Below are 196,201 nucleotides of genomic sequence, written 5' to 3'. Positions count from 1 at the left end.
GCCTCGTTGACGAGGGTGTGGAGCTGGGGGTAGGCCTCGAAGTGCGGGGGCTTGAAGTAGTCGGTCCACAGCACCCAGAGGTGGTGCTTGACCAGTTCGGAGCGCTGCTCCTTGATGAGCACCGCGCGGGTGCGGAAGTCGGGGTCGTCGCTGTCCAGGGCCTTGGCGATGACGGCCTTGACGGACTCAGCCTCGATGCGGGCCTGGGCGGGGTCGTAGACGCCGCAGGGCAGGTCGCAGTGGGCCGAGACCTCGATGGTGGGAGCGAAAAGTCGCGCGAACATGCGGGTCCTCTCAAAGAGTGTTCATGTGTCCTACGGATTGCGACACTACTCCGCATGGAAGACACCGCGGCCAGGGCACCCCGACACAGCTGGGGGATGGCGAAGGTCGTAGGGGTCTCGATGGAGCCGACGCTGCGGGCGGGGGACCGGTTGTGGGTCTCCTACGGACGTACGCCGGTGCCCGGGTCTGTGGTCGTCGCCCGGCTCGCCGACGGGGCGGTCGTGGTGAAGCGGGCCGTGGAGCGGCGTACGACCGCATCCGGGCGTCCCGCGTGGTGGCTGCTCTCCGACAATCCGGCCGCTCCCGGGGTGATCGACTCCCGTCACCGCGGGCCGGTCGCGGACGCCGACATGATCGGTGTCGTCGTCGCCCGACTCTGGCCGCGCCCGCGCATCCTGGGGCGAATCTCTGGATGAGGGCTCCAGATGAGGGCTTCGTCACCTTGTAGGAAACATCAACCGCTTCCTCCGGTAGCCTGTGGGAAACTTTTCGCCATCCGGGCATCACATCCCTGTAGATGGCGCCTTGCGCGGCTCCACCCCTCGGCTCGCGTTCGACCGCCCGACGTCCGAGTCCGTAGTTTTCTGGAGGCCCCCAATGACCGAGTCCACCCTGTCCACCGAGACCACCGCCTATGACGGCGACCCGGTGTTCGAGCTTCACCGCGGCGGCAAGATGGCGATCGCTGCGACCGCATCGGTCTCCGACAAGGCGTCGCTGTCGATGGCCTACACCCCCGGTGTCGCCCGGGTCTGCACCGCGATCGCCGAGAACCCGGAGCTGGCCCACACCTACACCTGGGTGCCCAACACCGTCGCGGTCGTCACCGACGGCACCGCGGTGCTCGGTCTCGGTGACATCGGCCCGGCCGCCGCGATGCCGGTGATGGAGGGCAAGGCGGTGCTGTTCAAGGAGTTCGGCGGCGTCGACTCGATCCCGATCTGCCTGGACACCACCGACGTGGACGAGATCGTCGAGACGGTCATCCGGATGGCGCCGAGCTTCGGCGGGATCAACCTCGAGGACATCTCCGCGCCGCGCTGCTTCGAGATCGAGGACCGCCTCAAGGAGGCGCTCGACATCCCGGTCTTCCACGACGACCAGCACGGCACCGCCGTGGTCACGCTCGCCGCGCTGATGAACGCGCTGAAGCTGACCGGCCGCAACCCGGAGTCGACCCGCGTGGTCATCTCGGGTGCCGGTGCCGCCGGCGTCGCGGTCGCCAAGATCCTGCTCGAGTTCGGCATCAAGGACCTCGCCCTGCTCGACCGCAAGGGCGTCATCTCCTCCACCCGCTCGGACCTGACCGCGTCGAAGAAGGCGATCGCCGAGGTGACCGCGGACGTCACCGGCCGCTCGGGCTCGCTGGCCGACGCGCTGGCCGGCGCCGATGTCTACGTCGGCGTCTCCGGCGGCACCGTCCCCGAGGAGCTCGTCGCGACCATGGCCCCGCAGGGGATCGTCTTCGCGATGGCCAACCCGAACCCGGAGATCCACCCGGACGTGGCGCACAAGTACGCCAGCATCGTCGCCACCGGGCGCTCGGACTTCCCCAACCAGATCAACAACGTCCTCGCCTTCCCCGGCATCTTCCGGGGTGCGATCGACGTGCACGCCTCCTCGATCACCGAGGGCATGAAGCTCGCCGCCGCGCAGGCGCTGGCCGCATTGGTCACTGACGAGCTCTCCGCGGACAAGATCATCCCCGAGCCGTTCGACCCCCGCGTCGGCCCCGCGGTCTCCGCTGCGGTCGCCGAGGCCGCTCGGATCGACGGCGTCGCTCGCGCCTGAGCGTTCCTTCGGAAAGGGATGCAGGCGAAGGCACACATCCCCGGCGGAGCTCCTCTGGGGATGTGTCCCGCGATCTGCACACCTTGATCGAGGAACCGTCCAGGTCGGTAGGGTCGGGCGCATGTTCGCTGCGTACGCCGAGAAGTTCTCATCCGACGATCCGATCTCCGGCCTCGTGCTGGGGGAGCGGCCCGACCCTGTCGCTCCGGACGGGTGGACGACGGTCACCGTCAAGGCGGCCTCGCTCAACCACCACGACCTGTGGTCGCTGCAGGGGGTCGGGCTCAAGGCCGAGGCCCTGCCGATGATCCTGGGCTGCGACGCGGCCGGGCTCGACGAGGACGGCAACGAGGTCGTGGTGCACTCGGTGATCTCCTCGCCCGACTGGACCGGCGACGAGACCCTCGACCCGAAGCGGTCGCTGCTCTCCGAGCGTCACCAGGGCACCTTCGCCGAGAAGGTGATCGTGCCGCGGCGCAACGTCGTGCCGAAGCCCGCCGGGATGTCGTTCGAGGAGGCCGCATGTCTACCGACGGCATGGCTGACGGCCTACCGGATGCTGTTCACCCAGGGCGGGCTCAAGGCCGGCGACTCGGTGCTGGTGCAGGGCGCGGGCGGCGGAGTGGCGACCGCGGCGATCACGCTCGCGCGGGCGGCCGGCCTCAAGGTCTACGCGACCTCGCGCGACGAGGCGAAGCAGAAGCGTGCCCTCGAGCTCGGCGCCCACGAGGCCCTGCCGTCCGGGGAGAGGCTGCCGGTCAAGGTCGACGCCGTGATCGAGACCGTCGGGCGGGCGACCTGGAAGCACTCGGTGCGCTCGCTGCGTCCGGGCGGGGCGATCATCATCAGCGGCACCACGTCGGGGGCGAACCTCGACGACGCGATGCTGACCAACATCTTCTTCCTGCAGCTGAAGGTGATCGGCTCGACGATGGGCACCCGCAACGAGCTGGCCAGCCTGGTCTCGCTGCTCGAGGCCACCGGCGCCCGCCCGCTCATCGACCGCACCATGCCGCTGACCGAGGCCAAGGCCGGCTTCGAGGCGATGCACGCCGGTGATCTCTTCGGGAAGGTCGTCTTCACCCTGTGATGCCTGCGGTGTGACGTACTGCCGTGTGACGTACGGAATATCGTTCGACTCTCCCCGGTTCAACAAGGGACCATTGAGTGTCACTGCCGGGGGGCTCGAAAAGTTTCTCGTGGCGTGATGTCGAAATCGGCCCCGCCCGTTCGATCTATGTATAGAGCGGGCGGCACCGGGCCCCTGCGTACGACCCGAGGAACTCGTCATGACTGCTGCCGTCACAACATCGCACCGTCCCGTGGACGGTGAGAAGCGGCGTACGCCTGCCGTCATCACTCTGCTCGTGCTGGCCACCTTCGTGGTGATCCTCAACGAGACGATCATGCTCAACGCGATCCCGAACCTGATGGACAGCTTCGGGGTCACCGAGCATGCCGCTCAGTGGGTCTCGACCGCGTTCATGCTGACCATGGCGTCGGTGATCCCGGTGACCGGCTGGTTCCTGCAGCGGGTGACGACCAGGACGGCGTACGCGACGGCCATGGCCGTCTTCATCGCCGGCACCCTGATCTCGGCGATCGCACCGGTTTTCGGGATCCTGCTCGCCGGCCGGGTAATCCAGGCCGCCGGCACCGCGGTCATGATGCCGCTGCTGATGACCACGCTGATGACGGTGGTCGACGAGCACGACCGGGGCCGGGTGATGGGCAACGTCACCATGGCGATCTCGGTCGCGCCGGCACTGGGCCCGACGATCTCCGGGCTGATCCTCGGCTTCGGCTCGTGGCGCCTGCTCTTCCTGCTGGTCCTGCCGATCGCCATCGGGGTCGCGTGGTCCGGGCTGCGCCGGCTGGAGAATGTGGGCGAGACCTCCGAGTCGACCGTGGACTGGGCGTCCGTGGTGATCGCCGCACTCGGGTTCGGATCTCTCGTCTACGGGCTGAGCCGCTTCGCCGAGGGTGAAGTCGGGCGTCCGGTGGTGATCGCCGCCGTCGGCGCGGTGCTGATCGTCGGGTTCGTGTTCCGCCAGCTCCACCTGCAGCGGGTCGGCACGCCGTTGCTGGACCTGCGCGCGTTCCAGCACTCCACCTTCACCAAGGCATTGGTGCTGATGGCGATCGCGTTCCTGGCGATGATGGGCTCGATGATCCTGCTGCCGCTCTACCTGCAGACGGTGCGCGGCCTGTCTCCGCTGATGACCGGTCTGCTGGTCATGCCCGGTGGCCTGGCCATGGGTCTGCTCGGGCCGACCGTGGGACGGATCTTCGACACGTACGGTGGCCGGGTGCTCGTGATCCCGGGCTCCGTCGGCATCGTGGTCGCTCTCGCCGGGCTCTCGCAGATCTCGCTGACCACGCCCTACCTGCTCGTGCTGGTGCTCCACCTGGTCCTGATGGTCAGCCTGGCGGCTGCTTTCACCCCGGTCTTCACTCTGGGCCTGGGGTCGCTGCCGTCGCACCTCTACTCCCACGGCTCCTCGATCCTGGGCACGCTCCAGCAGGTCGCGGCCGCGTTCGGCACCGCCCTGGCGGTCACCGTGATGTCCGTACGCAGCGACCAGGTCATCGACGAGGTCGGTGCCGTCGCGGCCCAGGTGAGCGGCCTGCAGGCCGCGTTCATGGTCAGCGCCGCGCTGGCTCTGATCGTGGTCGTGATGGCCGTTCTGCTGCCGGCTCGCGCCGAGGGGTACGGCGAGTCTGACGAGGAGTCTGCTGAGTCTGCTGAGGACTCTGCCGCGGATCCGGACGGCGATATCGATGCCGAGCTCGCCGAGCTGTGCGAGCACGGGCGCGAGCCTGCTGTGTGTGGCTGCTGAGTCGTCGTATTCCTGTGTAGGAATACCCGGTTAACCGGGTATTCCTACGACTCCGAGCGCCACTGATAGACACCGATCAGCAGCATCCTCAGCTGCGTGCGCACGGTGGCGACGATCTGCTCCTCCTGCTCGGGGCGGGTGGTGGAGAGGATCTGCTCGGCGGTAGCGACCAGGACGGTCACGAACAGCGACGAGAGCACGTGCAGGTCCTTGGCCGTCCAGGTGTCGGTGCCGGTCATCAGCGCCAGATCGGTGGCGAGCTCGCGCTCGCAGAGCTCGATCTCGCGTCGAATGGCGTCGCGCACCGAACGCGGCCCAGCGACACGCTCGCGGGCGATGAACCCGAAGTGGTCGCGGCGGCGGTGAACGTGGTCGACGAGGGCGTCGATCGAGCCGTCGACGATGTCCTGATCGGCCCGGGCGTTGCGGCGTACGTCTCGGAAGAGGTCGCGCAGCGAGTCGAAGGACTCCTCGACCAGCGCCAGCCCGAGCGACTCGATCGAGTCGAAGTGGCGGTAGAACGCGGTCGGCACGATGCCGACCTGCTTGGCGACCTGGCGTAGCGAGAGAGCCGTCAGCGAGCTGTCGGTGCACAGCTCCAGCGTCGCGTCCAGGATCGCTCGCCGGGTCCGGAGCTTGCGCTCCGCACGGCTCTCCGGCTCCGCACCCGTATCGATCACCGGACCATCCTAGGCGCAGCGGCCGGTGGACCGTCAGGTGCACACCTGTACACCGTGATCTGGACCACGTCCGCGGCGTCTTGACGCGTGCTGCGATCACCCGCCATGGTTGTCGGTGTACAGATGTTCACTGAAAGGCGAAACACATGGCACTCGACCTCGGCGGCCGGATCCTCCGCTCCCGCACGGTTGCGGCGCTCGCCTCACCGCACGGCATCGACCGCTACCTGACCCAGATAAACCCGATGCTGGCCGCGCACGAGGTGCGCGCCCGCATCACCGACATCCACCCGGAGGTGAGCGCGCCTGGCGCGCCCCGGGTGGCGACCGTGACGCTCCAGCCCACCTCGACCTGGCGCGGCCACCGCGCCGGCCAGCACGTCAGTGTCGGCATCGAGACGGGGGAGGGGCGACGCACCACCCGCGTTTTCACCGTCTCCAACACCGAGGGGAAGCCGGGTGAGCCGCTCACCATCACGGTGCGTGCCCACGACGACGAGCACGCGACCCCCTACAGCATCTCCAAGTACCTGACCGAGCGAGCCACTGTCGGCACCCTGGTCCACCTGTCCCAGGCCGAGGGTGACTTCGTCCTCCCCGACCGGGTGCCCGAGCACATCCTTCTCATCTCCGGGGGCTCCGGCATCACCCCGGTGATGTCGATGCTTCGCTCCCTGCAGCGGCGTACGCACCGGGGCAAGGTCACCTTCCTGCACTGGGCGCCCGGCGCCGACCGCCAGATCTTCGCCGACGAGCTCGAGGAGATCCGTCACCAGGGCCACGGCGTCGACCTGCACATCCTCCACACCGCCGACGGGGCGCCCTACCTCTCCCCGGCGCTGCTGGAGAAGCTCGTCCCGGGCTACCGCGAGGTGCCGGCCTGGGCCTGCGGGCCGGCGTCGCTCATCGAGGCGGCTCAGGCGGCGTACGAAGGGACCGAGTCGCTTCGGGTCGAATACTTCAAGCCGCCCAAGAACGCCGGCGTGGCCGGCGGCGAGATGGAGTTCGCGCGCACCGGCAAGACCGTCGCCAACGACGGCGCCACGATCCTCGACCAGGCCGAGGCCGCGGGGCTGACCCCCGAGTCCGGCTGCCGGATGGGGATCTGCTTCTCCTGCACGACCAACAAGAGCTCCGGACGGGTCCGCAACGTCTTGACCGGCGAGACCTCCGAGCTCCCCGACGAACAGATCCGGATCTGCGTGAGCACGCCCGAGGGCGACTGCTCCGTGGACCTCTGACGATTCCTTCAAGGAGACACCCCCATGACCACTGTTGAGAAGACCGGCAACCGCCGGCTGAGCCCCGCGGAGCTGGAGGCGTTCGGCGCCGAGATGGACGCCATTCGCCAGCGGATCTTCGCCGACCTGGGCGAGAAGGACTCGGCGTACATCTACGACATCGTCAAGAAGCAGCGCGCCTTCGAGCTCGCCGGCCGCGCGCTCTTCTACCTGCCCGTGATCGGCTGGGTCCCGGCCGTCGCCTGCCTGTCGATCTCCAAGATCCTCGACAACATGGAGATCGGGCACAACGTCATGCACGGCCAGTACGACTGGATGGGCGACCCCGACCTCAACTCGCGCATGTTCGACTGGGACACGATGGCGCCGGCCGACAACTGGAAGTACGGCCACAACTACATGCACCACACGTTCACGAACATCCTGGGCAAGGACCGCGACGTGGGCTACGGCATCCTCCGGATGGACGAGGACCAGAAGTGGCACCCGTACTACCTCGGCAACCCGCTCTACGCGTTCCTGCTGATGACGTTCTTCGAGTGGGGCGTGGCGCTGCACGACCTCGAGGTCGACGAGCTCGTCGCCGGTCGCCGTACCTGGGCCGAGAACAAGGAGATCGGCGCCCGGATCTGGCGCAAGGTGAAGAAGCAGACGCTCAAGGACTACGTCCTCTTCCCGCTGCTCACCGGTCCGCTCGCGCCGCTGACCTTCGCGGGGAACTTCACCGCCAACATCATCCGCAACGTGTGGACGTTCAACATCATCTTCTGTGGCCACTTCCCGGCCGGCGTCGCCTCCTTCTCGCAGGAGGAGTGCGAGGACGAGACCCAGGGTCACTGGTACTACCGCCAGCTCCTCGGCTCCGCGAACATCACCGGCGGGCGCACCTTCCACATCATGTCGGGGAACCTGTCCCACCAGATCGAGCACCACCTCTTCCCTGACCTCCCGGCGCGTCGCTACCCGGAGATCGCCGAGGAGGTCCGTGAGATCTGCGAGCGCTACGGCCTCGCCTACAACACCGGCCCGTTGCACCAGCAGCTGTGGGGCGTCTTCAAGAAGATCTGCAAGTACGCCCTCCCCGACCGCAAGAAGCCGGCTTCTGCCGCGGTCGAGAGCGTTCCCGCCCTGGAGGGGGTCGCGGCATGACGCCTGACCAGCCACAATGGGTTGTCATGGAGCCCGAGCTGAGCAAGAACGAGATCCGCAAGGATGTCGCGCAGAGCGCCGTCGAGGTCACCGCCACCACCGTCGGCCAGGTCACCATGATCATCACCGGTGCCGTACGCGACGTGGCCGGTGCCATCGGTGGCCTCGCCACCGAGCTCTTCGAGCTCCGTGCTGCCGCCAAGCGTGCTGAGAAAGACCTCGCCGAATAGGTAGTTCTGCCGGCCGAATCCGCAGTTGTGGGCGACGAAACCATCGTTTCGTCGCCCACAACTGATTTCTCGTCCGCCACAGCTGCGGACTCGGCGGAGGTCAGTCCTCGGGGTCGTCGAGGCGGGCCAGCCAGGTGGCGAGGCGCTCGATGGGGGTCTCGTGCTCGGGGTGTACGTCGACGAAGGCCTGGAGCTGCTCGGCCAGCCAGGCGAGGGTGACCTCCTCGTCGCCCCGACGGGTGACGAGCTCCTCGATGCCGCGGTCGGTGAAGTACATGGCGTCAGTCTTTCATTCTGCGTTCAGTGGTGCGTCGGAGGCCGGGCCTCCGGAGAGGCCGCGTACGACCATGCCGAGGGTGGCGTTGATGAGCCGATCACGCTCGGAGTCGGGGCAGGTGCGGTAGGGCCCGTCGATGAGCAGGACCGCGAGGCCGTGGACGGCGGACCAGGCAGCCGTCTCGGCGTCGGGGCGCAGCTCCGGAGCCAGCCAGCCGGCCTCGACCAGATCGTCGAGGGCCGTGGTGAGGAAGGCGTAGGGCGGCGCTTCGGCGAGGATCGCGGACATCTCCCCGGGCGGGTGTGGGTCTCCGTCGTGCGGGCGGAGGAAGGCGGTGCGGAACAGGCCGGGCTGAGCGAGCGCGAAGCGGATGTAGCCGCGCCCGGCCGCCGCGAGGCGCTGCACAGCGGCCTCGGCGGGATGCGGAGCCGGCTTCTCGGCGGCCAGGAGGTCGAGGATCGTGGCGGCCAGGCGGTCCATGGCCTCGTGCTTGGCGGCGACGAGCAGGTCGGCCTGGTTGGCGAAGTGGCGGTAGGTCGCGGTCGGGGTCACGCCGACAGCGCGGGCCGCGGCTCGGATGGTCACCGCGTCCGGGCCGCCTTCCTCGGCAAGCGTCGCGGCCGCATCGACCAGTGCGTTCCGGAGGTCGCCGTGGTGGTAGGGCCGGGCGCCCTCGTCCGAGCTCTCTGAGGGTTTCACGGAATTCATGTTGACACCTGCCCACATCAAAGGGAAAGTTAACACCTGCAAAGTTTACGCCTGCCCACATTCATTCTGGAGGAATCGTGTTCCACCGACTCGGCACCCTCGTGGTGCGAAATCCGCGCCGGGTCCTGGTGATCGGCCTGGTCGCCCTCCTCGGCGCGATCTATCTGGCCACCTCGGCCTTCGGCAAGCTCGACGACGCAGGCTTCGACGACCCCGCCTCGGAGAGCAGCCGCGCGGCCACCGCGCTGGAAGAGGGCTTCGGCAACGAGGCCGGCTTCCTCCTGACCGTCAGCGCCGCCGACAGCGCGGTGACCGAGGGCACCGCCGCGAAGGACGCTCAGGCGCTCGTCGACCGCCTCCGAGCCGACGACGACCTGACCGACGTCGTCTCCTACCTCGACGCCCCTGGTCCCGGCATGATCTCGGACGACGGCACCCACGGCCTGATCTCCGTCGGCGCGAAGAACCCGGACACGGTCGACGCCGCCGCGGTGATCGACCGCTACACCGACGAGACCGCGGCCGACGGTGCCACGACGGTCCACGTCGGCGGCCAGCTCGCGACCTTCGAGGAGGTCGGCAGCCAGATCGGCGCCGACCTCGCCCTAGCCGAGGCGATCGCGATCCCGCTGATGATCGCGCTGCTGGTCCTCGCCTTCGGCAACGTCGTCGCCGCCGTCGTCACGATCGGAGTCGGCGGGTTCGCCATCGCCGGCACCTTCGCCGAGCTCTCGGTGCTAGGCAACTTCACCGATGTCTCCATCTACGCCCTCAACCTGACGACCGGCCTCGGGCTCGGCCTCGCCGTGGACTACGGACTGCTGATGGTGGCGAGAGTCCGCGAGGAGCGTGCCGCCGGAGCGGAGCACGCCGACGCCGTCGTGCGCGCCGTGGAGACCGCCGGGCGGACGATCGTCTTCAGCGCCACCACCGTCGCGGTCTCACTGGCCTCGCTGCTCGTCTTCCCGCTCTACTTCCTGCGCTCCTCGGCGTACGCCGGCATCGGGGTCATGGTGATCACCGCGGTGGTCGCGGTGGTGCTGCTCCCCGCCACGATCACGCTCCTGGGCGACCGGATCGACGCCCTCCGCGTCCCGGGCGTCCGCGGTCTCCGCGGTGGCGCCGCCCCGTTCTGGACCCGGCTGGCTGGCTTCGTCACCAGGCGGCCGTGGGTCGCGCTCCCCGTCGTGGCCGTCCTGCTCGCGATGGCCGCGCCGCTGGCCGCCATCGAGTTCGGCACCCCCGACGACCGAGTCCTCCCAGCATCGGCGGGGAGCCGCCAGGCCGGCGACCTGCTGCGCGAGGAGTTCGATGGCGACGGCACCAGCCCCATCCGCGTCGTGACCACCTCGACCGTCGAGGACGAGAGCCTGGCGACGTACGCCGCCGACCTCTCCCGGGTCGACGACGTCGATCGCGTCGACACCCGCGTCGGGACGTACGTCGACGGCACCCTCGCCTCGAAGACACCGGCCCTCCCGCCCGGTGACGGGGCGGACGAGCTCGCCGTCGTCAACCAGCTCGACCGTCAGTCCGAGGAGGCGCGTGACCTGGTCCGTGACGTACGCGCCGTCCCGTCACCAGCCGGGACCGAGGCGTTCGTCGGTGGCGGCGCCGCGGAGCTGCTGGACTCCCTCGACGCGATCGGCGCCAAGCTCCCGTACGCCGTCGGCGGGCTCGCGATCGCGATGGTGGTGATCCTGTTCCTGTTCACCGGCAGTCTGGTGCAGCCGCTCCGGGCGCTGGTGCTCAACGTCATCGGTCTCGGCGCGACGGTCGGGACGACCGTGCTGATCTTCCAGGAGGGATTCGGTGCCGATCTGCTCGGCTTCACCGCGATGCCGCTGAACGTCTCGATGGTCGTCCTGCTGCTGGTGATCGCGTTCGGGCTGTCGATGGACTACGAGGTCTTCGTGCTCGGCCGGATCACCGAGATGCGCCGACGCGGTCTCGGCAATGTCGAGGCGGTCGTGCAGGGGCTGGCCCACACCGGCCGCATCGTCACCACCGCCGCCGCCCTGATCGCGACCAGCTTCTTCGCGTTCATGGTCAGCGACATCAGCTTCATGAAGTTCTTCGGCCTCGGGGTTGGCCTGGCGATCCTCATCGACGCGGTCCTGATCCGCGGCATCCTCCTCCCGGCAGCCATGCGGGTGCTCGGGGAGGCGGCCTGGTGGGCACCGCGACCGCTGCGGCGCCTGCACCGCAAGGTCGGGCTCAGCGAGGAGCCGGTCCCGGTCCCCGTCTGAGACGACCGGAGCGAGGTCGAGCGGCGAGCTTGCTCGTCCGCGCGCGCCGAGCGAGGGAGTTACCGCGCGAAGCGCGGACCAAAACCACGCCGAGTCGGCGCGTCAGAACGCGCCGACTCGGCATTGGGTTCGATCCGGGGATCAGGAGAAGGCGCGGTCGATGAGCTCCTTCTGCTCGACCGTGTGCCGCTTGATGGTGCCGACGGCGGTGGTGGAGGAGGCCGGGCGGGTGATCGGCTCGACCTCGCGGCCCAGCTCGGGGACCACGTTGAGGTAGTAGCTCGGCCACGGGCCCTGGTTGAAGGGCTCGTCCTGGACCCACTTGACCTTCGCGTTCGGGTACTTTGCGAGCTCGGTGGCCAGCTCCTCGGTCGGCCACGGGTAGAGCTGCTCGACGCGGACGATCGCGACGTCGTCGCGGTCCCGCTTCTTACGCTCGACCGTGAGGTCCCAGGTCAGGCGGCCCGAGACCAGCAGGACAGTGCTGACCTTCGAGGCGTCGGCCTCGGTGTCGGGGATGACCGGCTGGAACGAACCCGAGGTGAAGTCGGCCGGCTGGGAGGCGGCCTCCTTGCGGCGCAGCATCGACTTCGGGGTGAAGACGATCAGCGGCCGGTGCTCGGCGCCGAGGGTGTGCGTACGGAGCAGGTGGAAGTAGGAAGCCGGCGAGGACGGCTGCGCCACGACCATGGCCTCGTCGGCGCACAGCGTGAGGAACCGCTCGATGCGCGCCGAGGAGTGGTCGGCACCCTGGCCCTCGTAGCCGTGCGGCAGCAGCAGCACGACACCGGAGTCCTGGCCCCACTTGGTCTTGCCTGCGGAGATGTACTCGTCGATCACCGACTGGGCGCCGTTGACGAAGTCACCGAACTGGGCCTCCCACAGGACCAGCGAGTCCGGCCGCGCGACCGAGTAGCCGTACTCGAAGCCGAGGGCTGCGTACTCGGAGAGCAGCGAGTCGTAGACGTAGAACTTCGCCTGGTCCTCGGTGAGGTTGTTGAGCGGCGTCCACTCGTCGGCGTTCTTGCGGTCGATCATGGTCGCGAAGCGCTGCACGAAGGTGCCGCGACGCGAGTCCTGGCCGGCCAGGCGCACCGGGCGCCCGTCCATCAGGAGCGACCCGAACGCCAGCGTCTCGCCGGTGCCCCAGTCGATGCCGCCGTCGGTGATCTGGGTCGCGCGACGCTGCAGCTGCGGCATCACCTTCGGGTGGACCGTGAAGCCCTCCGGCGGGGTGACGTACGCATCCGCGATCCGCTTCAGCACATCGTTGGTGATCGCGGTGACGGTCTCGCCGGCAGGCTTCTCGGGGTAGTCCGGGACGGTCTCCCAGGCCTGCGGCATCTTGTCGGCCTCGCGCACCTCGGTGAAGACCTGCTCCAGGCGAGCCTGGTAGGCGGCCAGCACCTGCTCCGCCTCCTCGATCGTGATGTCACCACGACCGATCAGCGACTCGGTGTAGAGCTTGCGGACCGAGCGCTTCTGCTCGATCAGGTCGTACATCATCGGCTGGGTGAACGACGGGTCGTCGCCCTCGTTGTGACCGCGGCGGCGGTAGCAGATGAGGTCGATGACGACGTCCTTGTTGAACGCCTGGCGGTACTCGAAGGCGAGCCGCGCGACGCGCACGCAGGCCTCCGGGTCGTCGCCGTTCACGTGGAAGATCGGCGCCTGCACCATCCGCGCGACGTCGGTGGCGTAGAGCGAGGAGCGGGAGGAGCCCGGCGAGGTGGTGAAGCCGACCTGGTTGTTGATGACCAGGTGGACGGTGCCACCGGTGCGGTAGCCACGCAGCTGGGACAGGTTCAGCGTCTCCGCGACCACACCCTGGCCGGCGAACGCGGCGTCACCGTGGACCAGCAGCGGCAGGACCGGGAAGACCGCGCCCTGGTCGAGCACGTCCTGCTTGGCGCGGGCGATGCCCTCCAGGACCGGGTCGACGGTCTCGAGGTGGGACGGGTTGGCGGCGACGGAGACCTTGATCGTGTCGCCCAGGTCGGAGAGGAACTCGCCCTCGGCACCCAGGTGGTACTTCACGTCGCCGGAGCCCTGGACCGTGCGCGGGTCGATGTTGCCCTCGAACTCGCGGAAGATCTGGTTGTAGGACTTGCCGACGATGTTGGCGAGCACGTTGAGGCGGCCGCGGTGGGCCATACCGATCGTGACCTCGTCCAGACCGGCCTCGGCGGCGGCCTCGCAGACCTCGTCGATGACCGGGATCGCGGTCTCGCCACCCTCGAGGGAGAACCGCTTCTGGCCGACGAACTTGGTCTGCAGGAAGGTCTCGAAGGCCTCGGCCTCGTTGAGCTTCGACAGGATCCGGAGCTGCTCCTGGCGGGGGGTCTTGTCGTAGGGCCGCTCGACGCGGTCCTGGATCCACCGGCGCTGCTCGGGGTCCTGGATGTGCATGTACTCGATGCCGGTGGTGCGGACGTAGGAGTCACGCAGGACACCGAGGATCTCGCGCAGCTTCATGAACGGCTTGCGGCCGCCGGCGAAGGAGCCGACCGGGAACTCGCGGTCGAGGTCCCACAGCGTCAGCCCGTGCGACTCGATCTGCAGGTCGGGGTGCGAACGCTGCTTGTACTCCAGCGGGTCGGTGTCGGCCATCATGTGACCACGCACGCGGTGGGCGTGGATGATCTCGCCGACCTTGACCTGCTTGGAGATCTGGTCGTCGTGGGTGGTGTCGATGTCCTGGTTCCAGCGGATCGGCTCGTACGGGATCCGCAGCGACGCGAAGATCTCATCGTAGAAGTCGTTCTCACCGAGCAGGAGCCGGTGGACGGTGGCCAGGAACTCGCCGGACTGGGCGCCCTGGATGACCCGGTGGTCGTACGTCGAGGTCATCGTCATGATCCGCGAGACCGCGTTCTGGGCGAGCTTCGAGGGGGAGGCGCCCTGGAACTCGGGCGGGTAGTCCATCGAGCCGACACCGATGATCGCGGCCTGGCCCTGCATCAGCCGCGGCACCGAGTTGTTGGTGCCGATGCCGCCGACGTTGGTCAGGCTGACTGTGGTGCCGGAGTAGTCGGCCATGGACAGCTTGTTGTCCTTGGCCTTGCGGACGATGTCCTCGTACGCGGTCCAGAAGCCGGCGAAGTCCATCAGCTCGCAGCCCTTGATGGACGGCGCCACGAGCTGGCGGGTGCCGTCCTTCTTCTGCTGGTCGATGGCCAGACCGAGGTTGATGTGCGGCGGGGTCACCTGGGTCGGCTTGCCGTCGACCTCGGCGTAGGTGTTGTTCATCGCCGGCATCGCCTTGATCGCCTTGATGATGGCGTAGCCGATGAGGTGGGTGAAGGAGACCTTGCCACCGCGAGCGCGCTTGAGGTGGTTGTTGATGACCGTGCGGTTGTCCCACAGCAGCTTGACCGGCATGTTGCGCACGGAGGTCGCGGTCGGCACCGCGAGCGACACGTCCATGTTCTTGGCGGTGGCGGCGGGGATGCCGCGCAGCGTGGTGTAGGTCGGCTCGTCGGTGACGGCGACGGCGGTCGGCTTCGGGGCGTCCTTGGGGGTGGGCGTCGCGGTGCCCTTGGCCGGCTCGGCGGCCTGCGCGGCGGGGCGCGGCTTCGCCTTGGGGGCCGGAGCCGCCTTGGCGGCAGGCGCCTCTGCGGAGGCAGGGGTGGTCGGCGCGGGCGCGGTGGCCGGCGCGGGGGAGACCGGAGCCTTGGCTGCGGGCGCGGCGGCGGGCGTCGCCGGGGCGGCGGCGCCGTTCGGCGACGCGCCAGGCTGTCCGTTGGTCTCGAAGAACTTCACCCACACGGGGTCAACACTGCTGGGATCCTTCGTGTACTGGTCGTACATCTCCTCGACCAGCCACTCGTTGGCGCCGAATTCCGCGGGGATGTCGGCAGTGTTGGGGGACGGGGTGCCTGAGGACACGGCTTGATTCGCCTCTTCCGAATTTTCGCACTGTAAGAAATGGGTTGCCCACTGGCAAGGCTATCCCCCCGAACATGCAAATGCCCGATGCAGGTTCTCCCTGTGGACAGGATGTAATCCGTCCCACATCTTGCGTTACCCACCGGGTGTACGCGCAACCCGGGCCGGTATGCGTACAGTGGCCCGGTCCCGGAGCAGGTCTATGAGGCGGATTCCCCACATGACGAGCAGCAGTACGAGGCGCCTTTCGCGCGTCGCAACGGCACTCACGGCGGCGGCCCTGAGCAGCACCTTGGCACTCACCGGATGCGGTGGTGAGCCCGACAAGAAGGCCGCCTCGCCGTCCCCGTCGCCGACCCCGGCGGCCACGGTGAAGTCGGCCGCGAAGCTCGTCCACGTGCAGGGCAAGTTCCCCAAGAGCCGGCACCAGGCGGTCTCCGCCAGCGTGGCCAAGGTCGTCGACCGGTGGCTGCAGGCGGCGTACGTCGGGGGTGACTACCCGCGCGCGACCTCCACCTTCACCGCGAAGTCCTTTCCGGGCTTCTCCAAGGTCACGATCGCCCAGGCGGGCAAGCAGATGACCCAGATGAGCAACGCCACGATCGCTCCTCACATCGACGGGGTCGAGGTGGTCGCCAGCGACGTCCACGTCGATCTGCTGGCCAACAACAACTATCCGGTCGGCGCGGTCGCACGGGTGCGGCTGGTCTACGACACCACGGGGGACCGGGCGTCACGCCAGACCGTCCGCGGCACCCTGGACATGGTGCCGACCAAGACCTCCTGGGCCGTCTTCGGCTTCAACATCACCCGCGAGGAGAAGCCGGCGCTGGACCCGTCCTCGGCGCCGTCCGCCTCGCCGAGCACCTCGGGAGACAAGTCATGAGCCGCATGACGACGCTCGTACGCCGCCGCCTCCTGACCACGCTCGCGCTGGGCGTGGTGCTCGCGCTGACCGCGGTCCTGGTGCCTGACGCCGAGGTCGCCCAGCCGCGCGCGGAGCTGATCGCGACCAAGTGGGCCAAGGGTCTCGACGTCGCCAAGTTCACCCGCAAGGGCGGCACGATCTGGGTCCTCGCCGTCGGCTCGGACGCCCGCCCCGGCCAGAAGGTCACCCGCACCCGCGGCGACGCGCTGCACCTGATCGGCTTCAACCCGTCCTCGGGCTATGCGACCGACATCAGCATCCCGCGCGACTCCTACGTCAACATCCCTGGCCACGGGCGCGACAAGATCAACTCGGCGCTGCTCTACGGCGGCCCGAAGCTGATGGGCCGCGCCGTCGGCAACCTGGTCGGCGTGCAGCCTCAGTACGTCTTCGTCACCTCCTTCTCGGGCATGAGCGACATGGTGATCGGGATCGGTGGCGTCGACGTCGACAACCCGCGTGCCTTCAGCGATCCGTACGTCGCGCGCTACGGCTTCAAGAAGGGCCGGATCCACATCAGCGGCCCGCACTCGGTCGACTTCGCGCGGGCCCGCAAGACGCTGCCAGGCGGTGACTTCGACCGCTCGGCCAACCAGTCCCGGGTGATCCGCGGCATCCACCGCAAGATCGTCGCCCGGCAGTACGACATCGGCTTCAAGGCCAAGGGCGTCTCGCTGGTGATGAAGAAGATGCACACCACCGGCCTCTCCGGCCGCGACCTCTACCAGCTCGCCAATGCCGTCGCCGCGATCAACCCGGGCAAGATCCGCACCTGCGTCGTTCCCGGCGGGATCGGCAACGCCGGCGCCGCCAGCGTTGTCTTCCCCAACGTCGGGGCGGCCCGGGCGATGGGCAACGACGCGCGCAACGACGGCCGGCTCAACCGCGGCTGCCGCGGCTGAGCCTCACCGGTGCGCGGCGACGAAGTCGCGCACCAACGGGGCGATGCGCTCGGGATGATCGGCGACCACCCAGTGTGAGCCGGCGACCTCGCGGACCGTCAGGTCCGCGACGTACGGCTGCGGGGCCTCGGTCGCCAGCGCCCGGCTGACGTAGACGTCGCCGGTCGGGGCGATGACCTGGACCGGGACGGTGACCGGCCGGGGCTGAGGGTGTCCCATCCGGGCGATCGCGTTGGCACGGTAGAGCTCGAGGCCGTTGATCCGGTCGGCCTGGGTGCGGTCCACGGCCGAGCCGCCGACGATCCGGTCGAGGAACCCGGAGCGCCACGCGAGCTCGGGGAGCAGCGGCGCCTGGAAGAACCCGATGTAGGTCGACTCGGCACCCTGCTTGAGGCGCTCGAGGACGCCGCGGGCGGTCCGCGCCGGCGTACGCAGCCAGGCTCCGGTCTGGTCGAGGCTCGGCCCCGAGATCGAGGTGAACGACGCGATCCGTTCGGACGGCACGTTGCCGGCGACCGCCTCCCATGTCTGGGTCGAGCCCCAGTCGTGGGCGAGCAGGTGCACCGGCGCCGACGGGCTGACCGCGTCGATGACGGACTGCAGATCCGCGTTGAGCTGCTCGATCAGATAGCCCTCGCGCTTGGCCGGTGCCTGCGAGCTGCCGTGGCCGCGTACGTCGTAGGTCACGATCCGCAGCTCGCTGCCGAGGATCCTCACCAGCGGGAGCCAGACGCTGGCGTTGTCGGGGTAGCCGTGGACGCAGACCAGCGTCGGGCGGGTGTCGCCGGGAGACCCGAAGTCGGTGACGGCCAGCCGGAGCCCGTCGGTGGTCGTTACGTAAAGGCTGCTCACGTGGGCGAGGCTAGTCGGCCGAGGTTCACGCCGACGTGACACGATTCGCCCCATGGACATCAGCTATCCGGTCACGATCGCCGCGGCTCGCACCTGGTTCAAGCTCGGCGACATCAAGATCAACATGACCGGCGCGGAGCACATCCCCGAGTCGGGCGGTGCCCTGCTGGCGGTCAACCACCTCTCCTTCGTCGACTACATCATGGCCGGGTTCCCCGGGGCGGAGCGCGGCCGGCTGACCCGGTTCATCGCGAAGAAGGAGGTCTTCGACCACCCCGTCGGCGGCCCGGTGATGCGCTCGTTCCACCACATCCCGATCGACCGCAGCTACGGCGCGGCCGGGATGAAGAAGGCTGTCGACTACCTCCAGGACGGTGAGGTCGTCGGGATCTTCCCCGAGGCGACCATCTCGCGCTCGTTCCTGATCAAGGACCTCAAGACCGGCACCGTACGCATCGCCGCCGACGCCGGAGTCCCGCTGATCCCCGTCGTGCTGTGGGGCACCCAGCGGATCATGACCAAGGGGCAGAAGGTCGACCTGTCGCGTCACAAGACGATCGGGATCGAGATCGGCCCGCCGCTGCCGGTGACCGGGGAGGACCCGGCCGCCGAGACCGCTGCGCTCAAGGCGCAGATGGAGGCCATGCTCGACCGGCTGATCAAGGCGCACCCCGCCGAGGAGCAGCCCCCGGGCTCGTGGTGGCTGCCGAAGGCGTACGGCGGCTCGGCCCCCACGCTCGAGGAGGCCGAGACGATGTACGCCGAGGAGCGCAGGCTGCGCGCTCAGCGGAAGGCCGCGAAGCGGAAGTCCTGAGGACTCTCCTGAGGTTGTCGAAGGGCTCGACCTAGGTCGGAGCGCCGGCGCGCTCGGCGCCGGCCATGTGCTCGACCGCGGTCATCGCAACATCGAAGAGCCCGTCGACGACGTCGTCGTAGCCGTGGGTGCTGCCCACGAATGGATTCAGTCGGGGATCCTGGCCGGTGGCTCCGATGATTGCGGCGATGGCTTCGCCTGCCTCTTCGGTCACCTTCGCGACTCTCCCCCAGAGAACGGCTTCGGCGTCGCGATCGCCCTGGGACTCATCGAGCCACCGGGACAGATACGCGAGCAGAGCCGGCGTAGCGTCGGTCATGCGGTCGGAGTCTAGGGCGCTCCCGGTAATCCGGTCGAGCCTTAGATATCGGGGCTACTCAGCGGGCTGGTAGACCCCGAGCCGATTTCCGGACGGGTCGGTGAAGATGAACCGGCGCCCGCCGGGGTAGTCGTAGGGCGCTTCGGTGATCGTGCCGCCGGCCTTCTCGACGGCCGCCACCGCGGCCTCCAGGTCGGCCGTGCGGATCAACGGGAGCGGGGCGACGGGGGTCTCGGAGGCGTACATCCCGCCGTTCTCGTCCTTGCCGTCGGGACCGACGATCCCGGCGTACATCCCGCCGTAGTCGTTGAAGGACCAGCCGAAGGCGGACTCGTAGAAGGTGCGGGAGCTCGGGAGGTCGGTGACCGCGAGCTCGAGGTAGTCGATGTGGAGTGCATTCATGCCCATCGACGCTACTCGCGACCACCGACACTTCTGGTCAGCCGAAGTCGATCTCGAATCCCTTGCCGCGGAAGGAGCCGAGCTTGGTGGCGTCGCGGAGGTAGGCGAGCGGGCCGTCGGGGTCGAAGGCCCAGGTGCCGCGCGCGGGCAGCAGCTTGGCGCGGCCCTTCATGGTGAGCCAGGCCGTGTCGGGGTGCTCCTCGATGCCCGGCTGCTCCACGTTGCCCTGCATCGGCACGGGCGGGGCGAGCTGGGTGACATCGTTGAACTTCGCCGTCGCGATGGGTCCGTCGTCGGAGCTCGCCTCCCAGGTGTGGGTCGCCAGCGGCCCCTTGGTGGACGAACCTCCGCTGAACTTGGCCAGCCCCTTCGGGATCGCCCACAACGTGCGCCCGCCGGCCACGGAGTCGGGGGAGTCCACCCAGATGTCGACGACGCTCACCGCCTTCTTCCCGTTGGACGCGGTGATCACCCGGGCGGAGAGGAGCTCGTGGTAGGTCAGCGGGCTCGGCTCGGTGTAGTCGACCAGGGCGACGGCGTAGATGCCCTTCGGGCGCAGCTCGTCGACGTCGTGGGCGAGCCGGTAGACCGAGAGCCACATCGATCCGTGCATGTGCCAAGGGGCTGGGGGATAGCTGGTCACGTGGGTCTCCCGAATTTCTGTTGTGGTCCGTGTCGAAGCGGTCATGCTCGGTTCGACGCGTAGGCGTGTGGCGATCGTCGCCACGTTTTACCCAAGGAGACCAGAGATGACCGACCAGGTGAAGGGCCCCGCCGCCTACTTCCCGTCCATCGAGAAGAAGTACGGCCGCCCGATCGCGGAGTGGCAGCAGATCATCCGCGACAGCGGGATCACCAAGCATATGGAGCTCGTCGGCATGCTGAAGACCGAGTACGCCCTCGGCCACGGTCACGCCAACGCCCTCGTCGCCCACACCCTCGCCGAGGGGCGATGAGCGAGGGTGCTTCAGAGATCTAGTGCGAGATAGGCCGAGGGCACTGCGTCCGTCAGCCAGACGTTGTTGTCGGTGCACCAGAAGGTGAGCCCGTCGGCATGCATCGTGGCCGCGTCGATGGGCATGCCGACTGCCTCGTCCGCTGCCGGTTATCGGTCGAAAATGAGAGAAACCGCTGGTCACCCAGCGGTCTCATCTGTGCCCCCGGCAGGAATCGAACCTGCGGCCTACGGTACCGGAAACCGGCGCTCTATCCCCTGAGCTACGGAGGCGATGCACTGCTCGAGCAGTGCGAATGGAACCCTACAGGCTGGGACGGATAACGGTGAAACCGACTGGCGCTTATACGCTGGACCTCGTGACTCCTGAGCAGCTTTCCACCGCGGTCGTCGATGTCCTCACCGCGCTCGTCGATGAGGGTGCGATCACCCTTCCCGACGGCGTTCCGAGCACTGTCACGGTGGAGCGACCCCGGCAGAAGGGGCACGGCGACTACGCCACCAACGTGGCGCTGCAGCTGGCCAAGAAGGCGGGGATGAACCCGCGTGCGCTGGGGGAGCAGGTCGCGGAGAAGCTGAAGGCGACCGACGGGATCGCGGACGTCGAGATCGCCGGTCCGGGCTTCCTGAACATCTCCGTCGAGGCCGGTGCCCAGGGCAAGCTGGCGGGCGAGATCGTCGCCGCCGGGGCTGCGTACGGCAACAACGACTCCTTCAAGGGCCACAACATCAACCTGGAGTTCGTCTCAGCCAACCCGACCGGCCCGCTGCACCTCGGTGGTGTCCGCTGGGCCGCGGTCGGGGACGCGCTCGGTCGTGTCCTGGAGGCGTCCGGCGCCGAGGTCACCCGGGAGTACTACTTCAACGACCACGGCGGCCAGATCGACCGCTTCGCGCGCTCGCTCCTGGCCTGGGCCCAGGGCCAGCCGGTGCCGGAGGACGGCTACGGCGGGGCGTACATCGAGGAGATCGCCAAGCAGGTCCTCGCCAAGGAGCCGAACGCGCTCGAGAGCGACGACCCGCAGGAGGTCTTCCGGTCGATCGGCGTGGAGCTGATGTTCGCCGAGATCAAGCAGAGCCTGCACGACTTCAACGTCGACTTCGACGTCTACTTCCACGAGGACAACCTCCACAAGTCAGGAGCCGTGGAGCGCGCCATCGAGAAGCTCCGCGAGCTCGGCAACGTCTACGAGAAGGACGGCGCGATCTGGCTGGCGACCGAGAAGTTCGGTGACGACAAGGACCGTGTCGTCATCAAGGCCGACGGCAACGGGGCCTACTTCTCCGGCGACCTCGCCTACTACCTCGACAAGCGCGAGCGCGGCTTCGACCGGTGCTTCATCATGCTGGGCGCCGACCACCACGGCTACGTCGGCCGGATGATGGCGATGTGCGCCGCCTTCGGCGACACGCCCCACGAGAACCTCGAGATCCTGATCGGCCAGATGGTCAACCTCCTCAAGGACGGCCAGCCGATGCGGATGTCGAAGCGTGCCGGCACCGTGGTCACCATCGACGACATCGTCGAGGCGATCGGGGTGGACGCGGCCCGCTACGCGCTGGCGCGCTACTCCAGCGACTCCAACATCGACATCGACCTCGACCTGTGGGCCAAGGCCGACAGCGCCAACCCGGTCTACTACGTGCAGTACGTCCACGCGCGCACCTGCCGGATGATGGCCAACGCGGCCGACCTGGGCATGCAGATCGATCTCGACACCTTCGAGCCGGAGCTGCTCACCCACGAGCGCGAGGGCGAGCTGCTGCGTGCGCTGGCCGAGCTGCCCCGCGTGGTCGCGACCGCCGCCGAGCTGCGCGAGCCGCACCGCGTCGCCCGCTACCTCGAGGACACCGCCGGGATCTTCCACCGCTGGTACGACGATGACGACTGCCGCATGCTGCCCAAGGGCGACGAGCCGGTCGCGCCCATCAACCTGGCCCGGCTGGCACTCGTCTCCGCCGCCCGCACCGTCTTCGCCAACGGCCTCGGTCTGCTCGGCGTCTCAGCCCCGGAGCGGATGTGATGACCTCCCACGCATCGCCGGGCTCGTTCACCGGCACCTCTCCGGTATGGCTGAAGACCCCCGACGACGTCAACGCCCTCGTGCCCGCGCTGTGGTCGGCGACGGCCGAGAAGACCGACGGTGTCCTCACCGTCGGAGGCGTCGCGGTGCCCGACCTGGTCGCGAACATCAACACCCCTGCGTACGTCCTGGACGAGGCCGACTTCCGCGAGCGCGCCCGCGCGTTCCGTGACGCCTTCACGGGCTACGACGTCTACTACGCCGGCAAGGCGTTCCTGTGCACCGAGGTGGCGCGCTGGGTGGCGCAGGAGGGGCTCTGCCTCGACGTCTGCTCCAACGGTGAGCTCTCGGTCGCGCTGCGCGCCGAGGTGGACCCGGCGAAGATCGGCTACCACGGCAACAACAAGACCCCGATGGAGCTGCGCCGGGCGATCGTCGCGGGCGTCGGACGGATCATCGTCGACTCCTTCCACGAGGTCGAGCGGGTCGCCGCGATCGCCGCCGAGACCGGCCTCACCGCCCGGGTGATGGTGCGGGTGACCGCCGGCGTCGAGGCCCACACCCACGAATACATCGCCACCGCCCACGAGGACCAGAAGTTCGGCTTCTCGATCTCCTCCGGCGACGCCTTCGAGGCCGTACGCCGGCTGCTGGAGGCCCCGAACGTCGAGATGCGCGGGCTCCACTCCCACATCGGTTCCCAGATCTTCGACTCCTCCGGCTTCGAGGTCGCCATCCGGCGGGTGCTGGCGCTGCAGGCGCGGATCCGGGACGAGCTCGGCACCGAGCTTCCCGAGATGGACCTCGGTGGTGGCTTCGGCATCGCCTACACCACCCAGGACGACCCCTCGACGCCCAAGGCCCTGGCCGAGGAGCTCACCGCGATCGTCGAGCACGAGTGCCGTGGCTTCGGACTCGCGGTGCCGCACCTCTCGATCGAACCGGGCCGCGCCATCGTGGGCCCCTCGATGTGCACCGTATACACGGTCGGCACGGTCAAGGAGGTCGCCCTAGACGGCGGCGTCACCCGCACCTACGTGAGCGTCGACGGCGGGATGAGCGACAACATCCGCACGGCTCTCTACGACGCCGACTACTCCGCCACCCTCGCCGGCCGGTCCTCGTCCGCCGGGCCAGTGCTCGGCCGTGTCGTCGGCAAGCACTGCGAGGCCGGCGACATCGTGGTCAAGCACGAGTTCCTGCCCGGCGACATCGCTCCCGGTGACCTGATCGCGGTCCCGGGCACCGGTGCCTACGGTCGCTCGATGGCATCCAACTACAACCACGCCCTGCGTCCGCCGGTCGTCGCGGTCCGCGACGGTGAGTCCCGGGTGATCGTCCGGCGCGAGACCGAGGACGACCTCTTCGCCACCGACATGGGCTGACTGGGCGCGTTCCTCCGTCAAGGTATGCAGACGAAGGCACACATCCCCAGCGGAGCTCCGCTGGGGATGTGGTCTTTTCTCTGCATACCCTTCGACAGGCTCAGGACACCGCCTTGACGGAGGGTCATGACCGCAGTGCCCGGAGGACCGCCCGCCCACGCGGTGAGAGACGGTAGCCGACGGGGAGGGACTCGGTGAGGCCGAGCTCCTTGAGCCGGCGGATATCGGCCTTGAACGGCTTCTTCTCTCGCCCGATCGAGGCCGCGATGGTCTCGGCCAGCTCACCGGGCCGAGCCTCGATGAGCTCCAAGTGCTCCCGTGTCCACGGGCCACGGCGGCTGCGCCGGTCCATGTCGGCCAGCTTCGCGACCAGTGCAGCGGTCTCGGTCTTTCCCGGGCGCTTGGTACGCAGCGCGACCCGCTCGTCCTCGCCGGCATAGCGCATCTCGATCCGGTAGACCTCGCCGTCCTTGCGGGAGAGGAAGGCGAGCAGGTTCTCGAGGGTCATGCCCGCCCGGCGGGCATCCTCGTCGGTCAGCGTGTCGCAGGACACCGGCGAGACGGAGATGAACTCGACCACGCCAATCCGGGTGCGCTGGCGGCCTCCGGCGACATGCATCGGACGTTTCCAGCGGCGGAAGGCGAGGTCGACCTCGCCGGTGCGGATGCGTTCGAGGTCGGCGTTGGGGAACAGCACGCACCCATCAAACCGCGTGGCGTACGAAATTCGGTTTCGCCTTCCCGAAATCCCTGGGTCCGTGAGCCTACGATGGGGCGCATGCCGAGGGGGGTCTACTCAGAGAGACCGCTCGCGACGCCGTCCCAGGCGCCGCGAGCGTCTGTCGCCCGGCTGACGAAGGAGCGGCGGGACAGCGTGTCCCGAGCGGCGCAGACGTTCGGCTGGCACGTGGTGACCGGCAAGGCCGCCGCGCAGCGGCCGGTGCGGTGGGAGGTGCTGGGGCCGGACGTACGCGCCGAGCGCTGCGACCTCGTCGTCGACGGCACCTGCGACGGGATCCTGGTCGAGTACTGGCACGGCAAGGCGTCCTCCGGGAAGGGGCCTTGGCGTCCGGCGCGCTGGGTGGTGGTGCGCGTCCCCGCCCACCTGCCGAAGACGGCCGCGATGATCGGGCTCTCGCCGGGCTCGGGCAACACCGGCACCGGCCGGGTGCCCACGCCGATCTTCTTCCCGCCGGAGTTCCGCGCCAAGACCAACGTGACCACCCCCGACGGTGCCGTCATCGCCGCCGACGAGGAGCATGCACGCTCGCTGTCCCGGTTCGCCAGCCATGTCGTCGACGAGCGGCTGTGGGTGGTGGCCCGCGACGACGCCATCACCGTCACCACCGACGTGGAGCCGGACGCGGAGGAGCTGCTCCGTCGCGTACGTCTGGCGCGTGATGTCGCCGCGGTGCTGCGGCCGATCCCGGAGCTCGCCTGAGGCTCATCCAAGGCTTGGGGAAAGCCCTTGACCTCAAGTGAGCTTGAGCATGTTGACTCAAGACATGCGAGCGATCAGACAGCACGAGTTCGGCGGCCCGGAGGTCCTGCGACTCGAGGGGGTACCCGACCCGACACCAGGCCCGGGCCAGGTACGCATCAGGGTGGAGGCCGCGGGGATCCACCGTCTCGACACCTCGATCAGAGCTGCCGACCTGCCGCCGACGATGCCGCGACCGGAGCTCCCGATGACTCCCGGCCGCGAGGTCGCCGGCGTGATCGACGAGCTCGGTGAGGGCGTCGACGAGGCATGGCGGGGCGCGAAGGTCGTCGCGCATCTCGGTCCGGGAAGCAGCGGCGGCTACGCCGAGCTCGCGGTCGCCGACGAGACGCAGCTCTACCGACGTCCCGACGGGCTGGAGTCGGCCGAGGCCGTGGCCGCGATCGGCACCGGCCGCACCTCCGCCGCGGTCCTCGAGGCCGCACAGATCACTTCCGACGACGTCGTCGTGGTCACCTCGGCCGCCGGCGGCATGGGCGCGATCCTGCTCCAGGGCATCCGCAACGCGGGCGCCCGCGCGGTCGGGCTCGCGGGCTCCGACGCCAAGCTCGAGATCGCCCGCGGCTTCGGCGCGCAGACCGCGATCGACTACCGCACGGACGGCTGGCTGGAGCGGCTTCGCGCCGAGGAGCCCCGGATCACGGTTCTTCTCGACGGGCTCGGGGGTGACGTACCCAGGCAGGTCTACGCACACCTCGAGCCGGAGGGGAGGATGGTTCGCTTCTCCGGCGACCAGGACGGCTACGAGGGCGCCGCGAAGATCATCGACATCCTCGGCCCCTGGGTCCAGGGCCGGATCAAGGAGTTCGAGCAGGCCTCGCTCGAGGCCGCCGCGGACGGCTCGCGCACGCCGTACGTCGGCTCCGCCTTCCCGCTCGCCGAGGCGGCAGCCGCCCATCGTGCACTCGAGGCCCGGGAGACCACCGGCAAGGTCGTGCTGCTGACCTGAGCCGAAACCTGGCGGAGGTGTCCGCGCCTAGAGCGGAAGTCGGACCCTGGAGCCTGTCCCGGATACCCTTGGGCGCGTGAGCAGCAACAAGACGACCGCGCACGCCGTCGACCCGTTGGGCGTCGCCGTCCTCGGCTGCGGTGTGGTGGGGTCCCAGGTGGTCCGGCTCCTGCTCGAGGGCGATGCGGATCTCGCCGCCAGAGTGGGTGCGCCGCTGGAGATCAGGGGCGTGGCCGTACGCCGCCTCGACGCCCCCCGCGACGTCGAGGTGCCCGCTGAGCTGCTCACCACGGACGCCCAGGGCCTGGTCGCCCGCGACGACGTCGACCTCGTCGTCGAGGTGATCGGCGGCATCGAGCCGGCCCGCGGTCTCATCCTCAAGGCGCTGGAGAGCGGCGCCAGCGTCGTCACCGCCAACAAGGCGCTGCTCGCCGAGGACGGCCCGACGCTCTACGAGGCCGCCGAGAAGGCCGGCACCGACCTCTACTACGAGGCCGCGGTCGCCGGCGCGATCCCGATCCTGCGTCCCCTGCGCGACTCGCTCGTCGGCGACCACGTCACCAAGGTGATGGGCATCGTCAACGGCACCACCAACTACATCCTCGACAAGATGGACACCTACGGCGCCGGCTTCGAGGAGGCTCTCGCCGAGGCCCAGGAGCTGGGCTACGCCGAGGCCGACCCGACCGCCGACGTCGAGGGCTTCGACGCCGCCGCCAAGGCAGCCATCCTGGCGAGCCTTGCCTTCCATACCCGGGTGACCGCCAGCGACGTCTACCGCGAGGGCATCACCGAGGTGACCGCCGGCGACGTCGCCTCGGCCAAGGCCATGGGCAGCGTCGTCAAGCTGCTCGCGATCGCCGAGCTCGAGGACGACGACGTCTCGGTCCGGGTCCACCCCGTGATGATCCCGCGCACCCACGCGCTGGCGACCGTACGCGGCGCCTACAACGCCGTCTTCGTCGAGTCCGCGTCGGCCGGCGACCTGATGTTCTACGGCCAGGGCGCGGGCGGAGATCCCACCGCGAGCGCCGTCCTGGGCGACCTGGTCACGATCGCCCGCAACAAGGTCCTCGGCGCTCGTGCCTTCGGCGAGTCCGCCTACGCCGACCGCGCGGTGCGCCCGATGGGCGAGACCGTCACCCGCTACCACGTCAGCCTCGACGTGGCCGACAAGGCCGGCGTGCTCGCCGCCGTCGCGACCGCCTTCTCCGAGCACGGCGTCTCGATCAAGGCCGTACGCCAAGAAGGCAGGGGAGAGGACGCCCAGCTCGTCGTCGTCTCCCACGAGGCCCCCGATGCCGCGCTCGCGGCGACCGTGCAGCACCTGCGCGAGATGGAGTTCGTCCGCGACGTCGCCTCGGTGATGCGCGTAGAAGGAGCAGTTTGATGACAACCAGCCAATGGCGCGGTGTGATCGAGGAGTATCGAACCCTCCTCGACATCCCCCAGGACACCCCGGCGGTGACCCTCGGCGAGGGTGGCACCCCGCTGGTCCACTCCGAGTGGCTCTCCGGCGCGACCAAGGGTGAGGTGTGGCTGAAGGTCGAGGGCCAGAACCCGACCGGCTCGTTCAAGGACCGCGGCATGACCGCGGCCATCTCCGTCGCCGTCCACGAGGGCGCCAAGGCCGTGGTCTGCGCCTCGACCGGCAACACGTCGGCCTCGATGGCCGCGTACGCAGCCAAGGCCGGGATCACCCCGGTCGTGCTCGTCCCCAACGGCAAGATCAGCGCCGCCAAGATGGCCCAGGCGCTGGTCCACGGCGCCGAGGTGGTCAAGGTACGCGGCAACTTCGACGACTGCCTCAAGCTCTCCCGCGCCCTCGCCGACAGCTACCCGGTCGCGCTGGTCAACTCGGTCAACCCGGTCCGCCTCGAGGGTCAGAAGACGGCGTCGTTCGAGGTCGTCGACCGCCTGGGCGACGCCCCTGACTACCACCTCATGCCGATCGGCAACGCCGGCAACCTCTCCGCCTACTGGCTCGGCTACGAGCAGTACGCAGCGGCCGGCCACGCCACCAAGACCCCGGTCATGCGCGCCTTCCAGGCCGAGGGTGCGGCGCCGCTCGTGCTCGGGCACCCCGTCGAGCACCCCGAGACCAAGGCGACCGCGATCCGCATCGGCAACCCGGCCTCGTGGCAGCTCGCGGAGGCCGCGGCCGCCAAGTCCGGTGGCCGCTTCCGCGCCCTCTCCGACGAGCAGATCCTCTCCGCCCAGTCGCTGCTCGCCCGCAACGACGGCGTCTTCGTCGAGCCCGCCTCGGCGGCCGGTGTCGCCGGGCTCCTCGCCGACCTCGAGGCGGGGGAGACGTACGCCGGAGCCACCACGGTCATCACCGTCACCGGCCATGGGCTCAAGGACACCGCCACCGCGCTGGAGTTCTTCGGTGAGCTGCCCGAGATCATCATCGACGCCGACCTCGAGGCCGCGGCGGCCGCAGCCGGGCTCGTGTAGCACCGATGACGTTCGTAGAAGGCCCGGTCACCGTCACCGTCCCGGCCACCTCCGCCAACCTCGGCCCCGGCTACGACTCGCTGGGGCTGGCGCTCGACCTGCGTGACGAGCTCACCGGCGAGGTCGTGCCGGGCGGGACGTTGGAGGTCACCGTCGAGGGCGCTGGCGAGGGCACGGTCCCGCTCGACGAGTCCCACCTCGTCGTACGCTCCATGCGGGCCGCCTTCGAGATCATCGGCAAGCAGCCGGCCGGTCTGCGGCTGCACTGCCGCAACCGGATCCCGCACGCGCGTGGACTGGGGTCGTCCTCGGCCGCGATCATCGGCGGCCTCGTGCTCGCTCGTGCCCTGGTCGCCGGGGGAGAGCTGATCCTCGATGACGACACCCTGTTCCAGAAGGCCGCCGAGATCGAGGGCCACCCCGACAACGTGGCCCCGGCCTTCCACGGCGGCTTCACGATCGCGGGTGACGACGATGGCTTCTTTGCAGTCCGCACCGCCGTCGACCCGAGGGTCAGTGTCGTGGTCTTCGTTCCCGCGACCGGCGGCGAGACCAAGGCCGCCCGGGGACTGCTGCCCGACACGGTCCCGCACTCCGACGCGGCGGCCGATGCGGGGCGTACGGCCCTCCTGGTCGCGGCGCTGAGCGATGCGCCCGAGCACCTGCACCGCGCCACCCGCGACTTCCTGCACCAGGAGTACCGCCGACCTGCGATGCCGGAGTCGCTCGCCCTGGTCGACGAGCTGCGCGCCGACGGTGTCGCGGCGATCGTCTCCGGCGCCGGGCCCACGGTCCTGGCGTTCAGCAGCGGGGTCGAGTCCGCCGAGACCAGCAAGCTCACCGCTCGCTGTCCCGAGGGCTGGGCCTGCCATGCGCTGAGCGTCGACATGGACGGCGTACGCATCCTCTGACCCGCCTTCCGGGCCCCTGCTGTGAGGGGTGCCATGCGTGTTAGCCTGGGCATACATCCGTTGGGCCGTTCAGGCCCGCGGAAGTGCTATCCCCCTTTCGTGCCGTGCCACTTCGTTTGGCGCGCATCGGTGCGTCAGGGGTTCTGACAAACGAGCCGTCGGCGTCGTACGCCGATCGGCGATACGTGGGAAAGGACTCACGTGACTGAAACCATGGAATCCACTGCGCCGGAGCCGAACGCAGCCCCGAAGAAGCGCGGTGGCCTTGGCGGAATGCTCCTCGCCGACCTCAAGGCGATGGCGAACGGCATGGGTATCACCGGGGCGAACTCGATGAAGAAGGCCCAGCTGATCGACGCGATCAAGGCTGCGCAGAGCAGCCGGGCGCAGTCGGCGCCGGCGGAGCGGGCCGAGAAGCCTGCCGCCGCTGAGAAGCCTGCTGCCGAGAAGCCTGCCGCTGAGAAGCCTGCGGAGAAGACCGCAGAGAAGCCGGCCGAGAAGGCCGAGAAGCCCGCGGAGAAGTCCGCCGAGGCTGCTGACGCCGGTAACGAGGGCACCCAGCGCCCGCGTCGCCAGCGCAACCAGAACCAGAACAAGAGCGGCGGCCAGGGCGGTCAGGGCCAGGGCGGTCAGTCCGGCCAGGGCGGTCAGTCCGGCCAGGGCGGTCAGTCCGGCCAGTCCGGTCAGCCCGCCGGTGGTGGCCAGAGCAAGGGTCCGGCCAAGGCCGGCCAGCCTGCCGCCGAGAAGAAGAACGAGGACGCCCAGAAGGAGCGGCCGGCCGACTCGGCCGACGACGCGGGCGATGACGACGGCGAGGGTGGCAGCCGCCGCAACCGCCGCCGCCGTGGCCGCGACCGCGACCGCAACCGCCCGGGCCGCGGCGAGCCGGACACGACCGTCCTCGAGGACGACGTGCTCGTGCCCGCGGCAGGCATCCTGGACGTACTCGACAACTACGCCTTCGTCCGCACCTCCGGCTACCTGCCCGGACCGGACGACGTCTACCTCTCCCTGTCGCTGGTCAAGCGCCTCGGCCTGCGCCGTGGCGACGCGATCGTCGGCCAGGTGCGCCAGCCCCGCGAGGGCGAGCGCAAGGAGAAGTACAACCCGATGGTGCGCATCGACTCGGTCAACGGTGCCGACCCCGAGGTCGCCCGGCACCGCGTCGAGTTCGACAAGCTCGCCCCGGTCCACCCCGACCAGCGGCTCCGCCTCGAGGGCGGCTCCGACCCGGTCACCGGGCGGGTCATCGACCTGATCTCGCCGATCGGCAAGGGCCAGCGCGGCCTGATCGCCTCGCCGTCGAAGGCGGGCAAGACGACCGTCCTCCAGGCGATCGCCGGAGCGATCACCGCTAACAACCCCGAGTGCCACCTGATGGTGGTCCTCGTCGACGAGCGCCCGGAGGAGGTCACCGACTTCGAGCGCAGCGTCAAGGGCGAGGTCATCGCCTCCACCTTCGACCGTCAGCCTGCCGACCACACCGTGGTCGCCGAGCTGGCCATCGAGCGGGCCAAGCGCCTGGTCGAGCTCGGCCACGACGTGGTCGTCCTGCTCGACGGGCTGACCCGTCTGGGCAAGGCGTACAACCTCTCCGTCCCCGCATCGGGCCGGATCCTCGGTGGCGGCGTCGACTCCGCGGCGCTCTACCCGACCAAGCGGTTCTTCGGTGCGGCCCGCAACGTCGAGGACGGCGGCTCGCTGACCATCCTGGCGACGGCCGCGGTCGAGACCGGTTCGAAGACCGACGAGATCATCTTCGATGCGTTCAAGGACACCGCCAACTCCGAGCTGCGCTTGAGTGAGGAGTACGCCGAGGCTGGGATCTTCCCCGCCGTCGACGTCAACGCCTCTGGCACCCGCCGCGACGACCTGCTCTTCGCCGGTGGCGAGGGCGACGCGGTGCGCAAGCTGCGCGCCTCGCTGGCCACGCTCGACGGTGCCAAGGCCGCCTCGGTCCTGGTGGACAAGGTCACCGGCTCCGCCACCAACATGGTGCTGCTCAACGAGGTCGCCAAGAGCTGAGACGACCGTAGCGAGGTCGAGCGGCGAGCTTGCTCGTCCGCTCGCGCCGAGCGAGGGAGTGACCGCGCGAAGCGCGGAGTGCGATGTGCGTCCTGGGGCCGCCGGGAATTATTGGCGGCCCCAGGCGTTCACATACACTGAATCCTCGGTGCCGGTTCACGTCCCGCAACCTGCGGTGGCGACCCGGAACCCAATGTCTTGAGAGGAACCTCATGAAGACCGACATCCACCCGACTTACGTCGAGACCCAGGTCACCTGCACCTGCGGCAACTCCTTCACCACCCGCAGCACGGTGGCCGAGGGCGCCATCCGCGCCGACGTGTGCTCCAACTGCCACCCGTTCTACACGGGCAAGCAGAAGATCCTCGACACCGGCGGTCGCGTGGCTCGCTTCGAGGCTCGCTTCGGCAAGCGCAACAAGTAGCTCTCAACGCGCCGGCCCCCACGTGTCCGTGGGGGCCGGCGCGGCGCATTTCATCGAACTTATCGGGCAATTCCTGCACTTCCGGGGTGTTGCAACGCCCGAGAAGTGCAGGAATACCCGGTTAACCGGGTATTCCTTCCAAGCGAGAAGCGAGGCGGAGATGTCACAGTTTGAAGCGGTCGAAGGGCTTATCGAGGAGCACGAGGGCCTCGAGAAGCGGCTCGCCGAGCCCGAGACCCACGCCGACGCGCGCCTGGCGAAGAAGCTCAACCAGCGGTACGCCGAGCTGAGCTCGATCATCGACGCCTACCACTCCTGGCAGCAGCTCGGTGACGACATCGATGCCGCCCGCGAGCTGGCGGGGGAGGACCCCTCGTTCGCCGAGGAGGCCGACGCGCTGGTGCCCCAGCGCGAGGAGGCCGAAGAGCGGCTGCGTCGCCTGCTCGTGCCCCGCGACCCGACCGACGACAAGGACGCCATCCTCGAGGTGAAGTCGGGGGAGGGCGGCGAGGAGTCGGCGCTGTTCGCCGGCGACCTGCTGCGGATGTACACCCGCTATGCCGAGCGTCAGGGCTGGAAGCTCGAGTTCCTCGACGCCAACGAGTCCGACCTCGGCGGCTACAAGTCGGTCACCGTAGCGGTGAAGGCGAAGGGGACCTCCGAGCCCGGCCGGGCGCCCTATGCGCTGCTCAAGTTCGAGGGCGGCGTACACCGTGTCCAGCGGGTGCCGGTCACCGAGTCGCAGGGCCGGGTGCACACGTCGGCCGCCGGTGTCCTGGTGGTTCCCGAGGCCGAGCCGATCGATGTCGAGATCAACGACAACGACCTCCGCATCGACGTCTACCGTTCCTCGGGACCCGGCGGCCAGTCGGTCAACACCACCGACTCGGCGGTCCGGATCACCCACATCCCCACCGGCATCGTCGTCTCGATGCAGAACGAGAAGTCGCAGCTGCAGAACAAGGAGCAGGCCATGCGCGTGCTCCGCTCGCGCCTGCTCCAGGCGGCCCAGGACGCCGCCGACGCGGAAGCCTCCGACGCCCGACGCTCCCAGGTGCGCACCGTCGACCGCTCCGAGCGCATCCGCACCTACAACTTCCCGGAGAACCGCATCTCCGACCACCGCACCGGCTACAAGTCCTACAACCTCGACCAGGTCCTGGACGGCGACCTGGAGCCGGTGATCGGCAGCGCGGTCGACGCCGACCTGGCCGCCCGCCTGGCCAGCCTGGACTCCTGACCCCGCTCGCCGAGACGTCGATTTCTGGCGCCGAGGCGTCAGTTCTTGGGACCGAGAGGTCCGTAGTCCGGCGTGAAAGTTCGCTGTGGCGGTCAGAAACTGAGCATTCGCCGTCAGAGATCGACTCCTCGGCGTCAGAAACTGACTCTTCGCGGAAACTCGAAGGTCGCAGCCACTCGGTGACTGCGACCTTCGAGTTTGTCGGTGCGGGTCAGGCGTTGGCCTTCTTCTTGAAGCCCACGACGAACCCGGCCGCCTCGGCCGACTCCACGGAGTCGAAGTAGACGGCTGCCTTCGTGCGGCCGTAGTAGGGGCTCGCCGTCGTGTGGTACTTCTTCCCGCTGCTGCCCTTGATCTCGTACGCAGCATCCGAGCTGCTTCCGTCAGCAGCCGGCAGCACCGCGCCGGGGTAGGGAGCATCCTTGGTCGCGGCGGACGCGTCGGCGACCGGGGCGGCCTCCGGCTCGGACGCCACGGGAGCCTCCTCTTCCGGAGCCTCGGCCACGGCTGCGGCGGGCTCGGTTGCTTCGGGCTCAGCGGTGACGGTCTCGGTCGCGTCAGCGGCGGCAGCGGCCGCGGTGACGCTCTCGGCCTCCGCGACGACCGCAGCGGTGTCTGCTTCGGTCACGTCCTCCGTGGCGGTCTCGACGACCTCGGCCTCGACAGCAGTCTCGGCGGGCTCTTCGGCCACGAGCTCCTCAGCGACCGCAGCCTCAGTAGCAGGAGTCTCGTCAGCGGTCTCGGCCACGGACGCCTCGGCGGAGACTGCGGCAGCGGCGACGGGCGCAGTGGTGTCCTCGGCGGCCGGGTGGTCCTCGTCCGCTCGATGGGCGGCCTTGGCGTCCTTGCGGATCGGACGTCCGAAGAAGAACCAGATCAGGAGGACGAGGACGAGGATGAGTGCAAGCAGCAAAGGCCACTTCATGGGGTGTTGTTTCCTTCCGGGGGAGATCTCGGGTGTGATGGTGGGGCAGCACAGCGCCCGACGAGGTGTGCGGCCAGTCCCGCGTCCCCCGATATGACCGGAAGAACCGTTGAGGCGCCCGAACGTTACCCTCAGCCGGGTAAAGCATGACTAACACATTCAGGAGCAGTTGCCCATGACCGCCCCGCGCACACTTCTGGCAAGTGCCCGAAAGCAGCTCGCAGAGGCCGGAGTCGAGAGCCCGGACGCCGATGCGGCCATCTTGTTGGCCCATGTCCTCGACACCGACCGCAACCGCCTCTTCCTCGTCGACGATGTGGCGGAGCACCAGGAGAAGGCCTACGCGGACCTGCTCACCCGCCGCGCGGAACGCGAGCCGTTGCAGCACCTGACCGGGGTGGCGTACTTCCGGCACGTCGAGCTCGCCGTCGGTCCCGGCGTCTTCGTGCCGCGGCCCGAGACCGAGCTGCTCGCCGGCTGGGCGATCGACCGGGCCGCGAGCATCGACCAGCCCGTCGTCGTCGATCTCTGCACGGGCTCGGGAGCGATCGCGAAGAGCATCGCCGACGAGGTCCCGGGCGCCGAGGTGCACGCGGTCGAGCTCTCCGAGGATGCCTATCCCTGGGCCGTACGCAACCTGACCGGCACCGGCGTGGACCTCCGGCAGGGCGACATGGCCGACGAGTTCGCCGACCTGGACGGCAGCGTCGACGTGCTCGTCTGCAATCCGCCGTACATCCCGCTCGAAGCCTGGGAGTCGGTCGCCGCCGAGGCGCGCGACCACGACCCCGACCTCGCGCTCTTCTCCGGGCAGGACGGGCTGGACGCGATCCGCGTCCTGGAACGTCGGGCCGCCGAGCTGCTCAAGCCCGGGGGAGTGGTCGGCTTCGAGCATGCCGACGAGCAGGGCCCGGACGGCCAGAACGGTGGCGCTCCGGCGGTCTTCGCCGCCACCGGAAGATGGCAGGACGTACGCGATCACCTCGATCTGGCAGGCCGTCCGCGCTTCACGACCGCACAACTGGCAACATGAGCACTGTGACTGAGCGCTACCCGATCGCGACCGAGGACGAGCAGACCGAGGCGATCGATGCTGCTGTGGCTGCCCTTCAGGCCGGCGAGCTCGTGGTCGTACCGACCGACACGGTCTACGGCATCGCCGCCGACGCGTTCGACAAGGGCGCCGTCGCCGGTCTGCTCGCCGCCAAGGGCCGAGGCCGCTCGATGCCGCCGCCGGTGCTGATCTCCAACGTCGCCACCCTGGACGCCCTCGCGACGCGGATCCCCGACTGGGCTCGCAGCCTCGTCGAGGAGCTGTGGCCCGGCGCGCTGACGGTCGTGTTCCACCAGCAGCCGTCGCTTCAGTGGGACCTAGGCGAGGCCCGCCAGACCGTGGCCGTACGCATCCCCGACTCCGACATCCTGCGCCGCATCATCGACCGGGTCGGTCCGCTCGCGACCAGCTCGGCCAACCGCACCACGAAGCCCGCCGCCACCAACGCCGACCAGGCCGACGAGATGCTCGGCAAGATGGTCAAAGCCATCATCGACGGCGGCGAGTCGCCGGTCGGCGAGGCGTCCACGATCATCTCCGCCACAGGTGACGAGCCGAAGGTTCTGCGGGAGGGCGCGATCAGCATCGACCGGATCAACGAGATCCTCGCCGATCACGACGTCGCCATCCGTCGGCCGGGCGATCCGGACCCCGCCAACATGCCCGAGACCGACGGGCCCGAGACCGACCTGCCCGCCACGGACGCCGACACAGAAGCCTGATGCGCGCCTACGTCCTCCTCTTCCTGGTCGCCGCCGTGGTGACCTACCTGCTCACTGTCGTCGCCCGCGAGTTCGCGATGCGCACGGGGGCCGTCGCGAAGGTCCGCGACCGCGACGTACACGCCGTTCCGATCCCTTACATGGGCGGCGTCGCGATGCTGGGCGGCCTGGTGGCTGCCTACCTGGTCGCCCGTGAGCTGCCGTTCCTGGCCGATGCTCCGGACTTCGTGCTCCAGGACACCGGCGTGGTGATCCTCGCCGGCGCGCTGATCTGCATCGTCGGCGTCGTCGACGACATCTTCGAGCTCGACGCCCTCACCAAGCTGGGCGGTCAGGTGCTGGCGACCGCGATCCTGGTGGGCTTCAACCTGCAGTACAGCCTGATCACCTTCCCCGACGGCACCCAGTTCTCGATCGACCCGGCCCAGGGCGCCCTGCTCACCGGGCTCGTCGTGATCACCGTGGTCAACGCCGTCAACTTCATCGACGGACTCGACGGTCTGGCCGCGGGTGTCGTCGGTATCGGCGCGCTGGCGCTGTTCCTGTTCTGCTACCAGTTCACTCGGATCAACGACATCGGCCGCGCCTCGACCGCGGCTCTCCTGACCGTCGCCCTCGCCGGAGCCTGCGTCGGCTTCCTCATCCACAACTGGCATCCCGCCAGGCTGTTCATGGGGGACAGCGGCTCGATGCTGATCGGCCTGATCCTCGCCGCCAGCGCGGTCACCCTCTCGGGCTCCTACAACGCCGGCGGCCTGAACGTGAACGCCTTCGACGCCTCCACCGCGCTCCTGGTCACCTTCCTGCCCCTGCTGCTCCCCCTGACGATCCTGGTGGTCCCTCTCGTCGACCTCGTGCTGGCCGTCGTACGCCGCACCCGCGCCGGACGGTCCCCCTTCGCAGCGGACAAGAAGCACCTCCACCACCGCCTCCTGGAGATCGGCCACTCCCAGCGTCGTGCCGTGCTGATCATGTGGCTCTGGGCCGGTCTGATGTCCTTCGGATCGGTCTTCGTGACCCTCTACCGCGGCCCGGTCGTCATCACCGGCGTCATCGTCGCCACCGCCCTCATCGTGCTCCTCACCTTCGTCCTCCCCAAGATCCGCGGCGAGCGCACCGACAAGCTCCTCGAGGTCCCCGAGGACCTCACACCACTGGAGAACCAGACTCACTAGTGGTGCCTTGATCGATCAATTAGGGCGCCCAAAGACGCTTGTGATAGTTTTCACGAGCGTTCGGGATACGCTCCTGAACGCGTGAAATGCCCCCAGAGAGAACGGCCGCCGACGATGACGACCGCAACCAGCAAATCCAAGGTGCTGCGAGGTTCTGCCGCAGTGTCCGCAGTTGCTGTGCTCGCGGCCCTCGCGGTGGCCTTTGTTCTTGCCGGGACTGATGGTCTGACTGGTGCTGCGATCGGATCGATCGCCACCGTTGTCGTGCTGGCGGTCGGCTCTTGGGCGATGTTCTGGATCGCGGCGAAGTCGCCCGCGATGTCGTTGCCCGCCGCGGTCGGTGTTTTCACGCTGTCAGGCATGGTTCTCTTCGTTGTCCTGCTGATCGTTTCGCAGACCGGGGGAGACGCTGTCGTACGTCCGGCAGCCTTCTCGGTCATGGCGCTCACAGTCGCATGGACGACCACGTTCGCGTTCCTGGTGCGACGCGAGCGAATCCCGCTCTTCGACCTGCCCGGGGCAGACTCGTGACCCGCCAGTAGCGCCTGATATCGTCCGGGCCGTCGGGGGCGGCCGCCGGGATGATGCCCGAGCCTTTGAGGCTCGCCACCCAGAATCGTAAGTTCGAACAAACAGGAGACAGCGTGAAGTCGCTTGCCGCCACCGTTATGGCGTCGGAGTCGGGGCCTCATATCCCGGGGCCCGCGGACTTCTTCCTTCCGCCGATCGTCGGGTCCGGCGACTGGGCCCTGACCAAGGTGAGCCTCCTGGTCCTGCTGTCCGTCGTGATTGCTTTCGGCTTCTTCTACGCCGCCTCCCGCAAGGCCGCCGTGGTTCCGAGCCGTCTGCAGTTCGCCGGTGAGTACGTCTACGGGATGGTCCGAAACTCCATCGCCCGCGACATCATCGGGTCGAAGGACTACATGAGGTTCGTGCCGTACCTCTTCACGGTCTTCGTCTTCATCATCATCAACAACTTCTACGGGATCATCCCGTTCGTCCAGTTCCCCACGATGTCGCACATCGGCTACACGGTGGCCCTGGCGGCCATCACCTGGCTGATCTACAACATCGTCGGCATCGCGAAGCACGGTTTCGTCGGCTACCTCAAGCTCCAGACGGTGCCCAGCGGTGTGAGCGGCCCGATCCTGCTCATGATGGTCCCGCTGGAGTTCCTCTCCAACATCATCGTGCGCCCGTTCACGCTGGCCATCCGTCTCTTCGCGACCATGTTCGCCGGCCACCTGCTGGTGGCGCTGTTCTCCATCGGTGGGGCCTGGTTGATGCTGCACTACGTTCCGGTGTGGCAGGGCGTCACCGCCGGCCTCTTCGCCTTCCTGCTCGGCATTCTCGTGTCCTTCCTGGACATGCTGATCATGTTCCTGCAGGCCTACGTCTTCACCCTGCTCTCGGCGATGTACATCGCCGGTGCAGTCGCGGACGAGCACTGATCCACAGCTCGTTCCACCAGCCAAACCCAACGATGTACAACAACTGACGCAAGGCGCGTCACAACCGAAAGGAAGTCCACAATGGACGGCTCCGCAGACATGATCGGCCTCGGCCTCTCCGCTATCGGCCCGGGTGTCGGTGTCGGTCTGATCTTCGCCGCGTATGTTGCCGGCGTCGCTCGCCAGCCGGAGGCCCAGAGCCGCCTGCAGGCCATCGCGATCCTCGGCTTCGCGCTTTGTGAGCAGTTCTTCATCATCTCCCTCGCCCTCGCCTTCGTGCTCTGACGTAGGGAACTACTGAAGGTTCCGACATGATCCTTACCCAGGTAACCGCTGCGGAGACCGAGATCAACCCGTTGGTCCCGCACGTCCCGGAGATCATCCTCGGTTTCATCGTCATCGCCATCCTCTTCGTGGGAGTTGCGAAGTTCATCGTTCCGAACTTCGAGAAGGCGTACGCCGATCGAACCGCGGCGATCGAAGGCGGCATCGAGAACGCCAACGCCAAGCAGGCCGAGGCGGATGCCAAGCTCGCTCAGCTGGAGGCCCAGCTGGCCGACGCTCGCCACGAGGCTGCCCGCATCCGCGAGCAGGCTCGCGAGGAGGGCGCCGCGATCAAGGCCGAGATGCGCCTCGAGGCGCAGGCCGAGGCGGAGCGCATCATCACCGCCGGCAAGGCGCAGATCGAGGCCGAGCGCCAGGCGGCTGCTACGTCGCTGAAGACCGAGGTCGGCTCGCTGGCCACCGGTCTCGCCGGTCGCATCGTCGGCGAGTCCCTCGACGACGACGAGCGTTCCAGCCGTGTGGTCGAGCGGTTCCTCGCTGACCTCGAGGCAGGGGTTCACTGATGGACTTCCGTGGAGCGTCGGCCGACGCCGTTGCCGCCCTGACCGAGGAGCTGAAGACCGCTGTCTCCGCCTCTCCTGAGGCGGCGGCGAAGGCGGCCGACACCCTCTTCGAGGTCTCCCAGACCCTCCGTGCCGAGGCAGCTCTGCGCCGCTTCGTCACCGACGCTTCGGTGCCGCAGGAGGCCAAGACCGGCCTCGTCGCCGAGCTGTTCGGCGGGAAGGTCGACGCGACGGGCCTCGGCGTGTTCGAGTCGGCGGTCAAGCACCGCTGGACGCACGCCGGTGACCTGAGCGATGCGGTCGAGCGACTGAGCGAGATCGCCGCGGTCCGCAGCGCCGGCGGCGAGGCCAAGCGCCTCGCCGACGAGCTGTTCGCGGTCCAGCAGGCCGTGCAGGAGACGCCGGAGCTGCGCGACGCGCTCTCCGACCCGGCTCGCACGACCGAGGACAAGGCCGGACTGGTCGACACGCTGCTCGGGGGCAAGGCGCTTCCGGCGACCGTGACCCTGACGAAGCAGGCGCTGGCGGGCACCTACCGCACCGCATCGGCCGCTCTCGGTGAATACCAGAAGGTCGCGGCATCCGTCGCAGATGAGGGCACCGCGGTCATCCGCGTCGCGGCCCCGCTCTCGGAGGCCGAGACCACCCGTCTGGCGACAGCACTGGCGAGGAAGTACGGCCGTGAGGTCCACCTCAACGTGGTCGTCGATCCGGCTGTCGTCGGTGGCATCAAGGTATCGATCGGTGACGACGTCATCGACGGCACCGTCTCGAGTCGCCTCGAAGGGGCGCAGCGAGCCCTGGCCGGCTGATCCGGCACCGCGGCCGACCTCAACTGGCCGTACGACCCCTGTGTGACACAGACTGACTTGTAAGAACTGAGAGAGAAGGCACAGATGACGGAGCTCTCCATCCGTCCCGACGAGATCCGGGACGCACTGGCAAAGTACGTCGCGGACTACAAGCCGGAGGCGGCGAAGACCGAGGAGGTCGGCACCGTCGCTTCGACCGCGGACGGCATCGCCCGCGTGTCGGGTCTGCCCTCGGCCATGACCAACGAGCTCCTCGAGTTCGAGGACGGCACCCTTGGTCTCGCCCTGAACCTGGACACCCGCGAGATCGGTGTCGTCGTCCTGGGCGACTTCGACAAGATCGAGGAGGGCCAGTCGGTCCGACGTACGGGCGAGGTTCTCTCGGTCCCCGTCGGTGACGGCTACCTCGGCCGCGTCGTGGACCCGCTCGGCAACGCGATCGACGGCCTCGGCGACATCGAGACGGTCGGCCGCCGCGCCCTGGAGCTCCAGGCTCCCGGCGTGATGGCCCGCAAGTCGGTGCACGAGCCGCTCGCCACCGGCATCAAGGCGATCGACGCGATGACCCCGATCGGCCGTGGCCAGCGTCAGCTGATCATCGGTGACCGCTCGACCGGTAAGACCACGGTCGCGATCGACACGATCATCAACCAGAAGCAGAACTGGGAGTCGGGCGACCCCGACAAGCAGGTCCGCTGCATCTACGTCGCCATCGGCCAGAAGGGCTCGACCATCGCCTCCGTGCGTGGCGCCCTCGAGGAGTCCGGCGCGCTGGAGTACACGACGATCGTCGCGGCTCCGGCCTCCGACTCCGCCGGCTTCAAGTACCTCGCCCCCTACACCGGCTCGGCCATCGGCCAGCACTGGATGTACGAGGGCAAGCACGTCCTGATCGTCTTCGACGACCTGACCAAGCAGGCCGAGGCCTACCGTGCCGTGTCGCTGCTGCTGCGCCGCCCGCCGGGCCGTGAGGCCTACCCGGGTGACGTCTTCTACCTGCACTCCCGGCTGCTGGAGCGCTGCGCGAAGCTCTCCGACGAGATGGGCAAGGGCTCGATGACCGGTCTGCCGATCATCGAGACCAAGGCCAACGACGTCTCGGCGTTCATCCCGACCAACGTCATCTCCATCACCGACGGTCAGATCTTCCTGCAGTCCGACCTGTTCGCGGCCAACCAGCGCCCGGCCATCGACGTCGGCGTCTCGGTCTCCCGCGTCGGTAGCGCCGCGATGACCAAGGCCCTCAAGGGCGTCACCGGCTCGCTCAAGGTCGAGCTCGCGCAGTACCGCGCGATGGAGGCCTTCGCGATGTTCGCCTCCGACCTGGACGCGGCCTCGAAGCAGCAGCTGGCCCGCGGTCAGCGGCTGATGGCGCTGCTCAAGCAGCCGGCCTACTCGCCCTACCCGATCGACGAGATGACCGTCTCGCTGTGGCTGGGCACCTCCGGCAGCCTGGACATCGTCCCTGTCGAGGACGTGCTCAAGTTCGAGCGGGAGTTCCTCGACTTCCTGCGTCGCTCCCACGACGGCATCCTCGCCGGCATCCGTGAGTCGCTGAAGTTCGAGGACTCCACCGAGTCCGAGCTGAAGAAGGCTTACGACTCGTTCCTCAACCAGTTCGAGACCTCGGAGGGCCACTCGATCAAGCCGGGTTCCGCCAAGGAGCAGGCACTGGCTGACGAGGACGTCGAGCAGGAGCAGATCGTCAAGCAGAAGCGGGGCTGACCCATGGCCGTGTCAGTGCGTGAACTCCGCGCGCGGATCAAGTCGACGGAGTCGATGAAGAAGATCACGCGTGCCATGGAGCTCATCGCTGCGTCCCGGATCATCAAGGCGCAGCAGCGGGCCAATGCGGCCGCGCCGTACGCCCGTGAGCTCACCCGCGCCGTCTCGGCGGTGGCGACCTACTCCAACGTGGACCACCCGCTGACCACCGAGCCGGAGGCGCCCACCCGCGCCGCCGTGCTGGTGGTCACCAGCGACCGTGGTCTGGCCGGCTCCTACTCCTCGAGCGTGCTCAAGGAGGCCGAGGGTCTGGTCGAGAAGCTCAAAGCCGAGGGCAAGGAGGTCGACCTCTACGTCACCGGACGCAAGGCGGAGGCCTTCTACAAGTTCCGCGGTCGTTCCGTGGCGCAGGCCTGGACCGGCTTCTCCGACCGTCCGGAGTTCGAGGCGGCCAAGGAGATCGGCGAGAAGCTGATCGAGGTCTTCGTCGAGGGCACCGAGGCCGAGAAGGCTGCCGCTCCCGGCGTCGACGAGGTCCACGTGGTCTACACGCGGTTCATCACCATGATGACGCAGAAGCCCACCGCCGTACGTCTCCTGCCTCTGGAGGTCGTGGAGGGCACCGAGGCTCCGGCCGAGGGCGACGTCCTGCCGCTCTACGAGTTCGAGCCGTCGGCCGAGGCCGTGCTCGACTCGCTGCTCCCGCAGTACGTCGTGAGCCGGATCTGGTTCGCGCTGCTGCAGGCCGCCGCCTCCGAGCTGGCCCAGCGTCAGAAGGCGATGAAGTCGGCTACCGACAACGCCGACGAGCTCATCAAGAAGTTCACCCGGGTTGCCAACCAGGCTCGCCAGGCCGGCATCACCCAGGAGATCAGCGAGATCGTCGGTGGCGTGAACGCGCTCGCCGACGCCCAGGCTGCGAACGACTGAGAACCCACAGAAAGACTGACTAGAAAATGACCGCACAGGTTGACGAGAAGACCACGACGGGCCGCATCGCCCGCGTGATCGGCCCGGTCGTCGACGTGGAGTTCCCCGTCGACGCCATGCCGGACATCTACAACAAGCTCGAGGTCGAGGTCACCATCAGCGGTGAGACGACGACCCTGCCGCTCGAGGTTGCCCAGCACATCGGTGACGGCATGGTCCGCGCGATCTCGCTGAAGCCGACCGACGGCGTCGTACGCGGCTCCTCGGTGCGTGACACCGGTGGCCCGATCACGGTTCCCGTGGGTGACGTCACCCTCGGCCACGTGTTCAACGCGACCGGTGACATCCTCGACGTCGACCCGGCCACGGTCGAGGTCAACGAGCGCTGGGGCATCCACCGCAAGGCTCCGGCCTTCGACCAGCTGGAGTCCAAGACCCAGATGTTCGAGACGGGCATCAAGGTCATCGACCTCCTCACCCCCTACGTGACCGGTGGAAAGATCGGCCTCTTCGGTGGTGCGGGCGTCGGCAAGACCGTCCTCATCCAGGAGATGATCGCCCGAGTCGCCAAGAACCACGGTGGTGTCTCCGTGTTCGCCGGTGTCGGCGAGCGCACCCGTGAGGGCAACGACCTCATCCACGAGATGCAGGAGGCCGGCGTCTACGACAAGGTCGCCCTGACCTTCGGCCAGATGGACGAGCCGCCGGGCACGCGTCTTCGCGTGGCCCTCTCGGCGCTGACGATGGCGGAGTACTTCCGCGACGTCCAGGGCCAGGACGTGCTGCTGTTCATCGACAACATCTTCCGCTTCACGCAGGCGGGCTCCGAGGTCTCGACCCTGCTGGGCCGGATGCCTTCGGCCGTGGGCTACCAGCCCAACCTCGCCGACGAGATGGGTCAGCTCCAGGAGCGGATCACCTCGACGCGTGGTCACTCGATCACCTCGATGCAGGCGATCTACGTGCCGGCCGACGACTACACCGACCCGGCTCCGGCGACCACGTTCGCCCACCTGGACGCGACCACCGAGCTCTCCCGCGAGATCGCGTCGCTGGGTATCTACCCGGCTGTGGACCCGCTGACCTCGACGTCGCGAATCCTGGACCCGCAGTACATCGGTCAGGACCACTACGACTGCGCCGTCCGCGTCAAGCAGATCCTCCAGCGCAACAAGGAGCTGCAGGACATCATCGCGATCCTGGGTGTCGACGAGCTCTCCGAGGAAGACAAGATCATCGTCTCCCGCGCTCGCCGGATCCAGCGGTTCCTGTCGCAGAACACCTACGTCGCCAAGCAGTTCACCGGCATCGAGGGTTCGACGGTTCCGGTCAAGGACACCATCGAGGCGTTCAACAAGATCGCCGAGGGTGAGTACGACCACGTCGCCGAGCAGGCGTTCTTCATGTGCGGTGGCCTCGACGACGTCGAGGCGAAGTGGGCCGAGATCCAGAAGAGCCTCTGATGACGGACGCACTTCAGGTGGAGCTCGTCGCTGCAGACCGGGTGGTCTGGAGCGGCGGGGCCACCATGGTCATCGCCCGAACGGTCGACGGTGATGTCGGCGTCCTGCGCGGTCACGCGCCGGTGCTGTCGGCTCTCACCGAGGCGGTCGTGGAGATCACTCCGGAGGAGGGCACCGAGGTCATCGCGACCGTCGACGGTGGCTTCCTCTCGGTGGCCAACGACCGCGTCTCGATCCTGTCCGAGCACGTGCTGCTGGCCCACGAGATCGACCTCAGCCAGGCTGAGGTCGAGCTCGAGGAGGCCCGTCGCCTGCTCGGCACGAACAATGACGCCGAGAAGCGCATCCGTCGTGCCGAGGCACGCATCCGCGCTGTCGAGAAAGCCTCATAGGGAAAGAAGGGCGATACCCGGATGGCATGGTGGGAGCTGCTCTTGGTCGTTGTGGCCGCATCGCTTCTGCTTGTCCTCGCCTATGGCATCGGGATCGCCGTACGCCGCCGTCTGCTCGCTCGCAACGGCGGTGTCTTCGAACTGAGCCACCGCGTCCGGGACACCAGTCCCGGGCGCGGTTGGGTCATCGGCATCGGCCGCTACTCCGGCGATGCGCAGCTGGAGTGGTTCCGGATCTTCTCGCTCTCGCCCAAGCCCAAGAGGGTCTGGCGCCGGGTTGAGATCGTCTATGTCTCCAGCCGCTCTCCCGAGGGGATCGAGGAGCTCGTCCTCTACCCCGAGAGCCTGATCGTGACCTGCGACGTCAAGGGCGAGCACATCGACCTGGCCATGGATCAGCAGACCCTCATCGGCTTCCAGGCCTGGCTGGAGTCTCGCCCGATGCGGTCCACCTGGACCGTCTTCTGAGCGCCCCCTTCGACCCTGTCTCCGACCGTCTCCGGCACAACACCGGGGTCGGTCGGTTTGCATTCGGGGGCTTCCCCGATTGTCCGGAAGGCATTCGCGGCGGATCGTAGAGGTATGTCCTCAACTGCTCCCACTCCTGATCCCACTCAGCCGACCCCGCCCACTCCACCTGCTTCTGTCGCCGGCGACGAGCTCCGCTGCACCGATGCCGATCGCGACCGCGTGATCGACGTCCTCAAGTCCGCCTACGCCGACGGCCGGCTCGACCAGGCCGAGTTCGACCTCCGGTTCGACCTGACCATGAAGTCGAAGACGTACGCCGCCCTGGAGCCGATCACTCGCGACCTGGTCGCGCAGCCGACCCCGTCTCCGGCGCCGGCGAAGCCCGCCCGCGACCTGCTGCCCCCGCCGACCACCGAGGAGCGGCTCCTGGGCGCCCTCGCCCAGGCCACGACCCTGGTGCCGATCGTCGTCGGCCCGGCGATCCTCTACTACACCGTCGGCAAGCGTTCCGAGTTCGTGAAGCACCACGCCGCCGGTGCCCTCAACCTGCAGCTCACCCTGCTCGCCGTCACGATCGTGACCTTCGGGCTCGGTGGCGCGCTCTACGGGATCGCCTGGGTGCTCGCGGCCGCCTTCGCGGTCGTCGCGCTCGCCGGTGCCCCGCTGCGCCAGCCGTGGGTGCTGCCGATCTTCGGCCGCGGCGGGCCGTACGAGAAGAAGCGGGACTGATCCCCGCACCTGGACGCGGCCCGGGCCCCACTAGCCTTTACTCGTGACGCCTCTCCGCCGTGCCCAGGCTGGATCGGTGGTGGCGTTCGCCACCAACGGTCTGCTGTCCGCGACCTTCATCTCCCGCATCCCCGCGCTCCGCGAGAGCCTCGGTCTGAACAACTCGGCCGTCGGTCTGATGCTGCTGGCGATGGGCATCGGCTCCGTCGCCGCGCTGCCGCTCGCCGGGGGACTGGTGATGCGTTGGGGCGCCGCCCGGGTCGTACGCCGCTGCGCGGTGCTCTGTGTCGCCTCCCTGACCCTGGTGGCGATCTCCGGCAGCTGGCTGGAACAGGCGTGGCTGGTGGCGCTGTTCCTGGTGACGTACGGCGTCGGCTACGGAATCTGGGACGTCGCCATGAACGTCGAAGGCGCCGCGGTCGAGCGGCTCGGCGGCAAGACGCTGATGCCGCAGCTGCACGCGATGTGGAGCGTCGGCACCGTGCTCGGTGGACTGCTGGGCATCGCCCTGGTGGGCACGCTGCCGACCGTGTGGCACATCGCCGGGGTCGCGGCCATCGCACTGGCGGTCTGCTGGTGGGGGACCCTGGGGTTCCTCCCGGCCGAGGCGCCCCCGGAGGGGCACTCGCCGCGGCGCGAGCTGATCGCCGCCTGGCGCTCACCCCAGACGCTGCTGCTGGGGCTGATGGTGCTCGCCTTCGCCGCCGCCGAGGGGAGCGCCAACGACTGGGTCGCGCTGGCGATGATCGACGGCTACGACGTGAGCCACCGGGTCGGGGTGGCGTGCTACGCGGCGTTCGTCCTCTGTATGAGCCTGGCCCGCTTCGCCGGCGCGAAGGTGATCGACAGGGTCGGCCGGCAGCCGGTCCTGATCACCTCGGCGGCGCTGGCGGGCATCGGGATCGTACTGACCGTGTTCGCCGGCTCGTTCGGGCTCGCGCTGGTCGGGATCGTCTTGTGGGGCTTCGGCGCGGCCCTCGGCTTCCCCCTGGGGATCAGCATCGCCGCCGACGACGAGACCCGGGCTGCGGCTCGCGTCTCGGTCGTCTCCACGCTGGCCTATGCGGCCTTCCTCGGCTTCCCGCCGATCCTGGGCGCGGTGGGCGACCAGTTCGGCACCCTGAAGGCACTCCTGGTCGTCGCCGTCCTCATGCTCCCGGCTGCGGCGTTGGCTGCGACGGTGGCGCGGCGGCGGGGCGTGTAACACGCTGTTCGTAGGTCTGTCCGGTCGTTCAGATAGGGCGAGTAGTCCTACGAACGACGTGTTACACCGGAGCGACGCCCTCGGTCGGGTCAGTCGAAGAGGGCGCGGATGTCGTCGGCGCCGATGGTGGAGCCCATGGCGCCTTCGCCGTCGACGACCTTCGCGAAGAGCTCGGCCTTGCGCTCCTTGAGCTCCATGACCTTCTCCTCGATCGTGTCGGTCGAGACCAGGCGGTAGACCATGACGTGCTGGGTCTGGCCGATGCGGTGGGCGCGGTCGACGGCCTGGGCCTCGGCGGCGGGGTTCCACCAGGGGTCGAGTACGAAGACGTAGTCGGCCTCGGTCAGGGTCAGGCCGACGCCGCCGGCCTTGAGGGAGATCAGGAAGACCGGGGCGTCGCCGTCGCGGAAGCTCTCGATGACCGCGCCGCGGTCGCGGGTGGCGCCGTCGAGGTAGGCGGCGTCGATGCCCGCCTCCTTGAGCCGGGTGCGCGCCCGGCCGAGGAACGAGGTGAACTGGCTGAAGACCAGCGCCTTGTGCCCCTCGGCGGCGAGCTCCTCGATGTGGTCGACGAGGGTGTCGAGCTTGGCGGAGCCGACGTCGTCGTCATCGGGGTCGACGAGGCCGGGGTCGAGGGAGAGCTGCCGCAGCCTGGTCAGCGCGCTGAGGATCGCGACCCGGTTGTCGTTGAAGTCGTCGAGCAGGTGCAGGATCCGCTGCCGCTCCTTGGCCAGGTGGGCGTCGTAGATCTTGCGGTGCGCCGGGTTGAGGTCGACGCCGAGCACCTGCTCCTGCTTGGGCGGCAGGTCGTCGGCGACGAGCTCCTTCGTACGCCGCAGCAGGAACGGGCGCAGCCGAGTCCGGAACCGGCGCAGCGCCGCATCGTCACCCGACTTCTCCACGGGAGAGACCACCGTGTCGCGGAACAGCCGCGGGCTGGGGTAGAGCCCCGGCGCCGTGATCGAGAGCAGCGCCCACAGCTCCATCAGCCGGTTCTCGAACGGCGTGCCCGTCACCGCGAGACGCCAGCGGGCGTCGATGCGGCGGGCAGCTGCGTACGTCTTGGACTGGTGGTTCTTGACCTGCTGGGCCTCGTCGAGGACGAGACCGGCCCAGGGGCGCCCGGCGAAGGCGTCCTGCTCGAGCCGGAGGATGGCGTAGGTGGTGACCACGACGTCGGCACCCTCGCGGGCCTCGGCGACGGAGTCGATGCGCTTGCTCACCGTGCTCACTCGCAGGCCGGGGGTGTGGCGGCGGGCCTCCTGGACCCAGGCGGGTACGACGCTGGTGGGCGCCACCACGAGGTAGGGGGTGCGCGTGTCCGGCTGCGTGTGCACGGCATGGGAGATCGTCGCCAGCACCTGGAGCGTCTTGCCCAGACCCATGTCGTCGGCGAGGATCCCGCCGAGGCCCTGCTCGTGCAGGAACGCCAGCCAGTGGAAGCCGTCGAGCTGGTAGTGGCGCAGCTCGGTCGCGAGCCCGGTCGGCTCCGGCCGAGGGATCTCGCGCAGGTCCCGCAGCGCCTGGGCGCGCTGGACCCACTCGGCGGCCTGTTGGTCGACCACGCCGAGCTCGGCGAGCTCGGCCCAGACGCCGAGGTCGTGCTTGCCGACCGCGATCCCGTCGCCGGTGCGCTCGTGGAGCTGTCCGGCGGCCTCGACGACGTTGCGCAGCCGGTCTAGCTCGGGGCGGTCGGTGGTGATGTAGGTGCCGCTGGGGAGGATCAGGTGGTCGTCGCCGCGGGTCAGCGCCCCGAGTACGTCGGGAAGCGGGACGGCCTCGGCGCCGATCCGGATCACGACCTGCAGGTCGAGCCAGTCCTGCCCGGCCACGGCGGCACCGTCGGGCGAGGTGATCTCGAACGAGATCTCGGGGTCCTCGTCGGTCTCGCGGAAGTCGGGCCGCTCGACCTCGGTGACCTCGACGCCCTCGACCTCACGCAGCGCCGGCAGGTCGTGGATGGCGAGCGCGAGCGCGTCGCCGTCGCGTACCTCCTGCTTGCGGAGCAGCTCGGTGGAGACCTTCGCGCGCAGCGCGGCCTCCTCGGCCGGGTTGCGGACCAGGCCGAGGTCCTCGCGGGAGTCCACCGGGTAGTGACGTACGCCGTAGGCCCAGGTCCAGCCGAGCGTGGCATGCGTCGAGCTGCGCCAGGTGACCGTCAGGGTCAGGCGCGGTGCGGGAGGCTCCGGGATGTCGAGGGAGTCGTCGTCGGAGCGCAGCGGCACCAGCCGGGCCAGCGGGCCCAGCAGGGCGCTCAGGGTGCCGATCTCGGCCTCGGGGACGGTCAGCGGGTCCCGGGCGGTCACCAGTCGCTGCGCGTGGGTCGACAGCGGTCCGGACAGGTCAGCGAGATGGAGCACCCCGGCATCGAGCACGCCCACCGAGCGGGTCGGGCGACCGATCGGGAGCACCGTCGGGCCGGCGTAGACCCGGTCACCGTGGGCCAGGCCGAAGCGGAGGACCGCCTCGCCGTCCTCGCGGCGCAGCTCGCCGGCGAGCGAGAGCGGCTCCTCGAAGATCACCACGCCGCGTACGTTCTCACCGGGCAGGACGGTCACACCGCCGCGGATCGCGTCGCGGAGCAGGCTGACCGCGTGCTCGCCGAAGTCGGCGAGGCTGAGCGAGGAGCCACGGGCGTAGAGCAGCCGGTCGGACCGCAGCTGGCGGGCCAGCTCCTGCAGGGGGAGCAGCTGGCTGCGGGGGAAGTCCTTGCCGGGCACCGCGTTGGGGATGTTGGCCCAGTCGGCACCGGTCTTCGCCCAGCGCTCGCGGTTGCCCATGCGCATCGGGCGCAGCTCGACGGTGGGGGAGCCCGCCACGGCCGACCGCGGGCTGTGCACGTCGATCTCGAGGGCCAGCGCGGGCAGGTCGTCCTCGGGCTTGTTGTCCTCGGCGAGCTGGCCCAGGAGCGTACGCAGCTCCGTCTCCCACGACGGGCCCATCGGCGTCGCGGCAGCGCGCGTGCCGGCGAGGACCAGGCCGAGCGCGGCACCGTGCTTGCAGTTGTTGTGCACGGGGCAGCTGCATGAGCTGGTCGCCTTGACGACGCCGTTCCTGGAATCCAGGTTGAGGGTCACGCGGTAGGGAGCCGGGCTGGTGCCTCTGACCTCGGCTGCCGCTCGCAGCGCACTGCTGCCGATCTCGGTGACCCGGGGCTCACCGACCCGGCCCTGGGCCGCGTAGGCCTCGCCACGCTCGATGGTCTGGGGGTCGAAGGTCTCGCGGATCAGGTCGTTCGTGAGAGCTTCGAGCAAGGGCACCCGATCTATTCTTCCAGCATGAGGCGGGTTCTGCGACTTCGTGGACGCTCGTGGTGAGCAGCGTCTCGTTCGGTGCGGTGGCAGTGGTCTAGACCAGCGGGGCACGACCACGGGGTTGCGGTGCATTCATCGGCATGCATAGGCGCACGCCCGGCATCCTGTCCTGACAACCGGATCCGCACCGATCGCGACAACTTTGTCGCGCAAAAGTAAAGCCACCTCGATCCGAGCGGGGGGATCCGGACCGAGGTGGCGATGAATACTTTCGGCCAAGTTGCCGGTGAATGCAAGTCGAACCACCATGGCGGGAATGTGACGTGTCGTATATCTGCCATGATGACCGTCGTTCGTTCCCCCGCCACGGAAAGGCATCTCGGATGCTCGATGCGCTCGGTCTCGACAATCTCGAGGAGACGGTCTACCGCCAGCTGGTCGCCGCGCCGTCGGCCAACCTCGAAGAGCTGGCCGAAGCGGCCGACCTGGACACCTACGCGGTCTCGGCGGTGCTGTCCGCGCTGGAGGGGAAGGGCCTGGTCGCCCGCGCCTCGGCCGGTCAGGACCGCTATGTCGCCTCCCCGCCGGCGGTGGCGCTTGGGGCCCTGCTCGTCCAGCGCCAGGACGAGCTGCGCCGTGCGCAGGTCGAGATGACCGAGCTCGCCGGGCTCTATCGCGGCTCGGTCGCTCGCCGGGACGTGGCCGACGTCGTCGACGTCGTGCACGGCACCGAGGCGATCGCCCAGCGCTTCGCCCAGCTGCAGTACTCGGCGAAGAAGTGCATCCAGGCGCTGCAGAAGCCGCAGGCCGCGGTCGTCACCCGGGAGGACGCCGACGAGGCCGAGCGCGCCGCGATCGAACGCGGCGTCCGGCACGACATCGTCCTCGAGCGCTCCGTCTTCGACACCCCCGGCATCTACGAGACCATCGACTCCGGCCTCGAGATCGGGATCGAGCTGCGGGTGGTGCCGACGGTGCCGCTGCGCGCTTTCATCGTCGACCGGGAGATCGCCCTGATCCCGCTGATGAACGGTGAGCACAACACGGTCCAGGACGCCCTGCTGCTCCACCCCAGCGGTCTCCTCGACGCGATCATCGCCCTCTTCGACCTGATCTGGACCTCGGCCCCCAAGCTCGTCGCGACGCCCGAGGGCACGGTCGAGACGGCCGCTGATCGCCTCGAGCCCCTGGACACCAAGGTGCTCTCGCTGCTGCTCGCCGGCCTGACCGATGCCTCCATCGGGGCGCAGCTCGGGCTGTCGCTGCGTACGGTCCAGCGGCGGGTGCGCCAGATGATGGACCGCGCGCAGGTCGACACCCGCCTCCAGCTCGGCTACGAGGCGGGGCGCCGCGGCTGGCTGTGAGGTTCCGTGCGCCTCAGCGCTCGCCGCCCGGCACCCACAGGACGTCGCCCTGCTCGCGGTTGGCGTGCCGGGCGAGGATGAAGAGCAGGTCGCTGAGGCGGTTGAGGTAGGTCAGGGCGAGCTTGTTCATGGTCTCGCCGTGGACCTCGTACGCAGCCCAGGCCGCCCGCTCCGCGCGGCGCACGACGGTGCGGGCCACGTGCAGGTGGGCAGCGGCCACGGTGCCGCCGGAGAGGATGAACGAGCGGAGCTTCTCCAGTGGCTCGTTGTAGTCGTCGCACCAGGCCTCGAGCCGGTCGATGTAGGCCTGCTCGACGCGGAGCGGGGGGTACTCGGGGTCGGCCACGACCGGGGTCGAGAGGTCGGCGCCCACGTCGAAGAGGTCGTTCTGGACGGTCGTCAGCACCTTCACGACGTCCTCGTCGATGCCGCCATGAGCCAGCGCGACACCGATCGCCGCCCCGGCCTCGTCGGTCGTCGCGTACGCCTCCAGCCGCAGATCGGTCTTGGCGGTCAGGCTCATGTCGCCGAGCCGGGTCTCACCGGCGTCGCCGGTGCGGGTGTAGATGCGCGTCAGGTTGACCATGCGCTGAGCCTATTCGGACAGCCCATTTTCGGCGAACGTGGTCGATCGATAGAAAATTGGGACAAGAGTGACGAATGAGGCTGGTGAGGTGCAACCAATCGAAGCAGCCGCGCGTCATAGTGGGCGAGAGGGAATCCACTTCCTGGGGGATGGAGGCAGGGCATGGAGATCTTGATCGACGGGCCGACGCTGGTGCTGAGCGGAGATTTCGACGTACGCAGCACCTGGATGGCACGCAGCGTGATCTACGACCATCTCGACTCGGTGGAGGGTGACGTCGTGCTCGACGTCTCCGGCGTGAACAGTGCCGATGTGACGGCGCTGAAGCTGCTCGCCGTCGCGACCCGGCAGGCCCATGCCGAGGGTCGCCGCCTCACTCTGCAGGGCTGCACCCCCGCGGTGCGCCGGATGCTTCACCTCTCCAGGCTCTACCGTGTTCTCGAGGTGGAGAACTCACCGCTCATCGCCTAGCGGGCACAGTGGGTAAAAGAGTGGCCCGGTGAGTGACATCTTCCACACCGGAGCCGGTTACTGATCGGTAACCGAGGGGCTAGCATGCCTCTTATGACGGACACCACGCCTTCCGAGCAGAGCCGCCCGGCGAAGGATCGCTCCTGGCTGATGCGCACGTACGCCGGCCACTCGACCGCCGAGGCGTCCAACCAGCTCTATCGCAACAACCTCGCCAAGGGCCAGACCGGTCTCTCGGTCGCCTTCGACCTGCCCACGCAGACCGGCTACGACCCCGACAGCGTCCTCGCCCGCGGCGAGGTCGGCAAGGTGGGCGTGCCGATCATGCACATGGGGGAGATGCGCAAGCTCTTCGACCAGATCCCGCTCACCGAGATGAACACCTCGATGACGATCAACGCGACCGCCATGTGGCTGCTCGCGATGTATCAGGTCGCCGCAGAGGAGCAGAACCCCGGGATGGACCCGGCCGAGGTGGCCGCCAAGCTGGCCGGCACCACCCAGAACGACATCATCAAGGAGTACCTCTCCCGGGGGACGTACGTCTTCCCGCCGGAGCACTCCCTGCGGCTGATCAGCGACATGATCGCCTACACGGTCCACCAGATCCCCAAGTGGAACCCGATCAACATCTGCAGCTACCACCTGCAGGAGGCCGGGGCCACGCCGGTGCAGGAGATCGCCTACGCGATGTGCACCGCCATCTCGGTCCTCGACCAGGTCAAGGCCTCCGGTCAGGTGTCCGAGGAGGACTTCGGCAAGGTCGTCGGCCGGATCTCGTTCTTCGTCAACGCGGGCGTGCGGTTCGTCGAGGAGATGTGCAAGATGCGCGCCTTCGTCGAGCTCTGGGACGAGATCACCCGTGAGCGCTACGGCGTCGAGGACCCGAAGATGCGCCGGTTCCGCTACGGCGTACAGGTCAACTCCCTCGGCCTGACCGAGGCGCAGCCGGAGAACAACGTCCAGCGCATCGTGCTGGAGATGCTCGCGGTGACGCTGTCCAAGAACGCGCGGGCGCGCGCGGTGCAGCTGCCTGCCTGGAACGAGGCGCTCGGCCTGCCGCGTCCGTGGGACCAGCAGTGGTCGCTGCGCCTGCAGCAGGTGCTCGCCTACGAGTCCGATCTGCTGGAGTACGGCGACCTCTTCGACGGCTCGCCGGTCGTCGAGGCCAAGGTGGCCGAGCTCGTCGCGGGCGCCAAGGAGGAGATCGACCGGGTCCAGGCCATGGGCGGAGCGATCGCCGCGGTCGACACCGGCTACATGAAGTCCGAGCTGGTCTCCTCGCACGCGCGCCGTCGCGCCGCGATCGAGTCCGGCGAGGAGATCATCGTCGGCGTCAACAAGTTCACCACCACCGAGCCGAGCCCGCTGACCGCGGACCTGGACGCCGCGATCATGGTTGCCGACCCTCGCGCCGAGGAGGCCGCCAAGGCCTCCCTCGAGGCGTGGAAGGCCGAGCGTGACGAGACGGCCGTCTCCGAGGCGCTGGCCGCTCTGGCCGCCGCCGCGAAGACCGATGCCAACCTGATGGAGGCCACCCTGGCCGCCGCCCGTGCGGGCGCGACCACGGGGGAGTGGGCCGGCACCCTGCGCGAGGTCTTCGGCGAGTTCCGGGCGCCCACCGGCGTCTCCGGCGCCGTCGGCGCTGCGGAGGCCGGCGCCGAGCTGTCAGCCGTACGCGACCGGGTCAAGGCCACCGGCGAGGAGCTCGGCGTCAAGCTGCGCATGCTCGTCGGCAAGCCGGGTCTAGACGGCCACTCCAACGGTGCGGAGCAGGTCGCCGTCCGGGCCCGTGACGCCGGCTTCGAGGTCATCTACCAGGGCATCCGGCTCACCCCGGAGCAGATCGTCGCCGCGGCGGTCGCCGAGGACGTACACGTCGTCGGCCTCTCCATCCTCTCCGGCTCGCACATGTCGCTGGTGCCGTCGGTGGTCGACGGGCTGCGCGAGGCGGGGCTGGGTGACGTACCCGTCATCGTGGGCGGCATCGTGCCCGAGTCCGACGCCAGGACGCTGATCCAGTCGGGGGTCGCGGCGGTCTACACGCCCAAGGACTTCAGCCTCACCGAGATCATGGCCGACATCGTCGAGGTCATCCGCAAGGCCAACGACCTCTCCTGATCCGAGGATCGTCACGGCTCCCGAAAAAACTTCGGGAGCCGTGTCGATCCCGGTGCGTGGCCATTCGTGAAAGGGGCAGAGGGAGGCTGACAGCGCCTCCCGCCACTTCACGGGAGTACGAGATGTCCACGATCACCACCGCCCAGCAGACCACCCGCTCGACCCGCGCCGCCCGCAAGCCCGTCTGGCTTCACGGCCTCGGTGCCACGGTCGTCGCCAGCGCGGTCGTCACCGTTCTCGCCGTCGTTGCCTCGGCGGCCGGGGTGAGCTTCGAGACCGCCAGCGGCACGATCCCGCTCGCCGGCTACGCCCAGCTGACCGCCCTCTTCTCGCTCATCGGGGTCGCGATGGCCGCGGTGATGGCGCGCGTGGCCCGGCACCCGCGACGTACGTTCGTGGTCACCACCGTCGTGCTGACCGTCGCCTCGCTCGTCCCCGACGTCACCTTCGGCTTCGACGCCGCGAGCGCGGTCGTCCTGATGCTCCTGCACGTCGTTGCCGCTGCCATCGTCATCCCGGTGCTGGCTCGTCGCCTCGCCCGGTGATCGGGCCTAGTAGCCTGCCGCGCATGCGAGTAACGGTGGTCGGAGCCGGAGTCATCGGGCTCTCGTGCGCGGTACGGCTGCTCGAAGCCGGTCACGAGGTCAGCGTGATCGGCCGGGAGCGGACGAGCGGGACCACCTCGGCGGTGGCCGGCGGGTTCTGGTTCCCCTACCTCGCCGAGCCGCGCGACCGGGTGACTGCCTGGGCGGCCGAGACCTTCAGAGAGCTCGCCCGGCTGGCCGAGGAGGAGCCGGAGGCCGGCGTACGCATGGTGCACGGCACCCAGCACAACCCCGAGGCCGACCTGTGGTGGGCCGAGCCGCTCACGGACCTGACCGTGACCGAGGGCCGCGCCGAGTTCACCGTCCCGATCGCCGAGATGCCGATCTACCTGCCCTGGCTCGAGCGGCGGATCACCGCGGCGGGCGGGAACATCACGACCGGGACCGTCGACGACCTGGCGAGCCTGGACGCCGACGTCGTGGTCAACGCGACCGGACTCGGCTCGCGGGAGCTGGTCGGCGACGCCAGCCTCTACCCGGTCCAGGGCCAGATCGTCGTCCTCGGGCCGGGCGCCACCGAGGAGTGGCTGGAGGCCGAGGGCGACGCCCCCTCCTATGTCTTCCCGCGCGGTGGTGACACCGTGGTCGGAGGTACGTCGGTTCCGCACGCCTGGGACCAGAGCCCGGACCCGCGTACGGCTGAACGGATCCTGGCAGACGCCACCGCAGCCGTGCCGGAGATCGCGAACGCCGAGGTCAGGGCCCATCTGGTCGGCCTCCGGCCGGCCCGGCCCTCGGTCCGGCTGGAACGCGAGGGACGAGTTGTGCACTGCTACGGCCACGGCGGCGCCGGAGTGACGCTGAGCTGGGGTTGCGCCTCCGAGGTGGCGTCGCTCGTGGAAGTAAGGCACGCCTAACTCTGCTGTTACCCTTCGAGCGTGGGCAAGAAGAGGAAGCCTCCCAAGACGGAGTGCTGCGTGTCGAAGTCGCGCTGCAAGCGGTGCCCGATCCGCATGCTCAAGGAGGGCACCCTGCCCGAGGGGATGACGGTCAAGAAGCGCCGTCTGGTGACCCTCGACGGCAAGCCGGTCAAGAAGAAGCATCTGGCTGCTTGACGGAAGGCGCCGCCAAGTTGCGTCCGAGGTGGTAGGAATTGCCTTGCATTCCATTACCCACTCGCGCAAGGACGTTACCGATGCCTCACGCCACCCGCCGCTCTGTCCTGTCCGGTGCTGCTGTCACGGGCGCCGCGGCGCTGAGCGCTGCCGGTTACACCGCTGCCCCGGCGCACGCGGGCAAGCCTGACACGGTCCGGCTGACCGTGCTCGGCACGACCGACCTGCACGGCAACGTCTTCAACTGGGACTACTACAAGAACGCCGAGTTCTCGAACAGCGCGGGTAACGAGATCGGCGTCGCCAAGGTCAAGACACTGATCGACGCCGTCCGCGAGGATCGTCGCGGCGAGCCGATCCTCACCATCGACGCCGGTGACACCATCCAGGGCACCCCGCTGGCCTACTACTACGCCCGGATCGACCCGATCACCGAGGGCGCGATCCACCCGATGGCGCGGGCGATGAACCTGGTCGGCTACGACGCCGCGGCGCTGGGCAACCACGAGTTCAACTACGGCATCGACACGATCCGGAAGTTCGAGGAGCAGGTGAACTTCCCGATGCTCGGCGCCAACGCGGTCGACCCGTCGACCAAGCTGCCGGTCTTCCCGCCCTACATCATCAAGGACTACGACCTGGGCCGCGGCCGCCGCCTCCGCGTCGGTGTGCTCGGTCTGACCAACCCCGGCATCGCGATCTGGGACAAGGCCAACGTCGAGGGGAAGATGGAGTTCCCGGGGCTGGTCGAGCAGGCCAAGATCTTCGTGCCCGAGCTCAAGAAGGCAGGCTGCGACCTGGTGATCATCAGCGCCCACTCCGGCGCCGACACCTCCAGCTCCTACGGCGACGAGCTGCCCCCGGAGAACGCCTCGACCCTGGTGGCGGAGCAGGTGCCCGATGTCGACGCGATCCTCGTCGGCCACGCCCACCGGGAGATCACCCAGCGCTACGTCACCAACACCGAGACCGGCAAGCAGGTGCTGCTGACCGAGCCGCTCTACTGGGGCATGCGCGTCTCCGTGATGGACCTGGTCGTACGCCGGGAGAAGCGTCACGGCCGGCCCCGTTGGGTCCTGCAGTCGGCGACCTCGCAGACGCTCAACTCCAACACCGTCGACCCCGACCCGGAGGTCTCGGCCGCCGTGCAGGAGCAGCACGACGTCGTGGTCTCCTACGTCAACTCCGTCGTCGGCACCTCGGCGGTGGAGATGCTGGCCGCGCGGGCGGTCGTCGAGGACGTACCCATCATCGACTTCGTCAACTACGTCCAGGCCGACGCGGTCAAGGCGGCGCTCACCGGCTCCGATGCAGAGCTGCCGGTCATCTCGATCGCGGCGCCGTTCAGCCGCGCCGCCGCCTTCCCTGCGGGCGAGGTGACCGTACGCGACGTGGCCGGCCTCTACATCTACGACAACACCCTGATGGCGGTGCGCATCACCGGCGCCCAGCTCAAGGACTACCTCGAGTTCACCGCCCGCTACTTCAAGCAGGTCAGCGGCACCGGCCCGTTCCCGATCGACGCCGTGACCAACGCGCCGACCGACACCGCGCCCAACGGCACGCCCGACTACAACTTCGACACGATCGCCGGGCTGGACGCGCCGCTGACCTACGACATCGACATCTCGGTCGCGGTGGGGTCGCGGATCACCAACCTCGCCTACGGCGGCGTCGCGGTGACCGACGCGCAGGAGTTCGTGCTCGCGGTCAACAACTACCGCCAGTCTGGTGGCGGCGGCTTCCCGCACGTCACCGACGCCACCGTGGTCTACAACCAGCAGGTCGAGATCCGGCAGCTGCTCATCGACTGGGTCACTGCCCACCAGGTCATCGACCCGGCCGCGTTCGCCTCGGTCGACTGGCGCCTCGTCTCCGGTGGTGAGCCGATCACCGTGGAGTAGCCGCCACGGCGGTTGGGCGACGGGTCAGCGCGGGTTGGCCCAGTTGAGCAGCTGGCTCATCGAGATCAGCAGGTCGTCCAGCCGCCGCTCCACGCTGTCCAGGCGCGCGTTGACGCTGTCGATCGCCGCGTCGGTGCGCTCCATCCGGCTCTTGATCGCGTGGAACTCTGCCGTGTGCATCTGCTGCATCGTCAGGAGATCGATCATGATCGCCTCGACGTCGCTCACGGACAGGCGGCCCCCAACGCCATGCCCCGAGTAATTGATGGACATGGCGTGAATCTTGTCACGCTGTTCCTACTCAAAGGTAAGGAAAGGCGTTTCCCCTGTGTGAACTTGCCTGACCGTGCACCAACTGTTGGTCAGAAGAGTCTCTCGGTCGGATCGTCGAGGCCACGGAGCGCGTCGTAGTCGACGATCGCGCAGGTGATACCGCGGTCCTCGGCCAGCACGCGGGCCTGGGGCTTGATCGCCTGAGCAGCGAAGATGCCGCGTACCGGGGCCAGCAGCGGGTCGCGGTTGAGCAGCTCGAGATAGCGCGTCAGTTGCTCGACGCCGTCGATCTCACCGCGCCGCTTGATCTCGACCGCGACCGACTTCCCGTCGGCGTCGCGGCACATCAGGTCGACCGGCCCGATCGCGGTCGGGTACTCCCGGCGTACGAGGGTCAGGCCCTCGCCCAGCGTCGCCGGGTGGTCGGCGAGGAGCTCCTGGAGGTGCTTCTCGACGCCGTCCTTCTGCAGGCCGGGGTCGATGCCGAGGTCATGCGAGGTCTCGTGGTGGATCTCGTCGATCAGGATCCGCAGGGTGTCGTCCGTCTTGGAGGTGACGGTCCACTCGACGCGGCCGTCCTCGGACTTGCCCTCCGAGAGGGTGCAGGGCGGCGACATCCAGTTGAGGGGCTTGTAGGAGCCCCCGTCGGAGTGGACCAGCACCGATCCGTCGGCCTTGAGCATCAACACCCTGGTGGCCATCGGAAGGTGGGCGGTGAGCCGCCCTGCGTAGTCGACCTGGCAGGTGGCAACGACGAGTCTCACCGGGAGAACGTATCGCATGGTCCCGTGTGAGCAGCGTCACGCCACCAGGGGTTACTCATGGGTAATAAATTTGGCAGTCTTCCGTCGCATGACGGTTTCGACCCAGGGTTCCATCCACGACGTGCTCGTGCTGCCCTACCTCAACCACGCCATTCGCATGCTCGAGTCGGGCTACGCCACCGCCACCGACATCGACAACGCCATGTGCTTCGGCTGCGGCTACCCCCAGGGGCCGCTGGCCACGGCCGACGAGATCGGCGCCGCCGCCGTACGCGACGCGCTGCTCGCCCGCTTCGAGGAGACCGGCGACAACCTGCACAAGCCCGCCGACCTGCTCACCAAGGTCGCCGGCGAGACCGGGACGTTCGCCGCGGTGGCCGGGGACCACGCAAAGGTTCCGGAGCTGCGCCACACGATCGAGAAGATCGGCGTGGTCGGCACCGGCACGATGGCCTCGGGCATCGTCCAGGTCTTCGCCCAGGCCGGGTACGACGTCGTCTTCGTCGGCCGCTCCCAGGAGAAGCTCGACGGGGTCGTCGCCGGCATCACCAAGTCGCTCGACAAGGCCATCGCGAAGGGCCGCTCGGACGAGGAGACCAAGGCCGCCGTGCTCGGCCGACTCACCGGCAGCACCTCGCGCGAGGATCTCGGCGAGGCCGACCTGATCGTCGAGGGCATCGCCGAGGACCTCGAGGTCAAGACCGAGCTCTTCAAGGATCTCGACCGGATCGCCAAGGCCGGTGCCATCCTGGCCACCACCACCAGCTCGATGCCGATCACCGAGCTCGCCAAGGTGACCGCCCGCCCCGGTGACGTCATCGGGATGCACTTCTTCAACCCCGCGCCGGTCATGAAGCTCGTCGAGGTGGTCACCACCGACCTCACTTCGCCCGAGGTCGACGAGACGGTGCGCGCGCTGTCCACCGCGGTCAAGAAGGTCCCGGTCTCCTGCGGCGACCGCTCCGGCTTCATCGTCAACGCGCTGCTGTTCCCCTACCTCAACGACGCGGTCAAGCTGCACGAGTCCGGCGTCGCCATCGCCGAGATCGACGCCGCGATCAAGGAGACCGCCGGCTTCCCGATGGGTCCCTTCGAGCTCCTCGACGTCGTCGGCAACGACGTCTCCCTGGCCATCCAGTCCGAGCTCCGCAACGAGTTCGGCGAGCCCGGCTTCGACCCCGCCGCCCTGCTGGTCGAGAAGGTCCAGGAAGGCAAGCTCGGCCGCAAGACCGGCGAGGGCTTCCACACCTACTGATCCCGGCCCGGCCGAGGCGTCACGTACGTCGGCCGAGGCGTCACGTACGTCGGCCGAGGCGTCACGTACGTCGGCCGAGGCGTCACCTACGCGAATCGAGTCGGCACTGCGATGCCGACTCGATTCGCGCGAGTGACGCCTCGGCCTGCGGGGGCGACGCTTCGGTCAGGGGCGGGGGTAGCCGCGGCGTACGGCTCGTTCCAGGATTCCCAGGGTGGCCCGGATGGACTTCTGGTCGATCACCGGGAAGATCGCCTTCCACTCGGGGAGGGCGGTGGACCAGTCGCAGTACGAGGTGACACGGGTGTCACCGGAGTCGAGCTGCTCGAGCTCGTAGCCGAAGCGGTGGCCGATCGGCGGCTTGACGGTGCCTTCGATGGTCCACTCGATCGCCCGGTCGGGTTCGAACCCGGTGACGATCACGGTGACGTCGTACTTGCCGAGCGGGTAGTCGCCGAGGGCCTCGCGGTCCATGTGGACGATGAACCGGTCGCCGACCGCGCTCACCGGCGACCCCTCCGCGGACTGGAGCATGCCGGCGGCGTCGATGGCCACATGGCCGTCGGGGTCGATGAGAACGGCGAAGATGTCGGCGGGGGAGGCGGGGATGATCCGCTCGGCGTCGATGCGTTCGGCCTCGATGCGTTCGGCGGCCTGGGTCTGGTCGGTCACAGCGCCCGAATCTAGCGGCATCACCGGCGTGCCGGACGTCACCCCATGGCAGGATGCGGGGCATGAGTGAGCGCACGATCGAGACAGTCGGAGTCGTCGGCCTGGGCACCATGGGTGCCGGGATCGCGGAGGTGTTCGCCCGCAACGGGTTCACCGTGGTCGGGGTGGAGCGGGACGAGGAGGGCCTCGAGCGTGGCAAGGCCCACCTGGCGCACTCGACGGGCCGCGCGGTCAAGCGCGGAAAGCTCAGCGAGGAGGAGCAGGAGGCGCTGCTCGGCCGGATCTCCTTCGCCACCGACCCGACGGCGCTCAAGGACGTCGACATGGTCGTCGAGGCGGTCGTGGAGTCGCTGGAGCTGAAGAAGTCGATCCTCGCCACCCTCGACGAGATCGTGGCTCCCGAGACGATCCTGGCGACCAACACCTCGTCGCTGTCGGTGACCGAGATCTCGACCGCTTCGAACCACCCCGGGCGCGTCGTCGGCGTGCACTTCTTCAACCCTGCCCCGGTGCAGAAGTTCGTCGAGATCGTACGCACCGTGGTCACCGAGCCCGAGGTGCTCGAGGACGTGCGCGAGGTCGTCGGCAAGGTCGGCAAGTCGCCGGTGGTCTGCGGTGACCGGGCCGGGTTCATCGCCAACGCGCTGCTCTTCGGCTACCTGAACCACGCGGTCTCGATGTTCGAGGGCCACTACGCCACCCGCGAGGACATCGACACCGCGATGCGGCTGGGCTGCGGCTACCCGATGGGACCGCTCGCGCTGCTGGACCTGATCGGCCTGGACACCTCCTACGAGATCCTCGACACGATGTACCGCCAGGGTCGCGACCGGCTGCACGCCCCCGCACCGATCCTCAAGCAGATGGTCACCGCCGGGATGCTCGGGCGGAAGTCGGGCCGCGGCTTCTACACCTACGAAGCGGCCGACTCGCCCGTCGTCGTCCCGGACGCGCTGACCCCGAGCGCCGACGCCACCCACGAGCTGCGCCGCCCGATCTCGAAGGTCGGCGTCGTCGGCACCGGCACGATGGCCTCCGGGATCGTCGAGGTCTTCGCCAAGGGCGGCTACGACGTGACGTACGTCGGGCGCAGCCCCGACAAGGTCGACGGTGTCGCCGCACGGATCACCAAGAGCCTCGACAAGGCGATCGGACGGGGCAAGCTGGAGGAGTCGGCGAAGCCGGAGATCCTCGGCCGGCTCACCGGCACCACCTCGCTGGACGACCTGGCCGACGTCGACATCGTCGTCGAGGCGATCGCCGAGGACCTGGCCATCAAGACCACGCTCTTCGAGAACCTCGACGACATCTGCAAGCCGGGCGCGATCCTGGCGACCACGACCTCGAGCCTGCCGGTCATCGAGCTGGCCAAGGTGACCAAGCGGCCGTCGGACGTCGTCGGGATGCACTTCTTCAACCCGGCGCCGGTGATGAAGCTGGTCGAGGTCGTCTCCACCGTCACCACGGACGAGGAGGTCTCCGAGACCGTCCGCGCCCTGTGCAAGCAGGTCGGCAAGTCGCCGGTCTCGTGCGGGGACCGGGCCGGCTTCATCGTCAACGCGCTGCTCTTCCCCTACCTCAACGACGCGGTCAAGATGCTCGAGGGTCACTACGCGACCGCCGACGACATCGACACCGCGATGAAGCTCGGCTGTGCGCTGCCGATGGGTCCATTCGAGCTGCTCGACGTCGTCGGTAACGACGTCTCGCTGGCCATCGAGCGCGAGCTCTACCTGGAGTTCCGCGAGCCGGGCTTCGCGCCCGCGCCGCTGCTGGAGCACCTGGTCACCGCCGGTTACCTCGGCCGCAAGACCGGCAAGGGCTTCCGCGACTACTCCTGACAAGAGGTCCCTCCCGGCCCGACCACCGTGGCAGTACGCTGAAAGACGTGGGACTTCTGATCGCACTTCTCATCGTCGTCGCGGTGATCGGGACCGTGGTAGTGACCAGCAAGCGTTCGCAGGCGCGAGCGCTGGAAAAGCAGCGCGCTGACCTCGAGCCGGTCAAGCAGCTCGCCTTCGAGGACGTGACCGCCTTCGGTGAAGAGCTGCAGAGGCTCGACCTGGACATGGCCGGCAAGGAGCTCGACGAGGGCGCCAACGCCGACTACCAGCGCGCGCTTGACGAGTACGAGACCGCCAAGCGCACAGTCGACAAGATGACCGTGCCCGACGACGTCAAGAAGATCACGACGATCGTCGAGGACGGCCGCTACGCGATCGCCTGCGTCGAGGCACGCGTCGCCGGCGAGCCGCTGCCGAAGCGCCGCCCGCCGTGCTTCTTCGACCCCCGCCACGGGCTCTCGGTCGAGGACGTGGCCTGGGCGCCGCCGGGCGGCACCACCCGCGACGTACCCGCCTGTGCGCTCGACGCCGAGCGCGTCAAGGTCGGCGCGGAGCCCGACACCCGCAAGGTGATGGTCGGCAACGAGCGCGTTCCCTACTGGCAGGGTGGCCCGGCCTACCGGCCCTACGCCGCCGGCTACTTCGGCGCCTTCTCGCCGATGGACTGGATGTTCGCCGGGCTGATGTTCAGCGCGTTCGGCGGCTTCGATGCCTTCGGTGAGATCGGCGAGGGCATGGGCGACGCGATCGGCGGCATCGGCGAGGGCATGGGGGACATGTTCGGCGGGATCGGCGACGGCATCGGCGACATGTTCGACGGCTTCGACTTCTGAGTACGCTTCCGGAGTGCCACCACTTCATACGCTCGAGCTCGGCGAAGCCGGAAGTCGTGTTGTCTTCCTGCACGGACTCTTCGGCCAGGGACGCAACTGGAACACGCTCGGCAAGCAGCTGGCCGACAAGCATCGCGTCACTCTCGTCGACCTGCCTCACCACGGTCGCTCCCCGCAGCCTGACACTTTCGACTACCTCGAGGTGACCGCGGCCGTCGCGGAGCTGCTCTCGGCCGAGGACCCCGCAACCGTGGTCGGCCACTCGATGGGCGGCAAGGTGGCGATGCTGCTCGCGATCACCCGCCCCGAGCTGGTCGCCAAGCTCGTCGTGGCCGACATGTCCCCGGTCGTCTACGAGCGCGTCGGCGGCTTCAAGACGTACGTCGACGCCATGCAGAGCCTCGACCTGGACCGCATCACCCGCCGCGAGGAGGCCGACGCCGGGATGCAGGAGGCGGTCCCCGACGCGACGGTCCGCGGCTTCCTGCTGCAGAACCTGCGCCGCGACGGCGACAGCTGGCGCTGGTCCATGAACCTCCCCGTCCTCGGCCGCGACCTGGACCGCATCGGCGACTGGCCGGCCGAGGAGCTGAAGGCGTACGACCCGTACGACGGGCCCGTGATGTGGGTGGCCGGCGAGCTGTCCAACTACGTCACCGACGAGTACGCGCCGGCGATGAAGGAATGGTTCCCGCGCTACCGCAAGGTGACGATCAAGGGCGCCGGGCACTGGGTCCACTCCGAGAAGCCGGAGACCTTCCTCGCGGCCCTGCGTCAGTTCCTCGGCGACTGAGACACCGGAAACGGACCGAGCGCCGGCCGGGCGGCGTCTACGCTGTGCGGCATGGAACGCGACAGGCCAGTCATCGTGCTGGTCGGCGGCGAGCACGCCGACGTCCTCGAGCAGGAGTTCCGGGCACGGTACGACCGTGACTACCGGATCGAGCCGGTGGTGGGGTTCGCCGCGGGCCTCGACAGGACACGCGGGCTCGTGGCCGAGGGTGCGCAGATCGCGATGGTCGCCGCCGAGCACGTGCTCGACGGAGGCACCTCGATCGAGCTCCTGCACCTCGTACCGGCCATCGTGGCGACGGCGCGCCGGGTGGCGCTGGTCTCGTGGGACGACTTCGCCGATGCGCTCGACGACCTGCGCGCCGCGGCGCTCCAGCGCGAGATGGACACCTTCGTGCTCATCCCGCGCGCCCCGCGGGACGAGGAGTTCCACACCGCGCTGATCGAGCTGCTCTCCGAGTGGGGGTGGTCGGTGGGCAGGCCCCTGGTGACCGTGACCGACGTCGTGGCCGAGCCGGGCGACCGCGACGCGGCGGCGGTGCGCGACCTGCTGGAACGCATGGGCTTCCCGCATCGCTCGCTCGGGCCGAGCGACGACGAGGCGCAGGAGCTCATCGAGGCCGCCGGCCCGGGCGCACGGCTGCCTCTGGTTCGTACCTTCACGGGACGCGTGGTCTCCGGGGCGACGGCGGCGACGGCCGCCGAGGCCATCTATGGCGGGTTCGACGAGATTCCGGACGGCGTGATCGCCGACGTCGCCATCGTGGGCGGCGGACCGGCGGGCCTCGCGGCGGCGGTCTATGCGGCGTCTGAGGGGTTGGCGACGGTCCTCGTGGAGCGCGACGCGATCGGCGGCCAAGCGGGCTCCAGCTCCATGATCCGCAACTACCTCGGCTTCCCGCGCGGGATCTCAGGCATGCGCCTCGCCCAGCGATCCCGCATCCAGGCCGGACGGTTCGGTGCGCGCTTCTTCACCGGACGCCCGGTGACCCGGATCGAGCCTGGCCCGGCCGATGAGCCCGAGCACCAGCACGTGCACGTGCGCGGCGCGCAGTTCTGCGCCCGTACGGTCGTGCTCGCGATGGGCGTGACCTACCGGCGTCTCGGGGTCGCCGGTGTGGATGACCTCGTGGGTGCGGGGGTCTACTACGGGGCCGCGACGTCGATGGCGCGCGAGATGCAGGGCCGTGCCGTCTTCGTGATCGGCGGGGGCAACTCGGCCGGGCAGGCGGCCATCCACCTCGCCAAGTTCGCGAGCGAGGTGACGATCCTGGTCCGCCGTCATGAGCTCGCGGAGACCATGTCGGCCTATCTGGTGCGTGAGATCGAGGCGACGTCGAACATCCAGGTCCGGACCCGCACGGTCGTCGCCGACGGCGGGGGCGAGGGCCAGCTGGAGTGGTTGCGACTGGAGAACCTGGACACCGGCGAGGACACCAAGACCGCTGCCGACGGCCTCTTCTGCCTGCTCGGAGCGGAACCCGACTGTGCGTGGCTGGCGGAGGCGGTGGCGCTCGACGAGCACGGGTTCGTCCTGACAGGCCGCGACGTACCGCGAGAGGCGTGGGTCGAGGGGAACCCGCCTGCGAGCCTGGAGACGACCGTGCCGGGCGTCTTCGCTGTCGGTGACGCGCGCGCCGGATCCATGAAACGGGTCGCCTCTGCGAGCGGCGAGGGCGCCTCGGTGCTCCCACTGGTGCACGCCCACCTCGCGCGGATACGCGCTCGGGAGTTCGGCGCCTGAGCCCTAGGACGGCGGGCAACGCCGGGCTCGATGGGGTCGACCTCGCCGTCGGTGTCGTGGCAGGCAGCCTGAGCTCTGCTGGCAATGATGGCGGATCTGGCGACCAGCTCGGTTGCTCCCGCGGCTTGACCAGCTGCGCATGGCTATGACAAGAGCCGCCGGAAGACCTCGACGATGCGATCCGCATCCGCCTCGGACGTACGCCAGTTGCTGAACGCCAACCGCAAGGCGGGAGTGCCGTGATGAACCGTAGGGGTCACGAAGGTCACGCCGGTATCGGCGACCCGGCGAGCGAGCAAGGCAGGGTCGCCAGGGACCTGCAGGCAGACGATGTTGAGCCGGACAGGCGCGAGCAGCTCGACCCCGTCGATCTCGGCGAGCCGACTCCCAACCCGGCGAGCGAGCGCGATGGTGCGCTCGACGATCTCGCGGTGGCCCTCGCGGCCGTAGGCGTACAGGGTGAACCAGGCAGGCAGGGCGCGCAGGCGGCGGGAGCTCTCCGGGGTCAGGTGTACGAAGTCGGGGGAGGTGCCAGGGAGGCCGATGTAGGCCGAGGCATTGCTGAAGACCCGGGCCTGGAGGTCCTGGTGGCGGCTGAGCTGGATCGCGGAGTCGTAGGGGACGTTGAGCCACTTGTGCAGATCGACGCAGATCGAGTCGGCGCGGGAGAGACCGGCGACGAGGTGGGCGTGCGCGGGGGAGAGAGCCGCGAACGCGCCGAAGGCGCCGTCGACGTGCAGCCAGAACGGGAACTCGTCGCGGAGGTCGGCGATGGCGTCCAGGTCGTCGAAGTCGCCGGTGTTCACGGTGCCGGCGTTGGCGACGACGATCACGGGCCGGCCGTCCTGTTCGCGCAGCGCGGTCCGCAACGCGTCGACGTCGACCGCATCGCGGTCGGGGAGGAGGGCGACCGGCTGGAGGCTGTCGCGACCCAGCCCGAGCACGGAGAGTGCCTTGGAGACGGTGGAGTGGGCGGCGCCGGAGAGCACGACGACCCCACCGAGCGCGGCGACGCCCTCGGTCGAGACCGACACTCCGAGCCGGTCGCCGAGCCACTCGCGGGCCAGCGCCAGCCCGGTCAGGTTGGACATGGTCGCGCCGGTGACGAACGCCCCGCTGAAGTCCCCGGGAAGGTTCAGCAGGTCGAGGACCCAGCGCACCGTCTCGCGCTCCAGGTCGCTGGCGGCGGAGTCCTGGACCGTGATGGTGTTCTGGTCGAAGACCGAGGTCAGCCAGTCGCCGGCGACCGCGGCCGGGGTCGCGCCGCCGGTGACGAAGCCCAGGTAGCGGGGGCCGGCGCTCGCCGAGAGGCCTGGCGCCCAGCGGGTCTCGAAATGGCGCAGAGCGGCCTGGCCACCGGCGCCCCGGACCGGTAGCCGCTCGACGGAGGGCGGCCGGAACGGAGAGGTCACCGGCCTGTGGTCGAGTCCGGCGATGATCTCTTGTGCGTAGTCCTGGATCGCGCCGAGGAGATCGGTCATCCCGGCGAGGTCTGTGTCGAGCCGTGGGTCCATCCTTCGACGGTAGGCCTTCTCAGGGCTCGATGAGACCTGCTCTGATGGCATATCGCGTGACTTGGGTGCGATCGCGGAGGCCAAGCTTGGCGAGGATGTTCTCGCGGTGCCGCTCGACGGTCTTGTAGGAGATCGTCAGCTCGCGGGCGATCTCCCGGGTCGAATGGCCCTCGGCGATGAGCTTGAGCACCTCGTCCTCGCGCTCGGTCAGCACCGTGCGCGGCAGGCTCTCGCCACGGTTGAGGCGGTCCAGATAGTCGCGGACCAGAGCACTCATCGCCCCGGGATAGACGAAGGCTTGCCCCCGAATAGCGGTGCGGCACGCGTTGACCAGGTCCTCGTCGGCGACCGACTTGAGGACGTACCCGCTGGCGCCGACCTTGAGCGCCTCGAAGAAGTACTGCTCGTTGTCGTGCATCGAGAGCATCAGCATCTTCGGAGGCGTACGCATCCGGGCGATCGTGCGCGCGGCCTGCAGCCCGGTCATGCGGGGCATGGCGACGTCGAGGATCACCAGGTCGACCTCGACGTCGCGCAGCGCCGCGACGGCCTCGGCTCCGTCGGCCGCCTCGGCGACCACCTCGAGGTCCGGTTCGGCGTCGAGGATGAGGCGGACCCCGCGGCGTACGAGGGTGTGGTCGTCGGCCAGCAGGATCCGGATCTTCGCGGGCGTGGGAGTCACAGCGGAACCTCCAGGCGGACGGTGGTGCCGCGGCCGGGGGTGCTGGTCACGCTCAGGTCGGCACCGACGAGCAGGGCACGCTCCCGCATGCCGCTGATCCCGGCGCCGGCCACGAGGGCGGCGCTGCCGCGACCGTCGTCGGAGACGGTTAGGGCGACCATGTCGCCGACCTTGCAGAGCGAGAGCTCGGCGGTCGCGGCGTGGGCGTGGCGTACGACGTTGGTGAGCGCCTCCTGGGCGACCCGGTAGATCACCAGCTCGCGGTCCTGGGGCAGCTCGGGAAGCCCGCGGCCGATGGTGCGGCGTACGGTCGTGCGGCCCAGGGCGCCGACGTCGGTGGCCAGCGAGGCCAGGGCGGCGTGCAGGCCGAGATCCTCGAGCACGCCCGGCCGCAGCTGGCGGGCCACGCGGCGTACGTCGTCGATGCCCGTGCGCGCGGACTCGCGGACGGCGGCGAGCTCGGGGCGCACTTCCTCCGGCACCTGTCGCTCCAGTCCCTTGAGCCCCAGGAGTACGACGGTGAGCGACTGTCCCACCTCGTCGTGGAGCTCCTGGGCGATCCGGTGTCGCTCCGCCTCCTGCGCGGCGAGCGCCTTGGCGTTGCTGGTGCTCCGCTCGGTCTCCAGCCGCTCGAGCATCGCGTTGTAGCTGGCCACCAGCCGTGCGCCGGCGCCCTTGCCGTGGGTCGGTAGACGCTGGTCGGGGGAGAGGTGGTCGACCGAGTCCATGGTGCGGATCACCCGGTCGATCGGCGCCAGGCTGCGCAGCAGCAGGAGCGCGTTGAGGGTCGCCATCACCACCAGCCCGACCGCGAGCACCACCGCCTCCGAGGCCAGGACGCGCTCAGAGACCCGGACCGGGGACAGCGCCAGGACCAGGGTGCCGACGCAGAAGACGGTGCCGTTGGTCAGGCAGACCCGCCAGTAGAGCGGTAGATGACTCATGCACCAACCCTGACATGTCCTCTGGTCAGGACTTATGGGTGGCAGCACCCATTCGGATCGAGTCTCCGGTAACGGAGGGTCGTTGGCATGGAGCTCAACGCATGATCGTGTACGCAGCGGTGGCCGTCTTCATCGTCACCTACGGCCTCATCGCCACCGAGCGCGTCCACCGCGTCGCAGCCGCCCTGGGTGGCGTCGCCGCGATGGTCGCGCTCGGGATCATCGATGCCGAGTCGGCCTTCTTCAGTCATGAGACCGGGGTCGATTGGGACGTCATCTTCCTGCTCTTCGGGATGATGGTGATCGTCGGTGTCCTCAAACAGACGGGCCTGTTCGAGTTCCTTGCGCTGTGGGCGGTCAAGCACTCCGGCGGCCGCCCGGCACGCCTGGCGACGCTGCTGATCCTGGTCACCGCGGCGCTCTCGCCGATCCTCGACAACGTGACCACCGTGCTGCTCGTCACGCCGGTGACCCTGTCGGTCTGCGAGCGACTCGGCCTGAACCCGATGCCCTACCTGATCTCGCTCATCCTGGCCGCCAACGTCGGCGGCACCTCGACGCTGATCGCCGACCCGCCCAACATCATCGTGGCCAGCCGGGCCAACCTGACCTTCGACGACTTCCTGATCCACTCGCTGCCGCTGTGCCTGATCCTGCTGGTCGTCCTGATCGGGCTGGTCCGGGTGCTCTTCCGGCGTGACTTCCGTGGCCGGGTCGACCTGGACGGACTGATCGAACCGCCGGCATCGGCGATCCACGACCGCGGGCTGCTCTACCGCTGCCTGGCCGTCCTGGCCCTGGTGATGCTCGCCTTCGGCCTGCACACCGAGCTCCACCTGGACCCGTCGCTGGTCGCCATGCTCGGTGCCGGGGCGATGGTGATCGTCTCCCAGACACGGACGGAGGCGTTCCTGGAGGAGGTCGAGTGGTCGACCCTGGCCTTCTTCATGGCGCTGTTCGTGCTGGTCGGCGGTCTGGTCGAGGTCGGTGTGATCGGGTCCCTCGGGACGTACGCCGCCGAGCTGATGGGCGACAACGAGCTCGCCGGGGTGACCGGGCTGATGATCGGCTCGGCGATCGTGGGCGGGTTCGTCGACAACATCCCCTACACCGCCGCGATGGTGCCGATCGTGGAGGAGATGGTCGCCGCGACGCCGTCCTCGGGCGCCGACAGCCCGCTGTGGTGGGCCCTCGTGTTCGGCGCCGACCTCGGTGGCAACACGACCGCCGTCGCCGCCGGCGCCAACGTGGTGGTGCTCGGCCTCGCCGCCAAGGCCGGCCACCCGATCAGCTTCTGGAAGTTCACCAGGTATGGCATCGTGGTCACCATCGTGACCCTGGCCGTCGCCTGGGTCTACGTCGCCCTCCGCTACTTCGTGCTCGCCTGACGTTCGCGGTAAGCCGCGACCGCATTGCGGTTGGTGCAGGTCGGCGAGCAGTAGCGCTTGGAGCGGTTGCGGGAGAGGTCGACGACCACGCCTGCGCAACCCTCGTCGGCGCAGATCGAGAGCCGCGACAGCTCGTCGGCGCGGATGACGTCGACCATGGCCATCGCGGTCTCGACGGCGATCCGCGTGGCCAGCGGGGCGTCGGGCTCGGTGGCATGGATGTGCCAGTCGTAGTTCGTGTGGCGGACGAGCTGAGGCGTCGCACGGTGCTCGGCGAGCAGCTCGTTGGTCAGCCGCACGGCCTCGTCGCGATCGGCGGTGAGCAGGTCGCGGAGCCGGACGCGGAGGGCGCGGACCTCGTCGAGCTCGGCGCGGTCGCGGTCGTGCCTCCCCGTGTAGTCGTACGTCACGAAGAACTCGTCGAGGGCCGCCACGGTCTCCAGCTCGTCGACCGAGCCGGGGGAGAGGGCGAGGGTGTTCGCCAGCGCCGCGGCTGCCTGGAGGCCTACGTCGGTGTCATGGGTGAAAACCATGTTGACACATTACCGCGTCGCTGGGATCGTCATGTGTCATGACGACTTTGACCAATGACGAGGCAGTGCCGCAGAGCACGCAGAAGACGCCGCTGGTGGCTGCCGGACTGCTCATGGCGGTCGTCTCGGCGGTCACGTTCAGCCTCTCGGGCCCGCTGGGACGCGGCCTCTTCGACACCGGCTGGTCGACGGGCGGGGTGCTGGTGTTCCGCGTCGGCATCGGCGCGGTGGTGCTGGCGCCCTTCGCGCTGCGCGCGCTCGCCGGCCGGTGGCGGGGTGTTGCCGCGAGCTGGCGGGTCGTGGCGGCGTACGCACTGCTGGCCATCGTGGTGCCGCAGTTCGCCTTCTTCTCGGCAGTGCAGTGGATGGCGGTCGGGCCGGCGCTCCTGCTGGAGTACATGGGGGTGGTGCTCGTCGTCGCCTGGATGTGGCTGCGGCACGGCGAGCGGCCCTCGCGGCTGACGATGATCGGCGCGCTGGTCGCGATCGTCGGGCTCGTGCTCGTCCTCGATCTGGTCAGCGGCGCGAACGTGCACCCGTTCGGCATCATGTGGGGCTCCGCGGCCGCCGTCGGACTGGCCGGCTACTACGTGCTCAACGCCCATTCCAGCACCACGCTGCCGCCGCTCGCGCTGGCCTGGCTCGGCCTGACCGGCGCCACGGTCCTGCTCGCGCTGCTCTGCCTGGTCGGAGCCATCCCGTTCGCGATGGAGACCACGCCGGTGGTCCTGGCGGGCCTGGAGATGCCGTGGTGGGGCCCGCTGATCGGTCTCGGCGTGCTGACCTGCTCGGTTGCGTACGCCACCGGCATCGCCGCCACCCGCACCCTCGGTTCGCGGCTCTCGTCCTTCGTCGGGCTCCTCGAGGTCGTCTCGGCCGTCGTCGTGGCCTGGCTGCTGCTCGGCGAGGCGCCCGGCCTCATTCAGCTCATCGGCGGGCTGGTCGTGCTGGTCGGCATCATCGCGGTCCAGCAGGGAGAGCAGTCGACGACCGCCTCCTGACCAAACGCGAAGCGCCGCACGCATCAGCTGCGTGCGGCGCTTCACAGGCGGTTGGGACTAGCGCTCGTCCTGGGCCCTGACGTAGACCTCGCGGATCAGCATCAGGATGGCGGCGGCCGTCGGGATCGCCAGCAGGGCGCCGACGACACCGAGGAGCGAGGCACCGATGAGGGCCGCGATCACCGTGATGACGCCGGGGATGTCGACCGAGCGGGACATGACCCGTGGATAGACGACATAGTTCTCGAACTGCTGGTAGGCGATGTAGAAGATCACCGCGATGAGGCCGGTCTTCAGGTCGGTCGTCGCGAAGGTGATCGCGCAGACGATGATCGCACCGATGGTGGCCCCGATCATCGGGATCACGTCGGTGATCATGACGACGAAGGCCAGAGCGACCGCGTATTCGCCCATCCCGATGACGAAGAGCAGCACCAGGGTGGACAGACCGGCGCACAGCGCGACGATGAACGCCCCGGAGACATAGCCCCCGATGCCCTCGAAGACCCGGTCACCGAGCTTGCCGACCCGCTCGCGGCGCGAGGCCGGGGCGAGACGGTAGATGGCGTTCTTCGTCTGGTCGTAGGCGGCGATGAAGTAGAGCGTCAGGACGATGACGATGAAGCCCGTGACGAGCACGTTGATCACCGCCAGGCCCACGCCGAGCGCTCCACCGAACGCACTGCTGACGAAGTCGCCGCTGGCGACGTAGTCCTGCACCTTGTCGAGGATCTGGTAGTCCTCGTTGAACTGCTGGATGCGCTGGTTGCGCTGGAGCTCGTCGATCCAGTCCGGGACGTTGGCCGAGATCTTGGCGACCTGGTCGCTGATCACCGGCACGAGCGCCACGAAGAAGAGCACGAGGGCGCCCAGTACGCCGAGGATGACACTCAGGACCGCCCACGGACGTGGGAAGCCACGCCGCTGCAGGAACACCACCATCGGGTTGATCCCCGCGGCGATGAAGAGCGAGACCACCACCTGGAGGATCACGCTCCCCATCGTGGTGAGGAGGTTGCCCGCTGCGTAGGCCGTCAGCAGGCCGAGGCCCAGAAGCAGCCCGAACAGGTAGGGCGACCTCCGGTCGAACGGCGGTCCGGGCTTGCCGAACTTCTTGTCGCGCTCGCTCTCTTCAGGCTCCGGCTCCTCGACGGCGATCGCGGCCTCGCTGTCGACCGTCGCGTCGTCGGTGGAGTCGGTCTGGGCAGACGTCGTCTCCGGACCGTCCGCAGGACGGTCGGCAGCGGCCCCGCTCACCGGCTCTCGGTCGCAGTCTCGGGCTCGCGGATGGCGGTCTTCTCGGAGGGCTCGTCGTAGTCGTCGTAGTCGTCGTCGAGGTCGTCGTCCGAGTCGACCAGGGTGACGCTCTCGTCGGCCACCAGCTCACCGTCGACGATGTCCTCGTCCTCGGTGATCGGCTTCGGCGCCTCCAGCTCGGCCGGGTCCTCGGTCTTGCCGAACCCGGAGACCAGGTCGGTGAGCGAGGAGAGCTGAGCCGCGATCGCGTCGCGACGCTTGGTGAGGCGGTCGACCTCGGCCTTGATGATCGCGTGGCCCTTCTCGGCCTCGACGGTCGCGGTGGAGGCGAGGTGGTCGGCCTCGGCGCGAGCCTTGGACAGGATCGCCTCGGCGTCGCGGCGGGCGCGAGCGATGATCCCCTCGGACTCCTTGGCCAGCTCGGCGCGCTGGTCGGCGACGTGCTGGGCAGCGATCCGGGCTCGCTCCTCGGCGTCCGCGGCGCGAGTCTCGCCCTCGGTCACGATGCGAGTGGTCTCGGCCATCGCCTGGTCGTGGTGGTCGGCGGCCTCGCGGGCGAGACGCTCGCGCTCGACGGCGAGCATCCGCCGGGCCTCCTGGACCTCGCGGTCCGCGCCGGCGCGTGCCTTCTCGACCTCACGCTGGGTCGACGTACGCAGCTGGGTGACCTCCTGCTGCACGGCGAGCCGGATCTGGTCGGCCTCGCGCTTGGCGGCGGCGAGCAGCTCGTCGCTCTCGGCCTGCACCATCTTGCGGGCCTGCTGGACCTCCGAGGTCACCTTCTCACGGTGATCGTCGATCTCCTTGTAGTGCGTCGTACGCAGCGCCTCGATGTCACGCTGGGCGGAAGCCTTCGTCGCGGCAGCCTCACGCTGGGCGGCCTCGCGGATGACCGCGGCCTCCTTCTCAGCGGACTCCTTGACCGCGGCGGCCTCCTCCTCGGCCAGCCGGAGCATCGCGCTCGCGCGACCACCCAGGGAGGCGTAGGAGGGGGCTTCGTTGCCCTGGGTGGCAGCGGCCTTGAGGTCGGTGACCTTGCGCTCGAGCTCGGCGATGCGGCGCTGGGCGTTGCGCAGGGCCGACTGACCCTGGCCGTTGGCCTGGAGCAGCTGCTGCACCCGCGCGTTCACCGTGCCGGGGTCGTATCCGCCACGCCGCACGACCGGGAAGGCTGGGAGTGAGCCTGGAGCCGGTGGAGCCGAGTTGTGGCCGGAGCTGGGCGATCCGGACGCGCCAGGAACTCGAGGGAGAACCTGCGTCTCCGTCGAGTCCTGGTCGGGCTTCTTCCGAGGCTCGGAAGCCTCGTTGAAGATGGATAGTCCCTCATTCGTCATTTGTGGCGGATTCCTCACACTTTAGGGGGGTTTGTGTCTTGCCCTCTGCTCCCAAAGGGCAAGACTACGGCCGGTCACCCCTCGCGCAAGGGGAGACCGGCCGTGAATCCAGTCTCAAATGGGCTATTTACCCGGGCTCGACGTCTCAGATTCCGCGGAACAGGTTGATCTTGTCGATGTGAGCCGCGCGCTTCTCCTCGTCGAGGACGCCGAGGCCCTCCTCGGGAGCCAGGCAAAGCACGCCGACCTTGCCCTGGTGCTTGTTGTGGTGGACGTCGAGAGAGGCCTGGCCGACCTCTTCGAGGGTGTACGTCCGCGACAGGGTCGGGTGGATCTTGCCCTGGGCGATGAGGCGGTTGGCCTCCCACGACTCGCGGTAGTTCGCGAAGTGGCTCGAGATGATCTTCTTGAGGTTCATCCACAGGTAGCGGTTGTCGTACTCGTGCATGTAGCCCGAGGTCGACGCGCAGGTGGTGATGGTGCCGCCCTTGCGGGTGACGAACACGCTCGCGCCGAAGGTCTCGCGGCCCGGGTGCTCGAAGACGATGTCGATGTCCTCGCCGCCGGTGAGCTCGCGGATGGCCTTGCCCAGGCGCAGCCACTCCTTCGGGTTCTGCTTGGTGCCCTCCTCGTTCCAGAACTTGAAGTCCATCTCGGAACGGTTGATGACCATCTCGGCGCCCATGTTGCGCACGATCTTGGCCTTCTCCTCGTTGGAGACCACGCAGACCGGGTTGGCGCCGCCGTTGAGGGCGTACTGCGTCGCGAAGCCGCCGAGGCCGCCGGAGGCGCCCCAGATCAGGACGTTGTCGCCCTGCTTCATGTTGCCGCCGTTGGCGGAGACGAGCTGGCGGTAGGCGGTGCAGTTGACCAGGCCGGGGGAGGCGGCCTCCTCCCAGGTCAGGTGCTCGGGCTTCGGCATGAGCTGGTTGGCCTTGACCATCGCCACGTCGGCGAGGCCGCCGAAGTTGGTCTCGAAGCCCCAGATGCGCTGGGAGGGGTCCATCATCGTGTCGTTGTGGCCGTCGGGGGCCTCGAGCTCGACCGAGAGGCAGTGGGCCACGACGCGGTCGCCGGGCTTCCACTTGGTCACGCCGGCGCCCACGGCCAGCACGACGCCGGACAGGTCGGAGCCGACGATGTGGTAGTCGAGGTTGTGGCGGGCGCCGAGCTCGGACTCCTTGCCGTAGCGCTCCAGGAACCCGAAGGTGGAGACCGGCTCGAAGATCGAGGTCCACACGGTGTTGTAGTTGATCGCGGACGCCATCACCGCGACGAAGGCCTCGCCCGGACCGAGCTCGGGCAGGGCGACATCCTCGACGTGGAGGGACTTGCGCGGGTCCTTCTCCTTGGTCGCGACGCCCTCGAACATGTCGACCTCGTCCTTGTGGACGGTTGCGGCGCGGTAGTGGTCGGGGATCTCGAGGTTCGCAAACTCCTCGCCGGGCGTATCGCCGGCGAGAATCGCGTCGAGGATGTGTTGCATGGTCGGCTCCTGCGTCGTCGTAGGGGTCGCGGTTGACTCTAGTTCGCTGGACATTACTGGTGAGTAACCGCAATGGCCAGCCTGATGTGACACATGACTCTTGGATCGTTCACGTGCCGTGGTGGGGCCTGGCTTCAGTGGGCGGGGTTCGCGGCCGGCTCGACGAGCTCGACCAGGACGCCGCCGGCGTCCTTGGGGTGGATGAAGTTGATCCGGGAGTCGGCGGTGCCGCGTCGCGGTGCGTCGTACAGAAGACGTACGCCGCGCTCCTTGAGGATCGCCGAGACCTGCTCCACGTCGGTGACCCGGTAGGCGAGCTGCTGCATGCCGGGGCCGTTACGGTCGAGGAACTTGGCGATGGTGCTGTTCTCGTTGAGCGGGGCGAGCAGCTGGAGCTTGTTGTCGGAGTCGCCGATCGCGATCATCGCCTCCTCGACGCCCTGCTCCTCGTTGGTCTCGCGGTGGGCGAGCTTCATGCCGAAGGTCTTCTCGTAGAAGTCGATCGCCGCGTCCAGATCGGCGACGGCGAGACCGACGTGGTCGATCTGGGTGAACAGGTGCGATGGGATTTCCACGGATGTCATGGGCCTACTCTCCTTGAGGTCGGGCTCAACGGGCACAATGTGTGATGACAGCCACACCAGGCTGCGCTCAACACTCTTCCCACTGAGGTTACTAATTAGTAACCTCAAGGCAGATCAGCACCACCCAACATTCTTGGAGGACCCATGTCCAACGTCATCGTCGCCGGGGCACGTACGCCGATCGGCCGCCTGCTCGGCGGGTTCAAGGGCCTGTCCGCGGCCGATCTGGGCGGCATCGCCATCAAGGGCGCCCTGGAGAAGGCGGGCGTCTCGCCGGATCAGGTCGACTACCTGATCATGGGCCAGGTCATCCAGGCCGGTGCCGGCCAGAACCCGGCGCGTGCCGCGGGCATCGCCGGCGGGCTGCCGATGAACGTGCCCTCGATCACCATCAACAAGGTCTGCCTCTCCGGCCTCAACGCCATCGCCACGGCCGACCAGCTGATCCGTGCCGGTGAGGCGGAGGTCATCGTCGCGGGTGGCATGGAGTCGATGACCAACGCGCCGCACCTGCTGCCGAAGTCCCGCGAGGGCTTCAAGTACGGCGACACCACGCTGGTCGACTCGATGGCCTACGACGCGCTCTACGACCAGGCCACCAAGCAGGCGATGGGCGGGCTGACCGAGCAGATCAACTCCGAGGGTGTGAAGCTCACCCGCGAGGAGCAGGACGCGTTCGCCGCCACGTCGCACCAGCGCGCCGCCGCGGCGCAGAAGAACGGCCTCTTCGACGACGAGATCGTCCCGGTCTCCATCCCGCAGCGCAAGGGCGACCCGATCGTGATCAGCGCCGATGAGGGCGTACGCGGCGACACCACCGCCGAGTCGCTCGGCAAGCTCCGCCCGGCGTTCTCCAAGGAGGGCACCATCACCGCCGGCTCCGCCTCGCAGATCTCCGACGGCGCTGCCGCCGTCGTGGTCATGTCGAAGGAGAAGGCCGAGTCGCTGGGTCTGGAGTGGCTGGCCGAGATCGGCGCCCACGGCATGGTCGCCGGCCCCGACTCCTCGCTGCAGCTGCAGCCGGCCAACGCAACGGCCAAGGCCCTCGAGAAGGAGGGCATCACCGCCGCTGACCTCGACCTCGTCGAGTTCAACGAGGCGTTCGCGGCCGTCGGCATCGAGTCCACCAAGAAGCTCGGCCTCGACCCCGAGAAGGTCAACGTCAACGGTGGCGCGATCGCCCTCGGCCACCCGGTCGGCATGTCTGGGACCCGGGTCGTGCTCCACCTGGCGCACGAGCTCAAGCGCCGCGGCGGTGGCACCGGTGCCGCCGCGCTGTGTGGCGGTGGCGGTCAGGGCGACGCCCTGATCGTGCGTGTCCCCAAGGCCTGAGCCATCGCTGATGTGAGTGACCTGGTCGCGCGCGCCCGGGGCGGTGAGCCCCGGGCGGTCGCGCGGCTGGTGTCGTACGTCGAGAACGCCCCGGTCGGTGGGGGAGAGCGGCTCCGCGAGGTGATGGCCGCGCTCGCGCCTCACGGCGGGCACGCCCAGATCGTCGGGCTCACCGGCGCGCCCGGAGTCGGGAAGTCGACCACCACCTCCGCGCTGGTCCGCGAGCTGCGCTCCGCGGGGCGCACTGTGGCGGTGCTGGCCGTCGACCCGTCCTCGCCGTTCTCCGGTGGCGCGTTGCTGGGCGACCGGATCCGGATGACCGACCACGCCACCGACCCGGGTGTCTTCATCCGCTCGATGGCCTCCAGGGGTCATCTCGGCGGGCTGGCCTGGTCGGCGCCGCAGGCGATCCGGGTGCTGGACGCGGCCGGGTTCGACGTCGTGCTGGTCGAGACCGTCGGTGTCGGCCAGTCGGAGGTCGAGATCGCCGGCCTCGCCGACACCACCGTGGTGCTGCTCGCGCCCGGCATGGGTGACGGCATTCAGGCGGCGAAGGCCGGGATCCTGGAGATCGGCGACCTCTACGTCGTCAACAAGGCCGATCGCGACGGTGCGACCAAGGTCCAGCGCGACCTGCGCGGGATGCTGCGCCTCACCGACCGCACCGAGGGGGCCTGGACCCCACCCGTGCTCACCGCCGTCGCCCAGTCCGGCAAGGGTCTGGCCGAGGTCGTCGGCGCGCTCGACGAGCACCGGGACTGGCTGCGCTCCAGCGGGACGCTGGAGCTGCGGCGTACGCGTCGCGCCCGGGCCGAGGTCGAGGCCATCGCCGTCGAGACCCTGCGCGCGCGATGGTCGACGGTCGGTTCGGCCAGCGACCTGGACGCCCTTGCGGCGGACGTGGTCAAAGGCGTACGAGACCCCTACGCAGCCGCCGACACACTCCTCGCCGAATAGTCGGTTTCTGACGCCGAGTAGTCGATTTTCGGCGTCGAGAGGTCAGTTGTTGCCGGCGAGTAGGCAGGGCGTACGTCGCGGACTGACCTCTCGCTGTCAAAAACTGCCGTCTCGGCGTCAATAACTGACCTTTCGCGCTCAGAAACTGACTTCTCGGGGGAGGTTGTCCCGGCGTACGGCCTGTTCTCTCGCCACCGGTTCTGTGGAGTCACTATCGTTGGCTGCGTGAACCTCTTCGGTGTCGACATCTCCAAGCACCTCCTTCGCGACGAAGGTGAGGTCGTCGTCGACGAGGTCACCCATCACTGGGTCTCCTACCTCCGTCCGGTGGGCGAGGCGATCCTCGGGCTGGCGCTGATGATCGTCGCGGCGACGATCGACATGAACGTCGCCTGGATCATCGTGCTGCTCGCCTTCGCGCTGGTCGGGCACGCGTTCTGGCGGGCGCTGGTGGTCAGCCGGGACCGGTTCGTGGTCACCAACATGCGCATCTTCCGCGTCCACGGTGTGCTCTCGAGCGAGCTGGCGACCATGCCGCTGGCGCGAGTCCTCGACATCACCGTGAAGCAGTCGTTCACCGGCCAGATCTTCAACTACGGCCACTTCGTCTTCGAGTCGGCCGCCCAGGAGCAGGGCCTCAACAACATCTACTTCGTCGGCCGGCCGAACGAGCGAGATCTGACCATCCAGCGCGTCGTCCAGCGCGCCGGCCTGCGCGGCAGCGTGGGATAAACCCCGTCGGGTGCCCGCCACGCTGGTGCCTGCTCCTAGGATTGACCACATGACGCAGCAGCCGTTCTCCCGTCCCGGAGCCGTCGACCTCTCCGGGCTCGCCAGCACCTCGCCCGCCCAGGACGCCGCCTTCGGCGGTCCGGCCGATGCGGCTCCCGCCCAGGGGCGGAGCGCCGGCTCCTACACCGTCGAGGTCGACGAGCAGATCTTCCAGTCGGTGCTCGAGGCGTCGATGACCGCTCCGGTCGTCCTGGTCTTCTACTCGGCCTCCCGCGCGCCCGAGAGCGTCACCTATGCGGGCGACGTGTCGACGGTCGTGGAGGAGTACGACGGCCGCTTCCTGGTCGGCCTGGTCGACATCGACAAGAACCCGCAGATCGCGCAGGCGCTGCAGGTGCCCCAGGTGCCGCTCCTCTACATCCTCCTCGACGGCCGGCCGGTCACCCAGCCGATCCCGGGCGCGCTCAACCTCGAGGAGCTGCGTACGGTCTTCCAGCAGCTCGGCCAGCAGCTCACCACCCAGGGGATCGGCGGGCGGCACAAGCCCAACGCCCTCGGCGGTGCCGTGGCGACCGAGGACGGGGACGAGCCGGCGATGGATCCGCGCTACGCCCCGGCCCAGGACGCCCTGGAGCGCGGCGACATCGACGCCGCCGTGGCCGAGTACGAGAAGCTGATCGCCTCCAACCCCGCCGACTCCGAGGCCGCCGCCGGGCTGGCGATGGCCAAGGTGCTGCAGCGTACGCAGGGGGTCGACCTCAACGCCGCCCGTGCCGCCGCCGCGGGCGCGCCCGACGACGTCGACGCGCAGACGCTCGTCGCCGACCTGGACCTGCTCGGTGGCCACGTGGAGGACTCCTTCATCCGGCTGGTCGAGCTGGTGCGGCGTACGTCTGGGGATGAGCGCAACAAGGCGCGCGAGCACCTGCTGGGGCTCTTCGCCGCGGTCGGCAACGACGACGAGCGGGTGCTCAAGGGTCGTCAGTCGCTGGCCTCTGCCTTGTTCTGAGTGGCGCTGTTCTGAGCCGCGAGGGCCGTCAGCACGGCGGTGACCGCCGGTGAGGCGGCCATCGTGCGCCGGTGCAGCGCGAGGATCTCGCGCGTGGGGACCGGGTCGACGACGCGTACGGCGACCAGGTCCTCACCCAGTGCCGCCCGGCCCATGCGTGGGATGAGCGCGATCCCGAGGCCGGCTCGCACGAGAGCCAGATGGCTGTCGAACTCCATCGAGACGTGCGCGATCCGCGGCAGATGGCCGGTGCCGGCGTACATCCGGTTCAGCCACTGTCGGCAGATCGTGCCGTCCGGCGTCGCGATCCAGTCCTCGGCGACGAGGTCGTGCGGGGTCACCTTGGCCAGCTGAGCCAGCGGATGGTCGCGATGGGCGATCACGTCGGCGATGTCGCGGTGGAGCTCGGTGGTGACGAGATGGTCGGGGATGGAGAGCGGCACGTCGCCCCATGAGTGCACGACGCCGATCTCGCTGTGACCGGTGGCGACCAGGTCGACGGTGTCCCACGGCTCGCGCTCGGAGAGGGTGAGGGCGAGCTCGGGATGGGCGACGCGGAGCTGGCCCGCAACCGGTGCGACAAGCCCGCGCATCGCGGTCGAGAAGGCGGTCAGCCGCAGCCGACCGGCCACGGTGGTCGCCTGCTCGTGCAGCCCGGACTCCAGCGACTCCATGTCGGCGAGCAGCCGCGACCCCTCCTCGACCAGGTGCCTGCCGGCGTGGGTGAGCATGACGCCGCGCCCGATCCGCTCCAGCAGAGGTACGCCGACCTGCCGCTCGAGGCGTTTGACCTGCTGTGACACGGCGCTGGGCGTGAAGCCCAGGGCGTCGGCGGCCGCCACGACCGAGCCGTGGGTGTCGACGGTGCGCAGGGCGACGAGCGAGGCGAGGTCGATCATGAAGAAATGCTACGTCATCGGATGAAGAATCATTCGCTGGTGCTTCATTGTCTTTGGGGTCATCGTTGATGGTGTGAACCGCCGTGACTCGCTGCTCGCCGTCCTCGTCGCCGTCCTGTGGGGCTTCAACTTCGTCGTCATCGACTGGGGCCTCGAGGCGCGCGACGGGCATGCGGTGCCGCCGCTGCTCCTGCTCGCGGTGCGGTTCGTCCTGGTCGCCTTCCCGGCGGTGTTCCTGCTCCCACGGCCGAAGGCGTCGTGGCGGGTGGTGGCGGCGGTCGGGATCTTCATGAGCCTGGGCCAGTTCGGGCTGCTCTACACGAGCATGGCCGCCGGGATGCCGCCTGGGCTCGCCGGGCTGGTGCTCCAGGCGCAGGTCGTGCTCACCATCGTCATCGCGGCCGGTGTGCTGCGCGAGCGGCCGACCCTCTTGCAGGTGGTCGGCGTCGCCGCCGGCGCCCTCGGGCTCGTCGTGGTGGCGCTCGGGCGAGGCGGTCACGTGCCCGTCGTCGCGCTGGTGCTCTGCCTGCTCGCGGCTCTGTCGTGGGCGATCGGCAACGTGATCTCCCGGGCGGCCAAGGTGCCCGGGGGGCTCTCGCTGACGGTCTGGTCGGCCCTGGTCGTTCCGCTCCCGCTGCTGGCGCTCTCGCTGGTTCTCGACGGGCCCGACGGGGTCCGCGAGGGAGTGGCCGCCTTCGGCTGGGAGGCGCTCGTGTCCACGGCCTACACGGTGGTGCTGGCCTCGTTCGTCGGCTACGGGATCTTCAACTCGCTGCTCGCGAAGCACCCGGCGTCGTCGGTGGTGCCGTGGATCCTGCTGGTGCCGCCGGTCGCGATCGGCTCGGCCTGGCTGCTGCTCGGGGAGGTGCCCAGCGCCGGCGAGCTCACCGGTGGCGCCCTCCTGGTGATCGGGGCGCTCGTCGCTCAGGGAGTGCTACGCGCGCCCCGACTCGGTGTAGCCGGGGCCGCCCCGCAGCGCGGCGAGGGCGGCCTCGACCCGGCGCGCGGTGAAGTCGGCGGCCCGCTCGCGGACCTCGTCGAGGGTGCAGAACGCCACTGAGCGGATCTCGCGCGGCTGGAGGGTGGTGCGCTCGATGATCGTGGACGGGTGGACGCCGCCGTCGAAGACCAGGCAGACGGCGTCGTCCCAGCCGCCCCACGGGGGCAGCCAGTCGGTGAGCAGCAGGTCGCCGGCGGGGAGGACGAGGGCGAGCTCCTCCTCGATCTCGCGGGTGGTGGCGAGCTTCGGCGACTCACCGACCTCCACGATGCCGCCGGGCAGGTCCCAGTCCTTCTTGTAGGTCAGCTGGCACATCAGGACGCGCTCCTCGGCGTCGCGCACCAGCATCTGCCCGATCGCGCGCTTGCGCGGGAGGAACGAGTTGAGCAGCGCCCGGAAGCCCTCGGGTGCCTCCACCGGGGCATCGCTCGCGACCCGGGCATAGAGCATCCGGTCCTTGCCGCCCGCCACCCCGCGGAGCAGCCCCTCGCGGTGGAGACCCGACCAGGTCGCGGTGCGCTGCTCGGTCGGGTCGTCCGGGTCGACCAGCGCCTCCACCCGATGATGGGTGAGCAGCGCGGCGGCAACCTCGCGGCGTACGACATCGACGGCCTCGCCCGCGGCCCACTCGATCCGGGCAACGCCCTCCGCCACCGTCGTCGTCTCTGGCTCGCTCACGGCGACAACCCTAGTGTCACAACCTGATGAGTGCCGGTGTCTGGATGGTGACGAGATGCTCCGCACGACACAGGAGGGCAACGATGCCCAGCACGTTCAGGATCCCGAAGGCAGATCTGACCGGCCTCTACGGCGCCGTGGTGCGGCGGGTGAGCAGGAAGATGTACGGCGAGGTCCCCGACGTCGGCTACGTCTACTTCCACCACAAGCCGCTGCTGCGCGCGGTGATGGGGTTCGAGACCAAGGTGGGGAAGTGGAAGGCGCTCGACCCGACGTACAAGTCGCTGGCCGAGATGGCCGCAGCGAGCACGATCGGGTGCAGCTGGTGCCTGGACTTCGGCTATTACCTCGCCCGCAACGAGGACCTCGACCTCGAGAAGATCAGCCAGGTGCAGGTGTGGCGGATCGCTGACGTCTTCGACGAGACCGAGCGGAAGGTCATCGAGTACGCCGAGGCGATGTCGTCCACGCCGATGACCGTCACCGACGAGATGGTCGCGGCCCTGCTGGCCGAGCTGGGCACCGAGGCGATGGTGGAGCTGACCCAGATGATCGCGGTGGAGAACATGCGCTCGAGGTTCAACTCGGCCGCCGGGCTGCAGAGCCAGGGCTACTCCGACGTCTGCGAGATCCCGCTCGCACCGGCGGTAGGGTCGCACGCATGAGCCAGCCGACCGGCGACGATGCCGCGACGAAGGTCTTCGTCGCTCACCGCAACCTGCTCTTCACGGTGGCCTACGAGATGCTCGGCTCGGCCGCCGACGCCGAGGACGTGCTCCAAGAGACCTGGCTGCGCTGGGCCGAGGTGCCGCTGGAGGAGGTGCGCGACCACCGCGCCTATCTGGTGCGGATCACGACCAGGCTCGCGCTCAACCGCATCCGGACGCTCTCGCGCCGCAAGGAGACGTACGTCGGTCCGTGGCTGCCGGAGCCGCTGCTGACCGCGCCGGACGTCGCCGAGGACGCCGAGCTCGCCGACTCGCTCTCGACCGCGGTGCTGCTGGTGCTGGAGACGCTCTCGCCGACCGAGCGGGCGGTCTTCGTGCTGCGCGAGGTCTTCGCGCTCGGCTACGACGAGATCGCGGCGGCGGTCGACAAGTCGCCCGCCGCGGTGCGCCAGATCGCCCACCGGGCGCGCGATCACGTCGCCGAGCGGCGCCCGCGCGAGTCCGTCTCGGCGGCCGAGGCGCGGCACGCGCTGGAGCGGTTCCGCGACGCCGCGACCGGCGGCGACCTGCAGTCGCTGCTGGACGTGCTCGCCCCCGACGTCGTGCTCTTCTCCGACGGCGGCGGTGTGGTGCAGGCCGCCCGCAAGCCGATCCACGGCGCCGAGAAGGTGCTGCGGTTCTTCGCGGGGCTGGCCACGAAGTACGGCATCCCCAGGTTCGAGCTGACCAGCGTCAACCGCGCGCCCGGGATGCTGATCTACTTCGGCGACGAGGTCGACGGCGTCGTCACCCTGCACGTCGAGGACGGCATGGTCACCGGCCTCTACTACGTACGCAACCCCTCCAAGCTCAGCGGCGTCGTCGAGCAGGTCCATCTGGAACGTTGAGGCTGCCGCCGGCGCTGAGGTGGCGCGTGGGAAGGTGACGACCCACGTGCTGCTGCTTGGAGGTTGGCGATGGAAGAGCGGGTCGACGGGCGGCCACTGCTCGCGGTGCTGGTCACGCTCTGCGTGACCGTCACCGCGGCGTACGGCGTCCTCTACTACGCCTTCACCGTCCTGCAGCCGCGGATCGTCGACACCACCGGATGGTCGGCGGCCGCGATCACCACCGCCTTCTCCGCGGGCACGCTCGTTGGGGCCGTGGCGGGCATCCCCGTCGGGCGGTTCATCCAGCGCTTCGGGCCGCGGTGGGTGATGGCCGGGGCCAGCCTGCTGGGGGCGGCGTCGCTGCTAGTGGTCGCTGCCGCGCCCTCGTACTGGATCTTCGTTCTGGGCTGGCTGCTGGTCGGGCTCTCGACCGCCGGCACCTTCTACCCGCCGGCCTTCGCGGCGCTGACCCACTGGTTCGGTACGCGGCGGGTCGATGCGATCACCACCCTCACCCTCGCCGGCGGGTTCGCCTCGACGATCTTCGCGCCGCTCACCGATGCGCTGGCTGGCTGGGTGGAGTGGCGATGGACGTACGTGATCCTGGCCGGTGCCTTCCTTGTGCTGACCTTCGTGCCGAGCATCGTCGTGCTCGATCTCGCCTGGGAGCCGGCGGCCCCGAGCAAGGACGGTCGACCGGTGCGGGACCGGGACGTGCTGCGGAGCAGCCGGTTCGTGCTGCTCACGCTTGCGGGCACCCTGGTCTCGCTGGCCGTGTTCGCCTCGATCGTCCACCTGGTTCCGTTCCTCGTCGAGCACGGGCTGAGCGCGACCACCGCCGCCTGGGCCCTCGGCCTCAGTGGCGCCGGCCAGGTCGCGGGACGTGCGTTCTATCCGATGCTGGCGCGTCGTTTCGGTGTCCGGGCGCGGATGATCGGGGGAGTGCTCTGGTTCGCCGCCTCCATCGCCCTGCTGCCGTTGCTGCCCGCGGTCGGCTGGGTGATGATCGTCGTCTCGGTGCTCACCGGCACTGCTCGCGGGCTCTACACGCTCATCGCAGCGACCGTCGTCAGTGACGTGTGGGGGCCGGAGAGGTACGCCGCGCTCAACGGTGTCTACTCGGCTCCCGCTGGGGTTGCTGGTGCGCTTGCTCCTGCTGTGGGGGCTGCGCTCGCTACCGTGCTGGGCGGGTATGACGCGCTCTACTGGGTGCTTGCTGGGACTGTCCTCGTTGCTGCATTGCTTGCCGGGAGCGCGTTGGCGTCGTTCGGGCGACGGTGACTCAGCCCTCTGGGCTTTGTCCGAGAGGGACTAGGGGACGACAACGGCGCGTCCGCGGAGCGTGCCTTCGTGAAGTCGCCGGTACGCCTCCGGTGCCTCGTCCAGGGAGAACTGCTCCGTCTCGACGTGCACGAGCCCGGCGCGGGCGAGGTCGAAGACCTCCATCAGCTCCGAGCGCGAGCCCCAGTACGGAGCCCGGATCACCGCGTCGTACGGCTTGGCGAGCGTGCCGACCTGGGCGCTGGCGGTGTTGACGCCGACGATGACCAGGTCGCTCTCCACGCCGATCACGGACGAGGCCAGGTCGACGGTCGGCTGGGCGCCGACGAAGTCGAAGACGGCGGTGACGCCGCGGGCGCCGACCACCTTGCGGATGTTGTCGGCGGCCGTCTTGTCGGACGGGAAGGCGTGGTGGGCGCCGACGTCGGTGGCCAGCGCGAGCTTGTCCTCGCTGAGGTCGAGCGCGATCACGGTCGCGGGGGAGAGGGCCCGCAGCAGCTGGATCGCGACGTGGCCGAGGCCGCCCGCGCCGATCACGACGGCGGTCGAGCCGGCGACCAGCTTGGGCAGCGAGCCCTTGATGGCGTGGTAGGGCGTCAGGCCGGCGTCGGTGAGCGCCACGTTGGCGACCGGATCGAGGTCGCCGAGCGGCAGCAGGTGGCGGGCGTCCGGCACGAGGACGTACTCGGCCATGGTCCCGTCCGTGCCGAGCCCTGGCGGGCTGATGTGGAGCTCGGCGGCGCGCTCGCAGTAGTTCTCCTTGCCCTGCGCGCAGGGGTAGCAGCGGCCGCAGCCCTGCGGCCCGTAGATCGCCACCGGCTCGCCGGGCTCGATCCCGTGCGCCCCGTCGCCGAGGGCGTCGACAACCCCGACGCCCTCGTGCCCGAGCGTCATCGGCAGCGGGTAGCCGAACGAATGCCAGGCATCCTCCGGCAGGCCCATCAGGAAGGAGTCGGAGTGGCAGGCGCCGGCCGCGGTGATCTTCACCCGCACCTGGCCCGGTGCCGGCTCCGGCACCGGAACCTCGCTGATCTCCGGCGCAGCGCCGATCGTGACGTACCTCAGAGCCTTCATCGTCGATCTCCAGACCGGCAGGACCCCCGCCCGCCGCTGCGTCCCGTTCTACCCTGGCGTCCGCGAAGACGCCAGGGTAGACGCGGGTCCGGCTACTGCCCGAAGACCTGCAGCTCGGCCGCGTGGACGATGGTGCCGCGGTCGGAGCCGGTCTTGCAGTCGGTCGTGGTGAGCGGGTCGGCGTCCTGCTCACCGGCGTAGCCTGCATAGCCCGTGCACTGGTTCTCCAACGCCACCAGACGGACCGCCGCGGCGGAGGTGTCGGGGACGTCGAAGGTGCGCAGGTTGAGGTTGGGGGCGACCGGCCTCGGGCGCTTTCCGGGGAAGGCGTCGTCGGCCGAGGTGTAGAAGCGCTTCCAGGTCGCGCCGGCCGTGTCGCAGGCGGAGACGCACGCCTCCAGGGCGAACTTCCGCAGTGCCGTGAAGCGCGACCCCGAGTCGGCGTCCGTGTCGGTCGCCGGCGACAGGTACGCGCTGACGTTGACCGTCTTCACCGTGCGGGTTCCGCCGGCCAGGTCGACGGCGATCGAGGGCGTGGTGGCGTCCACGTTCTCCGCGGTCACCCCACCCCAGTTGGTGCTCTCGGTGCCGTCGATCAGGGCGCCCGGGTTGCGGGAGCCCTCGGTCGTGGTGAGCACCTTGGCACCGTTGGCGGCCGCGGCCAGGTTGGTCCCGGTCGCGAACGAGACGGTCTTGGCGATCTCCGTGGGGGAGACCGTGACCGTCTTGCGCTGGGCGCCCCCGGTGGCGGAGACGTACAGAAGCTCGTACGTCCCCGGCACGAAGTGAGCCACCGACCCGAGCGCGGTGCCGGAGAGCGTGTCGGCGATCGGGGTCGCCCGCGCCTCGAAGCGGCCGACATAGACCTTCCCGGGTGCCGGCGCGCTGAAGGTGACCTTGACGTTGCGCGAGGCCGGCGAGGCGAAGCTCGGGGTCGGCTCGTGGTCGTCGGCGGTCGTGGTGGCGTACTGGCCCATGCCGCGCCGGGCGAACGCATCGGCGATCACCTGGCGGTTGGCGCCGCCGAAGCGCATCTGGTCCGCGGCGAGGAACGCGTCGCGGGCGTCCAGCATCGAGGTCGCACCCTGCTGGAGCAGGAACGAGTCGAAGACCAGCTGGATCCAGCGGCGGTTGCCGGGGCACTTGTCGGCGGCCAGCGGTGAGGCAGTCGTCGTACCGACCGAGCAGCGCCGCTGTAGGGCCTTGTCGGCGTAGGGGTAGGTTGCGTTGTACTTGTCGACCAGCGCCTGCCGCACCGACCACATCGTCCCGTTCCAGATCTCGCCGTCGGCGTGGACCTCGGGCCCGGTGCTGTCGAAGCCGTAGTCGGAGAAGTTGAGCGGGTTCTTGTCGATCGCGAAGTCACGGATCGCGACGTCGGTGTTGCCGGTGGCGTAGGAGCCGACGGCCCACGGGCTGCCGCCGTTGTAGAGGTCGTGGGCGAACATGTGCTCGGCCGCGGCCAGGTCGCTCCAGGACTCACCCATCGCACCGCCCTGCTCGGAGGTCAGGCCGTCGTCGGGACCACCGACCATCCGGTTGGAGATGGCGTGGGTGTACTCGTGGCCGACGATCCCGAAGTCCAGCGACCCGTCGGTGCAGGGCGCGTAGAAGGCGCCGGCGGCGGGCTGGAAGAGGTACTGGTTGGTGACTCCCGGAACGCCGTCCATCAGGGTGAGCTGGTTGGCGTTGTTGCGACCGGTCAGCAGCCCGGTCTGCTCGACGACCTGCGAGTCGAGCGCGGCGGCCTGCGCGTTGCCGACCTCGGCGTCGAGGCCGCGACCGCCACGGCCGAGGTTGTCGGTCTGCAGGTTGTAGTTCTCCTCGGTGAAACCGAGGAAGTAGGACCAGTCGTGCATCCGGTTGTGGCTGGCGAACAGGTTGCCGACGACGTAGTTGACGTCGTTGCCGCCCGGCACCAGGTTGGTCGGCGCGCACTTGGAGTTGTTCCAGGCGTCGGTGAACGTGCCGGTGTAGTCACGCACCGGCGAGATCGGCGCCTGCTCGAGGCCACCGGCGGCCAGCGGCGAGAGCCAGCCCTCGTGGGTGTTGGCGTTGTTGCCGATCGTGGTCAGGCTCGGCACCCCGACGGTCGTGTTGAGCAGCGTGTCCCACGGACCGGCGTTGGCCAGGCTCTTCAGCTCCGGCCCGGTGCACTCGGCCACCTTGGTCCAGCACGCGATCACGTCGTTGGCCGGGACCGCCTCGCCGCCGGTCGAGGCGGCGTCGGGAGTGCCGGGGAAGTAGGACCAACGCGGGTTGCTGCCCGGCAGGTCACCGGTCTCCGCGCCGGCGTCGGAGGACGCGACGGTCACCGTGTAGCTGCCGACGAGGAGCGAGTCGTCGAAGGGACAGACCTGGACCGCGTACGTCCCGGGGGCGATCCTCTCGGCGGTGTAGGTCGCGGTCTCGGGGCTGGTGAGCAGGTCACCCTCCACGAGCAGCTTCCCGTCAGGAGCGAACAGCTTCACGGTGAAGTCGTCGGTCGGCAGCCCGATCGCGACCGCGGCCAGGGTGCGGGTCTTGTCGTCGGAGATCTCGAAGCTGTGCTTCGGGCCGCAGGTGCCGAGCGCGGTGCCGGTGAACGGACCCTCGACGTCGTTCTCGTGGTCGACGTTGTCCCGACGAAGGAGCACCTCGCCGGTGACCGCGTCGACCAGCACCGTCTGCCCCAGGAGGGTGGCGGCGGCGGAGTCGACGACGGTGGCCTGGAAGACGGGACGTACGCCCTCGCCGGGGACGGGGAGGGCTCGCAGCCGCACCAGCTGGTCGGTCGCCAGGCCGGGGACCGTCAGCTTCGTCCAGTCGGTCAGCTTCGCGGCGGCGTCGGTGACGATCTCTCCGACCTTCGACCCGGAGATCGGGCGCCCGGCCGATGCCGCCGCCTTCAGCCACGCCTCGGTCGGGGTGAGCTCGGCCTTCGCCGGGGTGCCGGTCACCTTGGACAGCGAGGAGGAGGCGTAGGTGATGGCGCCGTCGGCCACACCCACGGTGACCATCCCCTCGGTCGCGGCGGACAGGCCGTCGTAGGTCTGCCGGAAGAGCACCGCATGACCGCCCCCGCCGGCCAGCTTCTGGTCGCTGACGAGCTCGAGGTCGGCCAGCTGCGCTGCGCTGAGCCCGAAGACCGCCGCGTTGTCGTCGAGGAAGCCTCGGGCAGCGGCGACCGGGTCCGCGGAGCCGGCCGTGGCCAGCACGCCGTCGGAGGAGATCAGCGAGGTCGGAGTCCCGTGGGCGTTCCAGCGGATGTCGACGGCGTCCAGGGCCTGGGCCGCGGACTGCTGGGTCGAGGTGGGCAGCACGCGGTCGCGTACGTCCAGGCCGGCATCGGCCTCGTGACCGAGCAGCCCGCCGGAGCGGGCCGTCTCAGCCTTGGTGTTTGCAGTGTCATCAGTAGTGGAGAGCGCGGCACCCGAGACCGGCGTCACCAGCACGAATGCGCCGAGGGCGAGGCTCAGCGCGGCACCGAGGCTCACCCGGCTGCGACTGGAACGTGTTTCGGTCATATGGGACCAACGTCCCTTTACCTGCGCCGGTTACGCGATACACGCAACGCCTGTACCGCGAACCGGCGCACGAGACATGGAAGGCACCCGATAGTGTTCCGGACACATGTAACCGCCTTCACAGACGGGCCGGCACACACGGTCCCGACAGACAGGGGAGCACCACGATGGGTGACTTCGTCAACCTCACCGTCGAGGACGGCATCGGCACGATCCGGCTCGACCGGCCGAAGATGAACGCGATCAGCTTTCAGGTGCAGGCCGAGCTGCTCGAGGTCGCGACCGAGGCGGCAGCCGACGATGACGTACGCGCGGTCGTGGTCTACGGCGGCGAGCGGCTGTTCGCCGCCGGGAACGACGTCAAGGAGATGGCCGGCCTCTCCTACTCCGAGATGGCCAAGCGGGTCGCCGGCGTGCAGACCGCGGTGACGGCCGTCGCGGAGATCCCCAAGCCGGTGGTGGCCGCGGTGACCGGCTATGCGCTCGGTGGAGGCTGCGAGCTGGCGCTCGCGGCCGACTTCCGGATCGCCGCCGACGACGCGACCTTCGGTCAGCCGGAGGTCCTGCTCGGCATCATCCCGGGTGCCGGTGGCACCCAGCGGCTGGCACGGCTGGTCGGGCCGTCCAAGGCCAAGGATCTGATCTTCTCGGGCCGCTTCGTCAAGGCAGACGAGGCGCTTGCAATCGGCTTGGCCGACCGGCTCGTACCGGCGGCCTCGGTCTATGAGGAGGCGCTCGCGTGGGCGAGCCAGTTCAAGACGGCGGCACCGTACGCACTGGCGGCGGCGAAGACGGCGATCGACAAGGGGCTCGGGGTGGACCTCGCCACCGGGCTGGCCATCGAGCAGCAGCAGTTCGCCGGCGTGTTCGCGACGAAGGACTCCCAGACCGGGATGGCATCGTTCCTGGAGAACGGCCCCGGCAAAGCCAACTTCGAAGGGAAGTGAATCTCGTGTCCGACACCAAGACGTCCACCGGCCCGGGCATGGTCCACACCATCCGGTCCTACGCCTCCCGGGTGGTCTGGGCGATCGCGCTGCTCGCCGCGCTGGCGCTGGCGATCGGGGCGCTGCTGATCGCGCTCAACGCGAATCAGGACAACACCCTCGTGGCGTTCATCCTCGACCTCGCCGACATCGCCGATCTCGGCCTGTTCTCGCGGGAGAACGGCATCAAGCAGTTCAGCGGTGAGGACGCCGAGATCAAGAACGCGCTCTTCAACTGGGGCATCGGTGCGTTGGCGTGGCTGATCGTCGGTCGCATCGTGGCCGGTGTGATCCGGCCCTGAGCCCATGTGACATTCTCAACGCGTAGGCACCTGTCATCCGTATGTGACTGACGGGTAACATCGCTGGCGAACTACGACCATTCCAGGAGGGGCCGGCAAGGCCGCACCATCATGAACATTGTTGTGCTTGTGAAGTACGTGCCGGACGCGACCGCGGACCGGCAGTTCGAGGACGACTTCACCGTCGATCGCGTGAACGTCGACGGTCTGCTCTCCGAGCTCGATGAGTACGCCGTCGAGCAGTCGTTGCAGATCAAGGAGAAGCGTGAGGGTGAGGAGATCACCGTCACCGCGCTGACCGTTGGTCCGCAGGCTGCCGAGGCTGCTGTGCGCAAGGCGCTGCAGATGGGTGCCGACAAGGGCGTCCACGTCGTCGACGACGCGATCGCCGGCTCGGACTCCATCGCCACCTCGCTGGTGCTGGCCAAGGCGATCGAGAAGCTCGGTCCGGTCGACCTCGTGGTCGGCGGTCTGGCCTCGACCGACGCCGGCATGAGCGTCGTCCCGGCGATGCTGGCCGAGCGCCTCGGCCTGCCGCAGGTGACCCTGGCCTCGGTCGTCGAGACCCAGGGCGACCAGATCCGCATCAAGCGTGACGGCGACGTGGCCACCGAGGTCATCGGCGGCACGCTGCCGCTGGTCCTCTCGGTCACCGACCAGTCCGGCGAGGCCCGCTACCCGTCCTTCAAGGGCATCATGGCGGCCAAGAAGAAGCCGCTGGAGACGTGGTCGCTGTCCGACCTCGGTGTCGACGCCGGCCAGGTCGGTCTGGGTGCCGCCTACACCGCGGTCGAGGAGACGGCGGCCCGCCCGCCGCGCACCGCCGGTGAGATCGTCACCGACGAGGACGGCTCGGGCGCCAAGGCGCTGGCCGAGTTCCTCGCGTCCAAGAAGTTCATCTGAGGCCGGGAAGGATTCTGAATCATGGCTGAAGTTCTCGTTCTCATCGACCACGTTGGTGGTCAGGTCAAGAAGCCGACCTACGAGCTGCTCACCCTGGCCGCCAAGCTCGGCGAGCCCTCCGCCGTCTACATCGGTGGCGCCGACGGTGCCGCTGGTGCCGCGGAGGCCGTGAAGGGCTACGGCGCCGAGAAGGTCTACGTCATCGACGACGCCCAGATCAAGGGCTACCTGGTGGCCCCGAAGGCCGAGGCGCTCGCGCAGCTGGCCGGCACCGCCTCCCCGGCCGCGATCCTGCTGCCCTCCTCCGCGGAGAACAAGGAGGTCGCGGCTCGTCTGGCGATCAAGCTCGACTCCGGTCTGATCACCGACGCGGTCGACCTGGATGAGTCCGGTGTGGCGACCCAGTCGGTCTTCGCCGGCAACTTCACGGTCAAGGGCAAGGTCACCAAGGGCACCCCGATCATCACGGTCAAGCCCAACTCGGCCGCTCCGGTCGAGAAGGCCGGCGCCGCCGCGGTCACCCCGTTCGAGGTGACCATCTCCGACGCCGCCAAGACCGCCCAGATCGTGGCCTCCCAGCCGCGTAAGGCCTCCGGCCGCCCCGAGCTCACCGAGGCCGCGATCGTGGTCTCCGGTGGTCGTGGCACCGGCGGCGACTTCTCCGCCGTCGAGGGCCTCGCCGACGCGCTCGGTGCCGCTGTCGGTGCCTCGCGTGCCGCGGTCGACTCGGGCTGGATGCCGCACACCTTCCAGGTCGGCCAGACCGGTAAGACCGTCTCCCCGCAGCTCTACGTGGCCAACGGGATCTCCGGTGCGATCCAGCACCGTGCCGGTATGCAGACCTCGAAGACCATCGTCGCGGTCAACAAGGACGAGGAGGCACCGATCTTCGAGCTCGTCGACTTCGGTGTGGTGGGCGATCTGCACACCGTTCTCCCGGCCGTCACCGAGGCTGTGAAGGCCGCTAAGGCCTGAGGTTGTCCGGCGCTTGCGCCGGGCAAACCCGAAGGGGTCGAGCGAGCGCACAGCCGAGCTTGCGAGGCTGTGACCGCGGGTCGAGACCGACCTCATGTGCATGTGACGTTCGTCCCGAAAACCCGCCTCCGAGCACGGCTCGGAGGCGGGTTTCTTTCGGTTTGGCATCTTGTTCTGGGAATTGTCGTTGCGGGCCATACGTCGCTGGGTATAGTCCGGCCGCATGTGGGTGAATGCGCTGAGGTCGAGGACGACCCGGAAGATCTCGATCGCTTCGGCTGTGGCTGGCTGCGTGGCTGCCCTGGTCGTGGCGACCATGTCCGTGGTTTCGACGCCGGCGACCGCGGCGACCTGGTCGCCGCCGGCGGGGCCGTTCTTCAACAACCCGACCGGTGACTCGGGGCAGCGCAACTTCATCGTCCACCGGATCAACAACAGCATCCGGTACGCGGTCAAGGGCTCCTACATCCGGTTCGTCACCTACAACCTGGACCGCGCCGACACCGTCGATCACCTCATCGCCGCACACAAGCGTGGCGTGCACGTGCAGATCCTGGTCAATCGGAAGATGTGGAGCAGCGGAGAGCGGAAGCTGGCCGGCCGTCTAGGCACCACGCGCTCCCGCCCTAGCTTCATCTACGGCTGCGCCGGTGCCTGCCGCGGGTATGACACGGGCAACCTGCACATCAAGATCCACTCGTTCACCCAGATCGGCACCAAGCGCAACGTCATCATCAACAGCTCCGGCAACCTCGGTGGCGGCGCGGCTGGTTCGCAGTGGAACGACGCCCAGACGATCTACGCCAACGACAGCCTGTGGAAGACGTGGCTGCGGATGTTCAACGAGCTCAAGGCCGACAGGAAGGCCTCGCCGCGCTATGTGTCGTGGTCCGGTGGCGGCACGTCCGTCGGCTTCCAGCGTCAGCGCCCGGGAACGACCAGCGACGAGATCTACGCGCGCGGCAGCGGCGACCGGGTGATCGACCGGCTGCGGCTGATCGGCTGCAGCGCGCCGAGCGGCTACGGCACCAAGGGCAAGACGATCCTGCGGATCCACATGTACGCGTGGTACGGCCGCCGTGGCGAGCGCATCGCCGACGAGGTCGTCCGGCTGAAGAAGCGCGGCTGCGTGGTCCGGGTGATCGGCTCGGTCACCAGCGACGTGGTCTACCGCAAGCTCCGACGAGTCGGCATCCCGGCGCGCGACGCCGCCTGGGACTGGGGCCAGAAGAAGTCGACCAGCGGCGACAACATCGTCTACGGCTCGCGCTGCTACTCCCACTACAAGTGGATGAGCGTCAACGGCCGCTACGCCGACAGGGGCACCTACAGCGTCTGGACCGGCTCGGAGAACTGGTCGCCGCCGTCGTTCAGCAACGACGAGGTCACCTTCCGGTTCACCTCGAAGAGCTACTACACCGCCTACACCGCCCGGTTCAACAAGATGTGGGACAGCCCGCGGGCCACGCACCGGATCTACCTGGAGCCGAAGTCCCGGCCCTGCGCCTGACGCTTGGGGCGCTAACCTCGCCGGGTGAGCTTCGGTGAACTCGGTGGGGGCCTTCGGCCACTCGACGGCGGCTGGTCGGGCGAGACGTTCCTGGCAGAGGCAGGCGGGGAGAGGTCGGTCGTGCGTGTCTTCGCCGACCCGCGCCACCACCCGCAGGCCGCGGAGGTCCACGAGGCCCTGCACCGTCTGGTGCGGGGCCTCGTCCCGGTCCCGGACGTCCTGGAGGTACGCCGCGCCGACCCGGCCACGGGCACGCCCGCGCTGCTGGTGACCGAGTTCGTCGAGGGCGTACGCGGCGACCTGCAGCTCCCCGATCTGGACGAGGCGCAGCAGGGCAGGCTCGGACGTTGCCTCGGAGAGATCGCCGGCACCCTGGCCGGGATGCCGTTCCTGACCGCCGGGACCTTCGCCGACAAGGACCTGCGGGTCGAGGCGTTCACCCTGGACCTGACCGAGTGGGTCGAGTCGTACGCCGAGCGTCTCGACTGGTCACCAGCCGACCTGGACGGCCTGCGGGACGTGGCCGCCGACGCCCAGGACCTGCTCGACACGGTCGCCCGGGTGAGCCTGGTGCACAGCGACCTCAACGCCAAGAACATCATCGTGGACCCGGAGACGCTGCGTGTCCGCGCGGTCCTCGACTGGGAGTTCGCCCACGCCGGCTCGCCGTTCGCCGACCTCGGCAACCTGCTGCGATTCGATCGGGAGGCGGCGTACGTCTCAGGGGTGCTGGAGGGCTACGTCGCAGTGCGTGGGGGCAGCGCCACGGAGGCTCTCGAGCTGGCCCGCGCCGCGGACCTGATCGCTCTGGTCGAGCTCGGGGCGCGGCGTACCGCCAATCCGGTGGCCGCCCGGGCGCACGACCTCCTGCTCGAGATCGCTCGATCCGGGGATGTCCACACCGCCCCGGAAGGCTCCCATCGCGGCTAAGATCGGAGCGCGCCGGACGGTGCCGGCGCAACCTGGGGGAATGGTTGTGGGAGTGAGTGAGTTCGACGGGGCTCGAGGCCCCGCCGGAGGTTGGTGGCGTGGCTGGACGCCTTGGATCTCGGCGCTCGTGCTGTCGGCGCTGTTCGCAGGGGCGACATCGGGGATCGCGTTCGTGCGGAAGACCTATGAGCCTCCGGTGGACTATCCGGCGATGAACGAGTCCGAGCCGGCGGCGGAGGCCTCGTCGTCCGCGCCGCCGAAGCAGGACCGGCGCGAGTCGCCCTCGACGCGACCGACGGGCGCGCCCGCCGACCCGACGCCGGTGAAGGCGCCCCGCAAGGTCCGGCCCTCGGCCTCGGGCTCGGGGAGCGGCGAGCCGATGGCGACTCCGGAGCCGTCCGAGAGCCCGTTCGACCCGCTCGGGGGTCTCGGCGTCCTGCTGGGACTGGGCGAGGAAGAGTGACCCTTCGCCGTGCGGTCCGGTCCGTACGGCGAAAGGGGTGGTGGCTGTGTACGCCGAACGGCATAGGCTTTCTGGCATGAGCGCAGAGGCATTGATCCGTGACGTGGCGGCGAAGGCACGAGAGGCGAGCTACGAGCTCGCGGTCGCGCCGCGCAGCGTGAAGGACGCGGCGCTGCACGCGATGGCCGACGCTCTCCTGAAGCGGTCCGACGAGGTGCTGGAGGCCAACGCGGCCGACATCGCCCGCGCCGAGGCCTCGGGAAGCCCGGCCAACATCATCGACCGCCTCACCCTGACCCCGGAGCGGCTCGACGGCATCGCCGCCGCGCTCCGCGAGCTCGCAGCCCTCCCGGACCCCGTAGGAGACGTCGTACGCGGCAGCACCCTCGCCAACGGCCTCGAGCTGCGCCAGGTGCGGGTGCCCTTCGGTGTCGTCGGGATGATCTACGAGGCTCGCCCCAACGTGACCGTGGACGCGGCCGGGATCTGCCTGAAGTCCGGCAACGCGGCGCTCCTGCGCGGCTCCTCCAACATCGCGTCCAGCAACGTGGCGATCGCCGCCGTGCTCCGCGACGCCGTCGTCTCCGTGGGCCTCCCGGCCGACGTGATCCAGGTCGTGCCCGGTGAGGGCCACGACTCGGTCAAGGCGCTGATGCGGGCCCGCGGCCTGGTCGACGTGCTCATCCCGCGCGGTGGCGCCGGGCTGATCCGCAGCGTCGTCGAGGAGTCGACGGTGCCGGTCATCGAGACCGGGGTGGGCAACGTACACGTCTACGTCGACAAGGCAGCCGATCTCGAGAAGGCGGTCTCGATCGTGGTCAACTCCAAGACCCAGCGCACCAGCGTGTGCAACTCCGCCGAGTCGCTGCTCGTGCACGCCGACATCGCCAAGTCGTTCCTGCCCATGATCGTCCCCGCGCTGCAGGAGCGTGGGGTGCAGATCCACGGCGACGAGGCCTTCCAGGCGTACGACCTCGTCGAGCCCGCCACCGACGAGGACTATGCGGCCGAGTTCCTGGCGCTGAAGATCAGCGCAGCGGTCGTACCCGATCTCGACGCCGCCATCGCCCACATCCGGCGCTGGTCCAGCGGTCACACCGAGGCGATCCTGACCGAGGACCTGGGCGCGGCCCGGCGGTTCACCGCCGCCGTCGACTCCGCGGCGGTCATGGTCAACGCCTCGACGCGGTTCACCGACGGCGGTGAGTTCGGCTTCGGCGCGGAGATCGGGATCTCGACCCAGAAGCTGCACGCCCGGGGCCCGATGGGGCTGCCTGAGATGACCTCGACGAAGTATGTGGTCACAGGGGACGGGCACGTGCGCTGACCTGGCACGGGGCAAGGTAATCTGTGCGCCATGTCGAACTCTGTTGTGTCGAGCATCATCACCTCCGCTGAGCACGGGGCCGAGCACGGCACCTCTGGTATCGAGTGGGTCATCGGCGGCGGCGCCCTGGCGATCCTGGTCTTCGCGCTCCTGGTCCTGGTCTGGTTCGCCGGCGGCCGTGAACACTCCTGAGCGCTGATCCGATGGGCAGCGGGGGAGCGCCCGAGCCAGGTCTGGAGGGCCTGATCGGCAAGCGCCGCGTCGGGGTGATGGGCGGCACCTTCGATCCCATCCACCACGGCCACCTGGTGGCGGCCTCCGAGGTGCAGTCGTTCTTCGACCTCGACGAGGTCGTCTTCGTGCCCACCGGCGACCCCTGGCAGAAGGCCGATCGCGACGTGTCGCCGGCCGAGCACCGGTACCTGATGACGGTCATCGCGACCGCCGCCAACCCGCGCTTCACCGTGAGCAGGGTCGACATCGACCGGGCCGGCCGGACGTACACCATCGACACGCTGCGCGACCTCGCCAAGGCGCTGCCCGACTCCGAGCTCTACTTCATCACCGGGGCCGACGCGCTCGCCGAGATCTTCACCTGGCGCGACACCGACGAGCTCTTCGAGCTCGCCCAGTTCGTGGGGTGCACGCGCCCGGGCTACAACATGGATCCCGAGGTCATCGCGAAGATCCCCTCCGACCGCATCACCATGCTCGAGATCCCCGCTCTGGCGATCTCCTCCTCCGACTGCCGCGAGCGGCGTCACCGTGGCGAGCCGGTCTGGTATCTCGTCCCCGACGGCGTGGTGCAGTACATCGGCAAGCACGACCTCTACCGGCCCAGGGAATCCAGGGCCCCTCAATCCAAGACTCCCCGAAATAAGGACCGCGTATGACCGCGACCGAGCACGCCATCGAGCTCACCATCACCGCCGCCCGGGCGGCCTCGGACAAGAAGGCCGGGCACATCCTGGCCTTCGACGTCAGCGACCAGCTGGCCATCACCGACGCCTTCGTGCTGGCCTCCGCCCCCAACGAGCGGCAGGTGCAGTCGATCGTCGACGAGGTCGAGCTGAAGCTCCGCGACCTCGGCTCCAAGCCGCTGCGCCGCGAGGGGCACAAGGAGGGGCGCTGGGTGCTGCTCGACTACGGCGAGATCGTCGTGCACGTCCAGCACGAGGAGGAGCGCCAGTTCTACGCCCTCGAGCGGCTCTGGCGTGACTGCCCCGCGATCTCGCTGCCCGCCGACATCGTCTCCGAGGGCTGAGGTCCGGTGGTCGAGCCTGCGGAGATCCGTCGACTCATCCTGCTCCGCCACGGAGTCACCGGCTGGAACGCCGACGGCCGCTACCAGGGTCAGACCGACATCGAGCTGGCCGAGACCGGCCACCAGCAGGCCAAGGCCGCTGCTCGCGCGCTCGGGACGACCTTCGCCGTCACCCGCCTCGTCTCCTCGGACCTGATGCGGGCCCGGCAGACCGCTTCGTACGTCGCCGAGGAGACCGGCCTCGAGGCCGCGTACGACCCGCGGCTGCGGGAGGTCTGCGCAGGGGAGGCCGAAGGGATGAACCGCGCCCAGATCCTCGAGCGCTTCGGTGAGATGCCGGCCAGCTGGGAGCCCCACGGCGGGGAGTCCTGGCCCACCGTCGCGGCACGCTTCAGCGGTGCGCTCCACGACGTCGCCGAGACCGTCGCGCCCGGCGAGACCGTCGTGGTCGTCGCTCACGGCGGTGCCATCCGGCAGGGTCTGGCCGCCTTCCTCGGCTGGGACCCGTCCGTCGTCACCACCCTCGCTCCGCTGACGAACTGCGCCTGGATCGAGCTCACCGCCCGGGAGTCCGCTCACGGACTCATCCCGTCGGCGCCCTGGCGACTCGCGACGTACGGAATGGGGACCCCGATTTCGTGATCGCGGGAGCATTCCGCTACTGTTCTTCTCGTTGCCCGGGTTGATCACCGGGACAACGCCAAGGGGGTGTGGCGCAGCTGGTAGCGCATCTGCATGGCATGCAGAGGGTCAGGGGTTCGAGTCCCCTCACCTCCACCGAAACACCTGATCAGAGCCGTGTTCTGAACCTTCACCGAAGGTTGAGAACACGGCTTGATCGTTTTTGAGGCGCATCTGTTGTTCCGGTCTTGGAACGTCTGCCTGTCGCCATCTTCCGGGCTGAATCTCTCGTCGCGCGACCTCTCATGAGCACACCGTTCTGGGGAGAGATCGCGCCGGTTCGAAGGCCTTACTCGGATAAGGATTTCTCCCGTATGACCGTGGTGATCGCCAGTACCGACCTTTCCGGTTTTGCCGACCGGGGCGGCAAGCTGATCATGTACGACACGCGAGTCCTCCTCGAGCAGGACGGCTCGACCGTGCGCTCGGCTCTCCGAGACGTACAGGAGTTCTACCGGCTCTTCATGATCCCCGGAGGCGGACACGTCGGCCGTGCGGGCCTGGGTCGAGCAGGGGACCGCGCCGAAGCAGATGGTCGCCACCAAGTACGAGAACGACCGTCCGGAGAACCGGGTCGTGATGACGAGGCCGCTGTGTCCCTACCCCCAGATCGCAGGGTACGTCGGCGCCGGGCCCACCACGGAGGCGAGCAGCTTCCGGTGCGAGAACGACTGGGGCGACTTCGCCGAGGACGTGGCACGCGAGCAGCAGCGCATGCATGTCCGGGAGCGGAGCAACTGATGGTCAGCGGCCGGTTCGTCGAGGATGGGACTCGAGTGCGGGAGGACGGCGGCGTCCGCTGGCTCGATCTCGACCTGGAGGGCACCGACGCCGTGGCGGTGGGATAGGGGATTACCTCAGCAACCTGCGGTCATTGCCACTTGAGCGGCTCGGCAGGGCTTCCTAGCGTGGGAGTTCAGCCGCCACAGGCATGGACCCGAGGAGAAGCATGACCAGCACCCCCGACACCGACACGATCGCCGACACGATCACGGCCCTGCTGCGCCGGGTGGAGGCCCTCGAGTCGGAGGCGGAGATCCGACGGCTGGAGGCGCGCTACATGTTCCTCTGCGACACGCCCTGCCCGGAGTTCGGTGTCAGCGATGACGCCCAGCGGGTCGACCTGATCATGGAGCTCTACACCGAGGACGCGGTCTGGGAGGGCGTCGGGGAGTACTACGACGGTCAGTTCGGGAAGGCCGAGGGAAAGGCCGCGATCCGCGCGCACTTCGAGAGGTTCTGGGGAGAGCAGCAGGACCCGGCCCTGCTGCTCAACGCCCACTACCTGACCTCCGAGCAGATCCACGTCGACGGTGACGAGGCCGAGGGCCAGTGGATCCACATGCAGCCATGGCTCTTCTCCGACGGCAAGGCGATGCTCCGCTCCAGCCGGCTGAACAACGCCTTCCGCCGGGTCGACGGAACCTGGCGGATCAGCCGGACCCGCACCGAGAACGTCTTCATCGCACCGCTCTCGCCGACCTGGGCGGAGTCCTACCCGTCGGAGTCGGTGCTGATGGCCCCCTGAGCAGAGCTCAGACGGTCACCTGGTAGAGGAGCACGTCGCGTACGAGGGTGCCGAGGCTGTCGGAGCAGGTCTTCGCCTTGATCCGGGCCCGGTGGACGTCGACCGTCTTGACGCTGGTGCCGAGCTCCCGGGCGATGTGCTGGCTCGGCAGGCCGTCGATGACCAGACGCAGGACCTCGAGCTCGCGCGGGGTGAGCTGGTCGACCCGGGTCTGCACCTCGCGGCGTACGGCATCGGCGGCGAACCGCCTGCCCGCCTCGAGGAGCTGCTCCTGGACGACCTCCAGCATCTGCTGGGAGTCGTAGGGCTTCTCCAGGAAGTCCACGGCGCCGTGCTGCATCGCCCGCACCGACATGGGCACGTCGCCGTGCGCGGAGCAGAAGATGACCGGTGCCGGGTAGTCCTGCTGGCGCAGCGTCTCCTGCAGCTGGAAGCCGCTGACGCCGGGCATCCGGACGTCGACGATGAGGACCGCCGGTTCGGTCGCGTCGTACTCGTCGAGGAACGTGGTGGCGTCGGGATAGGTCAGTGCCTCGATGCCGACGGTCTCCAGCAGGAAGACCAGCGACTGTCGCAGGTCGTGGTCGTCGTCGACGATGTGGACGACCGGAGTGCGCGTGGCGGCGGCGGTGTCCGTCCGGGGGAGTTCAGTGATGCTCATCGGTGTCGCCTTGTTCGTGGGGATGGTCGTCGACGCTACGTCGTCGCTGTTACCCGGCCGTTTCGTCATCGTGTTTCACTCATCCCTCGTGGTGTGACCCGGGCCATATGCCCAGGATCAGGACACCAGGCTTTGCTCGACGTTGCACGCTGCGGCCAAGAGGTGGTCCTCACCGAGACGGCGGCCGACCACCTGGATGCCGAGCGGCATGCCCGCGGCATCCCGTAGCCCCGGGACGGTCACGACGGGTAGGCCGAGCGCCTGCCACGGCCGGCTCAGCACCGGGTCACCGGTCGCGCCCAGTCCGCGGGGAGCGGGGCCAGGGGCTGCGGCACCGACCACGACGTCGTACGCCCCGAGGAGCTCGGCAACCCGCTCACCACCCCGTGCGATCACGTCGAGGGCTGTCTCGTAGTCGCTCCGGCTGGTCTCGGCACCCGTACGCAGCAGCCCGGCCAACGGGTCGGACAGCTGGTCGGCCGCGGCCAGCTCCGCAGAGCGCTCGCGGGCGGCCTCGTACGCCATGACCACGGGGTGCGCGGCGGCGAGGTCGGCGACCAGCTGCTCCTCCGGGAAGTCGCGAACGATGGCGCCGCTCGCCTCCAGCGCCGCCCGGGTGGTCTCCAGGGCGCCTCGCATCGCCGGGTCCAGGACACCGATCGCGGAGGCCGACCAGAGCAGCGCGCGCAGCGGCTCGCCTCGCCCGGGAGCGCCGGGCCGGGCGACGTCGACGCCGCCGCCCAATGCAGACCAGGCCAGCGCGAGATCACCGGCCGTGGCGGCGTACACGCCGTGGCTGTCGAGGCTCGGGCTCAGCCCGGTGACGCCGTCGACCGGGAAACGACCGTTGCTCATCACCAGGGCCGCGACCCCGCAGTACGCCGCCGGGCGGCTCACCGATCCGGCGGTCTGCGACCCCAGGGCGAGCGGCACCTGGCCGGCACCGACGGCGGCTGCCGAGCCGCTGGAGGAGCCGCCGGGGGTGTGGTCGGTCGCGGCCGGGTTGGCCGTGGGGCCGGGGGAGAAGAAGGCGAACTCGGTGGTCACGGTCTTGCCCACCGGCACCGCACCGGTCCGGCGCCACTCCGTCACGATCGCTGCGTCCTTGTCGGCGGGCGGAACGTCCGCCCGGAGCCCGGAGCCGCATCTGGTCGGCAGGCCGGCGACGTCGATGATGTCCTTCACGCCGAGGGGCACACCTGCGAGGGGGCCGAGGCCGGTGACGGGATCCGGGTCCTGACGGACGACCCAGGCCTCGAGCTCGGGTTCGGTCGCCGCGATCCGCTCCGCGGAGCGGGCCATCGCCTCGGCCGGGGTGGTGGCGCCTCGGGCGAGGTCGGTGACGAGGTCACGCAGCGACCACGGCTGCCACAGCGACGTGCTCATGCGTCCTCCCAGCTGGCGTCGGCAGTCCAGTAGTCCATCCCGGTCGCGGACACGGCATGGCGCCATTCGGACGTGCGCCGCAGGGTCGGCTCGACCCGGGAGGTGACCTCGTCGGCGATCTCGGGTCCGTCGCCGGGGACCTCCCAGTGCACCCAGTTGAGCTCGTGGCCGGCGGCGTCGTGGACGAAGAGGTCCACGTGCTGCCAGCCGTACCCGTGGGTGTCGGTGTAGCACATCAGCGTCATCCGAGCCCCCGCCTCCATCATCATCGCGCTCCTTCGGCTCATGCGGAGAGCTCGGTGGGGTGCAGGGTGTGGAAGCGGCGCTGGAAGTAGACGAGGCCGCCGGTGTCGTCGCGGCTGTTGACGGCGTCGACCTCGACGAAGAGCACCGTGTGCGAGCCGTGCGAACGGTGGTCCGCGACCCGCCCGATGACCGTCGCGACGGCATCGCGCAGCACGGGCACGCCGTGGCTGTCGTGCTCCCACTCCGGCTCGGAGAGCCTGTCGCCCATGGACACGTCGCTCGCACCGGCGAAGCGCATCGCGATCGGCTCGTGCTCGGCGCCGAGGACGTTGATGCCGACCCGCTTGTTCTCGACGAAGAAGTCGTGGGTGTAGCTGGACCGATTGACGCAGACGAGCATCGTCGGGGGACTGTCGGTGACCGAGCACGCCGCGCTCACGGTGATGCCGGCCGGCCCGCGCGGGCCGTCGGTGGTGACGATGTTGACCGCTGCCGACAGATTCGACATCGCGGCACGAAAGGCGCGCTGGGTCGGGGTCAGCTCGGGATGGGTCGTGGTGGACAACCTGGGCCTCCTACCGGGTCGGATACCTCGACCGTAGGCAGTGTCGCCCCGACGCGGAATCGAGAGTTCCTCGACGGAGGATGAGGATTTCCCCTACGCCGGCGCGGCTACGCGCGGGGCAGCGTGAACGCGAATCGGGTGCCGCCGCCCTCGCGTGACTCGGCCCAGATCATGCCGTGCTGACGGGTGATGATCCGGTAGCTCAGGGCCAGCCCGATCCCGCTCCCGCGCTCCTTGGACGTGAACGACTCGGCGAACGGGTCCTGCGTCAGGCCGCGCCCCCGATCCTCGACGGTCACCATCCCCGAGGTCTTCCCGTCGTACGTCGCGGTGCCGGTGCTGATCCGCAGCACCCGGCTGCCCGGTCCGCACTGGCTCAGCTCGTCGACGGCGTTGAAGCAGAGGTTGAGCACCACCTGTCCCGTCAGCACGCGTTCGCAGCGTACGTGGACCGGGTCCGAGGAGAGGTCGAGCTCGACCTCGATCCCCGCGGGGTCCGCCCGCAGACCGACGAAGTAGAGGCACTCCTCGACCACGTCGTTGAGGTCCACGCGGCCCGAGACCTGCTCGAGATGGCCGACATAGGAGCGTACGGAGCTGACGATCGTCGCCGCCCGCTCTATCTGGCGTTCGGCGCCGTCCAGCCCGAAAGCGAGCATCTCGGTGGCGCCCGCCATCTCCGCGCAGCCCTCGAGTGTCCGCGCCCGGGCGCGGACGCCGGCCAGGAAGTTGTTCGCCGCGGCCAGCGGCTGGCCCAGCTCGTGGGCGATCGCCATCGCCATGTCACCCATCGCGTTGTAGCGGGCCAGGTAGTTCTCCTGGTCGTACGCCTGCTCGGCCCGCACCCGCTCGGAGATGTCGTAGACGGTCAGCACGAACTCCGCGACCCCGGGCTGGTGCATCCGCTCGAGCGTCCCGCCGAGCCAGGCGGACCGGGCGGGGCCGGGTCCGGTGCGGCGACGCAGCCGCAGCCGGACGGTGGCGATCGGGTCCGCCGCGCCGACCGCCGCGGACCAGCCGGTGCGCTCGCGGTCACCGCGACGGTCGATCTGGACCGAGGCGACGTCGTCCAGACGGTGCCCCGCCATGTCCGTGCGGGACACCCCGAACTGGGCGAGCGCCTGGTCGGTCACGTGCTGGACCACGCCGTCCGGGCTGAGCACGACGACCCCTGCGGCGGTGTGCCGGCTCAGCGTCTCGACGTACGCCGTGGTCTGCCGCAGCTCGCGCTCGACCGCCTGCTCGCGCTCGATGTCGCGGAACTGCACCATCACCGCGGGGCCCTGGGCCAGCTCGACGCGGGTCGCGACCGCCTCGGTCGGGACCACCCGGCCGGTGCTCGAGCGGTAGTGCCACTCGATCCTGCTGCGGCCCTTCTCGACCGCCTCCTGCAACCACGCCCGGCCGATCACGCGGTCGTACTCCTGGGCGGAGCTGCTCATCTGGTCGGCCTTGAGCGGCCGCAGCTCGGTGACGCTCCACTCGAGCAGCTCGCAGGCGGCGGGGTTGGCCCAGATGATGTCCTGCGTCTCGGCGTCGTGGATCAGCACGCACAGCGACGTCGCGTTCATCATCGCGAGGAAGTCGGTATGGACCAGCTCGGGCGCCTGTGGGTCGACCTGCATCTGGTCAGGATAGGTCGCCGAATGAGGCGCGGGCGCTGAAGAAATCCCCTACGTGGGGCAGTGAGGCCCCCTCATCCGGGCCGGGCATTCCCAATTCCCGCCGCGCGGGCGGGCTCATAGCGTCGAACCCGGCGGTCGGCACCGGCCAGTCCGACACATCCGACCCGATTCATCCGATCCAACCCAGAGGAGCCGACATGGCCCAGACCCAGGAGATCCAGCCGGAGACGGCCGCTGCGCCGCCCACCCTGGAGGACGTCCTGTCGGAGCTGGCGGCCCGGCGGGGTGAGTTCCACGAGCAGAGCTACGTTCCCCGTGAGTTCGTCGACCGGCTCAAGCAGGTCGGGGTCTACCGGAGCTCGGCTCCGCGGATGTTCGGAGGCGAGCCGATGGCCCCTGCCGAGTTCCTCGAGATCGTCGAGCGGATCTCGGCCGTCGACGGCTCGACCGGATGGGTCGCTGCCTTCGGGTCCGCCCTCACCTACCTGGCGGCGCTCCCGCTCGAGACCCAGGCCGAGATCTATGCCGACGGCCCCGATGTCGTCTTCGCCGGCGGACTCTTCCCGGTCCAGCCGGTGACCCCCACCGAGCGGGGCTTCATCGTCGACGGGCGCTGGAAGTTCGCCAGCGGTTGCATGGGAGCCGACGTACTGGGCGTCGGCATCCCCAGCGACGACGCCTCCAGGGGCAAGCCGCGAAGCGCTCTGCTGCGACCCGAGCAGGTCGAGATCGTGCAGGACTGGGACGTCGCCGGGATGCGCGCATCGGGCTCGTTCGACCTGGTCGTCAAGGAGGTCGAGGTCGCCCGCGAGTGGACGTTCGTCCGGGGTGGGGAGCCGACCGTCGACGAGCCGCTCTTCCGCTATCCCACGATCGGCTACCAGGCGCAGGTGCATGCCGCGGTCGGCCTCGGGGTCGCGCAGGCGGCGCTCGACTTCGCCCAGCAGGCGGGTTCGCGCACGGGCGTGACCGGCGCACCGCCCTTGGCCGCCCGCGCCTACTACCGCACGTCCTACGCCGAGAGCTACGCCGCGCTGCGCTCGGCGCGCGCCTTCTACTACGAGGTGGCCGAGGAGGTCTGGAGCAGCGTCGTCGCCGGCGACGAGGTCAGCCCCGAACAGCATGCCCGCATCCGGCTCTCCGCAACACACCTGGCGTCCACCGCGGCCCGCATCGTCGCCGACCTCTGCACCATCTCGGGCACCGGCACCATCGCGAACCAGCACCCGCTGCAGCGGCTTCGTCGCGACGCCGAGGTCCCACAGGTGCACGCCTTCCTCGGCCCCTCGATGTACGACGCCGCCGGTGCGGTGCTGCTCGGCCAGGAGCCGACCGTCCCCGGATTCATGTGAGCGGACCCACCAGCCGCCCGTCCCACGACCCCAAGGAGACCCGATGAGTGAGCCAACACCACTCCGCGTCCTGTTCTGCATCGGTATCAACCAGAACTTCTTCGACCTGCCCAGCGCCGGCGTCACCGTCGACGACGTCTGGAGGGCCTTCGTCGAGATGATGGACAGCATCAAGGCGCTGCCGGGCGTCGACTTCATCGGGGACATCGACGACGACGCGCACCTGGTCGGCCCCTCCGACTCCTGGCCGTGGACCTGCTACCTGCTGGCCGACGTCGACACCCAGGAGACCGTCAGGGCCGCCTGCAACCTGTTCCGCACCATCGCGGTGGGGGAGGGCGGCTTCAAGCTCTGGAGATACGCCAAGGTCGAGGCGCGGATGGGCAGAGCCCTCACCCCGCGCTCCTACGAGCCCGTGGAGGCGAACTGAGATGACCACCGAGATCACCGCAGCCAACGTGTACGACCTCGCTCCCGCCGACCTGGTCCAGGACGACCGGGTCGCGGGCCGGATGTACACCGACCCCGAGATCTTCGAGCAGGAGATGACCCGGATCTTCGAGCACACCTGGATCTGGGTCGCGCACGAGAGCGAGCTGCCCAAGCCAGGCAGCTTCAAGTCGACGTACGTCGGCCGTCAGCCGGTCATCGTCTCGCGAGACCGCAAGGGCGCGATCCACACGCTCGTCAACCGCTGCCGGCATCGCGGGGCGAGCCTGTGCGAGAAGCGGACCGGCGAGGCCAACGGGTTCACCTGTCCTTACCACGCCTGGTCCTACAGCCTCGACGGCAAGCTGCGCGGCATCCCCTACCCCGAGGGCTACGAGGGTGTGCTCGACAAGAGCGAGCTCTCGCTCAAGCGGCTGCGCACCGAGGCGTACGGCGGCATGGTCTTCGCCACCCTCGACGAGGACATCGAGCCGCTCGAGGAGTTCCTCGGCGACGTGAAGGTGTGGATCGACCGGTTCATGAAGCAGGGTGGCGGCTACCCGGTCAAGGTGCTCGGCACCCACCAGTTCACCTTCGGAGGCAACTGGAAGATCCAGCTGGAGAACACCACCGACGGCTACCACTTCCCGATCGTGCACCGCTCCTGGATGGCGTCGGTCGATGCCGAGACCGCCGACATGATGTCGTTCATGACCGACCCCGAGGCGACCACCCACGACCTCGGCAACGGCCACAGCGTCATGCAGATGGTGCCCGAGCACTCCGACCTCGACGCCGACGACGGCACCGAGAAGCTCCAGGACCGGTTCGACGGGCTGATCGCCGACCTGCGTGCGGCCGGCCTGTCCGACTCGGCGATCCGCAAGGTGGTCCTGGCCATGCACGGCACCGGGTTCAACCTCAACCTCTTCCCGAACGTCTCCATGTCCGCCGCGTTCTTCCGGGTCCTGCGGCCCATCTCCGTCGACAAGACGGTCATCGAGCACGTCGCGATCGGCCCCGACGGGCCCGACGAGGTCGTCGGTCCGGTGAACCGCGCCCGGCTGCGGGTGCACGAGCACTTCCAGGGGCCGTTCGGTTTCGGAACCCCCGACGACGCGGAGGGATGGGACCGGGTCCAGCGGGGCGCGCAGGGCGCACCCGAGATGCCGATCCTGGTCAACCGCGGTGCGGCTCGGGAGAAGCCGAGCCCCGAGGGCTGGCCGACCTCACATGTCACCGACGAGACCGGGATGCGCGCTGCGTACGCCCAGTGGAAGCAGATGATGAGCGATGACTGAGACCCTCCCCGACACCCGCACCGACACGGCTGCCACGTCGCTGGCGGACCCGCGCGTGCTGCGCGGGATCGAGCTGGCCTGGCGGGAAGCCGACCTGCTCGACCGCAAGGAGTACGACGCGTGGAACGCGCTCTACGCCGAGGACGGGCACTACGTCATCCCGATCGACCCGACCACGACCGACTTCGCCAACACGTTGAACATGGTCTACGACGACGCCCGGATGCGCGCGATGCGCGTCACCCGGATGACCGAGGGGTACGCCCTCGCCGCCGTCGACTCGGCGACGACCACCCGCACCGTCTCCCGGTTCGTACCCGTCGAGGTCTCCGACGCCGAGGTCGTGCTGCGCGCCTCCCAGGTGCTGGTCGCGTTCAAGCGTGGCCGGCATGACCTGTGGGCCGGCGACGTGGAGTACCGGATCCGGCTGGGCTCCGCCCCGGAGGAGGACCTGATCGTGCTCAAGGTCATCCGCCTGGTCGACAGCGAGGCCGCCGTCCCGGCGGCCGGGTTCCTGCTGTGACTTCGCGATCCGAGAGTCGGCCGGTCGCGGTCGTCACCGGTGCCGGCAACGGCCTCGGGGCGGTGATCGCCGCTCACCTGCACCGCACCGGTCACCGCGTGGCCGTCGTGGACATCGACGAAGCCGCCGCGAAGACGGTGGCCGGCGACCTGGACGGCACCGGCGAGACCGCCCGTGCGTACGGCCTCGACGTCACCGACCGGGAGGCGATCGAAGGCCTGCTGGCCGCGCTGCTGGAGAGTTGGGGCGACGTACAGGTCCTGGTGAACAACGCTGCCCGGACCCAGTCGACCCCGTTGCTGGAGATCTCGTCCGAGGAGCTCGCCTCGGTGATGGCGGTCAACATCGGCGGCACCTTCGCCGCCTGCCAGGTCTTCGGACGGCGCATGGCCGCCACCGGCTACGGCCGGATCGTGAACCTCGGATCCCTTGCCGGACAGAACGGCGGCACCGCCACCGGCGGACACTACGCGTCCTCCAAGGGCGCGGTCCTGGCGGCCACAAAGGTGTTCGCCCGTGAGCTCGCGAGCTCCGGAGTGACCGTCAACGCCGTCTCACCCGGACCGCTCGACCTCCCCGTCGTACGCCGCATCGTCGGCGAGGACAACGTCGACCGGTTCGCCGAGACCATCCCCGTGGGCAGGCTCGGCAGCCCCGAGTTCATCGCCGAGATGGTCGCGCTGCTGGCCTCGCCGGGCGCGGCCTCGGTGACCGGAGCGTGCTGGGACGCCAACGGTGGCCTCTACGTGCGCTGATCACCACCGAGAGGAGCAGATCGATGACCGACATCAAGGTGCGTGTCACTCATATCGGGGTCGAGACCCCGCACATCCGTACGCTGCGGCTCGTCCGTGAGGACGGCCGGAGGTTCGAGCCCTACCGAGCCGGTGCCCACATCGACGTGGTCGGCCCGACCGGCGTGCTGCGCCAGTACTCGCTGTGCAGCCCGCCCGCCGAGAGCGAGTCACAGCTGATCGCGGTCAAGCTCGAACCGGACTCGCGCGGCGGCAGCGCCGCTTTGCATCAGGTGGGCGAGGGTGACGTCCTCGCCATCGGGGAGCCACGCAACCTCGTCTCCGTCGTCGAGGGCGCCGACCAGCACCTGCTCGTCGCCGGAGGCGTCGGGATCACCCCGATGCTGAGCCTCGCCTACGAGCTGCACGAGCGTGGCGAGGAGTTCCGGCTGGTCTACTTCGCCCGGTCCCGCGAGCATGGCGCCTTCGTGGACCTCCTCGAGGTCGCCGACTTCGCTGCCCGCGTCGAGATCCACCTCGGCGTACCTCGTGGCGACCAGCGCACGTTGTTGCGCGAAGCGCTCGAGACGACGACCGCGAGCAGCCACGTCTACACCTGCGGGCCGACCGGCTTCATGGAGCAGGTGACCGCGGTGGCCGCGCCCGTGGTCGGCGAGCGCAACGTACACGTCGAGCACTTCGAGGCTGCCGAGATCGACACCTCCGAGGACGACTCGTTCACGGTCGAGCTCGACACCGGGGAGTCCTTCGAGATCCCGGCCGACCGCTCGATCCTGTCGGTGCTGACCGACAACGGGATCGACGTGTTCAAGTCCTGCGAGGAGGGGATCTGCGGATCGTGCGTCTCCGGAGTCCTCGAAGGCGTCCCCGACCATCGGGACAACTGCCTCTCCGCGGCCGACAAGCAAGCCGGCGACCAGATGGCGCTGTGCGTCTCCCGGGCGAAGAGCCCGAAGCTCGTCATCGAGCTGTACTGACGCCATCGCCGGTAGGGGAAACCCTCAACGGGCTGCGGTCAATGCCAATGGAGCCCTGGCGTCAACGTTCCTAGCGTGGAACCACCCCCTCGCGAGGGTCGGAGCACATCCGCAGTCGCACGATGCCGTGCGGTTGAGGGATGATCTGCCCCTCGCGCCTTACCGACAGGACAGTCATGACCACGACATCCCGCGTCGACACCGACGGATCGGATCTGACCTCCACCAAGGGCGGCGTCGCCCGCCTCGCCTTCGCCAGCGGCGTCGGGACCTCTCTGGAGTTCTACGACTTCGCCATCTACGGAACGGCGAGCGCACTCGTCTTCACCGACACCTTCTTCCGGACCGACAACCCCTGGTTCAGCACCTTCATGGGCCTGGCGACCTTCGCCATCGGCTTCCTGATGGCACCGGTCGGTGCGGTGCTCTTCGGCTGGGTCGGCGACCGCTACGGCCGCAAGTCCGCGCTGCTGATGACGTTCATCGGTATGGGCGTCGCCACGATGGTGATGGGCATGCTGCCCACCTACGCCCAGATCGGCGTCGCCGCGCCGATCATGCTGGTGCTGCTCCGCATGGTGCACGGCCTGTGCCGGGGCGGCGAGACCGGCGGTGCGGCGGTGCTCGCGATCGAGCACGCCCCAGACGACAAGCGGGCAAGGTACGGCGTCTTCGTTGCGCTCGGGTCGCCGATCGGGTCGATCCTGGCCAACCTCGCCTTCGCGGCGGTGCTGCTCCTCCCGGCCGCCAGCGTGGAGAGCTGGGGCTGGCGGATCCCGTTCCTCATCGGTGGTGTCGTGCTGTTGCTCGGCATCTGGATCCGCCGCGGCGTCTCGGAGAGCCCGGTCTTCCAGCGGATGATGCGCGAGGAGGGCGAGACGCTGAAGAACCAGCTCCCGGTCTTCGCCGTGCTCAAGACCAACTGGCGTCGCGTCGTGCTCGCCGCCGGCGTCAACATCGGCCTGAACTCGAGCACCTTCGCCCTCGCCATCTTCATGCTCTCGTACGCCACCGCGGCCGCCCCCGAGGGTCTCGGTCTGCCGCGTCAGCCCATCGTCAACGCCAGCATCGCCGCCCTGGTGATGCACGCGGTCGCGAACGTGCTGTCCGCCTGGGCCGCCGACCGGCTCGGTCGCCGGCCGGTGATGATGGTCGGTGCGGCCGGCTCGATCGCGTCGGCGCTGGTGATCTTCCACCTCGCGGAGGCGGGAAGTGTGGCCGGCGTGGCCGCCGCGATGATCATCGGGTTCACCACCACCGGGATCCTGTTCGGACCGATGTACACCTTCTTCACCGAGCTCTTCCCGCGCGACCAGCGGCAGTCGGGGATGGGCGTCTCCTTCCACGTCGGCGCGGTGCTGGGTGGTGGCATCTCGCCGCTGATCGCGAACCGGATCATCGCGAGCACCGGCGAGGCGACGTACGTCGGCTACTACCTGGCCGCGACGTGCGCGCTCTCGTTGATCTGCCTCTGCCTGCTGCCCGAGACCGCACCCCGGGCCCTGGCCCGGGCCAAGCTCCGGACCCAGTTCAGCTGAACCTGATCGGCAACCGTCCGGGCTGTCATGGCGTCGCGATCCGCGTCGTCGTGACAGCCCGGTTTCGTACAGTGACAACGACCAGTTGGTGAGCGCCGTACGGCAGGCATGGTCGTCGTGGCGCCGGAGAATCTGCTGCGGCAAGCCCGTAGCCGCGCCGGCGACGAGGTCAGTCGGTGAGGAAGTCGGCGGCGACCGGGGCGAACTTCTCGTGGAACTGGAAGATCCCGCCGTGACCGGAGTTGGGGTAGATGATCAGCTGGCTGCCCTTGATGCGGCGGTGGAGGTCCTCGGAGAGAGCCGTGGGCACCATCCGGTCGTGGTCGCCGTTGGCGATCAGCGTCGGCAGGGTGAGCGCCGACAGGTCCGACGGGGCGGAGCGACCGTACTTCTGGATCGCCTTCAGCTGGGTCCGCAGCGCCTTGATGGTGGCTGGCCGGTCACGGTCGACGGTGCGTTCCTGGAGCCGCTTGACGAACGCCTTCGCGGCCGACTTCCCGGCCGCGTCGCGGTTGAAGAAGAGGAACTCCTTGGGGTCCGACCTGGTCAGCGTCGCCCGGAGGATGTCTCGGTAGGTGACGCCGGCGACCTTCTCGATGTCCTTGCCGCCCCGGGGCCCGGTCCCGGTCAGCACGAGCCTGCGGACCAGGCCGGGGTGCTCGAGGATCAGATCCTGGGCGATCATGCCGCCCATCGAGAAGGAGAAGATGTCGATCTCCTCGAACCCGAGCGCCGCGATGAACTCGTAGGCGTGATCGGCGGCTTCCTCGATGGTGTCGGGCACGTTCCCGGTCGAGGCACCGACGCCGCGTTGGTCGAAGGTGATGACGTGTCGCTTCTCGGCGATGGGATCGACGATGCGTGGGTCCCAATTGTCCAGGGTCGCTGCGAGGTGCACGAAGAAGACGACGGGTACGCCGCCCTTCGGGCCGAGCTCGCGGTAGGCGTACGTCACGTCGCCAACGGTGACGGAGCGGGTCGGGGCCTGCTCGTAGGAGGTGATCACGGGCTCGTTGTCGGGGATGCTCATCGGGTCACCACGATCTTGCCGTTGGCCTTGCCCTGCTCGACGTACGCCATCGCTTCGATCGTGTCGGCGAAGGGGAAGGTGCGGTCGAGGACCGGCTTGAGGATGCCGTCGTCGTAGAGCGCGGCGAGGGTCGTGAGCTGGGTGCCGTTCGCCTCCATGAAGAGGAACGAGTAGCGCACGCCGAGCTTCTTGGCGCGGGACCGGATCTTGCGGCTCAACAGGGCCATGACGGGCTTGAGGAGCGGCTTGCCCAGCTGGTCCGCCATGTGCGGGTCGGGTGGTCCGACCACGCTGATCGCCAGACCGCCCGGCTTCAGGACGGTCAGCGACTTCTCGAGGCTGGCGGTCCCGAGAGAGTCGAGCACCACGTCGTAGCCAGACAGGACCTCGGCGAAGTCGGTGCTGGTGTAGTCGACGACCTCGTCGGCGCCGAGCGCACGGACCTTCTCGACGTCCTTGCTGTGGGCGGTGGTCGCGACGTAGGCACCGAGGTGCTTGGCGACCTGGATGACGGTGGAGCCGAGGCCGCCTGCGCCGGCGTGGACCAGGACCTTCTGGCCGGGCTTGACGCTGGCCAGGCCGACCAGGGCCTGCCATGCCGCGAGCGCGACCAGAGGTACGGCCGCGGCCTCCTCGAACGACAAGGACCTCGGCTTGAGCGAGATGTCGTCGGAGTCGATGGCGATCTGCTCGGCGAAGGTGCCGATGCGCAGGTCGCGCGCCCGGGCGAAGATCTCGTCGCCGACCTTGAAGTCACGGACCTCCGACCCGACCTGGGTGATCACGCCGGAGACGTCGTGGCCGAGGGTGAAGGGCGGCTTGTACTTCAGCAGCTGCTTCAGCTCCCCGTTGCGGACCATCTTGTCGAGCGGGTTGATGCTCGCGGCGCGGACGTCGACCAGGACGTCGCGAGGTCCGACCGTCGGCGCCGGGACATCGGCTGCCTCGAGCCCGTCCGGACCGTAGTGAGTGACGACGAACGCCTTCATGGCGACTCCTGGGTGGGTGTTGTCGCGGGACCCGGACGGGCTCCCGCGATGGTCATGGCTTGGGTGTAGGCCGCGGCGAGGATGCGGTCGGAGAGCTCGGCGTCGGTGACGGCGCGAGCCAGCTGCAGGGAGCCGACCAGGAGCGTGAAGATGCCGATCGCACGCTCGTCGGTCTGCTGGGCATCGCCCTCGTCGAGGTGGCGCGAGATCGCCTCGATCATCGAGCGTGCGCCTTCGGTGTAGGCGTCCCGGGTCGTCGCGTCGCAGCGACCGATCTCGTCCAGAAGGGCGGCCGACGGACAGCCTTCGGCGGGATCGTCGCGGTGCGCGGCGGAGAGGTACTCGCGAAGGAATGCCTCGACGGATGCGAGGCCGGCGGGAAGCGCGTCTACGACGGCGACCTGGTCGGTGAGCTGCTGGGTCACGACCGAGGCGACCAGGTCCTCCTTCGAGGCGAAGTGACCGTAGAAGGCTCCGTTGGTCAGTCCGGCGTCGGCGACCAGCGTCGCGATGCCCGAGCCGTCGATGCCGTTGCTCTTGAACCGGCGGCCGGCGGTCTCGATCATCCGGCGCCGCGTCGCTTCCTTGTGCTCCGGGCTGTATCTCGCCATGAGGTGAATCTCCTTCCAGGGGTTGTCAGTATCTTAGCATTATGACCATACTATTACGAACGTACTGCAATCCACGAACTGGAGCATTCCATGGCCTCGCTTGCTGATCCGCTCGACCTTCCGTCCGGCGTACGCCTGCCCAACCGCATCGCCAAGGCAGCGCTGAGCGAGGCTCTGGGTGATGCGGACAACTCGCCCGACGAGCGCATCGTCACCCTCTACCGTCGCTGGGCGCAGGGTGGCTACGGCCTGCTGATCACCGGCAACGTCATGGTCGACCGCCGGCACCTGGGGGAGCCGGGAAACATCGTGATCGAGGACGACCGCGCCCTTCCGCAGCTGACCGCGTGGGCGAAGGCCGCGCACGACGGCGGCGCCGCGATCTTCGCCCAGCTCAACCATCCCGGCCGTCAGTCCAACCTGATGGACCTCGGCCACCAGCCGGTGGCGCCGAGCGCCGTGCCGCTCGCCCTTCCCGGTGCGGCCGTTCCCCGCGAGCTCACCGGCGCGGAGATCGAGGAGATCATCGAGCGCTTCGCCGTCGCGGCGAAGGTCTGTGAGGATGCCGGCTTCGACGGCGTACAGCTCCACGCGGCTCACGGCTACCTCGCCACCCAGTTCCTCTCGCCGCTGACCAACCTGCGCGAGGACGAATGGGGCGGCGACGCCGAGCGGCGCATGCGCTTCCTGATCGAGGTCGTACGCCGCGTGCGCGGCCGGGTGGGTCCCGGGTTCGCGGTGTCGGTCAAGCTCAACTCCGCCGACTTCCAGCGTGGCGGGTTCACCGAGGACGACTCGCGCGCTGTCGTCGAGGCTCTCGCCCTGGAGGACGTCGACCTGATCGAGGTCAGCGGCGGCAACTACGAGTCACCGGCGATGTCCGGCACGGCCGCCTCCTCGACCAGGGCACGTGAGGCGTACTTCCTCGACTACGCGCGGTCCGTCCGGGAGGCGGCCGGAGACGTACCGCTCGCGGTGACCGGTGGGTTCCGGTCCCGCTCCGGGATGCAGGAGGCGCTCACCGCCGGGGACTGCGACCTCATCGGCATCGGCCGCCCGACGGTGACGACCACCGACTCCGCCGACGCGATCCTCCGGGGGCACGCAGCGGAGCTGAGCACTCACGAGATCGGCGCCGGAATGCGCGGTCTGCTCGGCCGGTTCGCGGATCTGAAGGCTCTCGACGGAGTCCTCAACCTCGCCTGGAACACCGACCAGATGCACCGGCTCGCCCGCGGGCAGGAGCCCGATCTCGACCGTGGTGTGCTGCGCACCGCGGTCGCAATGGTGCGCCGCAACGGCCGGGTGTCGTTCGCGCCGCGCCGGGGCCTGAAATGAGCCGCCTCGCGTACGACCTCGCTGACAAGGTCGTCCTGGTCACCGGTGGCAACGGCGGGATCGGGGGAGCCACGGTCCGCACCCTGCTCGAGCGGGGAGCCCGCGTGGCGGTCGCCGACATCGACCCGACGACGCCTGAGCGGGCCGGCGCACTGCATGCGACCGATACCTTCGGATGCGTCGCCGACGTCCGCGACCCCGCCTCGCTCGAGGCGGCGGTCACCCGGACCGTCGACCGGTTCGGCCGGCTCGACGTCGTGATCGCCAACGCCGGTCTCCTCGCGAAAGCGGCCACGCTGCGCAACACGCCCACAGCGGACATCGAGGCCACCCTCGCGGTCAACGTGACCGGTGTCGCGAACACGGTCTCGGCCGCCCTGCCCCAGGTGATCGCGCAGCGCGGCCAGGTCGTCCTGATCAGCTCCGTGTTCGCCTTCCTCAACGGCATGGGCACGATTCCGTACGCCATGAGCAAGGCGGCCGTCGAGCAGCTCGGCCGCGGCCTCCGTGTCGAGCTCGCCGACCACGGTGTCTCGGTCCTCACGGCGTACTTCTCGCTGGTCCAGACCGACATGATCGCCCGCGGCGTCGACGAGGACCCGGTCGTCATGGAGCTGCTCGGCGCGCTGCCCAAGGCGATGTTGAAGCGGATCACCCCGGCGCAGGCCGCGGCCGGCATTGCCGACGGGCTCGAGGCCCGCGCGGCCCGCGTCATCCTGCCGAACCTGTGGCGCCCGGTCTCCGCCTGGCGCGGCTTCCTGGGGCCCGCGCTCGACTCCCGCTTCGCCCGCGACCGCCGCATCCTCGACGTCCTCGCCCGTCTCGACGCCCGCCTCTCCACGCCTCCCATCGCCGTCCCGGCGGCACTATCCCGAAGGAACAAGCCATGACCACCACCTGGAAGACGACGCCCAACAAGACGATCGACGTCGGCGGCACCTCGTTCGCCTACCGCGAGCTCGGCAAGCCCGGCGGCGTACCGGTCGTGTTCCTGCACCACTTCACCGCCGTCCTCGATGACTGGGACCCGCGGGTCCTCGACGGCGTCGCCTCCCAGCACCACGTGATCGCCTTCGACAACCGCGGCGTCGGCGCGACCGGCGGCCGGGTGCCGAACGACATCGAGGAGATGGGCGCTGACGCCATCGCCTTCATCCGGACGCTCGGGTATGAGCACGTCGATCTGATCGGCTTCTCGCTCGGCGGTGCCGTCGCCCAGATGGTCGCCCTCCAGGCGCCCGATCTCGTACGCCGCATGGTGGTCGCCGGCAGCGGCCCGCGCGGTGGCGGCGGCATCTGGAAGATGCCGTTCATCGTCGGTGGCGCTTACACGAAGGCGTTCCTGTCCCGGAAGGACCCGCGCCACTTCCTGTTCTTCCCGCGCACCGCGGAGGGCAAGAAGGCGGCCAACGCCTACTTCGAGCGGCTCGCGGAGCGTACGACGGGTCGGGACAGGCCGATCTCCTCGCAGGCGGGCCTGGCCCAGCTGCGTGCGATCACCAGCGCCGGGATGCATCCCGCCGACGACCTGGAGCAGATCAAGATCCCGGTCTTCGTCGCCAACGGCGACAAGGACCTGATGGTCGCCAGCGAGCACTCCAAGGACATGGCTGCCCGGCTGCCCGACTCCCGGCTGCGGATCTACCCGAACTCCGGCCATGGCGGCGTGTTCCAGTACCACCACGAGTTCGTCCCCGAGGTCCTGGACTTCCTCGGCCCGGAGACCGAGTCCGCGGCTTCCTGAGCGGGCAGCGATGAGCCGACCGGACTTTCTGACCGTCGACGCCTTCCATCGGCCGCCCGGCGGGCGGATCAGGTGGCGGCACGACCTCAGGCACACGATCGACGCCGGCGTCGACGGCCTGCGTGGCGTCACGGTGAACTACGCCAACAACGGCACCCACTCCCTAGCGCCGAACCTACTGCCTGGCGGCTGTGCTCTCGTCGCCGCGTGGGAGTCGGCGGAGGCGGCCGAGGCCGCCTTCGCCGGCCCGCTGCGCCGAGCCATCGACGGCCCTGGACGGTTCAGCCTCGACAGCGAGATCGTGCGGGTGAGGATCGACTCCCACTCCGAACACGACCACTGGCACGGCTGGAAACCCAGTGCCGACGGGGCCGAGCCGCTCGTCGACGGCGAGCCCATGGTCGCCATCGTCCACGGCATCCTCCGGCACGGCCGGCTCGTCGAGTTCATGCGCAACAACCTGCACGCGGCGAGCCGCGCCGCGCACCACCCCGGTCACCGCGGCAGCATCGACATCTCGGCTCAGCTGCCCTACGAGCACACCTCGATCAGCCTCTGGAAGACCTACGCACTGGCCCGTGACTTCGCCTACAAGAAGGGCGGCCATGCCAGCGCCATGAGCCATGCGCTGAAGGAGAAGACCCACCGCGTCGGCGTCTTCCTTCAGGCCCGGCCGCTGGCCTGCACCGGGACGCTGGGCATCGACAAGCCGCCCTATCCGCAGCTGCCTGAGGCGCGGCGCGCGAACGCATAGCTACCACCACTCAAGGGGTACGCAGACTTGTTTCTGCGTACCCCTTGTTTCTTTGTGTAGCTGTGACTACTGTCACGGTACAAACGTTTCCTAATTCGTACCGTGAGCCACGGTGACATGAAGATGTCGCCGTTCCAAGGAGAAGTCGTGATCAGGAACCTTGATGACCGGGTCGGAGAGATCCTTGGCGCGTTCGCGTCGCCGACTGCCGCCGCGCCCGAGCTGATGTGCGATCGCCATCCGCGCGATGCGGTCGCGTTCAGGTTCGTCGGCGCGGATCTGGCGGAGGTGTCGTTGACGTTTGGCGAGCTCGCCGACCGGTCGCGGCGGATCGCGTCCGTGCTGAGCGAGCACGGCGTGACCGCTGGCGATCGGGTGGCGACATTGATGGGCAAGGACGTCGATCTGCCCGCCGTGATCCTCGGGATCTGGCGCCTCGGGGCGGTCTACATGCCGCTGTTCACGGCCTTCGCCGCGTCAGCGGTGACCGACCGCCTGGATCAGGGCGGCGTACGTGTGGTGGTGACCGACGGCGACCAGTTCGGCAAGCTGCCCGAGGACAGGGTCAGGCTGGTGGCCGGGCTCGAGGCCGGTGTCGCGCCGCCGGCGGGTGGCATCGACCTGGCGGCAGCTGCGGCGGCCGCGCCGCTGTGGGGCGAGCCGGCGCCTACCGGGCCCGAGGTGGAGCTGACGCACATGTTCACCTCGGGCACGACGGGCAAGCCGAAGACGGTCATCCACCCGCTCGCGTACGTGGCGGGCTGGCAGGCCTATCTCGAGATCGGGCTCGGGGTCGAGGATGGCGCGGTCTACTGGAACGCCGCTGACCCGGGCTGGGCCTACGGCCTGTACGCCGGGGTGATCGCGCCGATGTGCGTGGGCGTCCCGAACATCGTGAGCACGGCGAAGTTCGACGCGGAGACCACCTGGCGGATCCTGGAGAAGTACGAGGTCACCGATCTGGCGGCGGCGCCCACGATCTTCCGGGGCCTGCGGGGTGCGAAGACGCGAGCGGAGCTTCCGGCGTTGAGGCGGCTGTCCAGTGCCGGTGAGCCGCTCACGCCCGATGTGTTCGCCTGGGCACAGCAGCAGTGGGGGCTGGAGATCCACGACCACTTCGGGCAGACCGAGCTGGGCATGCCCGCCGGTTTCGCCCACCACCCTTACGCCGCCACCGAGGTCGAGCCGGCGGCGATGGGCCGCAGCTTCCCCGGGTGGTCCTTGACCGCGCTCAGGTTGGACGAGGACGTACCTGCCGAGCCCGGCGAGGTCGGGCGGTTGGCGGTGCGGATCGCGGAGAGCCCGTTCTTCACCTTCACCGGATATGGCCAGGATCGCGGCCATCGCGGTGACCGGTTCAGTGCCGATGGTGAGTTCTACCTCAGCGGCGACCTGATCACGATCGATGCCAGCGGTCTGATCCACTTCTCCTCCCGCGACGACGACGTGATCCTGATGGCCGGCTACCGGATCGGACCGTTCGACGTCGAGAGCGCGCTGGGCACGCACCCGGCCGTGACGGAGTGTGCAGTCGTGGCTGCGCCGGACGAGATGCGGGGCGAGGTCATCAAGGCGTACGTCGTGCTCAGCCCTGGGGGCGAGGGGTCCGATGTGTTGGTGAAGGAGCTCCAGGACTGGGTGAAGAAGGAGTACGCCGCGCACGCCTACCCCCGCCAGATCGAGTTCGTGGCGGAGCTGCCCAAGACGCCGAGCGGCAAGGTGCAGCGCGCGGTGCTGCGCAAGCGGCTCGCCGAGGTCGGGGGCGCCCGGTGACCGACGTCCTTCTGACGAGTCGGACCGGTGACGTCGAGACCTGGACGCTGAACCGGCCCGAGTCCCGCAACGCGCTGGACCCGTCGCTGGTGAGTGCGCTGTCGGGGCAGCTCTCCCGGGCCGAGGACGACGGGGTCCGGGTCGTGATCCTCACGGGTGCGGGGGAGGGCTTCTGCGCCGGGGCCGACCTGGCGTACCTGCTCGCATGTGCCCAGCGCGGTGACTCGCCTCGTCCACATCTGCGCGAGATCTGCGACCTCACGCTCGCGATGGAGGCCAGCCCGATCGTCTTCATCGCCGCGCTCCACGGGTTCGCGGTAGCGGGTGGTCTGGAGATCGCGCTGGCGTGCGACCTGGTCATCGCCGCCGCCGGCACCCGGATCGGCGACGGGCACGTGAAGAACAACCTCATCGCCGGGGGAGGAGCCAGCGTGAGGATGCCGCCGAAGCTCGGAGCCGGCATGGCCGCGTGGCTGGCGCTGACGGGCGAGCTCGTACCCGCAGAGGACCTCGCGCGCAGGACGGGGTGGCTGCACGAGGTGGTCGCCCCCGACGCCCTGCTCGACACCGCCCGCACCATGGCCACCGTCCTGGCGAGCCGGCCCGCCGGTGCCCAGCACCGCTACAAGCGACTCATCGTCAGCGAACCGACCGCGACCGCGGCCGCGCTGACGCGGGAGCTCGACATGTTCGAGGAGCACTGGCACGGCTCCGACGTGGCCACTGATCTCATCCGTTTCCTCGGCCGCTCCACACCGCGGTCGACCTCCAAGAAGGAGCGAACCGTTGCCTGACCGGTTCACAGACCAGACAGTCCTCGTCACCGGCGGAGCCCAGGGGCTCGGCCTGGCGATGGTCCACCGATTCGCCGCCGAAGGCGCCCGGGTCCATCTCGCCGACGTCAACGCGGACGCCGTCCAGGAGGCAGCCGGAAAGGTCGCCGCGGACGCGCCGGTCCCGCCGGTGCCGCACGTCGTCGACGTCACCGACCCCGCCGCCGTCGCCGCCTGGATCGACGGCGTGGCCGAGAGCGATGGGCGCGTGGACGTCCTGGTCAACAATGCCGGGATCATCCGCGACAACCGCGTCGAGAAGATCTCGGTGGAGGACTGGCACGCGGTGATCGACGTGAGCCTGACCGGCTCCTTCCTCTGCATCCAAGCGGCCTTGCCGCACATGAAGAGCCGGAACTATGGCCGGATCATCTCGTTCTCCTCGATGAGCTGGCGAGGCAACTTCGGTCAGGCCAACTACGTCGCGGCCAAGGCCGGCATCGTCGGCCTCACCCGCACCATCGCCCTCGAGGGGGCCCGGCACGGGATCACCGCGAACGCGATCGCACCCGGCCTGATCCAGACCCCGATGCTCGCCTCGATGAACGGCCCCGCCCGTGAGCTGCTGATCGGCAAGGTCCCGGTCAAGCACCCGGGCGAACCCGAAGACATCGCCGCAGCCGCCGCCTTCCTGGGATCGCCGGAGGCCCGCTACATCACCGGCGTCGTGCTCGACGTCGACGGCGGCATCGGGATCGGATCATCGATCCGATGAGCGGTCACCCAACGCCAACAGAACCCCTCATTCGATTCCGAGGAGGCTCCTGTGCGAGCAGCGGTCATCACCGCCCTCAACGGCCCTGATGGTGTCGTGATCCGTGAGGAGCCCGAGCCGGAGGCGACGGCCGGGCGGGTGCGGATCGACGTCCACTCCGCCGGCGTGGTCTTCCCCGACGTACTGCAGACCCGCGGCGGATACCAGCTGCGGCCGGCGCTGCCGTTCACGCCGGGCTGGGAGGTCGCCGGCGTGGTCCGCGAGGACTCCGGCGGGTTCCGCGCCGGCGACAGGGTCGCCGCGATGCCGGTCATCGGGGGCTTCGCCGAGACCGTCACGGTCACCCCGGAGATGGTCTTCCCTCTGCCCGACGACGTCGGGTTCGACAAGGGAGCGGCACTGCCGCTGAACTATCTGACCGGACACTTCGCGCTCAGACGCCGTGCCCGCCTCCTCGCCGGCGAGACCGTCCTGGTGCAGGGAGCCGCCGGTGGCGTGGGGACGGCAGCGTGCCAGCTGGCCGCTGCGTACGGCGCCCGGGTCATCGCGGTCGTCTCGACACCGGAGAAGGGTGAGATCGCGCGTGCCGCCGGCGCCCACGACGTCGTTCCGGTAGCGGGGTTCCGCGATCAGGTCTCACGGCTCACCGACGGCCGCGGCGTCGACGTCGTCATCGATCCTGTGGGCGGAGACCGCTTCACCGACTCGCTGCGCACGCTCGCGCCTGAGGGACGCCTGATCGTGATCGGGTTCACCGGTCGCGAGATCCCGACCGTCAAGGTCAACCGGCTCCTGCTCACCAACACCACCGTCATGGGCGCGGCCTCCGAGGAGTTCTGGCACCTCGATGCGGGATACGCCACAGAGCAGTGGAACGAGCTGATGCCACTGATCCGGTCCGGCGCCATCGACCCGCCGATCGGCGAGATCTTCGGCCTCGAGGAGACCGCCTCCGCGCTCCGCGCCTTGGACGAACGCCGAGCGATCGGCCGACTGATCGTGCGCGTACGAGAACCCCAGTCCACCCCTACCCCTCGGGTCACATCAAGTAGTTCGATGAAGTCTCAAAGGAGAGTCCGATGAAGCATGTCTACGAGCGCAACGTCCCCATGAAGACCCGAGACGGCGTGATCCTGTACGCCGACGTCTGGCGGCCGATGGACGGGCAGGCGCCCACCCTGCTGATGCGTACGCCCTACAGCAAGGAGCACGCCCTCATGGGTGGCGGACTCAACAGCCCACTGCCGTCCTTGATCGCCCTCTTGAACGCCGGCTACGCGGTGGTCTGGCAGGACGCCCGGGGCACCTACACCTCCGAGGGGCTGTTCACTCCGAAGGTCAACGAGATCGAGGACGGCCAGGACGCCGCCGCCTGGATCCTGGAGCAGGGCTGGAGCGACGGGACCATTGGTATGTACGGCGCCTCCTACATGGGCATGACCCAATGGGCGCTCGCGACCACCGACACCCCGGGCCTGGGCGCTGTCGCGCCCACCGTGGCAGCGCTGAACTGGTACACGGGCCTGTGGTACTCGCAGGGCGGAGCCTTGTCGCTGAGCCTGGTGATGTGGTGGAACTCGATGATGTACGCCGCCGAGGAACAGCGGTCTCTGCAGAGCGGCGAGACCTCCGACCCCTCGGCGCTGATGCGCCTCGGGGCGGCCGTGATGGACCCGATGTCTCTCAACGACGCCACGCCCGTCGCCGACCTGCCGGTGCACGGCAAGGGGCGCTGGTTCGACGACTGGCTCGCTCACCCCGACCACGACGAGTACTGGGCAGCCCAGGACTGGTCCGGGTCGGCAGGATCAGTGACTGTGCCGTCGCTCAACATCGCCGGGTGGTACGACCTCTATGTTGCTGAGAGCGTGGCCGACTACGTCCGCGTCCGCACCGAGGGCGGCTCGCCACGAGCCCGCGAGGAGTCACGGCTGGTGGTCGGTCCGTGGGATCACACCAACCTGACCGGACAGTACCCCGATCGCTACTTCGGTCTCATGGCTGCCGGCGACCTCAGCGAGACGCATGTCGCCTTCTACGACCAGACCCTCCGCGGGCGCGCTCCCGAGACTCCGGCACCCCGGGTTCGTCTGTTCGTGATGGGCATCGACCAGTGGCGCGACGAGGAGGACTTCCCGCTGCCCGACACCCAGTACGTCGACTACCACCTGCACAGCGACGGCTCGGCCAACACGAGCAAAGGCGACGGCACGCTCACACGGGAGGTGCCGAGCGGGGAGGGGAGCGACGGGTTCCGATACGACCCGCGTGACTCGGTCCCGACCGCGGGTGGTGCGTTGCTCCCGTCTCTGCCGGGGTTGGTCGGCCCGGTCGACCAGAGCGTGGTCGACGGTCGCGACGACGTTCTCTGCTACACCAGCCCGGTCCTGACCGAGCCGGTCGAGGTCACCGGGTTCGTGGAGCTCAAGGCGTTCGTGTCCTCGAGTGCGGTAGACACCGACATCACCGCCAAGCTCGTCGACGTCTTCCCCGACGGCCGTGCCATCAACCTGTGCGACGGCATCCTGCGGTTGCGCTACCGCAACAGCCTCTCCCAGCCTGAGCTCATGGAGCCCGGCGAGGTCTACGAGGTGACCGTGCCGATGTCGGTGACCTCCAACGTGTTCCTCCCCGGCCACCGGATCCGACTGGACATCTCCAGCAGCAACTTCCCCCACTACGACCGCAACTCCAACACCGGCGGAGTGATCTCCTCCGAGGCCCTGGAGGACATGGCGGTCGCCGACAACACCGTTCACCACGGTGGCGCCCGGCCCAGCCGACTGGTGCTGCCGATCATCGAGCGCTGACCACGGTCCCTGTGCGCCTGCCCACGGGCGGGCGCACAGGGGCTACTCCGACTGGTACTGGAGCCCGTCCAGCATGATGTCGCCGATCTCGGCGAATGCCTGGCCGGCGGTCAGGCCGGTACGCCGCAGCAGACGCCCCGAACGGACTCCGTCGATCGCGAGCACCACGAGCTCGGAGGCCAGGGCCGCGTCGACGGCACGGAACTGGCCGGCGCGTACGCCGTCGTCGATCATCTCGTGCACTCGGCGTGCGGCGGCCGCGGAGTTCAAGGCATAGATGTCCGCCGCCGCGCGGTAGGTGACCATGTCGTCGTAGAAGGCGGCCGAGTGGCGCCCCATCTCCCGGCCGACGCCGTGGAGGTAGACCTTGATCTTGCGGCGGTGGTCGCTCTCGGCCGCGGTCTCCTCCTCGATCCGCTCCGTCGCGGACTCGAAGAACCGCTTGACCACCAGCGAGACCAGGTCGTTCTTCGACCCACCGACGCCGTACAGCGTCGACTTGGAGCAACGCAGCCGCGTGGCGAGCTCGTCCATGCTGAGCTTGGCGAAGCCCTCCTCGAGCAGGATCGCCTCGATCTGAGCCAGGAGATCGGAGCGACGCTGTTCGTCGACCTTGCGCCGACCAGCAGGACGCTCGAGGGCCTCAGGGGGCAGATAGTCGTGGCTCACACCGCCATTGTGCCGTCAGCCGCGTGCCCAGTCGGGCACAGGCCCAGATGTTTGGGAATACGATCGTCATCCCATGTGCTATTGTCGTACGAACGTAATCCCAAACGTCAGGAACCCATGATGACAACCACTCCGCAGGTCGCGCTCGTGACGGGCGCATCCTCAGGCATCGGCAAGGCCACAGCGATCGCGCTGGTCGCGGCGGGCTTCCAGGTGATCGGAACCAGCCGCAACACCGCGCGACTGACGGCGCCCGCGGGGGTGACGTACCTCGACCTCGACGTGACCAGCGACGAGTCGGTCGCCTCGGCGGTCGAGCAGGTCATCGAACGGTTCGGGCGCATCGACGTCCTCGTCAACAACGCCGGCGTCGGGTCGACCGGGGCGGGCGAGGAGTTCTCGATCGGCCAGACGCAGGACATCTTCGACATCAACGTCTACGGCGTCATGCGGATGACCAAGGCGGTCCTGCCGCACATGCGCGCTCAGCGCAGCGGGCGCATCATCAACGTCTCCTCCCTCAGCGGGTTCGTCCCCAGCCCGTTCATGACCGTCTATGTAGCGACCAAGCACGCGGTCGAGGGCTACTCCCAGTCGCTGGACCACGAGGTGCGCGAGTACGGCGTCCGGGTCCTGCTCGTCGAGCCCGGCCCGATCAACACTCCGTTCGCGGGCCACAGCGTCGAGGCGGACACCCCGATGCCGCTCTACGCGGCGGGGCGGCGCAACTACGACGAGCTGATCACGAAGAACCTCAGCAGCGGCGACGACCCCGCGGTCGTCGCCAAGGTGATCGTCGGGGCGGCCACCGACCGCAACCCGAAGCTGCGGCGTACGGCCGGCTCGACCGCCCGGAACATCAACGCGGTGCACCGCATCGCCCCGGCGCGCAGCTTCGACCGCGTCATCCGCAGGTACAACCGGATGCCGAGCTGAGACGATGGTGCGCTACACGGAAGAACACAAGCAGAAGACCCGGCAGCGGATCATCGCGACCGCCGGTCGACGGCTCAAGCGTGACGGCATCGACGGCTCCGGGGTCGCGACGCTGATGAAGGACGCGGGCCTGACCAACGGCGCGTTCTACCGCCACTTCGAGTCCAAGGACAGCCTCGTCGCGGAGGCGATCACCGACCAGCTGCACACGCTGCACGCCAACATCGTCGAGCAGGCGGAGCCGGGCCGGGCCGGCCTAGAGCAGATCGTGCGCTGGTACCTGTCGGCCGAGCACCGGGACAACCCGGTCGACGGCTGCCCCAACGCCGCCCTCCTCGACGAGATCGCGCGCAGTGAGGAGGCGACCAGGCAGGCTTACACCGAAGGCGTGCTGGTCGTCATCGACGGCCTCGCGGCGCGGATGGCACCCGACGACCCGCCCTCGGCCCGCGTGAAGGCGCTCAGTCTCCTCGGCCTGATGGCCGGTACGCTCCAGCTCTCCCGCGCCGTGGCCGACCGGCAGCTCTCCGACGATCTCCTCGAGCAGGGCCTCCGCAATGCCCTGTCCCTGGTGGACGCCGAGGCCGGCTCATGACCCGCGAGCAGACCTTCCATCCGCAGCTGCGGGCCGCGCGGTTCCTTCCGCGCACGATCATCACGGCTCGTACGCTGCCCACGCTCCGTCGCCTCACCAAGCTCACCGCTCGTGCCCGGCGGCGCGACGCGGAGGTCGTCGCCGTGAACGCCGATGTGTCGGTGCACGTCTTCCGGCCGGCAACGGCTCGGCCCGCGACCCCGGCGCTGCTGTGGATCCATGGCGGCGGAATGGTGCTCGGCGACGCGGGGCAGGACCGGGCTTTCTGCCGCCGGGTCGCCGACGAGCTGGGCATCGTGGTCGTCTCGGTCGAATACCGGCTCGCTCCCGAGCACCCGTTCCCGACGCCGCTGGAGGACTGCTACACCGCGCTGCAATGGCTTGCCGGCCAGCCCGACATCGACCCGGCGCGCATCGCCATCGGCGGGCAGAGCGCCGGCGGCGGCCTGGCAGCCGCGCTGACGCTGCTGGTGCAGGAACGCGGCGAGATCCGTCCGGTCCTGCAGCTGATGTCCTACCCGATGCTCGACGACAGGACCACGACCCGAACCGACATCGACCCACGGCGCCTACGCATCTGGAGCCCGGCCAGCAACCGGTTCGGCTGGAGTGCCTACCTCGGCGCACCGGGCGGCGAGGTCTCCCCGCTGGCCGCGCCGTCCCGCTACGAGGACCTCTCCGGGCTGCCGCCCGCATGGATCGGCGTCGGCACCAACGACCTGTTCCACGACGAGGACGTCGCCTACGCCCGGCGCCTGCAGGAGGCCGGAGTCGACTGCACGCTGCACGTGGTCCCGGGCGCGTACCACAACTTCGACTCCATCGAAGCCAAGCCTCCCGTCTCCCGAGCCTTCGTCGAGGCCCAGCTCGCGGCGCTGGACGAAGCGCTCAACGGAGGCTGAGGGATCCTGCGGGTCAGGGCCCTGGGTGCCAGGCTCGGCCGAGTGCGATCTCGTGGGAGGCGAGGGCGGCGGCGGGATCGGCCCCGAGGCCGACGCAGAACGTGACGCCCATCGGGACCAGCACCTCTCGGACCGGGTCGGCGAACTCGACGAAGTGGTTGGCCAGGTCGAGGGTGATGTAGCCGTGGACGTAGCTCCACATGGCTCCGGCGGCCGCTCTCGGGTTCTCGATGGTGAGGTCGCCGGTGGTGCTCAGCCGCGTGGCCGCCTCGACCACGTGAGCGTAGGCGGCGTTGAACGCGGGGGAGTGGCCGGCTCGCCGTTCGCCCTTGGTCGGGGTGGGCCGGTAGGTCGCCCGGGTGGAGAGGCCGAACATGGCGTCGTACAGGTGCGGGTTGGCCTGTGCGTAGGAGAGCGTGGTCAGCGCCATCGTGAACAGGTCGGCGATGGCGTCTTCGCTGGCACCGATCTGAGCGAATGCCTCGCCCAGCTGGTCGAAGCCGTGGTCCACCACGGCACCGAGCAGCTCCGGGACGCCGCCGAAGTAGTTGTAGACGACCATGCTCGACATGCCGGCCTTCGCGGCGACCGTCCTGGCCTTGATGGCCGAGGGGCCCTCCTCGGCGAGCATCGTGACGGCGGCGGCGATGAGTCGCTCCGGGATCCCGTTGGAGGGGCCGTCCGTCACCGTGGAATTCCTCGACATGGCCGTCATCGTCCCAAACCGGCGTCGGGGATGTGCGACATGGCGTGCTCGGCCAGCGCTGTGATCGTCAGGGCAGGGTTGACACCGGGGTTGGCGGGAAGGGCGGCGGCGTCGCAGACGACCATGTTCCGGTAACCGAACACCTGCATGTCGGCGTCGACGACTCCGGTGGCCGGGCTCGTGCCGACCACGGCGCCGCCGAGCACGTGGGCCGTCATCGGCCGGTTGCCGAACACCTCGAAGACGCTGCTCTGCGCGACGCCTCCGGTGCGCTGGGCCAGCCACTCAGCGACCCGGTGGCCTGCGTCGATGTACGTCGGCGCGGGCCGTTCGGTGTCGCGCCCGGTGGTGAGCCGATATCCCCTCCCCAGAAGTCGCCGCCTCGCGACGAACCGGATCGCGTTGTCTCGCGGCTGCATGACCAGCATCATCAAGGTGCGTGCCGACCAACCCGATCGCATCGTCGAGAACCAGCGGCGTGGGTGGCGCGCCACGGTGCGGAGCCAGGTCGACAGGCGCCGTACGCCCCGGCCCTCGCCCACCAGGACCGTGAACATCAGGCGCATGAAGTCGCCTCGCGGCCCATAGGTGAGGAACTCGATCTGGGTGTCGCCGTCGAGGACCACCCGGCTGCTCGCGGTGACGTCGCGCCAGGTGCCGACGTCCTCGGGGAGCAGGACGGAGAGCACGGCCTCGCTGTTCGTACGCGCGAGGTGGCCCAGGCGGTCGCTGAGCGCGGGAAGTGCTCCACGGTGCTTGCAGTCCGCGAGGAGAGCATTGGTGCCCACCGCACCGGCGGCGAACACGACCCCGCGCGTGGTGATGCTCGTGCGGCGGCCGCCCCGGCCTCCGGAACCGCGGGTGGTGATCCGATAGCCGTCGCTCCCATCGGCCGCCCCGAGCGGAGTCACGTCGACCACCTCGCGCTCCGCGAAGACCTGGGCACCGTGCTTCTCGGCGAACCAGAGGTAGTTCTTGGTGAGCCGGTTGGCGGCACCGGTACGGCACCCGGTCATGCACTGTCCACAGCGGGTGCAGCCGGTGCGGTCCGGGCCCTCGCCACCGAAGTAGGGATCCGGCACCGTGACGCCCGGCTCGCCGAAGAAGACCCCGACCGGAGCCGCCGAGAAGCTGCCGCCGAACCGGTCGGCGACCTCGCGGGTCAGCCCGCTCGTCACCGACTCCCACGGAGTCGTGCTCGCCCCGAGCATCCGCTCCGCCGTGACGTAATGAGGCTCGAGGACCTCCTCCCAGCGGGCCGGCCGCGGCCATTGCGGGTCGGCGAAGAAGTCCTCGTGCGGGCGGAACAGGACGCCGCCGTACACGAGGCTTCCGCCGCCGACCCCGGTCTGAGTGGAGCTGAACACGTGGCGGAAGAGCACGTTGCGCATGATCCCGCGCAGCCCGACCCTCGGCGCCCAGACGAAGCGACGGCTGTCGGATGCCGACGCGGGCAACTCGTCGTCGGCGTACGCGCGGCCGCGCTCGAAGACCGCGACGCGGTGGCCCTTCTCGGCCAGCCGCAGTGCGGCGACGCTCCCGCCGAAGCCCGAGCCGACCACGACCCAATCATGGTCCAGCGGGGGATGGGTGGTGCTGTTCATGGTGGCTCCTCGGGGTTGTGACATCAGAATAACTTCGTTATCGTTGTGAGGACAAGGGTTGCACGAACGCCCTCACCGCATTCGCAACGGAGACCGGTCATGACAGAAGAAGTACGAGGCAACCTCGAGATCGAGGACCGCGGCGCGGTGCTGGTCGCCCGCGTCGATGGTGGCCCGCTGGGGCTGTTCGGCAACGACATCGCCGAGCAGCTCGACACGCTCATCGACCGCGCGGACGGCGATCCGGCGATCCAGGCGGTCGTGTTCACCGGCACCCACCCGGACCGCTTCGTCTCGCACGCCGAGGTGCGCTGGCTCCAAGAGGGCGGGGCCACCGTCCCGTCGGTCGGCGTCCGGGGCGCCTCCGCCCTCGCCCACACGGCGCGCGGGGTGAACCGGGCCGGCGGGCTGAAGGCGGCGTTCGGCAGGACACCGCTGTGGCCGGCGGTCCAGCTGGAGCGGGTGCACCAGACGTTCCTCAAGATGAACCGCAGCGGCGTCGTCTTCGTCGCGGCCCTGAACGGGTCGGCGCTCGGTCTCGGAGCCGAGTTCAGCTGGGCCAACGACCTGCGGGTCATGGCCGCGGGGGACTACGTCATCGGCCAGCCGGAGGTCCTGCTCGGGATCATGCCCGGTGGCGGTGGCAGCCAGCGGCTTCCGCGGCTGGTGGGCAACCACAAGGCGCTGCTGGCGATCCTTTCCGGCGAGCCGTTCACACCTGCGCAAGCGCTGGAGATCGGCGCGGTCGACGACGTCGTGGCGCCGGACCAGGTGCTCGACCGGGCGATCGAGCTGGCCGAGCACCTGGGATCGCGACCGAAGACGTCGCGCGCGGCGATCAAGCGATCGGTCTACTTCGGCGGCTCGGCCGGGCTGGAGGAGGGGCTGCACGTCGAGCGCTCCGAGTTCCTCGCCACTGCGCTCTCCGACATCGGCCAGGAGCTGATGCTCGACTACATGGCCAACACTGACGCGAGCGGCGAGCTGCCCCTGTACCAGCCCGGAGTCTTCGAGGAAGTGCTCCAGGCGGGCAACACCCGTGGTGCCGGTGCCGCGGACAAGGTGGCCCGGCGATGAGCGGCCACACCGTCACCCGTCACGACGTCGGCTTCGACTCGGCCGGCGACACCTGCGCCGCCTGGCTCTTCCTGCCCGACGGCGTCACCAACCCTCCGGTGGTGATCCTCGGGCACGGCCTCGGCGCCACCCGGGAGATGCGCCTGGACGCGTTCGCCGAGCGGTTCGCCCAGGCCGGGATCGCGGCACTGGCCTTCACCTACCGCCACTTCGGTGACTCAACCGGACAGCCCCGGCAGCTGCTGTCGATCAAGCGGCAGCTGGCCGACTGGGACGCCGCTATCGCCCACGTCAAAGGGCGCTCTGACGTCGACGGCACTCGCGTCGCGGTCTGGGGAAGCTCGTTCGGCGGCGGTCATGCCATCGTCGTCGCCTCCCGCCACCCCGAGCTGCGCGCGGCGGTGTCCCAGTGCCCGTTCACCGACGGCCTCGCGTCGGCCCGGGCCCTCGGCCCGGTCGGCACGATGCGGCTGCTGCCCACCGTCGCTCGCGACCTCGTCGCCGCGACCCTGCGGCGGGACCCTGTGCTCATCACGCTCGCTGGGGCGCCGGGGGAGAAGGCCCTGATGACCGCCCCGGACGCCCTGCCCGGCTACCTCGCCCTCGTCCCGGAGGGCGCCGGCTTCGTCAACGAGGCCACCGCCCGCGTCGCCCCCACGATCACCCGGCACCGTCCGGGCAAGGTCGCCAAGGACGTACGGATGCCGATCCTCTTCTGCATCTGCGACCACGACTCCGTCACGCCGCCCGACGAGACGCTCGCCTACGCGCGCACGGCGCCTCGCGGCGAGATCAAGCGGTACGACGCCGGCCACTTCGACATCTACCTCGGTGACGCGTTCGAGACCGTCGTCGCCGACCAGACCGAGTTCCTCACCCGTCACCTGAAGGCCTGAACCATGACGTTCTCCACCATCATCGACCGGCGCGCCACCGACAACCCGACCGGTCCAGCGATCGCCGACTCGTCCCAGCGACTCACCAACGCCGAGCTCCTCGACCTGGTCCGTGCCGGTGCGGCGCATCTCGCCGAGCTCGGCGTCGGTGCCGGGGACGTCGTCGCGCTCAAGCTCACCAACCGCGTCGAGTTCGTCGTGCTGCTCTTCGCCGCATGGCGACTGGGAGCGACCATCACACCTGTCAACCCGGCCCTGACCGACTCCGAGGTCGCCCGGCAGCTCGACGACTCCGGCGCGAAGCTGCACGTCATCGAAGACGGCGCCCGCCCGATCGGTGACGTACCCGCTCTCGCGGTCTCCGACCTGCGCCGGGAGCCCGTGCAAGAGCAGGTCGCGTCGCCGGTCGCGGACGGTGCGCTCCTGGCGCTGCTGATCTACACCTCGGGCACCACCGGCGTACCCAAGGGGGTGATGCTCGACCACGCCAACCTGGAGGCCATGACCGCCATGGGGCGCGATGCGCTCGAGGTCGGTCCCGAGGATCGCTGCCTGCTGATCCTGCCGCTCTTCCATGTCAACGGCATCGTCGTCAGCATCCTCACCCCACTCCTCGTCGGCGCCAGCGTGGTCATCGCGGACCGGTTCAACCCGCACACGTTCTTCGACACCGTCGAGAAGGAGCGCCCGACGTTCTTCTCCGCGGTGCCCACGATCTACAGCATGCTCGCCGCGCTTCCCGACGACGTACGACCAGACACGAGCTCGGTCAGGTTCGCGGTCTGTGGTGCCGCCCCGGCGTCGGCCGACCTGCTCGCCCGGTTCGAGGACCGCTTCGGCTTCCCGCTCATCGAGGGATACGGACTTTCCGAAGCCACCTGCGGCTCCACGATCAACCCGGTCGGCGGCCCGCGCAAGGCGGGAACCGTCGGGCTGCCGTTCCCCGGCCAGGAGCTGCGCATCCTGGGCGCGGACGGCAAGCCGGTGCCGCCCGGCGAGAACGGTGAGGTCAGCGTCCGCGGAGCCAACGTCATGCGCGGATACCTGGGCCGTCCGGACGACACCGCCGCCGTGATCAGCGACGGCTGGCTCTCCACCGGCGACCTCGGCCACGTCGACGAGGACGGCTACCTCACCATCGTCGGCCGGTCGAAGGAGATGATCATCCGAGGCGGCGAGAACATCTACCCGAAGGAGATCGAGGACGTCCTCGCCGGCGACCCGACCGTCCTCGAGGTCGCGGTGATCGGGCTGCCCGACGAGAAGTGGGGAGAGGTCGTGGTCGCCTTCGTCCAGGCCCGCCCGGGCGCGACGGTCGACGTCAAGGCGCTGATGTCGAGGTGTCGGGAGCAGCTCAGCGGCTACAAGCGACCCACCGCGATCCATGTGCTCGACGCCCTGCCGAAGAACACGGTGGGCAAGCTCGACAAGCGGGCCCTTCGCAACCAGCGAGGGCGGGGCGTGCCTGTAGATTCTTCTCTGTGAAGAGGCCTCGAAGTTCCCACCGCTCACCTGGATTCGAATCGGCTGGTGAGCGGGCCTGATGGACAGCCAGACGTTCCTCAGCCTCGGGCTGGTGCTGGTGTTCGTGCTGGTCGGCGGCGTCTTCGCCGCGACCGAGCTGGCGCTGGTGTCGCTGCGTGAGAGCCAGCTGACCGCGCTCGAACGCAAAGGCTCGCGAGGAGCACGGGTGGCGGAGGTGGCCCGCGACCCCAACCGCTTCCTGGCCGCGGTGCAGATCGGCGTGACCGTCGCCGGCTTCCTCTCCGCGGCCTACGGCGGGTCGGCGATCGCTCCCGACGTCGCGCCCTACCTCGAGCGACTCGGCCTGACCGAGGCGCTGGCCGAGACCACGGCGCTGATCGTGCTGACCCTGTTCATCGCGTATCTCTCGCTGGTGCTGGGCGAGCTCGTGCCGAAGCGACTGGCGCTGCAGAAGGCCGCCGGCATCTCGCTGGCCGTCGCGCCCGTGCTGGACAGGTTCGCCACCGTGATGCGGCCGGTGATCTGGCTGCTCTCGGTCTCCACCGACGCCGTCGTACGGCTGCTCGGCGGTGACCCCAAGGCCTCGGCCGAGCAGGTCTCGGAGGAGGAGCTGCGCGAGATGGTCTCCACCAACCGGGACCTCGAGGAGGACGAGCGCCGGATCCTGCGCGACGTGTTCGCCACCACCGAGACGACGCTGAGGGAGGTGATGCGTCCGCGTGGCGACGTCACCTTCATGCCCGCCTCGATGCCGCTTCCCGCGGCTGCCGAGACCGTGCGTGACCTGCCCTACTCCCGTTACCCGGTGACCGGGGAGGGCTTCGACGACATCCTCGGTTTCCTGCACGTGCGCGACCTGCTCGGTGTCGTCGCGACGGACGAGCGCACGATCGGGGACATCTGCCGCCCGGTGCTCTCGCTGCCGGGGAGCAAGCGGGTGATCCCGTCGGTCGCCACGATGCGCGAGGGCGGCACCCACCTGGCGATGGTCGTGGACGAGTACGGCGGCACCGACGGCATCGTGACCCTCGAGGATCTCGTCGAGGAGATGATCGGCGACATCCGTGACGAGTACGACCACGGTGAGGCCCGCATCCGCGACCACGGTGACCTGTCCCGCATCGACGGCGCGATGACGATCGAGGACTTCGCGGACACCACCGGCATCGAGCTCGAGGACGGCGCGTACGAGACCGTCGCGGGCTATCTCATCTCGCGGCTGGGGCACATCCCGCAGGTCGGGGAGGTGCTGGCGCTCCGGGACGGCACCCTGGAGGTGACCGCCCGGAACGGCAACCGCATCACCGAGATCGCGCTGCGCCCCGAGGCGTCACCTCCGGCACCGGAGTGAGGACGGTGCCGTCGGCGAGCCAGCGGTCGAGGTTGTCGAGGGTCAGCTGCTCCATGGCGGCACGCGTCTCGACTGTGCCGCTGGCCAGGTGCGGGAGGAGCACCACGTTGTCGAGGTCGATCAGCTCAGCCGGGACCGCGGGCTCCTCGGTGTAGACGTCGAGGCCGGCGCCGGCGATGCCACCCTCGAGGAGCAGCTCGACCAGTGCATCCTGGTCGACCACGGAGCCACGCGCGATGTTGATGAGATAGCCCTCGGGGCCGAGCGCCTCGAGCACCTTGCGGTCGACGAGGTGCTGCGTACCGCTGCCGCCGGAGGTGGCGAGGACCAGGATGTCGACGTCGGCAGCGAGCTGCGCGGGGGAGGCGGCGTAGGTGTAGGGAGAGCTGGGGACCTCGCTGCGGGAGTGATAGGAGATCGGGCAGCCGAACGCCTCGAACCGGGTTGCGATGGCCTGGCCGATCCTGCCCAGACCCAGGATCCCGACCCGCTTGCCCGAGATCTTGCGGGTCAACGGAAAGTTGCCGGCTTCCGGCCACTCGCCACGGCGTACGAACCGGTCGGCCGCACTGAGCTGGCGCAGGGTGTCGATCGCGAGGCCGATCGCGGTGTCGGCCACGCAGTCGGTCAGCACGTCGGGGGTGTTGGAGACCAGTACGTCACGTGCGGCCGCGGCCTCGACATCGGTGGTGTCGTAGCCGACCCCGAAGTTGACGACGGCGCCGAGCGCGGGCAGCTGCGCCATCAGGTCGGCCGGTACGCCGGCACGCCCGGTGGTCACCACAGCGCCGATCGAGGACCCGTGCTCGGCGAGGAAAGCGGCGCGGCTGTCGTCGTCGGGCAGCACCAGGGCGTCGTAGCGGTCGGTGAGGGTGGCGGCCAGCGACGGCTTGAGCGGTCCTACCTGGAGGATGCGGCGGGTCACGGTTTCTCCTGTCGGTCGGGTGGCCGTCAGATGACGGTCTTGACGAGGGTGGTCAGCTCCGCCAGCTCGTCCTCGGTGAGGTCGGTCAGCGGGGGACGTACGGGACCGGCCGGACGGCCGGCGGCGGTGAGACCGGCCTTGACGATCGAGACGCCGTAGCCGGCTCCGCGGTCGCGGATCGCGATGTAGGGGACGACGAAGTCGCGGAGCCGGGCGAGCACCTCGTCGTGGTCGCGGTTGCGGACGGCGGTGTAGAACTCGACCGCCCACTGCGGCGCGAAGTTGAAGATCGCCGAGGAGTAGGTGCTGACGCCGAGCTCCAGATAGGGCAGGGCGTACGTCTCGGCGGTGGGCAGGCCCCCGACGTAGAGCAGACGGTCGCCGAGGCGCGCGTTGAGGGTGGCGAGCAGGTCGATGTCGCAGACGCCGTCCTTGAAGCCGATGAGGTTCGGGAACTCCTTGGCGAGACGGACGATGGTGTCGGCGTCGTAGCGGGCGTTCGCGCGGTGGTAGACGATCACGCCGAGCGAGGTCGCCGAGCAGACGCGGGCGACGTGCTCGTACAGTCCGCGACCCGGCAGTTCGGTGAGGTAGGGCGGCAGCAGCAGGATGCCGTCGGCGCCGTCCGCCTCGGCGCGCTGCGCCATCGCGACGGCCTGGGAGGTGCCGTAGCCGGCCGCGCCCATCACCGGGGTGCTGTCTCCGACCTCCTCGACGGTGGCCCGGAGGACCCGGGACACCTCGTCGTGGGTCAGCGAGAAGAACTCACCGGTGCCGCCGGCGGCGAAGAGGCCGGCGACGTCGAAGCCGCCGAGGTGCTGCAGATGGGCGCGGTAGCCGTCCTCGTCGAAGGCGTAGTCGGCGGTCGCGTGCGTCACCGGGAACGACAGCAGGCCGGCGCCGAGGGCGTCACGGAGCTCGGTGGGGGAGTAGCGGCCCATGGGGTCTCCTCAGGGGGTTCGATGACGTCGGAGATCCCGAGGCTAGGTAGCGGAAGCGATACGCGTCCAACATCGTGACGGCATCGTTCGATGCCCCATGGGCATTGGCCGACGTGCTTGACGTCACACAAAACTCGCTCGTACGGTTCATCCACGAATGACAACGACGTCCACATATGTAGACGTCGCCGATCGACTGGAGGAACAGTCGCATGAACTTTCGTCCTTCGCTGCGGTCCCGCTTCGGACTCGCAAGCGCCTCGCTCATGGCTGTCTCGCTCACCCTCTCGGCATGTGGCGTCGCCAACTCCGACAGTGCCGGCGCCGCCGCTGACACGGTCCGGATCGTGCTCCCGCAGGAGCCGCCGACCCTCGAACCGTGCGATGCCAACCTGACCTCGACGGGCGTCGTCGTGCGCTCCAACATCACCGAGCCGCTGGTCGAGCGCGACCCCGCCTCCGGCGAGCTCCAGCCGCTGCTCGCCACCGAGTGGAAGCAGACCGAGCCGACCAAGTGGACCTTCACCCTCCGCGAGGGCGTGAAGTTCTCCGACGGCTCCGCCTTCGACGCCGAGGCCGCCGCGCACTCCATCGACCGCGCGGTCAACGGCACCTTCGGCTGCAACGTCGAGGGGTACGTCTTCGGTGACGACGACCTCCAGGTCAAGGCCGTCGACGCCACCCACCTCGAGCTGACCACCGCCGAGGCCGACCCGATCCTCCCGCTTCGTCTCTCCTTCATCGAGGTCGTGCCCCCGTCGACCAGCGACACCGCCAAGGTGCGCGAGCCGATCGGCACCGGCCCCTACAAGATCGAGGACTGGCAGAACGGCACCAAGCTGACCCTCGCGGTCAACGACACCTACTGGGGCGACGCTCCCGCCTTCAAGAAGGCGGAGTACCAGTGGCGTGAGGAGGGCAGCGTACGCGCCGCCATGATCACCAACAACGAGGCCGACATCGCCACCGGGCTCGCGCCCGAGGACCTCTCCGGCGACGCCGCGGTCCGCTACCCGAACAACGAGACGACTGCGCTGCGGTCGACCGGGACGTACGCTCCGCTCGACGACATCCGGGTGCGCCAGGCGATCAACTACGCGATCGACCGCGAGTCCATCGTCGACAGCCTCTTCGAGGGCTACGCGGACGTCGCCTCCCAGCTGGTGCCCGAGGGCGTCGTCGGCCACAACCCGGACCTGAAGGCGTGGCCGTACGACCCGGAGAAGGCCAAGTCGCTCATCGCCGAGGCGAAGGCCGACGGGGTACCGACCGACACCAAGATCCGGCTGATCTCCCGCAACGGCCTCTTCCCCAAGGTCGGCGAGACCGTCGAGGTCGTCCAGAAGGCGCTCGAGGACATCGGTCTCAACGTCTCGATCGAGATGATGGACACCGCCGCGTCGGTCGAGTACCAGTCCCGCCCGTTCCCCGAGAACACCGGGCCGTACATCATCCTCGTCCAGCACGGCAACCAGGCCGGTGACGCCCAGTTCTCCGTCGACCAGTACATGCTCAGCGACGGCGCCCAGTCGACGTTCGGCATCTCGGAGTTCGACGCCCAGATCGGGGCCGCCGACAAGGCCGAGGGCGATGACCGCCAGGCCGCGTTCGCCGGCATCTTCGCCGACGAGCCGGAGAAGGTCTCCCAGTTCGCCTACATCGCGCACATGACCGGGATCATCGGCGAGTCGGACAACGTCGAGTACGAGCCCAACTCGGCGACCGGCGACGAGATGCGCGTGACCGAGATGAAGCCGGCCAAGTGACCCCGGCCGCGACTCACCCAGGAGGTCATCGATGGTGACGTTCCTCCGCAAGCGAGCCCTCACCTCGCTGCTGCCGCTCGTCGTGGTGCTGCTCGGAGTGTTCTTCCTGGCCCGCCTCACCGGCGACCCGGCCAGCCTGTACCTGCCGGAGAACGCCACAGAGACCCAGAAGGAGACCTTCCGCGAAGTCAACGGCCTCGACCTGCCGGTCTGGCAGCAGCTGATCGACTACCTCCAGGGCATCCTCCGCCTCGACTTCGGTACGTCGCTGAGCACGGGTGAGTCCGCGGCCGCCATGGCATTGCGGGCCTTCCCCGCGACGCTCCAGCTGGCGATCACCACGATGCTCATCGCGGTCGTCCTCGCCGTCGTGATCGGCTCGTGGGCGGCGTACCGTCCGAACTCGCTGGCCGACCGGTTCGCGTCGTTCCTGTCGATGACGGCCGCGAGCGTCCCCGACTTCTGGCTCGCCATCATGGGGGTCTGGGTCTTCGCGGTGATGCTCGGAGTGCTGCCGACCTCGGGCGTCGACGCCGGGCTGCTGTCGTGGGTCCTGCCGATCGCGACCCTGCTGCTGCGCCCCGTCGGCGTGCTCACCCAGGTGGTGCGCGGCGCGATGGTGGCGGCCCTGTCCGCGCCGTACGTCCGGCTGGCACGCAGCAAAGGTGCCGACAGCCGTCGCGTCGTCGCGCACCACGCCCTGCGCAACGCCGCTGCCCCGGCGCTGACCGTGGCCGGCGACCTGGCGGTCGGGCTGGTCAACGGTGCCGTGGTCGTGGAGTCGATCTTCGGTTGGCCCGGCATCGGCAAGCTGATGATCGACTCGATCATCGGCCGCGACTTCGCCATCCTGCAGGCGGCCGTGCTGCTCACCGCGGTGACGATCTTCCTGCTCAACATCGCCATCGACATCTGCTACGCCCTGCTCGACGCCCGTGTGCGCGACAAGGCGATGGTGTGAGAGAGGAGAACCGATGAGCTCCACCACCACCGACTCTGTTGAAGCCCCGAGCCGCTCCGGCAAGGTGAGCTACTGGCGGATGCTGCTGCGCGACAAGGTCGCGACCGTGGCCGCCGTGATCCTCTGCTTCATCCTGCTCGTGGCGGTCTTCGGGCCGGTCCTGCTCGGCAGCGAGGCCAACGCCCAGGACCTGACTCGAGGCAACAAGGCACCGCTCGAGCTCGATGGCTGGCTCTACGTGCTGGGTACGGACTCGCTCGGTCGCAGCATCCTGGCCCGGATCGTCGTCGCGACCCGGACGACTCTCGGCGTGGCCGTCCCGGCGGTGCTGATCTCGCTGGTCGTGGGCTCGGTGATCGGCATGTGGGCCGGCTACCACCGCGGCTGGCGCGAGACCCTCGTGATGCGGATCGCCGATGTGATCCTGAGCTTCCCGTCGCTGCTGATGGCGGTCGTCGTGCTCTACGTCTACTCGCCCAGCCCGCGCAACATCGTCATCGTGCTGGCGATCACCCGCATCCCGATCTACCTGCGCACCGCGCGGGCCGAGTCGGCCGAGCTGCAGAGCCGGGTCTTCGTCGACGCGGCTCGTACGTTCGGGGCGGGGAGCTTCAGCATCATCCGCCGTCATGTCTTCCCGATCGTGCTGCCGACGCTGCTGACGGTCGCCACGCTCGACTTCTGCTACGTCATGCTCGCCGAGTCGTCGCTGAGCTTCCTCGGCATCGGCATCCAGGCACCCGACGTCAGCTGGGGTCTGATGGTCGCCCAGGGGCAGAACTACCTGCAGACCGCATGGTGGCTTTCGTTCTTCCCGGGCCTGGCCATCGTGATCGCGACGGTGTCCGCCGCAGTGCTCGCCGCCTGGGTGCGGCTGGCCACCGATCCCGCTCAGCGGTGGCGGCTCACCGTCCCGCGGCGGCAGCGTCGCCGCGCCACCCCGACCGTCACCCCGACCGTCACTCAGACCGCTACGGAGGACGCCCAGTGACCAGCACTCTGACCGAGAAGGCCATCGCCCTCGACGTCGACGGCATGAGCGTCGACATCCGTACGCCCCATGGTGTCGTCCGCGCCGTCGACAAGGTGACCTTCCAGGCGCGCCGGGGCGAGACCCTCGCGCTGCTCGGGGAGTCGGGCTGCGGCAAGTCGATGACCGCCACCGCGGTCGTCGGCCTGCTGGAGCCGGTCGCCGATGTGACCGAGGGTGCCGTCCGCATCACCGGTGAGGGCGGCACCACCGAGCTGCGGAATGCCTCTGCGAGGCGGCGGCGCGACATCGCCGGCAAGGAGCTGGCGATCGTCTTCCAGGACGCCCTCACCGCGCTCAACCCCGTCTACACCGTGGGTACGCAGCTGGCGGAGCCGTTCCGGATCCACCGTGGCCTGTCCAAGAAGGCCGCCCGCAAGGAGGCCATCGAGCTGATGCGCCGGGTCGGCATCCCCGAGCCGGAGACCCGGGTCGACTCCTATCCGCACCAGTTCTCCGGCGGCATGCGCCAGCGGCTGCTGATCGCGATCGGCGTGGCGCTGTCGCCGGCAGTGCTGCTCGCCGACGAGCCGACCACCGCGCTCGACGTCACGGTCCAGGCCCAGATCATGAGCCTCCTCAAGGACCTGCGCGAGGAGCGCGACATGGCGGTCGTGCTCATCACCCACGACCTAGCCCTGGTCTTCGAGCAGGCCGACCGGGTCGTGGTGATGTATGCCGGCAACGTGGTCGAGCAGGGCCTGGTCGAGGAGGTCTTCGGCGCCCCGAAGCACCCCTACACCGCCGGCCTGCTGGAGTCGGTGCCCGTGCACGCCGAGCGCGGTGCGGAGCTCAAGTCGATCGGCGGTTCGCCGCCCGAGCTCGCCGCGATCCCGGCCGGCTGCGTCTACCAGGACCGCTGCCCGATCGCGCGCGACCGCTGCCGCGAGGAGCGGCCCGCGGCCCGCGAGGTCGCCCCCGGCCACCTGTCCGCCTGCCACTTCCCCGACGAGGTGAACCGATGAGTGAAGCACCGCTTCTCGAGGTCAGAGACCTCACCAAGATCTTCCCGGTACGCCACGCCGGCAAGCGCAAGGAGCTGCGAGCTCTCGACGGCGTCACCCTCGACCTGCACCGGGGCGAGACGCTCGGCCTGGTGGGGGAGTCCGGCTGCGGCAAGTCCACGCTGGCCCGCACGCTGCTCATGCTGGAGACCCCCGACGGTGGCTCCGTACGCTTCGACGGGGTCGACCCGACGACGACCAGGGGCGCGGACCTGCTGGCGTTCCGGCGCCGGGTGCAGATGGTGTTCCAGGACCCGTTCGCCTCGCTCAACGCCAGGATGTCGGCGGGCGACATCGTGAGCGAGCCGTGGCGTACCCACACCGGTCTGCACAAGACCTCGCGTGAGCGGGCGGCCCGAGTGCGGGAGCTGCTGGACCTCGTCGGGCTGCGGCCCGGCGACGCCGGGAAGTATCCGCAGGAGTTCTCCGGCGGCCAGCGGCAGCGTCTGGGGATCGCCCGCGCGCTCGCGCTCAACCCCGACGTGATCGTCTGCGACGAGCCGGTCTCCGCGCTCGACCTGTCGGTGCAGGCACAGGTGCTGAACCTGCTCAACGACCTGCAGCAGGAGCTCGGGGTGGCGTACCTGTTCATCTCGCACGACCTGTCGGTGGTGCGGCACGTCGCCGACCGGGTCGTGGTGATGTATCTGGGCCGGATCGTCGAGCAGGGTGAGACCGAGTCGACGTTCGAGCGGCCCCAGCATCCCTACACCGGGGCGCTCCTGTCGGCTGCGCCCTCGCTCGACCACGAGCGCCGGCGCGAGCAGATCATCCTGTCCGGCGAGATCCCCTCGCCGCTCAACCCGCCGTCCGGCTGCCGGTTCCGGACCCGCTGCTGGAAGGCGACCGACGAGTGCGCCACCGCGCTCCCGCCGCTCGCCATCGACCCGGTCGACGGTGGTCACACCGCGGAGTGCTTCCATCCACTCGGGGCGGACGAGCAGGAGCTGGCCGCAGCCCAGGCGGGCTGATGGGGCTCTCGCTCGGGTCCTTCGCGCTCGTCGCGGTCGCGGTCGTCCTGGCCTCGGCGCTCCAGGCCTCGATCGGCTTCGGCATGGGCATGCTCGCCGCCCCGGTCGTCGCCCTGGTCGATCCGGGACTGCTGCCCGGGACGCTGGTGATGCTGGCCTTCGTGGTCACGGTCATGGTCGTCGTCACCGAACGGCAGCACATCGACCTCGGCGGCACCGGGTGGGCACTGTTCGGCCGGGTGCCCGGGACGATCGCGGGCGCGCTGCTCGTCGCGGCGCTGCCCGAGCGGGGCCTCGCGCTGCTGCTGGCCGGCGTCGTGCTGGTCGGCGTCGCCCTCAACTCGCTGGGCTGGCAGCCGCGGCCGGTACGCCGCAACCTCGTCACCGCGGGCGCGGCCTCGGGGCTGCTCGGCACCGCCACCTCGATCGGTGGACCGCCGATGGCGCTGGTCTGGCAGCAGAAGCACGGTGCGGTGCTGCGCAGCTCGATGAGCTCGTTCTTCCTCGTCGGCTCGGTGCTGTCGTTCCTCGCGCTGGCTGCCACCGGGTCCGTCGACCAGCGCACCCTGCTGGTCACCGCGGCGCTCGTGCCGGCTCCGTTCGTCGGATGGGGGCTGTCGCTGCTGCTCAACCGGGTGATGTCGCCGGTGCGGCTGCGGCGTACGGCGATCGCGGTGTCGATCTTCGGCGCCGTCGTGCTGGTGGTCGACCAGCTCCTCGGCTAGCTCCTCGTCACCGGGTTGCGCAGCGGCCGGCCCTCGGCGAGCGCGTCGACGTTGTCGGTGATGTCCTGCGCGCGCCCGGCGAACACCTCGGCGGCGTGTCCCGACTGGTGCGGGGTCAGCACGACGTTGGGCAGCTCGGTGAAGTCGAGGTGCGAAGGCGGGGGAGCGTCGGGGTCGCGGGGGTTGCGCCACCACACGTCGATGCCGGCCCCGGCGATCGTGCCGGCGGTGAGCGCGTCGTGGAGCGCCTGCTCGTCGACGACAGCGCCGCGGGCGACGTTGACCAGGACGGCGCTCGGCCGCATCGCGGCGAGGGCGGCGGCATCGATGAGCCCGCGGGTCGCATCGCTCAGCGGCACGGTCACGACCGCCACGTCGGCGGCGGCCAGCAGGTCGGGCAGGGCCGAGTCGGGGCCGACCCAGTCCAGCTCGACGCCCTCGGGCAGCGGGGCGTCGGGGTTGCGGCGTACGGCTCGGACCTTCATCCCCATCGCGGATCCGAGCCGGGCGACGCTGGAGCCGATCTCGCCGAAGCCGACGATGCCCAGGGTGCGGCCGGCCAGTACGCCGCCGAAGGGGTAGTCGCCGGAGACGATCGCGTTGCTCCACACGCCGCGGCGCATGTCTGCCTCGGACCGCAGGACGCCGCGCAGCAGCATCATCGACACCATCATCACGTGCTCGGCGATGGAGCGGCCGTGGTGGTAGGTGTTGGCCAGGCGTACGTCGCTGGGCAGCGCCGTGAGCGGGATCCGGTCCACGCCGGCACCGGTCACGTGCACCAGCCGGAGCCGGGGCATCGTGGCGAGCAGTTCCGGCGTCGTCGAGGAGCAGACCAGCACGTCGGCGGTCGCGGCGGCCTCGGCGAGCCGAGGGTCGTCTCCCCAGGCGAACGTCCACTGGTGCGGTGAGGCGCCCTTCCGGGTCAGCACGTCGGTGAACCGGGCCATGATCGGCTCGGTCACCAGCACGTTCAGCGGCGTCGTGGGAGAGGTCGAAGGCACGTCCGCGATTGTGTCACGCGTCTACATCCGTGGACAAGGTTTGATATATGAGGTCAAGTCCAGGTCAGAGAGCTGCGGATCGGGCCGACCACACGGACGATCCGGTCCGCCGCCTGGCGCAGGGCGGCGATGACCTCGGCCTCTCGCTCCGGGGTGAGCCGGGCGATCGGGATGGACGCGCTGATCGCGTCGGAGACCGGCTCGTCGTAGTCCAGGGCGACGGCGATGCAACGCAGCCCGAGGGTGTTCTCCTCGTTGTCGATCGCGTAGCCGCGCCGGCGGGTCGCGTCGAGCTCGGCGGCCAGTGCGCCCCGGTCGGTGAATGTGTGCGGAGTGAGCGGCGCGAGCTCGGCCGGCAGGTGGTCGGCGACCTCGTCCTCGGGCTGCGCGGCCAGGACCGCCTTGCCCAGCGAGGTGGAGTAGGCGGGCAGCCTGCGGCCGACGCGGCTGTAGGGGCGGAGATACTGCAACGACTCGCGGGTGGCGAGGTAGACCACGTCGGTGCCGTCGAGACGGCCGAAGTGGAAGGTCTCGTCGAGCTGCTCGCGGAGCTCGACGAGGAACGGGGTCACCTGGGGCAGGTAGGGGTCGGTGTCGAGGTAGCTGGTGCCGGCCAGCAGGGCCCGGATGCCGATGCCGTAGAGCGTGCCGGTCGCGTCGCTGCGTACCCAGCCGTGCTTGGCGAGCGTACGGAGCAGGGCGTGCAGGCTGCTGCGGGGGACCCCGAGCGCCTCGCTCAGCTCGCGCAGCCGCACCGGGCGGTTCTGGCGCGCGGCGAGGAACTCGAGGATCTCGACCGTGCGGGCGGCGGACTTCACCTCGCGCACCCCTCCGGTCGTTGCATCGGGCGCGGCAGTGTCGTTCATGTCCGCAGGGTAATGCGCGGGTCAGATGCCCGTCCACGTATGAAGATCGTCTTCCGGTTCGGGGCCGTTGCGCAGCCGCGTCTGCCATCCGTGCTGGTCCCAGGTCGCGGGCTCGGTGCTCCGGATGAACTGTTCGACGGCCATCACGAAGCGCCCGGGGTCGGAGCGGAACGGGAAGTGGCCGGCGCCCTCGAACACCTCGAGCGTGGCCTGCGGCATCGCCGCCTGTGCCTGCGCGGCGTGGCGGTAGGGGATGACGCCGTCGCGGTCGCCCCAGATCATCAGCATCGGGATGTTCGAGGCCAGATAGCAGCGATCGAGCATCGTGACGACCTGGCCGTGCCAGTCGACGACGGAGCGCAGGGTTCGGGCGAACGCCTGGCGGGAGTGACTGTCGGGCGGGGTGTCGACGATCCTGGCCAGATCCAGAGCGTCGACGCCGAGGTCGTGATCGATGCGGCGCAGCAGACCGAGGCCGGCGGACAGCCAGGTCCGCGAGACCGGCAGCTGCAACAGCATGAGCAGCTCCGGCGCCAACGGCAGGGTCGCGAGTCGCAGCCAGGTCGAGACACCGCGCCCGGAGCCGCCGTTGGAGACCAGCACGATCCGCTCGACCAGCTGCGGGTACTGGTAGGCGAGCTGCATCGCGACGCCGCCGCCGAGCGAATGGCCGACGAGGGTGACTCGCTCCACGTCCAGCACGGACAGGAGGTCGCGCATGCCGTTGGCGAACCCGCCGATCGAGTAGTCGGCGCGCGGCTTGTCGGAGTCTCCGTGACCGAGCAGGTCGGGAGCGATGACCAGATGGTTCTCGGCGAACATCGGCAGGACGTCGTCCCAGGTCCGCGAGCTGTCGCCGATCCCGTGGATGAACATGATCGCGGAGCCGTCACCGCCGATGCGGAACGCGCGCTTGTAGCCGTGGATCACCCGCGACTGCTGCTCGATCACCCGCGTCATGACTGCACGCTAGTCGCCATGGGTTTCAACCGTGTTGCAGCCGCGCCAGCGGGGTGCCCCCGAAGGGGCCGCCCGGTGAACCGGGCGGCCCCGCGGTTGGGGTGGATGTGGGGGATCAGGGGTCGATCACGATGGTGCAGGTGACCGTCCGTGGTGACGGGTCGATCGCGATGCCCTCATGGGTGATCGTGTCGTCCCAACCGGTGGCGGTGCCGGTGTCCGGAGCGACGCCGGTGTTCTCGCAGGTCATCGACGTCAGGCTGGTCTCGCCAGAGCCGCCGTCACGGAAGTTGACCTGGATGTCGGCGAGTGGCGCGTTGGTGAACGTCGCGACCGCCGCACCAGTCGGCTGGTTGTCGGTGCAGTTCGTGCCGCTGACCACGGTGACGCTCTGTGCGTCGCCGGGGGCGTCGGCGTAGCCGGGAGGCGGCGACGTCTCCGTCACGTCGTAGTCGCCGAGCGAGAGTCCGGAGACGCAGACCTCACCGACATCGGCATCCTGGTCGCCGGCGCCGTTGTCGGTCACGCTGGTGCCGTCGTAGGAGAAGACCGCTCCGGGGTTGGTGACTGCCCCGCCCTTGGTGCTGTTCTTCAGGATCTTCAGCGCCCCGAGCTGGAGCTCGTTGGTGTAGGTGCAGTCGAGTACGTCGTCGGCGTCGTTGATCGCGAACGTCACCGTCGCACCGTTGATGCTGGGTGTCACCCCGGTGCTGGCGGCGCAGTTCACGCTGACGAAGGACCAGTCGGATGGGATCACGTCCTCCACGACTGTGTAGCCGGTGCCGAAGAGCACGGTCTTGCCGTAGTCCTTCACGCCGTCATCCTGGAGCGTGAACGTGTTCGCGGAGGCGGGATCGGTGCCGAACGCCTTGGTGTAGCCGAAGTTGGTGGCGTTGGGGTCCTCGTCCGGGAGCGTCTGCTTGCGGATGATCACCTGGCCGCAGTTCTGCAGGTTGATGCCGACAGGAGCAACGAAGTCCTTCAGCTGAGAGTTGAAGGCGTCGGACGAACGGCTCTTCAGCATCGCGCTGCCGAACGATGCGCACTTGTTGGGCTGGAACAGGAGCCGCAGGTCCAGCTGGGCCTCACCGAAGGTGCGCGCCTGCTTCGAGCCCGTGCTGATCAGGCCGTCGGACTCCGCGGCCGGGATGGTCGAGGAGTTGATGGTGCCGGCCGCGCACGGAGCGCCGCCGCAGGTGGCGGAGGGGACGTCCAGGTCGGTGGTCGGGCCCCAGGCGGTGCCGGTCCATCGGCGTGCGGAGATGTCTGCACGGGAGCCGCCCTGGTCGATGGCGTACTCGATGAGCAGGTCGCCGGCGGTGCGGACGACGTTGGGTCCGGAGGCACACTTGGTGCTGGACTGGTTGAACTCGAAGTCCATCAGCGTGGTGCCGCTCGGGTCGCTCACCCGGCTCCAGGCGAGGTTCAGGAAGCCGGGGTGGCTTCCGGTGCCGGCTTCACGGTAGACGTGGAAGCTCAGCAGGTCGCTCTTGTTCGGCGGGATCGAGTCGGTCACCTCGCCGGGACAGGAGGTGTCCTCCTTGACGCCGCCGGCGTAGGAGTTGTCGCCGGTGCCGTTGACCTTGTCGGTGGCCCGGATCTCGGTGACGTTCGCCCAGTCGAGCGAGGGGGCCGGGTCGTCGACCTTGAGGTTGGCGTCGACGTCGATCTCGAAGTTGCTGCCCGCGAGGCTGGCTTCGGGATGGGACGCCGAGGCGCCGGAGGCGACGAGTGCCGTGGCGACGAGGGCGGTGGCGCACAGCGCCGCCAACCTCTTGAAGAACCTCGGCTTGCTGGCGCGTGGTGTGAGTGAGCTCGGTGTCGAGCGCATGGCGTGTCCCCTTTCAGAGACCTCGCGGTCGCTGTCTACAGGAGAGGGCGGGCTCGCTCCCCAGAGGCGGGCTCCGTCGGCGCGTGCGGCTGCGGCCTGGACGGATGGTGTCTTCAGCGGGGGAGGGGCATCGGCTGGGGGATTCGACGCGCTTTCCTCGTTATTCGATCGGTATCACATGCGGTATCTCTGCGCATGCCGAAGATCGGGTAAGTGGGTTCTCGAGCTCATCGAGCGATCTGGCCCGCTCCCGTAGCCCTTACCTGCCCGTTACCGAACCTCAACGGCTCGGTCATCCCGGGCTCGGATCATGGATACCGAGGACCTTCCCCCACCTGTGCCCGACCATGTGAAGGAGCCGGAGATGACAGCTGAGGTGACACGTCCCGTGGGGAACGTCGACGTCCCGAACAGATTCAACCCGGAGAGCCGCATGGCCCGGTTCATCCGTTGGGCCGACGACTACACGCTGTGGGCGTTCAACCCGCCCGATGCGCTGGCGCCGGATGGGTCCCCGACCCGCCGGGCCATCGCCGATCTGCCGGACGACCCGGCCGCGACGCTCCGTGACCTCGAGAACCAGCGCTGCCAGGTCGACCGGCATCTCGAGGATCTGAACGACGAGAGTGCACGGGCCGTACGGCTGTTGCGGCGCCGCGGCTGGTCCTTCGGGCGGATCGCGGCGGAGACCGGGATCAGCAACCAGCGCGTCGCCCAGCTCGCACGTAGCTCGCTGGGCGCCGCCAGGTGATGATCCGGTGGTGACCGCGGCTCAGCGTGCCGCGGTCACCGTCTCGGGTCCGTCAGCGTCCTCGAGCGCGGCGGCGCTCCGGCCGAGCAGCGCTCGGGAGCAGACCAGGGAGATCACGGTGGTCACGACACCGAAGGCGACAGGTACGACGATGCTGCCGGAGGTGTCGAGCAGCCACTGCAGGATCATCGGCGTGGTGCCGCACAGCGCACCGGAGAGGCCGTACGTGACCGAGATGCCGGTGTAGCGGACGCGGGCCGGGAAGGCCTGGGCGAGCATGCCCGCCATGACCGCGTAGAACATCACGTCGGGGATGGTCGCCATCACCGCGCCGATCATCGCGAGCGTCCAGTTCCCGGTCCCCATCAGCACGAACATCAGCGCGAGCGCGGGAATCTCGAGGGCGAGCAGGACGGTGACCAGGGTGCGCGGGTTCCAGCGGGTGGCGAGCACCGCGCCGAACGGCTGCACGAAGAACTGCACGACGCTGGCGATCAGGATGATGGTGAGGAAGGAGTCCTTCTCGAAGCCGAGGTACGTGGTGGCCCAGGAGAGCGCGAAGGTGTCGCGGGCGTAGACGACCACGAAGACGCACAGGATGCCGAAGACGCCGAGGGTCAGCTCGCGGGAGTTGCTGCGGAACAGCTCGACCACCGGGACCCGGACGACCTCGTTGCGCTCCTGGAGGTCCTTCATCGCCGGGGACTCCTCGAGGCTGAGCCTGATCACGAGCCCGACCACGACCAGCGCGGCCGACGCCAGGAACGGCAGTCGCCAGGCCCATTCGAGAAGGGCGTCGTCGGGGAGCAGGCCGGTCACGGCGAGGAAGCTGAGAGTGGCCAGGATCCGGCCGGCGGGGGAGCCCTGCTGGGCGAAGGCGCCGAACAGGAAGCCGCGGTCGGGGCGGGTGTGCTCGGTCGCGATCAGCACCGCGCCGCCCCACTCACCACCCACGGCGAGGCCCTGCAGCAGCCGGAGCACGATCAGCAGCACCGGCGCGGCGGCACCGATGGCCGCGTGCGTCGGCAGCAGGCCGACGCCGACCGTGGTGACACCCATGAGCAGCAGCGTCAGGATCAAGGAGCGCTTGCGGCCGATCCGGTCACCGAGGTGGCCGAAGACCACGCCGCCGAGCGGCCGGGTCAGGAACCCCACGGCGAAGGTCGCGAAGGAGAGCAGGGTCGCGACCGCGGGCTCGGCGTTGCTGAAGAACAGTGGCCCGAAGACCAGAGCGGACGCGGTGCCGTAGATGTAGAAGTCGTACCACTCGATGGTGGTGCCGACGAAGGCGGCGATGCCCGCCTTGCGGGCCATCCGTTCGTCGGGGACGCGCGTTGACTGGGTCATGGGGACTGCTCCTCCGGGGGTTGTGTGTCGTCACGCACCGGAATGCTGTGTGACCGCGTTCACACTAGAAACCCGCGCCATTGCACGTCCAACACCAAATCTAGATAGCATTGATATCACTCGTGAGCCCAATGATGCTCCGGGCATGCCAAGGCCGCCGATCTCCCGACGGGAGGATCGGCGGCTCTCGTGAGGCGTCAGGGGAGGACCAGCGTGATGCTCTCCGCGACGCAGACCGGTCGCTCGGTGCCCTCCGCCTCGACGGTCCAGCCGACCAGCACCTGAGTTCCGGCCGGGACCGCCCGGACCTCCTTGATCCGCGGCGTGGCCCGGATCTTCGTGCCGACCTTGACGGGGGCGGGGAACCGCACCTTCTCGAGGCCGTAGTTGAGCCGAGCGGAGCCGGTATCGATGGTGTAGAGCTCGGCTGCGAAGGCCGGCAGCATCGACAGCGTGAGGTAGCCGTGCGCGATGGTGCCGCCGAAGGACGAGGCGGTGGCACGCTCGACGTCGACGTGGATCCACTGCTGGTCGCCGCTGAGCTCCGCGAAACGGTCCACGCGTTCCTGGGTCATCTGCACCCAGTCCGTGGTGCCGAGCTCCTCGCCGACAGCGGCCTCGATCGCCGCGATCGAGGTGAACGTACGCATCAGACCACCCGCTCGAAGACGGCGGCGAGGCCCTGGCCGCCACCGATGCACATGGTCTCGAGGCCGTAGCGGGCCTCGCGGCGGTGCAGCTCGCGGGCGAGCGTGCCGAGCATTCGTACGCCGGTGGCGCCGACGGGGTGGCCGAGGGAGATGCCGGAGCCGTGGACATTGGTGCGCTCGAGATCGTCGTCGGTGAACTTCCACTCCCGCATCACCGCCAGCGCCTGGGCGGCGAAGGCCTCGTTGAGCTCGATGACGTCGATGTCGGCGAGGGTCAGACCGGCCTTGGCGAGGGCCGCCTCCGTGGCGGGGACGGGGCCGATGCCCATCACGTCAGGACGTACGCCGGCGGCGGCCCAGGACACGAGCCGGACCAGGGGCCGCAGACCGAGGCTCTCGGCGAGGTCGGCGGTCGTGACCAGGCACATGGCGGCCGCATCGTTCTGGCCGCTGGCGTTGCCGGCGGTCACGGTCGCCTCGGGGTCGGAGGAGCCGAGGATCGGCCGCAGTTTCGCGAGCGACTCGAGAGTGGTGTCGGCGCGGGGGTGCTCGTCGGTGTCGACGATGACATCGCCCTTCCGGGACGGGACGGTGACCGGCACGATCTCCTCGGCGAAGACACCGCTCTGCTGAGCGGCGACGGCGTGCTGGTGGGAGCTGACGGCGAGCCGGTCCTGCTCCTCGCGGCCGATGGCGTACTCCCGGCGCAGGTTCTCGGCGGTCTCGAGCATGCCGCCGGGCACCGGGTGGAACCGGCCGCCCGGGGTCTGCCGACCGCGGGTGAGGCCGTCGTGGATCTGTACGCCGCTGCGTGCGCCGCCCCAGCGCATGTCGAGGGAGTAGAAGGCGACGTTGCTCATCGACTCCGCGCCGCCGGCCACCACGATCTCGCTGGCACCGGAGGCTACCTGCATCACCGCGTTGGCGACGGCCTGCAGCCCGGAGCCGCAGCGACGGTCGACCTGCTGACCGCCGACGGTGACCGGGAGCCCGGCGTCGAGTCCGACCACACGGCCGATCGCCGGTGCCTCGGCGTTGGAGTAGCAGTGGCCGAGGATGACGTCGTCGATCCGCTCCGGGTCGATGCCGGTGCGGGCGAGCAGCCCCTGCAGCGCGGTGACGCCGAGATCGACCGGGCTCAGGTCCTTGAAGACGCCGCCGTAGCGGCCGATCGGGGTGCGGACGGGTTCGCAGATGACCACGTCGCGGGCGGTGTCACTCATGGTTGGTGCCTTTCGGGGTGAGGGTGGCCAGCTCTGCGGTCAGGCCGGCCAGCGCGGTGCCGTCGGGGCGCCGCAGCGCGACCTCGACAGAGTCGGGCGCTGTGTCGGGGTGGGGGCGGTCGACCCGGACCTGGGCAGGGTCGCCGCAGAACAGGGGAGCGGTGTTGCGATGCCGCAGGTGGCGTACGACGCGGTCGGGGTGGGTCAGCCGAAGGACCTCGGCGAGCACCAGGGTCGAGAGCGGGCCGTGCACGACCAGACCGGGATAGCCCTCGACCCGGGTGGCGTACGGCCAGTCGTAGTGGATCCGGTGCGGGTTGGCGGTCGCCGCGCTGAACCGCATGAGCAGGGTCGCGTCGGTGACGAACCGCCAGCCGTCGTCCTCGGCCACCAGCGGCGGGCCGGCCGGTGAGATCGCGGAGGCGGGCTCGGGGTCCGGGAACGACGTCGGTGCCGGCGCGGCATCGCGGTAGATCAGGTCTTGCCGCTCCTCCACGAGCAGGTCGTCCCGGTCGGCGTCGAGGAGCCGGGTGACCACCGTGACGATCGCCAGCCGCCCGCTGCGACCCGACTTCTCCTCGACCGAGACGACCTCGGACTCGCGGACGACCTCGGTGCCGACCCGCAGGTCGCCGTGGAAGGTCACCTCGCCGCCGGCGAACATCCGCCGGGGCAGGTCGATCGGCGGCAGGAAGTCGCCGCGGCGCGGGTGCCCGTCGCCGCCTATCACCGACGACATCGGCCAGCGCGGAAGCGCCACCCGGTGCCACAACGGCGGGAGTACGTCCCCGGCGGCGGGCACCGGAGAGCCGCTGTCGAGGAGAGCGCCGAGAGCGGCGACAGGCCCTGCATCGAGGGTCTCGACCGAGGTCACCCGCCGCGGCCGCCAGGTCACATGAACCTTCCGCCGGTGACCTCGGCGACCGTGCCGGTCATGTAGGAGGAGAGCGAGGAGGCGAAGAAGAGCGCGACGTTGGCGATCTCGGCCGGCTCACCGGCGCGACCCATCGGGATCTCGGCCATCTTCTCGTCCCAGATCCGCTGCGGCATCGCCTCGGTCATGGCGGAGCGGATCAGCCCCGGCTGGATCGCGTTGACCCGGACCCCGTGGTGGGCCATCTCCTTGGCCGCGGCCTTGGTCAGCCCGACGATGCCGGCCTTCGCGGCCGAGTAGTTGGTCTGCCCGACCATGCCGACCTTGCCGGAGATCGAGGAGATGTTCACGATCGCGCCGGACTTCTGCTCGCGCATCCGGGCGGCGGCGAGCCGGGTGCCGTGCCAGCAGCCCTTGAGGTGCACCGCGATGACCTGGTCGAACTGGTCCTCGGTCATCTTCCGCATCGTCGCGTCGCGGGTGATGCCGGCGTTGTTGACGACGATGTCGAGCGAGCCGTACGTCGCGACCGCGGTCTCCAGCGCGCGCTCCACGTCCTCCCCGTTCACCACGTCGCAGGCGATGCCGGTGGCCACGTCCGGGCCGAGCTCCTTGGCCGCGGCCTCGGCGGCGGCGCCGTCGAGATCGGCGAGCACGACGCGTGCTCCCTCCGCGACGAAGCGCTCGGCGACGGCGAGGCCGATGCCCTGCGCGCCCCCGCTGATGACCGCGGTCCGGTTCTCGAGAAGTGCCATGTCAGTTCTTTCCCTTCTGGTCGCGCGCCACCAGCTGAGCGGCGATCACGTTGCGCTGGATCTCGTTGGTGCCCTCGCCGACGATCATCAGCGGGGCGTCGCGGAAGTAGCGCTCCACGTCGTACTCCTTGGAGTAGCCGTAGCCGCCGTGCACCCGCACCGCGTCGAGGGCGACCTGCATGGCCGCCTCCGAGGCGAAGAGCTTGGCCATCCCGGCCTCCATGTCGGCGCGGTCGCCGGCGTCGAGCCGCTCGGCCGCGTCGAGGGTCATCAGCCGGGCGGCGCGCATCTTGGTGCCCATCTCGGCGAGCAGGTTGCCGACCGACTGGTGCTTCCAGATCGGCTTCCCGAAGCTCTCCCGGGTCTGGGCGTAGGAGAGCGCGTCGTCGAGCGCGGCCTGGCCGACGCCGACGGCGCGGGCCGCCACCTGGATCCGGCCGACCTCGAGGCCGCGCATCATGTGGCCCCAGCCGAGGTGGGGTGTGCCGCCGAGTACCGCGGTCGCGGGCACCCGCATCTTGTCGAAGGTGAGCTCACAGGCCTCGACGCCGCGGTAGCCGAGCTTGGGGATCTTGCCCGAGACGGTGAGCCCGTCGCCGGGTTCGACCAGCACCACGCTCATGCCCTGATGGGCGGGCGAGGCGGAGCGGTCGGTGACGCAGAGCAGCCCGATCAGGCCGGCGTGCTGGGCGTTGGAGATCCAGGTCTTCGAGCCGGTGATGACCAGCTCGTCGCCGTCGGTGTCGGCGAACGTACGCATTCCCTGCAGGTCGCTGCCGCCGGACGGCTCGGTCAGCGCCATCGTGGCGCGCAGGCTGCCGTCGGCCATCCGGGGCAGGTAGGACTCCTGCTGCTCCGGGGTCCCGAAGTGGCGGACCAGATAGCTGATCACCGAGTGTCCGCCGATCGCGCCAGCCAGGCTCATCCAGCCACGGGCGAGCTCTTCGGTGACCCGCGCGAAACAGGCCGTGCTCACGTCGACGCCGCCGTGCTCGGCGGGCACCAAGAGGCCGAAGAAGCCGAGCTTCTTCATCTCCTCGATGAGCTCCTCGGGGTAGATGTCGTCCGCCTCGAACTCGCGCACCCGGGGGCGTACGCGCTCGTCGACGAAGTCGGCGACGAGCCGGACCATGTCCTGCTCGTCGGGGGTCAGGCTGCTCATCTGGCTGCTCCTGGGGTGGGTCGGTTGAGGGAGACGATGCGGCGGGCGCGGGCGACGACGGGGGCGTCGGCCATCCGGCCGTCGACGAGGGCGACGCCGTCCTCGGTCGCGGCGGCCAGGACCCGCTCTGCCCAGGCGACGTCGTCGTGGCTGGGTGCCAGGGCCGTGGCGGCGGGAGCCACCTGGCCGGGGTGGATGCAGAGCTTGCCGGCGAACCCGAGAGCCGCGGCGGCCGAGACGTCGGCGGTCAGCCGCTCGTGATCGCGTACGTCGCCGGTGACACCGTCGATCGGGCCGGCCAGGCCGCCGACCGCCGAGGCCAGCACCAGGTTGCCGCGCGCGGGCGCGAGCGCGGGTGCGTGCTCGGGATCGACCCCGAGCTCGGCGGCCAGGTCATAGCTGCCGAAGGCGAGGCGTACGACTCCGGGGGAGCGGGCCAGGTCGATGGCCCGCACGACGCCGAGCGCGGTCTCGACCAGCGCCACGACGGCGGAGCCGTCGGGGAGCGCGGCCAGGACGGCCGCCACGGTCTCCGGGCTGTCGGCCTTCGGCAGCACCACCAGCGACGGCCCGTCGAGGGCCGCGAGCGCGGCGATGTCGGCATCGTGCCACGCGGTGCTGGCGGCGTTGATCCGCACGGCGACGGTGACGCCTGCTCGGGGGAGCCAGTCGGTGACGTGGGTGCGGGCCGCGTCCTTGTGCGCCGGGGCGACGGCGTCCTCGAGGTCGAGGACTACGACGTCGGGGCCGGCGGCGGCAGCCTTGGCGAACCGCTCCGGCCGGTCCCCGGGGACGAACAGCCAGGTGCGTGCCGTCCCGGCGATCTCGGCGGTGCTCATCGCGCCACCACCTCCCGGGTGCCGATGACGCCGCGGGTGAGCAGGTCGTCCAGCTGCTCCGTGGCCAGGCCGAGGGCGCCGGCGAGCACATCCCCGGTGTCCTGCCCGACCGCGGGGGCTGGCCGGGGCGCGCTCCGGTGGCCGTCGACGGTGATCGGCGCGCCCGGGGCGAGCAGCTCGCCGACGCCGGGCTGGGTGACGGTCGAGAACAGCGGGTGCTCGCGCAGCAGCCGGGCGTCGTCGGCGGCGAGGTCGCGGAAGCTGCGGTAGGGCGACCACAGGATCCGGGTCTTCGACAGCGCCCTCGTGACGTACGCCGTGTCGTGCTGCTCGAACCAGGCGGCGATGAGGCCGCCGAGCACGGTGCGGTGCCGGAACCGCGCGCCCTCGTCGGAGAAGTCGGCATCGAGCGCGCGGGCCAGCGCGGCCACCGCCTCGGCGAGTCCGGTCATGCCCAGCAGGTCCGACCACTGCCGTGGGGTGAGGGCCACCAGCATGAAGCGGTCGCCGTCCGCGGTGGTGAAGTCGCGGCCGAAGGTGCCGTAGACGTGGTTGCCGATCGAGCCCCGTTCGCCTGTGGGCCGCAGCTGCGCCTCGGCGAGATAGCCGAGGTTGCCGGCGGCCGCGAGGGCGACGTCCTCCAGCGCGACCCGCACCTCGGCGCCCTCGCCGGTGACCGCGCGCCGGCGCTCGGCGGCGAGCAGACCGGTCGCGAGGTGGAGCCCGGCCGCGAGGTCCCACGCCGGCACCACGCCGTTCACCGGCGCCGCATGCTCCTCCGGGCCGGTCACGAGCGGGAAGCCGGTGCCGGCCTGCACGGTGTAGTCGACGGCGGTCCCGCCGTCGTGACGGCCGGTGAGGAGCACGTGGATGACGTCGTCGCGGCGGACGCGCAGCGCGGCGTACCCGAGCTCCGACCAGCGCTCGGTGTTGGTGACCACGATGCCGCCGGACGGGCCGCCCGAGACGACCAGGTCCGCGACCAGCTGCCGCCCCTCCGGGTGGGTGCAGTCGACGGCGATGGCCTTCTTGCCGGGGTTGAGCCCGTTCCAGTAGAGGCTGGCGCCGTCGTCGCTCAGCGGCCAGCGAGTCCGGTCGGGCGCACCTTCGAGCGGCTCGACGCGGATCACCTCCGCACCGAGCTGCGCCAGGGTGGTGCCGCACAGCGGGGTGGCGACGAAGCTGGACACCTCGACCACCCGCAGGCCGGCGAGCGGTCCGGGAGCGGGGTCAGGCGTGGGGTCAGCGGTGGTCATGGAACACCCTTTCTGCGGAGGGCTCGGAGGACGGGGCCGAGGGGCCGGCCATCGCCCAGGTCAGGGCGACCGCGGCGACCGGCACGCCGTAGACCAGGGAGAGGTTCCCGGTCGGGTAGGCGATCGCGACCCAGGAGTAGCCGACGGCGAGGCCGGTGAAGCGGAGCATGTTGTGGAGGCCGAGCGCGACACCGTCGGCGGCGGCCGGCGAGGTCATCAGACCGAGCGCGGAGGTCGCCTGGACGACGCCGATCGCCGCGCCTGTCAGCACGAGCGCGGCCACGGTGAGCGTCACGATCGTGCCGGGCCCGGAGGTGGTCGCGGCCAGAGGGAGGGCCAGCAGGCCGAGCGCGAGCAGCACCAGTCCGCCGCGCAGCGTGCGCCGGGCGGTGAACCGTTCGGTGACCCGGGAGGAGAGCGGTGCCGCGAGCGTCATCGCCAGGGCCAGCGCGAGCATGGTGATGCCGATGTGTCCCGGGCCCAGGCCGAGGTCGCGGCCCAGGTGCAGGGGAGTGGCGACGATCGCGACACCGAGGCAGCCCATCACCGTGCCCGCGGCCATCGTGCTCGCGACGAACCTCCGCTCGGTGAGGAGGCCGGGTGGGACGAACGGTCCGGCACTGGTGCGCCCGAGTTGGCTGTGCACGGCCAGGGCGAGCACACCCACGGCCGCCATCCCCGCGGCCACCGCGATCTCGCCGTGCTGCCCGAGCCAGCTGACGGCGCCGACGAGCGCGCCGATCCCGACCAGGAGCGTCGCCATCCCGCTGACGTGGAGCGGAGCGTACGAGGCGGGCACGTCGGGCACCACGGTCAGGCACAGCACCAGCAGCACGGCGCTGAGGGTCGCGTGGGTGATGAACACCCAGCGCCAGCCGAGGGTGTCGGCGACCAGTCCGCCGAGGGGCGGCCCGAGCGCCTGGCCGACGCCGATCGCGGCCGCCCAGGCGGCCATCACCCGCGCCCGGTTGCCGGCCCAGTGCCGGCCGAGCACCTGCTGGATCGCGGGCGGCACCGCCGAGCACGCGATCCCCTGCAGGGCACGCATCACGACCAGGAACCCGAGTCCCTGGCTGAACGCCGCGCCCGCCTGCGCGGCCACCATCAGCAGCAGCGAGCCGGCGAGCACCCGCCGGGAGCCGAACCGCTGACACATCCAGCCCGAGACCGGGGCGAAGACGACCATCGCCAGGGTGAAGGCGCTGACCGCGAAGACGATCCCTCGCGGCGAGGCCCCGATCGCGTGGGCGATCACGTTGATCGGTGCGCTGATGATGGTGCTCGACAGGGTGCCGAGCGTGGAGCACGCCAGCAGGGCGACGTACGCCGACCGGCGCGGTTCTAACGTGACGGTGGACGCGCTCATCGGAGGTAGAGCCGCACCGTGTCGATCTCGTCGCGGAGCAGCCGGACCTCCTCGACGGTCGGCCGGGCGGTCTCGCGTACGTCATCGGCGACGGCGATGTCCCACCCGGTGGCGGCGCGGACGTCGTCGACGGTGAGGCCCGGGTGGACCTCACTGATCTCGAGCTCGCCGAGCTTGTCGGGGCGGCGCAGCACCGCCATCGGGGTGATCACGGTCGAGACCCCGTGGCCGCGAGGCACCATCCGGGGGTCCTCCTCGTACGCGCGCACCGGGCTGGGCGAGGTGCAGAAGTCGAGCTGCGCCGGAAGGGCGCCGGGGTCGTGGCGGCGCAGCACGACGATGCACTCGCCCGCGTTCGGCATGATCTCCGCGGCGCCGCCGGCACCGGGAAGACGGACGGCGGGCTTGTCCCAGTCGCCGATGAAGCTGGTGTTGAGGCTGCCCCAGCGGTCGATCTGGGCGGCGCCGAGGAAGCCGACGTCGACATGGCCGCGTTGCAGCACGTAGCCGAAGAGCGCGGGCATGCTCAGCACCGCGGCGGCGCCGGAGACCAGCACCGAGTCGGCGATGCCCTCCGCCAGGCCCTCCGGCTGTGCGCCGCAGACGCCGGACTCGTAGACCAGCTCGACGTCGGGGTTCACCGTGCGGCGGGCCAGGTCGACGGCGAGCGTCGGCAGCCCGACGCCCGCGAAGACCCGGTGCTTGCCGACGAGCTGCCGGGCCGCGACCGCGGCGAGGAACTCGGTGCTGGACGGAGCCACGTCCGAGAGCGGCGTGCTCATGAGGCCTCCTGGGCGGACACTCGGCGGCGGCCGAAGTCGACGGGCTGCGATGGCCGAGGAGCGACACCGAGCCCGTCCCAGCGCTCCGCGCCGAGCTTCTCGAGGTACGCAGCGCGGTCGGGCACCCGGTGCACCCACTCCTCGAGCCAGCCGAGCACCGCCTCGCGGTCGCGGCTGATCGGTGTCCACTCGCGGTAGAAGGCGTTGTCGCGGTCGTAGTGGCCCTGCGTGTAGGACGGATGCGCGCCGCCGGGGACCTCCACCACGGCGGTGACCGCGTGGGACGGCAGCACGGTGCGGTTCGGGTCGGAGCGGACCACGTCCTCCTCGACGATCTCCTCGACGGTCGCGATCACGGTCTCGGCCGCGTACGCCGCCTCCTGCTGGGCCCCGACGATGCCCCACATCTGGACGTTGCCGGAGCGGTCGGCGCGCTGGGCGTGGACGATCGTCACGTCCGGGCGCAGCGGCGGCACGACGTAGATGTCGGGTCCGCCGTAGGGGTCGGAGACCTTGCGGATCAGCGGGTTGAGCTTCGGGAGGTCGCTGCCGGCGTAGGAGCGGAGCGGGAAGAACGGCAGCCCTGCGGCGCCGGCCTGGTAGCGGCAGACCATGCCGTAGTGGCTGTACTCCTCCACCTCGAGCGGTTGCGGGTCGGCGTTCTCGACCCGCCGACGGACCTCGTGCAGGGAGCCCGCCGAGCCGCTGGCGAAGAACGAGGCCACGAGCTTGGAGACGCAGCCCGCGGCGATCATCTGGTCGGCCAGCAGATCGGGGGTCATTCGGCAGAACGTCAGGTTCCGACGGCCCTGGCGGATGATCTCGTGCCCCGCGGCGAACGGGATCAGGTGGCCGAAGCCCTCCAGTGCGACCGTCATGCCGTCCCGTACGTGGGCGGCCACCGCCGAGCTGAGATCGGTGACCTTGTCGGGCGCGGCCATGGGTGCTCCTCGGGGCGGACGGGGATTGGTCAGTGGCCCCAGCCTGCCGCCAGCCGCATGCCGAACTCCAATACTTCTTCCGCCGCTCACTGTTGACGGATACGTATGAATAGTTCGAGACAGATATCGAAAGTGATGACAAACGACGGCACAATGAGCCGGGTGGACCCCGCCTCTCCTATCGCTGACACCCGTGCTGCCGTGACTCTCGACGAGCTGCTCGACCTCCTGGACCTGCGCTGCGTCGACGAGTCGACCGCCCGGGTCAGCCACTGGGTCGGGGAGCCGCAGAAGCATCCCGCAGGCAGGCTCTTCGGTGGCCTCCTCCTGGCTCAGGCGCTGGTCGCCGCCGGTCGTGGGATCGGGGCCGACCAGCGGATCATCAGCCTGCAGGCCGACTTCGTCGGCGGCGTGCCGACGGACCGTCCGCTGCACTGGGAGGTCACGGTCGTCTCCGACGCGCCGTCGCTGGCGACCCGGCGCAGCCGGTTGCTCGACGACGCGGAGGAGGAGCTCTTCAGCGCAGTGACGCGGTGGGCGACCGTACGTGCCGACCTGCCTTCCTACAGCTCAGTCCGCCCGGCGCCCGCGCCCGACCCCGAGACGCTGCCGGACCTGGCCGACCGGTTCGGCTCCGACGAGCGGATCCCGCCCTGGTGGCGGCTCCGGCGGCCGGTCCACTTCCGGCACGCGGTGGCCCCGCCGTACTTCACCGTCGCGGAGCCGAACGACCGGCAGACCACCTTCTTCCGGGCGACCGGCCCGCTGCCGGACGACCCGATCCTGCGGGCGGCGCTGGTCGCCTACGTGAGCGACATGAGCATCCTCGAGGCGTCGTTCCTGGCGCTCGGGTCGGCTCGGCACAAGCCTGGCGCCCGGATCCTCAGCCTGACCCACGCACTGACGTTCCATGCCGCCTCCGACCTGACCGGCTGGCACCAGTTCGACTGCCGGGTGGAGTCGATCGCCCACGGACGTGCCCATGGGGTCGGTGAGCTGTTCGACGAGACTGGTCGCCACGTCGCGACCGCGTCGCAGGTCGGCCTGGTGAAGGTGGCGACCGGCCGCTGACCGGTCTCAGGCGGGCGGGGTCGACGGCAGCTCCGGCGTCGGCAGCGCCTCCTCCGAGGCACGCAGCACCGCGTGCAGCGCCGGGCTCCGGTCCTCCTGCCGCCAGGCGAGCTGCTGGAACGTGGGGCGGTCGCACTCGCTGATCCGGACCACCTCGATGCCGGTCTGCACGACGTTGGCGATCGCGGTGTCGAGCGTGAACGTGATGCCGACGCCGGCCGCGACCAGCGCGACCGCGGTCCAGCTGTCCGGAGCGGTCTGCACGATGTTGGGCACGAACCCGGCCTGGGACGCCGTCTCGATGAAGGCGTCGCGCACGCTCGAGCCCGGATCGGCGGGCAGCGCCACGAAGGGCTCGTCCCGGCACTCCGCCATGCTGACCTCCCCACGGCCGGCGAGCCGGTGGCCGGCGGGCACGGCGAGCACGTAGTGCTCGACCGCGATCACGCGGTGTGCCAGACCCTGCGGCTCGATCCGCCAGCGAGCGATGGCCAGGTCGAGCTCGCCGTCCTGCAGCGAGCGCAGCGCCTCGTAGTTGTACGTCGTGCTCTGCAGCATCAGCTCGATCCCCGGATGCTGCTCGCGGACGATCCGGCCCAGCTGGCCGACCAGCACGTGGGAGGAGGGGCCGGCGAACCCGATCCGGACCCGGCCGGTCTCGCCCCGGCCTGCCGAGCGGACCGCTCGCCGCGCGGTGCGCAGGCCCTCGAGCACCTCCTGGGCGGGCCGGACCAGTGCCTCGCCGGCCGACGTCAGCCGGACGCTCCGGGTGGTGCGGTCGAACAGCTGCGCGCCGAGGTCGCGCTCGAGCTGCTTGATGGTGCGGCTCAGCGGCGGCTGGGCGATGTGCAGCCGCTCGGCCGCGCGGCCGAAGTGGAGCTCCTCGGCGACGGCCAGGAACGCTTCGAGATGGTGCAGGTCCATAGGGACAACTCTTGCATCAGTGGGAACAATCATCCAAGGATTAGGTATTGGACGAGCATAAGAAGTCGCGGGATGCTTTCTGCATGACCACCGACATGGCCATCGACCTGCTGCCGCTGGAGGGCATCACCGTGGTCGCCCTCGAGCAGGCCGTCGCGGCCCCGCTCGCCACCCGTCACCTCGCGGACCTCGGTGCTCGCGTGATCAAGCTGGAGCGGGTGGGCGAGGGTGACTTCGCCCGCAACTACGACCATGCGGTGCACGGCCTCGCCTCGCACTTCGTCTGGCTCAACCGCGGCAAGGAGTCCGTGGCGCTCGACCTCAAGTCGCCCGATGGCGCCGAGCTCGCTCGACAGCTGGTCGCCCGCGCCGACGTGTTCCTGCAGAACGCCGCCCCCGGTGCCGCCGAGCGGCTCGGGCTCGGTGCCGAGGAGCTCGCCGAACGGCACCCCCGCCTCGTCGTCGCCGGCATCTCCGGCTACGGCACCGGCGGCCCGCTGCGGGACCGGAAGGCGTACGACATGCTGATCCAGGCCGAGTCCGGGCTGATCTCGGTCACGGGCACCCCGGAGACGGCGACCAAGACCGGCGTCCCCAGCGCCGACATCGCCGCCGGCCTCTACACGAGCCAGGCGATCGTCGCGGCCCTGTTCCGCCGCGAGCGCACCGGCAGGGGCGGCATCGTCGACGTGTCGATGTTCGACGCGACGGTCGAGTGGCTCGGGCACCCGATGTACATGCAGATGTACGGCGGCCGCCAGGTGCCGAGGATGGGGCTCAGCCACGCCTCGATCGCGCCCTATGATTCCTACCCGACCGCCGACGGGGAGATCCTGATCGGCGTCCAGAACGACCGCGGCTGGCGGGCGCTGGTGACCGACGTCTTCGAGCGGCCCGATCTCGTCGACCATCCACGGCTGGCCACCAACCCGCTGCGGGTCGCCCACCGCGAGGAGTGCGACGCGGTCGTCGCCGAGCACACCCGTGGCTTCGCCACCGCCGACCTCGACGCCCGGCTCGCCGCCGCCGGTGTTCCGGCCGCCCAGATCAACGACATGTCCGGCCTGGTCGAGCACCCGCAGCTAGCCGGTCGCGACCGGTGGCGCGAGGTCGACACTCCTGCCGGGCCGGTCCGCGGCGTACTGCCTCCGATGACGTTCCGCGACGTCGAGCTGCCGATGGGGGCGATCCCGGAGCTCGGTGCCCACACCGATGTCGTGCTCGCCGAGCTCGGTCTCGATGCCGCCGCGATCGATCGGCTGGCCGCCGACGGCGTGGTCGGCCGGCCCACCGACGTACCTGTTCCCACCCCTTGACCCGCCCGCACGAAGGAGCACCCATGGAGCCCGACGAGTTCACGTCGATCCTCGACGCCGTCCGCGCGTTCGTCCGCAAGGAGGTCGTCACGGCCGAGGACGAGATCGAGGAGACCGACCAGATCCCCGACCGGCTCCGGCAGCAGGCCGCGGCCATGGGGCTGTTCGGTTATGCCATCCCCGAGGAGTACGGCGGTCTCGGCTTCACCATGTCCGAGGAGGTCCGGCTGGCGATGGAGCTCGGCTGGACCACGCCGTCGTTCCGCTCGATGTTCGGCACCAACAACGGCATCGCCGGTCAGGTGCTGGTCAACTGCGGCACCGAGCGGCAGAAGCAGCAGTACCTGCCCGGGCTGGCCAGCGGTGAGCTGGTGGCCTCGTTCGCGCTCACCGAGCCCGAGGCCGGCTCCGACCCGAGCGGCCTGCGCACGCGCGCGGTCCGCGAGGGCGACGAGTACGTCATCAACGGGCAGAAGCGCTTCATCACCAACGCGATCTGGGCCGACCTGCTGATGGTGTTCGCCCGCACCGGCGACGTCGACGAGGGCGCGAAGAACATCTCGGTGTTCGTGGTGCCGACCGACACCCCCGGCGTGACCATCGGTCCGAAGGACCACAAGATGGGCCAGCGCGGTGCGGTGACGTCGGAGATCTTCCTCGACGGTGTCCGCGTGCCCGCCGAGAACCTGGTCGGCGAGGTCGAGGGTGAGGGCTTCTCCGCGGCGATGCGATCGCTGGCCAAGGGCCGGCTGCACATCGCGGCACTGACCGTCGGCCTGGCGGACCGGCTGATCGAGGAGAGCCTGCGCCACGCCACGACCAACAGCCAAGGTGGCCAGAAGCTGGCCGAGTTCCAGCTGATCCAGGCGATGCTCGCCGAGAGCCGGACCGAGGCGTACGCCGGTCGCGCGATGGTGCTCGAGGCCGCCCGCAGCTGGGACGACGGCAGCGACCGGCGGACGGCGCCGTCGCTGTGCAAGCTGTTCTGCACCGAGGCGGTCGACCGGATCGCCGACCGCGCGGTCCAGATCCACGGCGGCCTCGGCTACATGCGCGAGGTGCCGGTCGAGCGGTTCTACCGCGACGCGCGGCTGTTCCGGCTCTACGAGGGCACCAGCGAGATCCAGAAGCTCATCATCGCCAAGCAGATGGTCAAGGAGTTCCAGGGGTGAGCGAGGAGCCGCGGACCGGAGCGGTCCGGGTCGAGGACCGTGGCCACGTCCGGATCCTCACCCTCGACCGTCCCGAGCGTCGCAACGCGCTCGACCTCGCCGACCGGCTGGACCTGCTCACCGCGCTCCGGGCTGCCGACCAGGAGGCGCGCGCCGTCGTCCTGACCGGCGCGGGCTCGGTGTTCTCCGCGGGCGGCGACATCCGGTCGATGTCGCAGGACCGCGACGTCGCCCGGCAGCGGCTCGAGGTCGTCAACGCCGTCGTACGTCAGCTGGTCACCGGCGACCGGCCGGTCATCGCCGCGGTCGAGGGCGGCGCATACGGGCTCGGCCTCGCGCTGGCAGCCGCCTGCGACCTCGTCGTCGCCGGCCGCTCGGCGACCTTCTCGACGTCCTTCGGGAGGATCGGGCTCGGCCCCGACACCGGGCTCGCCTATACGCTCCCGCGGCGCGTCGGGCAGGGGAGAGCGCGCGAGCTGCTCCTGACCGTACGCACCTTCGACGCGGCCGAGGCCGAGCGGATCGGAGCGGTCGAGACCGTCGTCGACGACGGCACCGCCCTCGACCACGCGGTCGAGCTGGCCTCGCGGCTGGCCGAGCTCTCGGCGCCGATGATCGCCGGCACCCGGCGCATCCTCATCCAGCCCGACCAGAGCCTCGACGGCGTGCTCGCGGCCGAGGCCGACCTCCAGGTCGACCTGCTCGGCGGCCGGCAGTTCGCCGAAGGTCGGGCCGCATTCCTCGAACGCCGGAGGCCGGACTTCATCAGCGCCTGAGCGGGTTGTAGGTCCGGTCGATCCGCGCGAGGCTTCAGACATGACGTCCCCGCTGGTCCGGGTCCACACGTTGACGACGCGCGTCGAGGCGCCGGTCGAGGAGGTCTTCGGGTGGCATCGGCGCCCGGGGGCGATCTGCCGGCTGACGCCGCCGTGGACGCCGGGCGAGGTGCGGGTGGAGGCGACCGACCTCGCCGACGGGACGGCGGTGATCTCGCTCGGCCGCGGTGTGGACTGGGTGGCCCGTCACGATCCTGACGCCTTCGACCCGCCGCACCTGTTCACCGACCGGCTCGCCTCGCTGCGGCCGCTGACGTGGACCCACCGGCACGAGTTCGCCGCCGACGGCGACGCCACGCTGGTCACCGACCGGGTCGAGACGAACGTGCTCGGGCGGATGGTAGACCGGACGCTCGGCTACCGCCACGCTCAGCTGGCCGCCGACCTCGCCGCCCACCACAGGACGTACGCCGCGGGCAGGTCGCTCACCGTCGCGGTCACCGGCTCGAGCGGGACCGTCGGGCGCGCCTTGGTCCCGTTCCTCACCACCGGTGGTCATCGGGTGATCCGGCTGGTCCGGCATGCGCCTGCAGGGGAGGGGGAGCGCCGCTGGGATCCGTCTGCTCCCGGCTCGGACCTGCTCGACGGCGTGGACGCGGTAGTCCATCTGGCCGGTGCGTCCATCGCGGGCCGCTTCACCGCGGCGCACAAGGCGGCCATCCGCGACTCCCGGATCGAGCCGACCCGACAGCTCGCCGAGGCGGCGGCCCGCAGCGGCGTACGCACCTTCGTCAGCGCCTCCGCGATCGGGATCTACGGCGCCGACCGAGGCGACGAGGTCCTCACCGAGACCTCGGCGCGGGGCACGGGCTTCCTCGCCGACCTGGTCGCCGACTGGGAGGCGGCGAGCCGGGTGGACGGGCCACGCGTGGTGAACGTGCGGACCGGGATCGTGCAGACCCCCGCTGGGGGACCGTTGCGGCTCCAGCGCCCGCTGTTCGCGGCCGGCCTGGGTGGCCGGCTCGGGAGCGGCGAGCAGTGGCTGAGCTGGATCGGCATCGACGATCTGGTCGACGTCTACCACCGCGCTGTCCTCGACGAGACCCTCGTGGGACCGGTCAATGCGGTCGCTCCCGAACCGGTCACCGGCCGGGTCTACGCCCAGACTCTCGCGCACGTGCTCCACCGGCCCGCGATCCTGCCCACGCCGACCTTCGGCCCACGGCTCCTGCTCGGCAAGGAGGGTGCCGAGGAGCTGGCGCTGGCGAGCCAGCGGGTCGAACCGGTCGCGCTCGCCGGCCACGAGTTCCGCCACCCCACGCTGGAGGCGGCACTGCGTCACGTACTGGGACGGTGAGGGTCAGGCCTCGCCGCTGAGCAGCAGGTCCGCGGCCACGGAAGCTCCGTCGACCCGGGCCGCGGCAGCCAGCGTTGTCGCCCGCGCGCGGACCTCGGGCGCCAACGCGGCGCCGAGAGCGGCGGTGAGCGACTCGACCGTCGGTGCGGCGCCGTCGTGGGCGACCCCGATGCCGAGCGCGGCCACCCGCCCGGCCCAGTAGGTCTGATCGCCGGCCTGCGGCACCACCACCTGCGGGGCACCGGCCCGGTAGGCCGTCGTCATGGTGCCCGCGCCGCCGTGGTGGACGACGGCGGCGGCCCGGCCGAAGAGTCGCTGGTGATTGACCTCGCCGACGACGAAGCAGTCGTCGCGACCGTCGATGACATCCAGCCCTGCCCATCCGCGCCCGATGACCACGCGCCGGCCGTGGGCGCGGATGGCCTCGACCGCGACCCGCACGCTCTCCTCGCCGACCGTGCGCATGCTGCCGAACCCGACGTACACGGGCTCCTGCCCGGCGTCGAGGAAGCCCAGCAGGTCGGCCGGGAGCGGCCGGTCGTCCTCGAGCATCCAGGCGCCGGTCTGCACGACGTCGAGGCTGGAGGTCCCGTGCCACGGGCCGAGGGTGGGATCGGCCGCGAGGAGGGGACGAGTGGTGAACATGAACTCGGTGACGTCGCTGACCGACGGCAGCCCGATCGAGAGCCGATGGGCGTCGATCGGCTCCTTGAACAGCTCGTTGAAGCCGCGCCCGTCCAGGCCGTCGACGACGTCCGGGCAGAAGAGGACAAAGTGGTAGGGGATGCCTCGCGCCTCGGCGACCGAGGGTGCGACGAACTGCGACATCGCGGTCGCCACGACCACGTCGCAGCCCGCAGCGGCCTCGGCCACGGTGTCGTACTGCGCCGTGATGAAGTCGGTCACCCGCTGGTGACGCTCCTCGGACGTCGGCGGCCGCTTCCAGGACCGCCACGGCTTCAGGAAGGGCACGTGCGGCACACCCTCTCGCGCCAGCAGGTCGACGAACTCCTCGTCCGGCGGCGCGCACATCCGCACCTCCGCGCCCCGCCGCTGCAGCTGCACCGCGAGCGCCACCATCGGCTCGACGTCTCCTCGCGACCCGTACGTCGACAACAGCACGCGCATCCATGGCTCCGTTCTATGGACATCGGGCCGCGCCCGAGAACGACGGCAGCATAAGGCTCCCGCGCCGCCGGGTCAGGATGTCGGGAGAGCGGTCCTGGTGAGGCTCTCGGAGATCTCCCACAGCCGGGCGGCGTCCTCGGCGACCAGCGGTCGGTAGAGCGCCTGCTCGGCGGGGGCGCCGCCGAGGTGCCCGGGCCCGCTGGGGCCGTACAGCCGGCCACCGGTTGCCTCGGGCGAGGTGGCGGCCAGCAGCGCGGGTAGGGCGGCGGTCTCGGGGGTGCCGAGGAGGATCCCGCGGGCCGAGAGCCAGCGGATCATGCGTACGGAGAGGGTGTCCGTCGTGCGGCCGATCTCAGGGCGAGCAGCCAGCAGGTTGGTCGGCGCGACGCCGGGGTGGGAGAGGTTGCTGGTGATGCCCCATCCGTTGGACCGGCTGCGCCGGTCCAGCTCGAGCCCGAAGAGACCGAGGGCGATCTTGGACTGGCTGTAGGCCTTCATGTCCTCATAGCTCTGCTCCCAGTTGGGGTCCTCCCAGTTGACCGCGCCGCGCCTGGCGGCGACGCTGACCTGGGACGTCACCCGGGCCTGCCCGGCTCGCAGCAGCGGCAGGATCCGGGCGACGAGGGCGAAGTGGCCGAGATGGTTGGTGCCGAACTGGAGCTCGAACCCGTCGGCAGTCGTCTGCCGCTCCGGCGGTGTCATCACGCCGGCGTTGTTGATCATCAGGTGGAACGGCTGGTCCTCGCCCAGCAGCGTCTCGGAGAGCGCCGCCACCGACGACAGCGAGGACAGGTCGAGGTCGCGCAGCGAGATCCGGGCCTCCAGGACGTGTCCGCGGATCGTGGCCAGCGCCTTCTCGCCCTTGCCGGCGTTGCGTACCGGCATCACGACCTCGGCCCCGGCCGCCGCCAGCCGGGTGGCCATCACCAGGCCCATGCCGTCGCTGGCCCCGGTGACCAGGGCTCGCTTGCCGGACAGGTCGGGGATCGTGATGTCGATGGGTCGACGTGGCATCGGTCTGCTCCTGGAGAGTGGCTCTTCGGTCGGATCCATCCTCGGTCGCCCACCAGCATCTATCCAGGGTCTGCCGATCCCAGCCTGCGACGGCAGCGCATGGGCCCGGCCCGCGGCGGGTACGTCGACAGGGTGAGCAAACGGGACCGCGACGTGGTGCGGCGTCTGCTGGACGCCGGCGGCACGACGTACGCCGAGGAGGCCGGCATCCGGCTCCGGGACAAGCCGTCCCCGCTGTACCGCCTCCTCGTTCTGGCCATGCTCTCCTCGACCCGGATCTCGACCGACATCGCGGTCGCCGCGGCCCGGGAGCTGTCGGCCGCCGGATGGCGTACGCCGCACCGGCTGCTCGACTCGACCTGGCAGCAGCGGGTGGATGCCCTCGGCCGGGCCCACTACCGCCGCTACGACGAGGGCACCGCGACCAAGCTCGAAGAGCAGGCGCAGTGGCTGCTGGAGACCTGTCGCGGCGATCTGCGCCGGCTCCGCCCGACCTCGCCCGACGATGTCGACGCGTTGATCGACGCACTCACCGACTCGCCCCGCATCGGCCCGGTGGGCGCCCGGATCTTCTGCCGTGAGGTGCAGGACGTGTGGCCCGAGCTGTCGCCCTTCCTCGACGGCCCGCTCCTCGACCAGGCTCGCGACCTGGGCCTGCCTGACGACCCGGAAGAGCTCGCTTCGCTGGCCCCCGGTGGACGCTGTGCCCCGCTCGCCGCGGCGCTCACTCGAGCACGTCACGGACTTCCCGAGCTCGAGGAGACCTGAGGCAGTCCCGCTGTGCGCGGTGATGCCGCTTAGGATCACCGCATGGTCAACGGGGAGTCGAAGAACGCGCCGAGCATGGCAGATGTCGCGGCCCTGGCAGGGGTCTCGCACCAGACCGTGTCCCGCGTCGTCAACGGCTCCGACGCCGTACGCGGCGACACCCGCGACCGGGTGCTGGCGGCGATCGACGAGCTGGGCTACCGGCGCAACAAGTCGGCGCGTGCTCTGGTGACACGGAAGTCGGGACGGCTGGGCCTCCTCTACACCCAGCCGCACCTCTATGGGCCGGGCACGCTGGCCGCCTCGGTCCACCAGGCCGGTCAGCGGGCCGGCTACGACATCATCCTGAGCCCGGTGCCGCACCTGGAGGCGACGTCGGCGGAGCGGGCGATCGAGGCGCTGCTCGACGACGCGGTCGAGGCCGTGCTCCTCGGCGTCTCGCACCAGTCGTTCGAGGACCTGGTCGCCCAGCTCACGGAGACGGTCGAGGTCGTGATGATCCACAGCGACCCGCCGGCGGGAGTGCGCTCGGTGGGGATCGACCAGCACGCCGGAGCCGTGCTGGCCACGCAGTATCTGCTGGACATCGGCCACCGCAACATCGCCCACGTGGCCGGTCCGGTCGGCTGGATCGACGCCCGGCAGCGCCGGGAGGGGTGGCTGGCCGCGCTCCGGGACAGTGATGTGGAGCCCGGGCCCGAGATCTTCGGGGACTGGTCGAGCAAGAGCGGTTACGAGGCCGGGGCCCAGATCGCCCGGGACCCCTCGGTCACCGCGGTCTTCGCGGCCAACGACTCGATGGCGCTCGGCGTGATCCGCGCGCTGCACGAGGCCGGCCGCCGGGTCCCGCAGGACGTGAGCGTCGTCGGCTTCGACGACGTCCCGGACGCCGCGTACCTCTGGCCGCCACTGACCACCGTCCGGCAGGACTTCGCCTCGCTGGGCGAGCTCGCGGTCGAGGTGGCCATCACGGCCATCGCCGAGGGGACCGTCGAGGTGCCGCCGCTGCTGGCGCCTGAGCTGGTCGTGCGTTCCTCGGCCGCGCCGCACCCGCGCGACTAGCCCTTCCACACAGAGCTCTGCCAGGAACACGTCGGTAACCCGCTCGTCATATGTTAGCGTTCACATCGCCTCGAACCCCACCCCGAGCCGTCGGGCAGAAACGGAGCCGTGATGACGCAGCGAGCAGGGCACCTGCCTGACCTCGGAGAGACCGCGCTCGGCATCGAGCTGGGCTCCACCAACATCAAGGCGTGCCTGATCGGGCCCGACCACGCCACCGTCGCGACCGGTTCCCATCTGTGGGAGAACGAGCTCGTCGACGGCCTGTGGACCTACTCGCTCGAGGCGGTCTGGGCCGGCGTGCAGGGCGCGGTCGCCGCCCTCGGCGACGAGATCGAGCGCCGCTACGGCACCCGCCCGGCCACGTTCGGGTCGATCGGGGTCTCGGCGATGATGCACGGCTACCTTGCCTTCGACGATGCCGGCGAGCTGCTGGTGCCCTTCCGCACCTGGCGCAACACCAACACCGCCGTCGCCGCCGCCGAGCTCTCGAAGATCTTCGGCACCAACATTCCCTTGCGCTGGTCGGTCGCCCACCTCTACCAGGCGATCCTCGACGACGAGCCCCACCTGCCCGAGATCGCCTCGCTGACCACGCTCGCGGGCTACGTCCACCGGGCGCTGACCGGCAACCACGTGCTCGGCGTCGGCGACGCCTCCGGTGTCTTCCCCATCGACCCGGCCACCGGGACCTACGACCAGCGGATGCTCGAGCAGCTCGGTCACCTCGCCGCCGCCAAGCGTCCTGGTCTGCAGGTCGAGGGGCTGCTCCCGCAGGTCCTCCCGGCAGGTGCCGACGCCGGCCGGCTCACCCCCGACGGCGCCGCGCTGCTCGACCCCACCGGCACGCTCCAGCCGGGCATCCCGCTGTGTCCGCCCGAGGGCGACGCCGGCACCGGGATGGTCGCCACCAACTCTGTCGCCAAGCGCACCGGAAATGTCAGCGCCGGCACCTCGATCTTCGCGATGGTCGTCCTCGAGGCGCCGCTGGCCACCGTCCACCACGCCATCGACATCGTCACCACCCCGGCCGGCGACCCGGTCGCGATGGTGCACTGCAACAACGGTGCCAGCGAGCTCGACGCCTGGGCCGGGGTCTTCGGTGAGTTCGCCGCCGCGCTCGGTCACCCCTGCGAGCCCGACGCCGTCTTCGGCGCCCTGCTCACCGCGGCCCTGAACGGCTCGCCCGACGGCGGCGGCCTGCTGGCCTACAACTACCTGGCCGGCGAGCCGATCACCGGCCTCGACGAGGGCCGTCCGCTGTTCGTACGCACCCCCGGCAGCCGTCTCGACCTCGCCGGCTTCGCCCGTGCCCAGGTCTACGGCGTCTTCGGCACCCTCGCCCTCGGCATGCGCGTACTCGCCGACCAGGGCGTCCAGATCGACGCGATGTTCGCCCACGGTGGCCTGTTCCGCACCGCGGGCGTCGCGCAGCGGCTGCTCGCCGCCGCCATCGGCGCCCCGGTCGCCGTCGGTCGCACCGCCGGCGAGGGCGGTGCCTGGGGGATCGCGGTCCTGGCTGCGTACGCCCGGGCCGCCGAGGCCGAGGGCGACCTCAGCCTGAGCGCCTATCTCGCCGAGCGCGTCTTCGGCGACATCGACCTCGAGGTCGTCGAGCCGGACGCCGCCGACCTCGCCGGGTTCCGGACCTACCTCGATCGCTACGAGGCCGGCCTGGACATCGAGCGCGCCGCCGTGGCCTCGCTCGCCCCCACCGCAGACATCGCAGACAGCGCACGAGACGTACAAGAAGGAGACCAGTGATGACGGGCATCCCCACCGCTCTTCGCGCCGCCGTCGACGCCGCCAAGGAGCGCGTCGCCGCGCTGCACGCCGAGCTGCCCCGCTGGGAGCTGGTCGTGTGGACCGCCGGCAACGTCTCCGAGCGCGTACCGAACCCGGATGGTGAGGACCTGCTGGTCATCAAGCCCTCCGGGGTCGCCTACGAGGACATCACCGCCGAGGCGATGGTCGTGTGCGACCTGGCCGGCAACCTCGTCGAGGGCGAGCGGTCGCCGTCCTCCGACACGGCCGCCCATGCGTACGTCTATGCCAACATGCCCGAGGTCGGGGGAGTGGTCCACACCCACTCCACCTACGCCACCGCCTGGGCCGCCCGCGGGGAGGAGATCCCCTGCGTGCTCACGATGATGGCCGACGAGTTCGGCGGACCGGTGCCGGTCGGCCCGTTCGCGATCATCGGCGACGACTCGATCGGGCGCGGCATCGTGGAGACGCTGCGGGAGTCCCGCAGCCCCGCGGTGCTGATGCGGAACCACGGTCCCTTCACCATCGGCAAGGACGGCCGCTCGGCGGTCAAGGCCGCGGTGATGTGCGAGGAGGTCGCCCGCACGGTGCACATCGCGCGCCAGCTCGGCCAGCCGCTGCCGATCGACCAGGGCCACATCGACTCGCTCTACGACCGCTACCAGAACGTCTACGGCCAGCACTGAGCTGCCCGCCCCGACCCACATCTCAGCACTGGAAGGACCCCCACATGAGCAAGCCCACAGAGCCGAAACCCTATGGCGACCGCGAGGTCTGGTTCTTCACCGGCAGCCAGGACCTCTACGGCGAGGAGACCCTTCGTCAGGTGGCCGAGCAGTCCCAGGAGGTCGCCCGCGCCCTCGACGCCTCCTCGGACGTACCGGCGAAGGTCGTGTGGAAGCCCGTCCTGAAGGACTCCGTGGCGATCCGCCGCGCGATGCTCGAGGCCAACTCCGACGACAACGTCCTCGGCGTCATCACCTGGATGCACACCTTCAGCCCGGCCAAGATGTGGATCGCCGGTCTGGACGCGCTCCAGAAGCCGCTCCTGCACCTGCACACCCAGGCCAACGTCGAGCTCCCCTGGTCGGAGATCGACATGGACTTCATGAACCTCAACCAGGCGGCCCACGGCGACCGTGAGTACGCCTACATCGCCACCCGCCTCGGCGTCGCCCGCACCACCGTCGTCGGCCATGTCTCCAACCCGGCGGTCACCCGCCGCGTCGGCACCTGGGTCCGCGGCGCCGCCGGCTGGGCCGCCACGCACGGGCTCAACCTGGTCCGCTTCGGCGACAACATGCGTAACGTCGCGGTCACCGAGGGCGACAAGACCGAGGCCGAGCTGCGCTTCGGCGTCTCGGTCAACACCTGGGGCGTCAACGACCTGGTGGCAGCCGTCGAGGCCGTCGACGAGGCCGCCGTGGACACGCTCGTCGCCGAGTACGAGGACCTCTACGACGTGGTCCCCGAGCTCCGCAAGGGCGGCGAGCGCCACGACTCGCTGCGCTACGCCGCTCGTCAGGAGATCGCCATGGAGGCGTTCCTGGTGGAGCGCGACGCGAAGGCGTTCACCACCAACTTCGAGGACCTCGGCGGCCTGCGCCAGCTCCCCGGCATCGCCGTACAGCGGCTGATGAGCAAGGGCTACGGCTTCGGCGCCGAGGGCGACTGGAAGACCGCGGTCCTGGTGCGGGCCGCGAAGGTGATGGGGGAGGGGCTGCCCGGTGGCGCCTCCCTGATGGAGGACTACACCTACGACCTCACCCCCGGCGCGGAGGTCATCCTCGGCGCCCACATGCTCGAGGTCTGCCCCTCGCTGACCACCTCCACCCCGCGGGTCGAGATCCACCCGCTCGGGATCGGCGACCGCGAGGACCCGGTCCGGATGGTCTTCGACGCCGACGCCGGCGAGGGTGCCGTGGTCGTCTCCCTGGCTGACATGCGCGACCGCTTCCGGCTGACCGCCAACGTGGTCGACGTCGTCCCCCCGACGCAGGCGCTGCCCAACCTGCCGGTCGCGCGCGCCGTCTGGGCGCCGCGTCCCGACTTCGCGACCTCGGCCGAGGCCTGGCTGACCGCCGGCGGCGCGCACCACACGGTGATGTCGACCGCCGCCGGGATCGAGGCCTTCGAGGTCTTCGCCAACATCGCCCGCACCGAGCTGCTGGTCATCGACGAGTCCACCACCCGCCGCGGCTTCGCCGACCAGGTGCGGTGGAACCAGGTGTTCTATCGCGTGGCGCAGGGCCTCTGAGCGATCGGTGCACTCACCGAACCTTGGTGAGTGCACCGATCGCGCACCTGCACGATCCGTGCGGCGAAGTAGCGGATCCGGGTGCACGAATCGTTCACGATCGCCTGGGAATGGATCATCGTCGCCGGTCGCGAATCTGGTAGATGCGCTGGACGGAGACACCGGCGATCTCCGCGAGATCCTTCGCGGTGTGGCCGTCGAGGATGGCTTCGCGTACGCAGGCTGCCCAGAAGCTGTCGCGTCGGGAGGCCTCGCGTTGCGCGATCTCGCGATCGGCCTTTGCTTGTTCGACCACGACCTTCCAATCGCGCGGTGCGATGGCGATCGCGTCGTCGGGCCACCCTCCGCCGGCGGCGCTCAGGACCGTCCAGCCGGATAGGTCGAGAGCGTCCGCGGCCGTGCTCGAGACGGCGAGCTCGGCCAGGAGCTCGCCATCGTCGTTCCTCACCTGCACCGAGTCGGTCGAGCTTCCTTCGTGGTTGACGAGGGCCGCTCTGAACCGTGTTTCGCGGACGACACCGAACGGCGAGCCGACGACGACGGTCTCGATCGGCGCCCATCCGATCTCTCGTAGGAGATAAGTGATGCGATGTTCAGGAGAGATGAACGGGTCTGGGTCGGGCCCGCCCGGACGCAGTGCCGACGTGATCGTTTCCGCTGGGGTCGCCGGCGCCGATGCGGGCAGGTCACCACTCGGCACAATCTCGATGACGATCTCTTCGGGTTCGTGCTGTGTGATCGTCGCGAGTGCTGTGAATCCCATGTCCAGATTATAGCGCGCTTTAAAATCAGGGAACGACGCGACTGTGTTGGTCTCGACACGGATTCGTTCGTTCCTCACGAACCCGGCTCGACCAGCGGAAGCGTCAGGCCAGCACCTTCCGGGGGTTCATGACCCCGTCGGGGTCGATCGCCTGCTTGACGGCTCGCAGGAGGTCGACCTCGACACCCGTCTTGTACGCAGCGGCCGCATCCCGCTTGAGCGCGCCGATCCCGTGCTCGGCGGAGATGCTGCCGCCGAGCGCCGTGACGGCGTCGTAGACGATCCGGGTCAAGGTCGGAGCGTCCCGCTTCAGCGCCGCGTCGTCGCCGACGGGCGCTGAGATGTTGTAGTGCAGGTTGCCGTCCCCGATGTGTCCGTACGTCACCAGCCGCAGCCCCGGCAGCGCGGCGAGCAGCGCCGGGCCGACCTCGGCGACGAACCGGGACAGGGCGGTGATCGGCAGGGTGACGTCGTGCTTGAGGGTCGCGCCCTCGCTCTTCTGCGCCTCCGAGACGCCTTCGCGCAGCGCCCACAGCGACTCGCGCTGAGCGGGGCTGCCGGCGACCACGGCGTCGAGGAGCAGCCCCTGCTCGGCGGCGGCCGCGAGGGCCTCCTCGAGCCGCTCGTCCACGTCGGCGGAGGTGCCGGCGAGCTCGACGAGGCCGTACCACTCGTGCCGGTCCGTGAACGGGTCGCGTACGCCCGGCACGTGGGCGAGGACGAGGTCGACGGCCTGGCGCCCGAGCAGCTCCCAGGTGGTCAGCTGCCCGCCGCCGTGCTCGCGGAGCAGGGGGAGGAACGAGGTGGCCGCCTCCACCGACTCCAGCGCCACGAACGCCGTCGCCCGGCGCGGTGTCGCCGGCAGCAGCCGCAGCACCGCCGCGGTGACGATGCCGAGAGTGCCCTCGGAGCCGATGAACAGCTGCTTGAGGTCGTAGCCGGTGTTGTCCTTGCGCAGCGGCCGCAGCCCGTCCCAGACCCGGCCGTCGGGGAGCACGACCTCGAGGCCGAGCACCAGCTCGCGCATCATCCCGTAGCGCAGCACCGCGGTGCCGCCGGCGTTGGTCGCGATCGTGCCGCCGATGGTGCACGAGCCCTCCGAGCCGAGGGAGAGCGGGAAGAGCCGCCCGGCTTCCCTGGCGGCCTCCTGGACGGTCGCCAACGGGGTGCCGGCCTCGACGGTGAGGGTGTCGGCGACCGCGTCCACCTCCCGGACGCGGCGCATCCGGCCGAGCGAGAGCACGATCTGGTCGCTGCCGGAGTCCGGTACGCCGCCGCCGACGAGGCCGGTGTTGCCGCCCTGCGGGACGACCCCGACGCCCGCCGCCGCGCACAGCCGGACCGCGGTCGCGACCTGCTCGGTCGAGGCCGGGCGCACCACCGCGAGGGCGGTGCCGGTGAAGCTGCCGGTCCAGTCGGTGACGTACGCCGCCATGTCGGCCGGATCGGTCAGCACGGCGCTCTCGCCGAGGGCGGCGCGCAGGTCGGATACGAGGTTCATGCCGACCTCAGCCGTACGTGCTCGGGGCCGATCGCGGCGATGTCGGGAGTGCCGAGCAGGCACATCGCCCGCCGCAGCTCCTCGACCAGCAGCGTCAGGGTGGCGTCGACCCCCTGCTGCCCGGCGACCATCAGGCCGTAGAGGTAGGGCCGGCCGATCACCACGCCGCGGGCGCCGAGGCCGAGCGCCGCCGCGATGTCGCCGCCGGAGCGGACGCCGGAGTCGACGTACACCTCGGTCCGGTCGCCGACCGCGTCGACCACGGCCGGCAGCAGCTCCAGCGGCACCGGGGCGCGGTCGAGCTGGCGGCCGCCGTGGTTGGAGAGCACCAGCGCGTCGGCTCCCGCGTCCACACAAGCCACCGCATCGGCGACCGAGAGCACGCCCTTGACCACGACCGGGCCGTTCCAGTGTTCCTTGAGCCAGCCGATGTCCGAGGGCCGGATCGCCTGCTCGCGCAGCTCGTTGGACATGCCCCAGCGGCCGTAGTGCGACCCCTCGGGGAAGGTCGCGAACCGCAGCGGCTCGGTGGTCAGGATGTTGGCGACCCAGCCGGGATGGCGGGTCATGTCCGCGAACGTACGCAGGCTCAGCTGGGGCGGGATCGCGAACCCGTTGAGCTTGTCCTTGCGCTTCATCCCCGTCACTGTCGTGTCGATGGTCAGCATCAGCGCCTCATAACCCTGCGAGGCCGCCTCGGTGATGTGGTCCAGGGTCACCGCCCGGTCCTTCATCAGGTAGACCTGGAACCAGTTGCGCCCCTGCGGAGCCGCGTCGGCGACGTCGGTGATCGAGGTCGTCGCGTACGTCGAGAGCGTGTAGGGCACTCCAGCAGCGGCCGCCGCCGCGGCGACCGCCCGCTCACCGGTGTGGTGGCTGAGCCGGGTGTAGCCGGTCGGCGCCAGCACGATGGGTGCCGCGGCAGGCTGCCCGAGGATCGACGTACGCACCTCCGGCTCGCCCACCTGGCCGAAGGCCGTGGGCCGCAGCTCCACGCGGTCGAAGGCCGCCCGGTTCCGGCGCATCGCGTGCTCGCCGTCCGAGCCGCCGTAGACGTAGTCCCAGACCGCCGTCGGCACCCGCCGGCGCGCGGCCCGCTCCAGGTCGTCGACGCTGAGGCAGCGGGCCAGCCGGCGGTCGGTCGCCCGCCACCGGAACGGCCGCGGCCTCAGGAAGGGCGCGAGATCGCGCCATCGGGGGACCTGCCGGACGACTTGCCGGACAACCTGAGAATCGGCGGCCACGCTCTGGACTCCTCACCACTCATCGGATAAGTTCTGAACTTGTCATACAACTTAGCCCATCGAGGAGCATCCCGCCATGGCCGCCGACCGCATCACGTCACTGACTCTCTCCCACGTCGTCCTCCCGCTCGAGAACCCGGTCAGTGACGCCAAGGTGCTCACCGGGCGGCAGAAGCCGCTCACCGAGACCGTGCTGCTCTTCGTCGAGGTGACGACCGAGCAGGGCTTCGAGGGCATGGGCTTCAGCTACTCCAAGCGCGCCGGCGGCCCGGCGCAGTACGCCCACCTCAAGGAGATCGCCCAGGTCGCCATCGGCCAGGACCCCTCCGACATCGCCAAGATCTACGAGTCGCTGATGTGGGCCGGCGCCTCGGTCGGTCGCAGCGGTGTGGCGACCCAGGCCGTGGCCGCCCTCGACGTGGCGCTCTACGACCTCAAGGCGCGCCGTGCCGGCCTGCCGCTGGCCAAGCTCCTCGGCGCCCACCGCGACTCCTGCCGCGTCTACAACACCTCCGGCGGCTTCCTTCAGGCGAGCGTCGAGGAGATCAAGGAGAAGGCCACCGCGTCGCTCGAGGCCGGCATCGGCGGCATCAAGATCAAGGTCGGCCAGCCCGACTGGGCCGAGGACCTGCGCCGCGTCGCGGCGATGCGTGAGCACCTCGGTGACGCTCCGCTCATGGTCGACGCCAACCAGCAGTGGGACCGCGCCCGCGCCCGCCGGATGTGCCGCGAGCTCGAGCAGTTCGACCTGATCTGGATCGAGGAGCCGCTCGACGCCTGGGACGCGGTCGGTCACGCCGACCTGTCGCGCACGTTCGATACCCCGATCGCGACCGGTGAGATGCTGACCTCGGTGCCCGAGCACATGGCGCTCATCGACGCCGGCTACCGCGGCATCGTGCAGCCCGACGCGCCGCGCATCGGCGGGATCACCCCGTTCCTGAAGTTCGCCACCCTCGCCGCCCACGCCGGTCTGGCGCTCGCGCCGCACTACGCGATGGAGATCCACCTGCACCTGGCCGCGGCCTACCCGACCGAGCCGTGGGTCGAGCACTTCGAGTGGCTCAACCCGCTCTTCGAGGAGCGCATCGACATCCACGACGGCCAGATGTGGGTGCCGGACCGTCCCGGTCTCGGCTTCACGCTCAGCGACCAGATGCGCAAGCTCACCGTGGAGACGGCTAAGTTCTCGGTATGACAGTCAGTGCCGGGCTCGCCGACCGTGTCGTCTCGGGGGTCAAGGACCAGATCCTGGCCGGGGACCTCGCTCCGGGGGCGAAGCTGCCCTCGGAGTCCGACCTGGTCGCGACTTACGGGGTGTCGCGGACGGTGGCGCGCGAGGCGGTCACCCGACTGCGCGCCGAAGGCCTCGTCGAGACGTTCCAGGGGCGCGGCTCCTTCGTCCTGGCGGTGCCGGAGCCCTCGCCGTTCGCGCTGGAGTCCTCCGCGATCCGCACCCAGCACGACGTGCTCGACATGGTCGACTTCCGGCTCGGCGTGGAGTGTGAGGCGGCGGCCCTGGCCGCCGCCCACCTCGACGAGCAGGGCTCGCGCGCCATCGAGGAGGCGCTCGCCGCGCTGGCCACCGCGCATCCCGACGGAGCGGTGGAGGCCGACTTCGCCTTCCACCGCGCCGTCGCGGCCGCGACCGGCAACCGCTTCTATCTCGACCTGATGGACTCGCTGGGCCCGATGATGATCATGCTGCCCCGCACCCGGCTCGGCGACGCCTACTCGCCCAGCGACGCGCTCCACGTCGAGCGGGTGCAGCGCGAGCACGACAACATCGCGGCCGCGATCCTCGCCGGTGACGCCGACACCGCCCGGGCCGCGATGCGGGTACATCTGGGCAGCACCCGCCGCCGTCTGAGGCAGTGAAACACGTTGCCCCCATGGGCATCGCGTGAGTCTGCATCGGTATTGGCTCACGAGGTGTGAGCCTCGTCACGATTGAGGGATGAATTCACCTGCGAAGAAGTCCCCACCGAGCTCGACACTGACCCGGCGTCGGCTTGTCCAAGCAGCAACGGCCGCGCCGCTCCTCGGCGCCGCGAGCGGTGTCACCACCGTCGGCCTCACCACCTCCGCCGCAGCCGCCACGCCCACCTCCAACTCCGTTCGTGACGCGATGCTCCGGGCGGCGACCTACATGGACGAGACGGTGTCCTACGAGGGCGCCTACGTCTGGAGCTACCGCCCCGACCTCTCGCTGACCTGGGGCGAGATGGAGGCCCGGCGCACCATGTGCTGGGTCCAGCCGCCAGGCACACCGACCGTCGGGCACGCCCTGCTCGATGCGTACGTCGCCACGGGGGAGAAGCGGTTCCTGCACGCCGCCCGGCGCACCGGCCGGGCCCTCGTCCGTGCGCAGCGCCCCGAGGGCGGCTGGAACTACATCCACGACTTCGCGGGCTCGAAGTCGCTGCGGCGCTGGTACGAGTCGATCGGGATCAACGGCTGGCGCCTGGAGGAGTTCCAGCACCTCTACGACAACTCGACCTTCGATGACGCGGCCACCTCGACCGCCGGCCAGCTGATCCTGCGGCTGCACCTGCTCGACCCGCGTGACCGCGGCTTCAAGCGGTCGCTCAACAAGGTGATCGCCTTCATCACCGACGCCCAGATCACCGGTGGCGCCGGCGATGGTGGCTGGCCACAGCGGTGGCCGGTCGACCCGAAGGCGACCACCGAGATGCCGTGGCCGAAGAAGCTGCCGTCGTGGCTCCCCGAGGACGCCCGCGAAGGGATGGTCGACGGCGACTACACCCAGCACGTCACCTTCAACGACAACGTCCTCGGCGAGAACATCAAGCTCCTGCTGATGTGCGTCGTCGCCCTGGGCCGGGATGACCTCGTCGAGCCCGTGCGCCGGGCCATGGAGTGCGTACGCCGCATGCAGCAGCCCGCGCCCCAGGCCGGCTGGGGACTCCAGCACCTCGCCGAGGACCGCGACGGACGTCCGGCGGGCGCGGTGGCCGCCGGACGCTCCTACGAGCCGCGCGCGCTGACCACCCACACCACCCAGACCAACGTCGAGCAGCTCTTCACCTACTTCCAGCTCACCGGCGACCGTACGTTCCTCGAGGGCGTCCCGGCAGCGCTGGACTGGCTGGCGAGCTGCCGGCTGACCGCCCAGCAGCGGGCGGAGAACCCGCTGATCGCGAGCCGGACGCACCCGACCTTCGTCGAGCCGGGGAGCAACCGGGCGCTGTTCGTGCACCGGTTCGGGTCGAACATCGTCAACGGCGCCTACTACTACGACTACGACCACCACGACACGCTCAGCCACTACTCGGGTGGCCGGTCGGTGCCCGAGGCACGCCTGCGCGCCGACTACGACCGGCTCAGCGCGCTCACCGATGCCGAGGTCGCCGACCTGGTCGCGCGCTCACCGCTGACTCCCGTGCCGACGTACGATCTGCCGCCGTTCTTCTCGCTGCACGACCTGGGCCTCCTCGAGCTGCTCCGCGACACCTCCCACGAGGTCGAGGCGCCCGAGGAGACCGAGGTCGCGGAGGTGATCGCCGACCTCGGCGAGAAGGACTACTGGCTCTCCGCGGCCGAGGCGGTCACCAACCCGTTCCGCGGTCCGGGCACCCGGCATCCCTATGACGGGAAGGCCTACATGAGCAAGCACGTCGGGGACACCTTCGACACCTCGCCCTATCCCTCCGACAACCCGCCCGCAGTGCCGCCCTACCAGCCGGCCGAGCCGCCCCAGCTGATCAACACCTCCACGTTCGTGGCGAACCTGGGGACGCTGATCCGCGCCGCTGCCTCCTGACCCCTGAACTGACCCTGAAAAGAGGAACGGGTGGCCCGGCGACAGCCGGACCACCCGTTCCCCATGGGGGCCTATTTCTTCTGGTGCTCACCCAGCGGGGTGAAGCAGAACTTCCCTCCGGCCAGGCGCTCCTCGGGGCCCTGCGGGCCGTCGTCGATCGCGTCACCGAGCAGCTCGGCGGCGTAGACCTCGGAGTCGTCCTGCGGGTGGTAGCCGATCGCCTCGCCGGCCTCCAGGGACCACCAGTTGCGGGTGTTGCGGGAGATGCCCCACACCACCCGGAAGCCGGGCTCGGGGGTGGCCAGGCACGCCTCGAGGAGCCGGGCGCCGTCGTCGGGCGACATCCACGTCCACAGCGAGCGTCGGTCCCAGGGCTTCTCGAAGCACGAGCCGATCCGCAGCGCGGTCACGTCGATTCCGTAGCGGTCGTGGAAGAGGCTGCCGAGCGCCTCCATCGCGACCTTGCTGACGCCGTAGTAGGTGTCCGGTCGCGGGAAGACGTCGGCGGCCAGCCCCTCGGCGGGTGCGTCGTCGAGGTCGTAGAAGCCGGCCGCGTGGTTGCTCGAGGCGAGCACCACACGTGCCACCCCGGCGTCCCGGGCGGCCTCGAGGACCACGCGGGTGCCGTCGATGTTGGCCGAGAGGATGTCCTCCCACGGGGCCTCGACGCTGATGCCGCCGAGATGGATGATCGCCTCCACGCCCTCGGAGGCGGCGCGCATCGCCGCTTCGTCGGTCACCGACGCCTCGATGACCTCGACGGCCTCGCCCTCGGCGGGATCCTCGGGACGTGCGATGTCGAGGAGCCGAAGCACCCGGCCTTCACGGGCCAGGCGGGTGCGCATCAGCCGCCCCACGACACCGTTGGCCCCAGTGATCAGAACAGTCTGCGTCATGCGGTGCGCAGCTCCTCGACGGCGGAGATGTACTCGCCCAGGTCCGCGCCGTGCTTGTCGATGACGGACTTGGTGGCCTCGCGCCAGGGGGCGAGGTCGGTGATCTCGTTGATCGTGACGCCCTCACCGCGCAGCTTCCCCAGGTCGGCCTCGACCTGGGCGTCCCACTTCTCACGCTGGAACGGGGCGGCCTCGTCGGCGGCCTTCTGGAGCGCCTCCTGGTCCTTGGTGTCGAGCCCGGCCCAGGTGTCCTTGTTGATGAGGAGGACCTCGGCGACGCGCATGTGCCGGTCGAGGGTGTAGTTCTGCGCCACCTCGTAGTGGGACGCGGAGTAGTAGGACGGCTCGTTGTTCTCGGCACCGTCGAGCAGCCCGCTCTGCAGCGAGCTGTAGACCTCGCCGTAGTCCATCGGGGTGGGGGAGCCGCCGAGGGCCTTGATGAAGTCGATCTGCACCTGCGACTCCTGGACCCGGATCTTGAGTCCCTTGACGTCCGCCGGCGCCTTGATCGGCTTCTTCGAGGTGTAGAAGCTGCGGGCGCCGGGGTCGAAGTAGCCCAGACCCTTGAAACCGGCACCGTCGGCCTCGCCGAGCAGCTTCTTGCCGCTCTCGCTCTCGAGGAAGCGCCACAGGTGGTCGGCGTCGTCGAAGAGGTACGGCAGGCTGAACAGCCCCATCGCGGGCACGAACTCGCCCATCGGTGCCGAGCTGATCCGGGTCATCTCGATCGAGCCCATCTGCACCTGCTCGATCGCGTCGGACTCCTCGCCGAGCTGAGCGTTGGGGTAGACCTGGATCTTGATCCGGCCGTCGCTGTACTTCTCGGCCAGCTCGGCGAACTTCTTGTCGCCCAGCGTGGTCGGGTAGTCGTCGGGGTGGGTCTCGGCCAGCTTGAAGGTCTTCGAGCCGCCGCCTCCGCCGCCGCTGCCGGCGAGGGAACCGCCGCCACAGGCACTGAGCGCGAGGCCGCCGGCGACGGCCGCGGCGCCGAAGGCGCCTGCCTTGAACAGGGAGCGCCGGGCAACCGGCTTGGGGGATGTGGTGTTCACGGGTGGTTCCTTTCGAGAGGTGGAGTTACTGTCCGAGCGCGTCGGGGAGGGCGAGCGAGAAGAACGGGACGTAGGTGATCAGCATCAGGACGATGAGCATCGGGATGAGGAAGAGGGCCACTGTCTTGATGACCTTCTCGATGGACGTACGTCCGATGGCGCAGCCGACGAAGAGGACGTTGCCGACCGGCGGGGTGATCAGGCCGATGGCCAGGTTGAGGACCAGCATGATCCCGAACTGGACCGGGTCCATGCCGAGCCCGGTGGCGACCGGCAGCAGGATCGGCGTCATGATCACGATCAGCGGGGCCATGTCCATGATCGCGCCGAGCACGAGCAGCAGCAGGTTGATCATCAGCAGCACCACGACGACGTTGTCGGAGATGCCCAGCAGGGCGTCGGTGGCCAGCGCCGGGACCTGCAGGAAGGCCAGGAAGTAGCCGAAGGCACCTGCCGCCGCGATGATGAACAGCACCACGCCGAGCGTGCGCAGGGCGCTCTGCAGGATCGGGATCATCGCCTTGAGCGGAATGTCACGGTAGACGAAGAACGTCAGGATGAAGGCGTACAGGCAGGCGATCGCCGCCGACTCGGTCGCGGTGAAGAGGCCGCTCAGGATGCCGCCCAGGATGATCACCGGCATCAGCAGGCTGAGCAGCCCGTCGCTGACGATCTTGGGGACGTCCTTGAGCGGGACCAGCTCTTCCTTCGGGTAGCCGCGCTTGACCGCCAGGATGTACGCCAGAATCATCAGCGACGCGCCGAGCAGGATCCCGGGGATGATGCCGGCGGTGAACAGGGCGCCGATCGAGACGCCGCCCGCGGCCATCGAGTAGATGATCAGGTTGTGGCTCGGCGGGATCATGACCGCCTGGGTGGCACCGGAGACGGTGACGGCGACCGCGTAGTCGGTGTCGTAGCCGCGCTTCTTCATCATCGGGATCGTCACCGACCCGATCGCGGAGACGTCCGCGACCGAGGAGCCGGACAGGGCACCGAAGAAGGTGCTGGCACCGATGTTGACCATCCCGAGACCGCCGCGCACCCAGCCGACGAGCAGCCCGGCCAGGGCGATCAGCCGACGGGAGATGCCGCCGGCTCCCATGATCTCGCCGCCGAGGATGAAGAACGGGATCGCGAGCAGGGCGAAGGTGTCGAGACCGGCCACCATGCGCTGGCCGACGGTGGTCAGGGGGAGGCCGATGTAGAGGGCCTCGAAGACGGCGGCAAGGGCGAGAGCCAGGGCCACCGGGATGCGGAGGACGACGAGGACGGCGAAGCCGCCCAGCAGGATCGTGATGGCAAGAGGATCGATAGGCATGGGGGAGGCTCCTGGCTCAGTCGGTCTCGTCGGACTCGGCGTACCGCTGGGTGTTGATGCCGAAGGCCTGGAGGGTCGTGTAGAGGATGAGCATGACGCCGGCGACCGGCATCACCAGGTAGGAGACGCTGCGGGGGAGGCCGGTGCCCGGCAGGGTGGCGTGCTGGGCGTCGACCACGAACTGGCTGCCCTGGACGACCAGGAAGAGCCCGAAACCGAGCTGCAGCACCTGGACGACGCGGCCGATCACGGCCTGGATGGTCTCGGGGAACTTGTCGACCAGGAAGGTGACCGCGATGTGGGCGCCCTCGCGGAAGCCGATCACGGCGCCGAGGAAGCCGAGCCAGACCAGCAGGATGCGGGCGGTCTCCTCGCTCCAGCTGGGGGAGTTGTTCAGCAGCTCACGGCTGAACACCTGCCACAGCACGATCAGCAGCGTGGCGACCAGGCACAGGATGCAGAGGATCTCGAAGACCCTGTCGATCGCGCGCCAGGCGCGCCTGAATGTTCCGGTGTCGTTGCTCATCGAGTCATTCCGTCCTCGTCGCGGCGATGGTGGGGGACCTTGGTCGCCTCGGCGAGCAGGTGCTGCCTGTCCGCGCCCGCCAGACCGAGGTGGTAGAGGTGGATCTGGTCGATCCCGGCATCGACCAGCGCCCGCACATGGCCACCGAAGGCGTCCTCGGTGGTCGGCGGGAGAACGGTGACGTACGCAGCAGCCGCTGCCTTCCCGTCGACTGCCTGGACGAGCTGACGCCCTGTCTCCACCGAGGCCTCGGTGGTCGGCCAGCAGAAGGAGACGACCAGGTCGACGTCGTCGGCCGTGGTCGGGGTCAGGCCCGGGCTGGCGCCGGTGGCCCAGGGGTCGGGCTGGGCGTGCAGGGCGATCTCGACGACCTCGGGAGCGGCCTCGCGGACGGCCGCGATCACCCGGTGGCGGAGCTCGTCGGCCGAGGCGTGCCGGGAGGCGAGGATCGTGTCCAGGGTCGTCGTGTCCACCGTCGCGCCGGCGGCGTCGGCACCTGTCGCGGCGCGCAGGGCCGCGACCGTGGCCTCGGCGTCGAGCCCCCGGCCGGCCCAGTCCTCGCGGCAGGCCGTGCAGCAGCAGATCGAGAGCAGCTGCTGGGTGGCGGCGTCGTAGGCCCCGTCGGTCTTCTCGTGGTGCCCGCCGTGGCCGAAGCCGAGCTGGCCGCACGCCTCCAGGATGGCCGTGCTGGTCGGGGTGTCGCGTACGGCCTCGGCGGCCAGGGTCTCCGCGTAGCGGCGGACGTCCTCGTGGCGGGCGCACAGGGCGTAGGGGTAGGACTCGCCCCAGCAGTTGACGACCGCGAGGTCCGGGTTGGCCTCACCGAGGAGGGTGGAGTGGGTCAGCACGATCCAGGCGGCGACCTCGAACCCCGCCTCGGCGAGGATGCTCGCGGCCTCGCCGTAGGGGTCGGCCGCCACAGAGTCCTGCACAGCGACCCAGGTCGCGGCGGGCGGCACCAGCCGCGCGCCGGCCCACGCCTCGGCGCGCACCGGGCGGTAGAGCGCCGCGCTGCGGGCCTCGACGATCCGGTGCTCGGGGTGGAGCGGGGTCGCGGCGCGGGTGGTGTGGTAGGCCGCGGCGAGGGCGACCTTCGTGACTCCGAGGCTGCGGGCGCGGTCGGCGAACGTCGGATCGCCGATCACGTCCCAGGGGTAGGCATAGCCGACGACCGGTACTGGCAGTATTGCCCCGGTCTCGCCGCTGTCGATCTGTGTCACCGGTGGTTGCTCCTGGCTCGTCGTACTGTGACCGGGCCCACGTGTGGCCCCGGTCACAGGAGACTGTCAGGATGCGCGATTCGTGTCCAAGCCACTTATCGCATCAGGCGATACCCTGACGGTATTGGCCAATAGGGTCACCAGCGTGACGTGTTCGGCGTGAAATCCGGCTCGAACGAACGCATGTAGACGGTGTCCTCCCGGCGGCGCACACCGCAGCTGAGGTACTGCTCGTGCAGCTCACCGAGCAGGTCACGATCGAGCTCCACGCCCAGGCCCGGACCCGTCGGCACCGTGATCGAGCCGCCGCTGAAGTCGAGCACTCCGGGGCGTACGACGTCCTGGGTCTTCCACGGATAGTGGGTGTCGCAGGCGTAGGTCAGGTTGGGGGTCGCGGCGGCCAGGTGGACCATCGCTGCCAGGGAGACGCCGAGGTGGGAGTTGCTGTGCATCGACAGGCCCATCCCGAAGGTGTCGGTGATGCCGCCCAAGAGCGCCGACTGGCGCAGCCCGCCCCACAGGTGATGGTCGGAGAGCACGATCTGGACCGCGTCGGCCGCGATCGCCGGCTTGAGGTGCTCGAAGGCGATCACGCACATGTTGGTGGCCAGAGGTACGTCGGTGCGGGCCGAGACCTGCGCCATCCCCTCGATCCCGGGGGTGGGGTCCTCGAGATACTCCACGACGCCGGCCAGCCGTTCGGCGACCTTGACCGAGGTCTCCGGCGTCCAGGCGCCGTTGGGGTCCAGCCGCAGCGGCAGGTCGGGGAAGGCGTCTCGGAGCGCCTCGATCGCGGCGCACTCCTCGTCGGGGTGGAACACCCCGCCCTTCAGCTTGAGCGACCCGAAGCCCCAGCCCTCGACCAGCCGCTTCGCCTGCGCGACGATCTGCTCGGGGTTCAGCGCCTCGCCCCAGTCGTCGTCGGGCTGCCCGGGGTGACCGGCCCACTTGTAGAACATGTAGCCGCTGAACGGCACCCGGTCGCGCACCGCGCCGCCGAGCAGGTCGCTCACCGGACGCCCCGCCTCGCGGGCGACCAGGTCGAGGCAGGCGACCTCGAAGGGGGAGTAGACGGTGTCGACGGCGGAGGAGACGTCGAGCATGCCGCCGAAGGAGGCGCCAGCCCCGCCGGTCTCCTTGCCGAGTACGTCGACGACGAGCCGTCGCAGGCCGTGGGTGTCGTAGGGGTCCGAGCCCGGGAGCGCCTGAGCGACGGCGTCGAGCCGAGCGAGATGGGTCTCGTCGGCGTACGTCTCCCCGAGGCCGACCAGGCCGGTGTCGGTGTGCAGCTCGACGATCGCGCGCAAGGCCCACGGCTGGTGCACGCCGACGACGTTGAGCAGCGGCGGGTCGGCGAACGCGACCGGGGTGACGACGACCTTCGAGATGCGGCTGGCGTTGGGGCCGGCGCTCATGCGGTCGGCTTCACGGCGAGGACGGGCACGCCGGCGTCGAGCAGGATGCGCTGAGCGTCGCTGCCCAGCAGCGCCTTGCCGACCGGCGAGCGGCGGCGCAGGCCGATCACGATCAGCCGGGCGCCGGTCGAGGCGACCAGATTGTCGAACGTCTCCACGACATCGGCGCCGTGCGTGGTGTGGTCGACGCGGGCGTTCACCCCCGCCTCGGCGGCGCGGGCGACGAGCTTCGCGGCCGCGGCCTCGTCGACGAGGTCGGCGTCCACGGTGGCGCCGCGTCGCGGGCTGTTGACGATGACGACGTCGTCGCCGCGTGCCGCCGCCTCGGCCAGGCCGGCCTCGAGGGCCGCCTCACCTACCGGTGTGGGTACGTAACCGATCAGGATGGTCATGGTGTGCCTCTCTCAGCGGGTCGGGGTGTCGACGTCGTCGCGGTCGGTCGGGTCGGCGGCGACGGGGGCGGCCTTGCGCCGGGCCAGGATCGCCTTGGCGGCGGGCCAGAGGGCGACCAGGACGAAGGCGGCCAAGAGGGAGCCCGAGATCGGCCGGGTGAAGAACCCGGTCGGGTCACCGTCGAAGATCAGCATCGAGCGGCGCACGCCGTCCTCCACGATCGAGCCGAGGACGAAGGCGAGCACCATCGGGCCGGGCTCGAAGCCGACCTTCTTCATCAGGTAGCCGATCAGGCCGAAGACGATCATCACGAAGATGTCGAAGGTGGAGTTGTTGATCGTGTAGACGCCCAGGATCGTGATCAGCGCGGTGATCGGGGCCAGGATCGCCGGCCGCACCCGCAGGATGCGTACGAAGATGCCAACCAGCGGGATGCTCAGGACGAGCAGGATCAGGTTGCCGATGTACATCGAGTTGATGACGCCCCAGAACAGGTCGGGGCGCTCCTCGACCAGCTGCGGACCGGGCGAGATGCCGAGGATGAGCAGGGCACCGAAGAGCATCGCCATCGACGCGTTGGCCGGGATGCCGAGGGTCAGCAGCGGGATGAACGAGGAGGTCGCGGCGGCGTTGTTGGCGCTCTCGGGGGCGGCGACGCCCTCGATGGCGCCGCGCCCGAAGCGCTCGGGGTGCTTCGAGATCCGCTTCTCCGTGGCGTACGCGGCCAGGGAGGCCATCACCGCGCCGCCACCGGGCAGCACGCCCAGGACGAAGCCGATCACCGAGCCGCGGCCGATCGCGCCGGAGGACTGCTTGAGGTCCTTGCGGGAGGGCCAGATGTTGGCCACGGCGGCGGGTACGTGGGGCTTCCCGTGCCGCTCCTCGAGGTTGTAGAGGATCTCGCCGACGCCGAAGAGACCCATCGCGACGACCACGAAGTCGATGCCCTCGGTCAGCTGCAGGCTGCCGAAGGTGAAGCGCTCGGCGCCGCTGAAGCTGTCGCGGCCGATCGTGGCCAGCAGGAGGCCGAACGCGGCCGCGATCATGGCCTTGAGCTTGTTGCCGTTGCCGATGGTGGCGACCAGCAGGACGCCCAGCAGGGCCAGGGCGGCGTACTCCGGGTCACCGAAGTTGAGCGCCCAGCCGGCGATCAGCGGCGCCACCAGGGTCAGGCCGAGGATGGAGACGGTCGCTCCGACGAAGGAGCCGATCGCGGCGATGCCGAGGGCGGTGCCGGCCTTTCCCTGCTTGGCGAGGGCGAAGCCGTCGAAGACGGTGACCACCGATGAGGCCTCACCTGGCAGCCGGAGCAGCACCGAGGTGATCGTGCCGCCGTACTGGGCGCCGTAGTAGATGCCCGCCAGCATGATGATCGCGGAGACCGGGTCGATGCTGTAGGTGATCGGCAGCAGGATGGCGATCGTGGCAGCCGGCCCGAGACCGGGGAGTACGCCGATCAGCATGCCGATGAGCACGCCGATCAGGCAGTAGAGCAGGTTCTGCGGTTCGGTGACGAGCCCGAAGCCGTCGAGGAATGCGTTGACGTCCACTGGGGGCTCCGCTCAGAACAGGTGGGGCAGCGGGATGCGCAGCCCGTAGAGGAACAGGAAGTAGAACGCGGCGACCGTGGCGACCGAGGTGATGATCGTGCTGCGCCAGGACTCCCCGCCGAGGAACCTCAGCCAGACGACGCACAGCAGCAGCGAGGGGATCTCGAAGCCGATCACGGGCATCAGCAGGGCCAGCACGATGAACGTGACCAGGCCGACCGCGGGAAGGATGCTGGAGCGGGTGAACTTCTCGCTGTCGGTCAGCCGGCGTCCGACGACGAGCAGCGCCACGGACATCAGGGTGATGGCGATGCTGACCACGAACGGCCACAGGCCGGGCCCGGGCTGGCGCAGCGAACCCAGGCCATAGCCGTAGGAGAGCACCGCACCGCCGATGCCGACGACGAGAGCGACGAGCGCACCCACCACCTGGTAGACCGGTCCGCCGGCCGGAGGTCGTTCCTCCTCCAGCTCATGGGCCACCTCGGCCTGGATCTCGGCCAGGATGTCCTGGTCAGGAGAGGGGGTACGTCCGTCGCTCATCGTCATGCCTTCGTCGTGTGGGGCGGGAGTCAGCTCGCGCCGAGGTTGAGACCGTACTGCTCGACCAGGTCGGCGTACCGCTTCTTGTCCTCCTCGAGCTGGGTCACCACCTCGTCGCCGGAGATCTCCATCGGGGTGAGGCTGTTCTGCTTGTTGAAGGCCTGGTACTCCTCGGTCTTGAACGTCGCCTGCATCGCCTCGGCGATGGCGTCCTTGACGTTGTCCGGGGTGCCCTTCGGGACGGTCATGAAGCGGTACTGCGCGACCTCGACGTCGAGGCCCTGCTCCTTGGCGGTCGGGACGTCCGGCAGGTAGTCGACCCGCTCGGGACCGAAGACGCTCAGCGGGGTCAGCTTGCCGGACTCGATGTTCTCGATCGCCTCGCCGACCTGGATGCAGGCGGTGTCGACCTGGTTGCCGAGCACAGCGGTCAGCGCCGGGGCGCCGCCGTCGAACGGCACGGCCTCGGCGTCGACGCCGGCCGAGCCGTACGTCAGGCCGCAGGAGAGCTGCGCGCCCGTGCCGACGCCGGTGGTGCCGTAGGTGACCTTCTTCTTTGCGGCCTTGATGTCGTCGAGCGTCTTGAAGCCGCTCTTCGGGCCGGTGACCATGACGTAGTCGTCGCGGGAGACGCCCTGGACGACGTCGAAGTCGTCGAGGCTGGTGGCCTCGTCCTCGCTGACCGCCAGCGGCGTGATGGCGAAGAGCGAGGCGTTCTGGATGGCGATGGTCTGGCCGTCGGCCTCGGCCTTCGCGACCTTGTTGGCGGCGAGCGCACCGTTGGCGCCCTCCAGGTTGATCACCGGGAAGGACGCACCGAGCTCGTCGGAGAGGCCCTTGGAGACCGCCCGGCTGATCAGGTCGCTGGAGCCGCCGGCCGAGGCACCGACGTACATCTCGACGTTGCCGGCGGGATACTCCTCACCGTCCCCGCTGCCTCCGGTGGTGTTCTCGACACCGCAGGCGGAGAGGGCCAGGGCCGCGACGCCGGCTGTCGCGGCGAGAAGGTGGGTTGTCGTACGCATCGTTGCTCCTAGGTCCTGGTGGCCGGGCTCGGTTGTGGCAGGGGATGGCCCGACGTCGTGTGACCACCGACACTAAGAGTCTTAGCGATACCGGTCCAAGCCCGATTCGGCATAGAGTGTTCCACCTGGTGCATCGTGCTCTACTCTGGCCTGATGATCACGCTCGACCAGGTGCGCTCTTTCGTGGCTGTCGCCGAGGAGCTTCACTTCGGCCGTGCGGCCGAACGGCTGCGGATGACGCAGCCCCCGCTGTCGCGACAGATCCAGAAGCTGGAGAAGGCCGTCGGTGCGCAGCTGCTCGAGCGGGATAACCGCCGAGTCGCTCTCACGGGTGCCGGAGCGGCCTTCCTCGATGAGGCCTACCGGATGCTCAACCTGGTCGAGAGCGCAGGTGACCTGGCCCGTCGGGTGGACGCCGGCGCCGCCGGCGTGGTCCGGCTCGGCTTCACCGCGGTCTCCGCCATCTCGATCCTGGGACCCCTGCTGCGCCGCCTCACCGTCGAGCTCCCCGACGTCGAGGTGCGGCTCTCCGAGCGGGTCACCCTGGCCCAGGTCGACGGCATCCGCCACGGCGAGATCGACATCGGCCTGGCCCGCCCACCCTTCGACACCGAGCTGCTCTCCTCGAGGGTCATCTCCCGGGAGCCGCTGATGGCCGTACTCCCGCAGGGCCACCCGCTGGCCGAGCTCGACCGACCGCTCACACCGCAGGACTTCGAGGGCCAACCCGTCATCGGCTACCACCCGCAGCAGTCCCGCTACTTCCACGAGCTCTCCGTACGCTTCCTGGCCAACGCCCACCCCCGCATCGAGCAGCGCGTGCACCAGGTCCTCACCGCCATGCTCCTGGTCTCCGCCGAGCGCGGCGTCGGCTTCGTCCCGGTCTCGGCCAGCTCGCTCCACGTCGAAGGCGTCGTCTTCCGTCCCATCGAGCACGGTGGCGGCGATACCCGTCTCGACAAGGACCCCGAGCGTCCCGTTGAGCTCCATGCGATCTGGGCGCGAGGCTCTGTCAGTCCGGTCGTACGCCGGGTTCTCGATGCGATCATCCAGATGAATCGGTAGGTCCTACGCGGCTATCGGGTCGGCGGCGGGGTTTGGCGCGGATTCCTCGGGTTGCGCACGGGCCTGGGCACCGGGGGTGGCGGGTCCTCGACGGGAGAAGGCCTCCTCGTGCTTTTACAAGACGATGACACTTTGTGAATGCTTCACAAGCAGACGCATGAGTGAGCGGTCGTACGGAGCACGCTCAGGTACGCCGGGTGAACCGGATCCGCCCACTCGGGAGCCGCTCATACCCGTAGTTGGGGTCGTGGATCCGGCGATGATCGCTCGCACACAACAAGACCATGTTCCCCAGGTCGGTTCGACCACCTTCGGACCATGGTTTCAGGTGGTGGGCCTCGGTCCAGGCTGCTGGGGCGTCGCAGTCTTCGGCTTGGCAGCACTTGTCTCGTAGCCGGAGTGCTCGGTGTTGGATCGGGTACGCCAACCGGGCGGTTCGGCCGAAGTCGAGGATCTCGGAGTCGGTGCCCAACACGACCGGGACGAGGTCTGCGTTGCAGGCCATCCTCCGGGCCTCGGCGGCGGTGATCTGCTGACCGTCGAAGCCGAGGGCTGCGGTGCCGAGGTCCTTGCGGAGGTCCTCCACACTCATCGTGATGAACACTGTCGTCCCGTGGCCACCATGGCGGGGCAGTTGGTCGACGTCGTAGGTCTCGATGACCCGGGCGAACGCCTGGCCCAGCAGCCGGTCGTAGGGCGCTTTGCGGCCCTTGTCCTCGGCCGAGAGCTTCCGGGGCTGGGCCAGGGCGTCCAGCTGGGTCCGCAGCCGCATCCCGATGGCGCGGGAGACGCGGGCGTGGATGTCGATGGTGCCGTCGCCGTTGTCGCGGGAGGAGAAGAACGTGCGCCGTTGGGCGTGCTCCTCTTCACGCTGCAAAGCCTTGGCTTCAGCGGCTTCGAATCGTTCGGGGTCGATCTCGCTCAGGATCCGTCGTCCGACGATCTTCAACTCGTTCGCCGTCAACTGGCTGGCGTAGTCGACCAACAGCTTCTCCGCGAGGATCAGGTCCTCGGCGCTGGCCGCCGGATCGGTCTCGATCTGGTCGAGGGCTAGGGTGATCACTCTTGCCTTGTCCAGGGACACGACACCTTCAGCGAGGCCGGCGGCCACGACGGCGTACTTCGCGACTTCGGCTGCCAGCTTGATCTGCGAACGAGCGGCGCCCTTGTCGACGAGGAGCTCGGTTCGCAGCCACCCGGAGGCATCCTTGGCGCCGGTCTCCTCGGCGATGTCAGCGGCCGTGGCCAGCACCCGCAGTCTCAACGCGGTCTGCTGAGCTTGGAGCTTCTCCAACCTCTCCAGGAGGTCTTTCTTCTGCCCGGTGCGCCAGTAGGCTGGATCGGTGGCCAAGAGGTCTTGGAGGGCGGTCTCGATGGTCTTCAAGGCAGCGTCGATCGCGTCGCCGGGGTTGGTGTCCCAGGGGTTGATGTCGCGGCCGAGACTCATCGCCGTCCCTCCCTTCAAAGAGGTGTTGTGATGGCTCTGATTCTACGCTTCCAGCCCTTCTCTGACCATCCATTTCCCCAGGTCAAACCCGGTTTTCGCGGTGAGCGAACGGCCTAGCATCTGTGGAGGGTAAGTGGCCCGAAGGGCCACCCTCACGTCGTTCAACGCCAACCAATCGCACAAGATCTTCTCCGCGCCACACCCGGGCCGCCGCCCCGATAGCCAGCCAAATCTTTTCTCGACGGGCCCCGGTGTCAAGGACCGCGAGCGCGAAGGACC

General features: G+C 69.6%; 189 protein-coding genes, 2 tRNA genes and 1 pseudogene. 118 read left to right on the top strand and 74 right to left on the bottom strand.

What is annotated here, in order from left to right:
- A partial coding sequence (sodN, locus tag ABZY89_RS08625) for a superoxide dismutase, Ni (RefSeq protein ID WP_355226321.1) occupies positions 1-284 on the bottom strand: 284 nt, incomplete at its 3' end.
- A 54-nt stretch (positions 285-338) separates the two neighbouring features.
- Between sodN and ABZY89_RS08620 the strand changes: the two genes are divergently transcribed.
- From ABZY89_RS08620 to ABZY89_RS08605, 4 genes are all read left to right on the top strand, one after another.
- Positions 339-701, top strand: coding sequence for a S24/S26 family peptidase (locus ABZY89_RS08620; RefSeq protein WP_355226319.1), 363 nt, complete (start codon positions 339-341; stop codon positions 699-701).
- Positions 702-882: 181 nt separating this feature from the next.
- On the top strand, positions 883-2,076 hold the full coding sequence (locus ABZY89_RS08615) for an NADP-dependent malic enzyme (protein ID WP_355226317.1): 1,194 nt from the start codon (positions 883-885) through the stop codon (positions 2,074-2,076).
- Positions 2,077-2,197: 121 nt separating this feature from the next.
- Entirely contained in the window at positions 2,198-3,166 is a 969-nt protein-coding gene (locus tag ABZY89_RS08610; RefSeq protein WP_355226315.1) for a zinc-binding dehydrogenase, read from the top strand.
- 199 nt (positions 3,167-3,365) lie between these two features.
- Positions 3,366-4,916 (top strand): MDR family MFS transporter, encoded by a 1,551-nt coding sequence (locus tag ABZY89_RS08605; protein WP_355226313.1) that lies wholly within the window; start codon positions 3,366-3,368, stop codon positions 4,914-4,916.
- Between the two features lie 44 nt (positions 4,917-4,960).
- On the opposite strand, the gene ABZY89_RS08600 is transcribed toward ABZY89_RS08605, so the two are convergent.
- Positions 4,961-5,596: a TetR family transcriptional regulator gene (locus tag ABZY89_RS08600; protein WP_355226311.1), complete on the bottom strand. Its 636-nt coding sequence runs from the start codon at positions 5,594-5,596 to the stop codon at positions 4,961-4,963.
- Positions 5,597-5,742: 146 nt separating this feature from the next.
- Between ABZY89_RS08600 and ABZY89_RS08595 the strand changes: the two genes are divergently transcribed.
- Genes ABZY89_RS08595 through ABZY89_RS08585 form a run of 3 tightly spaced genes read left to right on the top strand, consistent with a single transcriptional unit; the run spans position 5,743 to position 8,216 of the window.
- A complete protein-coding gene (locus ABZY89_RS08595; RefSeq protein ID WP_355226309.1) occupies positions 5,743-6,837 on the top strand; it encodes an iron-sulfur cluster-binding domain-containing protein in 1,095 nt (364 codons plus the stop codon).
- 24 nt (positions 6,838-6,861) lie between these two features.
- Positions 6,862-7,986: an acyl-CoA desaturase gene (locus tag ABZY89_RS08590; RefSeq protein WP_355226308.1), complete on the top strand. Its 1,125-nt coding sequence runs from the start codon at positions 6,862-6,864 to the stop codon at positions 7,984-7,986.
- Positions 7,987-8,012: 26 nt separating this feature from the next.
- Positions 8,013-8,216: a hypothetical protein gene (locus ABZY89_RS08585; protein ID WP_350659651.1), complete on the top strand. Its 204-nt coding sequence runs from the start codon at positions 8,013-8,015 to the stop codon at positions 8,214-8,216.
- Positions 8,217-8,316: 100 nt separating this feature from the next.
- Here the strand turns inward: ABZY89_RS08585 and ABZY89_RS08580 are convergent, their stop codons facing one another.
- Both ABZY89_RS08580 and ABZY89_RS08575 read right to left on the bottom strand, forming a co-directional pair.
- Positions 8,317-8,493 carry a DUF6104 family protein gene (locus tag ABZY89_RS08580; RefSeq protein ID WP_183543693.1) on the bottom strand — a complete coding sequence of 59 codons (177 nt, stop codon included), beginning with the start codon at positions 8,491-8,493 and terminating at the stop codon, positions 8,317-8,319.
- Between the two features lie 12 nt (positions 8,494-8,505).
- On the bottom strand, positions 8,506-9,192 hold the full coding sequence (locus ABZY89_RS08575; protein ID WP_355226305.1) for a TetR/AcrR family transcriptional regulator: 687 nt from the start codon (positions 9,190-9,192) through the stop codon (positions 8,506-8,508).
- Positions 9,193-9,278: 86 nt separating this feature from the next.
- On the opposite strand from ABZY89_RS08575, the gene ABZY89_RS08570 reads away from it, so the two are divergent.
- The gene (locus ABZY89_RS08570) at positions 9,279-11,450 is read left to right on the top strand and encodes an MMPL family transporter (protein ID WP_355226304.1); all 2,172 of its coding nucleotides are present in this window, start codon (positions 9,279-9,281) and stop codon (positions 11,448-11,450) included.
- 141 nt (positions 11,451-11,591) lie between these two features.
- Here ABZY89_RS08570 and ABZY89_RS08565 read toward each other — a convergent pair whose 3' ends face one another.
- Complete coding sequence (locus ABZY89_RS08565; protein ID WP_355226302.1) at positions 11,592-15,338, bottom strand: multifunctional oxoglutarate decarboxylase/oxoglutarate dehydrogenase thiamine pyrophosphate-binding subunit/dihydrolipoyllysine-residue succinyltransferase subunit; 3,747 nt, start codon at positions 15,336-15,338, stop codon at positions 11,592-11,594.
- A 220-nt stretch (positions 15,339-15,558) separates the two neighbouring features.
- Between ABZY89_RS08565 and ABZY89_RS08560 the strand changes: the two genes are divergently transcribed.
- Together ABZY89_RS08560 and ABZY89_RS08555 are read left to right on the top strand one after the other, a co-directional pair.
- Entirely contained in the window at positions 15,559-16,224 is a 666-nt protein-coding gene (locus tag ABZY89_RS08560) for a hypothetical protein (RefSeq protein WP_355226300.1), read from the top strand.
- Positions 16,221-17,168 (top strand): LCP family protein, encoded by a 948-nt coding sequence (locus ABZY89_RS08555; RefSeq protein ID WP_355226298.1) that lies wholly within the window; start codon positions 16,221-16,223, stop codon positions 17,166-17,168. The genes ABZY89_RS08560 and ABZY89_RS08555 overlap by 4 nt, the downstream gene beginning before the upstream one ends.
- A 3-nt stretch (positions 17,169-17,171) precedes the next feature.
- On the opposite strand, the gene ABZY89_RS08550 is transcribed toward ABZY89_RS08555, so the two are convergent.
- Entirely contained in the window at positions 17,172-18,020 is an 849-nt protein-coding gene (locus tag ABZY89_RS08550) for an alpha/beta fold hydrolase (protein ID WP_355226296.1), read from the bottom strand.
- 52 nt (positions 18,021-18,072) lie between these two features.
- Between ABZY89_RS08550 and ABZY89_RS08545 the strand changes: the two genes are divergently transcribed.
- On the top strand, positions 18,073-18,834 hold the full coding sequence (locus ABZY89_RS08545; protein WP_355226294.1) for a lysophospholipid acyltransferase family protein: 762 nt from the start codon (positions 18,073-18,075) through the stop codon (positions 18,832-18,834).
- 31 nt (positions 18,835-18,865) lie between these two features.
- On the opposite strand, the gene ABZY89_RS08540 is transcribed toward ABZY89_RS08545, so the two are convergent.
- Genes ABZY89_RS08540 through ABZY89_RS08530 form a run of 3 tightly spaced genes read right to left on the bottom strand, consistent with a single transcriptional unit; the run spans position 18,866 to position 20,198 of the window.
- Complete coding sequence (locus tag ABZY89_RS08540) at positions 18,866-19,153, bottom strand: MazG-like family protein (protein WP_355226292.1); 288 nt, start codon at positions 19,151-19,153, stop codon at positions 18,866-18,868.
- 54 nt (positions 19,154-19,207) lie between these two features.
- On the bottom strand, positions 19,208-19,555 hold the full coding sequence (locus tag ABZY89_RS08535) for a VOC family protein (protein ID WP_160027707.1): 348 nt from the start codon (positions 19,553-19,555) through the stop codon (positions 19,208-19,210).
- Positions 19,556-19,592: 37 nt separating this feature from the next.
- Positions 19,593-20,198 carry an acetoacetate decarboxylase family protein gene (locus tag ABZY89_RS08530; protein ID WP_355226290.1) on the bottom strand — a complete coding sequence of 202 codons (606 nt, stop codon included), beginning with the start codon at positions 20,196-20,198 and terminating at the stop codon, positions 19,593-19,595.
- 106 nt (positions 20,199-20,304) lie between these two features.
- Between ABZY89_RS08530 and ABZY89_RS08525 the strand changes: the two genes are divergently transcribed.
- Positions 20,305-20,511 carry a DUF4287 domain-containing protein gene (locus tag ABZY89_RS08525; protein ID WP_355226288.1) on the top strand — a complete coding sequence of 69 codons (207 nt, stop codon included), beginning with the start codon at positions 20,305-20,307 and terminating at the stop codon, positions 20,509-20,511.
- 199 nt (positions 20,512-20,710) lie between these two features.
- On the opposite strand, the gene ABZY89_RS08520 is transcribed toward ABZY89_RS08525, so the two are convergent.
- Positions 20,711-20,783, bottom strand: a tRNA-Arg gene (locus tag ABZY89_RS08520).
- An 86-nt stretch (positions 20,784-20,869) separates the two neighbouring features.
- Here ABZY89_RS08520 and argS point away from each other — a divergent pair.
- Together argS and lysA are read left to right on the top strand one after the other, a co-directional pair.
- The gene (gene argS / locus ABZY89_RS08515) at positions 20,870-22,534 is read left to right on the top strand and encodes an arginine--tRNA ligase (RefSeq protein ID WP_355226286.1); all 1,665 of its coding nucleotides are present in this window, start codon (positions 20,870-20,872) and stop codon (positions 22,532-22,534) included.
- Positions 22,534-23,919, top strand: a complete 1,386-nt coding sequence (lysA, locus tag ABZY89_RS08510; protein ID WP_355226285.1) for a diaminopimelate decarboxylase — start codon at positions 22,534-22,536, stop codon at positions 23,917-23,919. The genes argS and lysA overlap by 1 nt, the downstream gene beginning before the upstream one ends.
- Positions 23,920-24,043: 124 nt before the next feature.
- Here lysA and ABZY89_RS08505 read toward each other — a convergent pair whose 3' ends face one another.
- The gene (locus ABZY89_RS08505; protein ID WP_355226283.1) at positions 24,044-24,616 is read right to left on the bottom strand and encodes a hypothetical protein; all 573 of its coding nucleotides are present in this window, start codon (positions 24,614-24,616) and stop codon (positions 24,044-24,046) included.
- A 177-nt stretch (positions 24,617-24,793) separates the two neighbouring features.
- Here ABZY89_RS08505 and ABZY89_RS08500 point away from each other — a divergent pair, with 177 nt between their 5' ends.
- From ABZY89_RS08500 to prfA, 8 genes are all read left to right on the top strand, one after another.
- A complete protein-coding gene (locus tag ABZY89_RS08500; RefSeq protein ID WP_355226281.1) occupies positions 24,794-25,360 on the top strand; it encodes a hypothetical protein in 567 nt (188 codons plus the stop codon).
- Between the two features lie 64 nt (positions 25,361-25,424).
- Entirely contained in the window at positions 25,425-26,369 is a 945-nt protein-coding gene (locus tag ABZY89_RS08495; RefSeq protein WP_355226280.1) for a zinc-binding dehydrogenase, read from the top strand.
- A 76-nt stretch (positions 26,370-26,445) separates the two neighbouring features.
- A complete protein-coding gene (locus ABZY89_RS08490; RefSeq protein WP_355226278.1) occupies positions 26,446-27,759 on the top strand; it encodes a homoserine dehydrogenase in 1,314 nt (437 codons plus the stop codon).
- Positions 27,759-28,826 carry a threonine synthase gene (gene thrC, locus ABZY89_RS08485; protein ID WP_355226276.1) on the top strand — a complete coding sequence of 356 codons (1,068 nt, stop codon included), beginning with the start codon at positions 27,759-27,761 and terminating at the stop codon, positions 28,824-28,826. Before ABZY89_RS08490 ends, thrC begins: the two co-directional genes overlap by 1 nt.
- Before the next feature lie 5 nt (positions 28,827-28,831).
- Complete coding sequence (gene thrB / locus ABZY89_RS08480) at positions 28,832-29,737, top strand: homoserine kinase (RefSeq protein ID WP_355226274.1); 906 nt, start codon at positions 28,832-28,834, stop codon at positions 29,735-29,737.
- Between the two features lie 213 nt (positions 29,738-29,950).
- A complete protein-coding gene (gene rho / locus ABZY89_RS08475; RefSeq protein ID WP_355226273.1) occupies positions 29,951-31,762 on the top strand; it encodes a transcription termination factor Rho in 1,812 nt (603 codons plus the stop codon).
- 212 nt (positions 31,763-31,974) lie between these two features.
- The gene (rpmE, locus tag ABZY89_RS08470) at positions 31,975-32,187 is read left to right on the top strand and encodes a 50S ribosomal protein L31 (protein ID WP_350832694.1); all 213 of its coding nucleotides are present in this window, start codon (positions 31,975-31,977) and stop codon (positions 32,185-32,187) included.
- A 160-nt stretch (positions 32,188-32,347) separates the two neighbouring features.
- Complete coding sequence (prfA, locus tag ABZY89_RS08465) at positions 32,348-33,427, top strand: peptide chain release factor 1 (protein WP_355226271.1); 1,080 nt, start codon at positions 32,348-32,350, stop codon at positions 33,425-33,427.
- Between the two features lie 211 nt (positions 33,428-33,638).
- Here prfA and ABZY89_RS08460 read toward each other — a convergent pair whose 3' ends face one another.
- Positions 33,639-34,352 (bottom strand): hypothetical protein, encoded by a 714-nt coding sequence (locus tag ABZY89_RS08460; protein WP_355226269.1) that lies wholly within the window; start codon positions 34,350-34,352, stop codon positions 33,639-33,641.
- Between the two features lie 175 nt (positions 34,353-34,527).
- On the opposite strand from ABZY89_RS08460, the gene prmC reads away from it, so the two are divergent.
- The 15 genes from prmC to ABZY89_RS08385 all read left to right on the top strand — a co-directional run bounded on the left by prmC (position 34,528) and on the right by ABZY89_RS08385 (position 47,328).
- Positions 34,528-35,385: a peptide chain release factor N(5)-glutamine methyltransferase gene (prmC, locus tag ABZY89_RS08455; RefSeq protein WP_355226267.1), complete on the top strand. Its 858-nt coding sequence runs from the start codon at positions 34,528-34,530 to the stop codon at positions 35,383-35,385.
- Positions 35,382-36,128 (top strand): L-threonylcarbamoyladenylate synthase, encoded by a 747-nt coding sequence (locus tag ABZY89_RS08450; protein WP_355226265.1) that lies wholly within the window; start codon positions 35,382-35,384, stop codon positions 36,126-36,128. Before prmC ends, ABZY89_RS08450 begins: the two co-directional genes overlap by 4 nt.
- Positions 36,128-37,303, top strand: a complete 1,176-nt coding sequence (locus ABZY89_RS08445) for an MraY family glycosyltransferase (RefSeq protein WP_355226264.1) — start codon at positions 36,128-36,130, stop codon at positions 37,301-37,303. The genes ABZY89_RS08450 and ABZY89_RS08445 overlap by 1 nt, the downstream gene beginning before the upstream one ends.
- Positions 37,304-37,417: 114 nt before the next feature.
- Positions 37,418-37,834, top strand: coding sequence for a hypothetical protein (locus ABZY89_RS08440; protein ID WP_350659681.1), 417 nt, complete (start codon positions 37,418-37,420; stop codon positions 37,832-37,834).
- 113 nt (positions 37,835-37,947) lie between these two features.
- The gene (atpB, locus tag ABZY89_RS08435) at positions 37,948-38,754 is read left to right on the top strand and encodes a F0F1 ATP synthase subunit A (RefSeq protein ID WP_355226262.1); all 807 of its coding nucleotides are present in this window, start codon (positions 37,948-37,950) and stop codon (positions 38,752-38,754) included.
- An 81-nt stretch (positions 38,755-38,835) separates the two neighbouring features.
- Complete coding sequence (locus ABZY89_RS08430; RefSeq protein WP_008362139.1) at positions 38,836-39,039, top strand: ATP synthase F0 subunit C; 204 nt, start codon at positions 38,836-38,838, stop codon at positions 39,037-39,039.
- A gap of 26 nt (positions 39,040-39,065) precedes the next feature.
- Positions 39,066-39,602, top strand: coding sequence for a F0F1 ATP synthase subunit B (locus ABZY89_RS08425; RefSeq protein WP_141803116.1), 537 nt, complete (start codon positions 39,066-39,068; stop codon positions 39,600-39,602).
- Positions 39,602-40,414, top strand: a complete 813-nt coding sequence (locus ABZY89_RS08420; RefSeq protein WP_355226260.1) for a F0F1 ATP synthase subunit delta — start codon at positions 39,602-39,604, stop codon at positions 40,412-40,414. The genes ABZY89_RS08425 and ABZY89_RS08420 overlap by 1 nt, the downstream gene beginning before the upstream one ends.
- 84 nt (positions 40,415-40,498) lie before the next feature.
- Positions 40,499-42,139, top strand: a complete 1,641-nt coding sequence (gene atpA, locus ABZY89_RS08415; protein ID WP_355019002.1) for a F0F1 ATP synthase subunit alpha — start codon at positions 40,499-40,501, stop codon at positions 42,137-42,139.
- Positions 42,140-42,142: 3 nt separating this feature from the next.
- Entirely contained in the window at positions 42,143-43,069 is a 927-nt protein-coding gene (locus tag ABZY89_RS08410; RefSeq protein ID WP_350659686.1) for a F0F1 ATP synthase subunit gamma, read from the top strand.
- 26 nt (positions 43,070-43,095) lie between these two features.
- Complete coding sequence (gene atpD / locus ABZY89_RS08405; protein WP_350659687.1) at positions 43,096-44,532, top strand: F0F1 ATP synthase subunit beta; 1,437 nt, start codon at positions 43,096-43,098, stop codon at positions 44,530-44,532.
- Complete coding sequence (locus tag ABZY89_RS08400) at positions 44,532-44,924, top strand: F0F1 ATP synthase subunit epsilon (protein WP_045547377.1); 393 nt, start codon at positions 44,532-44,534, stop codon at positions 44,922-44,924. Before atpD ends, ABZY89_RS08400 begins: the two co-directional genes overlap by 1 nt.
- A gap of 51 nt (positions 44,925-44,975) precedes the next feature.
- Positions 44,976-45,392, top strand: coding sequence for a DUF2550 domain-containing protein (locus ABZY89_RS08395; protein WP_355019000.1), 417 nt, complete (start codon positions 44,976-44,978; stop codon positions 45,390-45,392).
- Between the two features lie 114 nt (positions 45,393-45,506).
- Positions 45,507-46,124: a DUF1707 and DUF4870 domain-containing protein gene (locus ABZY89_RS08390; RefSeq protein ID WP_355226258.1), complete on the top strand. Its 618-nt coding sequence runs from the start codon at positions 45,507-45,509 to the stop codon at positions 46,122-46,124.
- Between the two features lie 43 nt (positions 46,125-46,167).
- The gene (locus ABZY89_RS08385) at positions 46,168-47,328 is read left to right on the top strand and encodes an MFS transporter (RefSeq protein ID WP_355226257.1); all 1,161 of its coding nucleotides are present in this window, start codon (positions 46,168-46,170) and stop codon (positions 47,326-47,328) included.
- A gap of 89 nt (positions 47,329-47,417) precedes the next feature.
- Here ABZY89_RS08385 and ABZY89_RS08380 read toward each other — a convergent pair whose 3' ends face one another.
- Positions 47,418-50,588: a DEAD/DEAH box helicase gene (locus ABZY89_RS08380; protein ID WP_355226255.1), complete on the bottom strand. Its 3,171-nt coding sequence runs from the start codon at positions 50,586-50,588 to the stop codon at positions 47,418-47,420.
- Between the two features lie 377 nt (positions 50,589-50,965).
- On the opposite strand from ABZY89_RS08380, the gene ABZY89_RS08375 reads away from it, so the two are divergent.
- Positions 50,966-51,946, top strand: a complete 981-nt coding sequence (locus tag ABZY89_RS08375; RefSeq protein ID WP_160027763.1) for a helix-turn-helix domain-containing protein — start codon at positions 50,966-50,968, stop codon at positions 51,944-51,946.
- A 13-nt stretch (positions 51,947-51,959) separates the two neighbouring features.
- Here the strand turns inward: ABZY89_RS08375 and ABZY89_RS08370 are convergent, their stop codons facing one another.
- Positions 51,960-52,532, bottom strand: coding sequence for a cob(I)yrinic acid a,c-diamide adenosyltransferase (locus ABZY89_RS08370; protein WP_045547381.1), 573 nt, complete (start codon positions 52,530-52,532; stop codon positions 51,960-51,962).
- A gap of 162 nt (positions 52,533-52,694) precedes the next feature.
- Between ABZY89_RS08370 and ABZY89_RS08365 the strand changes: the two genes are divergently transcribed.
- From ABZY89_RS08365 to ABZY89_RS08340, 6 genes are all read left to right on the top strand, one after another.
- The gene (locus ABZY89_RS08365; RefSeq protein WP_091047808.1) at positions 52,695-53,003 is read left to right on the top strand and encodes an STAS domain-containing protein; all 309 of its coding nucleotides are present in this window, start codon (positions 52,695-52,697) and stop codon (positions 53,001-53,003) included.
- A 93-nt stretch (positions 53,004-53,096) separates the two neighbouring features.
- Positions 53,097-55,124 (top strand): protein meaA, encoded by a 2,028-nt coding sequence (locus ABZY89_RS08360; RefSeq protein WP_355226254.1) that lies wholly within the window; start codon positions 53,097-53,099, stop codon positions 55,122-55,124.
- A gap of 122 nt (positions 55,125-55,246) precedes the next feature.
- Positions 55,247-55,669, top strand: coding sequence for a DUF6069 family protein (locus ABZY89_RS08355; RefSeq protein WP_355226252.1), 423 nt, complete (start codon positions 55,247-55,249; stop codon positions 55,667-55,669).
- 23 nt (positions 55,670-55,692) lie between these two features.
- Positions 55,693-56,586, top strand: coding sequence for an FAD-dependent oxidoreductase (locus ABZY89_RS08350; protein ID WP_355226250.1), 894 nt, complete (start codon positions 55,693-55,695; stop codon positions 56,584-56,586).
- A gap of 21 nt (positions 56,587-56,607) precedes the next feature.
- Positions 56,608-56,784, top strand: coding sequence for a hypothetical protein (locus ABZY89_RS08345; protein ID WP_008362162.1), 177 nt, complete (start codon positions 56,608-56,610; stop codon positions 56,782-56,784).
- 80 nt (positions 56,785-56,864) lie between these two features.
- Positions 56,865-58,688, top strand: coding sequence for a 5'-nucleotidase C-terminal domain-containing protein (locus tag ABZY89_RS08340; RefSeq protein WP_355226249.1), 1,824 nt, complete (start codon positions 56,865-56,867; stop codon positions 58,686-58,688).
- Positions 58,689-58,712: 24 nt separating this feature from the next.
- On the opposite strand, the gene ABZY89_RS08335 is transcribed toward ABZY89_RS08340, so the two are convergent.
- Positions 58,713-58,916, bottom strand: a complete 204-nt coding sequence (locus ABZY89_RS08335) for a hypothetical protein (RefSeq protein ID WP_355226247.1) — start codon at positions 58,914-58,916, stop codon at positions 58,713-58,715.
- A 134-nt stretch (positions 58,917-59,050) separates the two neighbouring features.
- Entirely contained in the window at positions 59,051-59,725 is a 675-nt protein-coding gene (nucS, locus tag ABZY89_RS08330) for an endonuclease NucS (protein WP_008362169.1), read from the bottom strand.
- A gap of 88 nt (positions 59,726-59,813) precedes the next feature.
- Between nucS and ABZY89_RS08325 the strand changes: the two genes are divergently transcribed.
- Positions 59,814-60,980, top strand: a complete 1,167-nt coding sequence (locus ABZY89_RS08325) for a 3-hydroxyacyl-CoA dehydrogenase NAD-binding domain-containing protein (RefSeq protein WP_355226245.1) — start codon at positions 59,814-59,816, stop codon at positions 60,978-60,980.
- Positions 60,981-61,145: 165 nt separating this feature from the next.
- Here ABZY89_RS08325 and ABZY89_RS08320 read toward each other — a convergent pair whose 3' ends face one another.
- Positions 61,146-61,652: a polyketide cyclase gene (locus ABZY89_RS08320; RefSeq protein ID WP_355226243.1), complete on the bottom strand. Its 507-nt coding sequence runs from the start codon at positions 61,650-61,652 to the stop codon at positions 61,146-61,148.
- Positions 61,653-61,714: 62 nt separating this feature from the next.
- Between ABZY89_RS08320 and ABZY89_RS08315 the strand changes: the two genes are divergently transcribed.
- The 4 genes from ABZY89_RS08315 to ABZY89_RS08300 are packed head-to-tail and all read left to right on the top strand — an operon-like array spanning position 61,715 to position 66,865.
- Entirely contained in the window at positions 61,715-63,493 is a 1,779-nt protein-coding gene (locus ABZY89_RS08315) for a 3-hydroxybutyryl-CoA dehydrogenase (protein WP_355226241.1), read from the top strand.
- A gap of 47 nt (positions 63,494-63,540) precedes the next feature.
- Entirely contained in the window at positions 63,541-64,329 is a 789-nt protein-coding gene (locus ABZY89_RS08310; protein WP_355226239.1) for a hypothetical protein, read from the top strand.
- Between the two features lie 13 nt (positions 64,330-64,342).
- Complete coding sequence (locus ABZY89_RS08305) at positions 64,343-65,122, top strand: alpha/beta fold hydrolase (protein WP_355226237.1); 780 nt, start codon at positions 64,343-64,345, stop codon at positions 65,120-65,122.
- Between the two features lie 51 nt (positions 65,123-65,173).
- A complete protein-coding gene (locus ABZY89_RS08300) occupies positions 65,174-66,865 on the top strand; it encodes an FAD-dependent oxidoreductase (protein ID WP_355226235.1) in 1,692 nt (563 codons plus the stop codon).
- Between the two features lie 143 nt (positions 66,866-67,008).
- Here ABZY89_RS08300 and ABZY89_RS08295 read toward each other — a convergent pair whose 3' ends face one another.
- From ABZY89_RS08295 to ABZY89_RS08285, 3 genes are read right to left on the bottom strand one after another with little or no spacing between them, the layout of a single operon-like run.
- Complete coding sequence (locus tag ABZY89_RS08295; protein WP_355226233.1) at positions 67,009-68,379, bottom strand: pyridoxal-dependent decarboxylase; 1,371 nt, start codon at positions 68,377-68,379, stop codon at positions 67,009-67,011.
- A gap of 19 nt (positions 68,380-68,398) precedes the next feature.
- Positions 68,399-69,061: a response regulator transcription factor gene (locus ABZY89_RS08290; RefSeq protein WP_355226231.1), complete on the bottom strand. Its 663-nt coding sequence runs from the start codon at positions 69,059-69,061 to the stop codon at positions 68,399-68,401.
- Complete coding sequence (locus ABZY89_RS08285; protein WP_355226230.1) at positions 69,058-70,005, bottom strand: HAMP domain-containing sensor histidine kinase; 948 nt, start codon at positions 70,003-70,005, stop codon at positions 69,058-69,060. Before ABZY89_RS08285 ends, ABZY89_RS08290 begins: the two co-directional genes overlap by 4 nt.
- A 101-nt stretch (positions 70,006-70,106) precedes the next feature.
- Between ABZY89_RS08285 and ABZY89_RS08280 the strand changes: the two genes are divergently transcribed.
- Positions 70,107-71,393: an ArsB/NhaD family transporter gene (locus ABZY89_RS08280; RefSeq protein WP_355226228.1), complete on the top strand. Its 1,287-nt coding sequence runs from the start codon at positions 70,107-70,109 to the stop codon at positions 71,391-71,393.
- Here the strand turns inward: ABZY89_RS08280 and ABZY89_RS08275 are convergent.
- Entirely contained in the window at positions 71,375-71,926 is a 552-nt protein-coding gene (locus ABZY89_RS08275) for a CGNR zinc finger domain-containing protein (RefSeq protein WP_355226226.1), read from the bottom strand. The genes ABZY89_RS08280 and ABZY89_RS08275 overlap by 19 nt on opposite strands.
- A gap of 38 nt (positions 71,927-71,964) precedes the next feature.
- On the opposite strand from ABZY89_RS08275, the gene ABZY89_RS08270 reads away from it, so the two are divergent.
- Positions 71,965-72,927, top strand: coding sequence for a DMT family transporter (locus ABZY89_RS08270; RefSeq protein WP_355226224.1), 963 nt, complete (start codon positions 71,965-71,967; stop codon positions 72,925-72,927).
- A gap of 57 nt (positions 72,928-72,984) precedes the next feature.
- On the opposite strand, the gene ABZY89_RS08265 is transcribed toward ABZY89_RS08270, so the two are convergent.
- The 4 genes from ABZY89_RS08265 to mce all read right to left on the bottom strand — a co-directional run bounded on the left by ABZY89_RS08265 (position 72,985) and on the right by mce (position 77,588).
- On the bottom strand, positions 72,985-74,184 hold the full coding sequence (locus ABZY89_RS08265; RefSeq protein ID WP_355226222.1) for an AI-2E family transporter: 1,200 nt from the start codon (positions 74,182-74,184) through the stop codon (positions 72,985-72,987).
- Positions 74,181-75,344 carry a hypothetical protein gene (locus tag ABZY89_RS08260; protein WP_355226220.1) on the bottom strand — a complete coding sequence of 388 codons (1,164 nt, stop codon included), beginning with the start codon at positions 75,342-75,344 and terminating at the stop codon, positions 74,181-74,183. Before ABZY89_RS08260 ends, ABZY89_RS08265 begins: the two co-directional genes overlap by 4 nt.
- Positions 75,345-75,663: 319 nt before the next feature.
- Positions 75,664-77,004, bottom strand: a complete 1,341-nt coding sequence (gene ccrA / locus ABZY89_RS08255) for a crotonyl-CoA carboxylase/reductase (RefSeq protein ID WP_355226219.1) — start codon at positions 77,002-77,004, stop codon at positions 75,664-75,666.
- Between the two features lie 134 nt (positions 77,005-77,138).
- Positions 77,139-77,588 (bottom strand): methylmalonyl-CoA epimerase, encoded by a 450-nt coding sequence (mce, locus tag ABZY89_RS08250; protein WP_350659718.1) that lies wholly within the window; start codon positions 77,586-77,588, stop codon positions 77,139-77,141.
- Between the two features lie 144 nt (positions 77,589-77,732).
- Between mce and ABZY89_RS08245 the strand changes: the two genes are divergently transcribed.
- The 4 genes from ABZY89_RS08245 to ABZY89_RS08230 all read left to right on the top strand — a co-directional run bounded on the left by ABZY89_RS08245 (position 77,733) and on the right by ABZY89_RS08230 (position 81,618).
- Entirely contained in the window at positions 77,733-78,920 is a 1,188-nt protein-coding gene (locus ABZY89_RS08245; protein ID WP_355226217.1) for an acetyl-CoA C-acetyltransferase, read from the top strand.
- 12 nt (positions 78,921-78,932) lie between these two features.
- On the top strand, positions 78,933-79,877 hold the full coding sequence (gene meaB / locus ABZY89_RS08240) for a methylmalonyl Co-A mutase-associated GTPase MeaB (protein WP_355226215.1): 945 nt from the start codon (positions 78,933-78,935) through the stop codon (positions 79,875-79,877).
- 225 nt (positions 79,878-80,102) lie between these two features.
- Positions 80,103-80,609: a PH domain-containing protein gene (locus ABZY89_RS08235; protein ID WP_160027818.1), complete on the top strand. Its 507-nt coding sequence runs from the start codon at positions 80,103-80,105 to the stop codon at positions 80,607-80,609.
- Between the two features lie 49 nt (positions 80,610-80,658).
- A complete protein-coding gene (locus ABZY89_RS08230) occupies positions 80,659-81,618 on the top strand; it encodes a tetratricopeptide repeat protein (RefSeq protein WP_355226213.1) in 960 nt (319 codons plus the stop codon).
- Here ABZY89_RS08230 and ABZY89_RS08225 read toward each other — a convergent pair.
- Complete coding sequence (locus tag ABZY89_RS08225; RefSeq protein WP_355226211.1) at positions 81,591-82,517, bottom strand: LysR family transcriptional regulator; 927 nt, start codon at positions 82,515-82,517, stop codon at positions 81,591-81,593. The genes ABZY89_RS08230 and ABZY89_RS08225 overlap by 28 nt on opposite strands.
- A gap of 73 nt (positions 82,518-82,590) precedes the next feature.
- Between ABZY89_RS08225 and ABZY89_RS08220 the strand changes: the two are divergent.
- Positions 82,591-83,427: pseudogene (locus ABZY89_RS08220) on the top strand (EamA family transporter); the annotation flags it as partial.
- Positions 83,428-83,451: 24 nt separating this feature from the next.
- On the opposite strand, the gene ABZY89_RS08215 reads toward ABZY89_RS08220, so the two are convergent.
- The gene (locus ABZY89_RS08215; RefSeq protein WP_355226209.1) at positions 83,452-84,195 is read right to left on the bottom strand and encodes an NUDIX hydrolase; all 744 of its coding nucleotides are present in this window, start codon (positions 84,193-84,195) and stop codon (positions 83,452-83,454) included.
- Between the two features lie 83 nt (positions 84,196-84,278).
- Here ABZY89_RS08215 and ABZY89_RS08210 point away from each other — a divergent pair, with 83 nt between their 5' ends.
- The 3 genes from ABZY89_RS08210 to ABZY89_RS08200 all read left to right on the top strand — a co-directional run bounded on the left by ABZY89_RS08210 (position 84,279) and on the right by ABZY89_RS08200 (position 87,013).
- Positions 84,279-84,860 (top strand): carboxymuconolactone decarboxylase family protein, encoded by a 582-nt coding sequence (locus ABZY89_RS08210; RefSeq protein WP_355226208.1) that lies wholly within the window; start codon positions 84,279-84,281, stop codon positions 84,858-84,860.
- On the top strand, positions 84,857-85,750 hold the full coding sequence (locus tag ABZY89_RS08205) for an RNA polymerase sigma-70 factor (RefSeq protein ID WP_355226207.1): 894 nt from the start codon (positions 84,857-84,859) through the stop codon (positions 85,748-85,750). Before ABZY89_RS08210 ends, ABZY89_RS08205 begins: the two co-directional genes overlap by 4 nt.
- Positions 85,751-85,819: 69 nt before the next feature.
- Positions 85,820-87,013: an MFS transporter gene (locus ABZY89_RS08200; protein WP_355226205.1), complete on the top strand. Its 1,194-nt coding sequence runs from the start codon at positions 85,820-85,822 to the stop codon at positions 87,011-87,013.
- Between the two features lie 30 nt (positions 87,014-87,043).
- Here the strand turns inward: ABZY89_RS08200 and ABZY89_RS08195 are convergent, their stop codons facing one another.
- Together ABZY89_RS08195 and ABZY89_RS08190 are read right to left on the bottom strand one after the other, a co-directional pair.
- The gene (locus ABZY89_RS08195; protein WP_355226204.1) at positions 87,044-88,087 is read right to left on the bottom strand and encodes an NAD(P)-dependent alcohol dehydrogenase; all 1,044 of its coding nucleotides are present in this window, start codon (positions 88,085-88,087) and stop codon (positions 87,044-87,046) included.
- Between the two features lie 92 nt (positions 88,088-88,179).
- Positions 88,180-91,593 (bottom strand): M36 family metallopeptidase, encoded by a 3,414-nt coding sequence (locus tag ABZY89_RS08190; protein ID WP_355226203.1) that lies wholly within the window; start codon positions 91,591-91,593, stop codon positions 88,180-88,182.
- Between the two features lie 167 nt (positions 91,594-91,760).
- Between ABZY89_RS08190 and ABZY89_RS08185 the strand changes: the two genes are divergently transcribed.
- From ABZY89_RS08185 to ABZY89_RS08115, 15 genes are all read left to right on the top strand, one after another.
- The gene (locus ABZY89_RS08185) at positions 91,761-92,540 is read left to right on the top strand and encodes an enoyl-CoA hydratase-related protein (protein ID WP_355226201.1); all 780 of its coding nucleotides are present in this window, start codon (positions 91,761-91,763) and stop codon (positions 92,538-92,540) included.
- 5 nt (positions 92,541-92,545) lie between these two features.
- Entirely contained in the window at positions 92,546-92,881 is a 336-nt protein-coding gene (locus ABZY89_RS08180) for a hypothetical protein (protein WP_355226199.1), read from the top strand.
- Positions 92,882-92,992: 111 nt separating this feature from the next.
- A complete protein-coding gene (locus ABZY89_RS08175; protein WP_355226197.1) occupies positions 92,993-93,784 on the top strand; it encodes an electron transfer flavoprotein subunit beta/FixA family protein in 792 nt (263 codons plus the stop codon).
- Positions 93,785-93,805: 21 nt separating this feature from the next.
- Positions 93,806-94,759 carry an electron transfer flavoprotein subunit alpha/FixB family protein gene (locus tag ABZY89_RS08170; RefSeq protein ID WP_350713122.1) on the top strand — a complete coding sequence of 318 codons (954 nt, stop codon included), beginning with the start codon at positions 93,806-93,808 and terminating at the stop codon, positions 94,757-94,759.
- Between the two features lie 292 nt (positions 94,760-95,051).
- Positions 95,052-96,269: a phospholipase D-like domain-containing protein gene (locus ABZY89_RS08165; RefSeq protein ID WP_355226195.1), complete on the top strand. Its 1,218-nt coding sequence runs from the start codon at positions 95,052-95,054 to the stop codon at positions 96,267-96,269.
- A 24-nt stretch (positions 96,270-96,293) separates the two neighbouring features.
- Complete coding sequence (locus ABZY89_RS08160) at positions 96,294-97,199, top strand: phosphotransferase (protein WP_355226193.1); 906 nt, start codon at positions 96,294-96,296, stop codon at positions 97,197-97,199.
- 52 nt (positions 97,200-97,251) lie between these two features.
- Positions 97,252-97,662 (top strand): hypothetical protein, encoded by a 411-nt coding sequence (locus ABZY89_RS08155; RefSeq protein ID WP_355226191.1) that lies wholly within the window; start codon positions 97,252-97,254, stop codon positions 97,660-97,662.
- Positions 97,663-97,738: 76 nt separating this feature from the next.
- Positions 97,739-98,989, top strand: a complete 1,251-nt coding sequence (locus tag ABZY89_RS08150; protein WP_355226189.1) for a glutamate-5-semialdehyde dehydrogenase — start codon at positions 97,739-97,741, stop codon at positions 98,987-98,989.
- Positions 98,990-99,019: 30 nt separating this feature from the next.
- Positions 99,020-99,181, top strand: a complete 162-nt coding sequence (locus tag ABZY89_RS08145; RefSeq protein ID WP_160027856.1) for a hypothetical protein — start codon at positions 99,020-99,022, stop codon at positions 99,179-99,181.
- 11 nt (positions 99,182-99,192) lie between these two features.
- Positions 99,193-99,882: a nicotinate-nucleotide adenylyltransferase gene (gene nadD, locus ABZY89_RS08140; protein ID WP_355226186.1), complete on the top strand. Its 690-nt coding sequence runs from the start codon at positions 99,193-99,195 to the stop codon at positions 99,880-99,882.
- On the top strand, positions 99,879-100,253 hold the full coding sequence (gene rsfS / locus ABZY89_RS08135; RefSeq protein WP_355226184.1) for a ribosome silencing factor: 375 nt from the start codon (positions 99,879-99,881) through the stop codon (positions 100,251-100,253). Before nadD ends, rsfS begins: the two co-directional genes overlap by 4 nt.
- 6 nt (positions 100,254-100,259) lie before the next feature.
- Positions 100,260-100,895 carry a histidine phosphatase family protein gene (locus tag ABZY89_RS08130; RefSeq protein WP_355226182.1) on the top strand — a complete coding sequence of 212 codons (636 nt, stop codon included), beginning with the start codon at positions 100,260-100,262 and terminating at the stop codon, positions 100,893-100,895.
- 62 nt (positions 100,896-100,957) lie between these two features.
- A tRNA-Ala gene (locus tag ABZY89_RS08125) sits at positions 100,958-101,030 on the top strand.
- Positions 101,031-101,426: 396 nt separating this feature from the next.
- The gene (locus ABZY89_RS08120) at positions 101,427-101,675 is read left to right on the top strand and encodes a tannase/feruloyl esterase family alpha/beta hydrolase (RefSeq protein WP_355226180.1); all 249 of its coding nucleotides are present in this window, start codon (positions 101,427-101,429) and stop codon (positions 101,673-101,675) included.
- A 208-nt stretch (positions 101,676-101,883) separates the two neighbouring features.
- Positions 101,884-102,462 (top strand): nuclear transport factor 2 family protein, encoded by a 579-nt coding sequence (locus tag ABZY89_RS08115; RefSeq protein WP_355226178.1) that lies wholly within the window; start codon positions 101,884-101,886, stop codon positions 102,460-102,462.
- 7 nt (positions 102,463-102,469) lie between these two features.
- Here ABZY89_RS08115 and ABZY89_RS08110 read toward each other — a convergent pair whose 3' ends face one another.
- From ABZY89_RS08110 to ABZY89_RS08090, 5 genes are all read right to left on the bottom strand, one after another.
- Positions 102,470-103,123, bottom strand: coding sequence for a response regulator (locus ABZY89_RS08110; protein ID WP_355226176.1), 654 nt, complete (start codon positions 103,121-103,123; stop codon positions 102,470-102,472).
- Positions 103,124-103,240: 117 nt separating this feature from the next.
- Positions 103,241-104,509: an amidase gene (locus ABZY89_RS08105; RefSeq protein ID WP_355226175.1), complete on the bottom strand. Its 1,269-nt coding sequence runs from the start codon at positions 104,507-104,509 to the stop codon at positions 103,241-103,243.
- Positions 104,506-104,796, bottom strand: coding sequence for a hypothetical protein (locus ABZY89_RS08100; RefSeq protein ID WP_355226173.1), 291 nt, complete (start codon positions 104,794-104,796; stop codon positions 104,506-104,508). Before ABZY89_RS08100 ends, ABZY89_RS08105 begins: the two co-directional genes overlap by 4 nt.
- Positions 104,793-105,320: a flavin reductase gene (locus ABZY89_RS08095; protein ID WP_222118660.1), complete on the bottom strand. Its 528-nt coding sequence runs from the start codon at positions 105,318-105,320 to the stop codon at positions 104,793-104,795. The genes ABZY89_RS08100 and ABZY89_RS08095 overlap by 4 nt, the downstream gene beginning before the upstream one ends.
- A gap of 107 nt (positions 105,321-105,427) precedes the next feature.
- On the bottom strand, positions 105,428-106,945 hold the full coding sequence (locus ABZY89_RS08090; RefSeq protein ID WP_355226171.1) for an ATP-binding protein: 1,518 nt from the start codon (positions 106,943-106,945) through the stop codon (positions 105,428-105,430).
- 197 nt (positions 106,946-107,142) lie between these two features.
- Here ABZY89_RS08090 and ABZY89_RS08085 point away from each other — a divergent pair, with 197 nt between their 5' ends.
- The 7 genes from ABZY89_RS08085 (at position 107,143) to ABZY89_RS08055 (ending at position 113,820) form a co-directional block, all read left to right on the top strand.
- The gene (locus ABZY89_RS08085; protein WP_355226169.1) at positions 107,143-108,297 is read left to right on the top strand and encodes an acyl-CoA dehydrogenase family protein; all 1,155 of its coding nucleotides are present in this window, start codon (positions 107,143-107,145) and stop codon (positions 108,295-108,297) included.
- A 43-nt stretch (positions 108,298-108,340) separates the two neighbouring features.
- Complete coding sequence (locus ABZY89_RS08080) at positions 108,341-108,727, top strand: hypothetical protein (RefSeq protein WP_355226168.1); 387 nt, start codon at positions 108,341-108,343, stop codon at positions 108,725-108,727.
- 1 nt (position 108,728) lies between these two features.
- Complete coding sequence (locus ABZY89_RS08075) at positions 108,729-110,027, top strand: aromatic ring-hydroxylating dioxygenase subunit alpha (protein ID WP_355226166.1); 1,299 nt, start codon at positions 108,729-108,731, stop codon at positions 110,025-110,027.
- Positions 110,020-110,550: an aromatic-ring-hydroxylating dioxygenase subunit beta gene (locus ABZY89_RS08070; RefSeq protein ID WP_355226165.1), complete on the top strand. Its 531-nt coding sequence runs from the start codon at positions 110,020-110,022 to the stop codon at positions 110,548-110,550. Before ABZY89_RS08075 ends, ABZY89_RS08070 begins: the two co-directional genes overlap by 8 nt.
- Positions 110,547-111,305 (top strand): SDR family NAD(P)-dependent oxidoreductase, encoded by a 759-nt coding sequence (locus ABZY89_RS08065; RefSeq protein WP_355226163.1) that lies wholly within the window; start codon positions 110,547-110,549, stop codon positions 111,303-111,305. Before ABZY89_RS08070 ends, ABZY89_RS08065 begins: the two co-directional genes overlap by 4 nt.
- Before the next feature lie 23 nt (positions 111,306-111,328).
- Positions 111,329-112,282 (top strand): PDR/VanB family oxidoreductase, encoded by a 954-nt coding sequence (locus tag ABZY89_RS08060; RefSeq protein WP_355226162.1) that lies wholly within the window; start codon positions 111,329-111,331, stop codon positions 112,280-112,282.
- A 176-nt stretch (positions 112,283-112,458) separates the two neighbouring features.
- Positions 112,459-113,820, top strand: a complete 1,362-nt coding sequence (locus tag ABZY89_RS08055; protein WP_355226160.1) for an MFS transporter — start codon at positions 112,459-112,461, stop codon at positions 113,818-113,820.
- Positions 113,821-113,989: 169 nt separating this feature from the next.
- Here the strand turns inward: ABZY89_RS08055 and ABZY89_RS08050 are convergent, their stop codons facing one another.
- The 3 genes from ABZY89_RS08050 to ABZY89_RS08040 are packed head-to-tail and all read right to left on the bottom strand — an operon-like array spanning position 113,990 to position 116,450.
- On the bottom strand, positions 113,990-114,850 hold the full coding sequence (locus ABZY89_RS08050; RefSeq protein WP_355226158.1) for an alpha/beta hydrolase: 861 nt from the start codon (positions 114,848-114,850) through the stop codon (positions 113,990-113,992).
- On the bottom strand, positions 114,847-115,839 hold the full coding sequence (locus ABZY89_RS08045) for an NADP-dependent oxidoreductase (protein WP_355226156.1): 993 nt from the start codon (positions 115,837-115,839) through the stop codon (positions 114,847-114,849). Before ABZY89_RS08045 ends, ABZY89_RS08050 begins: the two co-directional genes overlap by 4 nt.
- Entirely contained in the window at positions 115,836-116,450 is a 615-nt protein-coding gene (locus ABZY89_RS08040; protein ID WP_355226154.1) for a TetR/AcrR family transcriptional regulator, read from the bottom strand. Before ABZY89_RS08040 ends, ABZY89_RS08045 begins: the two co-directional genes overlap by 4 nt.
- Positions 116,451-116,540: 90 nt before the next feature.
- On the opposite strand from ABZY89_RS08040, the gene ABZY89_RS08035 reads away from it, so the two are divergent.
- From ABZY89_RS08035 to ABZY89_RS07995, 9 genes are all read left to right on the top strand, one after another.
- Positions 116,541-117,788 (top strand): NADH:flavin oxidoreductase/NADH oxidase family protein, encoded by a 1,248-nt coding sequence (locus ABZY89_RS08035; RefSeq protein ID WP_355226153.1) that lies wholly within the window; start codon positions 116,541-116,543, stop codon positions 117,786-117,788.
- On the top strand, positions 117,785-118,678 hold the full coding sequence (locus ABZY89_RS08030; RefSeq protein ID WP_355226151.1) for an SDR family NAD(P)-dependent oxidoreductase: 894 nt from the start codon (positions 117,785-117,787) through the stop codon (positions 118,676-118,678). Before ABZY89_RS08035 ends, ABZY89_RS08030 begins: the two co-directional genes overlap by 4 nt.
- On the top strand, positions 118,675-119,532 hold the full coding sequence (locus ABZY89_RS08025; protein WP_355226149.1) for an alpha/beta hydrolase: 858 nt from the start codon (positions 118,675-118,677) through the stop codon (positions 119,530-119,532). Before ABZY89_RS08030 ends, ABZY89_RS08025 begins: the two co-directional genes overlap by 4 nt.
- A gap of 10 nt (positions 119,533-119,542) precedes the next feature.
- Positions 119,543-120,286 (top strand): hypothetical protein, encoded by a 744-nt coding sequence (locus tag ABZY89_RS08020; protein WP_355226147.1) that lies wholly within the window; start codon positions 119,543-119,545, stop codon positions 120,284-120,286.
- A 147-nt stretch (positions 120,287-120,433) separates the two neighbouring features.
- The gene (locus ABZY89_RS08015; RefSeq protein WP_355226145.1) at positions 120,434-122,059 is read left to right on the top strand and encodes an AMP-binding protein; all 1,626 of its coding nucleotides are present in this window, start codon (positions 120,434-120,436) and stop codon (positions 122,057-122,059) included.
- Positions 122,056-122,853: an enoyl-CoA hydratase/isomerase family protein gene (locus ABZY89_RS08010; RefSeq protein WP_355226143.1), complete on the top strand. Its 798-nt coding sequence runs from the start codon at positions 122,056-122,058 to the stop codon at positions 122,851-122,853. Before ABZY89_RS08015 ends, ABZY89_RS08010 begins: the two co-directional genes overlap by 4 nt.
- A complete protein-coding gene (locus ABZY89_RS08005) occupies positions 122,846-123,607 on the top strand; it encodes an SDR family NAD(P)-dependent oxidoreductase (protein WP_355226141.1) in 762 nt (253 codons plus the stop codon). The genes ABZY89_RS08010 and ABZY89_RS08005 overlap by 8 nt, the downstream gene beginning before the upstream one ends.
- A gap of 51 nt (positions 123,608-123,658) precedes the next feature.
- A complete protein-coding gene (locus ABZY89_RS08000; RefSeq protein ID WP_355226139.1) occupies positions 123,659-124,690 on the top strand; it encodes an NADPH:quinone oxidoreductase family protein in 1,032 nt (343 codons plus the stop codon).
- On the top strand, positions 124,687-126,417 hold the full coding sequence (locus ABZY89_RS07995) for a CocE/NonD family hydrolase (protein ID WP_355226137.1): 1,731 nt from the start codon (positions 124,687-124,689) through the stop codon (positions 126,415-126,417). The genes ABZY89_RS08000 and ABZY89_RS07995 overlap by 4 nt, the downstream gene beginning before the upstream one ends.
- 42 nt (positions 126,418-126,459) lie before the next feature.
- Here the strand turns inward: ABZY89_RS07995 and ABZY89_RS07990 are convergent, their stop codons facing one another.
- Positions 126,460-127,086, bottom strand: a complete 627-nt coding sequence (locus ABZY89_RS07990; protein ID WP_355226135.1) for a hypothetical protein — start codon at positions 127,084-127,086, stop codon at positions 126,460-126,462.
- Positions 127,087-127,206: 120 nt separating this feature from the next.
- On the opposite strand from ABZY89_RS07990, the gene ABZY89_RS07985 reads away from it, so the two are divergent.
- The 3 genes from ABZY89_RS07985 to ABZY89_RS07975 are packed head-to-tail and all read left to right on the top strand — an operon-like array spanning position 127,207 to position 129,519.
- Positions 127,207-128,022: an oxidoreductase gene (locus ABZY89_RS07985; RefSeq protein ID WP_355226133.1), complete on the top strand. Its 816-nt coding sequence runs from the start codon at positions 127,207-127,209 to the stop codon at positions 128,020-128,022.
- Between the two features lie 4 nt (positions 128,023-128,026).
- Positions 128,027-128,617 (top strand): TetR/AcrR family transcriptional regulator, encoded by a 591-nt coding sequence (locus ABZY89_RS07980; RefSeq protein WP_355226131.1) that lies wholly within the window; start codon positions 128,027-128,029, stop codon positions 128,615-128,617.
- The gene (locus ABZY89_RS07975; RefSeq protein ID WP_355226129.1) at positions 128,614-129,519 is read left to right on the top strand and encodes an alpha/beta hydrolase; all 906 of its coding nucleotides are present in this window, start codon (positions 128,614-128,616) and stop codon (positions 129,517-129,519) included. The genes ABZY89_RS07980 and ABZY89_RS07975 overlap by 4 nt, the downstream gene beginning before the upstream one ends.
- Before the next feature lie 13 nt (positions 129,520-129,532).
- On the opposite strand, the gene ABZY89_RS07970 is transcribed toward ABZY89_RS07975, so the two are convergent.
- A complete protein-coding gene (locus ABZY89_RS07970; RefSeq protein WP_355226127.1) occupies positions 129,533-130,207 on the bottom strand; it encodes a TetR/AcrR family transcriptional regulator in 675 nt (224 codons plus the stop codon).
- Between the two features lie 23 nt (positions 130,208-130,230).
- Positions 130,231-131,829: a GMC family oxidoreductase gene (locus ABZY89_RS07965; protein ID WP_355226125.1), complete on the bottom strand. Its 1,599-nt coding sequence runs from the start codon at positions 131,827-131,829 to the stop codon at positions 130,231-130,233.
- A gap of 99 nt (positions 131,830-131,928) precedes the next feature.
- Between ABZY89_RS07965 and ABZY89_RS07960 the strand changes: the two genes are divergently transcribed.
- From ABZY89_RS07960 to ABZY89_RS07945, 4 genes are read left to right on the top strand one after another with little or no spacing between them, the layout of a single operon-like run.
- Positions 131,929-132,906: an enoyl-CoA hydratase/isomerase family protein gene (locus ABZY89_RS07960; protein WP_355226123.1), complete on the top strand. Its 978-nt coding sequence runs from the start codon at positions 131,929-131,931 to the stop codon at positions 132,904-132,906.
- Positions 132,903-133,802: an alpha/beta fold hydrolase gene (locus tag ABZY89_RS07955; RefSeq protein WP_355226121.1), complete on the top strand. Its 900-nt coding sequence runs from the start codon at positions 132,903-132,905 to the stop codon at positions 133,800-133,802. The genes ABZY89_RS07960 and ABZY89_RS07955 overlap by 4 nt, the downstream gene beginning before the upstream one ends.
- A gap of 3 nt (positions 133,803-133,805) precedes the next feature.
- Positions 133,806-135,287, top strand: a complete 1,482-nt coding sequence (locus tag ABZY89_RS07950) for an AMP-binding protein (protein ID WP_355226119.1) — start codon at positions 133,806-133,808, stop codon at positions 135,285-135,287.
- A gap of 58 nt (positions 135,288-135,345) precedes the next feature.
- Positions 135,346-136,638, top strand: coding sequence for a hemolysin family protein (locus tag ABZY89_RS07945; RefSeq protein WP_355226117.1), 1,293 nt, complete (start codon positions 135,346-135,348; stop codon positions 136,636-136,638).
- Here ABZY89_RS07945 and ABZY89_RS07940 read toward each other — a convergent pair.
- Together ABZY89_RS07940 and kdgD are read right to left on the bottom strand one after the other, a co-directional pair.
- Complete coding sequence (locus ABZY89_RS07940; protein WP_355226115.1) at positions 136,589-137,563, bottom strand: 2-hydroxyacid dehydrogenase; 975 nt, start codon at positions 137,561-137,563, stop codon at positions 136,589-136,591. The genes ABZY89_RS07945 and ABZY89_RS07940 overlap by 50 nt on opposite strands.
- 26 nt (positions 137,564-137,589) lie before the next feature.
- Positions 137,590-138,504, bottom strand: coding sequence for a 5-dehydro-4-deoxyglucarate dehydratase (kdgD, locus tag ABZY89_RS07935; protein ID WP_355226113.1), 915 nt, complete (start codon positions 138,502-138,504; stop codon positions 137,590-137,592).
- A 212-nt stretch (positions 138,505-138,716) separates the two neighbouring features.
- Here kdgD and ABZY89_RS07930 point away from each other — a divergent pair, with 212 nt between their 5' ends.
- The 6 genes from ABZY89_RS07930 to ABZY89_RS07905 are packed head-to-tail and all read left to right on the top strand — an operon-like array spanning position 138,717 to position 144,961.
- Complete coding sequence (locus ABZY89_RS07930; RefSeq protein WP_355226111.1) at positions 138,717-140,270, top strand: ABC transporter substrate-binding protein; 1,554 nt, start codon at positions 138,717-138,719, stop codon at positions 140,268-140,270.
- 31 nt (positions 140,271-140,301) lie between these two features.
- Positions 140,302-141,231, top strand: coding sequence for an ABC transporter permease (locus tag ABZY89_RS07925; RefSeq protein WP_355226110.1), 930 nt, complete (start codon positions 140,302-140,304; stop codon positions 141,229-141,231).
- A gap of 13 nt (positions 141,232-141,244) precedes the next feature.
- Positions 141,245-142,222 carry an ABC transporter permease gene (locus ABZY89_RS07920; protein ID WP_355226109.1) on the top strand — a complete coding sequence of 326 codons (978 nt, stop codon included), beginning with the start codon at positions 141,245-141,247 and terminating at the stop codon, positions 142,220-142,222.
- Between the two features lie 44 nt (positions 142,223-142,266).
- A complete protein-coding gene (locus ABZY89_RS07915) occupies positions 142,267-143,226 on the top strand; it encodes an ABC transporter ATP-binding protein (protein ID WP_355226323.1) in 960 nt (319 codons plus the stop codon).
- Positions 143,223-144,236, top strand: a complete 1,014-nt coding sequence (locus ABZY89_RS07910) for a dipeptide ABC transporter ATP-binding protein (protein WP_355226107.1) — start codon at positions 143,223-143,225, stop codon at positions 144,234-144,236. The genes ABZY89_RS07915 and ABZY89_RS07910 overlap by 4 nt, the downstream gene beginning before the upstream one ends.
- The gene (locus ABZY89_RS07905; RefSeq protein WP_355226106.1) at positions 144,236-144,961 is read left to right on the top strand and encodes a sulfite exporter TauE/SafE family protein; all 726 of its coding nucleotides are present in this window, start codon (positions 144,236-144,238) and stop codon (positions 144,959-144,961) included. The genes ABZY89_RS07910 and ABZY89_RS07905 overlap by 1 nt, the downstream gene beginning before the upstream one ends.
- Here the strand turns inward: ABZY89_RS07905 and ABZY89_RS07900 are convergent.
- The 4 genes from ABZY89_RS07900 to ABZY89_RS07885 form a co-directional block, all read right to left on the bottom strand.
- Positions 144,958-145,965 (bottom strand): 2-hydroxyacid dehydrogenase, encoded by a 1,008-nt coding sequence (locus tag ABZY89_RS07900; RefSeq protein WP_355226104.1) that lies wholly within the window; start codon positions 145,963-145,965, stop codon positions 144,958-144,960. The genes ABZY89_RS07905 and ABZY89_RS07900 overlap by 4 nt on opposite strands.
- A 53-nt stretch (positions 145,966-146,018) precedes the next feature.
- Positions 146,019-146,831, bottom strand: coding sequence for an IclR family transcriptional regulator (locus ABZY89_RS07895; protein WP_355226102.1), 813 nt, complete (start codon positions 146,829-146,831; stop codon positions 146,019-146,021).
- Positions 146,832-146,852: 21 nt separating this feature from the next.
- The gene (locus ABZY89_RS07890) at positions 146,853-147,791 is read right to left on the bottom strand and encodes an alpha/beta hydrolase (RefSeq protein ID WP_355226099.1); all 939 of its coding nucleotides are present in this window, start codon (positions 147,789-147,791) and stop codon (positions 146,853-146,855) included.
- Between the two features lie 115 nt (positions 147,792-147,906).
- The gene (locus tag ABZY89_RS07885) at positions 147,907-149,622 is read right to left on the bottom strand and encodes a hypothetical protein (RefSeq protein ID WP_355226098.1); all 1,716 of its coding nucleotides are present in this window, start codon (positions 149,620-149,622) and stop codon (positions 147,907-147,909) included.
- Between the two features lie 364 nt (positions 149,623-149,986).
- On the opposite strand from ABZY89_RS07885, the gene ABZY89_RS07880 reads away from it, so the two are divergent.
- Entirely contained in the window at positions 149,987-150,373 is a 387-nt protein-coding gene (locus ABZY89_RS07880; protein WP_355226096.1) for a hypothetical protein, read from the top strand.
- Between the two features lie 21 nt (positions 150,374-150,394).
- On the opposite strand, the gene ABZY89_RS07875 is transcribed toward ABZY89_RS07880, so the two are convergent.
- The 11 genes from ABZY89_RS07875 to ABZY89_RS07825 all read right to left on the bottom strand — a co-directional run bounded on the left by ABZY89_RS07875 (position 150,395) and on the right by ABZY89_RS07825 (position 161,568).
- A complete protein-coding gene (locus ABZY89_RS07875) occupies positions 150,395-151,720 on the bottom strand; it encodes an MFS transporter (protein WP_355226094.1) in 1,326 nt (441 codons plus the stop codon).
- 197 nt (positions 151,721-151,917) lie between these two features.
- Positions 151,918-152,370 carry a MaoC family dehydratase gene (locus ABZY89_RS07870; RefSeq protein ID WP_355226093.1) on the bottom strand — a complete coding sequence of 151 codons (453 nt, stop codon included), beginning with the start codon at positions 152,368-152,370 and terminating at the stop codon, positions 151,918-151,920.
- Positions 152,370-153,593, bottom strand: a complete 1,224-nt coding sequence (locus ABZY89_RS07865; protein ID WP_355226091.1) for an acetyl-CoA C-acetyltransferase — start codon at positions 153,591-153,593, stop codon at positions 152,370-152,372. Before ABZY89_RS07865 ends, ABZY89_RS07870 begins: the two co-directional genes overlap by 1 nt.
- Entirely contained in the window at positions 153,586-154,488 is a 903-nt protein-coding gene (locus ABZY89_RS07860) for a MaoC family dehydratase N-terminal domain-containing protein (protein ID WP_355226089.1), read from the bottom strand. Before ABZY89_RS07860 ends, ABZY89_RS07865 begins: the two co-directional genes overlap by 8 nt.
- The gene (gene fabG, locus ABZY89_RS07855; protein ID WP_355226087.1) at positions 154,485-155,222 is read right to left on the bottom strand and encodes a 3-oxoacyl-ACP reductase FabG; all 738 of its coding nucleotides are present in this window, start codon (positions 155,220-155,222) and stop codon (positions 154,485-154,487) included. The genes ABZY89_RS07860 and fabG overlap by 4 nt, the downstream gene beginning before the upstream one ends.
- A gap of 1 nt (position 155,223) precedes the next feature.
- Positions 155,224-156,384 (bottom strand): acyl-CoA dehydrogenase family protein, encoded by a 1,161-nt coding sequence (locus ABZY89_RS07850; protein ID WP_355226086.1) that lies wholly within the window; start codon positions 156,382-156,384, stop codon positions 155,224-155,226.
- Positions 156,381-157,223 (bottom strand): CoA ester lyase, encoded by an 843-nt coding sequence (locus tag ABZY89_RS07845; RefSeq protein WP_355226084.1) that lies wholly within the window; start codon positions 157,221-157,223, stop codon positions 156,381-156,383. Before ABZY89_RS07845 ends, ABZY89_RS07850 begins: the two co-directional genes overlap by 4 nt.
- A complete protein-coding gene (locus tag ABZY89_RS07840; protein WP_355226082.1) occupies positions 157,220-158,479 on the bottom strand; it encodes a CoA transferase in 1,260 nt (419 codons plus the stop codon). The genes ABZY89_RS07845 and ABZY89_RS07840 overlap by 4 nt, the downstream gene beginning before the upstream one ends.
- Positions 158,466-159,845 carry an MFS transporter gene (locus ABZY89_RS07835; RefSeq protein WP_355226081.1) on the bottom strand — a complete coding sequence of 460 codons (1,380 nt, stop codon included), beginning with the start codon at positions 159,843-159,845 and terminating at the stop codon, positions 158,466-158,468. The genes ABZY89_RS07840 and ABZY89_RS07835 overlap by 14 nt, the downstream gene beginning before the upstream one ends.
- A complete protein-coding gene (locus tag ABZY89_RS07830; RefSeq protein ID WP_355226079.1) occupies positions 159,842-160,627 on the bottom strand; it encodes a CoA-transferase in 786 nt (261 codons plus the stop codon). The genes ABZY89_RS07835 and ABZY89_RS07830 overlap by 4 nt, the downstream gene beginning before the upstream one ends.
- Positions 160,624-161,568 carry a CoA-transferase gene (locus tag ABZY89_RS07825; RefSeq protein WP_355226078.1) on the bottom strand — a complete coding sequence of 315 codons (945 nt, stop codon included), beginning with the start codon at positions 161,566-161,568 and terminating at the stop codon, positions 160,624-160,626. The genes ABZY89_RS07830 and ABZY89_RS07825 overlap by 4 nt, the downstream gene beginning before the upstream one ends.
- Before the next feature lie 201 nt (positions 161,569-161,769).
- Here ABZY89_RS07825 and ABZY89_RS07820 point away from each other — a divergent pair, with 201 nt between their 5' ends.
- Entirely contained in the window at positions 161,770-162,639 is an 870-nt protein-coding gene (locus ABZY89_RS07820; RefSeq protein ID WP_355226076.1) for an acyl-CoA thioesterase domain-containing protein, read from the top strand.
- Between the two features lie 6 nt (positions 162,640-162,645).
- On the opposite strand, the gene ABZY89_RS07815 is transcribed toward ABZY89_RS07820, so the two are convergent.
- Entirely contained in the window at positions 162,646-163,563 is a 918-nt protein-coding gene (locus ABZY89_RS07815; protein WP_350659837.1) for a LysR substrate-binding domain-containing protein, read from the bottom strand.
- 83 nt (positions 163,564-163,646) lie between these two features.
- Between ABZY89_RS07815 and ABZY89_RS07810 the strand changes: the two genes are divergently transcribed.
- From ABZY89_RS07810 to ABZY89_RS07795, 4 genes are read left to right on the top strand one after another with little or no spacing between them, the layout of a single operon-like run.
- Positions 163,647-164,879, top strand: a complete 1,233-nt coding sequence (locus tag ABZY89_RS07810) for a CaiB/BaiF CoA-transferase family protein (protein ID WP_355226074.1) — start codon at positions 163,647-163,649, stop codon at positions 164,877-164,879.
- A 23-nt stretch (positions 164,880-164,902) separates the two neighbouring features.
- The gene (locus ABZY89_RS07805; protein ID WP_355226073.1) at positions 164,903-166,051 is read left to right on the top strand and encodes an acyl-CoA dehydrogenase family protein; all 1,149 of its coding nucleotides are present in this window, start codon (positions 164,903-164,905) and stop codon (positions 166,049-166,051) included.
- Positions 166,048-166,827 (top strand): enoyl-CoA hydratase-related protein, encoded by a 780-nt coding sequence (locus ABZY89_RS07800; RefSeq protein WP_355226072.1) that lies wholly within the window; start codon positions 166,048-166,050, stop codon positions 166,825-166,827. The genes ABZY89_RS07805 and ABZY89_RS07800 overlap by 4 nt, the downstream gene beginning before the upstream one ends.
- 40 nt (positions 166,828-166,867) lie before the next feature.
- Positions 166,868-168,184 carry a TIGR01777 family oxidoreductase gene (locus ABZY89_RS07795; protein WP_355226070.1) on the top strand — a complete coding sequence of 439 codons (1,317 nt, stop codon included), beginning with the start codon at positions 166,868-166,870 and terminating at the stop codon, positions 168,182-168,184.
- 3 nt (positions 168,185-168,187) lie between these two features.
- On the opposite strand, the gene ABZY89_RS07790 is transcribed toward ABZY89_RS07795, so the two are convergent.
- Positions 168,188-169,312 (bottom strand): glycosyltransferase, encoded by a 1,125-nt coding sequence (locus ABZY89_RS07790; RefSeq protein ID WP_355226068.1) that lies wholly within the window; start codon positions 169,310-169,312, stop codon positions 168,188-168,190.
- Positions 169,313-169,384: 72 nt separating this feature from the next.
- Complete coding sequence (locus ABZY89_RS07785; RefSeq protein ID WP_355226067.1) at positions 169,385-170,326, bottom strand: SDR family oxidoreductase; 942 nt, start codon at positions 170,324-170,326, stop codon at positions 169,385-169,387.
- Between the two features lie 132 nt (positions 170,327-170,458).
- Here ABZY89_RS07785 and ABZY89_RS07780 point away from each other — a divergent pair, with 132 nt between their 5' ends.
- The 5 genes from ABZY89_RS07780 to araA all read left to right on the top strand — a co-directional run bounded on the left by ABZY89_RS07780 (position 170,459) and on the right by araA (position 176,180).
- Positions 170,459-171,094, top strand: coding sequence for an endonuclease (locus tag ABZY89_RS07780; protein ID WP_355226065.1), 636 nt, complete (start codon positions 170,459-170,461; stop codon positions 171,092-171,094).
- A 42-nt stretch (positions 171,095-171,136) separates the two neighbouring features.
- Complete coding sequence (locus ABZY89_RS07775) at positions 171,137-172,156, top strand: LacI family DNA-binding transcriptional regulator (RefSeq protein WP_355226063.1); 1,020 nt, start codon at positions 171,137-171,139, stop codon at positions 172,154-172,156.
- A gap of 111 nt (positions 172,157-172,267) precedes the next feature.
- Positions 172,268-173,920 carry an FGGY-family carbohydrate kinase gene (locus tag ABZY89_RS07770; RefSeq protein WP_355226062.1) on the top strand — a complete coding sequence of 551 codons (1,653 nt, stop codon included), beginning with the start codon at positions 172,268-172,270 and terminating at the stop codon, positions 173,918-173,920.
- The gene (locus tag ABZY89_RS07765; RefSeq protein WP_355226060.1) at positions 173,920-174,609 is read left to right on the top strand and encodes an L-ribulose-5-phosphate 4-epimerase; all 690 of its coding nucleotides are present in this window, start codon (positions 173,920-173,922) and stop codon (positions 174,607-174,609) included. Before ABZY89_RS07770 ends, ABZY89_RS07765 begins: the two co-directional genes overlap by 1 nt.
- 44 nt (positions 174,610-174,653) lie before the next feature.
- Positions 174,654-176,180, top strand: a complete 1,527-nt coding sequence (gene araA / locus ABZY89_RS07760; protein ID WP_355226057.1) for an L-arabinose isomerase — start codon at positions 174,654-174,656, stop codon at positions 176,178-176,180.
- 115 nt (positions 176,181-176,295) lie between these two features.
- Here the strand turns inward: araA and ABZY89_RS07755 are convergent, their stop codons facing one another.
- The 3 genes from ABZY89_RS07755 to ABZY89_RS07745 form a co-directional block, all read right to left on the bottom strand.
- Positions 176,296-176,943: a hypothetical protein gene (locus ABZY89_RS07755; RefSeq protein WP_355226056.1), complete on the bottom strand. Its 648-nt coding sequence runs from the start codon at positions 176,941-176,943 to the stop codon at positions 176,296-176,298.
- A gap of 103 nt (positions 176,944-177,046) precedes the next feature.
- Positions 177,047-178,444 (bottom strand): FAD-binding oxidoreductase, encoded by a 1,398-nt coding sequence (locus tag ABZY89_RS07750; RefSeq protein ID WP_355226054.1) that lies wholly within the window; start codon positions 178,442-178,444, stop codon positions 177,047-177,049.
- The gene (locus tag ABZY89_RS07745) at positions 178,441-179,688 is read right to left on the bottom strand and encodes an alpha-hydroxy acid oxidase (protein ID WP_355226053.1); all 1,248 of its coding nucleotides are present in this window, start codon (positions 179,686-179,688) and stop codon (positions 178,441-178,443) included. Before ABZY89_RS07745 ends, ABZY89_RS07750 begins: the two co-directional genes overlap by 4 nt.
- A gap of 76 nt (positions 179,689-179,764) precedes the next feature.
- Between ABZY89_RS07745 and ABZY89_RS07740 the strand changes: the two genes are divergently transcribed.
- The 3 genes from ABZY89_RS07740 to ABZY89_RS07730 all read left to right on the top strand — a co-directional run bounded on the left by ABZY89_RS07740 (position 179,765) and on the right by ABZY89_RS07730 (position 183,472).
- Entirely contained in the window at positions 179,765-180,886 is a 1,122-nt protein-coding gene (locus ABZY89_RS07740) for a mandelate racemase/muconate lactonizing enzyme family protein (RefSeq protein WP_355226051.1), read from the top strand.
- Complete coding sequence (locus ABZY89_RS07735) at positions 180,883-181,566, top strand: FadR/GntR family transcriptional regulator (protein ID WP_355226049.1); 684 nt, start codon at positions 180,883-180,885, stop codon at positions 181,564-181,566. Before ABZY89_RS07740 ends, ABZY89_RS07735 begins: the two co-directional genes overlap by 4 nt.
- A 79-nt stretch (positions 181,567-181,645) precedes the next feature.
- Entirely contained in the window at positions 181,646-183,472 is a 1,827-nt protein-coding gene (locus ABZY89_RS07730) for a pectate lyase (protein WP_355226047.1), read from the top strand.
- 71 nt (positions 183,473-183,543) lie between these two features.
- On the opposite strand, the gene ABZY89_RS07725 is transcribed toward ABZY89_RS07730, so the two are convergent.
- From ABZY89_RS07725 to ABZY89_RS07680, 10 genes are all read right to left on the bottom strand, one after another.
- Positions 183,544-184,368 (bottom strand): NAD(P)-dependent oxidoreductase, encoded by an 825-nt coding sequence (locus tag ABZY89_RS07725; RefSeq protein ID WP_355226045.1) that lies wholly within the window; start codon positions 184,366-184,368, stop codon positions 183,544-183,546.
- Entirely contained in the window at positions 184,365-185,417 is a 1,053-nt protein-coding gene (locus ABZY89_RS07720) for a TRAP transporter substrate-binding protein (protein WP_355226043.1), read from the bottom strand. Before ABZY89_RS07720 ends, ABZY89_RS07725 begins: the two co-directional genes overlap by 4 nt.
- Before the next feature lie 25 nt (positions 185,418-185,442).
- Positions 185,443-186,738: a TRAP transporter large permease gene (locus ABZY89_RS07715; protein WP_355226041.1), complete on the bottom strand. Its 1,296-nt coding sequence runs from the start codon at positions 186,736-186,738 to the stop codon at positions 185,443-185,445.
- Positions 186,739-186,754: 16 nt separating this feature from the next.
- On the bottom strand, positions 186,755-187,264 hold the full coding sequence (locus ABZY89_RS07710) for a TRAP transporter small permease (protein ID WP_355226039.1): 510 nt from the start codon (positions 187,262-187,264) through the stop codon (positions 186,755-186,757).
- Entirely contained in the window at positions 187,261-188,484 is a 1,224-nt protein-coding gene (locus ABZY89_RS07705; protein WP_355226037.1) for a hypothetical protein, read from the bottom strand. The genes ABZY89_RS07710 and ABZY89_RS07705 overlap by 4 nt, the downstream gene beginning before the upstream one ends.
- Positions 188,485-188,621: 137 nt before the next feature.
- Positions 188,622-189,899: a glucarate dehydratase family protein gene (locus ABZY89_RS07700; protein WP_355226036.1), complete on the bottom strand. Its 1,278-nt coding sequence runs from the start codon at positions 189,897-189,899 to the stop codon at positions 188,622-188,624.
- Entirely contained in the window at positions 189,896-190,291 is a 396-nt protein-coding gene (locus ABZY89_RS07695; protein WP_355226035.1) for a universal stress protein, read from the bottom strand. Before ABZY89_RS07695 ends, ABZY89_RS07700 begins: the two co-directional genes overlap by 4 nt.
- A gap of 12 nt (positions 190,292-190,303) precedes the next feature.
- Positions 190,304-191,842, bottom strand: coding sequence for a tripartite tricarboxylate transporter permease (locus tag ABZY89_RS07690; RefSeq protein ID WP_355226033.1), 1,539 nt, complete (start codon positions 191,840-191,842; stop codon positions 190,304-190,306).
- Positions 191,843-191,854: 12 nt separating this feature from the next.
- Entirely contained in the window at positions 191,855-192,385 is a 531-nt protein-coding gene (locus ABZY89_RS07685) for a tripartite tricarboxylate transporter TctB family protein (RefSeq protein WP_355226031.1), read from the bottom strand.
- A gap of 29 nt (positions 192,386-192,414) precedes the next feature.
- Positions 192,415-193,410, bottom strand: a complete 996-nt coding sequence (locus ABZY89_RS07680; protein ID WP_355226030.1) for a tripartite tricarboxylate transporter substrate binding protein — start codon at positions 193,408-193,410, stop codon at positions 192,415-192,417.
- Between the two features lie 153 nt (positions 193,411-193,563).
- On the opposite strand from ABZY89_RS07680, the gene ABZY89_RS07675 reads away from it, so the two are divergent.
- On the top strand, positions 193,564-194,475 hold the full coding sequence (locus ABZY89_RS07675; RefSeq protein ID WP_141805810.1) for a LysR family transcriptional regulator: 912 nt from the start codon (positions 193,564-193,566) through the stop codon (positions 194,473-194,475).
- Between the two features lie 184 nt (positions 194,476-194,659).
- On the opposite strand, the gene ABZY89_RS07670 is transcribed toward ABZY89_RS07675, so the two are convergent.
- Complete coding sequence (locus ABZY89_RS07670; protein WP_355226028.1) at positions 194,660-195,922, bottom strand: DUF222 domain-containing protein; 1,263 nt, start codon at positions 195,920-195,922, stop codon at positions 194,660-194,662.
- Positions 195,923-196,201 lie beyond the last annotated feature (279 nt).

The organism is Nocardioides sp. NPDC006303 (assembly GCF_040613175.1).
GTDB lineage: Bacteria > Actinomycetota > Actinomycetes > Propionibacteriales > Nocardioidaceae > Nocardioides.
This window is presented reverse-complemented; position numbering and strand designations above follow the sequence as displayed.

Excerpts from the sequence above, each read along its gene's own strand:
- ABZY89_RS08620 (WP_355226319.1), top strand. The coding sequence starts at position 339 with ATGGAAGACACCGCGGCCAGGGCACCCCGACACAGCTGGGGGATGGCG.
- ABZY89_RS08615 (WP_355226317.1), top strand. The coding sequence starts at position 883 with ATGACCGAGTCCACCCTGTCCACCGAGACCACCGCCTATGACGGCGAC.
- ABZY89_RS08610 (WP_355226315.1), top strand. The coding sequence starts at position 2,198 with ATGTTCGCTGCGTACGCCGAGAAGTTCTCATCCGACGATCCGATCTCC.
- ABZY89_RS08605 (WP_355226313.1), top strand. The coding sequence starts at position 3,366 with ATGACTGCTGCCGTCACAACATCGCACCGTCCCGTGGACGGTGAGAAG.
- ABZY89_RS08595 (WP_355226309.1), top strand. The coding sequence starts at position 5,743 with ATGGCACTCGACCTCGGCGGCCGGATCCTCCGCTCCCGCACGGTTGCG.
- ABZY89_RS08590 (WP_355226308.1), top strand. The coding sequence starts at position 6,862 with ATGACCACTGTTGAGAAGACCGGCAACCGCCGGCTGAGCCCCGCGGAG.
- ABZY89_RS08585 (WP_350659651.1), top strand. The coding sequence starts at position 8,013 with ATGGAGCCCGAGCTGAGCAAGAACGAGATCCGCAAGGATGTCGCGCAG.
- ABZY89_RS08580 (WP_183543693.1), bottom strand. The coding sequence starts at position 8,493 with ATGTACTTCACCGACCGCGGCATCGAGGAGCTCGTCACCCGTCGGGGC.
- ABZY89_RS08560 (WP_355226300.1), top strand. The coding sequence starts at position 15,559 with ATGACGAGCAGCAGTACGAGGCGCCTTTCGCGCGTCGCAACGGCACTC.
- ABZY89_RS08555 (WP_355226298.1), top strand. The coding sequence starts at position 16,221 with ATGAGCCGCATGACGACGCTCGTACGCCGCCGCCTCCTGACCACGCTC.
- ABZY89_RS08545 (WP_355226294.1), top strand. The coding sequence starts at position 18,073 with ATGGACATCAGCTATCCGGTCACGATCGCCGCGGCTCGCACCTGGTTC.
- ABZY89_RS08540 (WP_355226292.1), bottom strand. The coding sequence starts at position 19,153 with ATGACCGACGCTACGCCGGCTCTGCTCGCGTATCTGTCCCGGTGGCTC.
- ABZY89_RS08535 (WP_160027707.1), bottom strand. The coding sequence starts at position 19,555 with ATGAATGCACTCCACATCGACTACCTCGAGCTCGCGGTCACCGACCTC.
- ABZY89_RS08525 (WP_355226288.1), top strand. The coding sequence starts at position 20,305 with ATGACCGACCAGGTGAAGGGCCCCGCCGCCTACTTCCCGTCCATCGAG.
- lysA (WP_355226285.1), top strand. The coding sequence starts at position 22,534 with ATGACCTCCCACGCATCGCCGGGCTCGTTCACCGGCACCTCTCCGGTA.
- ABZY89_RS08495 (WP_355226280.1), top strand. The coding sequence starts at position 25,425 with ATGCGAGCGATCAGACAGCACGAGTTCGGCGGCCCGGAGGTCCTGCGA.
- thrC (WP_355226276.1), top strand. The coding sequence starts at position 27,759 with ATGACAACCAGCCAATGGCGCGGTGTGATCGAGGAGTATCGAACCCTC.
- thrB (WP_355226274.1), top strand. The coding sequence starts at position 28,832 with ATGACGTTCGTAGAAGGCCCGGTCACCGTCACCGTCCCGGCCACCTCC.
- rho (WP_355226273.1), top strand. The coding sequence starts at position 29,951 with ATGGAATCCACTGCGCCGGAGCCGAACGCAGCCCCGAAGAAGCGCGGT.
- rpmE (WP_350832694.1), top strand. The coding sequence starts at position 31,975 with ATGAAGACCGACATCCACCCGACTTACGTCGAGACCCAGGTCACCTGC.
- prfA (WP_355226271.1), top strand. The coding sequence starts at position 32,348 with ATGTCACAGTTTGAAGCGGTCGAAGGGCTTATCGAGGAGCACGAGGGC.
- ABZY89_RS08460 (WP_355226269.1), bottom strand. The coding sequence starts at position 34,352 with ATGAAGTGGCCTTTGCTGCTTGCACTCATCCTCGTCCTCGTCCTCCTG.
- prmC (WP_355226267.1), top strand. The coding sequence starts at position 34,528 with ATGACCGCCCCGCGCACACTTCTGGCAAGTGCCCGAAAGCAGCTCGCA.
- ABZY89_RS08450 (WP_355226265.1), top strand. The coding sequence starts at position 35,382 with ATGAGCACTGTGACTGAGCGCTACCCGATCGCGACCGAGGACGAGCAG.
- ABZY89_RS08445 (WP_355226264.1), top strand. The coding sequence starts at position 36,128 with ATGCGCGCCTACGTCCTCCTCTTCCTGGTCGCCGCCGTGGTGACCTAC.
- ABZY89_RS08440 (WP_350659681.1), top strand. The coding sequence starts at position 37,418 with ATGACGACCGCAACCAGCAAATCCAAGGTGCTGCGAGGTTCTGCCGCA.
- ABZY89_RS08430 (WP_008362139.1), top strand. The coding sequence starts at position 38,836 with ATGGACGGCTCCGCAGACATGATCGGCCTCGGCCTCTCCGCTATCGGC.
- ABZY89_RS08425 (WP_141803116.1), top strand. The coding sequence starts at position 39,066 with ATGATCCTTACCCAGGTAACCGCTGCGGAGACCGAGATCAACCCGTTG.
- ABZY89_RS08420 (WP_355226260.1), top strand. The coding sequence starts at position 39,602 with ATGGACTTCCGTGGAGCGTCGGCCGACGCCGTTGCCGCCCTGACCGAG.
- atpA (WP_355019002.1), top strand. The coding sequence starts at position 40,499 with ATGACGGAGCTCTCCATCCGTCCCGACGAGATCCGGGACGCACTGGCA.
- ABZY89_RS08410 (WP_350659686.1), top strand. The coding sequence starts at position 42,143 with ATGGCCGTGTCAGTGCGTGAACTCCGCGCGCGGATCAAGTCGACGGAG.
- atpD (WP_350659687.1), top strand. The coding sequence starts at position 43,096 with ATGACCGCACAGGTTGACGAGAAGACCACGACGGGCCGCATCGCCCGC.
- ABZY89_RS08400 (WP_045547377.1), top strand. The coding sequence starts at position 44,532 with ATGACGGACGCACTTCAGGTGGAGCTCGTCGCTGCAGACCGGGTGGTC.
- ABZY89_RS08390 (WP_355226258.1), top strand. The coding sequence starts at position 45,507 with ATGTCCTCAACTGCTCCCACTCCTGATCCCACTCAGCCGACCCCGCCC.
- ABZY89_RS08375 (WP_160027763.1), top strand. The coding sequence starts at position 50,966 with ATGCTCGATGCGCTCGGTCTCGACAATCTCGAGGAGACGGTCTACCGC.
- ABZY89_RS08370 (WP_045547381.1), bottom strand. The coding sequence starts at position 52,532 with ATGGTCAACCTGACGCGCATCTACACCCGCACCGGCGACGCCGGTGAG.
- ABZY89_RS08365 (WP_091047808.1), top strand. The coding sequence starts at position 52,695 with ATGGAGATCTTGATCGACGGGCCGACGCTGGTGCTGAGCGGAGATTTC.
- ABZY89_RS08360 (WP_355226254.1), top strand. The coding sequence starts at position 53,097 with ATGACGGACACCACGCCTTCCGAGCAGAGCCGCCCGGCGAAGGATCGC.
- ABZY89_RS08355 (WP_355226252.1), top strand. The coding sequence starts at position 55,247 with ATGTCCACGATCACCACCGCCCAGCAGACCACCCGCTCGACCCGCGCC.
- ABZY89_RS08350 (WP_355226250.1), top strand. The coding sequence starts at position 55,693 with ATGCGAGTAACGGTGGTCGGAGCCGGAGTCATCGGGCTCTCGTGCGCG.
- ABZY89_RS08340 (WP_355226249.1), top strand. The coding sequence starts at position 56,865 with ATGCCTCACGCCACCCGCCGCTCTGTCCTGTCCGGTGCTGCTGTCACG.
- ABZY89_RS08325 (WP_355226245.1), top strand. The coding sequence starts at position 59,814 with ATGACGGTTTCGACCCAGGGTTCCATCCACGACGTGCTCGTGCTGCCC.
- ABZY89_RS08315 (WP_355226241.1), top strand. The coding sequence starts at position 61,715 with ATGAGTGAGCGCACGATCGAGACAGTCGGAGTCGTCGGCCTGGGCACC.
- ABZY89_RS08300 (WP_355226235.1), top strand. The coding sequence starts at position 65,174 with ATGGAACGCGACAGGCCAGTCATCGTGCTGGTCGGCGGCGAGCACGCC.
- ABZY89_RS08295 (WP_355226233.1), bottom strand. The coding sequence starts at position 68,379 with ATGGACCCACGGCTCGACACAGACCTCGCCGGGATGACCGATCTCCTC.
- ABZY89_RS08285 (WP_355226230.1), bottom strand. The coding sequence starts at position 70,005 with ATGAGTCATCTACCGCTCTACTGGCGGGTCTGCCTGACCAACGGCACC.
- ABZY89_RS08280 (WP_355226228.1), top strand. The coding sequence starts at position 70,107 with ATGATCGTGTACGCAGCGGTGGCCGTCTTCATCGTCACCTACGGCCTC.
- ABZY89_RS08275 (WP_355226226.1), bottom strand. The coding sequence starts at position 71,926 with ATGGTTTTCACCCATGACACCGACGTAGGCCTCCAGGCAGCCGCGGCG.
- ABZY89_RS08270 (WP_355226224.1), top strand. The coding sequence starts at position 71,965 with ATGACGACTTTGACCAATGACGAGGCAGTGCCGCAGAGCACGCAGAAG.
- ccrA (WP_355226219.1), bottom strand. The coding sequence starts at position 77,004 with ATGCAACACATCCTCGACGCGATTCTCGCCGGCGATACGCCCGGCGAG.
- mce (WP_350659718.1), bottom strand. The coding sequence starts at position 77,588 with ATGACATCCGTGGAAATCCCATCGCACCTGTTCACCCAGATCGACCAC.
- ABZY89_RS08245 (WP_355226217.1), top strand. The coding sequence starts at position 77,733 with ATGTCCAACGTCATCGTCGCCGGGGCACGTACGCCGATCGGCCGCCTG.
- ABZY89_RS08230 (WP_355226213.1), top strand. The coding sequence starts at position 80,659 with ATGACGCAGCAGCCGTTCTCCCGTCCCGGAGCCGTCGACCTCTCCGGG.
- ABZY89_RS08225 (WP_355226211.1), bottom strand. The coding sequence starts at position 82,517 with ATGATCGACCTCGCCTCGCTCGTCGCCCTGCGCACCGTCGACACCCAC.
- ABZY89_RS08210 (WP_355226208.1), top strand. The coding sequence starts at position 84,279 with ATGCCCAGCACGTTCAGGATCCCGAAGGCAGATCTGACCGGCCTCTAC.
- ABZY89_RS08205 (WP_355226207.1), top strand. The coding sequence starts at position 84,857 with ATGAGCCAGCCGACCGGCGACGATGCCGCGACGAAGGTCTTCGTCGCT.
- ABZY89_RS08200 (WP_355226205.1), top strand. The coding sequence starts at position 85,820 with ATGGAAGAGCGGGTCGACGGGCGGCCACTGCTCGCGGTGCTGGTCACG.
- ABZY89_RS08195 (WP_355226204.1), bottom strand. The coding sequence starts at position 88,087 with ATGAAGGCTCTGAGGTACGTCACGATCGGCGCTGCGCCGGAGATCAGC.
- ABZY89_RS08190 (WP_355226203.1), bottom strand. The coding sequence starts at position 91,593 with ATGACCGAAACACGTTCCAGTCGCAGCCGGGTGAGCCTCGGTGCCGCG.
- ABZY89_RS08185 (WP_355226201.1), top strand. The coding sequence starts at position 91,761 with ATGGGTGACTTCGTCAACCTCACCGTCGAGGACGGCATCGGCACGATC.
- ABZY89_RS08175 (WP_355226197.1), top strand. The coding sequence starts at position 92,993 with ATGAACATTGTTGTGCTTGTGAAGTACGTGCCGGACGCGACCGCGGAC.
- ABZY89_RS08170 (WP_350713122.1), top strand. The coding sequence starts at position 93,806 with ATGGCTGAAGTTCTCGTTCTCATCGACCACGTTGGTGGTCAGGTCAAG.
- ABZY89_RS08150 (WP_355226189.1), top strand. The coding sequence starts at position 97,739 with ATGAGCGCAGAGGCATTGATCCGTGACGTGGCGGCGAAGGCACGAGAG.
- ABZY89_RS08145 (WP_160027856.1), top strand. The coding sequence starts at position 99,020 with ATGTCGAACTCTGTTGTGTCGAGCATCATCACCTCCGCTGAGCACGGG.
- nadD (WP_355226186.1), top strand. The coding sequence starts at position 99,193 with ATGGGCAGCGGGGGAGCGCCCGAGCCAGGTCTGGAGGGCCTGATCGGC.
- rsfS (WP_355226184.1), top strand. The coding sequence starts at position 99,879 with ATGACCGCGACCGAGCACGCCATCGAGCTCACCATCACCGCCGCCCGG.
- ABZY89_RS08115 (WP_355226178.1), top strand. The coding sequence starts at position 101,884 with ATGACCAGCACCCCCGACACCGACACGATCGCCGACACGATCACGGCC.
- ABZY89_RS08110 (WP_355226176.1), bottom strand. The coding sequence starts at position 103,123 with ATGAGCATCACTGAACTCCCCCGGACGGACACCGCCGCCGCCACGCGC.
- ABZY89_RS08105 (WP_355226175.1), bottom strand. The coding sequence starts at position 104,509 with ATGAGCACGTCGCTGTGGCAGCCGTGGTCGCTGCGTGACCTCGTCACC.
- ABZY89_RS08100 (WP_355226173.1), bottom strand. The coding sequence starts at position 104,796 with ATGAGCCGAAGGAGCGCGATGATGATGGAGGCGGGGGCTCGGATGACG.
- ABZY89_RS08090 (WP_355226171.1), bottom strand. The coding sequence starts at position 106,945 with ATGCAGGTCGACCCACAGGCGCCCGAGCTGGTCCATACCGACTTCCTC.
- ABZY89_RS08085 (WP_355226169.1), top strand. The coding sequence starts at position 107,143 with ATGGCCCAGACCCAGGAGATCCAGCCGGAGACGGCCGCTGCGCCGCCC.
- ABZY89_RS08080 (WP_355226168.1), top strand. The coding sequence starts at position 108,341 with ATGAGTGAGCCAACACCACTCCGCGTCCTGTTCTGCATCGGTATCAAC.
- ABZY89_RS08075 (WP_355226166.1), top strand. The coding sequence starts at position 108,729 with ATGACCACCGAGATCACCGCAGCCAACGTGTACGACCTCGCTCCCGCC.
- ABZY89_RS08070 (WP_355226165.1), top strand. The coding sequence starts at position 110,020 with ATGACTGAGACCCTCCCCGACACCCGCACCGACACGGCTGCCACGTCG.
- ABZY89_RS08060 (WP_355226162.1), top strand. The coding sequence starts at position 111,329 with ATGACCGACATCAAGGTGCGTGTCACTCATATCGGGGTCGAGACCCCG.
- ABZY89_RS08055 (WP_355226160.1), top strand. The coding sequence starts at position 112,459 with ATGACCACGACATCCCGCGTCGACACCGACGGATCGGATCTGACCTCC.
- ABZY89_RS08050 (WP_355226158.1), bottom strand. The coding sequence starts at position 114,850 with ATGAGCATCCCCGACAACGAGCCCGTGATCACCTCCTACGAGCAGGCC.
- ABZY89_RS08045 (WP_355226156.1), bottom strand. The coding sequence starts at position 115,839 with ATGAAGGCGTTCGTCGTCACTCACTACGGTCCGGACGGGCTCGAGGCA.
- ABZY89_RS08040 (WP_355226154.1), bottom strand. The coding sequence starts at position 116,450 with ATGGCGAGATACAGCCCGGAGCACAAGGAAGCGACGCGGCGCCGGATG.
- ABZY89_RS08035 (WP_355226153.1), top strand. The coding sequence starts at position 116,541 with ATGGCCTCGCTTGCTGATCCGCTCGACCTTCCGTCCGGCGTACGCCTG.
- ABZY89_RS08030 (WP_355226151.1), top strand. The coding sequence starts at position 117,785 with ATGAGCCGCCTCGCGTACGACCTCGCTGACAAGGTCGTCCTGGTCACC.
- ABZY89_RS08025 (WP_355226149.1), top strand. The coding sequence starts at position 118,675 with ATGACCACCACCTGGAAGACGACGCCCAACAAGACGATCGACGTCGGC.
- ABZY89_RS08020 (WP_355226147.1), top strand. The coding sequence starts at position 119,543 with ATGAGCCGACCGGACTTTCTGACCGTCGACGCCTTCCATCGGCCGCCC.
- ABZY89_RS07995 (WP_355226137.1), top strand. The coding sequence starts at position 124,687 with ATGAAGCATGTCTACGAGCGCAACGTCCCCATGAAGACCCGAGACGGC.
- ABZY89_RS07985 (WP_355226133.1), top strand. The coding sequence starts at position 127,207 with ATGACAACCACTCCGCAGGTCGCGCTCGTGACGGGCGCATCCTCAGGC.
- ABZY89_RS07980 (WP_355226131.1), top strand. The coding sequence starts at position 128,027 with ATGGTGCGCTACACGGAAGAACACAAGCAGAAGACCCGGCAGCGGATC.
- ABZY89_RS07975 (WP_355226129.1), top strand. The coding sequence starts at position 128,614 with ATGACCCGCGAGCAGACCTTCCATCCGCAGCTGCGGGCCGCGCGGTTC.
- ABZY89_RS07965 (WP_355226125.1), bottom strand. The coding sequence starts at position 131,829 with ATGAACAGCACCACCCATCCCCCGCTGGACCATGATTGGGTCGTGGTC.
- ABZY89_RS07960 (WP_355226123.1), top strand. The coding sequence starts at position 131,929 with ATGACAGAAGAAGTACGAGGCAACCTCGAGATCGAGGACCGCGGCGCG.
- ABZY89_RS07955 (WP_355226121.1), top strand. The coding sequence starts at position 132,903 with ATGAGCGGCCACACCGTCACCCGTCACGACGTCGGCTTCGACTCGGCC.
- ABZY89_RS07950 (WP_355226119.1), top strand. The coding sequence starts at position 133,806 with ATGACGTTCTCCACCATCATCGACCGGCGCGCCACCGACAACCCGACC.
- ABZY89_RS07945 (WP_355226117.1), top strand. The coding sequence starts at position 135,346 with ATGGACAGCCAGACGTTCCTCAGCCTCGGGCTGGTGCTGGTGTTCGTG.
- kdgD (WP_355226113.1), bottom strand. The coding sequence starts at position 138,504 with ATGGGCCGCTACTCCCCCACCGAGCTCCGTGACGCCCTCGGCGCCGGC.
- ABZY89_RS07930 (WP_355226111.1), top strand. The coding sequence starts at position 138,717 with ATGAACTTTCGTCCTTCGCTGCGGTCCCGCTTCGGACTCGCAAGCGCC.
- ABZY89_RS07925 (WP_355226110.1), top strand. The coding sequence starts at position 140,302 with ATGGTGACGTTCCTCCGCAAGCGAGCCCTCACCTCGCTGCTGCCGCTC.
- ABZY89_RS07920 (WP_355226109.1), top strand. The coding sequence starts at position 141,245 with ATGAGCTCCACCACCACCGACTCTGTTGAAGCCCCGAGCCGCTCCGGC.
- ABZY89_RS07915 (WP_355226323.1), top strand. The coding sequence starts at position 142,267 with ATGAGCGTCGACATCCGTACGCCCCATGGTGTCGTCCGCGCCGTCGAC.
- ABZY89_RS07910 (WP_355226107.1), top strand. The coding sequence starts at position 143,223 with ATGAGTGAAGCACCGCTTCTCGAGGTCAGAGACCTCACCAAGATCTTC.
- ABZY89_RS07905 (WP_355226106.1), top strand. The coding sequence starts at position 144,236 with ATGGGGCTCTCGCTCGGGTCCTTCGCGCTCGTCGCGGTCGCGGTCGTC.
- ABZY89_RS07895 (WP_355226102.1), bottom strand. The coding sequence starts at position 146,831 with ATGAACGACACTGCCGCGCCCGATGCAACGACCGGAGGGGTGCGCGAG.
- ABZY89_RS07890 (WP_355226099.1), bottom strand. The coding sequence starts at position 147,791 with ATGACGCGGGTGATCGAGCAGCAGTCGCGGGTGATCCACGGCTACAAG.
- ABZY89_RS07885 (WP_355226098.1), bottom strand. The coding sequence starts at position 149,622 with ATGCGCTCGACACCGAGCTCACTCACACCACGCGCCAGCAAGCCGAGG.
- ABZY89_RS07880 (WP_355226096.1), top strand. The coding sequence starts at position 149,987 with ATGACAGCTGAGGTGACACGTCCCGTGGGGAACGTCGACGTCCCGAAC.
- ABZY89_RS07875 (WP_355226094.1), bottom strand. The coding sequence starts at position 151,720 with ATGACCCAGTCAACGCGCGTCCCCGACGAACGGATGGCCCGCAAGGCG.
- ABZY89_RS07870 (WP_355226093.1), bottom strand. The coding sequence starts at position 152,370 with ATGCGTACGTTCACCTCGATCGCGGCGATCGAGGCCGCTGTCGGCGAG.
- ABZY89_RS07865 (WP_355226091.1), bottom strand. The coding sequence starts at position 153,593 with ATGAGTGACACCGCCCGCGACGTGGTCATCTGCGAACCCGTCCGCACC.
- fabG (WP_355226087.1), bottom strand. The coding sequence starts at position 155,222 with ATGGCACTTCTCGAGAACCGGACCGCGGTCATCAGCGGGGGCGCGCAG.
- ABZY89_RS07850 (WP_355226086.1), bottom strand. The coding sequence starts at position 156,384 with ATGAGCAGCCTGACCCCCGACGAGCAGGACATGGTCCGGCTCGTCGCC.
- ABZY89_RS07845 (WP_355226084.1), bottom strand. The coding sequence starts at position 157,223 with ATGAGCACCGCCGAGATCGCCGGGACGGCACGCACCTGGCTGTTCGTC.
- ABZY89_RS07840 (WP_355226082.1), bottom strand. The coding sequence starts at position 158,479 with ATGACCACCGCTGACCCCACGCCTGACCCCGCTCCCGGACCGCTCGCC.
- ABZY89_RS07835 (WP_355226081.1), bottom strand. The coding sequence starts at position 159,845 with ATGAGCGCGTCCACCGTCACGTTAGAACCGCGCCGGTCGGCGTACGTC.
- ABZY89_RS07830 (WP_355226079.1), bottom strand. The coding sequence starts at position 160,627 with ATGAGCACGCCGCTCTCGGACGTGGCTCCGTCCAGCACCGAGTTCCTC.
- ABZY89_RS07825 (WP_355226078.1), bottom strand. The coding sequence starts at position 161,568 with ATGGCCGCGCCCGACAAGGTCACCGATCTCAGCTCGGCGGTGGCCGCC.
- ABZY89_RS07815 (WP_350659837.1), bottom strand. The coding sequence starts at position 163,563 with ATGGACCTGCACCATCTCGAAGCGTTCCTGGCCGTCGCCGAGGAGCTC.
- ABZY89_RS07810 (WP_355226074.1), top strand. The coding sequence starts at position 163,647 with ATGACCACCGACATGGCCATCGACCTGCTGCCGCTGGAGGGCATCACC.
- ABZY89_RS07805 (WP_355226073.1), top strand. The coding sequence starts at position 164,903 with ATGGAGCCCGACGAGTTCACGTCGATCCTCGACGCCGTCCGCGCGTTC.
- ABZY89_RS07795 (WP_355226070.1), top strand. The coding sequence starts at position 166,868 with ATGACGTCCCCGCTGGTCCGGGTCCACACGTTGACGACGCGCGTCGAG.
- ABZY89_RS07790 (WP_355226068.1), bottom strand. The coding sequence starts at position 169,312 with ATGCGCGTGCTGTTGTCGACGTACGGGTCGCGAGGAGACGTCGAGCCG.
- ABZY89_RS07785 (WP_355226067.1), bottom strand. The coding sequence starts at position 170,326 with ATGCCACGTCGACCCATCGACATCACGATCCCCGACCTGTCCGGCAAG.
- ABZY89_RS07775 (WP_355226063.1), top strand. The coding sequence starts at position 171,137 with ATGGTCAACGGGGAGTCGAAGAACGCGCCGAGCATGGCAGATGTCGCG.
- ABZY89_RS07770 (WP_355226062.1), top strand. The coding sequence starts at position 172,268 with ATGACGCAGCGAGCAGGGCACCTGCCTGACCTCGGAGAGACCGCGCTC.
- ABZY89_RS07765 (WP_355226060.1), top strand. The coding sequence starts at position 173,920 with ATGACGGGCATCCCCACCGCTCTTCGCGCCGCCGTCGACGCCGCCAAG.
- araA (WP_355226057.1), top strand. The coding sequence starts at position 174,654 with ATGAGCAAGCCCACAGAGCCGAAACCCTATGGCGACCGCGAGGTCTGG.
- ABZY89_RS07755 (WP_355226056.1), bottom strand. The coding sequence starts at position 176,943 with ATGGGATTCACAGCACTCGCGACGATCACACAGCACGAACCCGAAGAG.
- ABZY89_RS07750 (WP_355226054.1), bottom strand. The coding sequence starts at position 178,444 with ATGAACCTCGTATCCGACCTGCGCGCCGCCCTCGGCGAGAGCGCCGTG.
- ABZY89_RS07740 (WP_355226051.1), top strand. The coding sequence starts at position 179,765 with ATGGCCGCCGACCGCATCACGTCACTGACTCTCTCCCACGTCGTCCTC.
- ABZY89_RS07735 (WP_355226049.1), top strand. The coding sequence starts at position 180,883 with ATGACAGTCAGTGCCGGGCTCGCCGACCGTGTCGTCTCGGGGGTCAAG.
- ABZY89_RS07730 (WP_355226047.1), top strand. The coding sequence starts at position 181,646 with ATGAATTCACCTGCGAAGAAGTCCCCACCGAGCTCGACACTGACCCGG.
- ABZY89_RS07725 (WP_355226045.1), bottom strand. The coding sequence starts at position 184,368 with ATGACGCAGACTGTTCTGATCACTGGGGCCAACGGTGTCGTGGGGCGG.
- ABZY89_RS07715 (WP_355226041.1), bottom strand. The coding sequence starts at position 186,738 with ATGCCTATCGATCCTCTTGCCATCACGATCCTGCTGGGCGGCTTCGCC.
- ABZY89_RS07710 (WP_355226039.1), bottom strand. The coding sequence starts at position 187,264 with ATGAGCAACGACACCGGAACATTCAGGCGCGCCTGGCGCGCGATCGAC.
- ABZY89_RS07700 (WP_355226036.1), bottom strand. The coding sequence starts at position 189,899 with ATGAGCGCCGGCCCCAACGCCAGCCGCATCTCGAAGGTCGTCGTCACC.
- ABZY89_RS07695 (WP_355226035.1), bottom strand. The coding sequence starts at position 190,291 with ATGACCATCCTGATCGGTTACGTACCCACACCGGTAGGTGAGGCGGCC.
- ABZY89_RS07685 (WP_355226031.1), bottom strand. The coding sequence starts at position 192,385 with ATGAGCGACGGACGTACCCCCTCTCCTGACCAGGACATCCTGGCCGAG.
- ABZY89_RS07680 (WP_355226030.1), bottom strand. The coding sequence starts at position 193,410 with ATGCGTACGACAACCCACCTTCTCGCCGCGACAGCCGGCGTCGCGGCC.
- ABZY89_RS07675 (WP_141805810.1), top strand. The coding sequence starts at position 193,564 with ATGATCACGCTCGACCAGGTGCGCTCTTTCGTGGCTGTCGCCGAGGAG.
- ABZY89_RS07670 (WP_355226028.1), bottom strand. The coding sequence starts at position 195,922 with ATGAGTCTCGGCCGCGACATCAACCCCTGGGACACCAACCCCGGCGAC.